This is a genomic window from Brevibacterium sp. H602 (assembly GCF_051172395.1).
Lineage (GTDB): Bacteria > Actinomycetota > Actinomycetes > Actinomycetales > Brevibacteriaceae > Brevibacterium.
The window spans coordinates 1-173,497 of sequence record NZ_JBPIZD010000009.1 but is presented as its reverse complement, the minus strand read 5'-3'; the positions used below and the strand labels follow the sequence as shown (position 1 = coordinate 173,497).

Annotated in this window: 149 protein-coding genes, 1 other RNA gene and 1 riboswitch; of the genes, 61 read left to right on the top strand and 89 right to left on the bottom strand. The window is 65.0% G+C overall.

Going from position 1 to position 173,497, the window contains the following annotated elements:
• Window positions 1–227 precede the first annotated feature (227 nt).
• Window positions 228–1,904 carry a thiamine pyrophosphate-binding protein gene (locus ACSBQT_RS09000; RefSeq protein ID WP_410711058.1) on the top strand — a complete coding sequence of 559 codons (1,677 nt, stop codon included), beginning with the start codon at window positions 228–230 and terminating at the stop codon, window positions 1,902–1,904.
• Between the two features lie 226 nt (window positions 1,905–2,130).
• Here the strand turns inward: ACSBQT_RS09000 and ACSBQT_RS08995 are convergent, their stop codons facing one another.
• The 7 genes from ACSBQT_RS08995 to prfB form a co-directional block, all read right to left on the bottom strand.
• Complete coding sequence (locus tag ACSBQT_RS08995; RefSeq protein WP_410711057.1) at window positions 2,131–2,367, bottom strand: hypothetical protein; 237 nt, start codon at window positions 2,365–2,367, stop codon at window positions 2,131–2,133.
• A 364-nt stretch (window positions 2,368–2,731) separates the two neighbouring features.
• Window positions 2,732–3,109, bottom strand: a transfer-messenger RNA (tmRNA) gene (ssrA, locus tag ACSBQT_RS08990).
• Window positions 3,110–3,323: 214 nt separating this feature from the next.
• On the bottom strand, window positions 3,324–3,794 hold the full coding sequence (smpB, locus tag ACSBQT_RS08985) for an SsrA-binding protein SmpB (protein WP_101547462.1): 471 nt from the start codon (window positions 3,792–3,794) through the stop codon (window positions 3,324–3,326).
• Between the two features lie 163 nt (window positions 3,795–3,957).
• Window positions 3,958–5,187, bottom strand: a complete 1,230-nt coding sequence (locus tag ACSBQT_RS08980; RefSeq protein WP_410711056.1) for a peptidoglycan DD-metalloendopeptidase family protein — start codon at window positions 5,185–5,187, stop codon at window positions 3,958–3,960.
• 1 nt (window position 5,188) lies between these two features.
• Window positions 5,189–6,103: a permease-like cell division protein FtsX gene (gene ftsX, locus ACSBQT_RS08975; protein WP_173151924.1), complete on the bottom strand. Its 915-nt coding sequence runs from the start codon at window positions 6,101–6,103 to the stop codon at window positions 5,189–5,191.
• The gene (gene ftsE / locus ACSBQT_RS08970; RefSeq protein WP_139908579.1) at window positions 6,100–6,789 is read right to left on the bottom strand and encodes a cell division ATP-binding protein FtsE; all 690 of its coding nucleotides are present in this window, start codon (window positions 6,787–6,789) and stop codon (window positions 6,100–6,102) included. Before ftsE ends, ftsX begins: the two co-directional genes overlap by 4 nt.
• Window positions 6,790–7,019: 230 nt before the next feature.
• Window positions 7,020–8,144 (bottom strand): peptide chain release factor 2, encoded by a 1,125-nt coding sequence (gene prfB / locus ACSBQT_RS08965; RefSeq protein ID WP_410711055.1) that lies wholly within the window; start codon window positions 8,142–8,144, stop codon window positions 7,020–7,022.
• Between the two features lie 394 nt (window positions 8,145–8,538).
• Between prfB and ACSBQT_RS08960 the strand changes: the two genes are divergently transcribed.
• The 8 genes from ACSBQT_RS08960 (at window position 8,539) to ACSBQT_RS08925 (ending at window position 17,351) form a co-directional block, all read left to right on the top strand.
• The gene (locus tag ACSBQT_RS08960) at window positions 8,539–9,762 is read left to right on the top strand and encodes a CpaF family protein (RefSeq protein ID WP_435001625.1); all 1,224 of its coding nucleotides are present in this window, start codon (window positions 8,539–8,541) and stop codon (window positions 9,760–9,762) included.
• Complete coding sequence (locus tag ACSBQT_RS08955) at window positions 9,759–10,733, top strand: type II secretion system F family protein (RefSeq protein ID WP_410708401.1); 975 nt, start codon at window positions 9,759–9,761, stop codon at window positions 10,731–10,733. Before ACSBQT_RS08960 ends, ACSBQT_RS08955 begins: the two co-directional genes overlap by 4 nt.
• Entirely contained in the window at window positions 10,730–11,668 is a 939-nt protein-coding gene (locus ACSBQT_RS08950) for a type II secretion system F family protein (protein ID WP_410708402.1), read from the top strand. The genes ACSBQT_RS08955 and ACSBQT_RS08950 overlap by 4 nt, the downstream gene beginning before the upstream one ends.
• Before the next feature lie 101 nt (window positions 11,669–11,769).
• Window positions 11,770–12,048: a hypothetical protein gene (locus tag ACSBQT_RS08945; RefSeq protein ID WP_410708403.1), complete on the top strand. Its 279-nt coding sequence runs from the start codon at window positions 11,770–11,772 to the stop codon at window positions 12,046–12,048.
• Between the two features lie 58 nt (window positions 12,049–12,106).
• Complete coding sequence (locus ACSBQT_RS08940; RefSeq protein ID WP_410708404.1) at window positions 12,107–12,505, top strand: TadE/TadG family type IV pilus assembly protein; 399 nt, start codon at window positions 12,107–12,109, stop codon at window positions 12,503–12,505.
• On the top strand, window positions 12,498–12,947 hold the full coding sequence (locus ACSBQT_RS08935; protein ID WP_410708405.1) for a hypothetical protein: 450 nt from the start codon (window positions 12,498–12,500) through the stop codon (window positions 12,945–12,947). Before ACSBQT_RS08940 ends, ACSBQT_RS08935 begins: the two co-directional genes overlap by 8 nt.
• A gap of 1 nt (window position 12,948) precedes the next feature.
• Window positions 12,949–13,434: a pilus assembly protein TadG-related protein gene (locus ACSBQT_RS08930; RefSeq protein ID WP_410708406.1), complete on the top strand. Its 486-nt coding sequence runs from the start codon at window positions 12,949–12,951 to the stop codon at window positions 13,432–13,434.
• A gap of 146 nt (window positions 13,435–13,580) precedes the next feature.
• Entirely contained in the window at window positions 13,581–17,351 is a 3,771-nt protein-coding gene (locus tag ACSBQT_RS08925) for an FtsK/SpoIIIE domain-containing protein (RefSeq protein ID WP_435001623.1), read from the top strand.
• Here ACSBQT_RS08925 and ACSBQT_RS08920 read toward each other — a convergent pair.
• Window positions 17,325–18,365: a GNAT family N-acetyltransferase gene (locus tag ACSBQT_RS08920; RefSeq protein WP_410708408.1), complete on the bottom strand. Its 1,041-nt coding sequence runs from the start codon at window positions 18,363–18,365 to the stop codon at window positions 17,325–17,327. The two genes, ACSBQT_RS08925 and ACSBQT_RS08920, sit on opposite strands and share 27 nt — an antisense overlap.
• A gap of 44 nt (window positions 18,366–18,409) precedes the next feature.
• Between ACSBQT_RS08920 and ACSBQT_RS08915 the strand changes: the two genes are divergently transcribed.
• Together ACSBQT_RS08915 and ACSBQT_RS08910 are read left to right on the top strand one after the other, a co-directional pair.
• A complete protein-coding gene (locus ACSBQT_RS08915; protein WP_410708409.1) occupies window positions 18,410–19,219 on the top strand; it encodes a purine-nucleoside phosphorylase in 810 nt (269 codons plus the stop codon).
• 61 nt (window positions 19,220–19,280) lie between these two features.
• A complete protein-coding gene (locus ACSBQT_RS08910) occupies window positions 19,281–21,104 on the top strand; it encodes a phospho-sugar mutase (RefSeq protein WP_410708410.1) in 1,824 nt (607 codons plus the stop codon).
• 62 nt (window positions 21,105–21,166) lie between these two features.
• Here ACSBQT_RS08910 and deoC read toward each other — a convergent pair whose 3' ends face one another.
• The 7 genes from deoC to ACSBQT_RS08875 form a co-directional block, all read right to left on the bottom strand.
• On the bottom strand, window positions 21,167–21,814 hold the full coding sequence (deoC, locus tag ACSBQT_RS08905; protein WP_410708411.1) for a deoxyribose-phosphate aldolase: 648 nt from the start codon (window positions 21,812–21,814) through the stop codon (window positions 21,167–21,169).
• Between the two features lie 52 nt (window positions 21,815–21,866).
• The gene (locus ACSBQT_RS08900; protein WP_435001621.1) at window positions 21,867–23,156 is read right to left on the bottom strand and encodes a thymidine phosphorylase; all 1,290 of its coding nucleotides are present in this window, start codon (window positions 23,154–23,156) and stop codon (window positions 21,867–21,869) included.
• 117 nt (window positions 23,157–23,273) lie between these two features.
• Entirely contained in the window at window positions 23,274–23,780 is a 507-nt protein-coding gene (locus ACSBQT_RS08895) for a cytidine deaminase (protein ID WP_410708413.1), read from the bottom strand.
• A gap of 74 nt (window positions 23,781–23,854) precedes the next feature.
• Window positions 23,855–25,138, bottom strand: a complete 1,284-nt coding sequence (locus tag ACSBQT_RS08890; RefSeq protein ID WP_410708414.1) for an ABC transporter permease — start codon at window positions 25,136–25,138, stop codon at window positions 23,855–23,857.
• A 1-nt stretch (window position 25,139) separates the two neighbouring features.
• The gene (locus ACSBQT_RS08885; protein ID WP_139908661.1) at window positions 25,140–26,372 is read right to left on the bottom strand and encodes an ABC transporter permease; all 1,233 of its coding nucleotides are present in this window, start codon (window positions 26,370–26,372) and stop codon (window positions 25,140–25,142) included.
• Window positions 26,369–27,928, bottom strand: a complete 1,560-nt coding sequence (locus ACSBQT_RS08880) for an ABC transporter ATP-binding protein (protein ID WP_435001619.1) — start codon at window positions 27,926–27,928, stop codon at window positions 26,369–26,371. Before ACSBQT_RS08880 ends, ACSBQT_RS08885 begins: the two co-directional genes overlap by 4 nt.
• 74 nt (window positions 27,929–28,002) lie before the next feature.
• On the bottom strand, window positions 28,003–29,070 hold the full coding sequence (locus ACSBQT_RS08875; RefSeq protein WP_236853137.1) for a BMP family lipoprotein: 1,068 nt from the start codon (window positions 29,068–29,070) through the stop codon (window positions 28,003–28,005).
• Window positions 29,071–29,396: 326 nt separating this feature from the next.
• Here ACSBQT_RS08875 and ACSBQT_RS08870 point away from each other — a divergent pair, with 326 nt between their 5' ends.
• The 4 genes from ACSBQT_RS08870 to ACSBQT_RS08855 all read left to right on the top strand — a co-directional run bounded on the left by ACSBQT_RS08870 (window position 29,397) and on the right by ACSBQT_RS08855 (window position 34,365).
• Window positions 29,397–31,253, top strand: a complete 1,857-nt coding sequence (locus tag ACSBQT_RS08870) for an ABC-F family ATP-binding cassette domain-containing protein (protein WP_435001617.1) — start codon at window positions 29,397–29,399, stop codon at window positions 31,251–31,253.
• Entirely contained in the window at window positions 31,254–31,604 is a 351-nt protein-coding gene (locus ACSBQT_RS08865; RefSeq protein WP_410708417.1) for a TraR/DksA family transcriptional regulator, read from the top strand.
• A 113-nt stretch (window positions 31,605–31,717) separates the two neighbouring features.
• Window positions 31,718–33,094, top strand: coding sequence for an acyltransferase family protein (locus ACSBQT_RS08860; protein ID WP_410708418.1), 1,377 nt, complete (start codon window positions 31,718–31,720; stop codon window positions 33,092–33,094).
• 221 nt (window positions 33,095–33,315) lie between these two features.
• Window positions 33,316–34,365 (top strand): homocysteine S-methyltransferase family protein, encoded by a 1,050-nt coding sequence (locus tag ACSBQT_RS08855; protein ID WP_435001613.1) that lies wholly within the window; start codon window positions 33,316–33,318, stop codon window positions 34,363–34,365.
• A gap of 313 nt (window positions 34,366–34,678) precedes the next feature.
• On the opposite strand, the gene ACSBQT_RS08850 is transcribed toward ACSBQT_RS08855, so the two are convergent.
• Both ACSBQT_RS08850 and gndA read right to left on the bottom strand, forming a co-directional pair.
• Window positions 34,679–35,821: an alanine--glyoxylate aminotransferase family protein gene (locus ACSBQT_RS08850; RefSeq protein ID WP_410708420.1), complete on the bottom strand. Its 1,143-nt coding sequence runs from the start codon at window positions 35,819–35,821 to the stop codon at window positions 34,679–34,681.
• 152 nt (window positions 35,822–35,973) lie between these two features.
• Window positions 35,974–37,416 (bottom strand): NADP-dependent phosphogluconate dehydrogenase, encoded by a 1,443-nt coding sequence (gene gndA, locus ACSBQT_RS08845; protein ID WP_435001609.1) that lies wholly within the window; start codon window positions 37,414–37,416, stop codon window positions 35,974–35,976.
• A 124-nt stretch (window positions 37,417–37,540) separates the two neighbouring features.
• Here gndA and ACSBQT_RS08840 point away from each other — a divergent pair, with 124 nt between their 5' ends.
• Together ACSBQT_RS08840 and ACSBQT_RS08835 are read left to right on the top strand one after the other, a co-directional pair.
• On the top strand, window positions 37,541–38,053 hold the full coding sequence (locus ACSBQT_RS08840; RefSeq protein ID WP_410708422.1) for a gluconokinase: 513 nt from the start codon (window positions 37,541–37,543) through the stop codon (window positions 38,051–38,053).
• Between the two features lie 50 nt (window positions 38,054–38,103).
• A complete protein-coding gene (locus ACSBQT_RS08835) occupies window positions 38,104–39,507 on the top strand; it encodes a GntP family permease (protein ID WP_435001607.1) in 1,404 nt (467 codons plus the stop codon).
• A 62-nt stretch (window positions 39,508–39,569) separates the two neighbouring features.
• Here ACSBQT_RS08835 and ACSBQT_RS08830 read toward each other — a convergent pair whose 3' ends face one another.
• The 3 genes from ACSBQT_RS08830 to rsmA are packed head-to-tail and all read right to left on the bottom strand — an operon-like array spanning window position 39,570 to window position 42,249.
• On the bottom strand, window positions 39,570–40,343 hold the full coding sequence (locus ACSBQT_RS08830; RefSeq protein WP_435001604.1) for a FadR/GntR family transcriptional regulator: 774 nt from the start codon (window positions 40,341–40,343) through the stop codon (window positions 39,570–39,572).
• 2 nt (window positions 40,344–40,345) lie between these two features.
• Window positions 40,346–41,293: a 4-(cytidine 5'-diphospho)-2-C-methyl-D-erythritol kinase gene (locus ACSBQT_RS08825; protein WP_435001602.1), complete on the bottom strand. Its 948-nt coding sequence runs from the start codon at window positions 41,291–41,293 to the stop codon at window positions 40,346–40,348.
• A complete protein-coding gene (gene rsmA / locus ACSBQT_RS08820; RefSeq protein ID WP_435001600.1) occupies window positions 41,290–42,249 on the bottom strand; it encodes a 16S rRNA (adenine(1518)-N(6)/adenine(1519)-N(6))-dimethyltransferase RsmA in 960 nt (319 codons plus the stop codon). Before rsmA ends, ACSBQT_RS08825 begins: the two co-directional genes overlap by 4 nt.
• 184 nt (window positions 42,250–42,433) lie before the next feature.
• On the opposite strand from rsmA, the gene ACSBQT_RS08815 reads away from it, so the two are divergent.
• The 3 genes from ACSBQT_RS08815 (at window position 42,434) to ACSBQT_RS08805 (ending at window position 45,838) form a co-directional block, all read left to right on the top strand.
• Entirely contained in the window at window positions 42,434–43,651 is a 1,218-nt protein-coding gene (locus ACSBQT_RS08815) for a class I SAM-dependent methyltransferase (RefSeq protein ID WP_435001598.1), read from the top strand.
• Window positions 43,652–43,697: 46 nt separating this feature from the next.
• Entirely contained in the window at window positions 43,698–44,531 is an 834-nt protein-coding gene (locus tag ACSBQT_RS08810; protein ID WP_435001596.1) for a sulfurtransferase, read from the top strand.
• Between the two features lie 407 nt (window positions 44,532–44,938).
• Entirely contained in the window at window positions 44,939–45,838 is a 900-nt protein-coding gene (locus ACSBQT_RS08805) for a C40 family peptidase (protein WP_435001594.1), read from the top strand.
• 194 nt (window positions 45,839–46,032) lie between these two features.
• Here the strand turns inward: ACSBQT_RS08805 and ACSBQT_RS08800 are convergent, their stop codons facing one another.
• The 5 genes from ACSBQT_RS08800 to ACSBQT_RS08780 form a co-directional block, all read right to left on the bottom strand.
• A complete protein-coding gene (locus ACSBQT_RS08800; protein WP_435001592.1) occupies window positions 46,033–47,670 on the bottom strand; it encodes a glycoside hydrolase family 3 N-terminal domain-containing protein in 1,638 nt (545 codons plus the stop codon).
• 38 nt (window positions 47,671–47,708) lie between these two features.
• The gene (locus ACSBQT_RS08795) at window positions 47,709–49,253 is read right to left on the bottom strand and encodes a mannitol dehydrogenase family protein (RefSeq protein WP_435001590.1); all 1,545 of its coding nucleotides are present in this window, start codon (window positions 49,251–49,253) and stop codon (window positions 47,709–47,711) included.
• On the bottom strand, window positions 49,250–50,203 hold the full coding sequence (locus ACSBQT_RS08790) for a carbohydrate ABC transporter permease (RefSeq protein WP_410708434.1): 954 nt from the start codon (window positions 50,201–50,203) through the stop codon (window positions 49,250–49,252). The genes ACSBQT_RS08795 and ACSBQT_RS08790 overlap by 4 nt, the downstream gene beginning before the upstream one ends.
• Window positions 50,200–51,141 carry a carbohydrate ABC transporter permease gene (locus ACSBQT_RS08785; protein ID WP_410708435.1) on the bottom strand — a complete coding sequence of 314 codons (942 nt, stop codon included), beginning with the start codon at window positions 51,139–51,141 and terminating at the stop codon, window positions 50,200–50,202. Before ACSBQT_RS08785 ends, ACSBQT_RS08790 begins: the two co-directional genes overlap by 4 nt.
• A 93-nt stretch (window positions 51,142–51,234) precedes the next feature.
• On the bottom strand, window positions 51,235–52,593 hold the full coding sequence (locus ACSBQT_RS08780) for an ABC transporter substrate-binding protein (RefSeq protein ID WP_435001587.1): 1,359 nt from the start codon (window positions 52,591–52,593) through the stop codon (window positions 51,235–51,237).
• Between the two features lie 130 nt (window positions 52,594–52,723).
• On the opposite strand from ACSBQT_RS08780, the gene ACSBQT_RS08775 reads away from it, so the two are divergent.
• The 4 genes from ACSBQT_RS08775 (at window position 52,724) to ACSBQT_RS08760 (ending at window position 57,745) form a co-directional block, all read left to right on the top strand.
• Complete coding sequence (locus ACSBQT_RS08775) at window positions 52,724–53,734, top strand: sugar-binding domain-containing protein (protein ID WP_435001585.1); 1,011 nt, start codon at window positions 52,724–52,726, stop codon at window positions 53,732–53,734.
• Window positions 53,731–55,416 carry a xylulokinase gene (locus ACSBQT_RS08770; protein ID WP_435001583.1) on the top strand — a complete coding sequence of 562 codons (1,686 nt, stop codon included), beginning with the start codon at window positions 53,731–53,733 and terminating at the stop codon, window positions 55,414–55,416. The genes ACSBQT_RS08775 and ACSBQT_RS08770 overlap by 4 nt, the downstream gene beginning before the upstream one ends.
• Window positions 55,417–55,421: 5 nt before the next feature.
• Window positions 55,422–56,519 (top strand): ABC transporter ATP-binding protein, encoded by a 1,098-nt coding sequence (locus ACSBQT_RS08765; RefSeq protein WP_264799354.1) that lies wholly within the window; start codon window positions 55,422–55,424, stop codon window positions 56,517–56,519.
• Between the two features lie 98 nt (window positions 56,520–56,617).
• On the top strand, window positions 56,618–57,745 hold the full coding sequence (locus tag ACSBQT_RS08760) for a glutamate--cysteine ligase (protein ID WP_410708439.1): 1,128 nt from the start codon (window positions 56,618–56,620) through the stop codon (window positions 57,743–57,745).
• Window positions 57,746–57,900: 155 nt separating this feature from the next.
• Here the strand turns inward: ACSBQT_RS08760 and ACSBQT_RS08755 are convergent, their stop codons facing one another.
• The 4 genes from ACSBQT_RS08755 to ACSBQT_RS08740 are packed head-to-tail and all read right to left on the bottom strand — an operon-like array spanning window position 57,901 to window position 60,989.
• Entirely contained in the window at window positions 57,901–58,464 is a 564-nt protein-coding gene (locus ACSBQT_RS08755) for an NUDIX domain-containing protein (protein WP_410708440.1), read from the bottom strand.
• The gene (gene tsaD / locus ACSBQT_RS08750) at window positions 58,442–59,521 is read right to left on the bottom strand and encodes a tRNA (adenosine(37)-N6)-threonylcarbamoyltransferase complex transferase subunit TsaD (protein ID WP_435001579.1); all 1,080 of its coding nucleotides are present in this window, start codon (window positions 59,519–59,521) and stop codon (window positions 58,442–58,444) included. Before tsaD ends, ACSBQT_RS08755 begins: the two co-directional genes overlap by 23 nt.
• Window positions 59,518–60,045 carry a hypothetical protein gene (locus ACSBQT_RS08745; protein ID WP_435001576.1) on the bottom strand — a complete coding sequence of 176 codons (528 nt, stop codon included), beginning with the start codon at window positions 60,043–60,045 and terminating at the stop codon, window positions 59,518–59,520. Before ACSBQT_RS08745 ends, tsaD begins: the two co-directional genes overlap by 4 nt.
• Window positions 60,042–60,989 (bottom strand): aldo/keto reductase, encoded by a 948-nt coding sequence (locus ACSBQT_RS08740; RefSeq protein WP_435001574.1) that lies wholly within the window; start codon window positions 60,987–60,989, stop codon window positions 60,042–60,044. Before ACSBQT_RS08740 ends, ACSBQT_RS08745 begins: the two co-directional genes overlap by 4 nt.
• Window positions 60,990–61,143: 154 nt before the next feature.
• Here ACSBQT_RS08740 and ACSBQT_RS08735 point away from each other — a divergent pair, with 154 nt between their 5' ends.
• Window positions 61,144–61,782, top strand: a complete 639-nt coding sequence (locus tag ACSBQT_RS08735; protein WP_435001572.1) for a heme oxygenase (biliverdin-producing) — start codon at window positions 61,144–61,146, stop codon at window positions 61,780–61,782.
• On the opposite strand, the gene ACSBQT_RS08730 is transcribed toward ACSBQT_RS08735, so the two are convergent.
• Genes ACSBQT_RS08730 through alr form a run of 4 tightly spaced genes read right to left on the bottom strand, consistent with a single transcriptional unit; the run spans window position 61,779 to window position 64,829 of the window.
• Window positions 61,779–62,285, bottom strand: a complete 507-nt coding sequence (locus ACSBQT_RS08730; RefSeq protein ID WP_435001570.1) for a GNAT family N-acetyltransferase — start codon at window positions 62,283–62,285, stop codon at window positions 61,779–61,781. The two genes, ACSBQT_RS08735 and ACSBQT_RS08730, sit on opposite strands and share 4 nt — an antisense overlap.
• Window positions 62,282–63,016 (bottom strand): tRNA (adenosine(37)-N6)-threonylcarbamoyltransferase complex dimerization subunit type 1 TsaB, encoded by a 735-nt coding sequence (gene tsaB, locus ACSBQT_RS08725; RefSeq protein WP_435001568.1) that lies wholly within the window; start codon window positions 63,014–63,016, stop codon window positions 62,282–62,284. The genes ACSBQT_RS08730 and tsaB overlap by 4 nt, the downstream gene beginning before the upstream one ends.
• On the bottom strand, window positions 63,013–63,618 hold the full coding sequence (gene tsaE, locus ACSBQT_RS08720) for a tRNA (adenosine(37)-N6)-threonylcarbamoyltransferase complex ATPase subunit type 1 TsaE (protein ID WP_435001566.1): 606 nt from the start codon (window positions 63,616–63,618) through the stop codon (window positions 63,013–63,015). Before tsaE ends, tsaB begins: the two co-directional genes overlap by 4 nt.
• Window positions 63,615–64,829 (bottom strand): alanine racemase, encoded by a 1,215-nt coding sequence (gene alr / locus ACSBQT_RS08715; RefSeq protein ID WP_435001564.1) that lies wholly within the window; start codon window positions 64,827–64,829, stop codon window positions 63,615–63,617. The genes tsaE and alr overlap by 4 nt, the downstream gene beginning before the upstream one ends.
• A 152-nt stretch (window positions 64,830–64,981) precedes the next feature.
• Here alr and ACSBQT_RS08710 point away from each other — a divergent pair, with 152 nt between their 5' ends.
• Entirely contained in the window at window positions 64,982–65,659 is a 678-nt protein-coding gene (locus ACSBQT_RS08710; protein WP_435001562.1) for a hypothetical protein, read from the top strand.
• A 15-nt stretch (window positions 65,660–65,674) separates the two neighbouring features.
• Here ACSBQT_RS08710 and ACSBQT_RS08705 read toward each other — a convergent pair whose 3' ends face one another.
• From ACSBQT_RS08705 to glmS, 4 genes are all read right to left on the bottom strand, one after another.
• Window positions 65,675–67,198, bottom strand: a complete 1,524-nt coding sequence (locus ACSBQT_RS08705) for a bifunctional ADP-dependent NAD(P)H-hydrate dehydratase/NAD(P)H-hydrate epimerase (protein ID WP_435001560.1) — start codon at window positions 67,196–67,198, stop codon at window positions 65,675–65,677.
• Between the two features lie 2 nt (window positions 67,199–67,200).
• Window positions 67,201–68,511 (bottom strand): M20 metallopeptidase family protein, encoded by a 1,311-nt coding sequence (locus tag ACSBQT_RS08700; protein WP_435001557.1) that lies wholly within the window; start codon window positions 68,509–68,511, stop codon window positions 67,201–67,203.
• Window positions 68,512–68,595: 84 nt separating this feature from the next.
• The gene (locus tag ACSBQT_RS08695; RefSeq protein ID WP_435001554.1) at window positions 68,596–69,066 is read right to left on the bottom strand and encodes a holo-ACP synthase; all 471 of its coding nucleotides are present in this window, start codon (window positions 69,064–69,066) and stop codon (window positions 68,596–68,598) included.
• A 10-nt stretch (window positions 69,067–69,076) separates the two neighbouring features.
• Complete coding sequence (gene glmS / locus ACSBQT_RS08690; protein ID WP_435001552.1) at window positions 69,077–70,951, bottom strand: glutamine--fructose-6-phosphate transaminase (isomerizing); 1,875 nt, start codon at window positions 70,949–70,951, stop codon at window positions 69,077–69,079.
• Window positions 70,952–71,201: 250 nt separating this feature from the next.
• Here glmS and coaA point away from each other — a divergent pair, with 250 nt between their 5' ends.
• Together coaA and ACSBQT_RS08680 are read left to right on the top strand one after the other, a co-directional pair.
• Window positions 71,202–72,239, top strand: coding sequence for a type I pantothenate kinase (gene coaA, locus ACSBQT_RS08685; RefSeq protein WP_025779539.1), 1,038 nt, complete (start codon window positions 71,202–71,204; stop codon window positions 72,237–72,239).
• 249 nt (window positions 72,240–72,488) lie between these two features.
• Entirely contained in the window at window positions 72,489–74,351 is a 1,863-nt protein-coding gene (locus ACSBQT_RS08680; RefSeq protein ID WP_435001549.1) for an ABC transporter ATP-binding protein, read from the top strand.
• 89 nt (window positions 74,352–74,440) lie between these two features.
• Here ACSBQT_RS08680 and glmM read toward each other — a convergent pair whose 3' ends face one another.
• The 3 genes from glmM to rplM all read right to left on the bottom strand — a co-directional run bounded on the left by glmM (window position 74,441) and on the right by rplM (window position 77,178).
• Complete coding sequence (glmM, locus tag ACSBQT_RS08675) at window positions 74,441–75,793, bottom strand: phosphoglucosamine mutase (protein WP_410708457.1); 1,353 nt, start codon at window positions 75,791–75,793, stop codon at window positions 74,441–74,443.
• Window positions 75,794–76,192: 399 nt separating this feature from the next.
• A complete protein-coding gene (rpsI, locus tag ACSBQT_RS08670; protein ID WP_025779545.1) occupies window positions 76,193–76,702 on the bottom strand; it encodes a 30S ribosomal protein S9 in 510 nt (169 codons plus the stop codon).
• Window positions 76,703–76,734: 32 nt separating this feature from the next.
• Window positions 76,735–77,178, bottom strand: a complete 444-nt coding sequence (rplM, locus tag ACSBQT_RS08665; protein ID WP_101543309.1) for a 50S ribosomal protein L13 — start codon at window positions 77,176–77,178, stop codon at window positions 76,735–76,737.
• A 320-nt stretch (window positions 77,179–77,498) separates the two neighbouring features.
• Here rplM and ACSBQT_RS08660 point away from each other — a divergent pair, with 320 nt between their 5' ends.
• Both ACSBQT_RS08660 and ACSBQT_RS08655 read left to right on the top strand, forming a co-directional pair.
• Window positions 77,499–79,916 carry a hypothetical protein gene (locus tag ACSBQT_RS08660; protein WP_435001546.1) on the top strand — a complete coding sequence of 806 codons (2,418 nt, stop codon included), beginning with the start codon at window positions 77,499–77,501 and terminating at the stop codon, window positions 79,914–79,916.
• Window positions 79,913–82,225 carry a hypothetical protein gene (locus ACSBQT_RS08655; RefSeq protein WP_435001543.1) on the top strand — a complete coding sequence of 771 codons (2,313 nt, stop codon included), beginning with the start codon at window positions 79,913–79,915 and terminating at the stop codon, window positions 82,223–82,225. Before ACSBQT_RS08660 ends, ACSBQT_RS08655 begins: the two co-directional genes overlap by 4 nt.
• A gap of 230 nt (window positions 82,226–82,455) precedes the next feature.
• Here the strand turns inward: ACSBQT_RS08655 and ACSBQT_RS08650 are convergent, their stop codons facing one another.
• The 3 genes from ACSBQT_RS08650 to ACSBQT_RS08640 all read right to left on the bottom strand — a co-directional run bounded on the left by ACSBQT_RS08650 (window position 82,456) and on the right by ACSBQT_RS08640 (window position 86,762).
• On the bottom strand, window positions 82,456–85,053 hold the full coding sequence (locus ACSBQT_RS08650; RefSeq protein ID WP_435001541.1) for a bifunctional metallophosphatase/5'-nucleotidase: 2,598 nt from the start codon (window positions 85,051–85,053) through the stop codon (window positions 82,456–82,458).
• Window positions 85,054–85,284: 231 nt separating this feature from the next.
• Complete coding sequence (truA, locus tag ACSBQT_RS08645) at window positions 85,285–86,139, bottom strand: tRNA pseudouridine(38-40) synthase TruA (RefSeq protein ID WP_139468419.1); 855 nt, start codon at window positions 86,137–86,139, stop codon at window positions 85,285–85,287.
• Entirely contained in the window at window positions 86,136–86,762 is a 627-nt protein-coding gene (locus ACSBQT_RS08640; RefSeq protein WP_370036448.1) for a LemA family protein, read from the bottom strand. Before ACSBQT_RS08640 ends, truA begins: the two co-directional genes overlap by 4 nt.
• A gap of 250 nt (window positions 86,763–87,012) precedes the next feature.
• On the opposite strand from ACSBQT_RS08640, the gene ACSBQT_RS08635 reads away from it, so the two are divergent.
• A complete protein-coding gene (locus ACSBQT_RS08635) occupies window positions 87,013–88,194 on the top strand; it encodes a glycosyltransferase family 4 protein (protein WP_435001538.1) in 1,182 nt (393 codons plus the stop codon).
• Window positions 88,195–88,491: 297 nt separating this feature from the next.
• On the opposite strand, the gene ACSBQT_RS08630 is transcribed toward ACSBQT_RS08635, so the two are convergent.
• A complete protein-coding gene (locus ACSBQT_RS08630; RefSeq protein WP_410708463.1) occupies window positions 88,492–89,439 on the bottom strand; it encodes an Lrp/AsnC family transcriptional regulator in 948 nt (315 codons plus the stop codon).
• Between the two features lie 142 nt (window positions 89,440–89,581).
• On the opposite strand from ACSBQT_RS08630, the gene ACSBQT_RS08625 reads away from it, so the two are divergent.
• From ACSBQT_RS08625 to ACSBQT_RS08590, 8 genes are read left to right on the top strand one after another with little or no spacing between them, the layout of a single operon-like run.
• A complete protein-coding gene (locus ACSBQT_RS08625; RefSeq protein ID WP_410708464.1) occupies window positions 89,582–90,526 on the top strand; it encodes an ABC transporter permease in 945 nt (314 codons plus the stop codon).
• Between the two features lie 11 nt (window positions 90,527–90,537).
• Window positions 90,538–91,425, top strand: coding sequence for an ABC transporter permease (locus ACSBQT_RS08620; RefSeq protein ID WP_435001533.1), 888 nt, complete (start codon window positions 90,538–90,540; stop codon window positions 91,423–91,425).
• 8 nt (window positions 91,426–91,433) lie between these two features.
• On the top strand, window positions 91,434–92,441 hold the full coding sequence (locus ACSBQT_RS08615) for an ABC transporter ATP-binding protein (protein WP_435001531.1): 1,008 nt from the start codon (window positions 91,434–91,436) through the stop codon (window positions 92,439–92,441).
• Window positions 92,438–93,256, top strand: coding sequence for an ATP-binding cassette domain-containing protein (locus ACSBQT_RS08610; RefSeq protein WP_435001529.1), 819 nt, complete (start codon window positions 92,438–92,440; stop codon window positions 93,254–93,256). Before ACSBQT_RS08615 ends, ACSBQT_RS08610 begins: the two co-directional genes overlap by 4 nt.
• Before the next feature lie 5 nt (window positions 93,257–93,261).
• Window positions 93,262–94,377, top strand: coding sequence for an o-succinylbenzoate synthase (menC, locus tag ACSBQT_RS08605; protein WP_435001526.1), 1,116 nt, complete (start codon window positions 93,262–93,264; stop codon window positions 94,375–94,377).
• Window positions 94,374–95,861 (top strand): amidase, encoded by a 1,488-nt coding sequence (locus ACSBQT_RS08600; protein ID WP_410708469.1) that lies wholly within the window; start codon window positions 94,374–94,376, stop codon window positions 95,859–95,861. The genes menC and ACSBQT_RS08600 overlap by 4 nt, the downstream gene beginning before the upstream one ends.
• Window positions 95,862–95,889: 28 nt before the next feature.
• The gene (locus ACSBQT_RS08595; RefSeq protein WP_435001523.1) at window positions 95,890–97,422 is read left to right on the top strand and encodes an amidohydrolase family protein; all 1,533 of its coding nucleotides are present in this window, start codon (window positions 95,890–95,892) and stop codon (window positions 97,420–97,422) included.
• Entirely contained in the window at window positions 97,419–98,972 is a 1,554-nt protein-coding gene (locus ACSBQT_RS08590; RefSeq protein WP_435001521.1) for an ABC transporter substrate-binding protein, read from the top strand. Before ACSBQT_RS08595 ends, ACSBQT_RS08590 begins: the two co-directional genes overlap by 4 nt.
• 122 nt (window positions 98,973–99,094) lie before the next feature.
• Here ACSBQT_RS08590 and ACSBQT_RS08585 read toward each other — a convergent pair whose 3' ends face one another.
• The 11 genes from ACSBQT_RS08585 to ACSBQT_RS08535 all read right to left on the bottom strand — a co-directional run bounded on the left by ACSBQT_RS08585 (window position 99,095) and on the right by ACSBQT_RS08535 (window position 109,136).
• Window positions 99,095–99,664, bottom strand: a complete 570-nt coding sequence (locus ACSBQT_RS08585; protein ID WP_410708472.1) for a cysteine hydrolase family protein — start codon at window positions 99,662–99,664, stop codon at window positions 99,095–99,097.
• Between the two features lie 211 nt (window positions 99,665–99,875).
• Complete coding sequence (locus tag ACSBQT_RS08580) at window positions 99,876–100,193, bottom strand: hypothetical protein (RefSeq protein ID WP_410708473.1); 318 nt, start codon at window positions 100,191–100,193, stop codon at window positions 99,876–99,878.
• An 11-nt stretch (window positions 100,194–100,204) separates the two neighbouring features.
• Window positions 100,205–100,882, bottom strand: coding sequence for a hypothetical protein (locus ACSBQT_RS08575; protein WP_435001519.1), 678 nt, complete (start codon window positions 100,880–100,882; stop codon window positions 100,205–100,207).
• 677 nt (window positions 100,883–101,559) lie between these two features.
• Window positions 101,560–102,210: an energy-coupling factor transporter transmembrane component T family protein gene (locus ACSBQT_RS08570; protein ID WP_435001517.1), complete on the bottom strand. Its 651-nt coding sequence runs from the start codon at window positions 102,208–102,210 to the stop codon at window positions 101,560–101,562.
• Window positions 102,207–102,935 carry an energy-coupling factor ABC transporter ATP-binding protein gene (locus ACSBQT_RS08565; protein ID WP_435001515.1) on the bottom strand — a complete coding sequence of 243 codons (729 nt, stop codon included), beginning with the start codon at window positions 102,933–102,935 and terminating at the stop codon, window positions 102,207–102,209. Before ACSBQT_RS08565 ends, ACSBQT_RS08570 begins: the two co-directional genes overlap by 4 nt.
• Window positions 102,932–103,588, bottom strand: coding sequence for a biotin transporter BioY (locus ACSBQT_RS08560; RefSeq protein ID WP_435001512.1), 657 nt, complete (start codon window positions 103,586–103,588; stop codon window positions 102,932–102,934). The genes ACSBQT_RS08565 and ACSBQT_RS08560 overlap by 4 nt, the downstream gene beginning before the upstream one ends.
• Before the next feature lie 182 nt (window positions 103,589–103,770).
• The gene (guaA, locus tag ACSBQT_RS08555) at window positions 103,771–105,354 is read right to left on the bottom strand and encodes a glutamine-hydrolyzing GMP synthase (RefSeq protein WP_139908708.1); all 1,584 of its coding nucleotides are present in this window, start codon (window positions 105,352–105,354) and stop codon (window positions 103,771–103,773) included.
• Between the two features lie 170 nt (window positions 105,355–105,524).
• Complete coding sequence (locus ACSBQT_RS08550) at window positions 105,525–105,962, bottom strand: DUF3817 domain-containing protein (protein WP_172170792.1); 438 nt, start codon at window positions 105,960–105,962, stop codon at window positions 105,525–105,527.
• A gap of 2 nt (window positions 105,963–105,964) precedes the next feature.
• Window positions 105,965–106,906 (bottom strand): SURF1 family protein, encoded by a 942-nt coding sequence (locus tag ACSBQT_RS08545; RefSeq protein WP_435001509.1) that lies wholly within the window; start codon window positions 106,904–106,906, stop codon window positions 105,965–105,967.
• A gap of 55 nt (window positions 106,907–106,961) precedes the next feature.
• Window positions 106,962–108,095 (bottom strand): GuaB3 family IMP dehydrogenase-related protein, encoded by a 1,134-nt coding sequence (locus tag ACSBQT_RS08540; protein ID WP_435001506.1) that lies wholly within the window; start codon window positions 108,093–108,095, stop codon window positions 106,962–106,964.
• A gap of 135 nt (window positions 108,096–108,230) precedes the next feature.
• The gene (locus tag ACSBQT_RS08535) at window positions 108,231–109,136 is read right to left on the bottom strand and encodes a LysR family transcriptional regulator (protein WP_435001503.1); all 906 of its coding nucleotides are present in this window, start codon (window positions 109,134–109,136) and stop codon (window positions 108,231–108,233) included.
• A 188-nt stretch (window positions 109,137–109,324) separates the two neighbouring features.
• Between ACSBQT_RS08535 and ACSBQT_RS08530 the strand changes: the two genes are divergently transcribed.
• A complete protein-coding gene (locus tag ACSBQT_RS08530) occupies window positions 109,325–110,050 on the top strand; it encodes a LysE family translocator (RefSeq protein WP_410708481.1) in 726 nt (241 codons plus the stop codon).
• Between the two features lie 126 nt (window positions 110,051–110,176).
• Here ACSBQT_RS08530 and ACSBQT_RS08525 read toward each other — a convergent pair whose 3' ends face one another.
• The 3 genes from ACSBQT_RS08525 to panB all read right to left on the bottom strand — a co-directional run bounded on the left by ACSBQT_RS08525 (window position 110,177) and on the right by panB (window position 113,686).
• Window positions 110,177–111,577, bottom strand: coding sequence for a mechanosensitive ion channel (locus tag ACSBQT_RS08525; protein ID WP_435001500.1), 1,401 nt, complete (start codon window positions 111,575–111,577; stop codon window positions 110,177–110,179).
• 211 nt (window positions 111,578–111,788) lie between these two features.
• The gene (panC, locus tag ACSBQT_RS08520) at window positions 111,789–112,700 is read right to left on the bottom strand and encodes a pantoate--beta-alanine ligase (protein WP_410708483.1); all 912 of its coding nucleotides are present in this window, start codon (window positions 112,698–112,700) and stop codon (window positions 111,789–111,791) included.
• Window positions 112,700–113,686 carry a 3-methyl-2-oxobutanoate hydroxymethyltransferase gene (panB, locus tag ACSBQT_RS08515; protein ID WP_410708484.1) on the bottom strand — a complete coding sequence of 329 codons (987 nt, stop codon included), beginning with the start codon at window positions 113,684–113,686 and terminating at the stop codon, window positions 112,700–112,702. Before panB ends, panC begins: the two co-directional genes overlap by 1 nt.
• Window positions 113,687–114,038: 352 nt before the next feature.
• Here panB and nadA point away from each other — a divergent pair, with 352 nt between their 5' ends.
• The 6 genes from nadA (at window position 114,039) to ACSBQT_RS08485 (ending at window position 119,968) form a co-directional block, all read left to right on the top strand.
• The gene (gene nadA / locus ACSBQT_RS08510) at window positions 114,039–115,322 is read left to right on the top strand and encodes a quinolinate synthase NadA (protein WP_435001497.1); all 1,284 of its coding nucleotides are present in this window, start codon (window positions 114,039–114,041) and stop codon (window positions 115,320–115,322) included.
• Window positions 115,322–116,917 carry an L-aspartate oxidase gene (nadB, locus tag ACSBQT_RS08505; RefSeq protein ID WP_435001495.1) on the top strand — a complete coding sequence of 532 codons (1,596 nt, stop codon included), beginning with the start codon at window positions 115,322–115,324 and terminating at the stop codon, window positions 116,915–116,917. Before nadA ends, nadB begins: the two co-directional genes overlap by 1 nt.
• A complete protein-coding gene (gene nadC, locus ACSBQT_RS08500; protein WP_435001493.1) occupies window positions 116,911–117,762 on the top strand; it encodes a carboxylating nicotinate-nucleotide diphosphorylase in 852 nt (283 codons plus the stop codon). Before nadB ends, nadC begins: the two co-directional genes overlap by 7 nt.
• A gap of 1 nt (window position 117,763) precedes the next feature.
• Complete coding sequence (locus ACSBQT_RS08495; RefSeq protein ID WP_435001491.1) at window positions 117,764–118,981, top strand: cysteine desulfurase family protein; 1,218 nt, start codon at window positions 117,764–117,766, stop codon at window positions 118,979–118,981.
• 140 nt (window positions 118,982–119,121) lie between these two features.
• Window positions 119,122–119,337, top strand: a complete 216-nt coding sequence (locus ACSBQT_RS08490) for a hypothetical protein (protein WP_435001489.1) — start codon at window positions 119,122–119,124, stop codon at window positions 119,335–119,337.
• A gap of 106 nt (window positions 119,338–119,443) precedes the next feature.
• The gene (locus ACSBQT_RS08485; RefSeq protein ID WP_435001487.1) at window positions 119,444–119,968 is read left to right on the top strand and encodes a DUF1648 domain-containing protein; all 525 of its coding nucleotides are present in this window, start codon (window positions 119,444–119,446) and stop codon (window positions 119,966–119,968) included.
• A gap of 52 nt (window positions 119,969–120,020) precedes the next feature.
• On the opposite strand, the gene ACSBQT_RS08480 is transcribed toward ACSBQT_RS08485, so the two are convergent.
• The 4 genes from ACSBQT_RS08480 to ACSBQT_RS08465 all read right to left on the bottom strand — a co-directional run bounded on the left by ACSBQT_RS08480 (window position 120,021) and on the right by ACSBQT_RS08465 (window position 123,379).
• Window positions 120,021–120,761: a TenA family protein gene (locus ACSBQT_RS08480; RefSeq protein ID WP_435001485.1), complete on the bottom strand. Its 741-nt coding sequence runs from the start codon at window positions 120,759–120,761 to the stop codon at window positions 120,021–120,023.
• A gap of 67 nt (window positions 120,762–120,828) precedes the next feature.
• A complete protein-coding gene (thiD, locus tag ACSBQT_RS08475; RefSeq protein WP_410708493.1) occupies window positions 120,829–121,698 on the bottom strand; it encodes a bifunctional hydroxymethylpyrimidine kinase/phosphomethylpyrimidine kinase in 870 nt (289 codons plus the stop codon).
• A complete protein-coding gene (thiE, locus tag ACSBQT_RS08470) occupies window positions 121,695–122,453 on the bottom strand; it encodes a thiamine phosphate synthase (RefSeq protein WP_435001484.1) in 759 nt (252 codons plus the stop codon). Before thiE ends, thiD begins: the two co-directional genes overlap by 4 nt.
• The gene (locus ACSBQT_RS08465; protein WP_435001482.1) at window positions 122,450–123,379 is read right to left on the bottom strand and encodes a hydroxyethylthiazole kinase; all 930 of its coding nucleotides are present in this window, start codon (window positions 123,377–123,379) and stop codon (window positions 122,450–122,452) included. The genes thiE and ACSBQT_RS08465 overlap by 4 nt, the downstream gene beginning before the upstream one ends.
• Window positions 123,367–123,500: riboswitch (TPP riboswitch) on the bottom strand. It overlaps the preceding gene by 13 nt.
• A 260-nt stretch (window positions 123,501–123,760) precedes the next feature.
• Here ACSBQT_RS08465 and ACSBQT_RS08460 point away from each other — a divergent pair.
• Window positions 123,761–124,228 (top strand): DUF3800 domain-containing protein, encoded by a 468-nt coding sequence (locus tag ACSBQT_RS08460; protein WP_435001480.1) that lies wholly within the window; start codon window positions 123,761–123,763, stop codon window positions 124,226–124,228.
• On the top strand, window positions 124,212–124,643 hold the full coding sequence (locus ACSBQT_RS08455; protein ID WP_435001478.1) for a hypothetical protein: 432 nt from the start codon (window positions 124,212–124,214) through the stop codon (window positions 124,641–124,643). The genes ACSBQT_RS08460 and ACSBQT_RS08455 overlap by 17 nt, the downstream gene beginning before the upstream one ends.
• Window positions 124,644–124,806: 163 nt before the next feature.
• Here ACSBQT_RS08455 and ACSBQT_RS08450 read toward each other — a convergent pair whose 3' ends face one another.
• The 4 genes from ACSBQT_RS08450 to ACSBQT_RS08435 all read right to left on the bottom strand — a co-directional run bounded on the left by ACSBQT_RS08450 (window position 124,807) and on the right by ACSBQT_RS08435 (window position 129,243).
• Window positions 124,807–126,018 (bottom strand): sugar ABC transporter permease, encoded by a 1,212-nt coding sequence (locus ACSBQT_RS08450; RefSeq protein ID WP_410708498.1) that lies wholly within the window; start codon window positions 126,016–126,018, stop codon window positions 124,807–124,809.
• The gene (locus tag ACSBQT_RS08445) at window positions 126,015–126,839 is read right to left on the bottom strand and encodes an ATP-binding cassette domain-containing protein (protein ID WP_052239997.1); all 825 of its coding nucleotides are present in this window, start codon (window positions 126,837–126,839) and stop codon (window positions 126,015–126,017) included. The genes ACSBQT_RS08450 and ACSBQT_RS08445 overlap by 4 nt, the downstream gene beginning before the upstream one ends.
• A 98-nt stretch (window positions 126,840–126,937) precedes the next feature.
• Window positions 126,938–128,032: a substrate-binding domain-containing protein gene (locus ACSBQT_RS08440; RefSeq protein WP_435001475.1), complete on the bottom strand. Its 1,095-nt coding sequence runs from the start codon at window positions 128,030–128,032 to the stop codon at window positions 126,938–126,940.
• A 92-nt stretch (window positions 128,033–128,124) separates the two neighbouring features.
• A complete protein-coding gene (locus ACSBQT_RS08435) occupies window positions 128,125–129,243 on the bottom strand; it encodes a LacI family DNA-binding transcriptional regulator (protein ID WP_435001472.1) in 1,119 nt (372 codons plus the stop codon).
• Window positions 129,244–129,273: 30 nt separating this feature from the next.
• On the opposite strand from ACSBQT_RS08435, the gene ACSBQT_RS08430 reads away from it, so the two are divergent.
• Window positions 129,274–129,690, top strand: a complete 417-nt coding sequence (locus tag ACSBQT_RS08430) for a hypothetical protein (RefSeq protein ID WP_435001470.1) — start codon at window positions 129,274–129,276, stop codon at window positions 129,688–129,690.
• A 19-nt stretch (window positions 129,691–129,709) separates the two neighbouring features.
• Here ACSBQT_RS08430 and ACSBQT_RS08425 read toward each other — a convergent pair whose 3' ends face one another.
• The 7 genes from ACSBQT_RS08425 to ACSBQT_RS08395 form a co-directional block, all read right to left on the bottom strand.
• Window positions 129,710–130,126, bottom strand: coding sequence for a hypothetical protein (locus ACSBQT_RS08425; RefSeq protein ID WP_435001468.1), 417 nt, complete (start codon window positions 130,124–130,126; stop codon window positions 129,710–129,712).
• Between the two features lie 379 nt (window positions 130,127–130,505).
• The gene (locus ACSBQT_RS08420) at window positions 130,506–133,133 is read right to left on the bottom strand and encodes a GNAT family N-acetyltransferase (protein ID WP_435001466.1); all 2,628 of its coding nucleotides are present in this window, start codon (window positions 133,131–133,133) and stop codon (window positions 130,506–130,508) included.
• The gene (locus ACSBQT_RS08415; RefSeq protein ID WP_435001464.1) at window positions 133,130–134,527 is read right to left on the bottom strand and encodes a lysine N(6)-hydroxylase/L-ornithine N(5)-oxygenase family protein; all 1,398 of its coding nucleotides are present in this window, start codon (window positions 134,525–134,527) and stop codon (window positions 133,130–133,132) included. The genes ACSBQT_RS08420 and ACSBQT_RS08415 overlap by 4 nt, the downstream gene beginning before the upstream one ends.
• Window positions 134,524–136,176, bottom strand: coding sequence for a pyridoxal phosphate-dependent decarboxylase family protein (locus tag ACSBQT_RS08410; RefSeq protein ID WP_435001462.1), 1,653 nt, complete (start codon window positions 136,174–136,176; stop codon window positions 134,524–134,526). The genes ACSBQT_RS08415 and ACSBQT_RS08410 overlap by 4 nt, the downstream gene beginning before the upstream one ends.
• Window positions 136,177–136,679: 503 nt before the next feature.
• The gene (gene guaB, locus ACSBQT_RS08405; protein WP_410708506.1) at window positions 136,680–138,206 is read right to left on the bottom strand and encodes an IMP dehydrogenase; all 1,527 of its coding nucleotides are present in this window, start codon (window positions 138,204–138,206) and stop codon (window positions 136,680–136,682) included.
• Between the two features lie 134 nt (window positions 138,207–138,340).
• Window positions 138,341–139,003: a GntR family transcriptional regulator gene (locus ACSBQT_RS08400; protein WP_025776861.1), complete on the bottom strand. Its 663-nt coding sequence runs from the start codon at window positions 139,001–139,003 to the stop codon at window positions 138,341–138,343.
• 9 nt (window positions 139,004–139,012) lie between these two features.
• Window positions 139,013–140,140 (bottom strand): pseudouridine synthase, encoded by a 1,128-nt coding sequence (locus ACSBQT_RS08395; protein ID WP_435001459.1) that lies wholly within the window; start codon window positions 140,138–140,140, stop codon window positions 139,013–139,015.
• Between the two features lie 205 nt (window positions 140,141–140,345).
• Between ACSBQT_RS08395 and ACSBQT_RS08390 the strand changes: the two genes are divergently transcribed.
• The gene (locus ACSBQT_RS08390) at window positions 140,346–140,798 is read left to right on the top strand and encodes a hypothetical protein (protein ID WP_410708508.1); all 453 of its coding nucleotides are present in this window, start codon (window positions 140,346–140,348) and stop codon (window positions 140,796–140,798) included.
• Between the two features lie 346 nt (window positions 140,799–141,144).
• On the opposite strand, the gene ACSBQT_RS08385 is transcribed toward ACSBQT_RS08390, so the two are convergent.
• Together ACSBQT_RS08385 and ACSBQT_RS08380 are read right to left on the bottom strand one after the other, a co-directional pair.
• On the bottom strand, window positions 141,145–142,566 hold the full coding sequence (locus tag ACSBQT_RS08385) for an ABC transporter permease (protein WP_410708509.1): 1,422 nt from the start codon (window positions 142,564–142,566) through the stop codon (window positions 141,145–141,147).
• Entirely contained in the window at window positions 142,563–143,339 is a 777-nt protein-coding gene (locus ACSBQT_RS08380; RefSeq protein ID WP_410708510.1) for an ABC transporter ATP-binding protein, read from the bottom strand. The genes ACSBQT_RS08385 and ACSBQT_RS08380 overlap by 4 nt, the downstream gene beginning before the upstream one ends.
• A gap of 150 nt (window positions 143,340–143,489) precedes the next feature.
• On the opposite strand from ACSBQT_RS08380, the gene ACSBQT_RS08375 reads away from it, so the two are divergent.
• The gene (locus ACSBQT_RS08375) at window positions 143,490–143,894 is read left to right on the top strand and encodes an SRPBCC family protein (RefSeq protein WP_410708511.1); all 405 of its coding nucleotides are present in this window, start codon (window positions 143,490–143,492) and stop codon (window positions 143,892–143,894) included.
• Between the two features lie 381 nt (window positions 143,895–144,275).
• Here ACSBQT_RS08375 and groL read toward each other — a convergent pair whose 3' ends face one another.
• The 10 genes from groL to ACSBQT_RS08325 form a co-directional block, all read right to left on the bottom strand.
• Window positions 144,276–145,868, bottom strand: coding sequence for a chaperonin GroEL (groL, locus tag ACSBQT_RS08370; RefSeq protein ID WP_410708512.1), 1,593 nt, complete (start codon window positions 145,866–145,868; stop codon window positions 144,276–144,278).
• Between the two features lie 36 nt (window positions 145,869–145,904).
• Window positions 145,905–146,198: a co-chaperone GroES gene (groES, locus tag ACSBQT_RS08365; RefSeq protein WP_039209993.1), complete on the bottom strand. Its 294-nt coding sequence runs from the start codon at window positions 146,196–146,198 to the stop codon at window positions 145,905–145,907.
• 389 nt (window positions 146,199–146,587) lie between these two features.
• Window positions 146,588–147,817, bottom strand: coding sequence for a ubiquitin-like domain-containing protein (locus tag ACSBQT_RS08360; protein WP_410708513.1), 1,230 nt, complete (start codon window positions 147,815–147,817; stop codon window positions 146,588–146,590).
• A 300-nt stretch (window positions 147,818–148,117) separates the two neighbouring features.
• The gene (locus tag ACSBQT_RS08355; protein ID WP_410708514.1) at window positions 148,118–149,089 is read right to left on the bottom strand and encodes a TatD family hydrolase; all 972 of its coding nucleotides are present in this window, start codon (window positions 149,087–149,089) and stop codon (window positions 148,118–148,120) included.
• Window positions 149,089–150,804, bottom strand: a complete 1,716-nt coding sequence (gene metG, locus ACSBQT_RS08350) for a methionine--tRNA ligase (protein WP_410708515.1) — start codon at window positions 150,802–150,804, stop codon at window positions 149,089–149,091. The genes ACSBQT_RS08355 and metG overlap by 1 nt, the downstream gene beginning before the upstream one ends.
• Before the next feature lie 483 nt (window positions 150,805–151,287).
• Complete coding sequence (locus ACSBQT_RS08345; RefSeq protein ID WP_435001454.1) at window positions 151,288–152,370, bottom strand: hypothetical protein; 1,083 nt, start codon at window positions 152,368–152,370, stop codon at window positions 151,288–151,290.
• A gap of 300 nt (window positions 152,371–152,670) precedes the next feature.
• Window positions 152,671–153,543, bottom strand: a complete 873-nt coding sequence (gene rsmI / locus ACSBQT_RS08340) for a 16S rRNA (cytidine(1402)-2'-O)-methyltransferase (RefSeq protein WP_410709911.1) — start codon at window positions 153,541–153,543, stop codon at window positions 152,671–152,673.
• Between the two features lie 128 nt (window positions 153,544–153,671).
• A complete protein-coding gene (locus ACSBQT_RS08335; RefSeq protein WP_410708517.1) occupies window positions 153,672–154,103 on the bottom strand; it encodes a DUF4190 domain-containing protein in 432 nt (143 codons plus the stop codon).
• A gap of 142 nt (window positions 154,104–154,245) precedes the next feature.
• Window positions 154,246–154,701, bottom strand: coding sequence for a DUF4190 domain-containing protein (locus tag ACSBQT_RS08330; protein WP_410708518.1), 456 nt, complete (start codon window positions 154,699–154,701; stop codon window positions 154,246–154,248).
• 322 nt (window positions 154,702–155,023) lie between these two features.
• A complete protein-coding gene (locus tag ACSBQT_RS08325; RefSeq protein WP_435001451.1) occupies window positions 155,024–155,743 on the bottom strand; it encodes a DUF4190 domain-containing protein in 720 nt (239 codons plus the stop codon).
• A gap of 185 nt (window positions 155,744–155,928) precedes the next feature.
• Here ACSBQT_RS08325 and ACSBQT_RS08320 point away from each other — a divergent pair, with 185 nt between their 5' ends.
• The 3 genes from ACSBQT_RS08320 to ACSBQT_RS08310 all read left to right on the top strand — a co-directional run bounded on the left by ACSBQT_RS08320 (window position 155,929) and on the right by ACSBQT_RS08310 (window position 160,563).
• Window positions 155,929–157,848, top strand: coding sequence for a dolichyl-phosphate-mannose--protein mannosyltransferase (locus ACSBQT_RS08320; protein ID WP_435001449.1), 1,920 nt, complete (start codon window positions 155,929–155,931; stop codon window positions 157,846–157,848).
• A gap of 376 nt (window positions 157,849–158,224) precedes the next feature.
• Window positions 158,225–159,679 (top strand): cytidylyltransferase domain-containing protein, encoded by a 1,455-nt coding sequence (locus ACSBQT_RS08315; RefSeq protein WP_435001446.1) that lies wholly within the window; start codon window positions 158,225–158,227, stop codon window positions 159,677–159,679.
• On the top strand, window positions 159,676–160,563 hold the full coding sequence (locus ACSBQT_RS08310) for an N-acetylneuraminate synthase family protein (protein WP_435001444.1): 888 nt from the start codon (window positions 159,676–159,678) through the stop codon (window positions 160,561–160,563). The genes ACSBQT_RS08315 and ACSBQT_RS08310 overlap by 4 nt, the downstream gene beginning before the upstream one ends.
• A 151-nt stretch (window positions 160,564–160,714) precedes the next feature.
• Here the strand turns inward: ACSBQT_RS08310 and ACSBQT_RS08305 are convergent, their stop codons facing one another.
• Complete coding sequence (locus ACSBQT_RS08305) at window positions 160,715–162,418, bottom strand: polysaccharide pyruvyl transferase family protein (RefSeq protein WP_435001442.1); 1,704 nt, start codon at window positions 162,416–162,418, stop codon at window positions 160,715–160,717.
• Between the two features lie 142 nt (window positions 162,419–162,560).
• Here ACSBQT_RS08305 and ACSBQT_RS08300 point away from each other — a divergent pair, with 142 nt between their 5' ends.
• From ACSBQT_RS08300 to ACSBQT_RS08285, 4 genes are read left to right on the top strand one after another with little or no spacing between them, the layout of a single operon-like run.
• A complete protein-coding gene (locus tag ACSBQT_RS08300) occupies window positions 162,561–163,532 on the top strand; it encodes a glycosyltransferase family 2 protein (RefSeq protein ID WP_435001440.1) in 972 nt (323 codons plus the stop codon).
• Window positions 163,532–164,956 (top strand): polysialyltransferase family glycosyltransferase, encoded by a 1,425-nt coding sequence (locus ACSBQT_RS08295; protein ID WP_435001438.1) that lies wholly within the window; start codon window positions 163,532–163,534, stop codon window positions 164,954–164,956. Before ACSBQT_RS08300 ends, ACSBQT_RS08295 begins: the two co-directional genes overlap by 1 nt.
• Window positions 164,957–164,963: 7 nt before the next feature.
• Window positions 164,964–166,064 (top strand): hypothetical protein, encoded by a 1,101-nt coding sequence (locus ACSBQT_RS08290; RefSeq protein WP_435001436.1) that lies wholly within the window; start codon window positions 164,964–164,966, stop codon window positions 166,062–166,064.
• Window positions 166,051–167,364: a DUF6716 putative glycosyltransferase gene (locus ACSBQT_RS08285; RefSeq protein WP_435001434.1), complete on the top strand. Its 1,314-nt coding sequence runs from the start codon at window positions 166,051–166,053 to the stop codon at window positions 167,362–167,364. The genes ACSBQT_RS08290 and ACSBQT_RS08285 overlap by 14 nt, the downstream gene beginning before the upstream one ends.
• 15 nt (window positions 167,365–167,379) lie before the next feature.
• Here the strand turns inward: ACSBQT_RS08285 and ACSBQT_RS08280 are convergent, their stop codons facing one another.
• The 3 genes from ACSBQT_RS08280 to ACSBQT_RS08270 are packed head-to-tail and all read right to left on the bottom strand — an operon-like array spanning window position 167,380 to window position 170,498.
• On the bottom strand, window positions 167,380–167,892 hold the full coding sequence (locus ACSBQT_RS08280) for a GtrA family protein (RefSeq protein WP_435001432.1): 513 nt from the start codon (window positions 167,890–167,892) through the stop codon (window positions 167,380–167,382).
• Window positions 167,893–167,913: 21 nt separating this feature from the next.
• Entirely contained in the window at window positions 167,914–169,431 is a 1,518-nt protein-coding gene (locus ACSBQT_RS08275) for a hypothetical protein (protein WP_435001429.1), read from the bottom strand.
• The gene (locus ACSBQT_RS08270) at window positions 169,428–170,498 is read right to left on the bottom strand and encodes a glycosyltransferase (RefSeq protein WP_370036505.1); all 1,071 of its coding nucleotides are present in this window, start codon (window positions 170,496–170,498) and stop codon (window positions 169,428–169,430) included. Before ACSBQT_RS08270 ends, ACSBQT_RS08275 begins: the two co-directional genes overlap by 4 nt.
• A 407-nt stretch (window positions 170,499–170,905) precedes the next feature.
• Between ACSBQT_RS08270 and ACSBQT_RS08265 the strand changes: the two genes are divergently transcribed.
• The 3 genes from ACSBQT_RS08265 to ACSBQT_RS08255 all read left to right on the top strand — a co-directional run bounded on the left by ACSBQT_RS08265 (window position 170,906) and on the right by ACSBQT_RS08255 (window position 173,450).
• Window positions 170,906–171,874, top strand: coding sequence for a methionine ABC transporter ATP-binding protein (locus ACSBQT_RS08265; protein ID WP_435001426.1), 969 nt, complete (start codon window positions 170,906–170,908; stop codon window positions 171,872–171,874).
• A complete protein-coding gene (locus ACSBQT_RS08260; RefSeq protein WP_262778481.1) occupies window positions 171,874–172,548 on the top strand; it encodes a methionine ABC transporter permease in 675 nt (224 codons plus the stop codon). The genes ACSBQT_RS08265 and ACSBQT_RS08260 overlap by 1 nt, the downstream gene beginning before the upstream one ends.
• 65 nt (window positions 172,549–172,613) lie before the next feature.
• Window positions 172,614–173,450: a MetQ/NlpA family ABC transporter substrate-binding protein gene (locus ACSBQT_RS08255; protein ID WP_435001423.1), complete on the top strand. Its 837-nt coding sequence runs from the start codon at window positions 172,614–172,616 to the stop codon at window positions 173,448–173,450.
• Window positions 173,451–173,497 lie beyond the last annotated feature (47 nt).

Sequence of the window (173,497 nt, the reverse complement as noted above, 5' to 3'; positions counted from 1 at the left end):
GTTCTGGTGGGTGAGGTCTGTGCGGGAGGACCCCGACTTGGTGCCTCAGACCACAGTCGCTTATATTCGAAGAGTCAGGCTGAGCCGCTCTCAAGTACGCCGGAAACCGGCGAGTGGGACGAGCACACATCAGCCGGTGCCCGAAAAAGGGGCACGAAGCCGCAAACCGCGCGTGTGAGACATATATGGATCCCTCATTTCCATATCTCACCAGCGAAAGGCCTGCCATGGCTCATGCCTCCGCGCACGTAGCGCACACCCTTGCCGCCCACATCGATGAGGTCTTCGGCCTCATGGGCAACGGCAATGCCTACTTCCTCGACGCCCTGCTGCGCGACACCTCGGCGACCTACACCGCCGTCCGCCACGAAGCCGGTGCCGTCGTCGCCGCCGACGCCCACTTCCGCACCTCCGGGAGGATCGCAGCCGCCACCACCACGTATGGTGCCGGATTCACGAATACGCTCACTGCCCTCGCCGAGGCGGCCCAGGCCAGAGTGCCCCTCGTCCTCGTCGTCGGGGATGAGCCCACATCCGGTCCCCGCCCCTGGGACGTCGACCAGATCGCCATGGCCTCCGCCGTGGGTGTGCGCACCTACACCGTCGGTCGCGTCGATGCCGCCGCAGCCACCGTGACCGCGATCGAGCATGCTCTGACCTACCGAGTGCCCGTCGTCCTGGCCATTCCCTATGACGTCGCGACTTTGGACCTCGGTGAGATTCCGGTTGTACCCGGCCCCAGTCGTCCCTCGCCGATGGCACCGACTGGCGAATTCGCTCATGCTGCTCTTGACCGCCTCGCGACCGATCTGGCGGGTGCGAAGCGTCCCCTGCTGCTCGCCGGCCGCGGAGCCTGGCTGGCCGGAGCCGGGACCGAACTCGGTGAACTCGTGGACATCACGGGTGCGCTCACCGTGACGACCGCACTGGGACGCAACATCTTCCCTGCGAGCGAACACGATCTGGGAGTCGCCGGCGGTTTCGGTGCCCCGGCCGCAATGGAACGGATCCGCGAAGCCGATGTGGCTGTGGTCTTCGGGGCCTCACTCAATCAGTTCACGATGCGTTTCGGGGACCTCTTCCATCCCTCGACGACGGTGTGGCAGGTCGACACCGACGACCGTGCCACGAATGCTCGAGTCGGCGGCTTCGTCCGAGCAGATGCCAAACTCGCTGCCGCCGAACTTGTGGCGCTGCTGACAGCGACCGGGATCGACGGTGCACGGAGTTCGGACAGTGCCTCCACGCGCTGGCACGATTCCGTCGACACCGCTGCCGACCGTGCCTACGTCGTCGGGTCAGAGCTCGCCGAGGATGGTCGGCTCGATCCTCGAGCGGCGGCGAACCGCCTCGGCGAGGTTCTGCCCGAGGATCGGGTCGTCGTCTCCGACGGCGGACATTTCATCGCTTGGGCGAACATGTTCTGGGAGCCCAGCGTCCCCGACCGACTGGCGATGGTCGGCACTGCCTTCCAGTCGATCGGGCTCGGCTGGCACAGTGTCGCCGGGGCAGCCCGCGCTAACCCGGACTCGACGATCGTGCTGACCACCGGTGACGGCGGCGGCGCCATGGCACTGTCCGACCTGGACACCGCGATCCGGGTCGCCGGCGGCCGCGGTATGGCTGTGGTCTTCAATGACGCGGCCTACGGTGCCGAGGTCAACCTGTATGGGCTCAAGGGGTTGGAGAAGTCGCCCATGCTCATCGACGAGATCGATTTCGCGGCCCTCGCCACAGCAGCTGGCGGGCACGGGGTCGCCGTCCGCACCTTGGCCGATCTCGCAGTCGTCGAGGAGTGGCAGTCCCGCCCCGTCGACGAACGGCCCTTCCTGCTCCTCGACCTGCGGATCTCCGGTGAGATCATCGCGCCGTACCAAGAAGAGGTCATTCGCGTGAACTCGTGAACGCGCCTAAGCAGTCACTGTGCTGGGCCGGGGTTTCGCGGCCGGCGCGTGGCTGCTGTCTGACACCCTCGATCCTTCCCGTTTCAGGCAAGCCGGGCCTCGGCCGAATGGCGGATCGTGATCGGCCGAGTGGTCGGAACTCTCGGATCTCGCGAGGGCGTCGCGAAGTGGGTGCCCAGACGACGGTATGGCGGTCGATGCCGTGGCAGGTCGTCGCCGTGGCAGGTCAGTTGTCTGCGGACCGCGCCGCGCGGTTGGCCGTCGTCCAGGCTCTGACAAAGAGGCCGAGGATGAGCAGCCATCCCGCGACCGCGAGAACGGCTCCGTCTGCCTTCGGCCAGGCGAATTTCTCAACGCTCAACAGTGCAATCGAGAAGCCGACGGCGATGATGCTGATGGTGATGAGCATGGGAATCGCCGCACGGTGGCCGGCCTGCCATGCGGCCTCGGACCGCATCGTCACGCCGACCGGATTCCGATCGCACGATTGCGGGGCAGACGATCGCCGCGGATGACCAATACGAGAACGATGCAGACAACGGCGAGGAGCAGGTAGCCGATCAGCGGTGGACAGAACATCGGTGCCGGTCTCCTCTTTGAACTCGGATCCACCGTATCGTATGGGGGCTGGCCTCAGCGGATGTCGTGACCTCAACGATGAAATCGGCGGCGGACGGAAGGACCGGTGGGAACGGTCCTGTCCGGCCGCCTCGGCGAAGGTGTTCGCTGTCTTCGACGTTTCGCTGTTGCAACGTCTCGACGTTGTCAGTCCGGGGATATTCGGACAGCGAAAAGCCCCGGATCCTTGCGGAATCCGGGGCTATGACACGTGGAGATGGCGGGAATCGAACCCGCGTCCGTCGGCAGATTGTCAGGACTTCTCCGGGCGCAGTTCGTGAAGTAGTGTCTTAGGTTCTGGCTATCGCACGAACACGTAAGCCAACGAACGGAGTTGAGTGAAAGTCCCTCAGGCACCCCCAACATGTGCCTGAAGCAGTGGCCTCTTAAACGACGCCAGGATCTAGAGCAGAGGCAACTCTAGGCTGACGGATTCGCAGCTCGCGCTCTATCAGGCAGCGAGGGCGAAATCGGTGCGGTTGTTAGACTTAGCACCTATTGTTTTGCAGAGGACATTAACGAGATGACTCTGCATTCTCGGCCCGCTTCTCCCGACGCAGTGTCCAACGTCGAAACCGATCATCCCCATATTCTGTTACCAATCCTGATCAGCTGTTTCATCCGCCGAGGCGGCTGCTGGCGCCGATCAGATACTCCAGCATACTCGTACAACGCAGACCGAGCCAATTGCATTCCCTGAACTCCGCGAATATGTGACCGGGCGTGCGCGGATGCGCTCGGACCGCCTCGGCGAAGGAGACGGTGGAGATGGCGGGAATCGAACCCGCCGTCAACCAACCCTTACAGGTACTGCTTGGACTTCATGGCGCGTTCGGCTTCGCGCTTGTCCTGCGCTTCGCGCAGTGCCTGTCGCTTATCCCATTCGCGCTTGCCGCGGGCCAGGGCGATCTCGACCTTGACACGTGAGCCGTCGAAGTACAGCTCCAGCGGGACCAGGGTACGGCCGGATTCCTTGACTTTCTGCGAGATCTTGAGGATCTCCTCGCGGTGAAGCAGCAGCTTACGACGGCGGCGGGCCGAGTGATTCGTCCAGGTTCCCTGCAGGTATTCGGGAATGTAGACGTTCTCCAGCCAGGCCTCATTCTGGAAGATGAGGGCGAAGCCGTCGGTGAGCGAGGCTCGGCCTTCGCGCAGCGATTTCACCTCGGTGCCGGTGAGTACGAGTCCGGCCTCCCACGTGTCTTCGATGTGATAGTCGTGGCGCGCCTTGCGGTTCCTCGCAATGACTTTCTTGCCTGTGTCCTTCGGCATGACCGGCCTCCTCTCTGCTCCCGATCACCTGTGCACGCGTTCGCGGGCACAGCCACCAATTCTAGCCCATCGGCACCCTTCCGCACGCCCGTCCCCTCTTAGAACTACCTGACGGCGGCCCAGATACCTCGCGCGAGGTTGCTGGGCCGCCGTCAGGTAGCAATCAGAAGATGAAGGGTTTGGGGTCGACGTAGCCGCCGTTCTCCATGATCTCGAAGTGCAGGTGGCAGCCGGTCGAAGCTCCCGTCGTACCGGAGTACGAGATGACGTCGCCCTTCTTGATCCGCTGCCCGTCATGGACCTTGAGCTTCGTGTTGTGGTTGTACGTCGACGCGATCGACTTGCCCTTGATCTTGCCGTGGGAGATGACGACGCGGTTGCCGTAGCCGCCGGTCCAGCCGGAGGTGACGACGATGCCGTCGCCGGCCGCGCGGATCGGGGTGCCGCAGGGCACGCCGAAGTCCATTCCGGTATGCAGCTTCTTCGCCCCCGTGATCGGGTGGACGCGGTATCCGAACGGAGACGTCGTCGGGTATCCCTTGGCCGGATTGGCCAGGACTCCGTCACCGAAGACGAACTTGCCCTTCTTCTCCTGCTCCTTCTCCCATTCCCGGACCTTCTCGGCCAACCGGTCCTGCTCGGCCTTCTCATCGGCCAGCTGCTTCTCGGTCTTGTCCTTGTTGTCGGAGATCGTCTTCTCCGCGTCGTCCTTCGCGGAGATGAGGTCGTTGAGGCTGTCGGCCTTCTTCTTCGCATCGACCTGCGCGGCCTCTTTGGCCAGCACAGCCTCGGCGGCTTCGTCCTTGAGATCGGAGATCTTATCGGTCACGCCCGAGAGCCGCTCTTCGTTGTTCTTGTTCAGCGCCCGCTGTTCGGAGAGCTTGTCGATCGTGCGCTGTTGGGATCGCACCGCCGAGTCGACACGGCCGATACCGCCGTCGGCGCTCGTGCCCTCGGCCATCTGCAGCAGCATCGCCAGATCGGAGGTGATGCCCGAGTTCTGGTAGGCCTGTCGTCCGATGCGCGCCGCCGAGGTCTTGTGCTTGTCGATCTCCTCCGTGCCGGACTTGATCGTGTCCTTGAGATCCTTCTGCGCGTTCTCCGCCGAAGTCAGGCGTGCGGCCATGTCCTGGTCCTTCTCGATCGCCTCAGCCAGTGCATCGTCGGCGGCCTTCGATTCGGCTTCGGCGTCCGGCAGCTTCTCCTGCGCGGCATCGCGTTCGGCGATGACGCGGGCGAGATCCTCGTCGAGGCCTTCGAACTCCTGTTGGAGTTCCTTGACGCGTTCGTCGACCTCGCTCTTGTCGTCGCGAGGATCGGCCACCACCGAGGTGACCGGCATGACCACTGCCAGTGCGGCTGCTGTGAGGACGAGTCCGAGTCTGCGTCTCATCTCAGACCTTCGTGTACTTGTTCAGCGTGATCAGCGACGAGGCTCCGGCCATGAGCACGCCGATGATGATGAGTACGGGGGTGATGAGGAGAACGTCCCATCCGGAGATGAGGCTGAATCCCGTGGCCTGCGACTGCAGCCAACCGCTGACTCCGAAGTGGACGAGCAGTCCCAGGGCACCGGCGGACAGTGTCGCACCGATGGCCGAGGCGATGACGCCCTCGAGCAGGAACGGCATCTGGATGAAGGTGTTCGACGCGCCGACGAGCCTCATGATGCCGGTCTCCCGGCGCCGCGAGAACGCGGAGAGTCGAATGGTCGTGGCGATGAGCAGCATCGCGCACAACAGCATGATGCCGGCGATCGCGATCGCCACGATGGTCGCGATGTTGAGCACCCCGAACAGGCGATCGAGCAGCTGATTCTGGTCGACGACCTCTTCCACCCCGGGAGTCGACGAGAACGTCTCCTTGATGATGTCGTACTTCTCGGCGTCCTTGAGTTTGACCCGGAAGGACTCGTTCATCTCGTCCTTGGGCACGGTGCCCTCGAGGCTGGTGCCCTTGAACTGCTCCTGGAAGTGCTCGTAGGCCTCGGTCTTGTCTTCGAAGTAGACCTTGTCGACATACGGGGCCAGATCGGAGCTTTCGAGTTCGGACCGGATCTGATCCTTCTGGTCGCCAGTGACCTCACCGTCGACGCAGTTCGTCGCTTCCGAATCCGGCGGGCACAGGAACACGGAGACCTGCACGCGGTCATACCAGAAGTCCTTCATCTGCCCGACCTGCATCTGCAGCAGGATCGCGGCACCGACGAAGAGCAGGGACACGAAGGTCACGAGCACGACGGAGATGACCATGGAGAAGTTCCGGCGCAGGCCCGACCAGACTTCGGAGAGGATGAAACCGGCCCTCATGAGGCGACTCCGTAGGTGCCTTCTTCGACGTCGCGGACGATTTCGCCTTCGCGCAGTTCGATGACCCGCCGGCGCATCCGGTTGACGATCTCGCCGTCGTGGGTGGCCATGAGCACGGTGGTGCCGTTGCGGTTGATCTTCTCCAGCACGTTCATGATGTCGGCGCTTGTGGCCGGGTCGAGGTTGCCCGTCGGCTCGTCGGCGAGCAGGATTCCGGGTTTGTTGACCACGGCGCGGGCGATGGCCACACGCTGCTGCTCACCGCCGGAGAGCTCACTGGGGTAGCGCTTCTCCTTGCCGGCCAGGCCCACGGTCTCGAGGACGTCGGGGACGAGGGTCGACATGGCCGCGCGGGATTTTCCGATCACTTGGAGGGCGAAGGCGACATTGGCGAACACGGTTTTGTTCGGCAGCAGGCGGAAGTCCTGGAACACGGTTCCGATCCCCCGCCGCAGGTAGGGCACCTTCCAGCTGGGCATCTTCACCACGGATTTTCCGGCGATGTGGATGCGACCGGAGCTGGGCACCTCTTCACGCAGAATGAGTCGGATGACCGTGGACTTTCCCGAGCCGGACGCCCCGACGAGGAACACGAATTCCCCGCGGTCAGCCTCGAAGGAGATGTCATCGAGTGCTTTGCGGGAACGTGTGTCGTAGGACTTCGAAACGGAGTCGAATCTGATCAAGTCGGTCTTCAATCATGTTGCGGGTGGCTCGGCCGCTTCCACTGTACGTAACAGTTCCGTGATGTTCGCGGAGGCGGCCGGGCGTGTGTTGCGATCTGATGAAGTTCACAGTCGCCTCGGTGATGGTCGCTCCCTCGCCGAGGCAGCCGACCCTCAGTCGGCCATCGACCGAGTCAGGCGGCGCAGTGCCGTTGACCGAAAGATCAGGCCTGTTGCCCGAAGAGTCAGGCTCAGGCCTCGGCCTCTTCGGCCATCTCCTGCTCCTTGCGCCAGCGGATGCCGGCTTCGATGAGTCCGTCGAGGTCACCGTCGAAGACGGCCGAGGGGTTGTTGACCTCGTAGCCGGTGCGCAGGTCCTTGACCATCTGGTACGGATGGGTCACGTAGGAGCGCATCTGATCGCCCCAGCTGGCCTTGATATCGCCGGCCAGCTCCTTCTTCTGCGCGGCCTCTTCCTGGCGTTTGAGGTCGAGCAGTCGCGACTGCAGGACGCGCATCGCGGCCTCGCGGTTCTGGATCTGGGACTTCTCGTTCTGCATGCTCACAACCACACCGGTGGGGATGTGCGTGATGCGCACGGCCGAGTCCGTCGTGTTCACGGACTGCCCGCCGGGACCCGAGGACCGGTAGACGTCGATGCGCAGATCGTTCTCGTCGATCTCGACATGGTCGGTCGATTCGATGAGCGGGACCACCTCGACAGCGGCGAAGGAGGTCTGGCGGCGGCCCTGGTTGTCGAAGGGGCTGATGCGCACGAGACGGTGAGTGCCTGCCTCGACCGACAACGTGCCGTAGGCGTAGGGCGCGTCGATCTGGATCGTCGCGGACTTGATGCCCGCACCTTCGGCATAGGAGGTGTCGAGCTCCTGGACCTTGTAGCCGCGATTCTCCGCCCACCGGACGTACATGCGGGTGAGCATCTGCGCCCAGTCGGTCGCGTCGTCGCCGCCGGCGCCCGAGCGCACGGTCACGACGGCGGAGCGCTCGTCGTATTCATGGCTGAGCAAGGTCGAGATCTCGAGTTCGGCCAGCTGATCGCGCAACTTCTTGATGTCGCGGTCGGCCTCTTCGAGCGATTCCGAGTCGCCTTCGTCCTGGGACATCTCGACGAGCAGCTCGGCATCGTCGATGCGCTCGCCGAACTTCTCCAGCTTCTCCAGGGTGCCCTGCTTGTGCGAGAGCTTGGCCGAGGTCTTCTGTGCCGAATCGGGGTCGTCCCAGAACGTCGGCGACGACGCCTGCTCCGTGAGTTCGGCAACCTCGTCGCGCAGGTTGTCCAGATCGGACACGTCGAGAATTGCTTTGTACGTCTGGCGGAGGTTGGCGATTTCAGAAGAGTAATCAGTGGAGGCCATAATGATCCGATTCTAGTGCATGCCCTCCCCCGAGCATGAAACGGCGCCGAGGCGGTCGACCGTTGAGATTGCGAGGACTGATCGATCGAGGCCTGCCCCGATCAGTCGCCCTGGCCCCAAAAAGCGCCGCCGGCGGAAGATCTGATTCATCCCGCCAGCGGCGCGGCTCACATCGCTTCATACGAAGACTGGTGAGGAAAATATAGACCGAAACCCACCCTTGCGCAAGACGAAAACACCCCACAATGACATTCATGAAACTACACAGTGAGCATTTGCAGAGCCCATTCCCAGTTATCCACAGATTTCGGAATTCACTAGATTCTTCATTCGACTACAGATAGGTTAAACAGCAAATCACGCTGTCAATTGAATGATCGGGCAAGGGTTCAGAGTGGAAGCCACCGAAGTCATCACCAGCGAGGTTCACAAGCGGATCAGAGATCTCGATGTGGATCCCCGCGCCGATATTCAGCGCTCTCGCGAGCTCATTCGCACCGTCATCGCCGAATACGATGAGCGCAGCCTCGTCGCCGATCTCCCGGTGCTCGAGGACAAGGAGGCGACGTTTCGGCATATCGATCATCAGCTCTCAGGTTTCGGTGCCCTGCAGGACTATTTCGATGATCCGCACGTCGAAGAGATCTGGGTGAACTCCCCAAGTGAGGTCTTCATCGCCGTCGATGGAATCCATCAGCTGACGACGACGAAGCTGAGTTCGGGCGAACTCGACGACCTCATCGAGCGGATGTTGCGCACCTCGGGCCGTCGCGTCGATCTTTCCCAACCTTTTGTCGACGCCATCCTGCCCGACGGTTCCCGGCTGCATGTCGTGCTGCCCGATATCACGCGCACTCATCCGGCCGTGAATATCCGCAAGTTCATCGCCCGGCCGCGCAACCTCGCCAATCTCGTCGCTTACGGCTCACTGACTCCCACAGCCGCCGAGTTCCTCGACGCAGCCGTGACGTGCGGTGCCAATATCCTCGTCTCCGGAGCAACTCAGGCCGGCAAAACAACCATGCTCAATGCCTTGGCCGGCTCGATACCGGCCCGCGAACGCACGATCTCCTGCGAAGAGGTCTTCGAACTCAACCTGCCCAGCCGCGACTGGGTTCCCATGCAATGCCGTCAGCCGTCGCTCGAAGGAACCGGCGAAGTCACCCTCCGCGCCCTCGTCAAAGAGGCTTTGCGGATGCGGCCGACGCGCATCATCGTCGGCGAGGTCCGAGAAGCCGAAAGTCTCGACCTCCTGGTCGCGCTGAATTCCGGGCTGCCGGGAATGGGGACCATCCACGCGAACTCCGCTCGGGCGGCGATCACGAAGATCTGCACTCTGCCTCTTTTGGCTGGGGCGAACATCTCGTCGGCGTTCGTCGTGCCCACCGTCGCCGTCAGCCTCGACGTCGTCGTCCACCTGCGCAGGGACCCGTCCGGAGTGCGCCGAGTCGATGAGATCTGCGCGGTGCCAGGCGGAGTCGAAGGCGACGTCGTCGAACTCGACACGATCTTCCATTCGCCACGAGGACAGCTCGTTCGCGGTCAGGGGTTCGGCCACCTCAGCGAGCGATTTGCGGCCATCGGACGCGATCTTCACGCCATTCTGGAGGCGGCATGAGCTATTCGCAGTGCGCTCTGCTCATCGGTGCCTGCCTCGGGGCGGGACTCTTCCTCATCTGGATGTCGCTGTGGCAGCGACCGCAGAGCAAGCGGACTCAGTCGCGGTGGGTGCGCGAACTCGATGACATGCTCACCGGGGCCGGATTCCCCAGGCTGCGGCCGGCCCACCTGCTGCTCATCTCCGTCGCTGCGTTCTGTGTCGTTGCAGTCGTCGCGACAGTGCTCACCGGATCGTGGGCGATCGCGCTGTGCTTCGGCCTCTTCGCCTCCTGGCTGCCGCACCGGGCATTGCAGCATCGGGCTCGCAGCAGACAGGTGATGCGGCGGGAGCTGTGGCCCGAGACTCTCGACCATCTCAATTCCGGTGTCCGTGCGGGTCTGTCCCTGCCTGAAGCACTGAGCTCTCTGGCCCATCGCGGACCCGAACCTTTGCGGCCGCTGTTCGAAGTCTTCGCCGAGGAATATCGGACCAGCGGGTCATTCGCCTTGGCGTTGGAACGATTCAGACAGGTCAGCGCCGACCCGGTGGCCGACCGCATCGTCGTCGCACTCAGCGTCACCCGGCAGGTCGGCGGCAGCGACCTGGGCACCATGCTGCGGGCCTTGGCACAGTTCGTCCGTGATGATGCCCGCACCCGCAACGAGCTCTCCGCCCGGCAGCAATGGACGGTCAACGGCGCCCGATTGGCCGTCGCCGCACCGTGGGTGGTGCTCGCGTTCCTCTCCACACGACCCGAAACTGCGGTGGCATACAACTCCCGAACGGGGCTGGTCCTCCTGGCCGCGGGCTTCGTCGTCTCTCTGCTGGCGTATCAGGCGATGAAGCGCATCGGTCGGCTCCCGGCCGAACCCAGAGTCATCGAAGGGTCCTCCCTCAGCGCCGCCCACCGTCGCTTCGCGGGCAGCGCCGGAACGAGCGGCGGATTCACCACCGACGACACAGACGCTGCGGACGGACGGGCGGCATGAGCCTCCTCGGCGAGCCCCTGTCGATTCTGGCCCTCGGACTCTTCAACGGCTTCGCCCTGTGTGTCTTCGTCCTCTCCCTCCCGCCGCTGCGCAGACCGACTCTGTCGTCGCGGATCGCACCCTATCTGCGGGATCAGGAATCCCTGGTCGACATCTACGCTCCGCCGACCCCTCGCACCGAGGGGTTCTGGGGGCTGGTGAAGTCCTGGCTGATCGGTTCGACTCTGTGGGCGACGTCGCGCATCACCACGGATGCGACTCTGCGACTGCGCATCGGCCGGCTTGGCGGCAATGCCACGATCGAACGCTTCCGCATCAACCAGGTGCTGAGCATCCTCGTCGGGATGATCGTCGCCGGCGGTCTCGCCGGTGCCCTGTCGGCGCAGCGCGGCTTCTCCCCCATCGTCACCGTCGTCCTCGTCATCAGCGGCGGCATCGCCGGGCACGTCTTCAATGATTGGCGGCTCAGCCAAGCCATCGCCCGCCACGAATCCCGCGTCCTCGCCGAATTCCCCACCGTCGCCGAGCTCCTCGCTCTGTCCATCACCGCCGGTGAGGGGATCGTGGAGGCTCTCGAACGCGTGTGCCGCACCTGCTCCGGCGACCTCATCGACGAACTCCGCGCTGCCCTGGCCTCCACCCGCACCGGGACACCGTTGGTCGAAGCCCTCGATGCGATGGCCACGCGCATCGCCATCCCCGAGATCGTCCAGTTCGTCGACGGCCTCGCCGTGTCGATGACCCGCGGCACACCGTTGGCCGAAGTCCTCCGCTCTCAAGCCGCTGACGTGCGCGAACAGTCCCGACGACGGCTGTTGGAGCTGTCAGGTCGCAAAGAGATCGGGATGCTGATTCCGGTGGTCGTCTTCGTGCTTCCCGTCACCGTGATCTTCGCCGTCTTCCCGTCCCTGACCGTCCTCGACCTCAGCCCCTAACGACTGCACTCCGCACCGCCGACCACGCCCGCTCCCACAACCAGTCCCGCACCACCGACCACGCGGATCGACACCTCGACCTCGCCGATGAAGGAGACACGATGTTCCGCCAGTTCACCTACCGCCTCGTCCCGCTCATGCTCGGGCTCATCCCGGGTCCTCCTCCGCATGGAGGAACCACCATCACCGAGGCGGCCGAGACCGACATCGACCCGAACCTCACCGCCGATGTCGACCGACCAGACCGCGGAGACGTTCCCGGCTGGGTCCTCATCACCTTGATGACTGCGGGATTGGTGGTCGCATTGTGGGCGCTGGCCGGCGAGGCCTTCACCTCGATGTTCCAGGACGCGATGAACAAGGTCCGCGGGGCCGGGTGACCCAGCGGTGACCGGAGACGACGAGACACTACCGGGAAGTCGGAGGAGGGCTGCCTCGATGACGGAGGCAGGCGAGCGCAGCGATTCGGGATCCGCCGTCGCCGAGTTCGCCCTCATTGCCTCGCTGCTGGCCCTCATCCTGGCCGGCGCCCTGCAGATCGGTCTCGTCATTCACGTCCGCAACACTGTCATCGACTCCGCCATCGCAGGGGCGAGGCAGGCGAGCCTGGCCGATCAGACTCCGCGCGACGGGCAGAAGCTCACTCGCGACCTCATCCGAGTGTCGGTGGGCGAGCGCTATGCCCAGAGGGTGACCGTCTCGACGTCACAGCGCGGTGACGTCGAGATCGTCGAAGTGCGGGTGACGACCCCGTTGCCCGTCCTCGGGCTGTGGGGACCCGCCGAGGTCTGGGACCTGCGCGGACGGTCCATCGTCGAGGACATCGACCGTGACTGAACCCGAGGTCGTTCAGGAAGTCGCGGCCGACGACGCAGACGAGGGAACGGCGGTCATCGAGTTCATCTTCGCCTCCATCGTCCTGCTCATCCCGGTCATCTACCTCATGCTCACCCTCTCCCAGCTACAGGCGGCCAGCTATGCGACCACCTCGGCGGCGATGTCGGCCTCACGTATCGCCGCCCGCGACGCGAACCCCTCGGAGGCTCGCGCCCATGCCGTCGCCGACATGCATTTCGCGGACTTCGGGCTGTGGGATGCACCGACTTCCATCACCTACTCGTGCGCCGGACCCTGTGGACAGGCCGGCTCCCTCGTCACCGCACGAGTCGAGACGAAGGTGTCACTGCCCGGGTTCCCGCTCCTCTTCGGCTCCGACCGGTCACCGCACATCACGTTGCGCGCGAACCACACCGACGTCGTCGCCACAGGACGTCAGTGATATGGCGACCATGGGAGAGCACAGCTGTGAACGGCGACGGGAATCGCAGATCGGCCGCGATTCGGAGCACGAATCCGACGCCGGGTCCATCACACCGCTGGCCATCGGCTTCGTCGTCATCGCCTTGTTGTTGGCCTTCCTCATTGCAGCGCTGACCGATCTGCACATGGCCCGCCGAGAGCTGCAGGGGCTGGCCGATTCTGCGGCGCTGGCGGCCTCGGACTCGTTCGAACCGGCTCCCGGAGACGACCCCGGTCTCGTGTTCTCCCCACCGGCGGCGAAACGCGCTGCCGGTCGCTACCTCGACGCAGTGCCGACTCCGAAGGACATGAGCAAATTGCGGTTGAGCGCCGACGCCGATGGAACGCATTCGGTGCGCATCCGCATCGAAGCCCGCTACTCGCCGGCGCTGCTCTCACCATTCGTGCCTGGACTCATCGACCTTCACGCCACCGCTTACGCCCGGGGCGCCCTGCGCCTCGACTGATCTACTCGAGCTGTCTCCACTTCGACGCCGATTCCTGTGGGCGCAGGCTCCACTCACGCATCGTGAGGCTGTGGATGCCCAAACCGTTTCCACAGCGCGCTTTCTCACTCTTGCCCAAGCTATACGTTCGCAGTGAGTCTGTGGGCATGAGAACCCTGGGGCTCATCCACCGCATTGAGACGAACGGAGCCGTCACGAGCATGAGCATCGAAGCCGAATCAGCCCAACCAGCCGTCGACGTCTTCCGTTCTGCCCTCGGAGCGGAACTGACTTCCCAGGACTTGGACGTCGGCAACCAGCTCGACGACCACAGAATCGAGTCGATCAGCTGGGGTCATTGGCAGAGACTCAATCCCATCACCGTCGTCGGAGCGAATGCTCTGCGCACCACCGACGACTGTGCCGACTCCGCGCGGACGAGCGTATCCGTCCTGGCAGGACCGGATGCGGGATTCACCCTGACGCTCGACCCACGGCGGGCCCGTTTGTCCCGACTGCCCCACCCCGATTGCCTGACGATCGTCGACCCCAGCATCTCCCGCGCCCCGCAGCCGCTGCGACTCGAAGCCACGGGGACTGGGCCCGCCGCAGCTCTGGGTGCGACGGTGCTTGCACCGGGCCCAGCAGACGGTTCTTCAGCCGGCACTTCTTCCTCGGCGGCCCGTTCGGCTCCGCCGATCCGTTCCCCGCCGCTGCACCACAGCAATGACCTCCACATCGCCCCGAAGACGATCGACGATCCTCGTCCGGCCCGACCCCCACAGTGGTGGACGTTCCTCATCCCCGTCGGCATCGGTGTGGTGCTGGCCGTGACCACAGGAATGTGGTGGTTCCTGCTCTTCAGTGTTTCGGCCCCGCTCTCCGGCTGGGTCGCCTACCTGGTGGAGAAGAAGCGCTTCACCCGCGACAGCGCACAATGCCGACTCGACCGCGACGAAGCCCTGGCCGAGGCGCGAGCCAGACTGAGCCGCCTGGAGACGGCGCACCGTCAGATGATCTTCTCGTCCCCTGGGCTGTGTCTGGGTTTCGGGACGGTCTTCAGCTACCTCACCATCGACGAACGGCTGCAACATGGAACAGACCACGTCGACGGTCGGATCGTCTGCGCTGAAATGCCGATCCGCATCGATCCACGTACGACGACGGTCACCGTCAGCGGAACGCCCGCAGTCCTGCGCACCATGGCCTTCGCTTGGCTGTCCGACCGGCGATTCCGGTGGCGACCGAGTCCCGAACTCGCACTGCTGCCGGAACTGGCAGGCACCGAGTTCTCCGCCGACCACGCATCTAACACGGTCGGGTCAGGGTCACGCCCAGACGCCGGCATCGACGATCCCGTCTCGATCACCCTCGACGAGGCGGCCCACCCCGCCGTGCTCACGCTCACCGCCCCGCATGCCGGCTCCGCGGTCTCGCTGACGGTGGGCTCTCTCGCGCAGGCACGCACCACGTCCTCGACTGCGCCCGGCGGCCCGGTGCCGGGACGGGCACTCGTCGCCACTCTCATGCCGGCCGCGCGATTCGTCACTCTGCACTGTGGCCGCTCAGCCGAAACCGGTCCCCACACCTGGCCCGACCACGGGCTCGGCGAGCTCTGCGATGATGCGCCCGAGGCCATCAGAGCACGGTGGCGGTCTCCCGCTTCGGGGCCGGTGCCGATCGGCCGCGGAACCGACGGTGACGTCGGCATCGATCTGTTCTCCGACGGTCCTCATGCTCTCGTGGCCGGCACCACGGGAAGCGGGAAATCCCTGCTCCTGCAGACATGGCTGCTGTCGATGGCCTTGGCACAGCCGCCTCGGCGACTGCGTTTCGTCCTCATCGATTTCAAAGGCGGAGCCACGTTCTCACCGTTGCAGGATCTGCCGCACACCGACAGTGTGCTCGACGACTTCGACTCCGGTCTCGCCTTTCGGGCTCTCGTCTCCGTGCGTGCCGAGATCACCTATCGGGAACGACTGTTGGCCGACCACGGGTGCGCCGACGTCGCCGATCTCGCTGACCCTCCCCCACGGCTCGTCGTCGTCATCGACGAGTTCCATGCGCTGATGGCCACCCATCCTCGCGCCGCCGACCTGCTCGAACACCTCACAGCCCTCGGCCGGTCGCTCGGCGTCCACCTCATTCTCGCCACTCAGCGCCCGATGGGCGTCGTGACCGGGCAGATGAAGGCGAACATCAACATTCGCGTGTGCCTGCGAGTGCGCGATGAGACCGATTCCTTCGACGTCATCGGCTCCGAGGCGGGTGCGTTCCTGCCCGCGGACAAGCCCGGCGCCGCCTGTCTGGATTCCGGGATCTGCGTCACCCGGTTCCGCGTGGCGGCTCCGTTCGGAAATGACGCCCACACCGAGGCGGCCCTCCGCCTTCGCGTTCGTCCCTGGGGTCCGGGGCCGGTTCCGTCCCTGGCCAGCGGCGCCCACGGCGTTCACGTCGACAACATCATCGCCGCGGTTCACGACATCGCCAGGGCCGAGGACGCTTCGGCTCATCGACAGGTGGTGCTGCCTCCCTTGCCGGAACCAGAAGAGATATCGGCCTGGGCGGCAGGAGGCTCGGCCCGTTCTGCCGGAAAGCTCGCAACTTCCCCTGTGGGACCGGTGGCGGAAAACGGTGAAATTGGCCCGACAGTCACGGGGATCATCGATGTTCCCAGTCAGCAGCGGCAGCAGATGTGGACATTCGACCCGGACGTGGACGGTTCCACGATCCTCACAGGCGGCAGCCCGGACACCGTGGAAACCGTGCTCGCGACCATGGCACTAGCGGCCGCTCCGACCCGACGGATCATCGCGATCGGCAGAATCTCCGCGGTCCTCGACTGGGCGGAGATCAGCTGCGGATTGAGCTCGGGCTGGCAGATTCAGGCGATTCTCGACCATCTTTCTGCCCGTGGGGACCCGAGCAGATTCTCGCGCAATGGGGAAAGCACGGATTCGCCGACCGAGCCGAGGCAGAGCCGACAGCCACCGAGCCTGATCGTCTGCAGCAATTGGGCAGAGTTCGTCGACGCGCTCGATCACTATTGGGCCGAACGGGCCGAACGTCTCCTCGGACATGGTGCCGGATCAGATCTCGTGTTCCTGCTCGCCGGGTGCCGGAATATGACAAGCAGGAGCTCTCGATTCGCCACCCAGATCATCTTCCCGCCCGGGGCCGGCGAAGACGGAACGAGTGTCGGGCTCAGCCGGCAGCGATTCGCCGGTTCGTGGCCGGATCTCCGCGCCGTCATCCGCGGTCCCCGCGCGCAGGCCGCCGGCGGGGACGGTGCCGATGTGCAGTTCGCACCCGGTGACGCGGCACGATTCGGTTCGTCGATGTCCGAGGCGGGCACGAGCATCCTCGGCGGACCGCTCGGCATTCCGGAGTCCCGAAAAGGATTCGCTCCACGCTGGCGGGGGCTTGGCCAACCTGTGGGCATGGGCGAAGAACCCTGCGGCGGCATGCCTGGCTGCATCCCGGTCGGCGTGGATGCCTTCGGCAACCTCGTGGTGTGGGATCCCCGGCGAGACGGTTCGGTTCTCACCCTCCGCGGTTCTCCGCAGAGCGGCAAGACCGGATTCGCGACGTATGTGGACCGCCTCGGCGGGGTCTCTGTTCACGACGATGTGCACATGGCCGCAGATCCCGTCGACTGGGATCTGCTCGACGGACGATTCCATGTGCTCACCGTGCCGACACGGTTCACACCCGGGTATGGTTCCCCTCTGGCCAAAGCTCAGAGTCTCGGACCGCTGCTCGTGCTCGGTGCGCATACCAAGCAAGATCTCACCGGGCTCGGAGTGCTGCGACAGGCCCCGCTCGACGGGCTGCCAGGGACGGGCTGGTTCCTCACCGCGGACCAGGCTCGCCCAGTCCGACTCTTCAGCCCCAAGCAGGTCGAGCCTGATTCAGCTGACGTCAGCAGGCGGTCCTGAGAGAGTCTCGTAACGGTAGAGCTCGGCGGCGGTTCCCGCGTCGAGCAGTCGATCGGCGAGCGCAGAGATCACGGGCATTCCGCTCGTGACCTCGATGACGACATCGGCATCGACCGACAGCCTGGCCAAAAGGAGTTCGGCATCGGCGACGGCCGCGGCGAAGTCCTCACCCGCAGCGTCGGCGGCATCGTCGCGAGTCTCGAACATCGACCCGAGGATGAGCTCGGTCGGCGGTTCCTCGTCGACCTGATCGACGACAGCGTTCCCGTTGCCGGCGGCCGCACCGGCACCCGGTTCACCGGCCGAGGGCAGAACACCGGCGGTTTCATCGGCCTCTCGCGCATAGGACACGGCGAAGGCACTGAGTCCACCCGCCTCGGCGGTCCCGGCGGCACCATTCAGCAGCGCGGCACCATGAGCACCGGCCGCCTCGGAGAGGAAGACGTTGTTCACCTGTCCGATGGACAGCTGACCGACGGCATCGTCACGGTTGACGGCGGTGTACCAGGCGAGGAATGCCTTCGTCAGCTTCACCGAACCGGTCGCAACGATTTCGAGGTCTTCGGCCCGACCGCCGCCGGCCGGAGGCAGAGCACCGGCGGGCACCTTGATCACACGGGTCGTCGTCAGCGGAGTGAACCCGAGAGCCTGAGCGAAGCCCTCCCCCGGGCTGCCAGCCTGCACACGGGCGCGCAGGTCGAGACCTTCGAGCGCGGTTCCCCGGGTCTCGGCGCACACTGCGTCGAAGAGTTCACGCCCCTGACCATGTCCCTGCTCCTCCGCGGCCACCTCGACGTGGACCCACGCCCGGTAGGGGTGAAGCGGAGATTCGGCGATCGCGGCGGCTCCGACGGGAACGTCGGGAACCACCTCGGCGATGACGGAGCGGATCAACGGCGCATCCGAGGACGGACGGAACAGGGACCTGGCCATATGACCGGCCGGGGTGGTCGCGTCGGCGAACACCTCATTCAGGCGCAGATCGTCACCGTCGGTCAGCTCTCGAATCGGCATGTGCTCGCTCCTTGGGCGGTGGGGAACTTGATAATCTTGGCGTCATGACTGACTTAAGCGATCCTACCGCCGCCGCGCACGCCGCGGCCACGACCATCAACGCGAACGCGGGCATCGAAGCCCATGATATCGCGCTTGTCCTCGGCTCCGGTTGGGGCGGGGCGGCGGACCTCCTCGGCGAGACCGTCGCGGAGATCTCCGCGGCGGAGGTCCCCGGATTCCACGCTCCCGCCGTCGAAGGCCACGGCGCGACCCTGCGCACGGTGCGCATCGAAGCCAGCGGCAAGCATGCGCTCGTCCTCGGATCGCGCACCCACTACTACGAAGGCAAGGGTGTCCGGGCGGTCGCCCACGGTGTGCGCACCGCCGCTGCGGCCGGCTGCTCCTCGCTCGTGCTGACGAACGGCTGCGGCGGACTCAACCGCAACTGGGGCCCCGGCACCCCGGTGCTCATCTCCGATCACATCAACCTCACCGGCACCTCCCCGATCGAAGGCGCGAACTTCGTCGATCTCACCGATCTGTACTCCCCGCGCATGCGCGCCATCGCCAAGGAGATCGACCCGACACTCGACGAGGGCGTGTACGCGCAGTTCCGCGGACCTCACTACGAGACCCCCGCCGAGGTGCGCATGGCCGGGATCCTCGGAGCCGACCTCGTGGGAATGTCGACGACGTTGGAGGCCATCGCCGCACGTCAGTCCGGACTCGAACTCATGGGCATCTCGCTGGTGACGAACCTTGCCGCCGGCATCCAGGAGACCCCGCTCTCCCACGCCGAGGTCATCGAAGCCGGGGCCGCAGCCGCCCCGCGCATCTCCCGCCTGCTCGCCGACATCGTCGCGAAGCTCTGAGACGGCCAACCCCACTCCGCACTCCGCCACCCCGCCACCGCGAATTCTCAAAGGACCTCATATGACCCGCGTAGCCGACCGCTTCACGAATGGATTCGACGCCGAGGTGGTTCGTGCCTGGATCGCCGACGACCCCGACCCGCAGACCGCCACTTCCTTGGAGCACATCCTCGCCGAAGCCGAGAGCGGCGACGAGGCGGCGGTCGCCGATCTCGAGGACCGGTTCTCCGGTCCCCTCGTCTTCGGCACCGCCGGTCTGCGCGGCGAGATCGCCGCCGGTCCGAACCGAATGAACCGGGCCGTCGTCATCCGTGCCGCCGCCGGATTGGCCGCGTTCCTCGCAGACACCGTCGGTGAGGGATTCCGCGTCGTCATCGGGTGCGATGCCCGGTACAAGTCATCGGAATTCGCGGCCGATACCGCCGCTGTCGTCACCGCTGCCGGCGGTGTAGCGATTCAGCTGCCTGAGCAGCTGCCGACCCCGCTGCTGGCGTTCGCGCTGTCGCATCTCGATGCCGATGCCGGGGTCATGGTCACGGCCAGCCACAACCCTCCGGCCGACAACGGGTACAAGGTCTACTTGGGGCAACGTCCGCTACAGGCGATCGGATCCGAGGCCGACGCCGAGGCGGGTGCCGGCGCGCAGATCGTCAGCCCAGCCGACGCGCTCATCGCCGAGAAGATCGCTGCCGTCGATTCCGTGGCCTCCGTATCGCGTGCAGAGTCCGGGTGGGAGTATCTCGACGAATCGATCGTCGAGGACTATCTGTCGCGCGTCGACGACCTGGGTGTGCGTGCGGAGGCAGATCTCTCGATCGTGCTGACCTCGCTGCATGGTGTCGGTGCCGGAGTCGCCGAGGCTGCTCTGACCCGCACCGGGTTCGCTAGCCTCCACCCGGTGGCTTCCCAGCAGGCGCCGGACCCTGACTTCCCGACGGTGTCCTTCCCGAACCCGGAGGAAGCCGGCGCACTCGATGAGTCCTTTGCCCTGGCCCGTGAGGTCGGTGCCGAACTCATCATCGCCAACGATCCGGACGCTGACCGATTCTCCGCGGCCATCCCTGATGCCACTGCGGCGGTCGGATACAGGCAGCTGTCCGGCGACGAGGTGGGACTCCTCCTCGGTGAGGATGCCGCGACCCGTCTGGAGGCGGGAACACATCATGCGTCGGGCGCCGATGCTCAGGTGTTCGCGAACTCGATCGTGTCCTCCCGCGGTCTGGCGGCAGCTGCTGCCAGCCACGGCTACGCAGCGGTGAACACTCTCACCGGATTCAAGTGGATCTCCCGCGTGGCCGGCCTCGTCTTCGGCTATGAGGAAGCGCTCGGCTACTGCGTCGACCCGGCTGCGGTACGTGACAAGGACGGGATTTCGGCGGCCGTGACGTTCGCGTCTCTAGCGTCTCGGCTCAAGTCGGAGGGGTCAAGCATCGAGGCCGAGCTCGATCGGATCCGCAACCGCGACGGCTTCTTCGCCACCGCTCCGCTGTCTTTCCGCCTCGACGACGTTTCGCTCATTGGCACGGCGATGGCGAAGCTGCGCGAGAATCCGCCGGCCACGCTGGCCGGCTCCCCAGTCGCCGAGGTCCACGACCTGTCTGCCGGGTATGAGGGCCTGCCGCCGACCGATGGAATCCTGCTGCTCTCGGAGTCGAATTCACGGGTCATCGTACGCCCGTCCGGCACCGAGCCGAAGCTCAAGTGCTATCTCGAGGTTGTCGCCGAACCTTCGGAACTCCAGGCTGCGGCCGATGCCGATGCACGTGCGGCCGCCAGCGCAGGAGTGCGACTGTCGGCCACCTCGGCGAGTGCATCCCTCAAACCGGCCCTGACGGAGCGCTTGAACTCGATCAGCACCGAGCTCAAAGCCTTCTTCGCCCTCTAATTACTACCTCACGGCGGCCCTGCTACCTAGCGCGAGGTTGCTGGGCCGCCGTCACGTAGTAATTAGAGGGAGTTGAGGATTGCGGCGCTGCCGGAGAGGCCCAAGCGGCTGGCGCCGGCGGCGATCATCTCTTCGGCGGCCTCGGCGGTGCGGATTCCGCCGGACGCTTTCACTCCCAGGCGGTCGCCCACGGTCTCACGCATGAGCGACACAGCGTGAGCGCTCGCGCCACCGGCCGGGTGGAAACCGGTCGAGGTCTTGACGAACCCCGCTCCGGCGGCCTCGGAGCGACGGCAGGCCTCGACGATCTGCTCATCGGTCAGCGCAGCCGACTCGATGATGACCTTGACGAGGGCGTCCCCGCTGGCCTCGACGACACCGCGAATGTCGGCCTCGAGCCCGTCGAAGTCCCCGGCAACGGCCTGACCGATGTTGATGACCATGTCGACCTCGGCGGCACCGTCGGCGACGGCCTGCTTCGCCTCGGCTGCCTTGATCTCCGGCTTCACCTGACCGGAGGGGAATCCGACGACGGTGGCCACGACGAGCTCACCCGGGTCGGTGACCGGCAGCATCGACGGTGACACGCAGATCGCGAGCACTCCGAGTTCCTTCGCCTCGGCGACGAGGGCGTCCACATCGGCTGGGGTCGCTTCCGGCTTGAGCAGGGTGTGGTCAATGATTCCGGCGACTTCGGTGCGGCTGGTCATGTGTTCCTCCAAGATGGTTGGTGCGGCTTCTTCAGGATAGCGAGATGCAAGCTCAGGTGATCGTCTCGAAGACGATCGACTCCGGCACCGAGGCGGCGTCCCCGCCAATCTCGACCGCGGACTCCAGCGCCTCGATGGCGCGTTCGAAGCGTTCCGGGGTGGCCGTGTGCAGTGTCATGAGCGGCTGACCGGCGGTGACCGTGTCCCCAGGTTTGGCGTGCAGTTCGATGCCGGCGACGTCCTGGACCGGATCTTCCTTCCGTGCCCGTCCTGCGCCCAACCTCCACGAGGCGACTCCCACCGAGAGCGCATCGAGCCCGGTGAGAACCCCGGACTCGGTCGCGGTGACGACCTCGGTGTGCTCGGCCACGGGCAGAGCGGCGTCGGGGTCACCGTGCTGGGCGCGGACCATCTGCTTCCATTTGTCCATGGCACGACCGTCGGTCAGTGCGGCGCGTACGTCGACATCGGTCTTGCCGGCCAGGCGCAGCATCTCCTCGGCCAAGGCGACGGTGAGGTCGACGACGTCGGCTGGTCCTGCGCCGGCCAGAACCTCAACGGATTCGCGGACCTCGAGGGCATTGCCGACGGTCAGGCCCAAGGGCGTGGACATATCGGTCAGCAGCGCCGAGGTCTTCACCCCGGCGGCCTTGCCGAGCTCGACCATCGTCTGGGCCAGGATGCGGGCCTTCGTCAGGTCCTTCATGAACGCACCGGAACCGACCTTGACGTCGAGGACGAGACCGGAGGTGCCCTCGGCGATCTTCTTCGACATGATCGACGAGGCGATGAGCGGAATGCAGTCGACCGTCGAAGTGATGTCGCGCAGAGCGTAGAGCTTCTTGTCCGCCGGAGCCAGACCGGTTCCCGCCGCGCAGATGACGGCTCCGACGTCCTCGAGCTGATCGACGATCGCCTGATTGCTCAGTCCCGCCTGCCAGCCGGGAATGGACTCGAGTTTGTCCAGGGTGCCGCCGGTGTGGCCGAGACCGCGACCGGAGAGCTGCGGGACGGCCACGTCGAAGACCGCGACGAGCGGGGCCAGGGGCAGGGTGATCTTGTCACCGACTCCCCCGGTCGAATGCTTGTCCGAGGTCGGCCGCGACAGCGTGGAGAAGTCCATCCGCTCACCGGAGGCGATCATCGCCTGCGTCCAGTCAGCGATCTCGGACGGTTCCATATCGTTGATGAAGATCGCCATGGCCAGAGCCGCCATCTGCTCCTCGGCGACGACGCCGCGAGTGTAGGCGTCGATCACCCAGTCGATCTGTTCCTTGCTCAGAGCCCGGCCGTCGCGTTTGGCGGCGATGACGTCCACGGTGTCGAATGCCTCTACTGTCACAGTCTCAATCCTTCGTTGTCATCGTGTCAGTGATGTCGCCGGTGCGGCGACGGATCGCCGTGGTGGGACATCGTCGGCACGTGGTGCGGTCGGTGCACAGCCACCTCGGTGCCGGTGTCAGTGCTTTGCGTTGTGGTCGGTCCGGGGCGCGCTCAGATGATCGGGCCCGAACGCTTCGGGCAGGACCACGGACAGCGGGGACCGTCCGCTGGGCATGTTGAGGATGAGCTCGTTGCCGCCGTGTTCGAACAGCAGCTGCCGGCACCGCCCGCAGGGAACGAGGGTGTTGCCCTCCCCGTCCACACAGTCGAAGGCGACGAGGCGGCCCCCACCGGTCATGAGCAGCTCGGACACCAATGAGCATTCCGCACACAGGGTCACACCGAATGAGGCGTTCTCGATATTGCATCCGCCGACGATGCGGCCGTCGTCGACGAGGCCGGCCGCCCCGACCGGGAAGTTCGAGTACGGCACATAGGCCTTCGTCATCGCCCGCTTCGCTTCGGCACGCAGCAGCTCCCAGGTGCCTTCGCTGAGATCCTCGGGGCAGACGGGGGTGGGTTCCTCGCTCCAGACCGGGTCGGTTGACTCGGGTGCGGAAGCGCGGGGTTCGGGGACAGTCATGGGGATACTTCTTCCTTCAGGTTGCGGCTGTGGGGTATTCGAGGGGAAATGCAGATCCATCGCCGAGGCGGGGATCACTTCACGTAGGGCACACCTTCCGCGGCCGGCGGGCGGACCCGACCGACGAATCCGGCGACGGCGAAGACGGTGACGATGTAGGGCAGCATGAGCAGCAGCTCGTTGGCCACCGGAGTGCCGATGGACTGCAGAGTGTTGCCGAGGCTCTTGGAGAATCCGAACAACAGGGCCGCGAACAGCGCACCCTTCGGATTCCACTTGCCCAGGATCATCGCGGCCAGGGCGATATAGCCCTGTCCGGCCGACATCTCCTTGCCGAACGCCAGTCCGGAGCCGACGGTGAAGAAGGCACCGCCGAGGCCGGCGATGGCACCGGCGAGCAGCGTATTGCGCACGCGGGTGAAGTTGACCTTGATGCCGACGGTGTCTGCGGCCTTCGGGTGCTCACCGACGGCGCGCATCCGCAGACCCCACTTCGAGCGGAACACGAAGATCTGCAGCGCGATGACGACGACGTACATGATGTAGACGAGGATGTTCTGGTCGAACAGCACCCGTCCGAGCACCGGAATGTCCGAGAGCAGCGGGATCGGCAGGTTGGGCAGCTTCTGGCGGGAGTTCCACAGTCCCGGGTCCTGGGTGAGAACCGTCGAGTAGAGGAAGCTCGTGACGCCGACGACGAGGACGTTGAGGACGACGCCGATGATGATCTGGTTGACCCAGTACTTCACCGCGAAGAACGTGAGCACCACGGCGACCAGGGCACCGGCGATAGGAGCGGCGAGCAGACCCGCGTACGGGTTCTTCACAACGGAGGCGACGACCGCTGCGAGGAACGCACCGGCCAGCAGCTGGCCTTCGATGGCGATGTTGATGATGCCCGAACGTTCGCCCACGAGTCCGCACATGGCGCCGAAGATCAGCGGCACGGACAGAGCCAGGGCACCAGCGAGCAGCGTGGTCAGCGGGATCACGCCACCGGATCCGCCGCCGGCCCAGGCGAGGAAGGACAGGACGAAGACGACACCGAAGAGCATCGGGAACCACGAGCCGAGGTCGATGCGCTTGATCGCCACGTAGATCGACACGGCGGCCATGACGACGAGGATGATGCCCAGCGTCAGCCCCGCCGCGGTCGAGGACACGGCGAAGTCGGGGATAGCGAAGAAGTCTCCGCCGGTGGCCACCCGGAAGGTCGTCTCCCCGTCACGGCCGATGAGGCCGAAGAAGATGAGCGAGACAAGAGCGAGGATCGTATAGACGATCGGGAACTTCCAGGCGATCGGCGCAAGCGCCTTGACCTGGGTCGAAGGTGTCTTAGCCATGGTCTGAGCAGTCATCTCAGTCCTCCTTCCGCTTGAGCACCGGTGTGGGCAACCGGAAGATCGACCTCACCAGGGGCGGGGCCGCGATGAGCAGCACGATGACGGACTGGACGACGAGGACGATGTCGATCGGCGTACCGGTCTGGGACTGCATGAGGTAGCCGCCGGCTTTGAACGCGCCGAAGAGCAGCCCCGCAAGGAATGTCCCCAACGGTTTCGACCGTCCCAGCAGGGCGACGGTGATGGCGTCGAAGCCGATCGATCCGCTGATTCCGCCGGTGAGTTTGTATTCGGTGCCGAGCACCTGAGCGGCACCGCCGAGTCCGGCCAGGGCACCGGCGACGATCATGACGAGGATCGTCACCTTCGACACGGAGATGCCTGCGGTCCGGGCCGCGTGCGGGTTCGCGCCGACGGCCTTGAACTCGAAGCCGATCGTCGAACGCTCGAGCAGCCACCACACGAAGATCGTGGCGAGGATGGCGATGACGAACCCGAAGTGGAGACGGAACGGCGGTGGCAGCAGCAGGAACATCTGCGCGGAGTCGTCGATGACGCGGGACTGCGGGTTCGCCGAGGTCGTGTGCGTGAACCAGTTCTGCTTGAGCAGGTAGCCCAGTGCGTAGCCGGCGATCGAGTTGAGCATGATCGTCACGATCACCTCGTTGGCACCGGTGCGTGCCTTGAGGACACCGGCGATTCCGGCCCAGATCGCACCGCCGATGATTCCGCCGATCGCGGCCACGAGCATGTGGACGACGGGAGGCAGCGGCAGCGCGTAGCCGAGGAATCCGGCGATGGTCGCGCCGAGGATGACCTGGCCCTGACCGCCGATGTTGAACAGACCGCAGCGGAAGGCCAAGGCGATGCCGAGACCGGTGAGGATGAGCGGGGTGCCCGAGACCATCGATTCGGTCAGTGGGCGGATGGCGCGTTCGGTGGTGCGTGCGTCCCAGTCGAAGACCGCTCCGCGGAACAGCGCCGAATAGGCGTTGCCGACGGTCTGGAAAAGCGTGGCGAAGAACTCGCCGGGAGCGGCGAAGAAGTTCTCGGCCGCCGCGACGACCTCCGCGTTCGACACGGCGATGAGGACACCGCCGAACAGAAGGGCGAGAACGATCGCCAGCAGCGAGACCAGCCAGGATCCCGACATGATCTGCTGGAGCAGAGTCTGTTCCTTGCCGTCCTCGGTCTCGGACTCCGGCGGCGGTGCCGCTGAAGGAGCGGCCGGTGAGATATCAGTCGTCATTTGGTCTCCTCCGCCGAGGTGGTGGCTGAGTCGTCGTCCGTTGCTTCGAGGGCTTCGTCGGCGGGAACGCCGGCCATCATCAGGCCCAGTGCCTCGCGGGAGGTCTCGGGTCCCACGATGCCGACGATGCGCCCGGCGTACATCACGGCGATGCGGTCGGCAAGGCCGTAGACCTCGTCGAGTTCGGTCGAGACGATGATGCAGGGGGTGCCGGAATCGCGTTCGGCGATGACGCGCTTGTGCACGAATTCGATCGATCCGACGTCGAGTCCGCGGGTGGGCTGGCTGGCGATGAACAGTCGCAGATCGCGGCCGAGCTCGCGGGAGAGCACCACTTTCTGCTGGTTTCCGCCGGAGAGGGTCGAGATCGGATCGGAGACGCTGCCGAGGCGGATGTCGAACTCCTCGACCTTCTTCTTCGCCTCTTCGTTGATGACCTTCGACCGCATATTCAGGCCCTTGGCATAGGGCTCACGATCGTAGACGTCGAGGATCATGTTCTCGCGGATCGCAAACTCCGCGATGATGCCGTCGGTCGACCGATCTTCGGGAACGAATCCGATACCGGCACCGAGGCGGTCCTTGACCGAATCCCCGACGAGCTTCTTCCCGTCGAGGGTGATCGTGCCCAACCGCGGTTCGGTGAGACCGATGATCGTCTCGGCCAGTTCGGTCTGCCCGTTGCCCTGGACGCCCGCGACGGCGAGGATCTCGCCGCGACGGACGTCGAAGGACACATCGTCGACGACGACGTTCTCGGCCTTGTCGACGACGGTGAGTCCGCGCACCTGGAAGGTGGCATCGCCGGGATCGGCGGCATCCTTCTCGGTCTTCAGAGACACGGCTCGGCCGACCATCTGGCTGGCCAGCTCGGTCTCGGTCGACTCCGGCGAGGCCTCGCCGACGATCTTTCCGCGGCGGATGACCGTGATCGAATCAGCGATCGCACGGACCTCACGGAGTTTGTGGGTGATGAAGACGATCGACGTGCCCTGCTCCTTGAGCTGGCGCATGATCGAGATGAGTTCGTCGGTCTCCTGCGGAGTGAGCACAGCCGTGGGCTCGTCGAGGATGAGGATCTCGGCATCCCGGGACAGGGCCTTGATGATCTCCACTCGCTGCTGGGCGCCGACCGGCAGATCCTCGATGAGGGCATCGGGGTCGATATTGAAATTGAAGCGCGAGGAGATCTCCTTGACCTTCTTGCGCGCCTCGCTGATGTCGAGGAGCCCGAGGCTCTTCGTCGGTTCGTAGCCCAGCGCCACGGATTCGGCGACGGTGAACACGGGCACGAGCATGAAATGCTGGTGGACCATGCCGATGCCCGCGGCGACGGCGTCGCCCGGCCCGGAGAACTTCACCGGCTTGTCGTCGATGAGGATCTCTCCCCCATCGGCGTCGTAGAGTCCGTAGAGGACATTCATCATGGTGGACTTGCCGGCGCCGTTCTCACCCAACAGGGCGTGGATCTCGCCCGGTTCGATGGTGAGATCGATGTGGTCGTTGGCCACGAACGATCCGAACACCTTGGTCATCCCGCGAAGCTCGAGTTTCACTGCTTCCGGTTCTCCTCACAAACTTGAAAACTGCAGGGCCGAAAGAACTCGGCCCTGCAGTTTAACCGACGAGCTTACTTCGGTGTGCTCTCAGACTCGACGACCAGGCTGCCATCGACGATCTGCTTCTTCAGATCCTCGACCTTCTTCTTCACGTCCTCGGGAACCTTGTCCTCGAAGTCGTGGTACGGAGCGAGGCCCACGCCTTCGTTCTCGAGCGTGCCGACGTAGGGCTCATTGGAGAAGTTGTCCTCGGTGCCTTCCTTGATGGTGTCTTCGACGGCCTGTGAGATCTGCTTGACCACCGAGGTGAGGATGATGTCGCCGTATTCGGTCGACTCGTAGCCGTCGGAGTCGACCCACACGAGGTTGACGTCGCCGGCTTCCTTCGCCGCCGCTGCGGCACCGAGGCCGACGGGTCCGGCCACGGGCATGATCACGTCGGCGCCCTGCGAGATGAGCTGCTTGGTCAGCTCCTGGCCCTGGCCCTGGTTCTCGAAGTCACCGGAGAACGATCCGTCCTGCTTCTCCTTGTTCCAGCCCAGCAGCTTGACGTCCTTCTTGTTTTCCTCGTTGAACTTGTCCACGCCATCGGCGAAGCCGTCCATGAAGATCGTCACCGACGGAATCTGGATGCCGCCGAAGGTGCCGACCTTGCCCGACTCCGAGGTCGCGGCCGCAACATAGCCGGCCAGGTACGCGGCCTCGGCGGTGTTGAAGACGACTGCCTTGGCGTTGTCGATCGTCACCGGCTTGCCGTCGGCGTCGGAGAATGTGGAGTCGATGAGCGCGAAGTTGAGGTCCGGGTTCGCTTCGGCGGCTTCCTGGATCGTGTCCTCGAGGAGGAATCCGACGCCGAAGGTGAGGTTGCAGCCCTGCTGCACCATGTTGTCGACGTTCGGCCCGAAGTCCGCGTCGCCCTGCGATTCGGCGAGCTTCTCTTCGATGCCGAGGTTCTTCTTCGCGTTCTCCATGCCCTCCCGACCGGACTGGTTGAAGGACTGATCGTCCCAACCGCCGGAGTCGGAGACCATGCAGGCGAGGTAATCCGAACCGGATTCGCCTCCTTCGCCTGAACCACAGGCCGAGAGGACGAGGGCGGATGCGGCGATCATCGACACCGCTGAAGCGAGCTTCTTCACGTTTTCTCTTTTCTGATACAGACAGTGCACACGGATGAGGGCCCTGTCTGCCCCTACCGAAAATGTGAAACCACTGGACGAACTGTCATATTTTAATGAGTTTCGGTCAGTCTAATGTACCGAAGTCATTTCAGCGGCTCCGCTAGCACCGCAATCGCGGACACCGATATGAAAAAGAAATATTCCGTCATGCATGACCGTTTTCGGTCCGCGATGCGAACGCGGAGGCCTCTGACTTTGAGACAGAAAGACGACGAACGAAGTAGGTGGACCGCCGGACCGACGGCGCAGAAGACGAACCGCGGTGAACTAGGCTAGAGACTGCTATGGCACATCTCCTCGGGGCAGAAGCCCTCCACCTCGAATACCCCACGCGCGTCGTCTTCGACTCGGTCACTCTCGGCGTCGAGTCCGGCGACATGATCGGCATCGTCGGCCGCAACGGCGACGGCAAGTCGAGCCTGCTCGGCATGCTCGCCGGCACCATCGAACCCGATTCCGGACGCGTGACATATCGCGGCGGGCTGCGACTGGGCATGCTCGGCCAGCGCGATGACCTCGATGACGAGGCGACCGTGGGCTTCTCCGTCGTCGGTGATGCCGCCGATCACGAATGGGCCGCCGATCCGCAGGCCCGTGACATCATCTCCGGTCTCATCGCCGATCTCGATTGGGATGCGCAGATCTCCTCGCTCTCCGGCGGTCAGCGCCGCCGAGTGGCCCTGGCGGCTCTGCTCATCGGCGACTGGGACATGCTCATCCTCGACGAGCCGACGAACCACCTCGATGTCGACGGCATCGCGTGGCTGGCGAAGCATATGCGCACCCGGTGGCCGAAGAACTCCGGCGCCCTGCTGCTGGTCACCCACGACCGGTGGTTCCTCGACGAGGTGTGCACGAAGACCTGGGAGGTCCACGACCGCATCGTCGAGCCTTTCGAAGGCGGTTATGCCGCCTATGTCCTCCAGCGCGTCGAGCGCGATCGGATCGCCGCCGCCACCGAGGCGAAGCGACAGAATCTCATGCGCAAGGAACTCGCGTGGCTGCGACGCGGCGCTCCGGCCCGAACGTCGAAGCCGAAGTTCCGCATCGAGGCGGCCAACCAGCTCATCGCCGATGTGCCGGAAGTGCGCAATCCGATCGAGCTCAAGAAGATGGCCACGGCCCGCCTGGGAAAGGACGTCGTCGACCTGCTCGACGTATCCAAGCACTTCGGCGAGACCACGATCCTCGAGGATGTCACGTGGCGCATCGGTCCCGGTGAGCGCACCGGGATCCTCGGCCCCAACGGTGCCGGGAAGTCGACTCTGCTCGGTCTGGTCTCGGGAGAGATCGAACCCGATGCCGGTCGGGTCAAGCGCGGCAAGACCGTGCAGATCGGCGTGCTCGACCAGCAGTTCAAGGATCTGGCCCGCATCGCCGAATCCCGTGTGCGCGAAGTCCTCGCCGAATCGAAGACCTCGTTCACCATCGAAGGCAAGGACTTCACTCCGGCCCAGCTGCTCGAACGTCTCGGCTTCGCGAAGGAGCACCTGTCCGCCCGGGTCAAGGAGCTCTCCGGCGGGCAGAAGCGCCGGCTCCAGCTTCTGCTGCTGCTCATGGCCGAACCCAATGTCATCATCCTCGACGAGCCGACGAATGACGTCGACTCGGACATGCTTGCGGCGATGGAGGATCTGCTCGATTCCTGGCCGGGCACCCTCATCGTCGTCTCCCACGACCGGTACCTGTTGGAGCGCGTCACCGATCAGCAGTACGCGATCCTCGACAACGGACTGCGCCATGTTCCCGGCGGCGTCGAAGAGTACCTGCGGCTGCGGGCCGAGCAGGAACGTCGCGGCACTGCCGGTTCGAACGGGGCGTCAGGCGGTTCGAACGGTGCCTCGACGGGAGCCGGCGGGAACGGTGACGGTGGGGCCGCCTCGGCGAGCGAAGGATCCGCATCGGTTCCGAAACTCTCCGGTGCGGAAGCCCGGGCCGCGAAGAAGGAACTGTCGTCGATCGAGCGGCGGATGGACAAGCTGAACGCTCAGATCGGGAAGAAGCACGAGGAGATGGCCGCCCACGACCAGACCGATTTCGAGGGACTGGCCACGCTCACGGCTGCGATCCGCGAGTCCCAGGACGAACTCGACGAACTCGAGATGCGCTGGCTCGAAGCGTCCGAGGCTCTCGAGGCCTGAGTGATCGACGAAGCAACGATGCGTCAGCGGCTAGAGGATGAGCGGGCGGAGACGCAGGCGCTCATCAGCCGCCTGACTCAGGGAATCGATGAGGTCTCGGCCGCTCGCGAGGGCGACAACAGCGACGACGAACACGATCCGGAAGGGGCGACGCTCGCCTTCGAACGGTCGCAGGCCGCGACGCTGCTCGAACAGTCCGAGGACCGTCTCGAGGAGATCGCCGAGGCGGTTGACCGCCTGAACGCTGGCACGTTCGGGACCTGCATCGGCTGCGGCAGACCCATCGCCGAGGCGCGGCTGGAGGCCCGCCCCTACGCGGCGAAATGCGTGGACTGCGCCGCCCGCGGCTAGTCGTTTCCATCCCCTTCCTCACGCGCGAGTGCACTGTCACGCATCACCGGGCGACCGCCTCGGCGACGGTCTGAACTTTCCCCAAATCCTGCCGGGTGCGGTAGTGTATCGGCGTGTCATCACGGGACTATCGCATCGACCGCGCCAAGGGAATACTCATCTTCCTGGTGGTTCTGGGCCACCTCCTCGCCAGGACCTCCCCATGGGAGTCGCCGATCCTGGGCGCACCGATGTACTTCATCTACATGTTCCACATGCCTGCGTTCGTCTTCCTCGCCGGCATCACGGCGAAGTCGAACAAGCTGGCCGAACGGGTTCTGACCTACTTCGTCCTCCTCGCCACGGTGCTGCCGCTCATGTGGGGGTGGATGTGGCTCTTCGGGCTCAATCCCGACTACGACTTCCTCCGGCCGTTCTGGTACACGTGGTTCCTGCTGTCGATGGCGTGGTGGATGATCACGGTCCCCTTCATCGAGCGCTTCCCGCGCACGATGCTCGTCGCTTCTCTGGTCGTCGGTCTCTTCGGCGGATTGCTGCCGGTCCTCGACACCGAACTTTCCGCGGCTCGGACGATGGCGTTCTGGCCGTTCTTCGTCATCGGCAAGCTCTACGGCAAGCAGATCATCGACTGGGCGGGCAGCCTCGCGATCTGGCAGAGACTCTGTCTCAGTGCCGCTGCCCTCGCGGCCGTCGGATATTTCTTCCTCGACCAGGTCGACTACAACTGGCTCTACGGCAGCCTCAACTTCGCCCACTTCGACGTCAGCGTTCCCGAAGGTGTGGGACTGCGACTCATCGTCGACATCGGAGCGGTGCTGCTGACGCTGGCCCTTCTGTCCTGGTTGAGCAATACGAAGGACACGATCGCGACGATCGGCAAGAACAGCCTCGCTGTCTACATCCTCCACGGATTCGTCGTCCGCGCCCTGCAGCCGGTCCTCGACGACAGCCGCAACGTCCTCCACGACGCCGTCGTCCTCCTCATCTGTGTGGCCCTGGCCGTCGTCTGGACGGGCCTGCTGGCCTGGTCGCCCTTCGAACGCGCCCTGCGCTGGTGGTCCTCGACCGTCACAGGGCTGCTGCTCAAACCGTTCCCCTTCCTCCGGCCGAAGGACTCCGACCGGCGCAGCGAGCGTGGCCGCGGCGAGCGAGGTCGTCGTGGAGATGCCGTCAGTCCCGGCGACACCTATCACCCCGGCGACACCTACAGCGAGGGCGACGGACCGGACCGGCAGGGACTCGGCCTGCAGCCCATGCCCGGAGTCGGCTACCAGCACTCCCCCGGCTACGAACAGCACCCGGGTCAGCAGCAGTCCTTCGCCTCCCCCGCGCCGGTTGCGGGCGAGCCGTATCCGCTGCCGGGTTCGCACGAGGTTCCGCAGAACAACGCCACCTACGAAACCACCCAGGAAGTTCCCGCCGGCGCCGCCCAGCGAGCAGTGCGCTACCGTCGGCTGCCGGTCTATCTCAGCGGCGACGAGCACCGCTGACGATCGGACCGCCTCGGCGGTCACTGTCCTTACCGGGCCGCAGCGGAACCCTGCGATGCAGGCTGACGATCGGGCCGCCTCGTCGTGGGCCGTGTCCTTTCGTGGCAATCAGCGTCGATTTATGTCGATGTGACGGACCTCGCTGCGCCATTTGATGGTGAGATACCCAGGGTCGGGCCGCTCCCCCGGGCTCGACCACATCATCGAATCGGAGAGCATCCATGACCGCGACCAACGCCCTGACCCAACGCCTCGACGCCGGCCCCGTGATCTGCGCGGAAGGCTTTTTGTTCGAGCTCGAGAAGCGCGGATATCTGTCCGCCGGCGAGTTCGTCCCCGAGGTGGCCCTCGAATTCCCCGACGCCCTGCGCTCCCTCCACGTCGACTTCCAGCGGGCGGGATCCGACATCGTCGAGGCCTTCACCTACAACGGACACCGCGAGAAGATGCGCGTGATCGGCAAGGAAGATCTGCTCGAACCGCTCAACCGCGCCGCCCTCCAGATCGCCCGGTCCGTCGCCGACGCCAAGCCCGGGAACTTCATGGCCGGCAACATCTCGAACTCGAACATCTGGGACCCCGCCGACGAGTCCAAGCAGGCAGAGGTGCGGGCGATGTTCGCCGAAATGGTCGCCTGGGCGGTCGAGGAAGGTGCCGACCTCATCATCGGCGAGACCTTCTACTTCGCCGGTGAGGCCATCGCCGCCGCCGAGATCGCCAAGGCCAGCGGCCTGCCCGTCGTCCTCACGCTCGCCCCGATGGCCTTCCAGGAGATGGCCGACGGGGTCGGGATCGTCGAGACCGCGCAGCGGCTCGAACAGCTCGGCGTCGACGTCGTCGGCCTCAACTGCTTCCGCGGTCCCGCCACGATGCTGCCGTGGCTGGGGGAGATCCGCGCGGCCGTGTCCTGTCACGTCGGCGCCCTGCCGATCCCCTACCGCACCACTGAGGACGAGCCGACGTTCTTCAACCTCTCCGATCCCCGCGCCGAGGTGGCCTCCCCGCACGGACGCACGTTCCCCACTGCTCTCGATCCGCTGCAGACCAACCGCTACGAGATCGGCGCGTTCGCCAAGGGGGCCTACGACCTGGGCGTCAACTACATCGGCGTGTGCTGCGGCGCGACCCCGATGCACATCCGCGAGGTCGCCGAGGCTGTCGGGCTGACCACCGATGCCAGCCGGTTCTCCGAGAACATGGCCAACCACTTCATGTACGGCAGCAACGAACGGCTTGCCGACAACGTCGTCGCCCTCGGCGACACCGCCTGAGGCTCGGGAGCATCGCTCACCGCTGGGCGAACGAGGGCGTCTGAGCGTCCCCGCCATAAGGCACTCGAGTGTTCAGAGCGTCCCTCACCCTCGGCGCCACAACATACAGTCAGCGCCATAACCCCTCGTTGCAGCGGGAGGTTATGGCGCTGACTGTATGTGCTGCGACTACCGGTAGGCAGAGACGCTAGCGGTGAGTGATGCTTCCCGGCGTTCTGCCTGTAGGCAGTGCCGGTTACGGTGCGTGATGCTCGGCAACTGCGCGACTGCGTGTGGGCAGTTGTTCTGGCCGCGCGGGGTCGCCCGTGAGCGCTCAGGCTTCTGCGGTCACGCCGATCGAGTCGAGAGCGGCCTCGAGGCGCGCGATCGTGCCGTCGATGTCGCCGAGCTTGTCGAGACCGAACAGGCCGATGCGGAAACTCGAGAAGTCCTCGGGCTCATCGCACTGCAGCGGCACGCCGGCAGCGATCTGCACACCGACTTCCTTGAAGCTGGCACCGGTCGCGAGCTTCGGGTTGTCGGTGTGGACGACGACCACGCTCGGCGAGGCGAACTCAGGCGCAGCCACCGAGGGCAGTCCGCGTTCGGCGAAGACCGCGCGCACGCGCTCTCCGAGTTCGGCCTGCGCGGCGGCGAGCTTATCGAAGCCGCGCTCCTCGCTCTCGGCCATGAGTTTGGCATTGTGCGCCAAGGCATCGGTGGGCATCGTCGCGTGGTACGGCGCACGGCCGGCTTCGTATTCGTCGGCGATGAACAGCCACTTCTTCAGATCCATCGCGAAGCTCGTCGAGGTGGAAGCCTCGACGGCGGCACGGCCGGCCTTGCTGAGCATGACGTAGCCGGCGCACGGCGATCCGCTCCACCCCTTCTGCGGAGCGGAGATGAGCACATCGACACCGAGGTCGGTCATCGACGCCCACACCGCACCCGAGGCGATGCAGTCGAGAACGAAGATTCCGCCGACCGAGTGCACAGCCTCGGCAACCTGGCGAACGTAGTCATCGCGCAGCAACATGCCCGAGGCGGTCTCGACGTGGGGAGCGAACACGACGGAGGGCTTCTCGCGCTCGATGGCGGCGACCACCTCGGCGACGGGGGCCGGCGACCACGGCGACTGGTGCTCGGAGCTGTCCGGGGAGGCCTTGAGCACGGTCGTCTCCGAGGCGATGGCTCCGGCGTCGAGGATCTGCGACCAGCGGAAGGAGAACAGACCGTTGCGCACGATCAGCGCCTTCTTGCCGGTGGCCAGCTGACGTGCCACGGACTCCATGGCGTAGCTGCCGCCGCCGGGGACGATGGCAGCGGAATCGGCATCGTAGGCCGAGCGCAGGATCCGGTTGATCTCCTGCATCACGGACACGAACCGCTGCGACATGTGGTTGAGCGATCGGTCGGTGAAGACCACCGAGTATTCGAGCAGTCCGTCTGGGTCAACATCTTCGTGTGGCAAAGTCATGGCTCTAACATATCGACAGTCCGCCATCCGGGCCACCAGAGTCGATCAGTGAGACCGCAGCGACCGTCGCCGAGGCGGCAGAAGGTCGGTTTCGCCCCGAACCGAGGCGGCCCTGTCGTTGGAGTCCCCCGTCACCGAGGCGGCCCGGTCGTTCAGAGCTCGACTTCGCTGCGATCCCCCGACCACAGGGTATGGAAGATTCCGGGACGGTCGGTGCGCGCGTAGGTGTGCGAACCGAAGCGATCGCGTTGGGCCTGGATGAGGGCGGCACTGCCCGCCTCGGTGCGCAGTCCGTCGAAGTAGGCCAGCGTCGAGGACAGTCCCGGCACGGCGATTCCGTGACCGATGGCCTCGACCACGGTCGTCCGCAGGGATTCCTGGCAGCGGTCGGCGACCTCGCGGACGAAGTCGGCGGCCAGCAGGTTCTCGGGCGGAGTCGGTACGTCGAAGGCCTCGACGATGCGATCGAGCAGGCGGGCCCTGATGATGCACCCGGCCCGCCAGATTCCGGCGAGCGCCCCGAGGTCGATGTCCCATCCGTGTTCGGCTGCCCCGACCGCGATCTCGTGGAAGCCCTGGACGTAGGCCATCACCTTGCCCAGCAGCAGGGCCTTGCCGATCTCCTCGATGCGAGCCGCACGATCGTCTGCCGACGGCGACGGCGATTCGGCGCGGTGACGGGGACCGGCCAATCGGAGTCCCTGAGCGCGCAGATCAACCGCGGATGAAAGCGAACGGGCGAAGACCGCCTCGGCGATGGTGGGCACCGGAACCCCGAGATCGAGGCCGACCTGCGCCGTCCACGCACCCGTGCCCTTGGCCTTCGCGGCATCGGCGACGATGTCGACGAACGGCCGTCCCGTCGCCTCATCGACATGGGCGAGGACGTCGGCGGTGATCTCGACGAGGTAGGACTCGAGCTCTCCGGTGTTCCAGTCGGCGAAGACTTCGGAGATCTCTGCCGGTGTCATTCCCAGGCCGTCGCGCAGGAGGGTGAAGGCCTCGCTGATGAGCTGCATATCGGCGTATTCGATGCCGTTGTGGACCATCTTGACGAAATGGCCGGCCCCGTCGGTGCCGATGTGATCGACGCAGGCTTCGTCTCCGGCCTTCGCAGCAATGGGTTCGAGCAGGGGACGCAGGCGCTGCCATGCGGTCTCCGATCCGCCGACCATGAGGGAGGGTCCGAGCAGGGCGCCGACCTCTCCCCCGGAGATGCCGACCCCAGCGAATTCGATCCCGGTGCCCTCGAGTCGGGCCCCGCGGGCGATCGTGTCCCGGAAGTGGGAGTTGCCGCCGTCGACGATGATGTCTCCGGGCGCGAACGCCTCGGCGAGATCGCCGATCGCCGCATCCGTGGCGCCTCCGGCATTGACCATGAGGATCGCCACCCGCGGTTCGGTGAGCTTTCCGGCCAGGTCGGCCGGGTCGGCGGCGACGAGGAAGTCCGCCTCAGGAAAGTCCGCAGCGAGACTCCGGGCGCGCTCGACGTCGCGGTCGTAGATGGCCACTCGGCGGCCCGATTCACGGGCGAGGTTGCGGGCGAGATTCGACCCCATCACGCCGGTTCCGATCACCGCGACATCGGCCTTCATGAGCATTCCTCTTCCCTGTGATCAGCAGTGTTGACAGTCGCTTCCCACCAGCACTACGGTGCTATAAATCTGTTTTAATAACTGATTATAGATATTTCTTCATATTTTATCGAGAGGTTCGGTAATGGGTCACAGCCCTTTCCTTCCACCGCTCGTCATCATGGGTGTCTCGGGAACCGGCAAAACCGTCCTCGGCGCACAGGTGGCGCACGCCCTCGACCGTCGATTCGTCGACGCCGACGATCTGCACTCCACGGCGAACAAAGCGAAGATGAATTCCGGGGTGCCGCTCACGGATGAGGATCGCTCCCCCTGGCTCGAGCGCGTCGCCGTCGAAGCCGCCCGGTCCCCAGCCCCGGTCATCGCGTGCTCGGCGCTCAAGCGCACCTACCGTGACCTGCTGCGCAGGGCGGCACCCTCATTGGTCTTCATCCACCTCGACGGTCCTCGCGAGGTCATCGCCGACCATCTGGCCCGACGTGACCACGAGTTCATGTCCCCGGATCTGCTCGATTCGCAGCTGGCCACCCTCGAACCTCTCGCCGCCGAGGAAGCTCATGCCACCGTCGACGTCGACCAGTCGATTCCCGAGGTTCTGGATGCCATCCTCGACTCCGTGAAGCGGCTGAACGCATGATCGTCCCGTCCACCGTCCGCCCATCCACCTGACCTCAAGGAAGAGGAACAATGAACGAACTCGAATTGGCCTGGACTCTGTCGACTCCGGCCCTGCTGGGAATCGCGGCCGCGGCCATCGCCGTGCTGCTCCTGCTCATCATCAAGGCACGCGTCCACGCCTTCATCGCCCTCGTCATCGTCTCCGTGATCACGGCGCTGGCCGCCGGCATCATGCCCGGCGACCTCATCGACGTCCTCTACGACGGCTTCGGATCCACCCTGGCCACCGTGGCCCTGCTCGTCGGGCTCGGTGCGATGCTCGGACGGATGCTCGAACTCTCCGGCGGCGCCGAGGTGCTCACCGACGCTCTCATCCGTCTTTTCGGTGAGAAACGAGCACCCTTCGCCCTCGGTGTGACCTCTCTGCTCTTCGGCTTCCCAATCTTCTTCGATGCCGGGCTCGTCGTCATGCTGCCGATCATCTTCACGATCGCACGCCGCCTCGGCGGATCTCTGCTGCTCTACGCGATGCCTGCGGCCATGGCGTTCTCCGCTATGCACATCTTCGTGCCCCCGCACCCCGGCCCGGTCGCGGCATCCGGACTGCTCGGCGCGAACGTCGGACTCGTCCTCATCTGCGGAATCATCATCGCCATCCCAGCCTGGTATCTCACCGGATACCTGTTCGGACTCATCATCGGAAAGCGCATCGACGTCGCCGTCCCCACGGTGCTCTCGGCCGGAAAGGACGACTCGTACGCCGATTTCGCCTCACGTCCGAAACTCGGCCACGTCATCTTCCTCCTCGTCCTGCCGCTCGTGCTCATCTTCTTCAACACCGGACTGAACTTCGCTGGTGAGGCCGGGTGGGTCGATATCGAATCGGTGTTCATCAGCTCCCTGCGGCTGCTCGGCGAGACCCCGATCGCCCTGCTCATCACCGTCGTCATCGCCATGTGGCTGCTCGGGTGGAAGCAGAGGAAGGACCATTCGCTCATCGAGTCCGTCGTCGACTCAGCCCTCGGCCCGGTGTGCTCGATCATCCTCATCACCGGTGCCGGCGGAATGTTCGGCGGAGTGCTGCGCGCCAGCGGCATCGGCGATTCCCTCGCCGATTCACTGTCCGCCCTCGGCCTGCCCGTCATCGTCGCCGGCTTCGTCATCGCCGCGATCGTGCGCATCGCACAGGGTTCGGCCACCGTGGCGCTGACGACAGCGGCGGCGCTCGTCCAGCCCATCGTCGTCGGCAACCCGGACTTCTCGAACCTGCAGGTCGTGGCGATCGTGCTGTCGCTGGCCGCCGGTTCGGTCTTCGCCAGCCACGTCAACGATTCCGGCTTCTGGCTGGTCTCCCGCTTCTTCGGTATGGATACGAAGACGACGCTGAAGACCTGGACCGTCGCCGAGACGCTGCTCGGAACCGTTGGATTCCTCCTCAGCCTCGCCCTCTACGGAGTCGTCAGCCTGTTCTGAAGCCGGTGTTCAGCCGCCCGGGTGCCTGAGTGCTCAGCCGCCCGGGCGCCTCGGCACCTTCGTCAATTGCTGGGGTGCCGGGGTTCGTCGGCCCAGACGGTGCCCATCTCCGCATCGGCCTTGGCCACGATCTTCGTCATCGCGTCCTTCGCCCGGGTCGGGTCCTGTCCGCCGATGGCATCGGCGACGTCGAAGTGCCATTGCAGGGCATCCGGGTGGGGGAACTTCGGCATCAGTCCCGCTCCGGTGCGACCGGCGAGGATCTCACCGATGACGGTGTCGAAGGCGGCGAAGAGCTCGTTGCCTCCGGCGCCGAGCACTGCGCGGTGGAATTCCACATCGGCTTCGAGGAACGCTTCGACATCGCCCTGCCTGCCCGATGCTCGCATGCGGGCGGCCAGGCCCATGATCTCCTCGGCCACTTCCGCCGGAGCATGTTGGGCGGCCAGTCCGGCTGCTTCGGGTTCGATGGCCACTCGCAGTTCCGTCAGCGACCGCAGCTGCCTGGCCGGAGCCTCGGTCATCCTCCAGCGGATGACGAGCGGGTCGAGCAGCATCCATTCGCTCATGGCGAGCACGACGAGGCCGACTCGACGGATCGGCTGCAGCATGCCGAGGGATTCGAGGACTCGGACGACTTCGCGCACCACCGACAGCGACACGTCGTAGCGGGCCCGCAGATCTTCGGCCTTGATGATCGTCCCGGCGGCGAGCCGTCCGGCGACGATGTCCTGTCCGACCTGGTCGCGCAGCGTCTCATGGAGGTTGCCGCGGTTCTCTGCGCCCGATTTCGGACTGGCGGCCGCCTCGGCGGGGGTGTGATTCTCCTCGACCACGGTCAGCTGCCGTCCACGATATGTGCTCCGGGGGCGGGGCCGGTGGTGCGCAGCGCTTCGTTGACGCCTCGTGTGGCCTGCAGGAGCACGGCGAGGTCGAGGGCGTGGTGGGCGTCGCGGGCGAGGAAGCCGATCGTCGGCCCTGACCCGCTGAGCAGGGGCAGGACGGCTCCGGCCTCCCGGCCGGCCTCCATCACCTCGGCGATTTCGGGCATGAAGGACACGGCCGCCTCGGTGAGGTCGTTCGCCGCGGATTCCGCGAGCGCGTCCGGTTCGCCGGCGGCAAGCGCCGTGAGCACCTGATCGGGGACGGTCGCGGGTGCCGGTTCGGGGTTGAGTTCGTCGAAACGGGCGTAGACGTCCGGGGTGGGCAGGGGCGACGCCGAGGTGGCCATCACCCAGTGGAAGGTTCCGCGGGTGAGCACGGGGCTCAGCTTCTCCCCGCGACCGTGGCCGATGGCCGTGCCCCCGCGCAGGAGGAATGCGACGTCGGCTCCGACGGCGACCGCGCATTCGTGGAGGATCGTCTCATCGACTCCGCCGACGAGGTGGGCGGCTCCGACGAGGGCGGCTGCCGCGTCGGCCGATCCCCCGCCCATTCCGCCGGCCACGGGCACCTGCTTGTCGATGACGATGTCGAGGTCGCGCAGCACGTCGACGTCACGGTCGCCTTCGAGGGCGGCGATGAGGAGGTCGACGGCGCGTCTGGCGAAGTTCGAGTCATCATGTGGGACCGCGGCATCTGCGTAGCGGCCCTGGACGATGATCGTTCGTGTCCCGCCCGGAATGAGGGTGAGGGTCTCGCCGAGGTTGAGCGCTTGGAATACGGTCGCGAGCTCGTGATATCCGTCGTTCGCCGCACCCACACCGAGGTGGATGTTGATCTTGCCCGGCGCCTGCACTTTCACCGGGGCCGGGATCGTCGTGCGCGGGTGCAGCGGGGTGGTCATGGCGAGGGGTCCTCGGCGGGCGGGGCCGGTGCGGAGGCGTCGCTGACGGAGGAGTCACCGGCTCCGTTTCCGTCGACGGCAACGGCGGCGAGGCGTTCGAAGTCGGCGACGGTGAGTGCCTCACCGCGGGTCTTCGGGTCGATTCCGGCCGCCGTCAGGAGGTCTTCGGACTGCTGGGGGCTGCCGGCCCAGCCGGATAGGGCGGCGCGCAGGGTCTTGCGGCGCTGGGCGAAGGCGGCGTCGATGAGGGTGAAGAGGCGGCTGCGCACGGCCGGGTCGCGGTCGGTGCGAGTGACGTCGATGCGGACGAGTCCGGAGTCGATGTTCGGGGCCGGCCAGAACACATTCTTGCCGATCTTGCCTGCCAGTTTCACGTCCCCGTACCACTGGGCCTTGACGCTGGGGACGCCGTAGGTGCGGGAGCCGGGAGCGGCGGCGAGGCGTTCGGCGACTTCGAGCTGGACCATGACGAGGACGGTGGTCAGGCTCGGGAAGGTCTCGAGGAAGTGCAGCAGCACGGGCACGGCCACGTTGTAGGGCAGGTTCGCCACGAGGGCGTCGGGTCGGTTCTCGCCGGCATCGGGCTTGTCGGTCGCGGGTTCGGTGGTGTGCTGCGGTTCTGGCAGCGTCGTGACGCGGAGTGCATCGGCGTTGACCAGCTGGAACGGGGCTTCACTGCCGGCGAACCTGTCGACGGTGCTCGGCAGCTTCTGCGCGAGCAGTTCGTCGATCTCGACCGCGGTGACCCTGTGACCTGCTTCGAGCAGGCCGAGGGTGAGCGAACCGAGTCCCGGACCGATTTCGACGACGTTCGAGTTCTCTTCGAGACCTGCGGCGGTGACGATCGAGCGCACGGTATTGGGGTCGATGACGAAGTTCTGGCCCTTCTGCTTCGTTGGGCGCAGATCGATGTCAGCGGCTAATTCGCGGATATCGCGGGCGGTCAATAACGTCACAGCCAACAACTTACCGCACCGCTCGGCTCGCACAATCACCGCAGCCGCGCGGCGGTTCGGCCGGGCCGTTGCGGTGAGGGCAGAGGGCGCGAACCCCGGCGAAGCGCGGACGGCGTGGGCACGGCTGCGGTGGGCCGCCTCGGCGAGGGGATCGCTCCACTGCGCAGACGATAGGGTGAAGCCTATGGATCCGCAGACACTGACCGAACTGCTCGACGTCGCCGTCCTCGAACGTCTCGACCGCATCGACGACCTCGCAGGCGATGAGCTCGCCCGATCCACGGCTCTGCGCAAGGAGGGCTACTCCGCCGAAGTGACCGCGGCCCTGCTCACTCAGGCTCGGCTGCGGCAGGAGGCGGCAGCGAAGCTCGGTCCCTTCGCCGAGGATATGCTCTTCACCCGTGACGGGCTGGCCCAGGCCACGCGGCTGCCGGTCGCCGCTCATCATGCGCGTCGCCTCATCGGCGACGTGGCCGAGGGCGAGTCGTTCCGCATCGCCGATCTCGGATGCGGGATCGGCGCGGACTCGGTCGCCTTCGCCGGAATGGGCGCGCAGGTCTCGGCTGTCGACGCCGACGAAGTCACCGCCGCCATCGCCGCCTTCAACCTCCGTCATCTGCCCGATGCCGCGGTCGAACACGCTCGCGCCGAGGATGTCGACCTGGATGGATTCGATGCCCTCTGGTTCGATCCGGCCCGGCGGACCATCGGCAAGGCCGACAAGCGCGGATCGACGTCCCGCATCACCGACCCCGAGGCGTTCTCCCCCTCTCTGTCGTGGGTGATCAAGCAGGCGGGTGCGGCGAAGGCGGCCGGGGTGAAGCTCGGCCCGGCACTCGACCACGACCTCGTCCCCGAGGACGCCGAAGCCCAGTGGGTCTCCCACAACGGCGAGGTCGTCGAGGTCTGCCTCTACTTCGGTGCCGCCAGGCAGCGCCCCGGCCGCGGCGCCCTCGTCATGGGCGAACGCACCCTCCTCGTCCACGAGGACAACTTGCCCGACGAGGACGAGGCGGACATCGGGGAGCTCGGGAAGTATCTGCTCGAGCCCGATGGTGCGATCGTGCGCGCCGGACTCGTTGCCGCTTTGTGCGCACCGCTGCAGGCGCGCCGGCTGCACCCGAAGATCGCTTATCTCACCACCGACGTCGAACCGAGCGGCCCGGCATCGGCAGGAGTCACCGCCTATGAGGTGATCGACGTTCTGCCCGCGAAGGTTCCGAGCCTGCGCAAGGAGCTCGTCTCCCGCGGAATCGGTTCGGTCGTGATCAAGAAACGCGGTGCCGACATCGTTCCCGACCAGGTCCGCCGCCAACTCAAACTGCCCAAGGGCGACAAAGCCACGCTCGTGTTCACTCGCCTCGGCGAGAAGCACGTCGTCCTGCTCACCCAACCGGTGTGAGCCTGTCTACCTGCCCGTGAAGATATCTGCCCCAAAGGAGATCGAATTGTCCCGCTCCGACGTTCTCATCAGTGCCGATGAACTGCTCACCCGAATGGCCGATTCCCCGGCGCCGAGGCTGCTCGACGTCCGCTGGACCCTGCCGAAGCCCGATGGCCGCGAGGACTTCGCCGCAGGACACATCCCCGGTGCCCTCTACGTCGACCTCGACACCGAGCTCGCCGACCACGGCAGCACCGATCCGACGGCCGGCCGCCACCCGCTGCCGAGCCCCGACGCCTTCCAGGAGACGGTTCGCTCCTGGGGCATCAACGAAGGCACCGAGGTCGTGGTCTATGACGACAACTCCTCGCTCGGCGCGGCCCGGGCCTGGTGGCTGCTGCGCTGGGCCGGGTTGAGCGCACGAGTCCTCGACGGCGGACTCGCCGCTTTCCGTGACGCCGGCGGGACGCTCGAAACCGGCGACTCCCCCGAGGTCACACCGAGTGCCGTGGAGATCAGTCCGGGTCGACTGCCTGTCATCGACGCCGAGGCGGCAGCCGGCTTCGATGGAGTCCTGCTTGACGCCCGCGCCGGTGAGCGCTTCCGCGGAGAGACCGAACCGCTCGATCCGCAAGCCGGTCACATCCCCGGGGCGAAGAGCGCTCCGGCCACGGACAACGTCCCCGCGGGGACGTTCCTGCCCGAAGCGCTGCTGCGCGAACGCTTCGACGACCTGGGTGCCCTCGATGGTCCCGTCGGCGTGTACTGCGGTTCGGGAGTGACCGCCTGCCACAACGCTCTTGCGCTGGCGACCCTGGGCGTCGAGGCCAGCCTCTACCCCGCGAGCTGGTCCGGTTGGTCATCCGATCCGGACCGACCGGTCGAGACCGGCGCCTGAAGCTCAGCCACCTTCGCCCGCGCACGTGATCACCCCCGCACGTGGTGACTGTTGCACGTGGTGACCGTTGCACGCGCGCGATTGCCCGCGCCGACGGCATTCTCCGGCATTCCTGGGTCGATCCACGGTGGTTTGAGCGTGGAAACCGCCGCGGATCGACCCAAGAATCACACTTCGCGAATGTCACGAAACGTTATTCAAGGCTGAGACTGCGCGCTGAATCACAGACGCAATTGGGCGGAACCGTGGCCCTCCACCAGCCATTCCTGTCAGCCCCAGCCCTCTGACCAGCAATTTTGCTCTCGAATCTGCCTGCGAATCCTTTTGTAACAAAAACGTGACATAAGATCACGAATTCGTTACAGTGGAGGACATCGTCACACTCAGGCAGGCAACGAGAGGAAATCGTGGCATCTAAGCAGCACGGCCGCCGCGCCGCGAACGCCAAGGCCAAGACACCACTGACCGAGCTGAGCGAACTGCTCGCAGCGAACTCCGGCGCATTCGGTCGCCGTGCCGCAGTCGTCGCCGCCAGCGGCGGACTGCTCACCGCAGCGGTTCTCCCCGCCGCCGGGCAGGGAGCCGACGACGAGGCGAAGGTCGCAGCCGAGTCCGAGAAGCAGGCACCGGTCGAGTTCAAGAACCAGACGCCGACCATCGATGCCGGCGGTGCCTCGAAGAAGGGCGAGCAGGAGGCTGAGGTCACCGTCGACACGGACCTCGTCACCGCCGAGGCCGCCCCCAAGCCGAAGCCCAAACCGAAGCCGAAGCCTGAGCCGAAGGAAGAGCCGGAGGAGACCGTCGCAGAGCCGGCGCCTGCCGAGGAGCCGAAGGAAGAGCCGAGCGAGAACTCCGACGACGATTCCGCCGGCACCGGCGACGAGGGCTCCGATTCGGGCGACGACGAGAGCAAGGACGACGGCGCGGATTCGGGCTCCGGGGACGTCAAGGTCCCGGACGGGTCGAAGGCCGAGCAGGTCATCGCCATCGCGAAGCAGTACGTCGGAACGCCCTACGTGATGGGTGGGACTTCACCCAGCGGCTGGGACTGCTCCGGCTACACCTCATTCGTCTACGGCAAGGTGGGCGTGGATCTTCCGCGCACGTCGTCGGCACAGAAGGGCGCCGGGCAGATCGTCTCGGCGTCCGAGGCGAAGGCCGGAGATATCATCTGGTCGCCGGGCCACGTCGGCATCTACGCCGGCGACGGCATGATGTATGACGCTGGCAACACACGAGTGAATACCAGCTACCGCAGCGTCGATTGGATGACCCAGCAGGGCGCCCAGTACATCCGCGTGCTCTGATCTCCACCCAGAACTGAATACATAAGGAATCCCCTCGCCGGCACTGCGCCGACGAGGGGTTTTCTCGTCTCCGAATCCCTGGAACTGCTGAGCCTCTCACCGAAGAGCCGGAGAAGCGAGTTCCGGACGATGTGTGCGGGATTCCCAGTTGTTCTCCGGCATGCATCGTCCGGAAGTCGCAGAGCCGGCGGTGATCACCCGCAGTCGGGAGCTTTGCCGCTGCCGTCGTATTCGGCAGGCAGCTGACCCGATGCCTCGAGGTCGCCTTTCAGCCACTTCGCCACGGCCCGCAGCGCGTATGGGTTCGAGTCGTACGCGGTCACGGCGGACTTCGCCGCGGTGCTGCGCATCGTCCACGGAGCAGCGGTGCCCACGGCCACCTCGGCGGAGGTCGACGGGCTCAGACTCACGGAGGTTCCACCGGATCCGACGGTGAGGTCCTCGGCCTCGGCTGCTTCCTTCAGTGCCGCCTTCTCCTTGTCGCTGCCGCCGACGATCGAGATCGAATCGGTCCCGGTGAAGGAGCATTCGCCCTTGAGCACGGTGAGGGACTGATCGGCGACTTCGGCGAGAACCTTCTTCGGATCCTTCGCATCCGAGTCCCCGGCCTGCACGCTCTTCTGGGCTTCGGCGGTGGCCAGCTGTGCGGCGACGACGCGTTCGGACTTCTCGACGAGGTCCTTCTTCTCAAGCGTCCCGTCCCCCATCGCCTTGACGATCGCCTTCTGCGCGGCTGCCGAATCCGGGGGCATGAGGGCGATATCGGCTCCAGCGGCGAGCGCCTTGACCGTCTCTCCGCCCTTGAGGTTCTGCGGCACGGCCTTCATGTTCAGCGCGTCCGTGGTGATGACACCGTCGTAGTCGAGGGTCTCGCGCAGCGCAGAGTACGCCTTCTTGTTCAGGGTCGCGGGCGTCGTCTTCGCATCGGGCAGCCCGATATGACCCATCATCACCATCGGCACCCCGGCCTTGACCGCGGACTTGAACGGCAGGAGATCCGTGTCCTCCATCTCCTCGATCGACTTCTCCGACACCGGCAGGCTCTCGTGCGAATCCACGCCGAGGCGGCCGTGCCCCGGGAAATGCTTCGCCGAGCTCGACACTCCACCGGACCGGTACCCCTCGACGGCGTCGGCGACGACCTCGGCGACATCCTCGTGGTCGGTGCCGCCCGAGCGGACGTTGATCGCTTTGTCCTTCGGCCCGACCGTGACGTCGGAGTCCGGAGCGAAGTCGATGGTGAAGCCCAGATCGGTGAGGTTCTGCCCCTGCACGGTCGTGGCCTCGGTGATGAGGTCGGAATCGTCGGTCGCGGCCAGGCCCATGAGCGGCGGGAACGGCAGCGCTGCTGTGCCGAGGCGTGACACCGGGCCGCCTTCCTGGTCGACGCCGATCGACACTGGCTGGCCCTTCGTCCGCGCCCCGGAGATCTGCTCAGTCAGTTCCGTGACCTGGTCCTTCGTCGGGTTCTCCTGCAGGTTGTAGCCCATGACGATGACCCCGCCGAGGTGGTTCTGCTTGATCATGTCCACCGGGGTCTGCGTGTCGGTGCCTTCCCAGGTGCCGATGATGAGGGACCCGGCCAGTTCCTCGTCGGAGAAGTCTCCGACGATGTCCGCGGCCTCGTCCTTGAAGTCGGCCGGATCGGCGTCGGCGGGGTTGTCCAGGGAGGATTCGGTCTGGGCTTCAGACTGCGCTTGGGTCTGAGAACCCGAATCGGCAGAGGACTTCTGTCCGGCCGTGGAGGATTCGGGGGCTGACGCTCCGCCGGAACAGCCGACGAGCGCGAGAGTCGTGGTCAGGGCCAGGAGGCTCAGGCGAGAACGCAACATGTCTCCATGCTAGACGTTCCCGCCTGCTCGCCGCCTGTTCACAGTTCTTCGTGGGCGGCCAGGCGGCGGGCGGTCTCTTTCGCTCCCCGTTCGTGCAGCGATGTCAGTGCCTTGAGATACGGTTCGGTGAACCTCGGCTCCTCGGCCAGCGGCCCGAAGAACTGTTCCTGCCGGACGAAGGCCAGCGGGTCCCCTCCCTGTGTCGCGGCAACCGCCTGCAGTTCGTCGGCATAGCGGTCGACGATGGTGAACCGACCGCCGGTCTCGTCATGCCCTTCGGCATACCGGGCCCACGAGGCGCAGATCGCCGCGGCCACCTCGATCGGGTGGCCCGAGGCGAGGTTGTCCTTGACGACCGGCAGCAGCCATTTGGGGATCCGGTCGGACGACTCTGCGCCGAGGCGGGCGAGGGTGTCGCGGATCTCCGGGTTGCTGAAGCGTTCGATGAGCGAGTCCTTGTAGGCGTCGAGGTCGATTCCGGGCAGCGGTGCCAGGCTCGGTGTGCCCTCTTCGTCCATGTATCGGCGCAGGTAGACGGGGATGTCCGGGTTCGCCATCGCCTCATGGGCGAAGATGTATCCGCCGAGGAGACCGAAGTACGCGAGCCCCTGATGCCCGGAGTTGAGCAGTCGCAGCTTCATATGCTCGTAGGGCTGCACATCGTCGACGACCTGGACCCCGGCCTCTTCATAGGGAGGACGGCCAGAGGTGAAATCGTCCTCGAGCACCCATTGGAAGAAGGGCTCGGCGACGACCGGCCAGGCATCGGTGACGCCCGTGTCGGCGAGCAGGTCGGCTCGGTCGCCGTCGGTGGTGGCCGGGGTGATGCGGTCGACCATCGAGTTCGGGAACGCCACTGATTCGGCGATCCACTCGGCAAGCTCGGCATCGACGAGGCGAGCGAAGGCAGAGAACATCTTCGCCGCCACATCGCCGTTCTCCGAGATGTTGTCGCACGACTGCACGGTGAACGGTGCGACTCCGGCCTCCCGCCGTGCGCGCAGAGCGGAGACGACATAGCCGAAGACGGTGGCCGGCAGCTCCCCTGCCCTTACGGCTTCGACATCGGCTGCGATCGTCGGCTCATCGGTGATGAACTCTCCGGTGATGGGGTTGACGTTGTATCCGCCCTCGGTGACGGTCAGGGAGACGATCCGGATCGCCTCATCGGTGAGCAGGTCGAGCAGTCCGGCGGGGTCGTCGGGTCCGAACCGGTAGTCGATGATCGACCCGATCACCCGACGCTCCTTGGTTCCGTCGGCGTGTTTGAGGGTCAGCGTGTACAGGTGGTCCTGGTCGGCGAGAGCATCGCGCATGGCCACGTCGTGGGGCAGCACTCCGGCCCCGATGATCCCCCAGTCGCTGGCGAGCCCAGCCTCAAGCAGGTCGTCGAGGACCATCGCCATGTGCGCGCGGTGGAATCCGCCCACTCCGAAGTGGACGATGCCGGGGCTCACGGCCGACCGGTCATAGGAGGGGACGGCGATGCCGTGGTCGGCCACCTCGGCGAGGCTCTCCGTCGTCAGGGCCAAGGAGGTCCCGCCTCGGCGAGGATCGGACGGTGCGGTGTGTGGTGCGGTCATTTGACGGCTCCCATGGACAGGCCCTGGACGAGTTTGTCCTGGGCGGCGATTCCGGCCACGAGCACGGGCACGGAGATGATGAGCGACGCCGCGCACACCTGCGACAGGAACAGTCCCTGGGAGGTGACGAAGCTGGTGAGGAACACGGGGGCCGTCGACGCCGCCGTGGAGGTGAGCACGGTGGCGAAGAGGAGTTCGTTCCACGAGAAGATGAAGCAGATCAGGGCGGTCGCGGCCAGTCCGGGCGCGGTCAGCGGCAGCAGGATCTGCATGAACACACGCGGCAGGCGGGCGCCGTCGAGTTCGGCGGCTTCGAGGACTTCGACGGGCACCTCGGCGAGGAACGAGCGCATCATCCACACCGCGATCGGCATGTTCATCGCAGAGTAGATGATGATGAGCAGCAGCCAGGTGTCGAGGATGCCGAAGGATTTCGCGACGAGGTAGACGGGCAGGAGGCCCGCGACCATCGGCAGCATCTTCGTCGACAGGAGGAAGAACAGCACGTCCGACCAGCGTTCGATGCGGCGGATCGCCAGTGAATATGCAGCCATCGTGGAGAGGACGAGGACGATGAGGGTCGAAACGATGGCGGCGACCGCGGAGTTGATGAGGAACGGCCACGGGTTCGCGCCGTTGCCGCCGCCGAAGAAGTTGACGAAGGACTCCAGCGTCAGCGGAGCGAAATAGCTCGGCGGATTCGTCGAGGCGTCGGTCTCCGCGTGCAGGCTGGTCAGCAGCATCCACAGCAGGGGTGAGACGAACAGGAGTCCGACGAACCAGGCCAACAGGCCGAGCAGGATCTTGCCCGCCCGCCCCTGGCCGGGCCGCCTCGGTGCGTTCGCCTTTCGCCGAGGCGGCTGTGCGGATCCGGGTCCGCCCGGTTCGGTCGGGGTGGGGGTCACCCCGGGTGCGGGGTGGGCGTCGACGGTGAGGTCGGGGGTGCTCATGAGTTCTCCTCCTTGAGCAGGGTCGAAGCGGTGCGCAGGGCGAAGGTCGCGGTGATGAGGGAGGCGATGACGACGATGACGCCGACGGCGGAGGCGACTCCGTAGTCCTGGGCGACGAAGAACTCCTGGTAGATGACGTACGGCAGGGTGGCGGTGCCGAGTCCTCCGGAGGTCATGGTGAAGACCATGTCGAAGTTCTGGACGATGTAGATGGTGCCCAGCAGTGCGGCGAGTTCGATGTATCGGCGCAGGTGGGGCAGGGTGATGAAGCGGAAGGTCTGCCAGGGTCCGGCGCCGTCGACGAGGGCCGCCTCGTAGACGTCCATGGGTCGTGACTGCAGTCCGGCGAGCATGATGAGCATCATGAACGGCGTCCACTGCCAGACGAGGACGATCCCGATGCCCAGCAGCGGGTTCGAGGTCATGAGGTCCGGCTGTGGGGCGTTCTCCCCGAACACGGTGGTCAGCAGTCCGTTGATGAGGCCGTACGAGGGGTTGAAGATCGCGTGCTTGAACAGCAGCGCGGCGGCGACGGGGACGACGAGGAACGGGGTGATCATCAGGGTGCGGACGAGACCGCGGCCGATGAACTTCCGATCGAGCAGCAGGGCGATGCCCAGGCCCAGCAGAGCCGAGGCCAGCACGACGCCGACGGTGAGCCCGACGGTGACGAACACGGCCTTGAGCAGGTTCGCATCGGTGAAGACGGTGACATAGTTCTGCAGCGTCCCGAAGCTGATGTCATCGGGGTAGGCGGCGTTCCAGTTCATGAACGAGATGATGATCGTGATCGCGAACGGGATCTGAGTGACGAGGATGACGAAGATCAGCGCCGGCAGCATGGGCGCGCGTTTGAGCCATCGGTCCTTGGCACGGGGTTTCGGCGGCGTGATCGGCTGCGATGCACGCTCGGCGGCTGGAGCTGACACTTCGAACATCCTTCGTCAGGTGGGTGGTGCGGTCAGGCGATGGTGCGGACGGGCCGGGGCCGCCTCGGGGAGGGCGATCGTCACCCGCCCCGAGGCGATCGGTCACTTCTTGTACTTGCCTCCGACCTTCTCGGCTTCCTTCTGGCCCTTCTCCAGGGCCGCATCGGCCGAGGTGCGACCGGCGATGGCGGAGCTGACGTCTTCGGAGATGCCCGTGGCGAGGTCCGCGAATTCGGGGATCGTCACGAACTGGACTCCCAGCGTCGGCCGCGGCTGGACTCCGGGGCTGACCGGATCGGCCGAGTTGATGGCGTCCTCGGTCTGCTGGTAGAAGGGCTTCGCGGCCTTCTGGTACTCGGGATTCTCATAGGTCGAGGTCCGCTTGCCCGCCGGCACGTGCTGCCAGCCGAGCTCTTCGGCGACGGTCTCCTCGTAGTCCTTCGACGAGGCCCAGGCGACGAACTGCTTCGCCGCGTCCTGGTTCTTGCCTGCGGCCTGGATGCCCCATGCCCAGGTGTAGAGCCAGGAGCTCGACTCCGTCTCCTTCACAGGCGCCGCGACGTAGCCGATCTTGCCCTTGACGGGAGAGTCATCGGCCTCGAGGGTTCCGGTGGCGGCCGTCGAGTCGTACCACATGGCGACTTTGCCCTGCTGCAGATTGGTCAGGCACTCGGTGTAGCCGGCCTGCGGGGCACCGGATTCGCCGTGGTCCTTGATGAGGTCGACGTAGAAGTTCGTGGCTTCCTTGAATTCCTTGGAATCGACCTGCGCGTTCCAGTCTTCGTCGAACCAGGTTCCGCCGAAGGTGTTGACCACGGTCGTCAGCGGGGCGAACATCTCGCCCCAGCCGGGCAGTCCGCGCAGGCATATGCCCTTCGTGCCCTTCTCGGCACCGTCGACCTTCGCCGCGAGCTTCGCGACTTCGTCCCAGGTCGGCTTCTCCGGCATCTCCACGCCGGCCTTGTCGAAGATGTCCGTGCGGTACATGAGGAACGAGCCCTCACCGTAGAACGGCTCACCATAGACCTGGTCGTCGACCGTCATCGACTCGGCCATCGGCGCGAGGATGTCGTCCTGGTCGAAGCCCTCGGCATCGACGACGCCTTCGTCCATGGGCGTCAGCCACTTGTTCTTCGCGTAGGTCGGGATCTCGTAGTTCGACATCGAGGCGACGTCGTAGTTGCCGGCCTGAGCGGCGAACTCCTGGCCGATCTTCGCCCGCACTTCGTTCTCCGGCAGCACGGTGTAGTTGACCTCGATGCCCGTTTCCTTGGTGAAGTGGTCGGCCGTGAGCTTCTGCAGGTCCTGCATCTGCGGGTTGTTGACCATGAGGACGTTGACTTCGTCGCCACCGCCCCCGGCCGAGCTGCCGCCGGCACCACCACAGCCGGACAATGCCAGTGCTCCCACCATGCCGATGGCCGCCCAGGTGGCTCTCCGGCCCGTGATCAGGTGTTTCATCGTTGCGCCTTCCCTCGTCCTTGCGGGATCGCAGCCCGCCGTCGGTTCGCTGCGAGAAAATCATATGAGCATCTGTGCTCATATGTGCAATACTGTGTCACGAACCAATCAGATGTGCAACACTTCACATATGAGCGAACACAAAGTCGTCGACGCCGAAGGGAGGCCCATGTCAACGGTGCCCACCGCCCGCCACCGCCGTTTCCTCGCCCAGCTGGCCCGCGATCACTACCTCGAGGGGCGGTCCAAGGTCGAGATCGGAAAGGCGAACGGACTCAGTCGGTTCCAGGTCGCCCGCCTCCTCCAAGAGGCCGTCGACACCGGAGTCGTGACCATCACCATCGAAGCCGATGCCGGTGAAGCCGACGGCCTGGCCGAGCAGGCTGCCGCAGCGCTCGGCCTCGACTCGGTCATCATCGTCGACATCCCCGACGAGACCCAGGCCTCCCAGCAGATGGGTCGAGCCGCGCTGTCGCTGGTCGGCCGCCACGCCCATGCGGGGATGCGCATCGGCCTGTCCTGGTCGCGCACCTTGGACTCCGCGGCCTCGTTCACACCGGCCCTGCCTCGCTGCACCATCGTCCAGCTCGCCGGTGCCCTCCGCTTGGAATCGCACCGTCCCAGCTCGGAGATCTTCACTCGACTGGGTCAGGATCCGGCCGTGAGCATGGTCCGCCTGCCTGCCCCGCTGCTTGTCACCGAAGCCGGAACCGCCGCTGACCTGCGGGCCCTGCCCGAGATCTCCGGAACTCTGGCCGCCGCCGATGACCTCGACCTCGCCGTGGTCTCCGTGGCATCCTGGGCCGAGGGCCTGTCCTCCGTGTGGGAGAAATGCTCCCCCGCCCAGCGTCAGGCCGGCATCGACGACGGCGCCATCGCCGAGGTTTCCGGACGGCTGTTCGCCGCCGACGGAGCCGATGTCACCACGATCGACGACCGCGTCATCGCCGTCACCCTCGATCAGCTCCGCCGCGCCACGACGACCGTCGGAGTCGCCCGCGGAGCCGAGCGCGCCCGCGCCGTCCGGGCCGCCTGTGCCGCCGGGATCCTCGATATCGCGATCATCGATCGTGCACTCGCCGATGAGATCCTCGCCGAGGCGGCCGGTACTTCCCCATCTGCAGCCGAGGGGTCCCGATGAGTGCGAATCGCAGGTTCGTCGCCGGCGTCGACTCGTCGACCCAGAGCTGCAAGGTCGTCATCGCCGACCCGGACTCCGGTGACATCATCCGCACCGGTTCGGCCCCGCACCCGCCAGGCACCGAGGTCGACCCCGAGGCGTGGTGGACGGCTCTGCATGAGGCGATCGCGGCCGCCGGCGGACTCGATGATGTCGCGGGATTGAGCATCAGCGGTCAGCAGCATGGCCTCGTCGCCCTCGACTCAGAGGGACGGGTCATCCGTGACGCCCTGCTGTGGAACGACCTGCGCAGCAAGGCCGCGGCCAGGGACCTCATCGCCGAGGTCGGGGCTGCCGACTATGTCGCACGCACCGGGATCCTGCCCGTCGCCTCATTCACCGCCGCCAAACTGCGGTGGCTGCGCGATGCCGAACCGGACAACGCCGCCCGGGTCGCCGCCGTCGCCCTGCCCCATGACTGGCTGACCTGGCGCTTCCTCGGATACGGACCCGCCGACGTCTCCGCTCGCGGTCCCGTGCTCGACGCGCTGATCACCGATGCCTCCGACGCCAGCGGCACCGCCTACTTCGACCCCTCCGCCTCCCGCTACGACCTCGACCTCTTCCAGACCGCTTTCGGTCGGCCCGCTCGTGAAGCTGCGGGATTGCCGTGCGCCGCGGATACGGACGTGGAGACGGATTCACCGGACGTAGACGGGGACGGGCGAGCCGCCTCGGCGATCATCCTTCCCCGGGTCCTCACCCCCACCGAGGCCGCCGGGCACAGCCCGGACGGAATCGTCGTGGGGCCCGGGGCCGGGGACAATGCGGCCGCGGCGCTGGGACTCGGGGTCACCTCGGGGGATCTCGTCATCTCAATCGGCACCTCGGGCACAGTCTTCGGCACCACCGACCTGACCATCGCCGATTCGACCGGCGCGGTCGCCGGATTCGCCTCGGCCGACGGCGGGCGCCTGCCGCTGGTCGCCACGCTCAACGCCGCCCGGGTCCTCGATTCGGCGGCAAAGCTGCTGCGGGTCAGCCACGACGAACTCGCGGCCCTCGCGCTGGCGTCCCGGCCGGGAGCGGACGGGCTCACGCTCGTGCCGTACTTCGAGGGCGAGCGCACCCCGAATCTGCCCGATGCCACGGCCCGCCTCGAGGGGATGACCTTGGCGAACTCCGCGGCGGAGAACGTCGCCCGTGCCTTCGTCGAGGGAATGCTGTGCGGTCTGGCCGACGGGCTCGACGCGGTGCAGGCGCAGGGGCTGGAGGCCGGACGGCTGCTCCTCATCGGCGGGGCGGCACGCAATCCTGCCGTCCGGGAGGTCGCCCGCGATATCTTCACCGTGCCCATCGACGTACCCGAACAGGCCGAATATGTCGCCATCGGGGCCGCCCGTCAGGCGGCGTGGACACTGTGTGGATCTCTGCCGGACTGGGCCGTCGAGCTCGTCGCCACTCTGCATCCGCGTCCGTCGCAAGTGCGGCAGCAGTACCGGTTCTTTGCGGCGCAGACGGCTGCACAGCAGACGGCAAACACCGTCTCGCCGGGCCACACGACGTCCGAAACAACTTCGTCAGAACCCTCTATGACCGAACGCTCATCGTCCGAGCTCTCTTCGTCCCAACGCTCATCGTCCGATCAATCACTGACCGATCACCGTGGATCTTCGGGTGCGCACGCATCCGTGAAAGGTTGAGAACAATGGCCACAGTCACCTTCGACAAGGCACTTCGTCAATACCCCGAGGCACTCAAGCCCTCCGTCGACGAGGTCAGCCTCGACATCGCCGACGGGGAGTTCCTCGTGCTCGTCGGCCCCTCGGGCTGCGGGAAGTCGACGACCCTGCGCATGCTCGCCGGGCTCGAACCCGTCGATTCCGGTCACATCCGCATCGGCGACCACGATGTCACGGACCTCTCCCCCAGGGAACGCGATATTGCGATGGTGTTCCAGAACTATGCGCTCTACCCGCATATGAGCGTGCGCGAGAACATGGCCTTTGCCCTGAAGATCGCGGGAGTCGCCAAGCAGGAACGCGATCAGCGCGTCGAGGAGGCCGCCCGCCTGCTCGACCTGGAGCCGTACCTCGACCGCAAACCGAAGGCGCTGTCCGGCGGGCAGCGACAGCGAGTGGCGATGGGGCGCGCCATCGTCCGGTCCCCGCAGGTCTTCCTCATGGACGAGCCGCTGTCGAACCTCGATGCGAAGCTGCGGGTGCAGACCCGCGCGCAGATCGCCTCCCTCACCCGCCGCCTCGGCGTCACCACCGTCTACGTCACCCACGATCAGGTCGAGGCGATGACGATGGGCGACCGGGTCGCGGTCCTCGCCGACGGCCGGCTGCAGCAGGTCGACACTCCCGCGAACCTCTACGATCGACCGGCGAACCTCTTCGTCGCAGGCTTCATGGGCTCGCCGGCGATGAACCTCGTCGACGTGCCGGTCGAGGGCACGTCGCTGCGCCTCGGCGATGTCGAGCTGTCCCTGACTGCGCAGCAGCGGGACCAGGTCACCGGTGAGACGGTCACCGTCGGCATCCGCCCGGAGGATCTGCAGGTCACCGAGACGCAAGGCCTCGAGGTCACCGTCGATCTCGTCGAGGAGCTCGGCGCCGATGCCTACGTCCACGGTCGAGCAGTCCTGGCCTCGGGCGAGAAGACGGTCGTGGCGCGTGTCGCAGGTCGGTCGACGATCCGCCGCGGGGACACCGTGCGCGTCGCTCCCGATGCTGCGCGTCTGCACCTCTTCGACACCGATTCGGGCAGCCGATTGGCCGAGGACGCACGCCGCGCCGCGTGACCGGCGGGGCCGCCTCAGCGCGGGAATGCGGGACATCACACAGCTCGAATGTCGCTGCCGAGACCGGGGAATCGGGCGTGCGCGATTATGATCGGATCATGGTCGATTTCGCACGCTCTCCCCGCTCCACCCTCGGTGTCGAGTGGGAACTGGCTCTGCTGGATTCTCGCAGCCTGGATCTGACCCCGGCTGCCGAGACTCTGTTGGCGGATGTGGCCGAGCATGCGCCCGAATTCGAAAAGCACATCGTCGGTGAGATGCTGACGAACACCATCGAGCTCGTCACCGGCGTGCACAACCAGGTGTCGACCGTCGCCGAGGATCTGGCCACCTCGATCGGGGCGCTGCGGAAGCTGACCGAGGCGCGCGGTGTCGAGCTGATGTCGGCGGGCACCCACCCGTTCGCGCAGTGGCAGTCGCAGGAGGTCCGGGCGAAGGACCGCTATCTCGAACTCGTCGATCGCACCCAGTGGTGGGGTCGGAACATGCTGATCTTCGGTGTCCACGTCCACGTCGGCATCGACTCACGCGACAAGGTGCTGCCGATCGTCAATGCACTGCTCGCCTATGTCCCGCACCTGCAGGCACTGTCCGCGTCGTCTCCGTTCTGGGGCGGCACGGACACCGGCTATGCCTCGAACCGGGCGATGATGTTCCAGCAGCTCCCGACTGCCGGTCTGCCGTTCCAGTTCGATCAGTGGGCGGACTACGAGAAGTACGTCGACGATATGCTCACCACCGGGATCATCGACAACATCAACGAGATCCGCTGGGACATCCGCCCTGCCCCGCACTGGGGCACCGTCGAGGTCCGTGTCTGCGACGGACTGCCGACCCTCGAGGAGATCCTCGCGGTCACCGCGTTCATCCAGTGTCTCGTCGATGACATGTCCGAGCGCCTCGACGCCGGTGAGATCCTGCCGACGATGCCCGATTGGTTCCACAACGAGAACAAGTGGCGCGCCGCCCGCTACGGCATGGACGCGATCATCATCGAGAACGCCGCGGCCGACGAGCGTCTCGTCACCGAATGCCTCGCCGACGAGATCGAGCGGCTCTCGCCCGTCGCCGAACGCCTCGGCTGTGTCGACGAGCTGCACTCGATCACCTCGATCATCGAACGCGGCGTGCCTTACCAGCGCCTGCAGAAGGTCTTCGGCACCACGGGTTCACTCACCGAGGTGACCCGCTCGCTCATCGGCGATCTCCGCAACTCCTACAGCTGAGGGGCCCGGGGCCGCCCCGCCGAGAAACGGGCTGAGCGTCGAAAAACGGTGGTGCGCACCCGTGTCTCGACACGTTGCCCGTTTCTCGACGAATCGGCGTGTGCCACAGCCTCTTTCTCGCGTAACACGCTGAGTGCCCCGACGCCCCACCATAGTCACAGGTGGGGGCGGAGCAGCTCCATGAGCGTCGGCAGCGCGGAGGCGACGCCCGGATGCAGCTCGTAATCGTCGAGCTCGTCCAGCGGAACCCACGACAGCTGGATGCTCTCGGGGTCGTTGATGACGGCGTCGAAGCGGCGCAGGGTCTTCGCGATCACCGTCGTGTACGACCAGGTGTCGAGGTCGAGGACATGCGTCTCGAGGATCTCGATGCCCGATCCGTCCTGGTCAGGCACCCCGGCCTCTTCCCACGACTCCCGGACCGCGGCCTCGACCGCCGACTCGCCCATATCGCGGGCACCGCCGGGGAACCCCCAGGTCCCGCCCTCGACCGACCACAGCGCCCGGTGCTGCATGAGCACTCCGCGCTCGGGATCGACGAGCATGAGCCCTGCAGCCCCGTTGAGTCCCCAGTGCTTCTTCCCATCGGACCCGTACGTCCACCCGTCACCCGATCGCCGAGGCGGCCGACCGGCAGGCAGACTCGTTGACTTCGCCGCCTGTGCGTTCCGCTCGGCGGCGCTGTTCGGGTCGTTCTCAGACGAGGACATGATCGACATCCAAAGAGGAGACGGCGGCGAAGGACAGGTCGCTCGGTCCGATTTCGCGGGAGACGAGCTCTGCACCGAGCGCTGCGACCATGGCTCCGTTGTCCGTGCACAGTTTCAGCGGCGGCACCCGCAGAGTCACGCCTGCCTCGGCGCAGCGGTCAGCCAGCACTTCACGCAGGTGCGAGTTCGCGGCCACTCCCCCGCCGAGCACGACATGATTGATTCCGGTATCGGCCGCAGCGAGCAGAGTCTTGGTCACGAGCACGTCGACGACAGCATCTTCGAACCCGGCGGCGATATCGGCCACCCGCAGGTCCGCACCCAGAGTCTCAGCCTTCGTCACCTCGCGCAGGGCAGCGGTCTTGAGCCCGGAGAACGAGAAGTTATACCGGCGCTCGGGATCCCGAAGGTCCTGTTTCTTCGCGAGTCCGCGCGGGAACTTCACTGCCTTCCGGTCGCCGGGGATCCCGGTGCCGTCGAGCAGGCCGAGAGCCGCCTTCGAAATGTTCGGGCCGCCGGGATAGTTGAGCCCGAGCAGGCGAGCGGTCTTGTCGAAGGCCTCACCCGCGGCGTCATCGATCGTGGCGCCGAGGAGTTCGATGTCGTCGACGACGTCGCCGATGCGCAGAATCTCGGTGTGCCCACCAGAGACGAGCAGGGCGATGGTCGGAGTGGTCAATCCGTCGACATCCTCGGCGACGAGGTCGACGGCCACATGCGCGGCCAGATGGTTCACTCCGTACAGCGGTTTGCCCAGCGCCGCGGCCAGCCCTTTGGCCGCGCCGACCCCGACCATGAGTGCACCGGAGAGACCCGGTCCGGCGGTCACGGCGACGGCGTCGATATCGGACAGCTCCACCTCGACGGTCTCACAGGCAGAGGCGATGGCCGGGCCGATGGCCTGCACATGGGCGCGGGAGGCGACTTCGGGGACGACTCCGCCGAAGCGGACGTGTTCGTCCATCGACGAGGACACGGTGTTCGTCAGCAGCGTGCGGCCGCGGACGATGCCGACTCCGGTTTCGTCGCACGAGGATTCGATGCCGAGGACGAGTGGTTCGCTCATGATCCGTCCTCCGGTGCGTCGGCGGACTCCGCGGATTCGAGTTCGAGGTCGGAGTAGACGGCCACGAGTTCGGGCTCGGTCACCTCGGCGATGTCCATGCCGAGGGTGCGGGCGAAGAGGCGCAGGTGCGTGTCCCACATCGGCCCCACTTCGGCGGCCTGGCCGCGGGCGGTCTCGGCATCGGGCGCGGTATGGGTGAACACCAGCAGGGTCTCGTGACCGGTCTCCCCCTCGATCGGCAGCACGCGGAGGCCGAGCACTCCGAAGTCGTCGAGTTCGAGCAGCACGTGGTCGAAGTCCTCGCAGCTGAGGACGGATCCGTTCAGGTCGATGTCCTCGAGCGCGAACGTGATCGTGCGCGTCTCTCCATCCTCGCCGAGGCGGAACGGTGCGAACCATGTCCGCACACCATCGGACTCGGTCAGTGACTTCCACACGGTTTCGACGTCACGGTCGAGGAGCAGCTCGATGACGAGATCGGTGCCGTTCTCCCAGGTGACCAGGCGCGGTCTGGTCCCATTCATGCTTCCACCCAGGCTCCGTCGAGGGCAGCCTTCTCATCAGGACTCAGCTGCATCTCGGTTCCGGCGAGCAGTTCGGTGAGCTGTTCGGGCACCCGCGCCGAGGCGATCGTCGAGGGGATGAAATCGTGAGTGAGCTGCCAGGCGATGGCCGTGGCCGTCATCGTGGCTCCGTGGTCGGTGGCGACATCGTGGAGGACTTCGAGGGCTCCTAGGGCTTTCTGGTCTTCGACGAAGTCGGCCACTCGTTCACCGCGGACGCTGCCGGTGGCGTCGCCGCCGGTGTGCTTGCCGGTGAGGAACCCGGATGCCAGTGAGTGGAAGGGCAGTTCGGCGATGCCTTCGGATCGCAGGTATGCCTGCTTCTGCGGATCGACCGCGGCGCGGGAGACGAGATTGAACCGGTCTTGGACGACCCGGTAGCAGGCCAAGGAGAACTTCGTCGAGATCTTCCGGGCCTTCTGCAGTCGTTCGAGGCTGAAGTTCGATGCGCCGAGGTAGCTGACTTTGCCGGAGCGGACGAGCGCGTCGAAGGTCTCGGCGACGGCAACCTGGTCGACGTCGTCATCGTCTCTGTGGGCGTAGTAGACGTCGATGTGGTCGGTGCCGAGCCGGCGCAGGGAGTCGTCGACGGCGATGCGGATGTTCGCCGGGTCAAGGCCCTTGCGCTTGGGATGCATGCCGACCTTGGTGGCGATGACCATGTCGTCGCGGTTGCCGCGAGCCTTCATCCATTCGCCGATGATCGTCTCGGATTCTCCGCCCGAGTTTCCCTCGACCCAGGCCGAGTACGCATCGGCGGTGTCGATGAAGTTTCCGCCGGCCTCGGAGTAAGCATCGAGAACAGCGAAGCTCTGATCCCGATCTGCACCCCAGCCGAAGGGGTTGCCTCCCAGCTGAAGTGGGTGAACGAAGAGATCGGTATCTGCCAATTGCACACGTGTCATACCCCCAGACTACCCGTTTGACCTCCATCACTTCGGGGCCGGACCTCCTCCCGGAAGTCAGGTTAGGCTAAGCTACAAATATGCAATGATGCCGATCACCCCACCTCGGCGGCACTTCAGCATTCGATTGGCCGCACTCCCCCAAGGAAACATGATGTCTGAACAGTTCTCCACCCGCCTCAAGTCCAGCACCGCCACCATCCACGACGAGGTCGAACACACCACACTCATGGTCGACCTCATGGAAGGACGGCTCGATTCCCGGGCCTACGCTCTTCTGCTCAAGCAGTACGACGTCATCTACGGCGTGCTCGAGTCCAAGTCGCGGGAATTCGCCGACGATCCGGTGTTCGCACCGTTCTTCGACGCGGCTCTGTTCCGTGCCGAACGCATCGCCGCCGACCTGGCTGCGCTCGACGGAACCGAGCTGCCGGTGATGCCCAGCGCCACCGCCTATGCCGCACACTTGGCGGGGCTCGAACGCGCCGAGCAGGTCATCGCGCACCACTACACGCGCTACCTCGGGGACCTCTCCGGAGGCCAGGCGATCGGCGCACTCATGGGCCGACACTACAGTCTGCCGGCGACCTCACTGACGATGTGGGATTTCGCAGAGCTCGGGAAGACGAAGCCGTACAAGGACGCCTACCGCAGACTCCTCGATCAGGTTGCGACGACCGGCGGCGATGAGCAGATCGTCATAGACGAGACGATGGAGGCGTTCCGACTCAACGGAGCGCTGCTCGTCGACCTCACCGAGGCGACTGAAAACCGCGCGGTCCCGGTGGCCTAGTCGCCGATCCGCAGACGCATGAGAATTCCCGCGGCACCTGGATAGTAGTCCGGACGCCGTCCCCATTCTTCGAACCCGAAGGTTGCGTACATCGCCAGCGCCGCAGCATTGCGTTCGTCGACCTCGAGGTGGACGACGTCGGAGCCGCGTTCCCTCGCCCAATCGATTCCCGCCTGCAGCAGGGCGCGACCGATGCCTGTGCCACGCGCCGCCTCGGTGGTGGCGATCGTCATCACGTCGGCTTCCGCACCGGCCCCTGACATGACGATCCACCCGGTCAGCTCCCCCGCCGAGGTGGTGGCGTCCTTATCCGTGGACGGGGACTCCCCGTCAGCTTCCCCCGCCGAGGCGGTCCTGGCGGCGAGCATGATCGTGCCATTCTGGGCCTTGACCGACCAGTAGTAGCCAAGCGTCCAGGCTGTGGGTCCGAAGATCGCCGCATCGTGGCCGGCCACCTCGGCGAGGTCCCACCAGGGAAGCTCGGCGATGGTCGTGGAGGTCATTTCAGTGAGCTCTCCCGCACCGGGGTCGCTTTCGCATCGGGCTCGCGCAGATATTCGGGGATCGGCTCTCGCAGCTCTCGACCGGCCGCAAGCTCACGGGCCGCGGCGAGGGCGAGGTATTCGGCACGAGGATCGGTGATGGACTCGGTGCTCGAGGCTCCCAGGATGTCCGCATAGAGGAGGAATCCGCGGCCGAGCTTCTCATCGATCGTGTCGAACCGGAAGCCGTTGTCGGCGAGAACTGAAGCGACCTCGGCCGGTTTGGCTACGAACGGTCCGGCGTTCAGCGTCGCGTCGGCGGAGTCGTAGACGCTGAAGTAGACCTCTTTGCGGCGGGCGTCCGAGGCGATGAGGACGGGACCACCGGATGCGTCCGCCGCGGTCGACGCGACCTCCGACGCAGGTGCTGGGGAGCCTTCGGCACTGCGGGCGAACTCTTCGGCGATCGCGGCTTGGGACAGCAGTCCCTTGACGGGAATCCCGCGGGCCTGACCGACGGCGATTCCGGCGGCGATGCCCACTCGCAGACCGGTGAAGGGTCCGGGTCCGATGCCGACGACGACGAGTTCGGGCTGGGCATCCTCGGCGAGCACGCTGGCAAGCGCAGGACCGATGAACTCAACGTGTCGACGCTGGTCATCGGCCTGTTCGGCGGCGATGACCGAACCGGTGTCCGTATCCACGAGGGCCACAGAGGCCGACTGCGAGGTGTCGATGGCCAGAATGATCATGATTCGTCTCCCTCATTCGCCGAGTCCTCGGCAGGCAGAACCGCAGGGGCCGAGTCGTCGACTCGCACGCCCGCCAGTGCCGAGACAGCGGCCTCAACCGCCGGCAAGCGTTCGATCCAGGCATCCCCGCGACCAACGATGTCGACCGTGCGCCGTTCGTCCTCCACCTCGTCCTCGTCGTCAATTCCGACCGAGTCGTTGCCCTCAGCGGCCTCGTCCCACACCGGGGTGATGGTGATGTCGAGGTGATCGCTGCTGAGCTGCTCGGCCAGGCCGGCTCCCCATTCGACGACCGTGATCGACTCGTCCAGTTCGGAGTCGAGGTCGAGATCTTCGAGCTCCTCCCCGTCGGCCAACCGATACGCATCCACGTGGACGAGGGCGGGTCCGCCCGAGCGCGACGGGTGTTCGCGGGCGATGACGAACGTCGGCGACGTGATCCGCCCGGCCACGTCGAGGGCTTTGCCCAGCGACTGTGTGAACGTCGTCTTCCCCGCTCCGAGGTTGCCCGTGAGGATGAGCAGGTCACCGGCGCGCAGATGCTCGGCCAGGGCTGCAGCGAACGTGCGCATCTGTTCCAAGGATTCGAGATGGACCCTCATCGGCCGTCTCCCTTCTGGGCGACCCGGTCGACGCGGGCGCTGAGCTGGGTGACGATCTCGTAGTTGATCGTGTTCGCCCAGATCCCCCACTCGGCCGCGCTCGGCCCACCTGGGCCGAAGATGACGACCTCGTCGCCGATGGCCACCTCATCGTTGCCCGCCCCGATGTCGATGATCATCTGATCCATGGCGATGCGTCCGACGACGGGGTAACGACGGCCCCGGATGGCCACCTCGGCGCGGTTCGAGGCCGCCCGCGGCAGTCCGTCCCCGTACCCTCCGGGCACGAGCGCGAATCGGGTGTCGGTCGCGGCGGTGAACGTCAGCCCGTAGGAGGCGCCGTGACCTGCGGGAATGTCCTTGAGATTGATGACGCTGGAGGTCAGCCGCATGACCGGACGGAGCCCGAGGGCCGCCGGATCCCCGTCTTCGAGCGGGGACAGACCGTAGAGGGCGAGCCCCACCCGCGCCGAGGTGCCCGGGCACGGCCCCAGGGTGAGCGCTCCCGGTGAGTTCGCGATGTGCACATCCAGGTCATCCGATTCGCCGAGGCGGCCGTCCGCGGCGTCGAGCACCGCCCGAAGCTGCCCGTGGGCGGAGGAGAAGACCGCGCTCTGCGCAGCGGTCTCGGGGCGTTCGGGTTCGTCGGCGACCGCGAAGTGGCTCATGATCCCGACGATGCGGATATCGGCGCCTGCATCAGGGCCTTCGGAGTCGCCAGTGCGGCTGTCTTCGGCAAGGCGACGCAGCCAGTGGAAGGCACGGACAAGCGCTTCCGGGGACAGACCATTGCGGCCGAGACCGGTGTCGACCTTCAGATGGGCTCGGGCGGTGACGCCGGTGCGGCGAGCCGCCTCGGCGAGTCGGTCGAGGGCTCCGACCGTCGAAATGCCCAGTTCGATGTCGGCGCGCACCGCCTCGTCGAGATCGGTGGTCGGTCCGTAGAGCCAGGCGAGGATCTGCGCTTCGGGGCCGAGCAGGCTGCGCAGGCGAAGGGCCTCGGGGATCGTGGCCACACAGAACTCGCGCCAGCCGGCCGAGAAGAGAGCCGGAGCGACGAGGTCGATGCCGTGGCCGTAGGCATTGGCTTTGACGACGCATTTGAGGCGGGCGGGAGAGAGGCGATCGGCAAGGACGGCGGCGTTGTCGCATAGGGCCGCCTCGTCGATCTCGGCCCGTACGAGAGCCTCGGGGATGTCGAAAGATGTCACTGGATAAGACTACCGCCGACCCCCGCCGACCAGCACCTTCGTTACGCTGATCCCCCGCGACATTCGGCTCCGGCGCAGGTGTCGCAGGTGCAGCCGACGAGGTGTTCGGCGAAGACCGGCTCGACCAGCCATTCGATGAAGAAGGAGACATCATGCACACCACTTCAGCCCGCATCCTCGCAATGGTGATCACGGCTGTCCTGTCCGCGGCGGGCCTCACCGTGATCGGACAGACCGATCCCGCCGAGGCGGCCGCGAAGTACTGCACCGGCGTCGAGGCGAACAGCTCGGTCACGGCCGCGAAGGCCATCGAGGTCAAGCAGCGGTCGACGATCACCGCCGATATCTACCTGTGCAAGAAGTCCGGCGACCGGTACGTCCGCGACAGCGGACCCTACAAGGCCCGCCTCGGCTACAACGGCACCACGTCGAGCAAACGGGAAGGCGACGGCAAGACCCCGAAGGGTGTGTTCTGGATGCGCGATGGCTTCGGCACCTCGGCGAATCCCGGGTTGGGCAAGCCGTGGACGAAGGTCACCCGCGATCACGTCTGGGTCGACGGTGACGCGACGAAGGCCGAGGGCTACAACACGATGCAGCTGAAGTCCGAAGGGTACGAAGGCGAATCCCTCTACCAGCCGAAGCCGTACAAGTACGCCCAGGTCATCGGCTACAACGAGGCTCGCACACCGGGGAAGGGATCGGCGATCTTCCTGCACGCGAACACGGAGTCGATGAAGACCGCCGGCTGTGTGTCGATGTACGAGGCCAGTCTTGTCAAGGCGATGAAGTGGGAGGGCACGACGAAGACGCAGATCCTCATCCACTGAGGTGGGTGAGCGGAGTCAGTCGGTGCCGTGGATGAGTTCGCCGACCACCTCGGCGAGGGCATCGGCGAATCCGGACGCGGTCACCGCACGTCGGCCGGCCTCGTTGTGCAGCAGCACTCCGAGTCCGGCCAGGCGAGCCCACTCGCGGGGTGGACGCGTCCGGTCGTCACTGTCGTAGCGGCCGTGGGCGGCGGTGATCGCGGCGAGCGTGCCGAGGATCCCGGCGAGCACGTCCCCGGAGCCCGCGGTGGCGAGGGTGCCCGGCCCCGGCGTGGGCAGAACGACGTGTCCGTCGGGGGCGGCGATGACCGTGTGATGGCCCTTGAGCAGGACGATCGCGCCGGTCAGCTCCGCGGCTCGCTGCGCCCACCGCATCGGGTTCGCCCCGATCCGACCTGCGGTGATGATCTCGCCGAGGAGGCGGCTGAGCAGCCGCGCCAGCTCGGCGGCGTGCGGGGTGATGATGAGCGGTCGGTCGGCCAGCCAGGTTCCGGCCATCGATTCGGCGCGGGCGATCATGTCGAGGCCGCCGGCGTCGACGACGACCGGTGTGCGGTTGCCGGCCAGCGCCTCGGCGACGCCCTGCACGAATTCGGGTTCGGGGTCGCCCGGGCCGAGGACGACGGAGTCGATGCGTCCGGAGGCGCTGACGACCTCGGGGTGAAGGCCGAGGACGTATTCGGCGACGAGCGGGGAGCCGAGGTAACGGACCATCCCGGCTCCGGTGTTCACCGCTGAGGTGGTGGTGAGCACGCCCGCGCCGGGGTAGTCCTCGGAGCCGGCGAGGACCCCGGTGACACCGCGGGAGTATTTGTGCCCGGTCTCATCGGGGCGGGGGAATCCGGTGACGAGATCATCGCGATCGAGCAGTTCCGCAGTGGCCGAGCTGGGATTGAGGCCGAGTCCGATGTCGATGACGTCGATGGTTCCGGTGAACTCGTCCGCACGCGGATCGATGAGTTCGGTCTTGAGGCCGCCGAAGGTCACAGTATGGTCGGCGTGGAGTCGTTTCTCTGCCCCGGTGTGGTTCGGGTCGAGGTCGGAGGGGATATCGACGGCGATGAGGCGGCCGGTGCGGTGTGGGGCCCAGTCGGCGATGAGTGAGGAGATGTGGTCGGGCAGTCCCCGCCGACCACCGGTGCCGAGGATGCCGTCGAGGACGAGATCGGCGCGGGAGAGTTCGCGCAGAGCATCCGCCCGGGCCGCATCGACCTGGGTCGAGGTGAACGCGATGACCTGCGCACCAGCGCTTCGTGCCGCGGCCAGCCCGTCGTCGTGAGTGCGATCGAAGAGGGTGATGACCGTGATGGCGGCACCGCGCCTGCCCAATGTCGCCGCGGCGAAGAGTGCGTCTCCGGCGTTGTTGCCCGGTCCGGCCAGTACGCTCACGCGGGTGCCGGCGACCTGTCCGTGGTCGGCCTTCAGTATGGCGGCCGCACTGTTCGCCAGCGCTCGGGCAGCCCGGGCCATGAGCGGGATGCCGGCTTCGAGCAGCGGCTTCTCGGCCTCCCTGATGGTGTCACTCGGGTAGGCGAACATGCTTACCCCTCAGCTAACTGCGCCAGCCGGCGCCCGGCCAGATGGGCGAGAAACAAAGCTTGGTCGGCCAGGCCGTCGTCGCTGTGGCGGGCGCGCGGGGAATGATTGGCTTCGCGTTCTTCGACCGGCAGATTCGGCAGGGCAACCCCGAAGTGTCCGTAGGCTCCGGGCACGGCGTCGAGCACGCGAGAGAAGTCCTCAGAACCGGGCAGCGGATTCGCCTTCCGCACGGTCCGCTCCTCGCCGAAGAGGTCGGTGAAGGTGGAGAGGAAGAACTCGGCTTCGGCGTCGTCGTTGATCGTCGGCGGCAGGATCTGCTCGTACTCGACGTCGGCGCTCAGACCGTGGGCGGCGACGAGGTCACGAACGAGCTGAGGCAGCTCCGCCTCGGCGCGGGAGGTCACCGCTTCAGAGAACGTGCGCACACTGACGACCAAGGTCGCGAAGTCGGGGACGACGTTGGGAGCGGTGCCGCCGTTGAACTGGCCGACGGTGATCACGAGCGGGTCGAAGATGTCGAAGCGGCGGGTGACATACTCCTGCAGCTGGCCCACGAGCATGGCGCCGACCTGGATGGGGTCCTTGCCGGTGGCCGGGCGGGAGGCGTGCGTGCCTTTGCCGTTCACGGTGATCGTCATCTTCGAGAACGCCGCCATGTACGATCCGGGTCGGGAGCTGGCGACACCGAGGTCGGCGTCGGCGGAGACGTGGATGCCGAAGGCGGCCTTGACGCGAGGTCCGGCAGCGTCGAGGACGCCTTCGTCGATCATCTTTCCGGCCCCGTCATAGCCTTCTTCGCCGGGTTGGAACATGAACACGACGTCGCCGGGCAGGGAGTCGCGGTCGCGGTGGAGGAGTTTGAGTGCGCCGACGAGACCGGCGGTGTGCAAATCGTGGCCGCAGGCGTGCATCCTCCCCGAGGTGGCCGCGAAGTCGAATCCGGTCGCCTCGGTGACGGGCAGTCCGTCCATGTCCCCGCGCAGGAGGACGGCGGGTACGACCCCGGTCGAGTCCTCCTTGCGGGCGCCTCCGCGCAGAACGACGACGATCGACGACAGCCTCTCCCCCGTGCTCACCTCGACGTCGAGGCCTTCGATGGCGTCGAGGACGAGCTTCTGCGTCACCGGCAGGTCGAGTCCGACCTCGACGTTCTCGTGCAGCGCCCGGCGCAGGGTGACCAGGCCGGGCGCGATGTCGTTCGCGTCATCGGCGGTGGGCAGGTGCACGGCGGTGGCCGCCTCGGCGAGGGTCGGGATCGTGGGGGTGGCGGGGTCGGTGGCGGTTTTGTCGGTGTCGTTGGGAAGTGAACTCATGCCCTGAGTCTATTACCACCGTCGATTCCCGCTTCCGCGATATCGGCCCTGTTCGCCGACGTGGAACCCCGACCGTCTGGTCGATCAGCGTTCCGGCATCTCGCCGAGTCGGGCACCCTTCCCGTACATCGAGTGGGTGAAGTGCTCAGTGGCACCTTCGATGCCGGGGCTCAGCGACGGCCCGTCGCCCTCGGCGATGACGAAAGTCATCGTCAGGTGCGCATCGTGGGTGATCGACAGGTGGATGTTCGTTCCGCCGATGGCACGGAAGTGCTCGAGGACGAGCCCACGCAGACGGAAACTCGGCGCACCCGATAAGGCGGGGACCACCTCGGCGGACTGCCAGGGCAGCCATCCGGGAAAGCCGATCGCCTTCTTCAGCGCCTCCTTCGCGGAGAACCGCGCCGCCAAGGAGGCGTCCGTCCGGCGTTTGCCGTTGCGTTTGAGCTGCTCACCGGGAGTGAGCAGACGGTCGAGGAGTTCGGGCACCCGCTCGATGTGCTCCGCGAAGCGCGGCACGTCGGCAATATCGGTGCCGATTCCCAAGATCGCCATGCTCGCGTCCTTACTCGACCGTGACCGACTTCGCGAGGTTGCGCGGCTGGTCGACGTCGAGGCCCTTGGCCGTGGCCAGCTCCATCGCGAAGATCTGCAGCGGAACCGTCGTCAGCAGCGGCGCCATGAGCGTCGTCGTCTCGGGCACGTAGATGACCTCGGAGGCGAACTGATCGACCTCTTCGTCACCCTCCTCGGCGATGACGACGGTGTTCGCACCGCGGGCACGGACTTCCTGGATGTTCGAGATGACCTTCGCATGCAGCGAATCCCGGCCGCGCTTGGACGGCACGACGATGATGACGAGCTGACCGTCGTCGATGAGCGCGATCGGTCCGTGCTTGAGCTCACCGGCGGCGAAGCCCTCGGCGTGGATGTACGCGAGCTCCTTGAGCTTGAGCGCACCCTCCATCGCCACCGGGTAGCCGACGTGACGGCCGAGGAACAGCACCGAACCGACATCCTGGTTGCGGTCGGCCAGCGCAAGGACCTGCGACTTCGTCTCGTCGAGGATGTGCTGGATCTTCGCAGGGATCGACTGCAGCTCGGCGAGGATCGTGCCGATCTCGTCGCGGAACTTGTTGCCCCGCAGCTGGGCGAGGTAGAGGCCGAGCAGGTAGCAGGCGACGACCTGCGACAGGAAAGCCTTCGTCGAGGCCACGGCGATCTCCGGGCCGGCGTGGGTGTACAGCGCGGCATCGGATTCGCGTGGGATCGTCGAACCGAAGGTGTTGCAGATCGCGATGACCTTCGCACCCTGCTGACGTGCGTGGCGGACGGCCATGATCGTGTCCATGGTCTCCCCGGACTGCGAGATCGCCACGACGAGCGTCTTCTCCGTGACCACCGGATCCCGGTAGCGGAATTCGTGGGCCAGCTCCACCTCGGTGGGGATGCGGCACCAGTGCTCGATCGCGTACTTCGCAACCTGACCGGCATACGCTGCGGTGCCGCAGGCGATGACGACGATCTTGTCCACGGACTTGAGCACGTTCTCATCGATGTGCATCTCGTCCAGCGTCAGGCGACCCTCGGTGTCGAGGCGGCCGAGCAGCGTATCCGCCACGGCCTGCGGCTGATCGTGGATCTCCTTGTCCATGAAGGACGCGAAGCCGCCCTTCTCCGCCGAGGCGGTGTCCCAGTCGACCTCGAACTGCTCGCCCTCGACGGGGTTGCCTGCGGTGTCAGTGATCGTGACTTCGTCCGGGGTGATGGTGACGACTTCGTCCTGGCCGATCTCGACAGCCGTGCGGGTGTAGTCGATGAATGCGGCGACGTCGGAGCCGAGGAAGTTCTCGCCCTCGCCGAGGCCGATGACCAGCGGCGAGTTCCTACGTGCGGCGACGACCTGGCCGGGAGCATCGGCATGGACGGCGAGCAGGGTGAACGCACCTTCGAGTTCGGTCGCGGTCTTGCGCATCGCGGCGGTGAGGTCGCCAGTGGCTTTGTAGTTCTTCGCCAGCTGGGCGGCGGCCACCTCGGTGTCGGTCTCGGAGAGGAACTCGACGCCCTCGGCGGCGAGGTCCTTCTTCAGGTGGGCGAAGTTCTCGATGATCCCGTTGTGGATGAGGGCGAGCTTGCCCCCGTCGGCCAGGTGCGGGTGGGCGTTGAGGTCGGTGGGTCCACCGTGGGTGGCCCAGCGGGTGTGGCCGATTCCGGTCTGCGCAGCCGGCAGCGGGTTGGCCTCGATCTCCTCGGTCAGGGCGGAGAACTTTCCGGCCTTCTTCGCCGAGGCGAGCTGGCCCTCGGGCGTCACGAGCGCGACACCGGCCGAGTCGTAGCCGCGGTACTCGAGCCTCTTCAGGCCGCCGAGCACGACATCGAGCGCCGAGTGGTCGGCATTGTCAACGGGGGCCTTGGATACATAGCCAACGATTCCACACATGAGGGAGATTTTACGCACTGATAGCCGATCTCGGGTATTCCGGCGAGTCACGATCGGGTCAACGTGACGAACTGCACGCGCACGCGGGCGCGGGAGAGGACGGCCGGGGCACACCTGACGGGGCCGGAGACGGAACGGTCACCTCGGTGAGGGTGGGGCCGCCTCGGTGGGGAGGAGCCGCCTCGGTGAGGGTGGGGGCTTTCGCCGACCTGGGGCGGGCGGCGAACATGACGCATGACACAATGGTGGAATGAGCCATGTCGACCCTCAATTGGACCGTGCGCGCAAGCTCGCCGGCCTCAATACCGCCCGGCGCAGCGAGCCGGACACGACGTCTCCGTTCTGGGAGTTCGATCGGGAGGTGTGGGGCACGCTCGCCCAGGCCACGCCGCTGCCGCTGAAGCAGCGCGACATCGAACGGCTGCGCGGGCTCGGCGATCGGATCAACCTCGACGAGGTGGCTCAGGTCTATCTGCCCCTGTCACGGCTGCTCAACCTCTACGTCTCCGCACGGCGGGCGAAGCACGACCTGACCAGGGAATTCTTCTCTCCGCTGCACGAACGCGGGCTGGAACCGCAGGATGCCAAGCGCACGCCCTTCGTCATCGGCGTCGCCGGATCGGTGGCCGTGGGCAAGTCGACGACGGCACGTGTGCTGCGCGAACTTCTCGCCCGCTGGCCCGACACTCCGCGCGTCGAGCTCATCACCACCGACGGATTCCTCTACCCCAACGCCGAACTCGACCGTCGCCGCCTCAACGGGCGGAAGGGATTCCCCGAATCCTACGACCGGCGCAAGCTGCTCAAGTTCATCTCCGCCGTGAAATCCGGGGCCCCCGAGGTCCGTGCACCTGTGTACTCGCACCACACCTATGACATCGTTCCCGGCGCCGAGGTGGTCGTGCGCTCCCCCGATGTCCTCATCGTCGAAGGCCTCAACGTCCTCCAACCCGCCCGCCCCCGTCAGGACGGAACCGTGGGCTTGGCCATCAGCGACTACTTCGACTTCTCCGTCTACGTCGATGCGCGCTCCCGTGACATCCGCCAGTGGTACATCTCGCGGTTCCTCAAACTCAAGCACGGTGCGTTCCAGGACGAGGATTCCTACTTCCACCGGTACTCGCAGCTCGACGACGACGAGGCGATCACCTTGGCCACGGAGATCTGGGACTCCATCAACTTCCCGAACCTGCGCGAGAACGTCCAGCCCAGCCGCGGTCGAGCCGACCTGGTGCTCCACAAGTCCTCCGACCACACGATCCGGAAGGTGCAGCTGCGGAAGCTGTGACGGGGGTCGCCGGGTCGGAGCATCAGGTCTTGGCGGCCGCCTCGGCGAGCTTGTAAGCGGACCTGTGAGGGGAGTCGCCGGGCGGTGAGGAAATAGTTTCACCGCTCCGGCGGTTGCACAGTGTGCACTGAACTACTCACCGCCGGCAGGCCACCCGCCCACGGCGGCGGCCGGATGCGAGCGATCCTCGCGCCGTCACGGGCTCCCCCGTGCATGCTCGGTCGTTTCGGCAGCAGAAAGGGACCCAGTATGAGCGTGCCATCCGCACATCACCTCATGTACTCCTCGGTCAAGAGCAAGAAGACCCCCGAGACGCGCATCCAACCGGGCATCTACAAGCGGATCGCCGGGTATGCAACCCGGCACAAGCGCAAACTCATCATCTTCCTGCTGCTGTCCGTACTCACCGCGGGCATCGGCGTCCTCAACCCGGTGCTCGCCGGCGACGTCGTCAACGCGATCACCGGCGGCGGGCCCGTGTCCACGGTCGTGTGGCTGGCCGTGGCCATCGGCGGGTTGGCCATCGCCGATGCGGCCATCTCGATCACGAACCGGTACCTGTCCTCACGGATCGGCGAGGGACTCATCTTCGACCTGCGCACGGCCGTCTATGATCACGTCCAGTCGATGCCGATCGCATTCTTCAATCGCACCCGCACCGGCGCCCTGGTCTCCCGACTGAATACGGATGTCATCGGTGCGCAGCGGGCGTTTTCGAACACCCTGTCCGGCATCGTGTCGAACTTCGTCTCCCTGGCCCTGACCGTCGGCGTCATGGTCACGATCTCCTGGCAGGTGACCGTGCTGTCGATCCTGCTGCTGCCGCTGTTCATCATCCCCACCCGTATGCTCAGCGGGAAGCTCGCATCCCTGCAGTTCGAAGCGGCCAACAATTCCGCAAACATGTCGACCCGCATGACCGAGCGCTTCTCCGCCGCCGGTGCCACCCTGGTCAAACTCTTCGGCAATCCTCGCCAGGAGAACGAGGAGTTCGCCGACCGTGCCGGTCAGGTCCGCGATATCGGGGTCAAGGTTGCGATGCTGCAGTCGACGTTCGTGTCCTCGCTGACTCTGGTCTCTGCCCTGGCACTGGCACTGGTCTATGGCGTTGGTGGCGCGCAGGCCGTCGTCGGCAACCTCAACGCCGGTCAGGTTGTGACCCTGGCGCTGCTGCTGACCAGGCTCTACACGCCGCTGACGATGCTCGCCAACGCGCGTCTGGACATCCAGAGCGCAGTGGTGTCGTTCCAGCGGGTGTTCGAGATCCTCGATCTCGTGCCGTACTTCAAGGAACCGTCGCAGCCGAAGGCTCTGCCAGCCGGTGGGCTGGATGTGCAGTTCGATCATGTCGACTTCGCCTACCCCAGCGCCTCGCAGGTCAGCCTGGCCAGCCTCGAGGACGTTTCCGTGCTCGACACCCGCGGCGGCGATCAGGTTCTCCATGACCTGAGCTTCACGATTCCCGCCGGGCACACCGTTGCCCTCGTCGGATCCTCGGGTGCGGGAAAGTCGACGATCGCGTCGCTGCTGCCGCGGCTCTATGACGTCACGGGCGGCACGATCACCATCGGCGGAGTCGATGTTCGCGATCTGTCGTTCGCCGATCTGCGCGAGGCCGTCGGTGTCGTCACCCAGGACGGTCATGTCTTCCATGAGTCGATCCGCGCCAACCTGGCGCTGGTCAATCCCGATGCCACCGAGGAGCAGATGCTCGATGCCATCGACCGGGCACAGTTGAGAAGCGTCATCGATGCGCTTCCCGATGGACTGGACACCGTCGTCGGCGAACGCGGGTACCGTCTCTCCGGAGGCGAGCGTCAGCGCCTGACCATTGCCCGGATGCTGCTGGCGTCTCCGGAGATCGTCGTGCTCGATGAGGCCACCTCGGCGTTGGATTCGACGAATGAGGCCGCGATCCAGCGTGCCCTGGCCCAGGCGATGCACGGGCGGACGGCTCTGGTCATCGCCCACCGTCTGTCGACGATCCGGCAGGCCGACACGATCCTCGTCGTCGAAGCCGGTCGCATCATCGAGAAGGGCACTCACGAGGAGCTCGTCGGTCGCGGCGGCCGCTACGCCGAGCTCTACGCCACCCAGTTCGCCTCGAGCTGAACGTCGATCAAGGGCCCGCCCGAATATGCTGCGGCGTACCGCGACTTATCTGAGCGAGCCCTTGATCGAGCAAAAGGCACCGGCACCGCCTACAGCGCGAGGTGCTCCTTGACCGACGCGGCCAGGCGCTCGGCCTGGGCGGAGGCGGCATCCTCGGTGGCGGCTTCGACCATGACGCGGATGAGCGGCTCGGTGCCCGAGGCACGCAGCAGCACGCGACCGGTGTCGGCGAGTTCGGCCTCGACGGCGGCCACCTCGGCAGCGACCTGCGGGTGATCGACGTTGTTCTTGTCCACGCCCTTGACGTTGACGAGTGCCTGCGGCAGCTGCGGGATCTCCGCGGCGAGGTCGGCCAGAGTCCGCTTGGCGTCGGCCATCCGCTTCATCAGGTGCAGGGCGGTCTGCACTCCGTCGCCGGTGGTGCCGTGATCGAGCATGAGCACGTGTCCGGACTGCTCCCCGCCGAGCGCATACCCGTCGGCGAGCATCCGCTCGAGCACGTAGCGGTCGCCGACAGCGGTCTGCACCGTCTCGATGCCGTACTTGTCCATCGCCTGCTTCAGACCCAGGTTCGACATGACGGTCGTGACAAGGGTGTTTCCGCGCAGCACGCCGAGCTCCTTGAGTCCGATCGCCAGGATGCCCATGAGCTGGTCGCCGTTGACGACCCGACCCAGCGAATCCACGGCCAGGCAGCGGTCGGCGTCGCCGTCGAAGGCTACGCCGAGGTCGGACTGAGTCTCGACGACGAGCCGCTGCAGCGGTTCGAGGTGGGTCGAGCCCACACCGTCGTTGATGTTGAAGCCGTCGGGTTCGGCGGCGGAGACGATGACTTCGGCGCCGGCCTGGCGCAGTGCGGCGGGTCCGACGATCGAGGCGGCACCGTGGGCGCAGTCGACGACGACCTTGAGCCCCGACAGCGGACGCACATTGTCGGCGTCGACGCAGCGGACGAGGTGCTCGGTGTACTCATCGGCAGCGGCCGGGTAGCGCGAGATGCGGCCGACGTCCGCGCCGGTCGGACGGTCCCAGTCCTCATCGAAGATCGCGAGGATCTCATCCTCGACTGCGTCGTCGAGCTTCGTGCCTCCGGCGGCGAAGAACTTGATGCCGTTGTCGGGCATGGGATTGTGAGAGGCGGAGATGACGACACCGAAGGCGGCGCCGGTGTCCTTGACGACCTGGGCGATGCCCGGCGTCGGCAGCATTCCCGCGTCGAGGACGTCGACTCCGGTCGAGGCGATGCCGGCGCTCAGTGCTGCGGAGAGGAATTCGCCGGACACACGCGTATCACGTCCGACCACGGCGAAGGGGCGCTTCTCACCCGTCCAGCCGCGGCTGAGCACGCGAGAGCCTGCGACCGAGAGCTGGAGCGCGAGTTTGGCCGAGATATCGCGATTGGCCAGTCCGCGCACTCCATCGGTGCCGAAGAGTCGAGACATAGTGGAGATCCTTTCGTCAATGTCGGAGTCGATCTTAGTCGATCCGCTGTGTGTCGCTCGTGATGTCGGCACCCTCGCCGAGGCGGCCGGCCGCAGCCACGACCGTTGTGATCGCGGCGTCGCGAGTGTCCGTTCAAGGCCGAGCGCGCTTTTCGTGCCGTGCACAATGCGATATTCGCGCTCAGGCTTGAACGACGGATTATGCGCCGAGGCGGGACACCCGACCGCAGTCGCGGTCGAGCGCAGCGCCGGCCACGTCAGTGACCGTGTGAGATGAGTCCGGATATGAGAAATGCGGCCCCGAACCTGGTTCGGGACCGCATTCTCATGTTCATGATGCTGAACTGTCGATGACTGCGACTCAGTGGCAGACCAGCCGCAGTCGGTTCGCCAGCGAGATCAGCGCTTCGAGAACTGAGGTGCCTTGCGGGCCTTCTTGAGACCGGCCTTCTTGCGCTCAGGAACGCGAGCATCGCGGCTGAGGTATCCGGCCTTCTTCAGCTCGGCGCGGTTGGACTCCGCGTCGATCTGGTTGAGCGAACGAGCCACGCCCAGGCGGACGGCACCGGCCTGGCCGGAGGGTCCACCGCCGGAGATCCGGACGATGACGTCGAAGCGTCCGCCCAGGTCCAGCAGGGTGAAGGGCTCATTGACGAGCTGCTGGTGCAGCTTGTTCGGGAAGTACTCTTCGAGAGTACGTCCGTTGATGGTCCACTCACCGGTGCCGGGGACGAGGCGCACACGAGCAATTGCCTGCTTGCGGCGGCCGACTCCGTTGCCGGGGGCGGTCAGGGACTGTCCACGTCCACCGGCGGTGCTTTCGCCCAGGCCTGCGGATGCGGGAGTCTCGGAAGTGTATTCGGTGATCTCTTCTTCGACAGTTTCTGTCGCGTTGGTGGTATCAGCCACGGTTCTCCTCGGGATGTCTAGAGCTCAGGCGCTTACTGCGCGACCTGGCTGAGTTCGTACGGCTGCGGATTCTGAGCGGCGTGCGGGTGCTCGGCACCTGCATAGACCTTCAGCTTCTGCATCTGGGCACGTCCGAGACGAGTCTTCGGGACCATACCGGCGACAGCCTTTTCGACTGCACGCTCGGGGTGGGTGGCGAGGAGCTCGGCATAGTTCACGCTCTTGAGGCCACCGGGGTATCCGGAGTGGCGGTAAGCGCGCTTCTTCTCGAGCTTCGCACCTGTCAGCGCGACCTTGTCGGCGTTGATGATGATGACGAAGTCACCGGTGTCGGTGTTCGGAGTGAACGTGGTCTTGTGCTTGCCGCGCAGGAGGCGTGCAACCTGCGAAGCAAGGCGACCGAGCACCTGGTCAGTGGCGTCGATGACGTGCCACTGGTGCTCAACGTCACCGGACTTAGCTGTATACGTACGCAAAAGTAGCCTTCTTTTCGTATCTGTGTTCAGTACAGCGCCGGATCCTCATCGGGTCGTGAGTCCAATGGGTCTCAAGCGCTGGTTGTCTTCAATCGGGTGAACCTATCGACGCATTCCCCTCACCTACGGGCCTGCAACGCATGAGGCTATGTAAGGGAGTGCGACAAGCACACACAACGACAATCAAATATACATGCCCGCAGGCCCGGGGAGCAAACGCCCAGAGCGGTCTCAGGGCCAGCTGAAACCCGAGCCGATAGTATTGATCTGTGCCGACTCACTCCAGCCTGCCCTTCCGACTTCCCGCATTGAGAATCCTGATGCTGGGTCTCCTGGTCGGGCTCCTGACGGCAGGCCTCGGACTCGGCCCCTCCTCCGCGTCGGCATCAACCGACGGTCCGGCATCAACGGACAGTATGGCGTCGGACAACGGTTCGGCTGCGAACTCGAATGCGTCCTCCGCGCAGTCCACTGACACCAGCAGGCCCCCGGCCGGGCAGACGGTCGTCTTCGGCATTCCGGGTCTGACCATCGATGATATCGATCCCGAGCGCACTCCGAACCTTTACAGTCTGCTCTCCGAGGGCGCGGCCGCGAACCTCAATGTGCGCACGATCGGCTCGGCCACCTGCCCCGCCTCCGGTTGGCTGTCCTTCGGGGCGGGCGCCCGCGCACAAGCCGGACCCTCCCCCATCGCCGAGGATGCCGACCCCGATGACTCGGCACGCTGCCCGACGATGATCGCCCCCACCACGGACGGATCCGTGGACACCGAGGACGGGGCCGCCTCGGCGAAGGAGGCGGCGAACAGTGATGAAGCTCATGGCGACGAATCCGCGGCCGGAACGACGACGGCTCGGATCGAGGGCTTCGATGCGGTCAAGGAACCCAATATCGGCTCCGGCTACTCAGTCGACTACGGCATGCTCGCGCGCACCGTGACTGAAGCCGGCAAGGCCGTGCCCTCCGGCACCGATGCGACCGATGCGGACTCCCTGCTCGAACCATGCCTCGCAGCCGAGGGGCCCGGCGCAGCCTATGCGGCCGCGGACGAAGACGGGGTGGTGACGAACTTCACGGACGATGCGACGGCCACGGACTGCCGCCTCGGCGTCGTCGACCTCGGCGCGATCGGCATCCGCTCCTGGCTGTTCGACCCGATCCCGAACTACTCCTATACCGTTCCGCCGAACTACGACCGTGAGACCCGCGTCGCCGAAGCCGACCGCCGCCTCGGCGTGCGTCTGCAGGAAGTGCGGGAGAAAGCGAAGGACGGGGCCGCGGATCCGACGATCATCGTCGCCGGCCTCGGTGACAGTTCCGGACTGCCGCAGCTGCGCGCGTTCATCGCTTCCGGGCCCGGCTTCGAACCCGGGTCCCTGTCCTCGGCGACGACCCGCACCCCGGGGCTGCTTCAGATCACCGATCTGGCGCCGGGCATCCTCGATGTCCTCGACGTCGATTCCCCGCGCGCCGTCGGCTTCGACTCCACCCCGACCGATGATGATCCGCAGCAGCGCATCGACGATCTCGTCGCCGAGGCGCAGAAGTCGACGACGATCCATCAGAATCTCTCGACGTTCTCCATCACTCTCGACGTCATCTTCTACGTCCTCTTCATCGCGTGCGCGGTCCTGCTCAACCGCTCCATCCTCGGTCGCCGAGGCGGCGCCACCCTTGCGCCCCACGTCCACCGATTCCTCGGTTGGGTGTCCCTGGGCGTCGCGGCCCTGCCGATGGGAGCGTTCCTCGCCGGGCTCCTTCCCTGGTCGAGAATGGCCGACCCCGGGCTCGGCCTGTTCCTCTCGGTCATCGGCACGGCCGCCGTTCTGTTCGCCTTCGCCCTTATCCCGCCATGGGGTCGAACTTGGAGAGGACGGGTCGGCGCCCTGGCCGGGGCGAACCTGCTCATCCTCGCGACCGACCTGGCCACCGGGTCCCATCTGCAGGCGAACTCGCTGCTCGGCTACAACCCGATCGTCGGCGGTCGCTACTACGGACTCGGCAATCAGGGTGCGGCGATCTTCATCGTCAGCCTCTTCATCTTCCTTGGGCTGATGGTCTCGTGGTTGCGGGCGCGCGGGCACCGAAAGGCAGTGATCATCGTGCCGGTCGTCGTCGGACTGGCCGCCGTGTTCGTCTCCGGTAATCCCTCCTGGGGAGCGAAGTTCGGCGGCACGATCGCCATCCTCGCCGGTCTCATGGTCCTGCTGGCGCTTCTGTCGAAGATCCGACTGACTCTGCTGCGCCTCGCCCTCATCGGTCTGTTTTCGCTGGCCGTGCTCATCGGCATCGCCTTCCTCGACTGGCTGCGCCCGGCCGGGACACGCTCTCATTTCGGCACGTTCTTCGACCAGATCGTCACCGGTGAGGCCCTGCAGGTCGTCGGCCGCAAGCTCGGCGCGAACCTCCACATCATCCAGGTCAATCCGGCTCTGGCCATCGTCACCCCGCTCGCGGCCATCGCGATCCTCATCTTCCTCCGCTACCTCCTCCACTTCCCTCGCGTCCACGCCGGCAGCCGGACCGGGCGTCTGGTCAACAAATGGCGCGGACGGCTCCCCCAGCTCTTCACCGATTCCGACCTGCACTATGGATTCTTGGCCGCCGCCACCGGACTCGGCGTCGGGCTCGTGCTCACCGATTCCGGGGTCGCCGTGCCCTCGACCGGAGCCATGGTTCTGCTGCCCTTCCTGCTGGCGCTCAGTGCTGAACACGCCGAGGAGGCTCACCGATGAGAGCCCCCGTGACCTCCCCCGCCGCTCGAGTTCTGCTCGGGATCCTGGCCATCGCCCTGTTCGTCCTCGGCCTGCCCCAAGCCGGGCAGGCGGCGTTAGGCGCGGGTCCGTCTGCAGGTGCGGGCGCGTCGGCTCGGGCCGACTCCCAGGCGGCAGGCAAGAACGGGGGCACGGCTCCGGCCACGGAAGACGACGACGGTGGGGCCGCCTCGGCGAATCCTGGGGTCGTGTCGATCAACGTCTCCGGGTTCAGCTTCGAGGATCTCGATCCGCGCACCACACCGCACCTGTGGGTGATGATGAAGGGCGGTCAGATCGGGACGATCACACCGCGCAGCGTGCGCTCGACGAGCTGCCCGGTCGACGGCTGGTTGGGACTCGGATCCGGGCGGCGGGCCGCCGACGAACCCCGCGATCAGTGCCGCGAACCGGCATCTCCCCTCGACGGCTGGGTCGCCGATTGGGACGTGTACGCACAGGTGGCACGCGGCGACAACTACGATGCCTCCCTCGGGGCGCTGGCCGAGGCAGTGCCCGATATCCACGCCTTCGGCAACGGTGCCTCCATCGCGGCGGCCACCCCGACCGGCCGCGTCGAGAACTGGTCGCCCGTCGGATCCGACTTGGGCGCGGACGTCGCGAAGTCGGCCGCAGACGGCGAACTCGCCCTTGTCGATCTCGGCAATACCGCAGCCGACGGCTATTCGCTGAAGAATCTCGACGCTCAGGTCGGGGACATCCTCGAATCGACCGGGTGGATGAGCCCGGATCGGCCGAACCGCCTCGGCGAGGGACGCGTTCCCGTGATGTTCTCCTCGATCGCCGACGGCGCGTACGAAGGGTCGTCGATGCAGGCGACGATGGTGGTCGCCCCGGGCGAGCAGGCGGGACTGCTCACCTCGTCGTCGACGCGGCAGCCGGGACTGGTGCAGGTGCCCGACCTGGCGCCGACGCTCGTGGCATTGTCCGGGGCCGAGGAGATGGACAATGCGGCCGGGGCGCCGATGACCTCGGGGGCGCATGGCTCCGATTGGCACTCGCGCTATCAGGCGGTGCTCGACCGGCAGGTGGCGGTGAAGACGCAGAACGATCTGTCGACATGGTTCTTCCCGGTCGTCGCGGTGCTCATGATCGGACTGTTGGCGTTGGCATGGTTCATGCGGAAGAACCACCGGGAGCTCGTCCATTCCGGGGCGTACCGCCTCGGTGTCATTTTCGCGGCGATGCCGATCTCGACGTACCTGGTCAATACCGTGCCGTGGGAGCGGGCGACGAACCCGGACATCGCGATGCTCGGAGCTTTGGCCGGGTGGGCGCTGCTGCTCGGGGTGCTGGCGCTGCTCGGGCCCTGGCGGCGGCACAAGTTCGGGCCGGTGCTCTTCGTGTCCACCGTGACCGTCGCCGTGCTCGCCTACGACGTCGTCACCGGATCTCAGCTGCAGATGTCGACGCTGTTGGGTGAGCCCCTGCTCATCGCTTCCCGGTTCTACGGGATCGGGAACTCGGCGCTGGCGCTGTACTGCTGTGCGCTGCTGATGGCGGTCGCCGGGTTCGCGTCCCTGGTGACCAAGCCGCTGCATCGCGTCCTCATCGTCACCCTTCCCGTGCTCGTCTCCTGCGTCATCCTCGCGGCACCCGGACTGGGCACGAAGTTCGGTTCCGTGCCGACCCTCATCATCGGAGTCGCCTACCTCGTGCTGGCCGCGGCGAGCATCCGGTTCTCGCTCAAACGGCTGGGGCTGACGGTGGGCATTGCCGGATTCGTCATGCTCACCGTGCTGTTCCTCGACTGGCTGCGCCCGGCCGATCAGCGCACGCACTTCGGACGGTTCTTCGACTCGATCATCAGCGGTCAGGCGCTCAGCGTACTGGCCCGCAAGATCGGTATGAACATCGACATCCTCACCCAGTCGTGGATGACTCTGGTGCTGCCGCTGGTCATCATCGGGGTGTTCTGGATGGCGCTCGACCCTGCGCGCTTCCGACTGCACGGGCTTCAGGACACTTATCGGCGGATCCCGCTGTTGAGGGCGGCGATGATCAGCTTGGCAATTCTGCTGGGGGTCGGCACTCTCATCAACGACTCGGGCATCGTCGTGCCGGCCGTCGGCATCCTCTTCCTCGTCCCGGTGCTCACTCACCTCGAGACCTTCCGCGCCGGCCGCCCGCCGGTCCCGCCGACGTCGCCCACCCGTGACGCCTATGCCGATGCCGGCGCCGACAATGGTGCCGAGGCCGACGGCTCCGAGGCAGTCAACGGCTCCGGCCCCGAGGCGACCGACGGCTCCGACGCATCGTCACGCCCCTGACGCTGCGGGCATCACGCACCGGTAGCGTCAGCACCCACCCTTCCTCGCGAACCGCCCCCGCAGCGAATCAACGCCCCGGTGCACCGGTGCGACGTGCGACTACCGGGTCGAAATGACGCCACGGGTGCGGGATGGTCCCGCGGGAACTGTTCCGGTGAGCAAAGAGTCTGAGAATGACGGCGGGCCGGAGAGAAGAACTCTCCGGCCCGCCGGTCTGATGCCGGCCTGACTCAGCTTTGGAGGCTGAGCTTGCGGCGGCGGACGATCGTGACCGCAGTGGTGCCGGCGACGATGAGTGCCAGAGCCGCAGCGACGATGTTGAAGGTCTCGAAGCCGGTGCGCGGCAGGTCGCCTCCGTCCTTCGAACCGTTCGCTTCACTTCCGGAGCCATCGGCCGAACCGCCGTCGGACGATGCATCCGCACCGTCCGCGTTGCCGCCAGCTGCGCTGTCGCCGCCATCGGCATTGCCGCCGGCCGCACTGTCTCCGCCGTCAGCAGCGCCGCCATCGGCATTGCCGCCGTCGGCGGAACCGTCATCGCCGGCCGAGGCATTCGCATCGTCACCGACTGCAGCGGTGGCCTCGAACTCATGCGCCAGCGGCAGCGGGTTGTCATCCCACCACGGACCATCGACATTCGCCTGCACGCTGGCCTTGACAGTCACCTCACCGGAGGCATCCTTCGGTGCCGTCACCGTCACACCAGCCTCGGACTCCCCCGCCGGGATCGAATCGAGGGTGATCGTCTTGGCCGCCTCGGCGCTGACCTCAGGGGCCTTGCCCTTGGTGGCGCTGCTGGAAGCAGACTGGGACTCGGACTGCGCGGCCGCCTCGGCGGTATAGCCCTCCGGCAGGTCGACGGTGACGTCGATGGGACCCGCGACCTCGGACTTCGCGTTCGTCTTGAGCGCGAACTCAGCGCTCTCACCGGGCTTGATGGCCTTCGGCCCGGTCAGCTCGGCGCTCAGATCACCGTTGTCGATGACGTCCTTGGCCGCGTCTGCCTGGCGTTCGTTCTTGTCCGGGGTGACGTCCTTGCCTGCGGCCTGGTGCTTGTTGAAGTAGTTCTCCCAGGTCTCGAAGTCGGTGAGTCCCGACTGCTCGAAATCGCCCTTGGCGAAGGAGGAGAAGTTGTCACCGCCGGTGGCGAGGAAGCTCAGCGTCGCGACCCGGTAGTCCTTGTTCGGGTCGATGTCCTTGCCATCGACCTTGACGGACTTCACGTGCTCGCCCTTGTCGGCATCCGTGTCATAGACGACGTCGAGGTCCTCGGAGATGCCCAGGTGGAGGAACGACCGAGAGGCGCCGTCGGGCTGCCACTGCTCTTCGAAGAGGCCGATGACGTCCGACCCCTTCATCGTCACGACACCATGGTCGTTCGCGAAGGGAAGCACGCTGTTGAGCTCGGCAACGGTGACTTCGCACTTCTCTTCGGTGTTGTAGATGTCATCGCAGAGCAGGTCGGTGCGCAGTCCACCCGGGTTCGTGATGCCGAAGTCGGCTTCTTCCAGCTGGGTCTCTTCGACACCTTCCTTGAGCGCATCGGCGACGAGGTTGCCGAGCGTGGACTCGGCACCGCGGTCCTCCTCGCCGTCCTTCTTCGCTCGGGTGATGTCTTCGCTGATCGTGCCGGTGACCTCGGAGCCGAGCTCCTTGGCCTTGTCCTCTGCGTCGCTGACGATGCCGGCGACCTTGTCGACGACCTCGGAGTCATAGCTCTTGCCCTCGGTCTCGATGAGGTCGATGCCGCTGGCCTGCCAGTCGCTGTTGCCGTCGACTCTCATGGTCACCTGACCGACGTATTCGCCGTAGCTGCCGGCCTCGAGGACGGGACGGGTGCGGTCGGGCTCCCCTGGCACCGGCGCTTCGAAGGCGTACGGCATATGAGTGTGGCCGGTGAACATGGCGTCGACCGAGGCGTCGGCCTCGGTGACGAGCTTCTTGAACTCCGCGTTCGACGCCTTCGCGTCCTCGAGGCTCTCTGTCGACGACGCGCCGAGGTGGGCCTCGACGACCGTCATATCCGGGCGTTCGGCCTCGGGGAGGTTCTCGAGATCGTCGGCGACGCGGTTGACTGCGTCCGTGGGGTCACCGAAGTCGAGGTCGGCGATGCCGTCCGGTGAGACGAGTGAGGCGGTGTCTTTGGTGACGACGCCGATGACGGCGATCTTGACTCCCGACACGTCGACGATGGAATACTCGTCGAGGCCGTCGACGACATTCTGTGTCCCCTTGTCATAGACGTTGGCCGCCGAGTAGGGGAAATCGGCTTCGTCACTCACTCGTCCCGTGAGGTCATCGATGCCTTTGTCGAATTCGTGGTTGCCGACCGCAGAGGCCTCGACACCCATGGCGTTCAGGACATCGAGCGTGGGCTTGTCGTTCTGCGATGAGGAGGTGTAGGTCGAAGCACCGATGTTGTCACCGGTCGAGAGCAGAGCGGTACCCCTGTTGTCGCCGCCGGTGCCGAACTTCGCTCGTTCCTCCTCGACCACCGAGGCGACCTGTGTACCCGCCTCGGAGATGCGCCCGTGGAAGTCGGTGATGTTGAGGAGCTGGACTTTGGTGCCCTCGGGCGCCGACTGCGCATCGCTGCCGGAGTCCTGCTCTTCACCGGCGTCGTCCGACGGCGCGGACTTACCGTCGGCGGACGAGTCGTCGGGCTCCGCGGGGTCCGCGGGAGCCGCTTCACTCGGTGCCGTGGCACTGTCGTCAGCGGAGTTTCCGTTGCCCAGAGAGGGTGCCCCGATGGCAGGCGCGAGGCCGGGCAGAGTCAGCATTGACACTGCGGCGCCCGTGGCCAGCACTTTGGTCACAAGTTTCGACATGTATTCGGTTCCTTCGATCGTTCAGTGAGGCGCACATCAACCGTGCCGGTGGGGATGAAGACGGATTCCATCCTGCAGTGCCAATGCGAACTGAAAGTTACTTAAGTGTGAATCTACACAGGATTCTCACAACTGGAAAGAGGAATTCTCACATGATCGCGACTTGCGCGATAAAAGGCGGCTTGATGCTGCGGCTTGAAGCTTCGGACAGCAACCCGCCGAACCGTCGGCCTATTCCTGGTCGCGGCGGGCCATCGTCTGGGCGTTGCGAGCCGCGTAGTCCTCGGGTGCCGGATAGCCGACCTCGGTGAGGACGAGTCCTTCGGCAGGCGTGACGAACATGGGCACATCCGGGGTCAGCCCGGCGTCCGCCTCGGCGATGAGTTCGGCCGGGCGGGTCACCGCCCAATTGCCGGATCCGACCTTGATCAGACCGCCGACGAGTGCACGGACCATGTGATGGCAGAAAGCGTCGGCGCGCAGATCGATGGTGATCACAGCATCCTGATCGCGTGAGACTCGCAGTTCGTGGAGGGTGCGGATCGTCGTCGCGCCCTCCCGGGGTTTGCAGAACGGCAGGAAATCGTGGAGCCCTTGGACCTCGCTCGCGGCCTCGGCCATGGCTTCGGCATCGAGTTCACCCTTGTGCCGCGGCGTCACCTGCGTCAGCAGCGGGTCGATGAATGACCGATGATCGGCCAACCGGTACTGATACGACCGCCACAGCGCAGAGAACCGGGCGTCGAAGTCCTCTGGCACCTCGGCCACCGCGTGGACGACGATGTCGTGGAACTCACCGGCGATGAGGACTCCGCGCAGACGTGACAGGAGGGCCGCCTCGGCGGATCGATTCGACTGGCCGATGAGCTTGCCGATCGCCTCATCGCCCAGATCGATATGCACGACCTGACGGCGAGCGTGGACGCCGGAGTCGGTGCGGCCGGCGACGACGGTGGCCACCTCGGTGCCGGTGATCCTCTCCAGTCCGGATTCGATGGCGGCCTGGACCGTGCGCAGCCCCGGCTGCTTGGCCCAGCCATGGAAATCCGTGCCGCGATAGCCCAGGTCGAGGCGGAAGCGGGTCATCGGGTCATCCTCGCCGAGGCGGGGCCCGCCGTTCCGGGTCCGCCATCGTCATCGATCGCTTCCGTGAATGGGGCGCGGGGCTTGAAGACCCCGCCGAAGAGGCGGGAGACCAGTCGCGCCCGCTGCCGGTGATAGCGTTCGACGTTCGTGTTGTAGAAGCGCGCACCGGCGAGGATCCGTTCGGTGAGCACCTGCAGCTGACCGTGCAGAAGCTGGATCGTCGTGTCGATCTCTTCGTTGACCGCAGCCCGCTGGGAACGAGCAGCGTCCGAGGTGAGGGACCTCTCCGTCAGCGCCGCGGGGATGAGCGCGGCGTCATCGACGGCGTCGGTCAGAGCGTTTTCGGCTGCGGCGCCACGGTGGTCGAAGGGGGCGCGCTCGGCAGAGGCGAGCGCGAGTTCGAGCCGGGACAGGTCCTGTCCGGCGATCTGCTGGAGGGTGCCGAGATAGGCGGGCACGAGAGCGTGGCGGGCGCGGATCTCGCCGATGAGCTGGCGTTTGGCTTCGTCGCACAGCGACCGGGCCATGGACAGCTGGTTGAAGCGCAGGACGGTGAGGATGACGAAGAGGACGATGAGAGCGGCGAGCACGCAACCGCCGACGATGAACCAGACCACGGCCATTCCCCTCGTTCCATGTGCTGCGCGAGCATTTCCGACACCTCAGTTTACGCGGGGTTCAGACTCGTCGCGAACAGGTCATCATCCGGACACCCACGCGCCTGAGAGCAGTCACTGAGAAGGGCCGCGTCCGGTCACCGGCCGCGGCATTCCGCCGTCACTGCAGCGGGAGTGGACCGATTTCGGCCAGATGTCGCCGACCTGTCGCCTTCGGGTCATGCGTTCGTCACCCGGCCGACCTTAGCTGGGGCACGTGAGAGTAGCGATCATTGCAGAATCCTTCCTCCCCAATATGAATGGGGTCACCCACTCACTCCTGCGGGTCCTCGACCATCTGGCCGACCGCGGCGACGAAGTCCTCGTCATCGCTCCGGGCACACGCAGGGACGGTCCGAAGGAGGTCGCCGGTGCCCGCATCGTCCGGGTTCCCTCGATCGCCTTGCCGAAGTATCGGCGCATCCGTGTCGCTCCCGGCGGCGTCACCCGCATCCGCCGACTGCTGCAGCGGTTCGCCCCGGACGTCGTCCATCTGGCCAGTCCGTTCGTCCTCGGATGGCGCGGGGTCCTCGCCGCCCAGGCACTGAATCTGCCGACCGTGGCGATCTACCAGACCGAGGTTCCCGCCTATGCCGCCCGGTACGGAATGCACGGCATCGAGGCCATGCTGTGGAACCACGTCCGCAATATCCACCAGCATTCCTCTCTGACGCTGGCCCCATCGTCGTACACGATCGATCAGCTGCAAGGGCTCGGGGTCGCCGAGGTGGCACTGTGGGCCCGTGGGGTCGATTCCTCCCGTTTCGACCCGGGTCACCGGTCCGAGGCCTGGCGTCGAAGCGTTGCCCCGAATGGTGAGAAGATCATCGGCTTCGTCGGCAGGTTGGCTGCGGAGAAGCAGGTCGAAGACCTTGCCGCGCTCACCGATCTGCCCGGGGCGAAGGTCGTCATCGTCGGTGACGGCCCCTGGCGGACGCGTCTGCAGCGGCTGCTGCCGGAGGCTCATTTCACCGGGTTCCTCGGCGGGGATGCTCTGGCCCAAGCTGTGGCGAGCTTCGACCTCATGGTCGCCCCGGGTGAGCTCGAGACCTTCTGCCAGACGATTCAGGAGGCCATGGCCTCCGAGGTGCCGGTCATCGCTCCCGCCAGAGGCGGCCCACTCGACCTCGTCGACTCCTCGCGCACCGGGTGGCTCTACACCCCGAAGGATCTCGGTGCCATGCGAGCGCATGCGGCGGACCTCCTCGGCGACGAGGCGAAACGGCGGGCCTTCGGGGTCGCCGGTCGTGAGCAGGTGCGGGCCAGGAGTTGGAAGAGCGTGTGCTCACAGCTCGTCGGCCACTATTCGCGGGCGATCGAGAATCCCGCCCCGCAGGTGCTCGGCCGCGGATTCAGCTCGATGGTCAACTCCGGATTGGAGAATCCGCTCCCCTACTGAGGTGACCGGCCTGCTGGAGGAATCCTGCGTTACTTGAGTATGATTTATCCCGCCCCTATTTCACCGCCTACTCAAGATTGCGACACTGCACCACGTTCTGTCGCCAATGTGCGACGAAATCTACATCGTGGTAGTGGGCGACAAGCGGATTAGAGACTACCCGCCCAACGATTCAGCAAACCATTGCCCCTGAGAATCGGTCACTGCCCCGCCCCGGGGCGGGCCGCTCGCCGTCGTCTCTTCCACACCTCTAAGTTCCTTTTCTACCGAAAGCTCTCGGCCACTATCGGAACATCCTTAGGTACTCCTAGCACTGTTGCGCTTAGTCGTCGCTAGGACGATAGACAGACTGCTTTCTAAAACCATCCGGGTCCAAGGTCGCCCAGCAAGAAATTCGTCAACAAACTGGCGAGCGACGACATCGAACTTTAGGACGAACGTCCACTCCCCGGCGATCCTGACCGCGTACTTGACGGCCTCATCGGCAGCCAACAACCGCGATGCCTCTGAAATATCTGAGTCCTTAACCCTCAGCCACATGACAACTTCGGTGTTCAGCCCCAAATGCCGAGGAGGGAGGACCGCTCTGATCTGCATTTGCCCCTCGCGACGCAGTCGTTCCAGACGTCGTCTTACTGTGGCCACCGAAGTGCCTACTTGACGAGCAATTTCATCGTAGTTCTTTCGCCCATCTTCCTTAAGGACCCTCAGTATTGCAGCGTCTTCTGCGACAAGGTCAATTTCGTTTCCCAATTTGAGCTCAGCAGCTTGGGGACAACTAGCAAGTAGCACCTGCCGTTCGTCAGAGTTGAGCACTCCAGGCCGCCAAATCCTAGCAGTGCGCAGGTAGTTGAGGACTGGATAGGCTCGCCACTGCAAAATTCCGGGGATCGCTGGGAACTCATCAAGAAGAAACTTCTCCTGTTCGTCTAGGCCCACTGCGACAGCACCGATGACGTCGCTTGTTCCCGTCGTCAGATGAACCCAAAGAGCTGGATCGAGTTTGCTCATAGCAGTCGATGTCATCCGTGCCTGGCCAGGCCCACTATTTACTGCGAGCACGAAACCGTGCGCCGGCACGTTAAAGGCGACTATGCGGACTACCTCGCTCTTCAGCATCGCATTCCCTCGACGTGCCACTGTCCGTTCATTGACGCCGATCGCATTCGCAATTCTTTGCCACGATGCTCGACCGTCTATGTGCAACGCCTCGAGTATCTTCTGATCAGTGTCATTTTCAGACATCGGCCACATCCCTCCGCGCAAGTTTCCTCCACACATGTGTCTTAAATCATCAGTATGTATCAGTCCATTGACCTGAGAAATCGTCGACTGAATACTGGACGAATCCTCAAAAATGAGATTTGTGTCATAGATGGGAGTACATATGGCCGGATTCCTTCTGCGCCGTGCTGCGGCACTCATTCCTGTGCTGATAGTGGTCGCGATCGTCACCTTCCTTCTCATCCACATCATGCCCGGTGACGCAGCTGCAGTGATGTTGGGCCCCGAAGCTACTCCGGCACAGGTCGAAACCCTACGTGAAAGCCTTGGCCTGAATCAGCCTTTATATGTCCAGTTCTTCACATGGGTCGGCAACGCATTGCAAGGGGACCTCGGACAATCGTTCTTTATTGGACTCCCCGTATCCACCGTTATCCATGCCGCACTTGCACCGACGATCAACTTGGCAATCTTCGCGGAAGTAATCGCGATTCTCATAGGTGTCCCTGCGGGTATCGTCGCTGCGCGCAAACAGGGTAGCGCCACTGATCAGTCAGTGATGATCGGTGCACTGCTCGGAATCTCAGTTCCGAGTTTCCTTCTCGGCCTCTTCCTCATGCTCGTATTTTCCGTGCTACTGGGCTGGCTCCCTGTAGCTGGCTACTCGCCGCTCGAGGACGGAGTCTTCGAAACACTGAAGTACCTCTTCCTCCCCGGGATAGCCCTCGGCAGCATGCAAGCTGCTCTGATTGCCCGAATGACACGCACTAGCATGCTCGAAACCTTGTCCAAGCCATATTTGAAGACGGCCAAGGCTAAGGGACTCTCGGGCAACCGGATCATTTACAAACATGCTCTGCGTAATGCTTCCATGCCGATCCTCACCACTATCGGACAGACGCTGGGTACGTTAGTCGCCGGAGCCGCAGTCGTTGAAACGGTGTTCAACGTCCCGGGAATCGGCCAGCTGATCATCAATTCCATAGAACGCCGAGACATCGTCGTCATCCAAGGAGTCATCCTTGTCATCGCTGTCTCTTATGTCCTCATCAATTTCCTCGTCGACGTTCTCTACAGCGTCCTCGACCCGCGCGTGAGACTTTCCTGAGGAGGACCATCATGACGGACACCATGACGATCGGTTCGCTCAATCGATTCAACAAGACCTACTCTCGGCGTTCGATGTTCATGAAACGGTTCGGCGCCCATAAGTTGGCAATCACTGGCGGGATCGTGCTCGTCGCCATCTTCCTCATTGCCGTGATCGGCCCACTAATCGCCGGCGATCCACTATCGCTCAACCCTTCCGAGCGACTGGCGTCTCCGAGCCTTCAACATCCGTTCGGCACTGACAACTATGGTCGCGATATTCTGGCAAGAGCCGTCGCGGGGGCGAGAGTATCGTTGCTGGTGGGTGCCGTGACAGCATTCATTACTTCAGTGCTCGGTGCAGTCGTGGGCCTGTTCGCTGCTTACAACCGGATTGCTGATGCGATCCTCATGCGGATCTCCGACGGATTGATGGCTTTTCCAGCAATCCTCCTCGCAATCGCCATCATGGCGGCGATGGGGCAGCAGACCTCAAATGTGATCATCGCCCTGAGTATCGTCTTCACTCCTTATGTCGCAAGGATTGTCCGATCCGCCGCGCTCGTCGCCAAAGAACAGACATACGTCGAGGCACTGCGGTCGCAAGGAGCGTCGCTCTTCCGGATACTTTGGATCAACATCTTGCCCAACGTCCTTTCTCCACTCATCGTCCAAGCAACTTTCGTATTCGCGGACTCGATCATCACAGAGGCCGCTCTGAGCTTCCTCGGTGCAGGGGTTCCGCCACCCGCACCCAGCTGGGGAAACATGCTTCTTGACGGAAAAACGCTCATCTACAACGCCTGGTGGATGACCGTGTTTCCGGGGGCCTTCATCATGTCCACGATCCTTGCCGTCAACCTGCTCGGCGACGGTCTCCGCGATCTGCTCGATCCGACTTACAACCGCAGAAAGTGAGCTTAAAAATGAACAGTCTGTTGGAAGTCGTCGATCTAAGGACCAGCTTCGACACAGAACGCGGCAACGTCACAGCTGTCGACGGAGTATCTTTCTCCATCGCACCCGGTGAGGTTGTCGGCATTGTCGGAGAATCGGGCTGCGGGAAGAGTGTGACCGCCGAATCGATTCTGCAGTTGCTCGACCCCTCATCGACAAGCTATTCGGGCCAGATCCTCTTCGGTGGAGACAACCTCCTTCGCCTCAATGAAGACGCGTTGCGCAAGATCCGCGGCAATAGGATCTCGATGATATTCCAAGACCCAATGAGCGCACTCAATCCTGTGTTCACCATCGGCGACCAGCTCACGGAAGCCATCCTCGTCCACAAAAGGATTGGGAAGCGACGTGCACGCGCACTCGCAGTCGAGTTACTCGAAAAGACAGGTATACCCGAACCAGGGCGCCGCATGCGACAGTATCCTCACCAACTTTCCGGCGGGCAACGTCAACGAGTCATGATCGCAATGGCACTTTCTTGCGAACCCGAGCTGCTCATCGCCGACGAGCCGACTACAGCATTGGACGTTACGACCCAGGCCCAGATCCTCAAGCTCCTCATCGAACTCAAAGATGAATTCGATGCGGGGATTCTCTTCATCACCCACGACCTCGGGGTCGTGGCCGAGATCTGCGATCGGGTGGTAGTCATGTACCTCGGCGAAGTCGTCGAATACACCGATGTTCACACCTTGTTCAACAATCCTGCCCATCCTTACACCCGTGGGCTGATGGGGTCGACCCCTGGCGTCGACGCAGATCCCGAAGTCGATCTGCCTATCATTCCCGGAGCAGTCCCCACACTGCATCACATTCCACAGGGATGCCGCTTCGCAGAGCGCTGTGCATTGGTGCTTCCAGAATGCCGGCAACAGACCATCGAACTCGAAGTCCTGTCCGACGACCACGCATCACGTTGCATTCGCAGCGAAGAACTCGCCATCGGGGCCTCAATGTCAAACGGAGGCGTCCGATGAAATCTGAGCAATCGGTACTCGAAGCACACCACTTGTCCAAAACCTTCTCGACGAGATCCTTCCTGGGGCGCACCACTTCCGAAAACCGCGCGGTCGACGATGTCAGTCTGTCCCTGAACGCGGGACAGACTTACGCTCTCGTCGGAGAATCGGGATCCGGAAAGTCGACTACCGGTCGGATGTTGCAAGGGCTCATCACGCCGACCTCTGGCCATGTCACAGTCAGAGCTGCCGATGGATCTACCGCCGTGCAGACGACTGCCCGAGCTAATCGAGACGTCCAGATGATATTCCAGGACCCCTACTCTTCCCTCAATCCCAGACGACGGATCCGAGGAATCCTCGAAGAGGCGTTACGCATCGTCGGAGAAAAGGATCCTTCAGTATTGCGGACAAAGGTCGATGAGGCGTTGAACGCGGTGGGGTTCTCAGACGAACATGCAGAGCGTTACCCTCACGAATTCTCTGGGGGCCAACGGCAACGCATCGGAATCGCTCGGGCACTGGTCGTCAACCCCAAGATCATCATCTGTGACGAACCCGTTTCTGCGCTTGACGTTTCGATTCAGGCTCAAATCCTCAATCTGTTGCGAAAGCTACAGGCCGATCTCGGCCTCTCCTACCTGTTCATCACTCACGATATGTCTGTCGTCCGATATCTCTCTCACCGAGTCGGAGTCATGTACCACGGCCGAATTGTCGAAGAAGCCGATACGCCAAATCTCTTCGCTGCCCCGCAGCACGAATACACCAAACGACTCTTATCCTCCGTCCCGATCCATCATCCGTCCCTACGAACTTCAGCGAAGGCCTGACACCATTGATTATCGAAAAGATCACCGTCCGCCGGGCAAGCCTCAACCTCATCACCCCGTTCACCACAAGCTTCTCCACACAGACAAACCGTGACTTCCTCATCGTCGAAGCAACCTCGGCAGATATCACCGGATACGGCGAATGCGGAGCATTCGCCTACCCGTACTACTCGGAGGAATATACGTCAGGGTGCGAACTGGCCGTCACTGAACTTTTGATTCCTCTACTCAGAGGAGCCGACATTTCACACCCAGACGAGGTCCGGGAACGTTTGGCCCCGATCAAACGCAACAACATGGCTAAAGCAGCCGTCGAAGGTGCCGTTTGGGACCTATGGGCGAAAATGCAAGGTGCCTCCCTGGCCAGCGCCATCGGCGGATCGAAACATGCCGTAGACGTCGGAATCAGTATCGGTATCAACGACTCTCCGACCGAACTAGTGGATGTTGTGTCTCACGCCATCGACGAAGGTTTTGCTCGGATCAAGATCAAGATCAAACCCGGTGCAGACCTGCCGTTCCTCCGGGCAGTGAGAGCAGAATTTCCGGATGTCCCGCTGATGGCTGACGCCAACAACGCCTACAATCTGGCCGACCTCGATCACCTCCGCCAGCTGGATACGCTCGACTTGATGATGATCGAACAGCCCCTGGCACATGATGACATCGTCGATCACCGCCACCTCCAGCAAGCACTGAGGACTCCGATCTGCCTCGATGAGAGCATCCATTCTCTTAGCGATGCCCGCAAAGCAATCGAGTTGGGAAGCTGCCGCATCATCAACATCAAGATCGGACGAGTCGGAGGAATCAGTGAAGCAAAAGACATCGAAGCGCTCTGCCGCGAAGAGGGAATCGACGTCTGGTGCGGAGGCATGCTCGAGTCCGGCATCGGTCGCGCACACAATCTGGCGATCGCCTCACTTCCCGGATTTACTCTGCCTGGAGACACCGCCCCCTCAGCACGCTATTGGAACAAAGACATCATCATCCCTGAAGTAACAATGAATCGCGGCTGTGTTGCTGTACCCACTGGGCCAGGTATCGGTTTCGCCGTCGATCACGCGATGCTCGACGAAATCACCACCGGGATCCGAGAATTCGAGGTCGATGCCCAATGAGTACACAGACACTCCAGTCGGACGACGTAATCGGGTCGACCGCAACCGGTCTGACAAGGAGAATCCACGCCGGTACTATCACCGCAACCGAAGTGGTCGCCGCATTCCTCGAGCGAATTGCCAAAGTGAATCCGACCGTCAATGCTCTGCTCGACGTCCAACCGGATCGCGCCATGGCGGAAGCCTCACGAATCGACAAGCTCGACCCGGCTCAACGACGGCAGATGCCGCTGGCCGGGCTACCGGTAGCAGTCAAAGATCTCATTCCCGCTGCCGGCTTTCGCCATACACAGGGAAGTTCGATCTTCGCTGGCAGAATTGCGTCACGCGATCATGCTGTCGTCGAACGCATGAAGCACGCTGGCGCGATCGTCGTCGCAAAGTCCAACACCCCAGAGTTCGGCCTCGGTTCACACACTTTCAACGAGGTCTCAGGCCTGACTCGCAATCCCTACGGCCTGAATCATTCCGCCGGAGGCAGTTCCGGCGGCGCAGCGGCGGCACTTGCAGCACGGATGATCCCGATCGCCGACGGCAGCGATACAGGCGGTTCGCTGCGTAATCCCGCGTCGTTCTGCAATGTTGTCGGATTGCGGCCCTCTTTGGGAACTGTCCCAAACTTTCCCAACGGCTATTCCTATGGCTCCCTCTCAGTCAAGGGACCGATGGCAAAGACTGTGAGAGATGCCGCGCACTTACTGCGTGCAATGTCAGGTTTCTCGCGTAAAGATCCCTTCTCCTTTGCCACAGAAACCGCTGAACTCGAGGAAGTTGCGGGCTCTGACTTCGGTTCACGGCTAGGTGCTTCGCAAATCTCTGCGGCGTACACCTTGGACTTCTCAGGCATGTTTCCAGTCGAAGAGGAAGTCAGAAGAATTACAGAGGCAGTAGTCGACCAATTGCGCTCGGATGATTTCCGCATCAAGAACACGCATCCCAGCCTCCCTTTTGCGAAGGAGTCCTTTCGCACCCTACGTGGCCTGCAGATGCTGGCGACCCTAGGGCCCCTGTCCGACGAACACAAGGCTGAGATGAAGGACGACGCTCTGTGGAATGTTGAAGTCGGTCGACAGGTAACCGGGGAAGAGGCTTCGTCTGCATTGCTCGGTCAAGCTCAGACGTGGTCGTCGATGGCTGACTTCCTACAGAACTACGACGTGCTGATAACACCGACTGTGCAGGTGCCGCCGTTCGCAGCTGAGATGCGTTACCCGCGCACTATTAACGGCGAGACGATGTCCGACTATCTCGAATGGATGACGTTGCCAAGCATTATCACGACAACCAATCATCCTGCGGTCTCAGTACCCGTAGGCTTCACCGATTCTGGGCTACCCGTTGGGCTTCAGATCATCGGCCGGTTTCGAAGCGAAGGTCGGTTGCTTGAGATAGCCAAACGCGTTGAGGACCGAATTGGCTCCTGGGCGGTTGCTCCGACGATCGACACCACTGCGCAGGCCAACCGTTTCCCACACATCAGCTGATTGAAGAGCTTGAAAGGAAGCCTCCCCCATGACATCACAATGCCAGACTCTTATCATCGGTGGGCGCGTGGTAGATCCCCGCAACGGCATCGACGACGTTCTCGCAGTCGGCATCACCGATGGCCAGATCGTACATGTCGGTCCCAATACAGTTCCAGCAGAACACACGATCGATGCCGCGGGACTTGTCGTATCTCCCGGATTTATCGACCTCCATTCACACGCACAGAATCAGATCGGCCATCTGTTGCAGGCATTCGATGGAGTAACCACAAGTCTCGAGCTCGAATGCGGTGCTGCTCCATTTCTGCATTCTCTCAATGCAGCCGAGGCTGAGGGCCGCTCGCTCAATTACGGCTACTCCGCGTCGTGGCTGTTGTCACGCATGATCGTCATGGAGGGCATGAGCTCCTCAGCTGTCGAAGATCTACCCACACTCCCCCTCGATATCTTCGGCGCGCTGCAGGCCAAACAGTGCTGGCAGAAACCGGCGACTGCAAAACAGATAGACGCAATCATCGACCTCGTTGCGGAACAGCTGGACCAAGGTGCCATCGGAGTCGGCGTCTTGCTGGGCTATGCTCCGGCGGTCGACTCAGTGGAGCTTCAGGCACTTGCGGAAATGGCTGCAAAACGCCGCGCTCCACTGTTTGTTCACGTCCGCTACGGTGCAAACGTCGCAGATCACTCAGCTGATGAGTCAGTCGCTGAGCTCATCGAGCTCTGCGAGCGCACGGGTGTACAGATTCACATCTGTCACTTCGCGAGTTCGAGCGCCGGTGCCGGAAATGGACCGGCTAACCTTCTGAAAGCGGCGATCGAACACGGCCTGCCTATCACCACCGAATCGTATCCGTTCGAGTTCGCCTCGACAGTCATCGGTGCGGACTTCCTTTCTCCAGAAATTCTCGAAAGCAGCGACACACTGGCATCCACCATCACCTATCTGCCTCTGAACGAGAAGGTCGCCACCTATTCGAGGCTAGCTGAGTTGAGAGACCAGGACCCTGGCGGACTGTGCCTCATCCAATACTATGGTCCGGGCCAATCGGCAGGTGTCGACGAACTGATGTCGACGTTATCGTTTCCGGGAGCTGCTTTTGCCTCTGATGCCATGCCGCTGACGGCTATAGATCGTGCAGATTCTAAAACCCGCTTCCCCACTACATTGCCTGTACCAACAGGTTTCGCGGTACATCCGAGAAGCGGCTCCTGTTTCATCCGGGCACTCACCTGGTTACACCGGGACACCCATGCTATGAGTTTGAGTGAAGTCATCTCGCGTTCCAGCGAAATTCCCTCGCGTATTCTCAGTAGAACTGCTCCCAGTTTCGAGTCCAAGGGCCACCTTGGTGTAGGGGCCGACGCCGATATCGTCGTCTTCGACCTATCTGCCGCAGAGCCTCATGCCGACCCTGTCCCGGTTGGTACTGCGCAAGGTGTTGTCCATCTATTCATCAATGGCGAGCAACTCATCGATCAAGGGCAATTAGGGACCACGTCCCAGGGCCGCCCCGTATTCGCCAGCAACTCAACAGCTCAGCAGGGAGATGCAGAATGAGACGAGTTCTCCTATGTGCAATTCTGGCACTGTCATTGCCACTCTCGGCCTGCATGGGCGGTGGCCTGGGGGATGCCCAACGAGGAGATGGCAATAACTTCACCATTGCTTGGAATGCACAGCCTCCGACCCTCGACCCCCTGATGACAACGTCAACGGCGACGCGAGACATTGCGCGCAACTTCTTCGAGCCTCTCATCACGCTCGACTCTGAAAACAAAGTCAAACCTGTTTTGGCAAAGTCAGTGTCGCTATCCGATGACGGAACGCTCGTACGGTTCAAACTCCGCAGCGACGTGAAATTCCACGATGGTTCGATGATGGAAGCTTCCGATGTTGTGGCCTCGCTCAACGCCTGGATTGAGAAGGCGTCTGTTGGACAGTTGTTCTTTTCTAAAGCAGAGGTATCGTCGCCGGCCAAGGACGAAGTCGAAGTCCGATTGCCCGATCCACTCTTCATCGCATTGACTCTCTTGGCCGATCAGGGACAGCTGCCCGGTATCCAGCCCAAAGAAATTCTTGGCGAGGCTGGATCTGACCCAGTCAAGGAATTTATCGGAACCGGTCCGTACATGATGAAGAAATGGAACACTGATCAGTACGTTCAGTTGGCCCGATTTGACGATTATATATCGCCTGAAGGAAAGGCAGATGGGACTGCGGGTCAGAAGCGAGCCGCCTTCGACAACATCTTCTTCTATTTCGTCAACGACCCTTCCACGAGAATGTCAGGCCTTCAAACAGGCGAATACGATGCGGCGAACGCTCTACCTCCGGACAACATCGACATGCTTGAGGGCGACGACAATATCTCCGTCACAACCGGAGATAATGGTTTTAACTCAGCGATCTTCAACAAGAAGACCGGTGTGATGTCTGACCCGAATATGCGCCGTGCGGTGTTGGCCGCGACAAACATCGACGACGTCCAGAAGGCAGCCTTCTCTCAAGACAAACTCTTCGACACGAACGGCGCGCTGATGCCGAAGTCCTCCGAATGGTACTCGAACGAAGGCTTGAGCGAATACAACAATCCTAATCCTGAACGAGTTGCTGAACTGCTCAAGAAGGCTGATTACAACGGAGAGCCAGTCCGAATTCTCACCTCCCGCGAGTACGAAGAGCACTACAACAATGCCGTAGTGATGAACCAGGAACTCAATGAGGTCGGAATCAAATCGCGACTGATCGTCACGGACTGGGCCACTGTCCTTCAGAACAGGACCGACGAATCAAGTTACGAAATCTTCATCACCGGTTTCTCACCGACTTCGACTCCACTGACTCAGGTGTTCTTCGACCCTGTATGGCCTGGTTGGACAGATAGCCCCGAAATCGAAGACGCATTCGACAAAGTAATCCATGCACCTAGTAGTGATAGGGCCGTCTCAGCCAAAGACAACCTGCAGAAGGCGTTCTATGACTATCTACCGGTGCTGAAGTTCGGAGGGAGAACGACGACCACAGGCATCAGGTCGGGGTTCAGCGGCCACGTATTCACCGCCGCGTCGGGCGATATCTTCTATAACGTCCACCCTGATGAAGGTTGAGGCGCGAGGGTCCACTTGATTCGCCGAGTTCGCCGACCGCTCATGTTGCCGTCTCTGTATCAAGCCATACGGCGTGCGTTCGACGCTGAGGTGAGCATTAGGCGTAAACGGGCAAGCCGCACTCAGCCGAGGCCAGCAGTCCAGTCCTGGACAGTCGTCACTGTCGCCTGCTTCGGGAACACCTTCTCGGTGAGCACCGTGTGGACCTCGGGGTCGCGGTCGGCGCAGGCGTCGGAGAGCACTGTGAGTTCGAAGTCGAGATCGGCGGCCTGACGCACTGTCGAGAGCACGACACCGCTCGTGGCGACTCCGGCGAGCACGAGAGACGAGGCCCCGTAGCCGCGCAGCAGCACCTCGAGATCGCTGCCGGTGAAGGCGCTGATGCGACGCTTGGTCACGATCGGCTCACCCTGATGCCGGTCGAGGGTTTCATGGATGCTCGTCGAGGCGTGGGTTTCGTCGACGTCGCCGTGGGCGGCGATCTGCGCAAACGATGCCGTTGCGGCCAGTTCCGGATGTCCTTCGCGCAGGGCCACTCGCACCCAGACGACGGGGATGTTGTTTCCGCGGGCCGCGGCGACGGCGTCCCGTGCACGTTCGAGCACTCCGGTTGAGGCGAAAGCGTCGTCTCCGGCGATGCCGTTCTGGAAATCCATGGCCAACAGGACAGTGTTCTCGGCGCCGGTCATCATGTCTCCTTCGGTTCGGACGGGGTTCGCCCCGTCTCTCGCCGAGGCTACTCCTCACACCGGATGGTCCGCTGAGTCCCGACTCAAGGCCGGCTGAATCTCACACGCCTCTGTGGCGGAGGCAGTTGCCAAGTGCGACGCACGGGTGAACAGAAGCGAGCGGTCCGTGCCTTTCGACGCGGACCGCTCTGTCAAACAGTGCGACGACGGCTTGTCAGCTGTAGGCCCCGATCGTGACCTGCTCTAGGCTCTCGTTCGGATTGGCACCGTATAGACGAATCAGATCAGTTTGCCGTGGGGTGTCGAACGGATGGATTTCTTCATTGTCGATCTCAACGAACAGTTCAGCAGGGCGCCCGTTCTCATGTCTCTTAACCCAGTCCAATGCTTCCCGCACATTGTCGACGTCGGAGAGGACGAAGGCCTGGAGCCTCCAAGCAGTTGTTCCATCGCCTTCCCAGAAGTTGACTCTGTACGTCGGCTCGTCATCCACGTAGGAGCATTCGGAATGAACTGTTTCGTGGGTTCTCATTTCGATCCGTTTCAGTCGATTGGAGCAAAGGTGACCGTAATCTCTTCGCTCACACCCTTGCTTGAAGATTGCGGATCACCATCGTCGCCACATCCCACCCATTTCGTCTTCCCATATTCCTTCTTTGTTGGCGGGGTTGACATCTTATAACCCTTCGGCGGCGTCATTTCGGCCCGGGCCCAGCCCTGGAATCGTCCTGCCCCTTCGCTGCAGGGGACTCCCCGGTTGTTCGCGATCTTTGACTTGTTTGAGTTGTTGACCATGCCGGCGGCCCACTGTTTGTTGTTTGGGCTTACACGAATCAACGAATAGCTCAACCCGAGGGACGAAACGCTTGCCTTTCCTCCGCCGCCATATTTGCAGTTCACAGTGGCAGTTCCGTTGATCGTTCCTTTCACATGATGTGAGCCGTGGACATAATGGACTTTGAGATGGCAACCTACGTAACGGCCTTTTGCCTCCGGGCTGGCAGACTCAGCTTTTGAACCGTCCGGCTCAAGGATCTTGACCGAAGATTGACCGTCGGTGTATTCGACAGCGCCCTCGGATCGTTTTTCGGTCAGTGTGGACGTAGAGCCTGCTGACTGCGGTTCCCCTTGATTGGCAGTCGAGTTGGCGTGCGCGGGGCGCAGGCTGATAAGCGCGAGTGCGCAGGCGAGAGGGACAGCGCAGAGTGCTCGTGTGCGCATTGCTTTGGGGATCCTCAACGTTATTATCTATCTGTCAGGGGATATGACGTCAATCACGCTATCGAGGGGCTCACAGCTCTGCAACCACAGCATCCCGACAACGTCACATGTTGCGAAAATGTAATTTTTAAGAAATGGCTACGCGAGCCGTTAGTTCACAATAAAAGCAGGCTGTTACCCGTACTCGACTGTTGGTAACGATCGCAGCTGTGTAACAGAATTGATGATGCTCTGTTGGGTTTCATGTCGTGGATTGTCACTCATCATGCCTCCCACTATCCGGCGATGCGCATCGTGGCGTTGTGGTGCACCGCCGCCTAGTCTCCCGCCCACAGCGACCGACTGCATCTTGAGCCCCGAAGCGTCGATGACTGGTGCCGCCCCAGCCGCCCCGCAACGCGAAGGAACTTGTGCTCGATGCGGGTTCACAGGTCGTTCCGCTTAGTCATCGCCCGTACCTACTGCGATTCGCGGCGGCCATTTTGTTTCGTAAGTCACAACCCCATCGCGGCGACTTGCGTCGACCTCCATTAGCCCCAGTAGGGCAGAGCCCCTCCCACAGTGAACGTATCTGGAGCAGGAGATCACGGGCCTCAGTCTGCCTGGGAGCAAACTACTGCACTGGCCACGACACGATACCGCGTCCGCTGACCACAACAGCGGTTCGCACTACGAGCTCAGTCCACGATGCCGCGGGCGTCGAGTGCCCGTCCGGTGTCCTGTGCATACTTGACCGACCGCAGGATCGCCGGCACCACTCGGGCTTTGAGGCTCGAGTCCAGTCCCCTGGCGCGGGCGGCGCGTTCGGCTTCCCCGAGCAGACCGGAGATATGCGAGATCGCGCGCACCATGAGACTCGCGGTCAGCGCGATCGTTTCGGGGGTCGCGCCGACGAAGCGCAGAGGTGAGACCAGAGTGGTGAACGTGTCGAGCAGCTGCGCGACCGATGTCGTCAGGGTGAGGATCAGTGCCGCCTGCACACAGGCGAACACGGTCCCGCCGACAGCCAACCCCGACTCCATGGACCCGAATAGGTACTGCAGTCCCATGACGATGGCGACGAGCACCGCCACGTAGATCCACGTGCGCAGAAAGTACCTCAACCGCAGCCGGGCGGTGAAGCCGAGGACGACGAGAGCGGCGAACATCGACCAGTTGATCGCCGCATCGCGGAAGATGAGCGCGACGATGCCGATGACGGCGATCACCGCCAGCTTCACTCCCGTCGGCACTGAATGCAGCCATCCCCGAGGATGCGCCACCTTCCCGAAGAGCTGCGGCCGAGCCTTGATGCCGGCGTTCTTCCGCCACGTCACCGCCTGGGTCATGGCGTATCGCTCATGATGAGAGTCCGGTAGGCGGCGACCGCCTCGGCAGGGGCGGCATCAGCCACGATCCGACCGTCGTCGACAACGATCGCGCGCTGGGCGATCTGCGCGAACTCGAGGTCATGGGTGGTGAGGATGATGCGCACCCCGCGCCTGGCCACGAGCTCCTGGAGATGCACGCGCAGCCGCTCCTTGTTGCGCAGGTCGAGCAGGGTCGTCGGCTCGTCGAGGACGAGGATCTGCGGATCCACCGCAAGCACCGCGGCCAGTGCCACGAGCTGACGCTGACCGCCGGAGAGTTCGTAGACGCTGCGCTCGGCCAGGTCGGCGACGCCGAGCTCGTCGAGCACCGCCAGTGCCGCGGCCCGCCGTTCGCGCTTGGGCACGGACTTGCGCAGGGACAGTTCGATGTCCTCGATCGGGGTGGGCATGACCAGCTGCGCGGCCGGATCGGTGAAGACGAAGCCGACCATTGAGCGCACCTTCGCCGCCTGCCGGCGCGGGTCGAAACCGTCGACGAGGACCTCTCCGGCGTTCGCTGTGACCAGCCCGTTGAACATCTGCAGCAGGGTCGACTTCCCCGAGCCGTTGGCACCGATGACGGCGACGACATCCTCGGTGAGGGTGAGATTGACGTCTTGGAGGATCGGGCGCACGACATCGCCGTCGGGTCCGTCGTCGAGGACTCCGACGCCGACGTCGCTCAACCGGATCTCACGTGTCACTTCGCGCCCTGCGCCCGCCCGGCCGACACCGATTCGACGCTGATGCCGCGACGGCGCAGCACATCGGGGAATGCGCGGTGGATGAGCACCGCCACCGAGGCGGCCAGGATGTTCTTCACAATGTCACCGGGCCAGTAGGCGAGGTCCGCGACCGCAGCCACGCCGAGCGGCAGATCGCCGTTGATCGACATGCCGAGAATGCCCAGCGGGTGGTTGAGCAGGAGACTGCCGCCGAAGCCGCCGAGGAACAGCACCACACCGAGCTTCATTCCGCTGAAACGGCGCACGGCCCAGCGGGCGATGAGTCCGGCGAGGAGAGCATAGAGCGCGAAGGAGAGGATATAGCCGGCACTTGGTCCCGCGAGCACGCCGATTCCGCCGCGCATTCCCGAGAAGATCGGGAGTCCGACGAGACCGAGGACGACGTAGAGCAGGGTGGCTGCGAATCCGCGCCAGGGTCCGAGCACCATCCCACACAGGGCGATCGCGAAGGTCTGCAGAGTGATCGGCACACCGAGAGGACCCACCGGAACAGGAGGCATCATCGCAAAGGCCGCGAGCATCGCCGCGAAGACCGCGACGAGAGCGATATCGCTGCCGGCCGAGCGAGGACGGGTGATCCCCGCCGAGGTGGTGCTGTGGGTCGGTGTCATGAGTACTCCATTGGTCGTGATCCTCCCCGACGGGATCGGGGACGCCCGAGGCGGCCTCGAGCACCCTCCCACTGTAACTGAACGGTGTTCAGGAGCGGTATTCGGGGTCGCGGTCGAGGCCGCCTCGGCGAGGGTGTCCCGCACGTTCACGTGCGCAGTGCCCCCTCAACGGTCGCGGAGGATCACTCCCATTCGATCGTGCCCGGAGGCTTCGAGGTGACGTCGAGGACGACGCGGTTGATGTCGTCGACCTCGTTGGTGATGCGGTTGGAGATCACGGAGAGCACATCGTAGGGGATGCGCGTCCAGTCAGCGGTCATCGCGTCCTCGCTCGAGACCGGGCGCAGCACGACGGGGTGGCCGTAGGTGCGGCCGTCGCCCTGGACGCCGACGGAGCGGACGTCGGCCAGGAGCACGACCGGGCACTGCCAGATCTCTCCGTCGAGGCCGGCCTTCGTCAGCTCTGCGCGGGCGATCGCATCGGCCTTGCGCAGGATGTTCAGGCGCTCCTCGGTGACCTCGCCGATGATGCGGATGCCCAGTCCGGGGCCGGGGAACGGCTGACGGGAGACGATGACCTCGGGCACGCCGAGTTCGCGGCCGATGGCGCGGACCTCGTCCTTGAACAGGGCGCGCAGGGGTTCGATGAGCTGGAACTGGATGTCATCGGGCAGGCCGCCGACATTGTGGTGGCTCTTGATGTTCGCGGTGCCCGACCCGCCGCCGGATTCGACGACATCGGGGTAAAGCGTGCCCTGGACGAGGAACGCGATCTCTTCGCCTTCGCCTTCCTGAGCCTCGAGCACGAGGTCGGCGGCAGCGGTCTCAAAAGTGCGGATGAACTCGCGACCAATGATCTTGCGCTTCTCCTCCGGGTCGGTGACCCCGGCGAGCTGGGACAGGAACTGCTCTCGCGCATCGACGGTGACCAGGCGGACGCCGATCGAATCGACGTAGTCCTTCTCGACCTGGACGCGTTCGTCCTGACGCAGCAGCCCATGATCGACGAACACGCAGGTGAGCTGGTCGCCGATGGCCTTGTGGACGAGCGCTGCGGCCACGGAGGAGTCGACCCCGCCGGACAGACCGCAGATGACCTTCTTGTTGCCGACGCGGGCGCGGATGAGTTCGACCTGCTCGTCGATGACGGATTCGTTCGTCCAGTCGGCGGTGAGGCCTGCGACGTTGAACAGGAAGTTCTCGAGGATCTTCTGCCCGTTCTCCGAGTGGAGGACCTCGGGGTGCCACTGCACGCCGGCGAACCTCTTCGCCGCGCATTCGAAGGCCGCGACGGGAGTGTCAGGGGTGGAGGCGAGGACGTCGAAGCCGTCGGGCGCCTCGGCGACGGAGTCTCCGTGGGACATCCAGACCTTGTAGTTCTCGGGGGTCTCGGCGAGCAGCGAGCCGGTCTGGGACACGGAGACCGGGGTCGATCCGTATTCGCGCTTGTCGGTCTTGGCCACGCGTCCGCCGAGCGCGGTCGACATGAGCTGGAAGCCGTAGCAGATGCCCATCGTGGGCACTCCGAGGTCGAACACGGACGTGTCGAAGCTCGGGGCGCCGGCGTCGTTGACGCTCGAGGGTCCGCCGGAGAGCACGATGGCTACGGGGTTCTTCGCGGCGAACTCGGACGCCGGGGCGTCGTGGGCGATGATCTCCGAGTACAGGCCGGCTTCGCGGATGCGGCGCGCGATGAGCTGGGCGTACTGGGCGCCGAAGTCGACGACGAGGACGGGGGGCACCTGCGTGCTCTGGGATTGCGTCATGATCCAATTCTAAGCGTCGCCGACCAGACGCCCGAATTCGGGTCGTGCTCCACTCGCAGGGCGGATGCGCGCGTGTCGGCGGGCCGCCTCGGTGAGGGTGAATCGGGCCGGTTTCGCCACCGCGGATGACCGCGGGTCGGCGGGCCTCCTCGGCGAAGGCGGGGTCCCTCTCAGGACTTGGGGGCGACGACGACGGCGGCTTCGAGTTCGGCGTCGACCTGGCGGTGGATGCGGCGTTCCAGGATGAACGACATCACGGGCACGACTCCGGCCAGGGCGAGGATGAGATAGCGGCCGAGGCTCCAGCGCATCTGCTGGTTGAGCCAGAAGCAGCCGATGAGGTAGACGACGTAGCACCAGCCGTGGCAGATCGCGATGGCCGCGGCGAGGTTGAAGCCGCCGAAGTTCAGGGCGGTCTCGGCGTCCGCGGCGATGAGGTACTTGTAGATCATCTCGACCGTGAGGATGAGCAGCATCGTGCCGGTGATGAGCGCCATCACGCGGTAGAACTTCAGCGCGTTGCGGGCCGATGTGAAGCGCTTGACGCTCCAGACGTTGTTCTCATCGAAGTCGGGGCGGGAGTCCAAGGACTCGTGTTCTTCGCTCACGCTCAGTTTCCTCCGGTCGTGCGGGTGTCATTGTTTCGGGCTTCGGCGTTTCGGGCATCGGCGTTCCTGCTTCGCCGCTTGCCCGGCTTGGCGCCGCCGTGACGGTGGGCCGGCAGTCCGGTGAGTCCGGACATCACCTCGGGGTCGATGGTCGCGTCACCCGCGGGCTTGACGACAACATACTCGACGCTCTTCTCCGAATCCTGGGAGTCCTCGCCGAGGCGGCGCCGGACGTAGTCGTCGCGCAGCAGCTGGAACCACATGTAGAGGGCCATGGCCGCGAAGATGATCCATTCGAGGGCGTAGACCGCCGACTGCAGATCGAATCCGCCCTCGTCGCGGGTCGTCGTGGTCGGAACCTGCTCGAGTCCGTCGGTGCCCACCGAGGCGGCGGCACCGGTGGCCTTCTCCGGGATGAGGAAGCCGGAGTAGGTGAGCAGGTCGGGGAACAGGTTGATGATCTGCGAGGTCGAGACCGTGTGCACCTGCCCGTCGGGCAGATCGTTGCCCTCAACGGGACCTTCGATCGGTCCGATGCGCGCGGTCAGTTCGACCTGACCGTCCCGAGCCTCCGAGGCCATCGCCGTGTCCTCGTCGGTGGTGAAACCGCGGACGACGGGGATCGCGATCGTCTTCTCGTCGGCGTTCGCGGCCTCGACGCCTTCACCGAGGTGGCCGCCGTCCGGGGCGAACATCGTCACGACCCAGTACCCGGAATCGCCGTCCTGGACGCGTCCGGGGACGACGATCTGAGCATCGGGGATCCAGTGTCCTGACAGGCTGACCCGCTGGTCGGCGAGGATGCCGGGCATCGGGGCCTGGGCATCCATGACGTCGTTGAAGTCCTTGAGTTCATCGACCCCGGAGGATGCAGCGACGTCGTTCTTGTGCTGGGCCCGGTCGACCTGCCACGCAGAGAGTCCGACGAAGCAGGTGACGAGCACCAGGACGAGGAGCAGGGACCCCAGCCATTTCGGAGTCAGTGCCAGGCGGAACAGTTCAGACCACCGAACCAGTCTGGTAGGGCGAGACGGTGACGTCGACGCGTTGGAATTCCTTGAGGTCGAGGTAGCCCGTGGTGGCCAGTGCCCGACGCAGGGCGCCGGCGAGGTTGAGTTCGCCGATCGCGGTGCGGCCGGGGCCGAAGAGCACCTGCTCGAGGCTGCCGACGGTGCCGAGCTCCACACGGTGCCCGCGCGGCAGATCCGGGTGATGGGCTTCGGCGCCCCAGTGCATTCCGCGGCCGGGAGCTTCGGTCGACCGGGCCAGGGCGGTGCCGAGCATGACGGCATCGGCGCCGACCCCGAAGGCCTTGACGATGTCGCCGCTGGTGCCGAGTCCGCCATCGGCGATGACATGGACGTAGCGGCCGCCGGATTCGTCCATATAGTCCCGCCGGGCGGCGTGGACGTCGGCGACGGCCGTGGCCATCGGGGCGTGGATGCCCAGAGTCTTGCGGGTCGTGGCCGCCGCTCCCCCGCCGAAGCCGACGAGGACGCCGGCGGCACCGGTGCGCATGAGGTGCAGGGCCGCAGTGTAGGTGGCGGCTCCGCCGACGATGACGGGCACATCGAGTTCGTAGATGAACTGCTTGAGGTTGAGCGGTTCGGTATGGGTCGAGACATGCTCGGCCGAGACCGTGGTGCCGCGGATGACGAAGATGTCGACTCCGGCATCGACGACCGTCTTGTAGAACTCCTGGGTCCGCTGCGGGGTCAGGGCACCGGCGACGGTGACTCCGGCTTCGCGGATCTGCTCGAGGCGAGCGGTGATGAGTTCGGCTTGGATGGGTGCGGAGTAGAGTTCCTGCATCCGGGAGGTCGCCATCTCCGCCGGCAGCTGTGCGATTTCGGCCAGCTGCGGGGTGGGATCCTCGTACCGGGTCCACAGTCCTTCGAGGTCGAGGACGCCGAGGCCGCCGAACTTGCCGAGCGAAATGACGGTCTCCGGCGACATGGCCGAGTCCATGGGGGCGCCGATGAACGGCAGCTCGAACTGGTAGGCGTCGATCTGCCAGGTCAGGGACACGTCTTCGGGGTCGCGGGTGCGCCGAGCGGGGACGATGGCGATGTCGTCGAGCGAATAGGCGCGACGGCCGCGCTTGCCTCTGCCGATTTCGATTTCAGAACTCACCCCAACAGCCTATCCCACCACCCCTGGCGCACAGTCTCAGCCCACTATGAGGAACAGTCCATCTCCCCTCCCAGGACTACCCGACGGCGGCCCAGCTACCTGGCGCCAGGTTGCTGGGCCGCCGTCGGGTAGCAGTTAGGGGGTGGTGAGGTGGGTTGCTACTGCCTCTTCCGTTGCGGCGGCGAAGGCGCGGACGTGCGGGAGGTGGGCGTCCTTCTCCCGGATGTGCATGACGACTCGGCGCTGCGGGACGGGGTCGGTGAGGTCGACGGCGACGAGGCCGGGCGGCAGCTGCAGAGTCGAGAGCCGCGGGAGGGCCGTGATGCCCATGCCCGAGGCGATGAGCGCCAATGCCGCGAAGTCATCCTCGCAGGCGGCGAAGCTCCTGCGTTCGAATCCGGCCGCGGCACACGCATGGTCAACGACCTTGCTCGACGGCCCGGCCCACATGTCGTAGTCGACCCAGTGCTCATCCTCGAGGTCGATGAACGGCACGGACTCACGGCCCGCGAACCGGTGCCCGTCGGGGACGACGACCCGATAGTCGTCGTCGAAGAGCGGGATGCGCGTCATCTCCGGCAGATGGTTCTCACCGTCCTGCGGCGCCTCGGCGCGGATCTCGATGAGGCAGTGCCCGCGCCTGTTCTTCGCCGGCTCATTGAGTTGGATGTCGAACCGCAGATCCGGATGATCCAGGGCAACAGCATCAATGATGCCCGGCAGCAGACGCGCGTTGAACGAAGTGAACGCCGCAATCCGCAACCGGGGCCTGCTGACGGTGCGGAAGCCTTCGACCAGATCGTCGAGGCGGCCGACCGCAGTGAAGACCTCCGCCGAATCATCGGCCAGGCGCCGGCCGAGTTCGGTGACCTCGATGCCGCGCCCCGACCGCCGGTAGAGCGGAGCCACGACGGCCTTCTGCAGGGTGGTGATGTGCTGACTGACGGTCGCCGGTGTGTAGTTGAGGTTCTTCGCCGCGGCGACCACGGAACCGGTGGCCGCGACGGCCCGCCAGACCCGCAGACGATTGAGATCCCACATGCCCCCAAGACTAACCGCTGAGCGTCCGGAAAATCATTAGGCACTGCCTGATGATCATTCACAATCAATTGCTTTTCTCGATTGATCGATTCCGGCAGAATGGTGGCCGGCTCCGCCGATATCGGACTACGCCCCGACACCCGTGTTCCATCCCCGCCGACCATTCCCATCACCTTCGAAGGAGTGCCGTGACCGGACCCGAGATCCTCACCATCACCGGAGCCGCGGCCGCACTGGCCGTGACCCCCGGCCCCGAGACGATCCTGACGATCCGCCTATCCTCGCTGCGCCGCAAGGCCGGTCTCGTCTATGCGCTCGGCACGGCCACGGGCACCGTGATCTGGATGGCCCTCGCACTCACCGGCGTCTCCGCACTGCTGACCGTCTACCCGGCCGCAGTCCAGGTGCTCAAGATCGGCGGCGGCCTCTATCTCTGCCTCCTCGGCATCCTCGCCGGTCGGCAGGCGCTTCGCCTGCGCCGGGATCTGAAAGCCGCCGAGGCGGCCGACCGCCCCAGCGCGAACGCCACCCCTTTCGCGTCGACCGGCCCCGACTCCCCCGACGGGCCCGTGACCGAGATCGCCCACGTCATGGAGTCGACCTCGTGGGGCCACCTGCGCTCGCTCGTGTCCTATCGCCGCGGCATCATCTCGTCGCTGTCCAACCCGAAGGTCGGCCTGTTCTTCCTCGCGATCCTGCCGACCCTCGTCCCCGCCTCCCCGACCGGCGTCGACTACACCGTACTCGTCGCACTGATCCTCGGCGTGCTCCTGTCCTACCAGCTCGTCCTCGCATGCCTGGCCAGCCTCGCGGCATCGGCGATGGCCCACCGCAGCGCCGACTTCTTCATCGAAGCCGCCTCTACGCTCATCCTGCTCATCATCGGCATCGCCGTCATCGCGATCCCCATCTGAGCCGCTCCGGACAACGAAAGGCCGGATGCCGAGGCTGATCGTCGCCCGGTGCATCAGAGAAGGGCGGGGCACCGAGGTCGATCCTCGGCTGCCCCGCCCCTTTCGGTTCGGTGGGCAGACCCTCACTCAGCTCTCATTCGCCGAGGAGGCTCCCCCACTTCCGCTGCCACCTCCGTCAGTGTGCGTTCCGGTCCCAGGTGTGCCGCTGTCCACGGCGTCCGGGTTCGTCTTCTCCGCCGCCTCGGCGAGGTCGACTTTGTCGAGCATCTTCGCGGCTGCCTCACGTCCGCCGAGGCCGAAGGCCAGAGCGGCCGCTGCGGCACCGCCGATGACGACGGCCCCGAAGGCGAGGTTGATGATCGAATCGGCCAGGCCCATATAGCGCAGGCCCATCGCGATGAACAGGGCGATCGCCGAGTAGCGCAGCACCTTGCTGGCGAGGTTGTTCGTGATGAACTTGCCGATGATCGCGGCGATGAGGAACCCTGCGGCGATGATCGCAGCGCCGAAGAGCACGCTGCCGCCGAGGTCGAGGATCTCGTTGAGGATGTTCGTGATCTCGGGGAATCCGAGCATCCGGGCCGCCATGATCGCGAAGAAGATCATGATCGCCACCTGCACGAGGCGAGTGATCACGTTAGAGGCGCTGGTGCCTTCGGGCACGATCCCGATCTCGTTGATGGCTTTGTCGGTGCCGATGCCCTGGAGAATCTGCTCGAGCAGATTGCCGAGGAACTTGGCGATGACGAAGCCGATGGCCAGCAGGATGCCGGCGGCGATGATGAGCGGGATCGCGTTGAGGAAGATCTGGAGCATCTGCTGGGCAGGCTCCGAGATCGCCTTGATGCCGAGGACCTGCAGCGCCGAGATCGCAACGACGATGATGATGATTCCGAACACCAGATTGCCGATGAGGTTCGAGATCTTCGCATTCGCCTCCGCGTTCGGGTTCGGTGCATGGCCGGGGTGCCCGCCCTGCGGCGGCATGCCCTGTTGTCCCTGCGCCGGCATGCCCTGCTCACCCTGCGCAGCGTACTGCTGGGTGGCGTCGGGGTGCGGTTGAGCATTTCCGGCACCCTCGGCCACTCCGGTGGCTTTGTCGCCGAGCGAACGGAACTTCGACGTCAGCTTCGTCAGATCCACGGCGTTGAGAGCGGTCTGGACGAGCTGTTTGGCGATCTTCGCGAAGACATAGCCGATGAAGAAGATGAATCCCGCGCCGATGATATTGGGCAGGAATCCGAAGATTCCATCGAGCAGACCCTGCAGCGGAGTCAGCACCTGATCGAGGTTGAACAGCTGGAGCACGGCGATGAGTCCGAGCAGCCAGATGACGAGACCGGCGATCTGTCCGACTGACTTTCCGATCTGCTGACCATTGCTGCCATCGCGTTGAAGTGCAGGAACCTTGGTGACGAGTTTGCCGATCGCCCATTTGACGATGGCGGCGAGAATCCAGGTGACAATGAGAATGACGATTGCCAGTCCGACTTTCGTCAGGACCGACCAGATATCCAGATCTTGCATGTCGCTTATCTCCTTCGAACTCAGCGAAACGGCAAGTTTCGTTTTCTCTTGCTGATTTTGAGTCTATTCTCAGCGAACACTGAGAACAAGGGTCCAGCGACTGATAACCGACAATTGAAACCACAGCTGTCGATGATTCTCGATCGGTTACATATGCATATGTCGATCGCTCAACAGGATCTTCACATACTCATCACAATTGCATATCGCGTCAGAATTCCAGCGGCAGATTGTCGATGAGATGAGTCCCACCGACCGTCGCGGAGACGAGCAGCAGGGCCGGTCCCGTGAAGTCCGGTGTGCACTGCCTCAGGGTCGCGGCTTCGACGAGGCTGCAGTAGACGATCTCAAGATCCCCACGTTCGGCGGCCGGATCCAGCTCGGCGAGCGCGGCCGCCTCGACGGCAGCGGGCAGGCCTGCAGAAAAACCACTGGTGCCGGCCCCAGAGTCAGAACCGCCACCGCCGCCGGACTCTGCCGTCCCACGGCCCCGCTCGGCCACCTCGGAGGCGGCGGTGAGAGCCCGCGGAATCGCCAGGGCACGGGCACGGTCGTCCGGCGCCAGGTAGGAGTTGCGGCTCGACATGGCCAGACCGTCGGCGTCCCGGACCACCGGCAGGCCGATGAGTTCGATATCGAAGTTGAGATCGGCGATCATGCGTTTGACCAGAACGAACTGCTGGATGTCTTTGAGCCCGAATACCGTGACGTCGGGGGCGATGAGGGTGAAGAGCTTCGCCACGACGGTGAGCACGCCGTCGAAGTGCCCGGGCCTGGCCGCGCCTTCGAACACGGCTCCCATACGCCCGGCGACAACACGCACTTCGGGTGCGGACGGGTACATCTCGGCCAGCGCCGGGGCGAAGACGAAGTCGACTCCGGCCTCTTCGCACTTTTTCAGATCCTCTTCGATCGGCCTCGGGTACTGGACGAAGTCTTCGTCGGCGCCGAACTGGAGGGGGTTGACGAAGATCGAGGTCACGACGAGATCGGACTCTGCGCGGGCACGCGTCATGAGCGCCTGATGCCCGGAGTGCAGGGCGCCCATCGTCGGGACGAGACCGACGCGGCCCGACTGCTCGGCCCGCCACCGGCGCAGTGCTTGGATGCCGCCGACCTCCATCAGTCGAAGCTCCTCTCGGGTTCGGGGAAGACCCCGGACTTCACTTCGTCGACATAGGTGCCGACCGCCTCGGTGAGCACGGAATGCAGGTCGGCGTAGCGCTTGACGAAGCGCGGAGCCTTCCCCGTGCGCAGGCCAGCCATGTCCTGCCACACAAGGACCTGGGCATCGCAGTCGGCACCGGCGCCGATGCCGACGGTGGGGATCGTCAGTTCGGCAGTGATCTGGCCGGCCAGCCCGGAGGGCACCATCTCCATGACTACGGAGAAGGCTCCGGCTTCGGCCACGGCGCGGGCATCGTCGAGCAGGGCGCTGCCTGCGTCGCCGCGGCCCTGGACCTTGTAGCCGCCGAGGTTGTGCTCGGCCTGCGGGGTGAAGCCGATGTGCGCCATGACCGGGATGCCCGCCGTCGTGATCGCCTTGATCCGCGAGGCCATCCGCGCCCCGCCTTCGAGTTTGACCGCGTGGACTCCGGCTTCCTTCATGAATCGCACGGCCGTGGCCACGGCCTGTTCATCGGAGACCTCGTAGCTGCCGAATGGAAGGTCGGCGACGATGAGTGCCCGGCTCGTCGCCGAGGCGACGGCCCGGGCCAGCGGGATGAGTTCGTCGACGGTGACCGGCAGGGTGGTCGCGTGGCCATAGACATTGTTCGCCGCAGAATCGCCGATGAGCAGGGCCTCGACACCGGCTTGTTCGAACAGGGCCGCCGTGTACTGGTCGTAACTGGTCAGCATCGCCCACCGCCGGCCCTCGGCCTTGGCCTTGATGAGGTCGAGGGTCCGGATTCGCCGAGGCGGCGCTGCCGGTGCGGACACCGGACCACCGTACGGGGCCGGTTGTTCCGCCGAGGCGGCGCCCGCCGTCGTGCCGGGGCCCGCCGTCGCGCCGGGGCCGGCCGGGGCATTGCCACCGGCAGCAGCGTTGCCCGCAGCGTCGGCGGTGGAGGAGGACGTGAACTGGTTCGAGTGTGCCGCTTCGGGCATGAGAATCCTTCAGATATGCGATGTCGTCGGTGCCGGCGCGGGCGGGGCGAGGCCGACGCTTCGGTCCGAAGCCTCGGTGACTCTCACGGGGGCGCCCACCGCAGTGCGCATCGACTCGGATTGCGAGCCAGACCACAGCCTATTGCATCCCCCGGCGCAGAGCCATCGACAGTGTCACGGCCGCTTCCTGCGCCGCACCGACTGCCTGGAAGTTGTACATTGCCCGCCCGCAGGATTAAGCTCAAATCTGCGCAAAGAAATAAACGCACAACTGCGCAAAATATTTCGGGCAGCTACGACCACGTGCGAGGCACTTCAGGCACGGGTCCCGCCCACCGAGCGAAGGACGATGATGACCACTACAGCTTCGATCGAACTCACCCTCAAGGACATCTCTGCCTCGGGCGCGAACGACGAAATGTGCTCGACGGACCTGCTCGATGCCCCGTGGGATGTCGACGAACGTCCCGGCTATGGTCCCGGTTCCTCGATGGCCGACCCGATTCCGGTCGCCGCCCCACGTCAGGGCGATATCCCCGAGGAGTACAAGCAGGCCACGCCTGAAGAGCTCGATGCCCGCATCCGGGCTGCCAAGGCCACCCTCAGCGATCGTGTCGTCATGCTCGGCCACCACTACCAGCGGGTCGAGGTCGTCGAACACGCCGACTACATCGGCGACTCGTTCATGCTCGCCCAGGCCGCCCAGAACCACCCGGAGGCCGAAGCCATCGTCTTCTGCGGCGTCCACTTCATGGCCGAGACCGCAGACCTGCTGTCTAGGCCGGAGCAGTCGGTCATCCTGCCCAACCTCGCCGCAGGCTGTTCGATGGCCGATATGGCCAGCATCGACCAGGTCGAGGACTGCTGGGAGCAGCTCGCCGAGGTCTTCGGCACCGAACCCGATGCTGACGGTCGCGTCCCGGTCATCCCCGTCACCTACATGAACTCCTCGGCCGCGATCAAGGGCTTCTGCGGCCACAACGGCGGAATCGTGTGCACCTCGTCGAACGCCGAGGAGGTTCTGGAATGGGCGTTCGAACGCGGGCAGCGGGTCCTGTTCTTCCCCGATCAGCACCTGGGCCGCAACACCGCGGTGAACATGGGCATCGGTCTCGACGAGATGCCGCTGTGGAACCCCGCCAGGCCGCTGGGCAACAATGACGAGCAGACGCTGCGTGAGGCCCGGGTCATCCTGTGGCAGGGATTCTGCTCCGTGCACAAGCGCTTCACCCCGGCCCAGATCGACAAGGCCCGCGCTGAGCACCCGGACGTGCGCGTCATCGTTCACCCCGAATGTCCGCGTGAGACCGTCGAGGCCGCCGATGAGGCCGGATCGACCGCGTACATCACGAAGGCCATCGAACAGGCGACCGAACCGACCACGTTCGCCATCGGCACCGAGATCAACCTCGTCCAGCGACTGGCCGCCGAGCACCCTCAGCACGAGATCTTCTGCCTCGACCCCGTCATCTGCCCGTGCTCGACGATGTATCGCATCCACCCCGGCTACATCGCCTGGGTCCTCGAATCGCTCATCGACGGACAGGTCGTCAACCAGATCTCCGTCGACGCCGAGGTGGCCGAACCGGCCCGCGTGTCCCTGGAGCGGATGCTCGCCGCGAAGCCGCGGATCTGATGAGCCGCGTCATCGTCGCAGGCTCCGGGATCGCGGGGCTGACCGCGGCACTGCGCCTGTCCGGCCGTCACGCGATCACGCTCGTGACGAAGGGCCGCCTCGGCGAATCGAACACCGAGTGGGCGCAGGGCGGCATCGCTGGTGTCATCGGCCCCGACGACACGGTTGACTCCCATATCGCCGATACGCTCACGGCCGGCGCCGGACACTGTGACCCGGAAGCCGTGCGCACCCTGTGCGACGCCGGTGGGAACGCGATCGTCTCCCTCGCCGAGGCGGGGGTGGACTTCGACACCGATCCGACCAGAGCCTGGGCCAGGGGCGTGGAAGGGGCGCATTCCTATCCGCGCATCTTCCATTCCGAAGGCGATGCGACCGGTCGGGCGATCAGCACCGCCCTGGCGCAGAAGCTGCGCACCGAGGTTGCCGCGGGGCGGGTCACCCTGCTCGAGGACACGATGCTCGTCGACATCCTCACCAGCGACGACGATCACCGCCCCACTCGAGCCACCGGAGTCGCCACAGCCACCGGAGTCACCGTGCTCCGCGACGGCCGCGTCGAGGCCCTGGCTGCCGATGCGATCGTGCTCGCCACCGGCGGTGCCGGGCAGCTCTTCGCGCACACGACGAACCCGCAGGCTGCGACCGGAGATGGTTTGGCCGCTGCCATTCGTGCCGGTGCTGTTGTCTCCGATCTCGAGTTCTTCCAGTTCCACCCCACCGTCCTTCCAGGTCCTGGTTTCCTCATCTCCGAGGCCGTCCGCGGGGCCGGCGCTCTCCTCCTCGACGAGCACGGCCACCGGTTCATGACGGACATCGATGATCGCGCCGAGCTCGCCTCTCGTGATGTCGTCGCACTCGCCCTGCACCGCCGCCAGGCGGCTCAGGACGGACGCCCGTGCTTCCTCGATGCGCGGGCCGTCCCGGATGTGAGGGCGAAGTTCCCGAGCATCACGGCTGGTCTGGCCTCTCATGGTCTCGATCTGTCCCGGGACCTCATCCCCGTCACTCCCGCCGCCCACTACTTCATGGGTGGGGTGGCCACGGATCGCGACGGTCGCACGAGCGTCGAGGGACTCTTCGCCATCGGCGAGGTCGCGTGCACCGGAGTGCACGGAGCCAATCGGTTGGCCTCGAATTCTCTGCTCGAGGGCGCGGTCTTCGCCGCCCGCGCCGCCGCGGCGATCGACGCACTGCCGGTCAACAGAGACCATGAACTCCCACTCCCCCAACTCCGTTCATTCCACCAGACGGCACTGACACGAACCGAGCTGCAGGGCCTGACCTGGGCTCATCTCGGCGTGGAGCGCACCGCCGCAGGCCTGCGGACCCTGCTCGACCGCCTCGGTGATGGTTCCCACGACGACGGTTCCCGTAACGCCCACCGAACCTCCGGCCCGACCGCGACCAGCGTCCAGGCGCTCGAGACCGCGAATCTCGCCCTCATCGCCTGGCACATGGCTCGGCATGCGCTGGCCCGGGAGCACAGCCTCGGCGCGCATACCCGCACCGATGCGACACTCACGTCGTCGGCGACCGCGCAGTCCACTGCCACTCCGCCCACCGCTCTGCTTCAGGAGGCCGCCGCATGCTGACCGCTTCAACCATCGATTCCGCACTGCGTGCCGCTCTCGACGAAGACGCTCCCTGGGGAGATATCACCGGCGAGGTCTTCATCCCCGCCACCGCCTCGGCGAGGGCTGATCTGCGTGCCCGCGAAGATGGGGTGCTCGCCGGAATCGAGGTCTTCGCCCGCGCCTTCACACTCGTCGACCAGAGCGTCACGGTCGACCTCGCTGCCGCCGATGGAGACTCTTTCACTGCAGGTCAGGTGCTTGCCACGGTCGCCGGTCCCGCTCGGGCGGTGCTGCAGGCCGAACGGATCGCGTTGAACTTCTGCCAACGGATGAGCGGAATCGCCACCCAGACCCGTGGCTATGTCGATGCCGCCGCCGAGCAGGCACGCATTGTCGATACCCGAAAGACGACTCCGGGACTGCGCGCGTTTGAGAAGCACGCCGTGGTCTGCGGCGGCGGACACAACCACCGTTTCGGACTCTCCGACGCCGTCATGGCCAAGGACAATCACCTCGCCGTCCTCACCGGTGCCGGGCTCAGCGTCGCCGAGGCGATCCGCACCGCCCGTGCCCGTCTGCCGCATACGACGATGATCGAGGTCGAAGTCGACCGGCTCGACCAGGTGCCGGCGGTGCTCGACGGTGGCGCCGATATCATCATGCTCGACAACTTCACCCCGGCTCAGCTGCGCGAAGGCGTCGAACTCGTGGGCGGCCGCGCCGTCGTCGAAGCCAGCGGCAATGTCACCCTGGCGACGGTCCCGGAGATCGCCGCCACCGGCGTCGACGTCATCTCGTCGGGCGCGCTGACCCACAGCGTCCGTGCGATCGACCTCGGTCTCGACCTGAGCCTCGAGGCCTGAGATGACCGGGCGCCTCTACCTCGACACCGCGGCCGCGGCTCCCGTCCGCAGGGAAGCCCTCGAAGCCGCTTGGCCGTATCTGGCCGGGGCGTTCGGCAACCCGTCGAGCCACCACGAGTTCGGTCGCGGACCCGCCGAAGCCCTCGCCGATGCCCGTGCTCGGGTGGCGAAGGTGCTGGGCATGAGGGCCACGGACATCACGTTCACCAGCGGCGGCACCGAGGCGGACAACCTCGCGATCATCGGCATGGCCCTCGGGCAACAGACCCAGGGTCGGGGTCCAACCCAGGGTCGGTCCGGGACCGCGGCGCCGCCTCGGCGACATATCGTCACCTCCCCCATCGAACACGAAGCGGTGCTCGCCTCGGTGGAGTTCCTGACCCGCGTCCACGGGTTCACCGTCACCGAGGCGGCCCCGACCTCCGATGGGACCGTGACCCCCGAAGCCCTCACGGCAGCGATCCGCCCGGACACCGTGCTCGTGAGCTTGGGTTATGCGAACAATGAGATCGGCACCATTGCCGACATTCCGACCCTGGCGGGAATCGCCCATGAGGCCGGTGCTCTCTTCCATACGGACGCCGTGCAGGCGGCCGGGTGGCTGCCGCTGTCCGGATTGAGCGTCGATGCGCTCAGTCTGGCCGGGCACAAGGTCGGAGCGCCAAAGGGCATCGGTGTGGCCGCGATCCGCGCCCGCGTCCCCGTCGAACCGATCATCCACGGCGGCGGGCAGGAGTCGGGTCGGCGCTCGGGCACGGAGAACGTGGCCTTGGCCGTCGCGTTCGCCACGGCTCTCGAAATCGCCGAGGCGGAGCGGCATGAGGCCGCCGATCGTGTCCGAGCCATCCGTGATGAGTTCATCGCCACGGTGCTCGGCAACGTACCCTGGGCGTTCCTGACGGGCACGGCGGACACGGCTGGCCCTGACGGCCGGGCGACGCGGACTCCGAATCACGCGTCGTTCTGCTTCTCGAACACCTCCGGCGAGGCAGTGCTGCTCGAGCTCGATCGCCTCGGAGTGACGGCCTCGAGCGGTTCGGCCTGTGCGGTCGGCTCCGACGAGCCCTCCCATGTGCTCACGGCCTTAGGGATCGCGGCGGAGGTCGCGCAGACGAGTGTGCGCTTCACCTTCCCGTCCTCGATCACCCCCGACCAGGGACGAGCGGCGGCCCAAGCTGTCAGCAGCGCAGCCGAGAGCCTCGCCGCTTCCTTTGCGTGAACCTTTGCGTGAACGGCGTCTCACACCCGAGTTGATTTTGATCACCTTCACGCTCACCAGGTGGGATAGCCCTATCTTTCTCTGTATTTTGGGGCGAGACTGAAAGAGAGGCATTCGTATCAGGATGTGAGGGGGCCGCCATGGATCTTTTGCTTCTGTTCATGATCGCAGTGATGTTTGCGACGATCGTCTTCGTCATCGGACGATACGCCTGCCCGAAGCATGACCGAGTGCCCCTCATCGAGGTTGACCACGTGCTTCTGTGGACGACTCTGCGCCGCGGTTGGCATGCACTCGGATCGTTCGGTCCGCTCACTCATTACCCGGATGACCCTTATGGAGCCTCCCGCGCCTGAGGCTCTGTCGCCTCGTTGGGGCCGAACCTCCGTCGTCTCCGTAGGACCAATCCTGCCGGACGATCGCCGCGGCCGGGTAGCACTCTGCTGTTGTTAGGGTGACAACATGCCTTCCTCTGCGCAACCGCATCGGAACCCACCGGGCGAGACCGCCACGCTCATCTTCGCGGTCGCCTCGATCCTCGTCTTCATCGGGGTCTGCGTCTGGTTCTGGGTGCAGGCACCCGAGAATATCGCCACCCATTTCGACTCCGTTGGTCAGCCCGATGATTGGACGTCGAAAACGGGACTTCTGTGGATCTTCCTGCCTATAGGCCTCGGCCTGCCCGTGCTCATGTCGATCCGGCCGCTGCTCGAGAAGCTTCCGGTCTCGCTCATCAATGCCCCGCACAAGGAGTATTGGCTCGAGCGCGACGAGAAGACCTACCTCGTCGGCTGCCTCATGGAGCTGCTGCGCATCACCGCGGGACTCACCGCGCTGCTCATCGCCGCCATCCTCGTCATCATCGCGGAGACAGCGCGTTCGGCGACGATGCCGGAATGGCTGACGTTCGTGCCGACGGCCATCTTCCTCGCCGCCACGGGACTCGCCGTGTGGCGTTTCTACCGCAGGCTCACCCCACCGAGGTGACCGACTCAAGGTCAGGGCCACCTCGGCGAAGGGGATCCGATGCTCCCTGGAATCAGACGGTGATTTCCTGGGGCAGGAACACGGAGACGTCCCAGTTCTGCATGGCGTGGGCAGAGGCCCAGAAGTGGAGTTCGAAGACGCAGGCCTGTTCGAAGGCGGCGCGCATGCGGGCGGCTTCCTCGCTCGGAGCCTTCGCGAGTTCCTCTTCGAGGATCTGCACGGCGTGGCGGGTCGATTCGTCGAAGTCGGGTGAGTCGTAGGTCTGCACCCAGGTGCGGTAGGGGTGGTCGTCGGCCATCTGCCCGGCCCGGTCGACAAGCACCTTGCCCATATGGGCGTACACCCAGAAGCAGGGCAGGACTGAGGCGACGCCCTCGCCGTAGGAACGGCTGGCGGCCGTGGCGACGAGGAACGATACATAACCCAGCGTCGTCGGGGAGGCCTTGAAACGAGAGCCTTCCGCGGTGAGCTCCTCCAGCGCCGAGGCGAGTCGGGCGTCGGCGAGCAGCTCTCCGTGCATCTCCTCTTCGACGGTGATCGCCTCGGCGGCGGAACCGGCCCAGAACCGGGATTCGTCACGGTCGACGGTCTTCGCCGCGAGGAACGACATGGCCTTGGCGTAGCCGTTGAGGTACAGGCTGTCCTGCGAGATGTAGTTGACGAAGGCCTTCGGATCGAGGCTGCCGTCAGCGAGCTGGGCGAGGAACGGCAGAGCTTCGATCTGCTTGATGATGGGGCGGACGCGGTCCCACAGCTGGGTGGTCAATGGGCCGGCGGTAAAGGTGACGGTCATGGGAACTCCTTTGTGCTGGTGTGACGTGGCGGTTCGGGTGAGGCGGCGGTCAGGTGGGACGGATATGTCAGGCGGGTCGACCGCGGACGATGTCGACCTGGTGGTCGACCGGTCCGTGGGCGCCTTCCGGATTGAGGCTCAGCTGCCAGTCAGCAGCCGAAGTGAGAGCGCGAGCAAGGTAGTCGAGGGCATTGCCGACAGCCTCGCCGAGGAGGTCCGACCCGATCTCTGTGCGTTCGCGGCCGAGGACGGCCACCTCGGCGGTGATCGCGGCTGACAGGGTGCACCCGGTCCCGTGTGTGTTCATTGTCGCCACACGGGCGTGGCTGAACTCGCGGACCTGGCCATCGGCGGTGGCGAGGATATCGATGACCTCGTCCTCGCTGCCGTGTCCGCCCTTGAGCAGGACCGCTCCGGGTCCGCGTTCGAGCAGGCGCCGAGCCTGGTCACGCATGGCTTCAGTCGTCTGTGCTTCGGGTTCGTCATCGCCGATCAGCAGGGCCGCCTCGGGGAGGTTGGGGGTGATGAGGTCGGCGACGGGCAGCAGGTGGGTGCGCACGGCGTCGACGGCATCGGTCTCGAGGAGGCGGTGGCCGGAGGTCGCGATCATCACCGGATCGACGGTATAGAAGCCGAGTCGACCTTCGGCGGCGCGGGCGACGACGAGTTCGACGAGGTCACGGCTGCCGAGCATCCCCGATTTCGTCGCATCGACGGGCAGGTCGCCGAGCACGGACTCGAACTGATCGGCGACGAAATCGACGTCGATCGGATAGACCCGGGACACCCCGTGCGTATTCTGCGCGACGAGAGCGGTGATGACGGTCGTGCCCATGGTCTTCCGCGCGGTGAAGGTCTTGAGGTCGGCATGGATTCCAGCACCGCCGGAGGGATCGGTGCCGGCTATCGACAGGGTGATCGGCGGGCGGGTCGTCACTGGCCGCTCCCGGCGAAAGCGGAAAGCAGCTCCCCGGCTGCCGACTTCGGATCGTCAGCCATGCAGATCGCCGAGACCACGCAGATCCCGATCAGTCCACGCCCCTGCAGGTCAGGGGCACGGTCGGTGTTGATGCCGCCGATCGCGACCGCGGGGATGCCGGCTTCAGCCACCAGTTCGCCGAGGCGGTCCGGTCCGATTCCGTCGGGGGCGTCGGCTTTCGTGGAGGTGTCGTAGACGGGTCCGATGCCGACGAGGTCGACGACTCCGGAGTCGCGGGCGGCGGCGAATTCGTCGCTGTGCGCGGCAGAGAGACCGATGAGCGGTGCCGCACCCAGGGCGGCGCGCACCTCGGCGACGGTGGTGTCAGTTTGGCCGACGTGGATGTGCACGTTCTCGCCTTCGTCGATGAGACGGCGGGCCACTTCGACGCGGTCGTTGAGGACGATGGGGACCGTGCGGTCGGTGTCGCGGGTGGCGGCATCGACGGCGGCGATGACCTGGCGGGTGAGCGAGTAGAAGCCTGCATCGTCGATGTCCTTGTCGCGGACCTGGACGATGCCCACTCCCCCGGCGACGGCGGCCTGCACGGTCTCGGCGACGCTGCGGCCGGCGGCCTCGCATTGCGCGGAGTCGGTGACGAGGTAGAGGCGCGTGTCGATTCCGGCGAAGCGGTCGGTCGCGTCTGCTCGGTCGTTCACGGTCGCGCTGTCGTCGGCCGGGTTGTCAGCGATATGGGCGGAACCGGCGGTCATGCCTGGACGCCTTTGCTGGCGGTTTCATTCGCAGAAGTGAGCGTGTCGAGGCCGATTCTCGCCTGTGAGAGTCGGTCGCCGTCGACGGTGTGGAGCGCATCGAGGAAGTTCACCGAGTAGCTGCCCGGCCCCTTCGCACCGTCGGCGGCGAGTTCCCCGGCGACCGCGAAGTGGGCGTGGGCGGCGACAACAGCTTCGAATCTCGCCGAGGCGGCCCTACCGTTCGCGTTCCCGTTTGCGGCGTTGACCGCTGAGACGTCGGCGTCGGGGTCGGCCAGTCCGGCGCGGGCGGCGGCCAAGTAGGCGACGGTGACGGCGCCGAGTGAGCAGCCGGTGCCGATGACCAGCGGCATGAACTCATGTCCGCCGGAGATGCGGGCGACGTGGTCGGTGCCGTCGATGTGGGCGACGACGGCATCGGTGGGTCCGGAGACGGCGACGATGGCACCGGTTTCTCGGGCCAGCTTTGCGGCGGCGGGAAGGACGGCGTCGACTTCGTCGGTGGAGTCGACTCCGCGACCGCCGAGTCCGACTCCGGCGAGTGCGGCGATCTCGGAGGCATTGCCGCGGATGGCGGTCGGGTGATCGGCGGCGGCGCGGCGGATGCGGGAGGTGCGGAAGTCGACGGCACCGACGCTCACGGGGTCGAGGACCCAGGGTTTTCCGGCGGCGTTGGCGACGTCGATGGCGGCATCGGCGGCGAGCAGCTGGTGGTTCGAGGCGGTTCCGAAGTTGACGAGAATTCCGCTGGCGATTCCGGCGAACTGTCCGGCATCGGCCTCGTGGTCGAGCATTGCCGGGGAGGCGCCGATGGCCAGGAGCACGTTGGCGCTGAACTGCTGCACAACGGTGTTCGTGATGCACTGGATGAGTGGGTTGCTTGCGCGCAGTCGCGCATTCGCAGAACGCAGGTCGAAGTCAACCATGACGATCCCTTCGCTAGTATGGCCCAGATCAGGTTCGATGGGTGTTCTCTCAGCCTCGTTGTCCTCCGTGCGCAGCGTCTTGGTGCGAACGGATCCTCATGAGGCACCCCATGTCATTGGCTCCGACTGTATCAGCCCGCCCGGACACGGGCGACTTCCACAGTCACAAGGTCAAGTCGGGGAATGAGCGCCACTCCCCGTTGTGCGCCATGCTGGCCGATAGGTCCCCGTACAAGACTGATTGCACGGACCTCCGTGCTGTGAGATTATTGAAGTGGTAGCAAGGAGTTCACCTCCTAGAGCGCCAAGTCGCAAGCCCACGTCTCAGACGTGGGTTTTTGCGTTGGGCCTCGTGTCAGAGCCGCTGGGTAGAGTTTGCCCATGCTGCTCGCCTATATCGATGAGATCGGTGAACCCTGCCCGTACGTCGCCAAAGACCACCCGAGATTCAACACCAATCCCGTCTTCGGCTATGCAGGCTTCGTCATTCCCGAAAGCTCGGCTCGGAGATTCGGTCAGATCTTTACAGCAGAGAAGCGACGTGTCTTTGCCAGCGAGCTTCGGGGCGTAGAGAACCCGGGCCGCTGGGAGCGAAAGGGCTCAGATATCTTCACCCCAGACGCTTGGCGAAGATACGGTGAGCAGATCCGTGTCTTTCGCGGACTGATCAACAGGCTCGCAGAACTGAGCGGACACGTCTTCTTCTATGCCGAACAGAAGGAGGTCGGCACCAGGAAGCAAGTGCGGCTCTCCGATGAGCAGCGCTATGCGAGAGTCGGTCAATCGTCTCTGTCGTCACGCGGACAATTGCGGCGAAAATCTACTGACGCTGATGGACCAGATCAATGAGAAGCAACGGGCTGCAAGAGTAGCGTCGATATACGCACACATATTCTCGCGTGCCCAAGAATTCAGGGAAATGAATGCTGCCATTGAGCCGCCGATGCACATCGACAGTGCTCTCAGCTCCAATATTCAGTTTGCCGATTGGATAGCAGCATCTGTCAGCCGAGCCATCGACTACCAACTCGAACGCGGATCAAGGTACGACTGGGTACCTCAGGCCCTCGGCAGCCACATGCACCATCGCATCACATACGAATCCAAGCTTCGTCTCTGGCAGAGTTCGCTGGGCGATCTGAACAACTTCGACGTATTCAAAGCCGAGAGGCCTTACCTGGACCGACTTCAAATTGGATCCATGAGCCCCGAAGATCTCGCAAAACTTGAGAGGATCAAGCACGCATCCATGAAGCGTCGCTGACGCTCCGCAGAACGAGCTACTGGAACCGCGACGTGTTCAAGTGCTCCACGTAAGCACTCGAGAAGCTCGCGAGCGGGCTGCTCAAATCCGAGATGGCCATCTGTACGGAGCCATTTCGGAGCTGAGCGACCCGCTCGGCGGAATTCCGAGGGCGGGCTTCCCGCTACCCGCGCCCGACGTACCTCTGACCGCGGCGGCTGAGCGCATCGACGACGACTGCGGTGAGCAGCACGAGTGCCGTGATGATCTGCTGTGCATCGGAGTTGAAGCCGATGAGGTAGAGACCGTTGTTGATCGCACCGACGACCAGAGCACCGAGCACGGCTGCCCAAGCAGTTCCGCGACCGCCGAACAGCGAGGTACCGCCGATGACGGCTGCAGCGATCGCATTGAGCAGGTCCTGCGTGCTCACCAGCGTCGATCCCGCATTCGTCGTCACACCGGTCTTGATGAAACCGAACAGTGCGGCCAGCACTCCGGCGGCCATGAACACGCTGATGCGCACCCAGGTCACGCGGATGCCAGCGCGCCGGGCGGCTTCGACCTTGCCGCCGACGGCGTAGATCGACCGGCCATAGCGGGTCTTGCGCAGCACGAGATCGATGATGATCGCGATGACGATCATGAGGAAGAACGGCATCGCCAGACCGAAGTCCTGATTGACGAGGATGAGGAACCCGAACACGATCGCGGCCAGCAGCACGATCCGCACGATCACAGAGGTCCAGCTCGGAGCGCTGAGACCCTCCCGGTGGCGGCGCAGCTTCGAATAGATGATGCCGCCGCCGAAGCCGATGATCGCGACGGCGCCGAAGATATAGGCCCAGATCGCCGGGAAGTAGAAGCTCGCGAAGTCGAAGGCGAAGGTGTCCGACATCGACAGGTTCTTCTGCGTGCCGAGAGTCGTGAGGGTCAGACCGGTGAACGCGAGCAGACCGGCCAAGGTGACGACGAACGCCGGGATGCCGACGACGGCGAAGAACCAACCTTGAATCGCGCCGACGACCAGGCCGAGCAGCAGCATGATGATCAGTGCCAGGGCCGGCGGCACACCTTGTCTCACCACCAGAACTCCGAGCAGCGAGGCGGCCAGACCTCCCAACTGCGCCAGAGACAGATCGATCTCGCCGAGGAGCAGGATGAGGTTGATGCCGAGAGCCAGGATCGCGAGGAACGCGACCTGAGTGGAGAGGTTGACGAGGTTGGCCGGAGAGATGAAGTTCGAGTCGGCCGACTGGAACACGATGACGATGACGATGAGAGCGAGGATGACCGGGAACGACCCCAGCTGCCCCTCTTTGACCCGGCGGACGAAGGTGCCGACCACACCTTCGGACGAGATCCGCTCATCGGTGATGAAGGAATTGCGGGTCATCGGCGCTCACCCCTCCGTGCGGCGCGTTTGGTCACGACGTTGTCGCTGGCTCCGGTGATCGCGGCGACCAGCACGTCGGTGCGCTCGTCACCAGGGAAGTCACCGGCATCCTTGCCCAGTCGCAGCACGTGCACTCGGTCGCACACCGCCTGCACATCGGCCATATTGTGGCTGACGAGCAGCACCCCGAGGTCGCGTTCCTTGAGCCGTTCGATGAGGTTGAGCACCTCGGCCGTCTGGGCGACGCCGAGCGCCGCCGTCGGCTCGTCGAGCATGACCAGCGAAGGTTCGCCGAGGAGGGACCGAGCGATGGCGACCGTCTGACGTTGACCGCCGGACAGGGCCGCGATCGGCACGCGCACGCTCGGGATCTTCGCCGAGAGGCTGCGCAGCAGCTCCCACGACTTCGCTTCCATCGAGACCTCGTCGAGCACGCCGCCGCGGGTCTTCTCGTGCCCGAGGAACAGGTTGGCCACGACGTCGAGGTTCTCGCACAGGGCCAGATCCTGGAACACGGTGGCCACTCCGGCCTTCTGCGCGTCCTTCGGCGAGGAGAACTTCTGCGCCGTGCCGTTCATGATGAGTTCGCCCTCATCGGCACCGTGGACTCCCGCGATGACCTTGATCAGGGTCGACTTGCCGGCGCCGTTGTCGCCGACGAGACCGACGACTTCGCCGCGGCCGACGCTGAGATGGATGTCGGTCAGCGCTTGGACGGCGCCGAACCGTTTGTTGATTCCGCGCAGTTCGAGCACCGGCTCGCTGTCGCTGCCCGGCGACCGCGTCGCTGCGGATGCCGGTTCAGGTGTCTCTGGTGTCATCTGTTCCTACTTGTCGCTGTCGATGACCTCGGCAGCCGGCGACCGGTGATGGTCGCCGGCTCGAGGTCGGTCACATCAGATCACGAACGCGAACGCGTTCACTTCACGCCTGCGTCGGCACAGAGCTTCTCCACCTTGCCGGTGCAGATGTCCTCGGCCTTGATCTGGTCACCGACGATGTCCTTGATGCTGTCCGTGGTGACGACCTTAGCTTCGACGAAGTCCGTGGGGGTATCCTTGTAGGTCGTTCCCGCATCGACGTCCTCGCCCGCGGCCAGAGCCACAGCGGCCTTGGCGGCGAACTCCGCCTGGGGCGGAATCGACTTATAGATCGTGGCGTACTGGTCACCCTTGAGGATGTTCTGCAGTCCGTCCACCTCGGCGTCCTGACCGGTCACGACGGGTTCGACCTTGGCCTTCTTCGTCGCGGCGATCACGCCGCCGGCGGTGCCGTCGTTGGCCGAGTAGATCGCGATCGGCTTCTCATCCGCACCCTGCAGCTGACCTTCGACCCACTGGCGGGCGTCGTCGGGATTCCAATCGAGGGTGTCATGGCTGGCGGCGATGTCGACGCCCGCGCCCTTGAGGGTCTCTTCGGCACCGGCCTTGAAGTCCGCGGCGTTCGGGTCCTTCGGGTCGCCGTTGACCATCCAGACCGGTCCGGACTTCGGGTCGACTCCGGCGTCCTTGAGTCCGTCGAGGACGGCCTGGCCCTGCAGGTTGCCGATCTTCTTGTTGTCGAACGAGGTGTAGTAGTCCGCACCTTCGAAGAAGCGGTCGTAGGCGATGACCGGGATCTTCTTCGCTTCGGCCTTCGACAGCCCGGAGGAGACCGCGGAAGCGTCGACGGGGTCGAGGACGATGGCGTCGACGCCCTCGGTCACGGCTGCCTCGACCTGTTGCTGCTGCTGAGTCGCGTCCTGATTGGCGTTGCGGTATTCGACCTTCGCGTCAGGGTTGGCTTCCTTGAGGTATTTCTCGAAGTTCGGCTTATCGAGCGACTCGTACCGGGTGGTCTTCGACTCGGGCAGCAGCAGCGCGATCGTGACGTCCCCGTCACTGCCGGATCCGCTATCGGCCTCGTCGTTTCCCTGGCCCTTCTGATTACCGCAGCCACTGAGCGCAAGAGCACCGATAGCGACCGAGGCACCGAGGAGCGCCAGCTTCTTGTGGGACTTAAGGTTGTGCCTCATTGTGAACCTTTCAATCTTTCTGACAACGTTGTCAGGCTGTTGAATATGATTCGCTGAACGCCGCCTGCTGTCAACTGTTTCGGCAAAAGTTTTCAGCGGGTGTCGGGAGGCTCTTCGCCGCTGCCACGAGCGATGACGCACACTGCATTGTCGAAATCCGGCCCCTTGCCACCGTTATTGCTGTCCCTTGCAGTCACGTTCTCTCCAGGATGTGTCCCCTCGCCGAGGCGGCCCCCACCGTCCCCGGAAATGCTGGGTCGGTCCCCGGAGACGCTGGAATCCGCGCTGGCACGGAGTCGTCGGACCGCCTCGGCGGCGAGGGATTCGACGTTGCGATCGACGACGGTGACATCGAGGAGCTCAGCCGTGGGGAAATCGTCGATGCCGACCAGGGCCGGCCATTGGCCGAGGCGGCGGCAGGCGTCGATGGCACCTTGGGTCACTGTGGCCGACAGGGCGATGAGGGCTCCGGGCGCGCTGCGGGATCCGAGCCAGGCGGCGACGACGTTCTTCGCGCTGGCTTCGTCGTGAGCGTCTTCGCGCATATAGGCGCGCCAGCCGACGCCGCGGCGGCCGGCGATGGCGTCCTGGATTCCCTGCAGTCGGCGGGTGGTGATGAGGCTGGGCGAATGATCGCCGATGACGCCGAGTGCCATGTGCCCGTGAGCGAGCAGCTGTTCGGCGGCGAGGCGTCCCGCCTCACGATCGTCACCTGCGACGATGCTGATTCCAGGGCCCACGACAGCTGGGTCGAGGGAGACGATTCGGGTGCCTGGCGCCGAGGCGGCTCGCGCGTAGGTCTCGGCCGCCTCGGGGTGAGCGCGGATGACGATGATCCCGGTCAGGTCGTTGGCGAGGCATTCGTCGAGGAAGGCTTCCTCCCGGTCCGGGTCGTCTCCGACCACGGTCACCACTGGGCGCAGGTCGAGGGCGGCGAGCTCGGCTTCCACTGCGGCGAAAGCGCGGGCTTGGAAGGCATCCCCTGCGTCGGAGAGGACGACGCCGATGTAGGGTGAGCGGCCTCCGGCACGCAAACGTCGAGCCGTGGAGTTGAGTCGGAATCCGAGTTCTTCGGCGGCAGCTTCGACCTTCCCCGCCGTCGACGCCGCAACGTGCTTTTCGCCGTTGAGGACGCGGGAGGCGGTTTTGATGCTGACGCCGGCACGCGCAGCGACCGTGGCCAGGGTCGGCCGATCGTTCTGCTTCGCCATGCGCACACCTTTGAGTCTGAGAACCGGTTCGTGACTCTGCGCATCGACGCGCGGTCAACCGTTGGAATGATACTAACCGCTCGCGCGGCGGACTCAGTCGCGCCTGTCTGTGTTCCGCAGTTGTATCAGCCTGTGATCGTGCGATTGAAGTCCAAAGCAGTCTCAACCCAGAATGCCAACTGCTCGTCGTCACAGACGGCATCTGCGCTCACGTTGATCCACCCCGCTCCCATTGTCTCGACCGGTTCCCATTTCGGCTTGGGCAGCTTCGTGTCGTTTGAGGAGCTCATCGTGACGGTCAGCGTCGACGTGCGCGAGCAGATCACCAGTCTTACCTGCGCTGACGATCATCTTCTCGTTGACCATGACCGCGCGGCCCCCGAACATCGAGACCTCTCGGACAGCGGTCTCTTCGGCAATGAGTGCACGAATTCGTTCGATGAGTGAAGTCTGCTCGGGAGTCATATCAGTGGTCTCCGGTCGGCTCTGCAGCAACAGTTCTTGATGCGATGAGTTTAGCGATGATCATCCCCAAAGCAACCAGGACGGAGGCCGTCGACAGCAGTCCCAGCAGCGGAAGTCCGAACATCACAGTGATGATCCCAAGGTACTCCTCGGCCCCGGAGCTCGGAACCGACCAGGACGCCACAGCTGTCGCCAGTCCAACGATGAGGGCAAGGCCGCCGAATGTCTTCACAGCAATGTTTGCTGTCTGAGTTCGGGGCAGTGCCGCGATGATGAGCGTGCTGGCGATCAGCACGAAAGCCGCGCACATCGAATCGTATGGTCGGACGGTTCCGGCCTCGAAATCGGAGCTGTCGAACAGAACATAGGCAGGATAGACGGCACCGCACGAGGCGAGGGCCGCACTCAGTCTGAGCATCATCGTCACCTTCTTGAATGCGCACGAAGTACCGTACTAAAGGACTGTCTAAATGGACTGACCGACTCCGCAGTTGACCGTCAGAATCGGGCTGTTCCTCTGGTTACTCTAAGCGCGTTCTCCCTGTTTCCAGAGATGCGAACTGCAACGATCAGGTCTCAATACGCATCGCCGAGGCGGGACCCCTTTCCGGAGTCCCGCCTCGGCGAGTGGCGTGTTCCGCTGCGTCGATTCACCGACAGCACAGCGCCGCGGCGAGCGCACGCACTGGCTCAGTCCTCCTTCAATGAGCGCTCGAGTTACCGTCGCTGTATCACGTTATGCCGTATGCGGCGAGCAGTCGCCGCTGAGGTGAGCGGTCGGCGTGGCCCCCTATGGCTCAGCGCGCCACCGGGTTGGGCATGGTGCCCGCGTAGAGCAGTGATTCGGCTTGATTGCCGATGTCGACCATCTGCTTCGTGTTCTTCAGCTGCAGCCGGTTGAGGCACGAATGGGCGAAGTGGTCGGCACGCAGATCGACGTCGCCACTGACACCGTGCGCCGCATCCGGGTGCTCCGCTTCGTAGTCGTCGAGGGTCTCGGCGACGATCGCCCAGAACCTTTCGGCCGGCAGCAGTCCATCGGCGTCGAGGATGCCGGACAGGTGCCGCAGGACCCCGTCGAACATATCGGTGAACACCGACAGGGCCTTCTCCTCTCCCGACACCACGGCGCGAATGCGTTCGACGTCGGCGGGCAGTTCGCGGTTGCCGAGCACGGCGACCTCCTCACCGATGTCCTTCATGAATGCCCCGGTGACCACATGCTCGTCGAGGACGAGGATGAGGTTCTCTCCGTGCGGCATGAACACGAGATCGTGGGCGAGCAGCGCGTGCACGAGTGGTTTCAGGTAGGCCCGCAGGTAGCTGCGCAGCCATGCCACGGCGCTCAGACCCGATGCGCTGATGAGCTCGCCGGCCAGCGACACCCCCTGGTGATCCCGATGCAACAGGGCGGCCATCGTGATGAGCTTCTGACCTGGTTCGATCTGCTCGACAGGGTTCTCCCGCCACAGTGCAGCCAGCATCTTCCGGTGCGGGTTCGTCTCCTTCGTCCGATGGTAGACGTCCCCCGTGTAGCCGAGCGCGGCACGCTCCCTCAGCACTCGGAATCCCGCCTTGGCGAAGGTGGGGTCGGATCCCACCAAGCCAGCAACCCAGTCGTTGATGGCCGGAGTGTCGCGCATGTACTTCGGCGACAGCCCGCGCAGGAATCCCATGTTCTGCACGGCGAGCGCGACCTTGACGTAGGGCGCGCCGGTCCGCGAGTGGTTGAAGAACGTCCGCAGGGACTGCTGCGCCTGGTGCTTATCGAGGCCAACACCTAACGGCAGAAGATCCCCGCGGGCGATGTCCGCAGCGAAGGTGATCGCCAGGCGGTGGTCGGCCTGCCAGGGATGAATCGGCATGAGGTGGAAGTCCGCAGGATCCTGTCCCGCCGCCCGGATCCGGGACCCGAAGAGATCCCGTTCGGCTTCGCTGAGAGCATCACCGAGGTGGTCCTCCTCATCGAGTCCGACTCCCAAGGACAGATGGCTGAGTTCGCGCCTCACTGCCACCCATTCGATGCGGTTCCGCTCACCGTTCTCCGGTGCCCACTTGCGGAAGTCGCTGAGGCCGAAGCCGATGCGACCGTTGTTCGCAAGGAATCCTGGGTGGCCCTCGGTCATGGCCGCCTCGGTGGTCTGGAAATCCGCATCGACGAGTGCACGTGCATTGGGTCTGCGCCCGGCCCGAGCGTCCTCGAGTTTGAACGCGGCCCCGGCCAGGGTCGAGGCGAGCTCCTCGAGGTAGGTGGAGATGAGGTCCTCGGGGATGAAGAGTTCGTCGTGGAGTTCGACGACGAGTTCCTGCGCGTCGAGCGGAACCTCGGTACCGTCGCGCCACCGGGTGATGCTCGCTTCGTCGATCACCCAGTGTTCGAGCGGCAGCACACGCGCGGTGAATGTGTACCGACTGGCGCCGGAGATGCTCACTTCCCAGGTCTGACCTTCGCCATTCGCCGAGGCGGCTCCCCCATTCACATCAGCACTGCCGTTCGCGGCGGCTCGCTCGCCTTCGCCCACGTTCACCGGTGCGATGAGTCGTTCGTGGGCGAATTCGGACAGGGCCTTGGCGACGAGGTGGCGCTGCACGACGGCGAACGCATCCCCGTTGAGGTGGGCGTACGGTGCCGGTGGGGTTGCGGCCTTCCACCCTGTATGCGATTCAGTGGACCGCTGGGCACCGACCGGTTCCCCGCTCTCGCCGACGTGCGACGTCCGTGCAGCGGTGACGAACGGAGCCAGCGCGCTGGCCTCGAAATCCGCGCGGGCGCACACACTGACGAGCGCCAGTTTCTCGATCTCGCCCATCATGATGGTCGCCTCGGTGATGGGGGTGAAACCGGCCGCTCGGTTCTTCTCGATGATCGCGTCGTTCCTGGCATCGGGTTCGACGACGACGCGTTCAGCTCCGCGTCCTCCCTGGCCAACCGGCCTGAGGCAGAAGTCGATGACCTCCGCCATGATGCGGTCGGTGAGGCCGTGCACGGCCGGTCCTGCCGGCGGTGCGACGAGCAGGTGCATCCCGATGTCCGCGGACCCGGTCGCCACGACGTTCTGCGGGATGAGGCTGTCCGGAGTGTAGGTCTCGACGTAGAAGCAGTCGATGCCGTCGACGGAGCCGACCCAACCGGCGTCATCCGCTGAGTCGCGAATGCAATCCAAGTAGGTCCGGACCTCGTTCTCGTCGAGGTCGGTCATCATCCAGTAGTGAGCGCGCGGGTGGGTCAGCCATTCGTGGATCCGGGCGGTGTCCCGGTCGACGTCGAGCGGACGGATGGTCACTGTCGCCGAGGCGGCCGTGAGCTTCACGTCCGAACTGCGGTCCGTGCGCGTACAGGTGGCGTTCGCATCAACCGCAGAATCGGTCGGGTCGGTTTCGTCCGCCTCGGTGATGGTGAGGCTGGTGATGAGTTCGGTGGTCATGCGTGTGACATCTCCTTGGAGTCGTCGAGTGCGAAGGCGGCATCGGGGACGGCATCGGATTCGTCGGCCGGAATCCCGAAGGTCTGGAAGGCGATGGTCCGTTCGATCGGATAGGGTTCCCGGCCGGTCACTGCGGCCAGCACCACCGAGGCCCGCCACGGGCCGAAGCCGAGGTCAGGTGCGGTCACGCCGTGGGTGTGCTCTTCGCCGCCGACGACATGGATCGTGCCTTCGTCGTTGATCGTGTAGTGGCGGCTGACGTCGAGGCGGCCCCGGGAGTCCAGTCGGATGTCGTCGCCGAGGGGGCTGAGGAAGTCGGGGACCTGCGATTTGTATCCGGTGGCGGCGACCACGGATCCGGATCGCCGAGTGAACGTCTTGTCCAGTGCCGTGTTGCGGAAGCCGAGCAGGTATTCGCCGCTGATCGGATCGATCTCGGCGGTTTCGAGTTCGGCTTCGGAGACGAGGTTCGTCAGCAGCTGCCGCCCGCCGCGGCTGAGTCGGTAGAGAGTGTCGTGGATGTCGTCGACGAGGTCGGCGGAGATGCCCTTGTACAGCGTGCGCTGTTCCCGGCCGACGCGTTCGCGCAGTTCGTCGGGCAGAGCTCGGAAGTGGTCGGTGTATTCCGGGGAGGTCATCTCAAGGGTGAGCTTCGTGTACTCCATCGGGAAGAACCGCGGCGACCGGGTCACCCAGTCCAGGCGCACTCCGCGGTCTTCTGCGTCGTCGATGAGGTCACGGTAGATCTCGGCGGCGGACTGGCCGCTGCCGATGATCGTGATCGCTCCGGAGTCGAGCAGCGCTTCCCGGTTCTCGAGATAGTCGGCGGTGTGGATGAGCGGGCCGGCTGCTTCAGTACCGTCGCCTCCCCCGAGTCCCTGCAGCGCAGGCGGCAGTACGGGCTTTGTTCCCACCCCGAGCACGAGATGCCGAGCGCGGTAGGTCTCGGTGCCCACAATCGAACCGGAGTCGTCGGCCACCTCGGCGAGGGCGGTGAACACACCGTCCTCCCTGGTCACGGACACGACGCGACGGTTCCACCGCAGCGAATCCAACTGGGCGGAAACCCAGCGGCAGTATTCGTCGAATTCGGCGCGCAGGGGGTAGAACGATTCGCGGATGTAGAACGGGTAGAGCCGCTTGCGCTCCTTGAGGAAGTTGAGGAATGAGTACGGCGAGGTGGGGTCGGCCATGGTGACGAGGTCGGCCAGGAACGGCACCTGGATGGTCGAGCCTTCGATCATCATGCCCGGGTGCCAGCGGAATTCGGGGCGCTGGTCGACGAAGATCGCGTCGACGTCGTCGAGCGGTTCCGACAGTGCGGCCAGGCCGAGTCCGAAGGGACCGATGCCGACGCCGAGGATGTCATGGATGGGCGTGGAATCTGCGCTCATGCTGCGCCTCCTTCGGTTGCGGCGTCCTCGAGATCCCTGCCGGCGAGGATGCCGTGCCCTGTCGCGCGGACGAGGTCGAGCACGGCGGTGACGTCATCGATGCTGGTGTCGGGGTTGAGCAGGGTGAGTTTGAGCCACGGCGTTCCGTCGATGACGGTGCGGGCGATGGCGGCGCGGCCGGAGCGGAAGAGGACTCGACGGATGAGCGGGACGAGTTCGTCGCAGGTGGCCTGGTCCGCGGTCGCCGGGGTGAAGCGGAAGAGCACTGAGGACAGGTCCGAGGCGCCGAGCACCTCGAAGTCCGCCTGGGCCTCGAGCAGCTCCCGGACGTCGGTCGCGAGGTCGCAGACGGTGTCGAGCATCGATCCGATCTCGCGTGCCCCGCGGGCGCGCAGCGTCGTCCAGAGCTTGAGCGCGTCGAAGCGGCGGGTGGTCTGCAGGGACTTGTCGACCTGGTTCGGTTCGGCGTCGGCTTTGTGCGCTTCGGCTTCGGGGTTGAGGTAGTCGTGGTGGTGGATCGTCGGTGCGAACAGGCTTGCGTCCCTGATGAGCAGGGCCGAGGAGGACACCGGCTGGAAGAACGTCTTATGGAAGTCGATGGTCACCGAGGTGGCCTTCGAGATCCCGTCGAGCAGGTGGGCGCGAGCCGGGGCCCATAGCAGTCCGCCGCCGTATGCGGCGTCGACGTGCAGCCACACGTTCGCTGCTGCGCAGACCTCGGCGATGGTCTCGAGCGGGTCGATGACGCCGAGGTCGGTGGTTCCGGCGGTGGCGACGACGGCCATGGGGATCTGGTCGTTCGCCTCGATCGCGAGCAGGCTGGCATTGAGCGCTTCGGCTTCCATGCGGCCGGACTGGTCGGTCGGGACGGTCACGACCGCCTCGGCGTCGAGGCCGAGGAGGAATGCCGCGCGGGACACTGAGAAGTGGGCTTGGTCGGTGGCGAGGATGCGCAGCCGGGACAGCAGGTCGCGGCGCTTGGGCGCGCCCAGGTCAGGGCCGCCTCGGCGGGATTCGGCGTCATCGGCCTCAGCGCGTGCCGCCGCCTCGGCGAGCACGTTTTCGCGGGCGAGGAACAGCGCCTGGAGATTCGATTGGGTGCCTCCGGAGGTGAAGATTCCGTCGCCGCCGACGAAGCCGAGGTGACCGCAGGTCCAGTCGATGAGGCGGCGCTCCATGAGGGTGGCGACCTCGGATTGGTCGTAGGTGTCGACCGAAGTGTTGATGGCGGCGAGCATCGCCTCGGCGGCGACGGCGGGCACGGCGACGGGGCAGTTGAGGTGGGCGACGTAGCTGGGGTGGTGGAACCACACGGCATTGTCGGCGTAGAGGGCGTCGACCTCGCGCAGGGCTTCGGCGTTGCCGACGCCTGCGGTGTCGAGATCCACGGCGTCGACGGCGGCCTGGAGTCCGGAGCGATCCTTCGCCGAGGCGGCCCGCTCAGTTGTGCGGAAGCGTTCGCCGAGTGCGTCGACGACGTCGTGCATGAGCGATGTGTACTCGTCTGCGCTGTGGGCGCCGAGGAGGGCATCAGTGTGGGCGCCACGATCGCTGTAGGTGCCAGCGGCGTCCGGGTGGGGAATTTCGGGGGTCTGAAGGGGTGCTGAGGTGGGTGTCGCTTCGGTGTCATAGAGCAGAGAAGTCGTCACTGTGAGGTTTCCTCCTTCGATGATGCGCACCGCGAAGCGCGGCTCGCATTAGGGAAACCTACCCTAAGTTAATGCGTTTCCGAAGAGCCTCTGGCCGGATTCGATGACTACGGAAGTAGACCCCTCACCAAGGACGATGCCGCCGCTTCCCAGCGTTCACACGGCAAGGCGGCCGTTCGCACTACGGGTGCATCGGCCGGAAAATGGGCGAGTGGCATTCGTCACATCGGGGTGTGTCATCCAGCATCGTGAGACATTCGGGGCGCCCGGGTGACCGCGGATTGTTGGGTCGATCCACGGTGGTTTCAGACCGCAGAACACCGTGGATCGACCCAACAATCAGCTCGGGCGCTGCAGAGCCACAGCTTCCCGTTGAACAGCCAGGAATTCTCCCCACGCCCTCAGCCGACCCCACACGCAGAGAAGCCGCAGCCTCCGCGCAAACGCGGACACTGCGGCTTCTCACTGACCAGAGGCAACTCCGTCAGAGGTGCCCGCCTACGTCACTTCACGACGTAGTTCGGGGCCTCGACGGTCATCTGGATGTCGTGCGGGTGGCTTTCCTTCAGCCCTGCCGTGGTCAGGCGGACGAACTTGCCCTTGGCCTTGAGCTCGCCGACAGTGCGTGCGCCGACGTAGAACATCGTCTGGCGCAGGCCTCCGGTGAGCTGGTGGGCGACCTGCTTGAGGTGACCGCGGTAGGCGACTCGGCCTTCGATGCCCTCGGGGATGAGGTCGGTGTCGGTGGCGATATCGGCTTGGAAGTAGCGGTCCTTCGAATACGACTTGCCCTTGCGGGGAGCCATCGCGCCCAGCGAACCCATGCCGCGGTAGGCCTTGTACTGCTTGCCGTTGACGAAGATGAGTTCACCCGGCGACTCGTTGCACCCGGCCAGCAGGGAGCCGAGCATGACGGTGTCGGCACCGGCGACCAGAGCCTTGCCGATGTCACCGGAGTACTGGAGACCGCCATCGGCGATGACAGGAACTCCGGCAGCCTGAGCGGCCTGTGCAGCGAGGTGGACGGCGGTAACCTGCGGGACGCCGACCCCGGCGACGACGCGGGTAGTGCAGATCGATCCGGGTCCCACGCCGACCTTGACGGCGTCGACTCCGGCCTCGACGAGCGCCTGCGCGCCTTCCTTCGTAGCGACGTTTCCGCCGATGATCTGCACGGCGGAGAACGCCGGGTCGGACTTGATCTTCTTGATCATGTCGGTGACTCCGCGAGCGTGGCCGTTCGCGGTGTCGACGACGAGGACGTCGGCGCCCGCCTCGGCGAGCATTCCGGCACGCTCGTAAGCATCGCCGTAGAACCCGACGGCGGCACCGACGCGCAGGCGACCTTCGTCGTCCTTGGTGGCCAGCGGGTATTCCTCGGTCTTGACGAAGTCCTTGACGGTGATGAGGCCTTGGATGACGTTGTTGTCATCGACGAGAGGCAGCTTCTCGACCTTGTGCTCGGCGAGCAGCTCGAAGGCCTTCTCGGCGGCCACGCCGACGGGCGCGGTGACCAGCGGCATCTTCGTCATCGTCTCGGCGACGGTGCGTGTGGGGAATTCGCTGCGGGTGACGAAGCGCAGGTCGCGGTTGGTCACGATGCCGACGAGCACATTGTTCTCATCGACGACGGGCAGTCCGGAGATGCGGTACTTGCCGCAGATCTCGTCGAGCTCTTCCAGCGTCTTGTCCGGGGTGATGGTCAGCGGGTCGTTGATCATGCCCGATTCGGAGCGCTTGACGTAGTCGACCTGGTTCGCCTGATCCTCGGCGGAGAGGTTGCGGTGGATGATGCCCAGACCGCCGATGCGGGCCATGGCGATCGCCATCCGAGATTCGGTCACGGTGTCCATCGCCGCGGAGACGAGCGGGATGTTGAGCTCGATCTCCTTGGTCAGCCGGGAGGCGGTGGAGGCTTCGGAAGGGATGACATCGGTGTCGCCTGGCAGGAGGAGGACATCGTCATACGTGAGTCCCGTCAGCGAGAACGGATCGTTTGCGGCCTGTGATTCCTGCTCAGGGTTTCCCATGAAAACAGCCTTTCGACGCGAAGATACGGTGGCTCAATGCTATCGGAGCGAGAGAGTCGACCGCTATGGGTTCAAGCACCGGGCACTGTGAGACTGGCTACACAGGAAAAGCTGTCGGATTCGTGCGGGAAACCCTACCGCCCCTCCCCCACTGACCGTGCGAGGTCGAGGGTCGAGGCTTCGGAGTCGTCGAGGTGGATGCGCAGCAGTCCTTCGGCCCCCTGCCGATCCCCGGATTTCATCTTCTCGAGGATGTCCCGATGCGGATTCGCCCAGTGCGAGTGGTATTTACCGGGTTCGGGCGAGCGCGAGAACGTCGTCGACAGCCTGGCCATGAGGTTGAGGTAGAACTCGTCGAGCAGCGGTGAGCCCAGCAGCCCGACGATCGCACGGTGGAACGATGCCGAGTGCTCCTGAGCATCGGCCCAGGTTTCGTTCTTCGGCGCGGTTTCGGCCCGGACCACGGAAGCTTCGACGGCGGCCATCGCCTCGTCGGTGGCGTCCTGAGATTCCTGGACGGCGCGGATCTCGAAGACTCGGCGGGCGCGGTAGAGGTCCTTGAGTTCGTCGATGCCGAAGGTGGAGACGAAGAAGCCCCGGTTGGGCTCTTGAGTGAGCAGCCCGGCGTGGCGCAGCAGGCTCAGCGATTCGCGGGCGGTGTTGCGCGAAACGTTGAATTCCTTGGCCAAGGCACCATCGCGGACCGGGCTTCCTGCCGGGTATTCACCGTCGGTGATGCGGGTGCGGACAAGGGCGACGATGGCCTCTGATGTGCATCCGGGGGCGTGTGGACTCATAACACCAGGCTACCGGGTTTCGACTGAATCGGAGCTGACTGCGGCGGGATCGAGTTCGAGTGCGCTTTCGAATCGTCGGCTCAGCCCCGTCAGCGGGTCATCGAATTCGATCTTCGCGGCCAACAGCTGCAGCGGTGATGAGAAGTCGTAGGGGTCCGGGGCGAGGTCGACCGGATAGACCGGATCACCGAGGATGGGCAGCCCGAGCGCGTTCATGTGCACCCGCAGCTGGTGCGTCTTGCCCGTGACCGGGCTCAGCTCGTACTCGGCAACCCCTCGCCGAGGCGGCGCTTCGTCCTCGCACCTTGTTCGATCACGAGGATCGACGTCGGCATCCTCTCGCCGAGGCGGCGCTCCTCTCTCGCCTTCCCACCTGTCTCGCTGTTCGTGGTCGGATCCCTCACGCTGAGGCGGCCACGCGGCACCCGAGACACTGGTCCTGGTGGTGATGGTTCGAAGCAGTCGGATCCGACTGACCGCGTTCGGCTCCCCTGCGACTTCGTGCACCTGGCGTCCGCCGACGGGTTTGACCAGGCGCGATTCGCGGACGAGTGGGAATTCGAGCTCCGGCGGCGGGGCCGGCGCCAGGGCGCGGTAGGTTTTGCTGACTCGTCGGTCTTGGAACAGGCGCTGGTAACGGCCGCGTGTCTCGGGCCGTTTCGACAGGACCAGCAGTCCGGCGGTGATCCGGTCGAGGCGGTGGATGGCGACGAGGTCGGGCTGGCCGAGGTCGACGCGCAGACGCGTGACGACGCATTCGCGGACGAACCGTCCGTTCGGGGTGCTGGCGAGGAAATGAGGTTTGTCGACGACGAGGAGGTCATCGTCCTCGAAGACGATCCCGACCTCGAACGGGATTCGCTCTTCCGGCGGGACCGGTCGGTGGAAGAAGCAGAACCCACCGGGAATGACCGGGTCGTCCCAGGCCACCGGGAGCCCAGCCTCGTCGCGCATGTCCCCGTCTGTCATCAGCGCGCGTCGGGAGTCGGGGGACGCCTCGGGGAATTCGGATTCGAGCCAGGCCCCGATCGAGTCGGGAACGGGCAGGTGATTCTTCGCATGGGTGGCCTTGCCGCCGGGGGCGCGCAGCGCGGTCGCCGAGATTCCTTCTCGGGGCGGGAGCGGACTGCGGGGCATGGGGCCAAGTCTATGCGGCAGGCTCCCGCAGCCGTGCAGCCGATCCCGCAATTCCGGAGGCAGGATCCGGAATCGTCATCGCGGTCGCGAATGCAGTGGCACGGAACCGCACGAAGTCTGCCGCATACCGCAGATCGGCCGCGGTTTCCGCAAAACTCCGAGACACCTTCGAGCTCCCGACGACTGAGCACATATGGTGGGACACATGGACCGCATCGAACTCACGCAGGATGTCCTCTGCGAGAAGGTCGTCACTCCGATCGTTCTCGCGATGTTCGCCGATCACGAGTGGGACAGCATCGCGATGCTCCGCGATACCGAAGACGAGCGTCGGCTCTTCGCGCGGATCGTCGTCGCCGGGGAGGCCATTGAAGTCCTCCTCGACTACCCCGGCAACGATGAGAGCCTCTACGACATGCAGGAGCGCCTGGTCGCAGAGTTCCGGTCGTTCATCGAAACTTCTGAGTTCGGTGCGCGACGCGCCCCGGAATGGGAGACCGATCCATTCGCCCTCGAGCACAAACCTGCTGTCGTCTCTCGCACTCCGCGACCGGATTTCGACGGACCGCCGGACTGCGTTCAGCGTCGCCTGCGCAACCGCGGCCGGGTCATGCGCGTCGACCGCCGCCGGTGCGTCTCCGCTCACCGCCGCGGCTGAGTTCCGGTGCGTCCTCGCGTACCGGCGAGGCTTCCTGCGCCTCCGCGTACGCGCGGCTGAGGACACAGGTCTTCCGAGCCCTGCCGCACTCCCCCACATGCCCTAGCCAGACACATGCTGGCGTCCAAATTCGACGCACCCTGCGACCACCCCACTCAGCTGCACGCCAGAGGACGATCAGGTCACTGTTATCTCTGAAATGCTCACTTACTTCGCTGTGCATTCCAGAGAAACCTGTACCTAAAGTTGGAACGGACTCGCTGCGGCCCAGTTGGAGTCGAATAGCCCAGTTTCTAACGTGGGCTTCTCAACTCAAACTGGGCCGTCAGCATCACCGGCCCGCACTTCACACGGCTTCGAGCGCCTCGACGGGACTGATCGAGGTGGCCGCGCGGGCGGGTTCGCGGCTGGCGACGAACACGGCGATGAGGGTGCCGGCCACGACTGCGATGACGACCACCCAGGGCACACTCGGCGCGAAGAGGCCGAGCAGGGGCGAGAGCAGGGTCAGCGCGCCGACCCAGCCGAAGCCGATGCCCAGCGGAACAGCGACCGCGCAGGCGGTCAGGCTCAGCTGCAGGCCCTCGGCCGTGATCATCCGACGCACGCGCTTCGGGGTCTGGCCGAGCGCCATGAGCAGCCCGATCTCCTGAGTGCGCTGGCGCACGGAGAGCATGAGGGTGTTCGCGACGCCGATGACGGCAATGATCACGGAGAAGAGGATGAGGGCCAGCGCGAACAGCATCGACTTGTCGATGACGGTGGCCAGCGCGTCCTCGAGACCGCCCCACCCCTCTTCACCGAGGGAGCGCGCATACCGCAGCAGCTGATCGCGGAAGGTCGTCATGGCGGTGGCGAACATGACGATGAGCGTGATGCCGATGACGAGGCCGATGACCGTGCGCGCGTTCCGGGTGGGATGGCGGGCGATCGTCGAGGCGGCCAACCGGGACACAGCAGTGCGTCCGCACAGCCAGCCGATCGCCGCCTGCAGGGGCGGCAGGATCCACGGATGGCCGATGATGACGCCGAGGAAGGTCAGACTCGAGCCAAACGCAGTGAGCACCACGCTCATCAGGCTGATTCGATGGTCGGCGGCTCCGATCACGGAATTGACGAGGAACGTCAGGCCCATGGACAGCAGAATCAGCGAGGCCGTGAGTCCCCCGAGTGAGGCACGGACATCCTCGGGGCGGCTTTCGACCGCCTGCGAGGTCGCCTCGATCGGAGAGATCCCCGTGATGCGGCGCGCGCCCAAGTACGCCGACAGCCAGGTCACGATGATCGTGGCGAGCGCGGGAACGGCCATGGTCGGGGTGACGAGAGCGACCTCCTCGGTGATGGCGTTGCCGAGGAAATTCTGAGCCGCTCGCGCCAGCCCGGTCGACGCGGCGAAGGCGAGCACCGCGGCGGGGACGGAGATGATCAGGCCTTCCAACGAGGCGGCCCTGCGCAGCCGTTTCGACGACGCCCCGATGAGGCGCAGCAGAGCCAGCTGGCGGCTGCGACCGGCGATGATGATCGAGAACGTGTTCGCGATGACGATCGCGGAGACGAAGAGAGCGATGAGGAAGAAGGTGACACCGATCATCGACAGGAAGTTCTGCGCGGTCTCGGACTCGGCGATGATCTTCTCAGACGACAGCCACGCGGTCAGTATCGCGATGCCCTGCATGATCGCGGTGCCGAAGAGGGCGGCGATGAAGACGACGAGGACGCTGGGGAAGAACTGCCGCGGGTTGGTTCGGATTTCGCGCAGCGGGTTCATCGGCTCACTGCGGATTCGGCGCGTTCGTCGATGTCGAGCATGGTCGAGGCGATCGCTTCGGCGGTGATGGTGTCGTTCAGTTCCGTCACCGGGGTGCCGTCGGCGATGAAGATGACACGGTCGGCGTGGGCGGCGACGATCGGGTCGTGGGTGACGAGCACGATCGATTGGCCGAACTCACGGACGGCCTCGACCATGATCGCCATGACTTCCCGGCCGGACTTCGCGTCGAGGTTGCCGGTCGGCTCGTCGGCGAAGAGGATGTCGGGGCGTGTTGCGAGTGCCCGGGCGATGGCGGTGCGCTGCTGTTGACCGCCGGAGAGCTCGTTGGGTCGGTGTTTGAGGCGGTCTTCCAGTCCCAGGCGGTGGACGACCGTGGTGATCCAGGCGCGTTCGTCGGCATTGGGCCGGCGATCGTCGAGTTCGAAGGGCAGCCGGATGTTCTCCTTGACGTTAAGCGTGGGCACGAGATTGAACGCTTGGAAGACGAATCCGATCCGGCGGCGGCGCAGGGCGGTGAGGTCGTCGTCGCGCAGCTTCGTGATCTCCTGATCGCCGAGGTGGACCGTGCCCGAGGTGGGACGGTCGAGTCCGGCGAGGACGTGCATGAGTGTTGACTTTCCCGAGCCCGAGGGCCCCATCACCGCGGTCAGCTTGGCCGGTGCGATGTCGAGGCTGACCTCGCTGAGAGCCGTGACCGCGGCCCCTTTCGGATCGAAGACCTTCGAAACGTCGCGAAGTCGGGCGATGGGCATCGTTGGGCCGGTGGTCATAGATTCCTCATGCGTCGGTGCAAGCTGTCATTTCCAGACTAACGAGGATCGGCGCTCAGAAACATGAAAAGCGACTGCCCAGTAGGTGTGAGCCAGCTGTGTACGGCAGGTTTCCTGGCCGCTTGTGCCCTGCTGTGGTCCACTGGAGAGATGACGAATCCAGCGCTTCACCTCTCGACACCTATCAACTCCTCCCCCACCGAGGTGGCCGCCTTCGCTGGGGATCCCGCGAACCTTCCGGCCTGGGCAGCGGGACTGAGCAATGGTATCCGCGAGGAGGGCGGCCGCTGGATCACGGATTCCCCGATGGGTGAGGTCGAGGTCCGCTTCGGCCCGCACACGCAGCTGGGCATCCTCGATCACGACGTGATCTTCCCCGACGGAACGGTCGTTCACAATCCCCTGCGGGTGCTCGCCAACGGCACCGGCGCCAAGGTGGTCTTCACTCTGTCCGGTCTGCCGGATGTCGTTGACGCCGAGTTCGACCGCGACGCCGACATGGTCCGCGCGGACCTCGCCCGCCTGCGAGCGCACGTCGAAGCGAAGCGCGACTAAGCAGGCCCGAGCACACCGACGATTGAGTGCCCTACGTCCGGACGCGCTACGGCCGGGCGCTCCGCGCGGGCTCAAAGCCGGCAACTATGACACGGTCGCAGCCGAAGCAGATTCTTTGGGACACCCTGCTCCTCCGAAATGCCTACGTTCTTCGGTGTGCATTCCAGAGAAGGGTGAGCCGAATGGAGCCTCGCCAGCAGCGACGACACGCCGGCGCGACGCTCTACCGCCCCGTCGCGACGCTGTGCCGCCTCGGCGCGACGCTGTGCCGCCCCGTCGCGACGCTGTGCCGCCTCGGTGACGGTGAATGCGACAGTGGCCCGGAACGTGATGTTCCGGGCCACTGTCGTGGTCAGAGGTGACTCAGTCCGAGCGGATGGCTCAGTCTTCGTCCTCCTCGTCCTTCTTCTCGACGACCAGGGTCTCAGTGGTGAGAACCAGGGCGGCGATCGAAGCGGCGTTGCGCAGCGCCGAACGGGTGACCTTGACGGGGTCGATGATTCCGGCACCGATGAGGTCGCCGTATTCGTCGATGGCGGCGTTGTAGCCCTGGCCGGACTCGAGGTCCTCGACCTTGGCGACGACGACGTAGCCGTCCTGGCCCGCGTTGGCGGCGATCCAGCGCAGCGGCTGGACGACTCCGCGCTTGACAATCTCGGCACCGGTGAGTGCGTCACCGGACAGTCCGAGGTCGTTGCCGTCGAGGACCTTCGCAGCGTGGATCAGAGCCGATCCACCGCCGGCGACGACACCCTCTTCGATGGCGGCTCGAGTAGCGGACACGGCGTCTTCGACGCGGTGCTTGCGCTCCTTGAGCTCCACCTCGGTGGCGGCGCCGACCTTGATGACGGCGACTCCGCCGGAGAGCTTGGCCAAGCGCTCCTGCAGCTTCTCGCGGTCCCAGTCGGAATCGGTGTTCTCGACCTCGGCGCGGATCTGAGCGACACGACCGGCAACAGCATCGTCGGCACCGGCACCATCGATGATGGTGGTGTTGTCCTTGGTGACGGTGATGGTGCGGGCGTTGCCGAGCTCTTCAAGGGTGACCTGGTCGAGCTTCATGCCCATGTCCGGGGTGACGACCTGGCCACCGGTGAGGACGGCGAGGTCCTCGAGGATGGCCTTGCGACGGTCACCGAAGCCGGGAGCCTTGACGGCGGCGACGTTGATGATTCCGCGCAGCTTATTGACGACCAGGGTCGACAGAGCTTCACCCTCGATGTCCTCGGCGATGATGAACAGCGGCTTGCCGGCCTGCTGCACCTTCTCGAGGACGGGCAGGAGCTCCTGGATGTTGGAGATCTTGCCCTGGTTGATGAGGATGAGAGCGTCGGAGAGCACAGCCTCCTGGCGATCCGCGTCGGTCACGAAGTGCGGCGACAGGAAGCCCTTGTCGAACTGCATTCCTTCGGTGATCTCGAGTTCGACGGACGCAGCCTGCGACTCGTCGATCGTGATGACGCCGTCCTTGCCGACCTTGTCGAAGGCATCGGCGATGAGCTTGCCGATCTCGGGCGACTGAGCCGACAGACCGGCGACGTGTGCGATCTCCGAGGAGTCGGCGACGTCGCGGGCGATCGTGCCCAGCTGCTGCGAGACGGCCTCGACGGCGGTCTCGATGCCGCGCTTGAGCTGTCCGGGTGCGGCACCTGCGGCAACGTTGCGCAGTCCTTCGTTGACGAAGGCCTGAGCGAGCACGGTCGCGGTGGTGGTTCCGTCACCGGCGATGTCGTTGGTCTTGGTGGCGACTTCCTTGGCCAGCTGTGCGCCGAGGTTCTCGTAAGGATCGTCGACCTCGACCTCACGGGCGATGGTCACACCATCGTTCGTGATTGTGGGAGCGCCCCACTTCTTGTCGAGCACGACGTTGCGGCCCTTGGGCCCCAGCGTCACCTTGACGGTGTCGGCCAGGGTGTTGACACCCTTTTCGAGTGCACGACGGGCTTCGTCGTTGAATTCCAATGATTTAGGCATTCGTCCTCCTGTCAGTGAAGTAGTTGTTCAGGGGATTCAGCCGATGACGGCGAGCACGTCGCGAGCCGAGAGCACGAGGAACTCTTCGCCTGCGTACTTGACTTCGGTGCCTCCGTACTTGGAGTAGATGACCTTGTCGCCGACGGCGACGTCGACCGGCACGCGGTTTCCGTTGTCAGCAACGCGGCCCGGGCCCACTGCGACAACTTCGCCTTCCTGAGGCTTTTCCTTGGCGGTTTCGGGAATGACCAGACCACTGGCGGTAGTCTGTTCTGCTTCGACCTGACGGATGACAATCCGATCTTCGAGTGGCTTGATGGAGACCGACATATCGGGCCCTCTCCCTTCGCTGGGTTCTATTTCATCGAGTCAGACGGCGGCTGCTGCCATGAACCTCTCGTCGTCGCGGGTGCCGAGCGATTCGACCGTCTCATGAAACTGGCACTCAATGAGTGCTAGTGCTAATTCGACTCTAGAACGCTCTTAGCACTCGGTCAACTTGAGTGCCAACAATTCGTCATGCTCTGGGCGAAAGTTCAGATTGGGCCTGGAAGTCGGAGCGGCGAGACACCAAAAAGCGTAGGCCCCGAGGATCTCTCCTCGGGGCCCACGCTCCTTGCTGACCGCCTCAGCTCAGTTGTCGATATCTGTTGTCAATGGCGGCCAGAGTTCATAGCCTTTGCAAGCGCCCAGTCGGCAGCTGCACACCTGATCTCAGATCAGGCGCAGGCCCACTGTCCCCAGCCGGCTGCAGCCTGGAGCTTCTTGGCCCGCTCGAACTGCTCACGCGGGCTGGCGTCGACCGGGTTGCCGCTGCCGCCCATCGACTGCCAGGTCTGGAGCTTGAACTGGAACAGGCCGAAGTGTGCGTTGTTCGACTTGTTCACCGCACGGGGGTTGAAGTTCGATTCGCACTTGGCGACCTGGTACCACTTGGATCCGGGTCCGCCGAGCATGGCCTTGATCTCCGCGGTGCTCATGTCGCCACCACCGGAGCCGGAGCCGCCGCCGGTGCTCGAATCTCCGCCAGAGTCGCCGGAGTCGCCCGAACCGGAATCGCCGGAGTCACCCGAGTCGGAACCGCCGGTGTCAGCCGGCTTTTCCTTCTTCTTGGTGCCCTGGATGACGACCTTGGTCTTGGGTTCGGAGAGGACCTTCTCGTCCTTCTTCTCCTTCTTGACCTCTTCGCCGTTGATCGTCTTGACCTTGTAGGTGACCTGCTTCTCGCCGTCCTTGCCTTCGGTCTCGACCTTGGTCTCACCCTCGTAGAGGGAATCGGACTTCTTGGTCTCGACCTTGGCCTTGATGGCCTGCTTGTCCTTGACGGTGTCGTTCTTCACGCGGTTGACGGTCAGCACCTGGCCGTCGGAGACCTCGGCGGACATCGGCACGGACAGGAAGTCGTCCTTGTCGAGCTTGACGCCCGTGTCCTTGAGGGCTTCCTTGGCGGTGCCCACAGCGGCCGAGACCTTGTGGTCCTTGCCGTCGGCGACGACGGTGAGGTCCTTCGACGTGGTCACCTCAATGTCATTGCCTTCGTCCTTCAGACGCTGGCTGGCCTTCGCGTTGAGATCGGCGCCCTTCGCGTCGACGCCGAGGTCGGCCAGAGCCTGACCCACGGTGTTCGCGTTGGTCCATTCGTTCGTTTCCTTGCCATCAACGGACAGCGCAACCTTCTTGGCCGTGTTGACGGTGATCGTCATGTCACGGTCGACCTTGGTGCCCACACCGGGCTTGACCTGGTCGCGCTTATCGACATCGATTTCGTGGCTGTCGAGGATGTCCCCGACCGTTCCACCGAAGGTTCGGATCTCTTCGGCCTGTCCGTTGACCTCCAAGGTCACGGGCTTGTTCATGGTCACAACTGCGCCCGTGCCACCGACGAGTCCAGTGATCACGACCGCCTGTGCAGCGATCTGAACCTTGCGGTTCTTCAGAAAATCAATCACAAAAATATCCCTGAGCAGAGTTTATCGACCTGTTCACTGTAACCGATTCGTTACACGGTTCGCAAAATATCACGGAAATGTAACGGTGTGAGTTTCCTGAGGGCGCGTCTGACCTGGAGTTCCCCGTGTTTCCGGGGCATTCCCGATCGTGATACGTCCCCGCCGAGGCGGCGCTGCGTCCCGTTACCTCGCTCACAGATCGTTGGGTTCAGTCGGCCCAGCGGACGCTGTGCGACAGCACCCGGCGACCGGCCGCCTCGTCGGGTGAAAGGGATCCTCAGCCCAGTTCCCCCGAGGTTGTCAGTCCCAGCTGCCGAGGGCTCGCTCCGCGTTGTTCCATACGGCCGCGCACAGATCCTCTTCGCTCATCCCACGCACCTCGGCGAGTTTCCGCGCAGTGATCGCCGTGAGGTAGGGACCTCCCGGCTTCCCGCGATGCGGGTGCGGGGTGAGGAAGGGTGCGTCGGTCTCCGTCAGCAGCAGCTCCAACGGAGCGGCCGCCGCTGCCCGCCGCAGCTCGTCGGCGTTCTTGAACGTGAGGTTGCCGGCGAAAGACATGTAGTAACCCTCGGCAGCACATTCACGGGCCATCGCCTCGTCGCCGGAGTAGCAGTGGAAGATCGTGACATCGGGGGCGCCTTCCTCCTTGAGAATGCGCAGCACATCGGCATGTGCCTCCCGATCGTGGATCTGCAGAGCGCGTCCGGTGCGCTTGGCGATCTCGATATGGGCACGGAAAGAACGCTGCTGTTCGGCGACTCCCTCTTCTGCCGTGCGGAAGTAATCGAGGCCGGTCTCCCCCACCACACGCATACGATCATGCGAGCTCACGAGCGATTCGATCTCGGTGAGAGCGTCGTCGAGCAGGCCGCGCTCGGCCAGCCGCGGGGCTTCGTTCGGGTGGAGGGCGGCTCCGCCGATCATCCACGTCCGACCCTCGGCAGGAGGAGCGGGCACGGTGCGGGGGTCGGCCGCCTCGGCGGGGGTGCCGGAATATTGGGAAGCCACGAGCGCGGTCGTCCACCGGGCTGCCGGAAGGTCGCAGCCGATCTGGACGATGCGACGAACTCCCGCCTCGGCGGCGGTGTCATGGAAGAAATCCAGCGACGGGAACTCTTCGTCCGCGTCCGGGGTCACCTCGGGTTCGGGTTCACCGGCACCCAGCGGCAGCCGCACACCTGTGCAGATGTCGAGGTGGGTGTGGGTGTCGACGATGGGGTGAGCGAGCGGTTCGGGCACCGGTGGATAGGTTCCGGCGGCGCGCGAGGCCATTATTCGGTCTCCTCCACGAACTTCGGGAACACGGGTTCGGGCTTCGGCAGGGGCGTGCCCGGCTCGAGCGGGAACCCGACGGCTGCGAACGACCGGGGATCCGCCTCAGCGGCGGCGATGCCATCGGCAGCGGCCTCGGCGACATTCGGCGCCAGGGCGGCCGACGCGTAGGCGGCTCCGGCGGCAACACCGATGGCCGCACTCGCCGATACGGCCCCCATCGCCTCGGCGCCGGACCCGGATTCGACGGCGGTCGGCAGGACCTTCGCGCCGGCCTCACCGACTCCGGCGGGCACACCGAGGAGGTCGAGGATCTTGCCCGCGGAATCGGGCATGACCGGCTGGATGAGGATGGAGATGATGCGCACGGCCTCGATCGTCACCCACAGCACGGTGGCCATGCGATCGGGATCGGTCTTCTTCAGCTTCCACGGCTCCTGCGCGGAGAAGTAGCGGTTGGCCTCGGACAGCACCTTCCAGCAGGCCTCGACATAGAGGTGGAGGGCCTGGGTGTCGACGTGGCGTCGGGCGGTGTCGGGCACGGCGCGGGCGAGCGCGAGGAGCTTCTCGTCCGCCTCGGTGAGTTCGCCTGGTTGCGGCACCTGGGCGTCGCAGTTCTTCTGGATCATCGACAGCGAGCGCTGGGCGAGGTTGCCGTACTCGTTGGCGAGGTCGGAGTTCTTCCGGGTGATGATCGAGTCCTTCGTGTACGAGCCGTCGTGGCCGTAGGAGAACTCGCGGAAGAGGAAGAAGCGCAGGGTGTCCAAGCCGAAGGCGTCGACGAGGTCGAGGGGATCGACGACATTGCCGACGGACTTCGACATCTTCTCACCGGAGTTGAAGAGGAAGCCGTGGGCGTGGACGCGCCCCGGCAGCTCGATGCCGGCGCTCATGAGGAACGCGGGCCAGTAGACCGAGTGGAAGCGGATGATGTCCTTGCCGATGATGTGGACGTCGGCGGGCCACCACTTGCTGAGGCGCTCCTGGTCATCGGGGTAGCCGGCGGCGGTGAGGTAGTTCGTCAGTGCGTCGATCCACACGTACATCACGTGCTTGTCGTTGCCCGGCACCGGCACACCCCAGTCGAAGGTGGTGCGGGAGATGGAGAGGTCCTTGAGCCCGGATGCGACGAACGAGGCGATCTCGTTGCGGCGGGAGTCGGGACCGATGAACTCGGGGTGGTTCTTGTACAGCTCGAGCAGCTTGTCCTGGTACTTCGAGAGGCGGAAGAAGTAGCTCTCCTCTTCCGTCCAGGTCACCTCAGTGCGGGTCTCCTTGGACAGGCGCACGCCGTCGACGACCTCGGTCTCGTCGTCGGTGTAGAACGCCTCGTCGCGCACGGAGTACCAGCCGGAGTAGGTGTCGAGGTAGATGTCGCCGGCCTCTTCGAGCTTGCGCCAGATGGCTTGCGAGGCGGCGTAGTGGTCTTCGTCGGTGGTGCGGATGAACCGGTCGAAGGTCGAGCCGAGAGCGAGCTGGGTGTCGCGGAAGTTCTTCGCGTTGTCGTCAGCGAGTTCTTTGGGGGTGATGCCGAGCTTGTTCGCCGCCTGCAGCATCTTCAGTCCGTGCTCGTCCGTGCCGGTGCAGAAGAAGACATCGTGATTGTCCAGTCGCTTGAACCGGGCGATCGTGTCGGCCGCAATGTACTCATAGGCATGCCCGATGTGAATGGCCCCGTTGGGGTAGGCAATCGCTGTCGTCAAGTAGTAACCCATAGGGAACTCAGTCTAAGGGACGCGGTGCGGCGGGCGCGCATGGGTCCGCTGGCGGTGAGCTGGTGGGCGTGGGTGGGCGCGGGCGGATGTCCGCGTGACGGTGTGGGGCGTGGGTGGGCGTGGGTGTGGGTGCGGGGACACAGCGCAGGCGGGTGACAGGTGCGTGGGGCGCAGTGTGTGGTGTGCTGGTCGGGTTGTGGTGTGTCGAGGGTACGGAGTGGATGCGCCATAGGGCGCGTGCGGGTTTTCCAGGCACAACCCGTATCCCGGACGGGCCTCCAGCAGCGGCCCTCCCCGTACCGGATTCGGCTCCGAAATGGCGACAGTGCCCCTCCGACCTCAGTTTCGGCATAGGTTTCTTCCAACGGCTCACTGAACAAACTGTGCATTAGAGAGACAGGCGAGCCATCCGCGGCTTGAGTCCGCCACGTTGGCCGGGCTGCGTCCGTTCCGATCACAGAACTCCGCGTCACATTCTCTGCACTACTTCAGCGTCGGTTTGCCCCGGTAGTCCAGGAGCTGCGGGGCCTGGGCGAACAGCTTCATCTCGAACCGCTTCAAGTTCATGACGTCGTTGATTTCCAGATGCACGATTCTGAAGCCCATGTTCAACAGCTCGTTCTGCAGGCGGCCTTCATGCTTGAGCCGCTCGCCACCGAAGTTGGCGTATTTCTGACCTCCGTCGAATGCGAGAACAGTGTTGGTGGGCCGGTGCAGGAAGTCGAGCCTGGTGAGAAGATCGCCGTCGCGTCCGACATTCCACTGTTGGGTGAAATCGTGGAGTCCCATCTGGTGGAGAGCGAACGATGTCCGGCTCTCTGCGTAGTTCTCCGACAGCGGACTGATGATCGCCAGGATTCGCAGAGCCCGCTCGCGTCCCTGACGTAGCCTCATCGCCGCGGGGACGAAGTCACGAGCCACGATCTCTCGGCCGATCGTGTGCATGCGCTGTGGATTGCGCATGCCGATCTGTGAATCGCCGGATTCCCGCTCCACCTGCGTGCGCAATCCGCCTTCCAACGCAGCCATGCCGCCTGCCGGTCCGCTCTCAGCTATCAGATCCAGCCCAGTCCGGACAGGCGTGAAGGATCTGACTCCGTGGACCCTGCACACGTCCTCCGGGCTGAAATGTCGTCTCCACCTGATGATCTCGGGACTGCGCGAAGCGGCGGACGGATGCGACACAACGATCCGCTCCAGCTCAGCTTTGTACAACGGCAGCTCGTGAAGAATCGCGGCCGACACTCCGCTGACGGCATCTGCTGCCCGGAAGTGGCGATAGTGCACGATCTTGAGACGTGCCACGTGTTCATCGAAACGATAGTCCGCTGCGCGACTGAACGGTGTCGTCGTGCGAAAGAAGTCGACCCAGTCGTCATCGCTGATCAATTTCGTCACCGGCCGGTGCTTGTGCTCAGTGCAGGCACGAATGATCGAATAGGTTCCCCTTGACAGCTTCAGCAGACAGCAGTCCACAGCGCTGGAGATGGCTACATGGCTCATCCCGACTGCACGGAGAGTTCTGTAATCGACGACGTTGTACTTATCCAGAAATGCAAGTGTCATCTGCCGATCGTGCAGCTGCACCGCGGTAGTGGCACAGGGTGAGATAGCTGCCTGTGGATTGATTCGCACCGTCCACAGGAAATAGCGTCGAAGTCATCGGCCCCACAATCCCGATACAGGCGAATACTTGCCCGCAATTGGTGATGACTACAGCGTCGAGCCGCACAGTATTTGCGCGGCTCGACGCTGTTTTCGGCACAGGGACTTCTGATTTGCGCAGGTTCCTCCAAGTGCAATTCAAAGCAGGGTGTACCGAACTGCTCAACAGGGTGGGGCGTGCGAGTGCATCCGCCCCGCACCTCAGTCGCGGTGGAGCCAGGCCTCGTAGACGTCGCGCTTGGACAAGCCGAACTTCTTCGCCACCTGTCCGGCCGCATCCTTGGCACGCACACCGGAGTCGACCAGTCCGCTGACCTCGCCGAGGTGGTCCTCAGGAGCCGTTTCGACTTCGGTGGCGCCGGCGAGCACAAGGGTCAGCTCCCCGCGCAGTCCTTCGGCGGCCTGACCGCGCAGTGAACCGACGGTTCCGCGCAGAGTCTCCTCGTAGGTCTTCGTCAGCTCACGGCTGATGGCCATGGGCCGGTCGACGCCGATGATCTCGGCGAAGTCGTCCATCGCATCGGCGATGCGGTGCGGACTTTCGAAGAAGACCATCGTCCGCTTCTCGGCCTTGAGGTCGGTCAGCAGAGTCTTGCGCTGCCCGGACTTGCGCGGCAGGAACCCTTCGAAGCTGAACCGGTCGCTCGGCAGTCCCGAGACCGCGAGAGCCATGAGCACCGCGGACGGCCCCGGCGTCGACGTGATCGGAAGTCCCGCCTCGGCGCAGGCCTTGACCACGCGGTAGCCGGGATCGGAGACGGCGGGCATTCCCGCGTCAGAGAGCAGGACAACGGTCTCACCGGCGGCGATGATGTCGACGAGCTCGGGAGCGCGGTGTCCCTCGTTGTGATCGAAGACGCTGATGACCCGTTTCGTATGCGTGAGGTCGAGCCGCTGCGCCAGTGATAGGAACCGACGCGTGTCCTCGGCGGCGATGACATCGGCCGTTTCGATGGCCTCCCGCATCCGCGGGCTCGCATCGCCGAGGTTGCCGATCGGAGTCCCGACCAGGATCAGTCGACCGCCGGTGAGGTCCGGACCGGAACTCAGCCCCGCGTCATCAGTCTGGTCGATGTCGTCAGACGGCGCCGCCTCGGTGGGGTTGTCGTCGGCTCGGTCATTGGCCGGCTCGGTGTGGCCCTCGTCTGAGGCTGGATCCTCGTCCGAGGTGAACTCAGAGTTCGGATTCGAGGAATCCTCGATCACGAAGCGCCTTCAGCCGCGAAGAGCACGGCGAACATCCCGACGTAGAGCAGGATCATGAAGACCCAGAAGAGAATCCAGAGGATGGTGCCGATGTAGCCGACCCAGAGGGCCGCGATCGCCATGCCGTCGCCGCGCTCTCCGCGTTCGCGGATCTGCTTGCGGGCGATGTGGCCCATGATGATGCCGGCGATGCCGCCGATGAAGACGGACGAGATGACGCCGAAGATCGAGGCGCACATACCGACGATGGCCAGCACGTTGGTCGGCGGAAGCTGCTGGTACACGTATCCGGGTCCGCCCGCGTACTGCGCATTGGCCGCGTAGGCGCTGTTCTGACTGTACGACTGGGCACCGTACGAGCCGCCCGCGTTCGACTGGGGCTGCTGGTAGTACATGTCCGGGTTGTTCCAGTTGTTCTGGCTGCTCATAGCGAAGTCTCCTTGTGGTTGCCTTCAACGGTACAGAGTCGTCAGTGGCGGCAAAAGGTGGGGCGGTTACAGGTCAATCACAGTTGAAGATGCGGGACCGTGGGGTGGGATGCCGGGTCTGCCTAGCTGCGGTGATGCGGCATCAGCTGACGGTGCCTCCTCCGGCGGTGATCGCCGCGCCGATCATGAGGGCGATGACGCCGAAGTAGATCAGCCAGAACGCGACCCAGAAGAGCACGCTCAGATAGCTCAACCACAGCCCGGCCACGGCCATTCCGTTGCCGCGCTCTCCGCGGGCCTTGATCTGCGAACGGGCGATGTGGCCGAAGATGATGCCGACGAAGCCGAGGAAGAAGAACGAGGAGATGAACGAAATGAGGCCGAGCACCAGCGCGACGATCGACGAGGAGTTCGTCGGCGCCACCTGCTGGTAGACGACGACCGGCGCCCGGTTCCCGTACGTCACGGGAGCCTGGACCAGCGCCGGAGAGTGGGCCGGGGTGTGAACCGGTGCGGGCGTGTGGACCGCGACGGGGGCGTGGACCGAAACGTTCGATCCGGTGTAGGTGTTCCCGAGGGGCAGTACGCGAGTGTTCATGTCCGTTCCGTTCCGCTGGCTGTCGTTGATCGTCAGGGCTGTTCCGGGCCGTCCTCGACGGTCGTCCCGATGTCTGAGATCAACGCTACCCACCTGCGGCGAGCGCGGTGGCCGAATCGTGTTGCAGTCCTGCACCACGGGTTGCAGAATCCCCTCGCCGAGGCGGCCCGACCGTCCCGAATTCGCGTGACCTCAGAGTGCACGCAGCGCCACGGGCAGGCGAGTCCTGGGTCGTGCCGAGCGGCCCGACCGACCCGTTCCCGTGTGACCTCGGCCGTCCGCCGAGGTCACACGGGACTGCGCCGAGTTCACCAGGGGCAACTCAGTAGCTGCTCATCATGCCCAAGAAGCCGATGCCGAGGATGCCGATCATGACGATCGCCATGATGAGTCCCAGGGCGATGGTCACGTAGCCGATGATCAGACCGGCGATCGCCTGTCCGCGGCCTTCCTCGCCGGTGCGCTTGATCTGGCCGAGGCCGATGTGGCCGAAGATGACGGCGAGCACCGGTGCGATCCACAGGAACATCGCGATGATGCTGAAGATGATGCCGATGACCGGAATCATCGAGAGCAGACCGCAGACGAACCCGCCGCCGATTCCGGCGATGCCCATCCACATCGACCATACGGCCATCTTGTTGGGTGCGGGCCGGACGAAGACCGGCTGCGCGCCATAGGTCATCGGCTGGCTGTACGCGCCTGGCTGGCCGTAGGCATCGTAGGCGTTCGGCTGGCTGTACGCGCTGGGCTGGCTGTAGGCATCTGACTGTCCGTACCCGTTGTGCTGGCCGTACCCGTTCTGCTGTCCGTAGGGGCCGGACTGTCCATAGGAGTTCTGCTGCCCATACGGCTGTCCCTGCGCGTACTGTCCTGCACCGGATCCGTACTGACCTGCGCTCGAACCATACTGGCCAGCACCCGATCCGTACTGACCGGACTGTCCCTGACCGGACTGCGGCTGGGATCCGTAGTTGTTGTTGAACTGCTGCGAGCCGACCTGGGGAGGATCGCTCGGGCGGTAGTTGGGGTTGTTCGACACGTTGTGCACCATTCGCTCTGACTCAGGCTGTCTCCCACTACTCTAGTGATGCACGGTGGCGAATGCCCAAGAATCCCGCCCAAGGTGCCGAACCTCATGCCGCAGCGCCCTCCCGACCAACGCGCAGCCTTTCCCTGCGGGTCGCATGAGAGCCCCGCCCGCCGAGATCTCTAAACTGGACTCCGATGACACACACCGCAGACTCCCCGGCCCCCACCAGGCGCATCGCCCGCGAGCGCCTGGCGAGGAAACGCGAAAAGGTGCGTGCCGGCGCCGCTGCGATGCGCCGCGAAACCTTCCACGCCGGCATGTGGGCCACCCGCGCACCGCTGTGGATGTGGCCGGCCCTGCTCGTCATCACCGGAATCGGTGCGGCCCTGCGACTCTTCCGCCTCGACTTCCCGCACCGCCTGATCTTCGACGAGACCTACTACGTCAAGGACGGCTACTCGGTCTTCAACTTCGGCTATGAACGCTCCTGGCCCGAGAACGCCGACGACTCCTTCAACGCCGGTGACCCCAGCGTCATCGAACCCACCCCCGAATACGTCGTCCACCCGCCCCTGGGCAAATGGCTCATCGGGTGGGGCATCGACCTCTTCGGCGCCGACGATTCGTTCGGCTGGCGCTTCACCGTGGCGATCATCGGCACGCTGACGATCTTCCTCCTCGGCGTCATCGCCTGGAAGCTCTTCCGTTCGGCGTTCTTCGCCTGCGTCGCCGCCGGCCTCCTCGCCATCGACGGCGAGCACTTCGTCCACTCCCGCACGAGCCTGCTCGACATCGTGCTCATGGCCTTCGTCCTCCTCGCCTTCTTCTTCATCCTCCTCGACCGCGAGCAGGTGACGAAGCGCCTGGCCGCCTGGACCCAGCGCACCGCGGAGATCGACAGCTTCGCACCGTCCCACACCCAGAAGAATCCAGATCCCCTCGCCGAGGCGGCCACCACGTCCACGGATTCCACCGGGTCCGCGGCTGCCGCACCTGTGCCCATCCTCACCGACAAGGAGCGACGACAGCGACGGAAACGGCGGGATGCTCTCAACTTCGGGCCCCGCCTCGGCGCGCGTCCCTGGATCTTCGCTGCGGGGATCAGCCTCGGTCTGGCTACGGGAGTGAAGTGGTCGGGTCTGTATGCGCTGGCGGCGTTCGGGATTCTGCTCGTTCTGTGGGATGTGCATTCGCGGTATCGGGCCGGGGTCGTGCATCCGTGGCTGGGCATGCTCATCCGCGACAGCATTCCCTCGTTCTTCAAGCTCGTGCCGATCGCGCTCGTGACCTATGTGGCGTGTTGGACCGGGTGGATCCGGTCGGATGATGCGTGGGACCGGCAGTGGGCTGCGGAGAATTTCGGCTGGTGGCGTGCGCTGCCGGAGTGGTTGGACTGGCTGCCGTCGCTGGCGCACTATCACTACACGGCGTACTCGTTCCATGTCGGGCTGGACTCGGAGCATCCGTACATGTCGAACCCGTGGGGTTGGATCGTGCAGTGGCGGCCGACGTCGTTCTACTACGAGTCCTATGACCGGGGCGATATGGGGTGCACGGTCGCGAAGTGCTCCTCGGCGATCACCTCGGTGGGCAACCCTGTGATCTGGGGCTTGGCCGCCTTGGCAGTGCTCGTCTGCCTCATCGTGTGGATCATCCGCCGGGACGTCCGCCCCGCCGTCATCCTCGCCGGCCTGGCGGCGACCTGGCTGCCGTGGTTCGCCTACCAGGAGCGAACGATCTTCACCTTCTACACCATCGTCATGGTGCCCTTCGTCGTGCTGGCCGTGACGTATTGCCTGACCCTCGTCTGGGGTCGGGTGCCTGTTGGTGGGCGGTCCGTCGTAGGCCGCACAGGTGCGGCCAAGCATCGGGTCGATCAGCCGGCGTACGAGTGCGCGACGTCCGCACCGGCGGCCGACCGCGCGTCGCCAGGGCCCACGACGAAGCAGCGATTCGCTCGGATCTCGGCGGCACTGTTCGCCAGGCGGCTGAGCGTCGGCCTCATCCTCGTCGCAGCGATCCTCGCCTTCGCCTATTTCTGGCCGGTCTACACCGGCGAGGTCATCCCGTTCTCGGCGTGGAACAACCGCATGTGGAACATCACCTGGCGCTGAGCCGCTGACGTTGGCGCGCACCCACGCGCTGCATTGGCACCGCCAAACCACGTCGCTGACGGCTTGGCGCTGCGCGTCATCGAGTTCTGTTCCACTCGTCATCGGGTTCTGTCCCGCCCCTCATCGCATTCTGATCAGATACTCGTGTTCGAACCGGATTATCTGTCCAAAAGTCGATGAGGCTCCCACCGGTTCTGCCCACTCAGCACCCACTGCCCGCGGCCGACCGGCGCATCGGTCACGGGTTCGCCATCGAAGGGTCGCCTCGGCGACATGGCGTGTTCACCTTGAGGTAACACCCCGTCGTTAGCGTCGAATCATTGTGAATGACCAGTCGACGACCTACGAGCCCAACGCAACCGAGTTTCAGTCAGAAATGAAGCCGGATGCGCGCACCACTGCGGCCGCGAACCAGGCGGCAGAAAGCACCACCGCACCAACCAGCACCACCTCCCCCACTCCCCACCGCACCGTCGCGATCATCCCCGCGCGCGGAGGATCCAAGGGCATCCCGCTGAAGAACCTGCAGAAGGTTGCGGGAATCTCGCTGCTGGCCCGCGCCATCAACGCCGCCCAGGCCAGCCCCAGCATCGACCGTGTCATCGTCTCGACCGACCACGACGGAATCGCAGCCGAAGCCCTGCGCGCCGGCGCCGAGGTGGCCCACCGCCCCGCCGAGATCGCCGGCGACACCGCCACCAGCGAATCCGCGCTCATCCACACGCTGTCGACCCTCGACGAGGACTTCGACATCACCGTGTTCATGCAGTGCACCTCCCCCTTCATCGACTCCGCCTCGATCGAGAACGCGGTGCGCACGGTCCGTGACGACGACGCCGATGTCGTCTTCTCCGCCGTCGAAGACCATTCCTTCCTGTGGCGCCTCGATGACGACACCCAAGCCGTGGCCGTCGGGCACGAAGCCAGCTTCCGGCCGCGCCGCCAGGACCGCGCCAAGCACTTCAATGAAACCGGCGCGTTCTACGTCATGCGCACCTCCGGTCTCATCGAGCACGAGCACCGCTTCTTCGGCCGCATCGGCATCGAGGAGGTCCCGCCCGAGCACGCCCGCGAGATCGACGACATGTCTGACCTCACCCTCGTCCGCGCCATCGCCTCGACGCAGGAGACCGCGCAGGTCATCGACGTCGACGCCCTCGTCACCGATTTCGACGGCGTCCACACCGACGACGGCGCCTACGTCGACGAGGACGGAAACGAACAGGTGCGCGTCCACCGCGGCGACGGCATGGGCATCTCCCGACTCGTGAAGTCCGGAGTGCCCGTGATGATCCTTTCGAAGGAACGCAACCCCGTCGTCACCCGCCGCGCGGAGAAGCTGCGCGTCGACGTCGCCCAGGGCATCGACAACAAGGCCAGCATCCTCGACGCGTGGATCACCGCCAACGACCTCGACCCGGCCCGAGTCGCCTACGTCGGCAATGACATCAACGATCTCGAGGCCTTCGACGTCGTCGGCTGGCCCATCGCCGTCGCCGACGCCCACCCGCGCGTCCTCGCCGCGGCCCGCGTCATCCTCGACCGGCCCGGCGGACGGGGTGCGGTGCGTGAGGTCTGCGACCTCATTCCCATCCCCGCCGAGGCGGCTGAACCCCTTCCGAATCCGACCCTGACCTCACTGCGGTCGCCCACCGGACACCCATCGACCCTGGTCGGCCACCAGTCAGGGCACCTGGCCAGCCAGCAGTCGGCGGCCATGTCCGGCCACGCGTCCGCCTTCCCCGACCAGCAACCGTCCGTCCCGCGGCACCAGCCGCAGTTCACCAACCGCGCGGAGATTTCGCGTGCCAACCGAAAGCAGGTTTCATGACTGATCAACTCGCCCCCGTGGCCATCGGAGAGCACCTCGTCGGCCCGAACCAGCCCGTGTACATGATCGGTGAGATCGGCATCAACCACAACGGCGACGTCGACATCGCCAAGCAGCTCATGGATGTCGCCGTCACCGCCGGTGCGCAGGCAGTGAAGTTCCAGAAGCGCAACCCCGAGGTGGCCGTTCCCGAACACCAGAAGTCGAAGATGCGCTCGACCCCGTGGGGCGAGATGACCTACATCGACTACAAGCACCGCGTCGAGTTCGGCATCGAAGAGTACTCCGAGATCGACCGCTATGCCAAGGAAGTCGGACTCCAGTGGTTCGCGTCCCCGTGGGACACCGACTCCGTCGACTTCCTCGAGAACGAATTCGATGCACTGACCTACAAGGTGGCCTCGGCCTCGCTGACGGACTTCGAGCTGCTGCGCGCGATCGCCGCCACCGGCAAGCCGGTTCTGTGCTCCTCGGGCATGTCCGATTGGGAGACCCTGGATCGTGCCGTCGAGGTCTTCGATCCCGCCTTGCTCGTGCTCATGCACGCCACCTCGACCTACCCGCTTCCGCCCGAAGAGGTCAACCTCAAGGCCATCCCGGCCATGCGCGAACGCTACGGAGTTCCCGTCGGATACTCCGGCCACGAACTCGGCCTCGAGATCTCGTTCGCTGCAGCCGCACTGGGTGCTGTGACCATCGAACGCCACATCACCCTCGATTCCTCCATGTGGGGATCCGACCAGTCCGCATCGATGGAACCGCGCGAATTCGCCTCCCTCGTCAAGGGCGTCCGCGTCCTCGAAACCGCATTCGGCGACGGCCAGAAGCGCGTCATGCCGGGCGAGGAATCGAAGATCGACTCCCTGCGCAAGGTCACTGCCTGAACCGCAGCCGACACCGGGTCCGGACCCGGACCTGAGCGTTGATTCGGCGCCATCACCTCACCGAGGTGGTGGCGCCGTTTCGCTGTTCCCACACCGAGGCGGCACCACCGACGCCCGCCCCTCGCTGAGGCGGTCGGACCGACCGTACCCGTCAGCCGCGACGTTTGAGCCGGCGGATCCTCCACCAGATTCCGTGCCGAACCTTGTCGGCGAGCACGCGTGCTTCTTCACCCGCAGTGCGGTTGTCCACGGCTTCGAGCGCTAGAGCGTTTCGTGCCGCTTCATCGGACAGTTGGGCAATCCGTCTGTCCTGCTCTGTTGTTTCGCCGCGCAGCCGGTCGGCCTCGGCCAGTGCGTCATCACGTTCGGCTTCGAGGGCATGCTGCTTCGCCTCCGCTCGTACCTCGGCCTCGCTCATCGCTTGTGTGTGGTCGCGGCGGACCTGGGCAAGGTCCCGACCGGACCGAACCAGCGCGCGGGTCTGCTGGGCCGCGACCTCGTCGGATTCGGCGATGGCCGCGATATGGAATTCTTCGGCACGGATGTCCTCTGCAGTGCGCAGGCGCGAAGCCGAAATGACGTCCACAGAACTGGCCGCCGCCGAACTGACCGGTACCGACTCGACAGACCCCGCCCCAGCACGCGGCCGCGCCGAATCGCTGATACCCGTCCGAGTGCGCGACCGCGCTGAGTCTCTGATGCCGGCGAGGTTCTCCGCAGTGATGTCGGCGAATCGTGCACGGGTCTCGGCCAGGTCGACCTGCAGGTCAGCACCGCGCGAATACGCATCTTCGAGTGCCGCGACCATCCTGTCCGCAACGGCGTCGGCCGCTTGGCTGCGGTCCCCGTCGGACTCCACAACGTCGGCGTCCACACTCATGCCTTCCGCACCGACGGGCACCACGAACTCCGAATGCCCGATGTCGGCGGCGAAATAGCCGAGCTTCGCATGCAGTTCCACGGAGATCGGAATCGACCCGACCCCGAACGGAATCATCTGCGCATGCCCGCGCCCGCCGAGCACATACGGCACGGACGAGAAGAACTCGACACCGGAGAAGAACCCGACGTCATGACCGTACAGGCGCACTTCTTCGACTCCGGCCACCTCGGCGACAAGGCGACGGGAGACCTCCGCATCGTCCGGGTGGAACGGAGTGCTCAGCACCCTCCACCCCTTGCCCACGAGGGTCCGAGCGACACGCACGGTCGCCTCGTGGATGGTGTCGGCATCGAATCCCGCGGCGATCTGCCGGGGGTGGACGAGCATCTGGATGGCCACGGTCTTCTGCTTCGGGTCCGGTTTCCGGTCGGCCAGCGGTTCGTACAGGTGATCGAGGATCGTCGTCGGGCAGGGCTGGTAGGCGATGCGATCCGGTTGGCCCAGAAGCGCGCCGATCGTCGTCATGCTCCCGGTGTTTCGCAGCCCGAAGAACGCCGACTGATCGAGCACCTGCCCCACATGGGAGCGCATGAGGTCATCGAACTCGGGTTGTCCGGGGAACCTGTTGTCCCCGAGCGCGTAGACGATGAGGGGAACCTCGAGGGCGGCGAGCGCCTCGGGCGAGATCTTCCACTGCCACCCGGACAGGCGGTTCGGGTTCGTGTCCTGGAGGAACAGCCCTCCCCCGCCGATCACGACGGCATCGGCGGTGGCGTTGATCCGGGCCACAGCCGCCTCGTCGACCTCACGCCGCAGCGCCGCCGCCGAGGTGAACGTGAAGTTCGGCTCCCCACTGACCGTGTCCGTACCGCCCAGGACCCGGAAGGCGTCCCTGACGACCGGGAACAGTGCCTTGTCGCCGAAGTTGCCCCAGGTCGGGATGTCGAAATGGAAGAGTCGCAGGCTTCTCATCGGCCAAGACTAGAGGCGTCGGACGAACCCCAGATGAACGTCAGCGAACATTTCCGGACACCTGCGCGCAACTTTCTGTTCTCCTCTCACCCCTACGATCGATCGGACGCGCACAGCAACCGAGAAACCGCGGAAGGACCACATGCCCCAACCAGTCGTCAGCGTCGTCATCGCGGCGAAGAACGCCGAGGAGACGATCGGCGGAAGCCTCAAGGGTCTGGTCAACCAGAACTTCGCCGCCAACGAACTCGAGGTCATCGTCGTCAACGACGGTTCGACCGATGACACGGCCGGGGTGATCGCCGACTATTCCGATCGGCTCAATCTCATCGAGATCCACAACGCCGAATCACGTGGGGTCTCCACCGCCCGCAATGCAGCCCTCGAGGCCTCGACCGGTGCGAACATCACCTACCTCGATGCCGACGACTGGTACGCCCCGGGCCACCTGCGCTCACTCACCGACGCCATCACCGGACTCGGCGTCGACTTCGTGAAGACGAACTATCTCATCGTCAACGGCTTCAATCGGAAGCTGCGCCGCGCACCATGCGCGAAACACAACACGGCGCTCAACCCACGGGACCACATCCTGCCCCACGACGCCTCGACGATGGTCGACTTCCCGGAATGCTGGACGGGCATCTACTCCCGGTCCATGGCCGATCGCGGACTGCTCGAATTCAACCCTCTGCTGCGCACCTGCGAGGACCGCCCCTGGACGTGGCGCCACCATCTCGAGGCCGATTCCTTCGCCGTGGTCGACACGGCGGGTCTGTGCTACCGGAAGGGCAGCACCACCTCGTTGACGGCGATCTTCGACGAACGCCAACTCGACTTCATCCCCGCCTTCCGGTCGGTCTTCGCGATGCTCGAGGCGAACCCGGAGTTCCGCCGCTTCGAACAGAAGGCCGTGCGCAACTTCCTCTCCATCCTCTACTTCCAGATCTTCAACCGGGGATCGTCGATGTCGCGGACAGTGCGCGAACAGCTCAACCTCGGCGCGGTCAACACCTTGAAGAACATCGACAACGACGTCATCGACCTCGCGCTGACGAACTACGGCGAACGCCGGCTGCCCGTGATCGAACCGATCGTCAGGAGGGCCCGCTGATGACGCAGATCATCGAGATCTCCACCCAGTACCAGCTCGCGAACATCTCCGCTCTCATCCGCGCGGGCCGCCTCGGCGAGCCGAATGAGCGGCGGATCCTCGTCGTGGCGAACAATTCCTTCGCCCCCGAACTCACCCCGGCCGCCGATGCCATGCCCGGGTCGACCGGGCTGCTGGCCGACTTCGATGCGATTGTCGATTGGAACGCCACGATCTGGCCCAACCATCCGAAGGCCTTCGGCATCTCCGGTGAGCGCGCCCCGATCATGGAACGCGCCCTGCGCCGGGAGTGGGACCTCGCCGATCACGAGGAGCTCGAGCTCATCGTCGAGTCCCTGCCCAGTCATCCCGCCGGAGCACTCACGCAGATCTTCGCCACGGCTGATATCAGCGTCCATTCCGATGGGCTGATGAGCTACGGGCCGATCCGCAATCCGCTCACACTGCCGCAGTGGCAGCGGCTGAAGTCGATCTACTATACGGATCTGCTGCCCGGCATCACCCCACGTCAGCTGGCCGAACACAATCCGGAACGGGTGGTGCTGCCGACCGCCGACCTCGCCCGGGTCATCGACGAGATGACCGCCGAGGTGGCCGATGAGCTGGCGAGCGCCCACCTCGAAGCCCCGATCGAGGGCAGTGCGCTCGTCCTCGGGCAGTACCTCGCGCAGCTCGACCTCATCACGGCCGAGGAAGAGCTCGATCTGCACTTCCAGATGCTCGATGAGGTCAAGGCGGCAGGTCTGACCACGGTGATCTTCAAACCCCATCCCACCTCAGCGCGGACGACGATCGGTCCGCTGCGCAGGCGCAGCGAAGAACTCGGCCTCGACTTCGTGCTCGCCGACGTTCCCCTGCTGGCCGAGATCGTCGTCTCCGCCACCCGACCCGAGCTCGTCGTCTCCTGCTTCTCGACCGGGTTGGCGACCGCAATAGGGCTCTACGGGTGTGAGACCGCTGCCGTCGGGACCACGAAGCTGCTGGCAGCGCTCGCTCCGTATCAGAACAGCAACCGCATCCCGCTGACCATCGTCGATGCCCTGCACTCGGGTCGGTATGTCCTGCCGGGCGACCTCGCCGAGGCGGGGACGTCGTCCCGTGCGACTGCCGGGTCAGGGACGGCGCGGGACCTCAATCCGCTCATCGACGCGGTCACCTACTGCATGCAGTCGGACTCCGCGTCGTATCTGCGGGACAACGCGATCGACTTCCTCGACGGCGCCGTCGGCGGTCCCGATATGAAGTACTTCAAGCGCAAACGCCTGACCAAGCTCGATCTGCCGGGACAGCAGGAGATCCCCCTGCACAGGAAGACCCTCAGCGTCGCCAAGCAGAAGCTGGTCTCGAAGGCGAAGCGCACCCAACATGTGCTCAAGGACTACGGCATCACCGTCGATCCATCGAAGCTGAGAAAGAATGGCTGAATTGCTGATGGCTGAGAAGACCAAGGCGAACCCGAAGAAGGCCAAGAAGTCGGGTGACAAAGCCGTCACGAACGAGGCGGCCAAGAGCGGTGGCGCAAAGAACGGATCGGGGAAGAAGAGCACACGAATGGCCTCGGTGGCCTTCGTCGAATCCCCGCTGCAGTTCCTCTCTGCGCTCGAATCCCATGAGCCGACGGAGGATCTGCTCATTCGGGCTCGGGCGAGCGCGAAGGGCATGACGTCCTTCCTCGACGCCTTCGACCCGGCCTGGCTGCCGAAGAACGTCCGTCTCGAACGGGACGGGGCCAAACCGGGACTTCTGCGCAAGAACACCTTCGATCGGATCTACCTCGGCGATGCCTGCTCCGGGCAGGTGCACAGGGCCTTGGCGCTGGCGTATCTGGAGAGGCGCATGCCCGAGGTCGTCATCCTCGACGACGGCCTGGCCACGTACTCGGCGATCGAGATCCTCACCGCCAAGCGCGGCCCGCTCGTCCGCCCCCGACAGAAGCTCAAGGCTTCGCGCACGGTCATGGCCGCGCACGTCGCCGACCGGCTGCGCCACCTCGCCACGGTCGGCAAGCTGCGTTGGCACACGGCGCTGCCGGTGGCGAAGCCGCTGCGCAAGGCGTTCCTCAAGTCCGGCGGCGAGATCACCCGCCACCAGTTCGAACACCTGCAGACTCTGCCCACCGGCGGCAGCCACCCGCGGGACAACCCGGTCATCGGTTCGTCCCTGGCCGCCGACGGACTTATCGACGCCTTCGCCTACCGGGCGTGGGTCGATGACATCATCGACACTCACGGATCGATCACCTATTACCCGCATCGGCGTGAGACCGAGGAGTTCCTCGCCGATCTCTCCCAGGACGAGCGCGTCAGGATCAAACATCTCGGCCTGCCGATCGAGCTGCGCCTGATCAACCTGCCGGCGAATTCGACGATCCGCAGCCTGCCGTCGACCGCGGCGGTGTCTCTGGCCGTGCTCAATCCGGACGTGAACATCGATGTCACCGAGATCCCCGCGAAGTGGTGGACCGGTGCCTCACCCGATAGTCTGCGAAAGTCCCTCAACGCCCAGTCGGTCAAGGCAGATGACGATTCCTGAACCAGGCGAGCCCCACTACAGCGGGCCGATCATGCCGCCGTCGCTCTCCGACGCGCCACCGCAGCGATCGGCCGGGCTGGCCCCTATACGCATCCTCTCTGTCTCCGACAGCGAGTCGTACCTCAAGTGGGCGACGCAGCTGCTGAGCAGTCTGCCGGATGTCGAGGGGCGAGTGTTCCTCATCGACAATCCGATCCTGCCGACCGACGAACAGATCGCCAGTGCTGTCGCCGGCACCGATTGGGAGCACCGTGAGGTCCCCGTCATCTCCCGCGCCGACCTGGCGCAGGTCATCGCCGACCACTCCCCTGACATCGTCCTCGGTGCCGCGACCGGTCCGATCGTCGCCCAGGTATTCCTCACCGCGCATACTCGCACCAACCGGCCGGCCCTGGTCTCGGGCCTACCCGGAATGGGGCTTCCGGCCAGCGGCAAGGGGATGAATTATCGCAGGCTGATGGACGCGTTCATCGCCCATTCCTCCGCCGAAGTGGCCGCCTACACCGAGGTCAGCGCGCGGTCGCAGGTGCCCTGCGAGGTCCTGTTGGCGCGCCTGCCGATGCTGCGTTCGGAGGGCCTCCCTCAGCTGAAGAACTCCAGCCCCGAGGCGACACCACCGGATTCCGTCACCGAGGCGGCTCCTGACACTCTCGTCTTCGCCCCGCAGGCGAAGGTTCCGGCCGAGCGAGTCGACCGTGAGGCGGTCGTTGCGGCCCTGGCCGAGTTCGCCGACGGACACCCGGATTCGACGGCGGTCATCAAGATGCGGTCGCGTCCCGGTGAGTTCGAGACCCATCACGAACAGCATTCCTATTTCGAGATCCTGGACGACTTCCGCACGCGCCGAGTGCCCGGCGCGGAACGCATCGAGCTCGGGTATGGTCCCCTCAGCGACTTCCTCACCGACGGCTCGGCTTTGGTCACTGTGTCCTCGACTGCGGCGCTCGAGTCCATCGATCGCGGCATTCCGACCCTGCTCATCTCGGACTTCGGCTTCAATGCCGAGCTGCTCAATGAGGTCTTCGAAGGCTCGGGCGCCACCGGCACATTGGCCGATGTCGCTGCCGGATCTATCGGTTTCCCTGACCCCGAGTGGCTGGCCGAGAACTACTTCCACCCCGTCGACGGACAACTGCGCCGCGACCTCGGGCTGTTAGCCACCCGTTCACAGGCCGGTCAGCTGCCCAACCGTCGGTCCGCGATGTTCAAACAGAAGCGACTGCTGCTGCGCGCCGAACTGCGCACGGTCACCCCGGCTCCGCTCGTCAGCGCCTATCGCAAACTGCGCGGCACCGCCTGACGATCGCCGCAGCTCTCAGCTCCGGTCGTCGGGGACTCGGCTGGACTCTTCCAAGGGCACGACCACCTCGGTGTCGGGGGCCTGGTCCTTGAACACCCAGGTGCGGTAGGCGTAGAAGCGGAAGATCATTGCCAGTCCGATGCCGATGACATTCGTCGAGATGTTGTAGGTGAGCTGGTCGCGCATATCGAGCAGGTACCAGGTCACGCCGAGGGGGATGACGGTGATGATCATGCCGGCGAGGTTGACCGCGATGAACAGGACGATGCCGCGCATGTTCGAGTTCGTGGTCCGGTCGCCGTAGGTCCAGAGCTTGTTGCCCATCCACACGACGATCATCGACAGAATCGTCGAGATGATCTTCGACTTGATCGGGCTGCCCTCGAGGAGGGCGGGGATCGGACCGAACCCGTAGGCCAGAAGGTTCGACAGGCCGACGTCGACGATATAGCCGAGCCCGCCGACGGTGAGGAACTTGAAGGCTTCCACCGCCAGGCGCCGGAGACGGTCCGAGAATGACTCTTTCATAACTGGCACCAGTCTATGGCCCTAGGATTCGGACTTGCTGGATGCCGCGCTCGGTCGGCGCTGCCACATGGCGATCGCGAGCACGACAGCCATGGTGAGTCCCAACGCCGGCCAGAACGTGTACCGGAAATGGTTAGCCGGCACGATCGGGAAGTACCCGAAAACGTAGCACAGCGCCGAGGCGGCCAAGGTCGTGGTCTCGGGCCAGAAGGATCGTCTGTTGACCGTTGCCCCGCGCCCCTGGCGGTGCGCCCGATAGCCGAGACCGAGCATCACCACGGCCACCAGCGTCCAGAACCACGGGGCGAACAGCATCGGGAACGTGCCGAGAGCGAAGTCTTCGGCATAGGGACGGACGATGTAGTCGGCCTTGGGATCGCCCTGCTCGATGCCGGCACTTGATGCTTCGCCATGCCATTCGGCCGGCCAGTACTCGACTCCGGAGGTGAAGAAATAGTACGAGAACACGGCGGCCCGGTACTCGGCGTAGCGCAGCGGGTGAGTGATGACATGGTCGAGCCACAGCTGCTTGAGCGCGTCCTGGTGAGCGATCGGCGAGAAGTTCTCTCCGCTCTCGCCTTTGCCAAAGCAGTTCCAGTACGAGTCCCAGATCTCGCCCTTCTCCAAGCACTTTTCTCGGGCCGAGCTGATGTGGTCGGTGAGTTCCTTCGGAGCCCCGGACTTCTCGAGTTCGGCGTCGGGGACGGAGAACATCACGTCGTCGAGGAAGATCTGTGAGATCTGGCCGGTCTTCGTCACTCCCATCTGCGCATCGATAACCGCGTCCGTGACTTTGACGCCGCCGCCGATGAGCATGAGAACGATGAGCGACGAAGCCGCCGTCAGCAGAAGCGGGCGTCCTTTCTTCGCGGAAGATGCTGTCGACTCTGAAGTCTCAGGTGACTCGGAGCCCGTCGTGGCTGAGACTCCCGAACGTCCTCGACGGTTCCGCCACAGATGCATCAGGCACCATCCGCCGTACACGGCGATCGGCACAACGGCGAACACCGCGTTCTTCCGCACCCCCACCGCGTAGACGAGGAGGACCAGCGCCGGAAGCCACAGCAGCCACGTCTTCGGGACGAAGCGGGTGATCATGATGAGGACGACGGCGAGCAGGATGGCCACGGCCATCTGCGTGTCCTTCCACAGTGTCGTCATCTGGGACACGACCCAAGGCGTGACCATGATTGTCGGCCCCAAGAGCGACACCCACCTCGGTGCTCCGGATCGGTGGACGAGCACGCCGATCCCCCACGCGGCCGCGGCGAGCAGGCCGACCTGCAGCAGGAGCAGGCTGCCCGGGTCTCCGGTGATGTCGATGAGGATTCGCCACACCGCGCTCATCACCGGCGGATGCCAATCGGAGTACGGGATCTTCTCGGTGGCCTGCAGGTACTGGTTGGCGATATCGACGTTGACCCGACCGGGCCAGAACAGGCGCAGGAAGAGCGCCGACCAGATCGCGACGAGTACTCCGAGCAGCAGATCCCATGCCAGAGGGGACGTCAGCCACCTGCGAATAGCAGAACGACTCATGAAGCGAAGCGTGCCCGCACCTGCCGGTTCGGCTTCATCCGTGCTGCGTCGGCAAAGATCTCTGCCTCCGGAGCCGAGAACTCTCCGTCCGCGGGACCGGTCTGTCGCGGAGCCTGACGCTGAGTGACGGGTCGTCCGGTTACGGCGGGCAGGCTGAGGTAGACCAGGCGGGAGGTCTCGCGCCGGGCACGGCGCAGTCCATCCAAGGTCAGTCCGACGCTGCCGAGGAGGAACGCCAGTCCCATGAGCGCGGCGGCGAGAATCGCAGTCGGGAACCGGGGTACGAGACCGGTCTGCCAGAACTCCCACACCACGGGAATGCCGAAGACCAGCGACAGGATAGCGAGCACCGTGGTGAGCGTGCCGTAGAACAGGCGGGGTCGTTCGTGGCGGACGAGCGCGGAGATGAGCCCGAGGATGCGGAACCCGTCCTTGAAGGTCGAGAGCTTCGACTCGCTGCCGTCGGGTCGGTCACGGAAGTCCACGGCCACCTCGGTGGTGGGAAGGCGCAGCGACATCGTGTGCACGGTCAGCTCGGTCTCGATCTCGAACCGGCGGCTGATCGCGGGGAATGACTTCACGAAACGGCGGGAGAAGACGCGGTAGCCCGAGAGCATGTCGGACACCTGCGAACCGAAGAGCCACCCGGTCAGCCGGTTGAACATCTTGTTCCCAGCTTCGTGACCGGGACGGTAGGACGTGGTCTCCTGATTGTCCTGGCGCACGCCGAGCACGTGGTCGTAAGGGCCGGAGATCAGGGTGTCGATCATCTCGGGCAGGTGGGCCGCCTCGTAGGTGTCGTCGCCGTCGATCATCACGTAGATGTCGGCGTCGATGTCGGCGAAGGCGCGGCGGACGACGTTGCCCTTGCCGGGGACGTTCTCCTTGCGCACGATGGCACCGGCTTCAGCGGCGCGCTGCGAGGTGCGATCGCTCGAGCAGTTGTCGTAGACGTAGACCGTGATGCCCGGGACTGCGGCCTTCAGGTCGCCGACGACCTTGGCGACGGTGATCTCCTCGTTGTGGCAGGGAACGATCGCCGCGATCCTGCTCGATTCTTCGTACATTCACCGGTCCCGTCGTGGAGCTCGTCCGCCTGCCGGGGACACCGGGCAAGCGAACCTGTCGATCATCCACAGGTACGCCGCGGACATGGACATCGGGTTACGTCGGAGGAAAATGCTGCTGGATTCTGCCCCGACTTCGACCGCCGTTCACCGTCTCGTCATCTCTGCCGCCGAGGCGGTCAGATTCAGTCGGCAACGAAGCAAGCAACCACGCCCTCCCCGCCCCCAGTGAGTTCTTCGTCACGATCGACTGCTTATGCGTCCTTTTATGACATCCCATGACGACGCCGAGGCGATTCCTTGTCATCCTGAATCGTCGGCCCTACTGGACCGTAGACCGGCCCATCCCCAAATCTCTGCCGTCCACCACCGTGCGCGGCATTCGTCAACCACACGAGGAGGCGCCTGTGATCGAACTGCGCGCACTGCGGAAGGTGTTCGGAGAGACCGTCGCCCTGGAGGAGATCGACCTCTCGGTCCCCGCCGGAGAGATCCACGGCATCGTCGGCCGCTCCGGCGCCGGCAAATCCACGCTCATCCGCTGCCTGACCGGACTCGAGTCCCCCACCTCCGGGACGGTATCGATCGACGGCGTCGACCTCACGAACCAGTCCGGTGCCGGACTGCGCGAGGCCCGTCGCAGCATCGGCATGGTCTTCCAGCACGTCAACCTCCTCGACTCGAGCACCGCGCTGAAGAACGTCGCCCACCCGCTCAAGATCGCCGGAGTGCCGAAGGCCGAACGCCTGGCCAAGGCCCGTGAACTCCTCGAATTCGTCGGCCTCGGCGACCGTGTCGACAACTATCCGTCTCAGCTCTCGGGAGGACAGAAGCAGCGCGTCGGCATCGCCCGAGCACTCGCCGCCGAGCCGAAGGTGCTGCTGTGCGATGAGCCCACCTCGGCGCTGGATTCGACGACGACGGATCAGATCCTCGGCCTCATCCGCTCGCTGCGCGACCGTCTGGGCATCACCGTCCTCATCATCACCCACGAGATGTCAGTCATCCGCGAGATCTGCGACTCCGTGACGCTGCTCGCCGACGGCCGGGTGGCCAAGACCGGGAAACTCGCCGAGGTCATCGCCGAGCCCGGATCGCTCCTGGCCAAGGATCTCGTCCCCCTGCCTCCGGTCAGCCTCGATGACGGGGTGAGCCGCCTCGTCGAGGTCTCCCTGGCCGGCACCGATCTGCCCACCGTGCTCACCGCCGCACGAAATGCCGGAGCGAGCGCCGAGGCGATCCTCGCCGGAGCCGTGGAGACGATCGAAGGCCGCCAGGTCGGTCGGCTGCGCTTCTCCGTCGACTCGGCCGAGCAGGCGAAAGAGCTGATCAGCACTCTGAAAGCCGATGGAATCTATGCGGAGGAGGCTGCCTGATGAACGATCCCACATGGTTCGACAACCCGGCGATCACCGATCAGATGTGGCCGGCCGCCATCGAGACTCTGCTCATGACGGCGTGGTCGACCGGACTCGCCGTGCTCTTCGGACTGCCCTTGGGCATCTGGCTGTTCACCGCCTCGAAGGGCGGGCTGAACTCGAACCCGGTCGTCTACCGGGTGCTGTCCTTCATCGTCGACATCACTCGCTCGATCCCCTTCATCATCCTCATCATCGCCCTCATCCCCTTCGCCAGATTCGTCGTCGGCTCGGCGCTGGGCTGGCAGGCGACCGTGGTGTCGCTGACGATCGGCGCGATCCCCTTCTACGCCCGTCTGGTCGAGAACTCGCTGCGCGAGGTCTCCGAAGGCAAGATCGAAGCCGCACTGATGATGGGCGCCTCGAACGGCCAGGTCATCCGTCAGGTCTACGTCCCCGAAGCACTGCCCGGTCTCATCGGAGCCGCCACGGTCACCTCGGTGACATTGGTGTCCTATACCGCGATGGCCGGTGCCGTGGGCGGCGGCGGCCTGGGCGCGCTGGCGATCTCCTACGGCTATCAGCGCTACCAGGCGGACACGATGATCGCCTGCATCATCGTCCTCGTCCTCATCGTCACGATCATCCAGTTCATCGGCGATCGGCTGGCCCGCGCGGTCGACCACCGGTGAGCCGCCTCGGCGACTCCCACCTCAACTGCACTCTTCACCACACAACACACATCCCAAGGAGAACCATGAAGACCAAGCTCATTGCGATCGCGACCAGCGCGACTCTGCTGCTCTCGGGCTGCGGACTCGTCGGCGGCGGCACCGATTCCGTCGGTGAGAAGGACGGCGACATCACGAAGCTCACCGTGGGTGCGACCCCGGTGCCGCAGGGCGACATCCTGCGCTACGTGGATGAGAACCTCGCCGAGGATGCCGGCCTCGACATCGAGGTCACCGAGTACACGGACTACACCCTGCCGAACAAGGCGCTCAACGACGGCGACATCGACGCGAACTACTTCCAGCACAAGCCGTACCTCGATTCCGAGGTCGAGGGCCAGGGTTACGAGATCACCGGGTTCAAGCCCATCAACCTCGAGCCCTTCGCGCTGTTCTCGAAGGACATCAAGGACGTCAAGGACATCCCGAAGAACGCGAAGATCGGCATCAACAACGATCCGTCGAACCAGGGTCGTGCGCTGAAGATGCTCGAAGACGCGAAGCTCATCACCCTCAAGGACGGCGTGGACGCGGTCGACGCGAAGCTCTCCGACGTCGAGGACAACCCGAAGAACGTGAAGTTCGTCGAGGCCGACGCCGCGCAGCTGGCTCGCACCCTCGAGGACGTCGATGCTTCGGTGATCAACGGAAACAACGCCCTCGAAGCCGGACTCAACCCGGCCAAGGACGGCATTCTGCTGGAGAAGGCCGAGGACAACCCGTACGGCAACTTCCTCGCCGTGCGCACGGAGAACAAGGACGACGAGAACATCAAGAAGCTCGACGAGCTGCTCCACTCCCCCGAGGTGAAGAAGTTCATCGAGAAGAAGTGGGCCGACGGCTCCGTCCTCCCCTCCTTCTGACCTCAATTGCTACCTGACGGCGGCCCAGCAACCTCGCGCGAGGTTGC

Bases quoted from the DNA above. Each gene is read 5' to 3' on its own strand.
- ACSBQT_RS08440 (WP_435001475.1), bottom strand. From the start codon at position 128,032: ATGAGGCACAACCTTAAGTCCCACAAGAAGCTGGCGCTCCTCGGTGCC.
- ACSBQT_RS08760 (WP_410708439.1), top strand. From the start codon at position 56,618: ATGGTCGATTTCGCACGCTCTCCCCGCTCCACCCTCGGTGTCGAGTGG.
- glmM (WP_410708457.1), bottom strand. From the start codon at position 75,793: ATGTCTCGACTCTTCGGCACCGATGGAGTGCGCGGACTGGCCAATCGC.
- ACSBQT_RS08660 (WP_435001546.1), top strand. From the start codon at position 77,499: ATGCTGGGTCTCCTGGTCGGGCTCCTGACGGCAGGCCTCGGACTCGGC.
- ACSBQT_RS08840 (WP_410708422.1), top strand. From the start codon at position 37,541: ATGGGTCACAGCCCTTTCCTTCCACCGCTCGTCATCATGGGTGTCTCG.
- ACSBQT_RS08585 (WP_410708472.1), bottom strand. From the start codon at position 99,664: ATGATGACCGGCGCCGAGAACACTGTCCTGTTGGCCATGGATTTCCAG.
- ACSBQT_RS08455 (WP_435001478.1), top strand. From the start codon at position 124,212: ATGGACCAGATCAATGAGAAGCAACGGGCTGCAAGAGTAGCGTCGATA.
- ACSBQT_RS08590 (WP_435001521.1), top strand. From the start codon at position 97,419: ATGAGACGAGTTCTCCTATGTGCAATTCTGGCACTGTCATTGCCACTC.
- ACSBQT_RS08650 (WP_435001541.1), bottom strand. From the start codon at position 85,053: ATGTCGAAACTTGTGACCAAAGTGCTGGCCACGGGCGCCGCAGTGTCA.
- glmS (WP_435001552.1), bottom strand. From the start codon at position 70,951: ATGTGTGGAATCGTTGGCTATGTATCCAAGGCCCCCGTTGACAATGCC.
- ACSBQT_RS08290 (WP_435001436.1), top strand. From the start codon at position 164,964: ATGGCTGAGAAGACCAAGGCGAACCCGAAGAAGGCCAAGAAGTCGGGT.
- ACSBQT_RS08755 (WP_410708440.1), bottom strand. From the start codon at position 58,464: ATGTCGATCATGTCCTCGTCTGAGAACGACCCGAACAGCGCCGCCGAG.
- ACSBQT_RS08310 (WP_435001444.1), top strand. From the start codon at position 159,676: ATGACTGATCAACTCGCCCCCGTGGCCATCGGAGAGCACCTCGTCGGC.
- tsaE (WP_435001566.1), bottom strand. From the start codon at position 63,618: ATGAGGGTCCATCTCGAATCCTTGGAACAGATGCGCACGTTCGCTGCA.
- truA (WP_139468419.1), bottom strand. From the start codon at position 86,139: ATGACCCGCTTCCGCCTCGACCTGGGCTATCGCGGCACGGATTTCCAT.
- ACSBQT_RS08355 (WP_410708514.1), bottom strand. From the start codon at position 149,089: ATGGCCTCGCGCGCCGCCGGAACCTATCCACCGGTGCCCGAACCGCTC.
- ACSBQT_RS08460 (WP_435001480.1), top strand. From the start codon at position 123,761: ATGCTGCTCGCCTATATCGATGAGATCGGTGAACCCTGCCCGTACGTC.
- ACSBQT_RS08270 (WP_370036505.1), bottom strand. From the start codon at position 170,498: ATGTACGAAGAATCGAGCAGGATCGCGGCGATCGTTCCCTGCCACAAC.
- ACSBQT_RS08780 (WP_435001587.1), bottom strand. From the start codon at position 52,593: ATGAAACACCTGATCACGGGCCGGAGAGCCACCTGGGCGGCCATCGGC.
- ACSBQT_RS08695 (WP_435001554.1), bottom strand. From the start codon at position 69,066: ATGGCGATCTTGGGAATCGGCACCGATATTGCCGACGTGCCGCGCTTC.
- nadB (WP_435001495.1), top strand. From the start codon at position 115,322: ATGAGCCGCGTCATCGTCGCAGGCTCCGGGATCGCGGGGCTGACCGCG.
- ACSBQT_RS08630 (WP_410708463.1), bottom strand. From the start codon at position 89,439: ATGTCTGAAAATGACACTGATCAGAAGATACTCGAGGCGTTGCACATA.
- ACSBQT_RS08375 (WP_410708511.1), top strand. From the start codon at position 143,490: ATGACGAATCCAGCGCTTCACCTCTCGACACCTATCAACTCCTCCCCC.
- ACSBQT_RS08420 (WP_435001466.1), bottom strand. From the start codon at position 133,133: ATGACCACCGAACTCATCACCAGCCTCACCATCACCGAGGCGGACGAA.
- ACSBQT_RS08885 (WP_139908661.1), bottom strand. From the start codon at position 26,372: ATGACGACTGATATCTCACCGGCCGCTCCTTCAGCGGCACCGCCGCCG.
- ACSBQT_RS08615 (WP_435001531.1), top strand. From the start codon at position 91,434: ATGAACAGTCTGTTGGAAGTCGTCGATCTAAGGACCAGCTTCGACACA.
- ACSBQT_RS08895 (WP_410708413.1), bottom strand. From the start codon at position 23,780: ATGACTGTCCCCGAACCCCGCGCTTCCGCACCCGAGTCAACCGACCCG.
- ACSBQT_RS08390 (WP_410708508.1), top strand. From the start codon at position 140,346: ATGGACCGCATCGAACTCACGCAGGATGTCCTCTGCGAGAAGGTCGTC.
- ACSBQT_RS08480 (WP_435001485.1), bottom strand. From the start codon at position 120,761: ATGACCGTCACCTTTACCGCCGGCCCATTGACCACCCAGCTGTGGGAC.
- ACSBQT_RS08815 (WP_435001598.1), top strand. From the start codon at position 42,434: ATGGATCCGCAGACACTGACCGAACTGCTCGACGTCGCCGTCCTCGAA.
- ACSBQT_RS08485 (WP_435001487.1), top strand. From the start codon at position 119,444: ATGCCTTCCTCTGCGCAACCGCATCGGAACCCACCGGGCGAGACCGCC.
- groES (WP_039209993.1), bottom strand. From the start codon at position 146,198: ATGTCGGTCTCCATCAAGCCACTCGAAGATCGGATTGTCATCCGTCAG.
- panC (WP_410708483.1), bottom strand. From the start codon at position 112,700: ATGGAGGTCGGCGGCATCCAAGCACTGCGCCGGTGGCGGGCCGAGCAG.
- ACSBQT_RS08680 (WP_435001549.1), top strand. From the start codon at position 72,489: ATGAGCGTGCCATCCGCACATCACCTCATGTACTCCTCGGTCAAGAGC.
- ftsX (WP_173151924.1), bottom strand. From the start codon at position 6,103: ATGAGGGCCGGTTTCATCCTCTCCGAAGTCTGGTCGGGCCTGCGCCGG.
- ACSBQT_RS08285 (WP_435001434.1), top strand. From the start codon at position 166,051: ATGACGATTCCTGAACCAGGCGAGCCCCACTACAGCGGGCCGATCATG.
- smpB (WP_101547462.1), bottom strand. From the start codon at position 3,794: ATGCCGAAGGACACAGGCAAGAAAGTCATTGCGAGGAACCGCAAGGCG.
- coaA (WP_025779539.1), top strand. From the start codon at position 71,202: ATGAGCCATGTCGACCCTCAATTGGACCGTGCGCGCAAGCTCGCCGGC.
- ACSBQT_RS08330 (WP_410708518.1), bottom strand. From the start codon at position 154,701: ATGAACACTCGCGTACTGCCCCTCGGGAACACCTACACCGGATCGAAC.
- ACSBQT_RS08775 (WP_435001585.1), top strand. From the start codon at position 52,724: ATGAGCGAACACAAAGTCGTCGACGCCGAAGGGAGGCCCATGTCAACG.
- ACSBQT_RS08835 (WP_435001607.1), top strand. From the start codon at position 38,104: ATGAACGAACTCGAATTGGCCTGGACTCTGTCGACTCCGGCCCTGCTG.
- ACSBQT_RS08915 (WP_410708409.1), top strand. From the start codon at position 18,410: ATGACTGACTTAAGCGATCCTACCGCCGCCGCGCACGCCGCGGCCACG.
- ACSBQT_RS08955 (WP_410708401.1), top strand. From the start codon at position 9,759: ATGAGCTATTCGCAGTGCGCTCTGCTCATCGGTGCCTGCCTCGGGGCG.
- ACSBQT_RS09000 (WP_410711058.1), top strand. From the start codon at position 228: ATGGCTCATGCCTCCGCGCACGTAGCGCACACCCTTGCCGCCCACATC.
- nadA (WP_435001497.1), top strand. From the start codon at position 114,039: ATGACCACTACAGCTTCGATCGAACTCACCCTCAAGGACATCTCTGCC.
- ACSBQT_RS08400 (WP_025776861.1), bottom strand. From the start codon at position 139,003: ATGAGTCCACACGCCCCCGGATGCACATCAGAGGCCATCGTCGCCCTT.
- ACSBQT_RS08415 (WP_435001464.1), bottom strand. From the start codon at position 134,527: ATGAGCGCAGATTCCACGCCCATCCATGACATCCTCGGCGTCGGCATC.
- ACSBQT_RS08345 (WP_435001454.1), bottom strand. From the start codon at position 152,370: ATGACACTTGCATTTCTGGATAAGTACAACGTCGTCGATTACAGAACT.
- ACSBQT_RS08940 (WP_410708404.1), top strand. From the start codon at position 12,107: ATGACGGAGGCAGGCGAGCGCAGCGATTCGGGATCCGCCGTCGCCGAG.
- ACSBQT_RS08570 (WP_435001517.1), bottom strand. From the start codon at position 102,210: ATGACCCAGGCGGTGACGTGGCGGAAGAACGCCGGCATCAAGGCTCGG.
- ACSBQT_RS08305 (WP_435001442.1), bottom strand. From the start codon at position 162,418: ATGAGAAGCCTGCGACTCTTCCATTTCGACATCCCGACCTGGGGCAAC.
- tsaB (WP_435001568.1), bottom strand. From the start codon at position 63,016: ATGATCATTCTGGCCATCGACACCTCGCAGTCGGCCTCTGTGGCCCTC.
- nadC (WP_435001493.1), top strand. From the start codon at position 116,911: ATGCTGACCGCTTCAACCATCGATTCCGCACTGCGTGCCGCTCTCGAC.
- ACSBQT_RS08320 (WP_435001449.1), top strand. From the start codon at position 155,929: ATGACACACACCGCAGACTCCCCGGCCCCCACCAGGCGCATCGCCCGC.
- guaA (WP_139908708.1), bottom strand. From the start codon at position 105,354: ATGACGCAATCCCAGAGCACGCAGGTGCCCCCCGTCCTCGTCGTCGAC.
- ACSBQT_RS08425 (WP_435001468.1), bottom strand. From the start codon at position 130,126: ATGCTCAGACTGAGTGCGGCCCTCGCCTCGTGCGGTGCCGTCTATCCT.
- ACSBQT_RS08300 (WP_435001440.1), top strand. From the start codon at position 162,561: ATGCCCCAACCAGTCGTCAGCGTCGTCATCGCGGCGAAGAACGCCGAG.
- ACSBQT_RS08790 (WP_410708434.1), bottom strand. From the start codon at position 50,203: ATGAGCACCCCCGACCTCACCGTCGACGCCCACCCCGCACCCGGGGTG.
- ACSBQT_RS08490 (WP_435001489.1), top strand. From the start codon at position 119,122: ATGGATCTTTTGCTTCTGTTCATGATCGCAGTGATGTTTGCGACGATC.
- ACSBQT_RS08770 (WP_435001583.1), top strand. From the start codon at position 53,731: ATGAGTGCGAATCGCAGGTTCGTCGCCGGCGTCGACTCGTCGACCCAG.
- ACSBQT_RS08740 (WP_435001574.1), bottom strand. From the start codon at position 60,989: ATGACACGTGTGCAATTGGCAGATACCGATCTCTTCGTTCACCCACTT.
- ACSBQT_RS08910 (WP_410708410.1), top strand. From the start codon at position 19,281: ATGACCCGCGTAGCCGACCGCTTCACGAATGGATTCGACGCCGAGGTG.
- ACSBQT_RS08260 (WP_262778481.1), top strand. From the start codon at position 171,874: ATGAACGATCCCACATGGTTCGACAACCCGGCGATCACCGATCAGATG.
- ACSBQT_RS08705 (WP_435001560.1), bottom strand. From the start codon at position 67,198: ATGTTCGCCTACCCGAGTGACACCATCAGGGAGGCCGAGAAGCCGCTG.
- guaB (WP_410708506.1), bottom strand. From the start codon at position 138,206: ATGGGAAACCCTGAGCAGGAATCACAGGCCGCAAACGATCCGTTCTCG.
- prfB (WP_410711055.1), bottom strand. From the start codon at position 8,144: ATGGCCTCCACTGATTACTCTTCTGAAATCGCCAACCTCCGCCAGACG.
- ACSBQT_RS08800 (WP_435001592.1), bottom strand. From the start codon at position 47,670: ATGTTGCGTTCTCGCCTGAGCCTCCTGGCCCTGACCACGACTCTCGCG.
- ACSBQT_RS08765 (WP_264799354.1), top strand. From the start codon at position 55,422: ATGGCCACAGTCACCTTCGACAAGGCACTTCGTCAATACCCCGAGGCA.
- ACSBQT_RS08255 (WP_435001423.1), top strand. From the start codon at position 172,614: ATGAAGACCAAGCTCATTGCGATCGCGACCAGCGCGACTCTGCTGCTC.
- ACSBQT_RS08745 (WP_435001576.1), bottom strand. From the start codon at position 60,045: ATGAATGGGACCAGACCGCGCCTGGTCACCTGGGAGAACGGCACCGAT.
- ACSBQT_RS08855 (WP_435001613.1), top strand. From the start codon at position 33,316: ATGACCGCGACCAACGCCCTGACCCAACGCCTCGACGCCGGCCCCGTG.
- ACSBQT_RS08575 (WP_435001519.1), bottom strand. From the start codon at position 100,882: ATGCGCACACGAGCACTCTGCGCTGTCCCTCTCGCCTGCGCACTCGCG.
- ACSBQT_RS08495 (WP_435001491.1), top strand. From the start codon at position 117,764: ATGACCGGGCGCCTCTACCTCGACACCGCGGCCGCGGCTCCCGTCCGC.
- ACSBQT_RS08380 (WP_410708510.1), bottom strand. From the start codon at position 143,339: ATGACCACCGGCCCAACGATGCCCATCGCCCGACTTCGCGACGTTTCG.
- ACSBQT_RS08945 (WP_410708403.1), top strand. From the start codon at position 11,770: ATGTTCCGCCAGTTCACCTACCGCCTCGTCCCGCTCATGCTCGGGCTC.
- ACSBQT_RS08925 (WP_435001623.1), top strand. From the start codon at position 13,581: ATGAGAACCCTGGGGCTCATCCACCGCATTGAGACGAACGGAGCCGTC.
- ACSBQT_RS08465 (WP_435001482.1), bottom strand. From the start codon at position 123,379: ATGGTTGACTTCGACCTGCGTTCTGCGAATGCGCGACTGCGCGCAAGC.
- ACSBQT_RS08610 (WP_435001529.1), top strand. From the start codon at position 92,438: ATGAAATCTGAGCAATCGGTACTCGAAGCACACCACTTGTCCAAAACC.
- ACSBQT_RS08560 (WP_435001512.1), bottom strand. From the start codon at position 103,588: ATGACACCGACCCACAGCACCACCTCGGCGGGGATCACCCGTCCTCGC.
- ACSBQT_RS08950 (WP_410708402.1), top strand. From the start codon at position 10,730: ATGAGCCTCCTCGGCGAGCCCCTGTCGATTCTGGCCCTCGGACTCTTC.
- ACSBQT_RS08595 (WP_435001523.1), top strand. From the start codon at position 95,890: ATGACATCACAATGCCAGACTCTTATCATCGGTGGGCGCGTGGTAGAT.
- ACSBQT_RS08535 (WP_435001503.1), bottom strand. From the start codon at position 109,136: ATGTGGGATCTCAATCGTCTGCGGGTCTGGCGGGCCGTCGCGGCCACC.
- panB (WP_410708484.1), bottom strand. From the start codon at position 113,686: ATGCCCGAAGCGGCACACTCGAACCAGTTCACGTCCTCCTCCACCGCC.
- ACSBQT_RS08640 (WP_370036448.1), bottom strand. From the start codon at position 86,762: ATGGCCGTGGTCTGGTTCATCGTCGGCGGTTGCGTGCTCGCCGCTCTC.
- ACSBQT_RS08620 (WP_435001533.1), top strand. From the start codon at position 90,538: ATGACGGACACCATGACGATCGGTTCGCTCAATCGATTCAACAAGACC.
- ACSBQT_RS08395 (WP_435001459.1), bottom strand. From the start codon at position 140,140: ATGCCCCGCAGTCCGCTCCCGCCCCGAGAAGGAATCTCGGCGACCGCG.
- ACSBQT_RS08930 (WP_410708406.1), top strand. From the start codon at position 12,949: ATGGCGACCATGGGAGAGCACAGCTGTGAACGGCGACGGGAATCGCAG.
- ACSBQT_RS08735 (WP_435001572.1), top strand. From the start codon at position 61,144: ATGTCTGAACAGTTCTCCACCCGCCTCAAGTCCAGCACCGCCACCATC.
- ACSBQT_RS08625 (WP_410708464.1), top strand. From the start codon at position 89,582: ATGGCCGGATTCCTTCTGCGCCGTGCTGCGGCACTCATTCCTGTGCTG.
- ACSBQT_RS08445 (WP_052239997.1), bottom strand. From the start codon at position 126,839: ATGACACCAGAGACACCTGAACCGGCATCCGCAGCGACGCGGTCGCCG.
- ACSBQT_RS08655 (WP_435001543.1), top strand. From the start codon at position 79,913: ATGAGAGCCCCCGTGACCTCCCCCGCCGCTCGAGTTCTGCTCGGGATC.
- ACSBQT_RS08890 (WP_410708414.1), bottom strand. From the start codon at position 25,138: ATGACTGCTCAGACCATGGCTAAGACACCTTCGACCCAGGTCAAGGCG.
- ACSBQT_RS08580 (WP_410708473.1), bottom strand. From the start codon at position 100,193: ATGAGAACCCACGAAACAGTTCATTCCGAATGCTCCTACGTGGATGAC.
- ACSBQT_RS08700 (WP_435001557.1), bottom strand. From the start codon at position 68,511: ATGAGTTCACTTCCCAACGACACCGACAAAACCGCCACCGACCCCGCC.
- ACSBQT_RS08870 (WP_435001617.1), top strand. From the start codon at position 29,397: ATGGCACATCTCCTCGGGGCAGAAGCCCTCCACCTCGAATACCCCACG.
- ACSBQT_RS08730 (WP_435001570.1), bottom strand. From the start codon at position 62,285: ATGACCTCCACGACCATCGCCGAGCTTCCCTGGTGGGACCTCGCCGAG.
- ACSBQT_RS08435 (WP_435001472.1), bottom strand. From the start codon at position 129,243: ATGGCGAAGCAGAACGATCGGCCGACCCTGGCCACGGTCGCTGCGCGT.
- ACSBQT_RS08980 (WP_410711056.1), bottom strand. From the start codon at position 5,187: ATGAGACGCAGACTCGGACTCGTCCTCACAGCAGCCGCACTGGCAGTG.
- ACSBQT_RS08920 (WP_410708408.1), bottom strand. From the start codon at position 18,365: ATGCCGATTCGAGAGCTGACCGACGGTGACGATCTGCGCCTGAATGAG.
- ACSBQT_RS08795 (WP_435001590.1), bottom strand. From the start codon at position 49,253: ATGACCGCACCACACACCGCACCGTCCGATCCTCGCCGAGGCGGGACC.
- ACSBQT_RS08825 (WP_435001602.1), bottom strand. From the start codon at position 41,293: ATGACCACCCCGCTGCACCCGCGCACGACGATCCCGGCCCCGGTGAAA.
- ACSBQT_RS08450 (WP_410708498.1), bottom strand. From the start codon at position 126,018: ATGACCCGCAATTCCTTCATCACCGATGAGCGGATCTCGTCCGAAGGT.
- deoC (WP_410708411.1), bottom strand. From the start codon at position 21,814: ATGACCAGCCGCACCGAAGTCGCCGGAATCATTGACCACACCCTGCTC.
- thiE (WP_435001484.1), bottom strand. From the start codon at position 122,453: ATGACCGCCGGTTCCGCCCATATCGCTGACAACCCGGCCGACGACAGC.
- ACSBQT_RS08600 (WP_410708469.1), top strand. From the start codon at position 94,374: ATGAGTACACAGACACTCCAGTCGGACGACGTAATCGGGTCGACCGCA.
- gndA (WP_435001609.1), bottom strand. From the start codon at position 37,416: ATGAAGGCCGATGTCGCGGTGATCGGAACCGGCGTGATGGGGTCGAAT.
- ACSBQT_RS08385 (WP_410708509.1), bottom strand. From the start codon at position 142,566: ATGAACCCGCTGCGCGAAATCCGAACCAACCCGCGGCAGTTCTTCCCC.
- ACSBQT_RS08710 (WP_435001562.1), top strand. From the start codon at position 64,982: ATGCACACCACTTCAGCCCGCATCCTCGCAATGGTGATCACGGCTGTC.
- ACSBQT_RS08850 (WP_410708420.1), bottom strand. From the start codon at position 35,821: ATGACTTTGCCACACGAAGATGTTGACCCAGACGGACTGCTCGAATAC.
- ACSBQT_RS08315 (WP_435001446.1), top strand. From the start codon at position 158,225: ATGAAGCCGGATGCGCGCACCACTGCGGCCGCGAACCAGGCGGCAGAA.
- groL (WP_410708512.1), bottom strand. From the start codon at position 145,868: ATGCCTAAATCATTGGAATTCAACGACGAAGCCCGTCGTGCACTCGAA.
- tsaD (WP_435001579.1), bottom strand. From the start codon at position 59,521: ATGAGCGAACCACTCGTCCTCGGCATCGAATCCTCGTGCGACGAAACC.
- ACSBQT_RS08525 (WP_435001500.1), bottom strand. From the start codon at position 111,577: ATGCAAGATCTGGATATCTGGTCGGTCCTGACGAAAGTCGGACTGGCA.
- metG (WP_410708515.1), bottom strand. From the start codon at position 150,804: ATGGGTTACTACTTGACGACAGCGATTGCCTACCCCAACGGGGCCATT.
- ACSBQT_RS08785 (WP_410708435.1), bottom strand. From the start codon at position 51,141: ATGTTCGAAGTGTCAGCTCCAGCCGCCGAGCGTGCATCGCAGCCGATC.
- ACSBQT_RS08335 (WP_410708517.1), bottom strand. From the start codon at position 154,103: ATGAGCAGCCAGAACAACTGGAACAACCCGGACATGTACTACCAGCAG.
- ACSBQT_RS08295 (WP_435001438.1), top strand. From the start codon at position 163,532: ATGACGCAGATCATCGAGATCTCCACCCAGTACCAGCTCGCGAACATC.
- ACSBQT_RS08280 (WP_435001432.1), bottom strand. From the start codon at position 167,892: ATGAAAGAGTCATTCTCGGACCGTCTCCGGCGCCTGGCGGTGGAAGCC.
- ACSBQT_RS08275 (WP_435001429.1), bottom strand. From the start codon at position 169,431: ATGAGTCGTTCTGCTATTCGCAGGTGGCTGACGTCCCCTCTGGCATGG.